This is a genomic window from Dactylosporangium sp. CS-047395 (assembly GCF_050942185.1).
In the GTDB taxonomy this organism is placed as follows: domain Bacteria; phylum Actinomycetota; class Actinomycetes; order Mycobacteriales; family Micromonosporaceae; genus Dactylosporangium.
In genome coordinates this window covers 4,296,052-4,526,737 of record NZ_CP192015.1, presented here as the reverse complement: position 1 = coordinate 4,526,737, position 230,686 = coordinate 4,296,052, and the positions used below count along the sequence as shown (strand labels likewise).

Sequence of the window (230,686 nt, the reverse complement as noted above, 5' to 3'; positions counted from 1 at the left end):
CGTACAGCTCCGCGGTTACCGTCGGTTCAGTAGTCGTTGGGCGGAGAGTGATCAGGGCGGAGTCGGCATGTACCAGGCGATTGTGAGTCCGCAGGAAGACCTCTTCATGGCGGTCCGGCCGGGACACAGCAAGGGCATGAGCCTCCCGGCGACGCACTATGCCGAGCTGCTGGATCTCGCGGAATACGGGCAGCTGGTCCCAGGCTGGTTCCGCGACGGTGCGCAGAGGCAGTGGGGTATCGACCTTGTCGGTCAACGGGTCGACGAGGCGCTCATCCTCCGGCCCCGTCGCCCGCTCCGGTGGTCTACAGCCGTGCCACCTATGAGATCAACAAAGGGTGCAACTTCTCCTGCGAGCACTGCTACCTCGAGCTTCGCCCGTTCGAGGGACTCGCGTTGGCGGACAAGCTTCGGCTGATCGACATGCTTGTAGAGATCGGCGTGTTCTGGTTCCAGATCACCGGCGGCGAGCCGCTCATCGACCCAGACTTCTCCGCGGTCTACGAGCGGGCGCACCGAGCCGGGATGATGATCGAGATCCTCACCAACGGCTCGCGGCTCGCCCGCCCGCACCTCATCGAACTGTTCCAGCAGCGACCGCCACACAAGATCGTCCTCTCGCTGTACGGCGCGAGTCCAGCAACGGCCGATGTTCTGACCCGCACAAAGGGCGCGTTCAAGACCATGCACGCAGGTGTGCTGGCGGCAACCGCCGCCGGTCTGCCGGTGGAACTGACGATCGTCATCACCCGGCACAACATCGACGACGTCACGGCGATGCGCGCCCTGGCCGACAACCTCGCCGTACCCCGAAAGGAGTACGGGATGATGTCCCCGACCTACACCGGCACGGCAGGACCCCTCGACGCGCAGGCAGCCGGTTTCGATGACGCAAGCTTCCTGGAGTCGGAAGCCCCCGGCGCGCTCGGCGCCGGCGGCGCGTTCGACAGCTGCCCCGCCGGGCACACGTCTTCCACGTCGACCCACACGGCTTGGTCACCATGTGCAAGTTCGGCCGGGACAACCCCGTTCACCTCATGACCGAAGGCCCTCAGGGCCTGCTGCGTCTGCCCGCGATCGCAGACGCCCAGATGCTTCGCACCGGTGGATGCACAGGCTGCACGCTGTCCAGCACGTGCCGGGTATGCCGGCCGCTGGCCCGCATCTACCAGGAGGCGAAGGCGCCACTGCGCACCTACTGTCAGCACCGAGAAAGGACCCCAGTATGACCGCAGTACCGATCACGATCACCCGCCGGACGCGCACCACTGGCCGGCCCATCGTCAGCCGCACCCCCGCCCCGACCACCCTCGTCTTCGTCGACGACGTCGAGGCCGCCGCGTCGGCCAACAGCGGCCGGTGCAACGACAGCAACCCGTACAACTGACACCAGCGCACCACCAGCCCAGCGCCCTGGACGGCCCACGCACCAAATTGGCCGCCCAGGGTACTGCGGCGCTGAAAGGATGAGACGTGCCGACCACCCGGATCACCTACGACGAACTGCCTCAGCAGGTCAGGGCCGCGATCGAGGAAGTGACCGGGCCGGTCGACTCGGCGACCTCAGCCACGACAGGGCTCAACAGCGCTGTCGCGGCACGGCTGCACACCGCCACCGGCGCCCGCTTCTGCAAAGCCCTGCCCGCCGACCACCGGTGGGTGTGGACCCAGCGCCGCGAAGCCGACATCGCTCCGCACCTGCACGGGGTGGCACCAGCGCTGCTCACCCGGCTTGAGATTGGCGGCTGGGACATCCTGCTGTTCGACGCCCTCGACGGCCGCCACGCCGACTACGGCCCCGACTCAGCCGATCCGCCGGCCGTGGTCGCGCTGCTGGAGGCGATCGCGCAGACTGCGTGCCCGCCGATCGAGCTCCGCGACGCCGCTGAGCGGCTACGCGACTACACCTCAAACCCTGCCGACCTCCGCCACTTCACCGGCCCGGCGCTGCTGCACACCGACCTCAACAACGCCAACGTCATCGTCAACGCCGGCCGAGCGCGAATCGTCGACTGGGGTTGGGCCACCCGCGGCGCGGCGTGGCTTGACGCCGCGTACTGGGTGCTGTGGCTCATCGCCGCTGGGCACTCGCCGGCAGCAGCCGAACGATGGGCGGGCAAGGTGTCCACCTGGCGTACCGCGCCACGCGCCGGCCTGCTGGCCTTCAGCGAAGCACAAGGCGCACTCTGGGCCGAAATCAACGGCCGAGACCCAGACGATTTGTGGACCGCCCGGCTCGCCGACGCATCCCAGCAATGGGTGGCCTACCGCCGCAAACTGGACTGACCTGGCAAGTCGGCGGCAGCAATTGCACCCGGCAAACACGTCAAGACTCACCCGTACTGGCGCCGCCGCACAGATCATCGCGACAACGGTGGCGCCCGACGCCGAAGCTTCGCCGCTTGGGTCATTGCTCAGCTGCCGGTCGCTGGTAAGCAACGAGAAGCCATGGATGTCCGGACGGCCCAGGCGGTTGCTTGGGAGAACAAGCAGGCCAAGGGGTTCAACACCACCGACGTCGCCTACGAGTTCGGTCTCCTGCATGGCGAGATCGCCGAAGCCTTCACCGCCTGGCGGCTAGGGCAGCCGGACCTCGACGACGAACTCGCCGATGTCGCGATCTACCTGTTCGGCCTGGCCGAGATGAACGGCATCGACCTGCAGTCAGCGATCGAACGAAAGCTCCAGACGAACGCGGCACGCCAGTACGTGCCTAACCCGGACACAGGAGTCATGCACCGGGTGCGCGACTGACTGGACTTCATGCGCTGCGCCCTGTCGGCGCCGATAGAAGCCCGCAATCCGGCGTCTCGGCCGACACGACATCATCGAGCGGCGCAATCTCGGGCCGACCACCAGTCCGTTGTTGGAGTTCACGATGCAGCCCCGGGCGATCGGCGGAACCTTGCTGTCACGGAGGGGCGCGAGCAGGCCCAGACCTCACCTCTACCGGCGGCAGCGCGGCACGACCATTGAGCGGTGAGGGCGCCTTGCGCCTGCGCGGGCGGTGTCCTTCGGTGGATCGCCGCCGTGTGGCAGGTCCGCGACCAGGCTCGGCCCGACGGTGCCTCGACCCGGAGGCGCGCACCGTGTCGAGGACCGTCGCGCCGCCCGGCATTGCCGTGCGGGCGGTCCCACCGCCGTCCGGTGCCGCACCGACCGAGCCTGCGTCAGAGGCCAAGTCAGAGGCCGGGTCGGACCGCAGGTCGGCCGGCTGGGCAAGCTGCCCGGCGAGGGCGTACCAGCTCAGTGCGTCCGATCCGGCTTCTAGCGCCGTCAACCCGTCAGCGATCATCGTGGCGAAGCGAGCGGCGAGCACGGTCACCTGTCCGTGCGGCTCGCCCGGCATCGTTGGTCGGAGCAGCGCAACGCACTCGCTGAGGCCGAGGGCCGCCGCACGGATACGCTCCTCCGCTGAGGCGGCGGCGCCGCCGCAGCCAAGCACCTCTATGATTCGGCCGCGATCGTGCAGCCCCGCTTGCGTCTCGGCCGGGCCCATGCGGACAAGGACTTGGCGCAACAGGTGGTCAAGGGCGAGCGTCGTAATGTCCTGCTCGTGTGGTGTCGGCGGCACCGCAGGGTCGCGGTGGCGATCCGAACCTGGTTTCGGCGTGTCCGTCGAAGGCGGCCGTGGTCGGATCGGCTGCTGTGAGGCTGCGGCGCGTTGACGTTCGGCCAGGGTGAACCTATCCCATTGCGCACCATCCGCTGCGAGCGCGGCTTCGACCCGTTCGACAAAGTTCGCGGTCGGTGGGCGTTCACCGCGTTCGATCAGGGCGATGTACTCCCGGCTGAAGAAGGTCGCGGCGCCGAGTTCGCGTTGGCTCAAGTTGCGCCGATGGCGCCACTGCCGCAGATGTGCACCGAAGGTCACCTTGTCGGCCTGCTGGCCTGCTCCGCGCCTCGCGACGGTGGTCGCCACGGCCCTCCTCCTGACGGTGCCGCTCTGGTACCGGCGCCTCGCTGAGGTCGCCTACCGTGCTGCCGCCAACGCTAGAAGGCGGTTGCGGCGCGGGTCCACGATGTTGCGAACTGTTGCGACTCAATCCAACTCGTGGAATACGGCGCTGACGATCGTGCGGGCGTGCCGGCCGTATACAGCGGCGGACTGCAGCCGGTCGAACATGCGCCCGTACAGGTCGATCTCCTGAGGGCGGGTGACCTCGATACTGGCCGTGGGTGTCTCCAGTGCGACGAGGGCGTCGTCGAAGATCCAGAAGCCGGTGGATGCCACACCGGCGCGTTCGACCATCAGCGGGATGATGCCGACGGACACGCTGGGCAGTGACATGACCGCGAGGAGCCGGTCGAGCTGGCCCGCTTGCACCTCGGCGTCGCCGAACCAGGTCCGCAGCGCCTGTTCCTCCAGCACGACGGCGAAGCGTCGGCCGCGCTGGTAGATGACCCGCTGGCGTTCCATGCGCACGGCGACGGCGGCGTCGAGGTCGTTGGGCGTCTGTAGGAAGTCGATCCAGAACGACAACATCGCGGCGCAGTAGTCGGCCGTCTGGAACAGCCCGGGAATGACGTTGTGCTCGTAGATACGAAACAGGGTGGTCTGCTCGTACAGGCCGATCGTGTGCGCGCCGAGCACCCGTTTCAGACCGGCCCGGCCCTGCCGGCGGAACTCCTGAAAGGCCGACTCGACCGCCCGCAGGCTCGCCAGCAGGTCCGGGATGTGCGCCTCCGCCGCGCACGCCCGGCACCACCGCTCGATGTCGCCGGGCGTCGGCGGCTGCACCCCGTTGTCGATCTTGCTGACGCGGGTGAAGTGCTGGCCGGTGGCCGCCGCCAACGCGCGCCCGGTAAGGCCCGCCTCCTTGCGGATCTGCCGCAAAGAGGCGCCGAGGGCGGTCCGGGCCTGCAGGGCGGCGCTACACGGGCTGGTAGTCACCGTGCGGGATGGCCACCTTCCACACCGCTTCGAACGCCGACCGGCACAGCTCAACATCCGATGGGTCGGTCGAGGTCAGGAACTGGGCGTTGAGTCCGTCGCCGGTGTACAGCAGGAAGATCACCAGGCGGCGGTCGAGCAGGTAGAAGTCGTTACCCGGGATGCCGATCGAGGACACCAGCCGGCGAGGCACCCAGCGGATGTCCTCACCGGCGTCGACCATCGGATGGGCGATGCTGTGTGACCACCGCTGGTAGGCGCTCAGCGGTTCGGAGACAATCCGCGCCCGCCGCACCGTGGCACCTGCGGCGATGTAAGAGCGGAGGGTGCTGCACCAGTCGGCCAGCCACGCCAGGTCGTCCGGTTCGCCATTGGCCCATTTGGCCATGTACGGCAGCTCGGTCTCGGTGCCGTAGGCGTCGCGGGTCTCCAGGTGCAGCGACTCGCGCTGGAACGTGCGCAGCAGGTCGCCGAACTCGGCCTCGCTGATCGTCGGCACGGTCCTCCTTGAGGAACTGCAGCATGCGGTCGGGGATCTCGACGCGGGTCTCCCCGGCGGGGATGTCCATCGCGGCGAGCGCGTCGCGGTCCGTCACCACCCAGCCCTGCACGACCCAGCTGCCCCGGTCGGTGCGGTACACCGTGGGCGAACCCGTCGGGTTGGAGTCCGGGTCTTTCCCAACGAACGTTAGGCGCATGGCCAGCTCCTGTCCTCGGCGGTTGCGAAATGTTGCGACTGCACGCCGATCGTTGCTGCCGGGATGCGAGACCGTCAATGATGTTGCGCATTGTTGCGGACTGTGGCGCCGCGCCTGAGCGACCATGGAGCACGCGGACCACGCTTCCGGAGCGACCGAAGCCATTGCCGCCGCGACACGGTCGCCTGCATCGCTGCGATCAGCCAGCTACGACGACCTCAACGGCCTGTGCCGGGGCATCAGCACCTCCTTCGTGCATCTGGAGACCCGCGACGCGTATGGCACGGAGGTGGAGTTGCCGCGTATGGCGGCGTGGCGTCAGGGCGAACCCGACGACGAGTCGTGGCTGGCGTGGTGGCTGGAGATGCTGCGCGGCCATCGCGCCGCCGGCCGAACCTGCCGCCGCGCCCGAGTGGTGTCCGAGCCGTTCAGCGACTACCAGCGGTGGACCTACAGCCACGTCGACCGACTCGTCGACGCTGGAGAAGACATCCGCTACGTGTCACGGCGGCGGCTGATCGACGTCCTGCTGCCCGGCAGCGGAGACTTCCACGTTTTCGACGACCGACTCGCGTTGTTCCTGCACTACGCGGGCAGCGGTACCAACACCGCGTTCGAGATCACCGAGGACCCGACCACCGTTCGGATGTGCCGAGATACGTTCGCGGAGGTCTGGGCGCGCAGCGTACCGGCCAGCGCGTACCGGCCCCAGTAGCGCCCGGCACAGCGATCGCCGAAAGATCGGGGGTCACCGGGGGCCGGCTGCTACCGCCGCCGCCCGGCCGCCTTCGGTGGTCAGCCGGCGGTGCTGAGTTGCGTGTCGGGCACTTGAGGCAGCCAGGCGACGGCGGTACTGCGGAAGGACTGGTTGACCGGTGCGAGGTGGGGGTCATGCTGGTTGTCGAGGGCGCTGAGGTTGATGCCGATCGTGGTGTCGCCGTAGTCCAGGGCGGCGAGGTGGCTGCCGCAGGTGGGGCAGAAGCCGCGTTTGGTCTCGCCGGGGAAGGTGTCGTACCAGGTTGGCTCGCCATCGCCGGTCCAGCGCAGCCCGTCGAGCGGGAAACCGACCCACGACTGCAAGGGTCCGCCAGCGCGTTTCTGGCAGTGGATGCAGCTGCAGACGTGGGGATAGTCGGGTTCGCCGGTGACCACGAACCGGATTTTGCCGCACAGGCATCCGCCCGCGCGGCCGTTCGTGTCGGCAGCGGTATCGGGCATCGACGCAACCCCCCTTGATCAGCGGACCGGACGAGCTCCTAGTCTGCCAAGCCGCTCGGGGGCCTGCGTGCCGCGGTCTGGGCCTGGCCGGGGTCGTCACCCGATCGGGTGGTGGCCTGGGGCGTTGCGCTGGTACAAGCGGTCGGGCGGCGAGATGTACCCGGGTACGTCTGCCGGGTCCGGCGCCGGGCCGAATACCGTCGAGCGGTGGCGTCAATAGCGGGGATGGGCATGCAAGGGCGAGACGGCCGCGGAGATCTGCCGTGAGCCCGCCACCGCACCCGCGATCGATGCCCGACGGCGCTGCGGTGGCAGCCGTGGCCGGGGAGCGGGAGATGTGGCTGGCGGCCGTGACAGAGCTGCTGGCCCGACACGCGTTCGTGGCTGGGGTATGGCCGGTCGGGTCGCTCGGCCGTGGACAGGCCGACGGCTTCAGCGATGTCGATCTCGTCGTCACGGTCGACGCGGCCACGCCGCCGGCGGTCCTCCGCGATCCGGTGGCGATGCTGCCGGTGCCGGGACCGATGCTGTACACACGGCCGAGCCGCGCAACGCGCCCGCCGGTGGGGTGTACCTGGCGATCTGCGTCGAGCTGACCGGCCTGCCGGTTCTGGTCGACCTGTACCTGTGGCCGGCCACGACGGCGGCCGTTCCGGCCGGCGGGCGGGTCTTGTACGCCCGCACCGAGCTGCCGCGCTGCGTGCTGGCGTTCTTGGCGCTGCTGGACCGGCACCGCGGCACCGACACGACGGGCGCCGACCCGGATCATCCGGCCTCCGTGCTGCCGCTGGTGCAGCTCGCCGCGAAGTACCACGCCCGCGGCGACGACGACCGGCGGCACGGCATCCACCAGCAGTTGCACATCCCGCCCCACGCAGGTTCGGCAGCCCTTCGTGACGTGCTGAGCGAGCGCATCGACCTGGCCCGCTGGCCGGCGTTTCGGGATGCCGTGGCGGCGGCGCATCGCGTGCTCAACCTGTTCGACCCATCCTCCGAAGGGACTGTGCACCGGTGACCGACCTTGCGACCGCACCGACCGCAGACAGTCTGCGGGCCCGGCTCGCCGACGTGCTGCTTGCCGCCGGCGCCATCACCACCCCGGCGGTGGAGCGAGCGGTGCGGACCGTGCCGCGAGAGGCGTTCTTCCCGGACGGGATCGACCTGGCCGCCGCGTACGCCGACGACGTCGTCGTCACCAAACGCGGCCCGGACGGCGCGGCGGTCAGCTCGGTGTCCGCGCCGTGGCTTTCCCTGTCAACTCCCATCGTGTTGCGGGAGAGCCGGAACAGCAGTACGTCACCCCGTCTCGAATAGAGCGTCGCTGCCGGCGGAGATCGCGCCGACCCCATCAGTGAGAACGGCCGACTCCGCGCTTCGCCTCGCGGAGTGGCACCCCAAACTCGAAACATCCTGTGGCGATAACGCAGCTGCCGCGGCCCCGATTCCGGCGACCGCATTCTGCAGGTGGCACGGATAGAGAATCAAGTGAAGCCGGCGATCTCCGGGTTCCCGCCTGGCCTCGCGAGCATCTGTTGGATGTGCGGCGTCGTTCGGGCACTGAACGCCGCGCGGGGCCAGGCAGGTAGATCGGGCTGAGTTACGTTCGGTTTTGGACCGTGACGGTATCCAGGTAGTAGCACGCGCCGTCGGGATCGAGCGTAGTAATGATGATCTCGTTGCCGGGGTCGTTGCCGCTGGTCGCGGTGACGGGTTCCCAGCGGCCAGTCTGCGTCGACTGTGCGGAAAGGCCGGTGCTGCCGCCGTTGCCGATCCCGACACCGATGCGGCCCTGTTCGACGTACACCCAGACGTAGGCGATGGCGGGTGAGCCGGTGCCGGGCGCCGCGAAGGCTTGGGCGAGGCCGTTGTAGGCGCCGGTGCTGCACACCTTGAGCATCGACTTGCCGGCCGGGGCCGGGGCCCGGGTCGTCGGCAGCAGGGCGGTGCTCGTCGTGGTCGGGGTGTTGATGGTCACGGGCCAGGCCCGCGCTGCGGACCAGCCGCCGGGCATGCCGGGGCTGGCGGTGATGGTCGTCGGGCCGGTTCCGGACGGCTGGGCGAAGTCGCCGTTGACCGCCCGGGTGGTTTCTGGGCACGGCGCGGGCGGGTTGAGCGTTGCTCGCCCCGCACCGTCCACAGCGATGATGCCGCCGTCGAAGGTCTGGTACGGGGAGCTCGGGCTCGCCGCGCAGGTGACGCGCTGCCCGGTCGGCCAGCCGAGCGGCCCGTTCTCGCGGCCCTGGCGAGTCCAGGTGTCGGACACCGGGCGTGTGACGGCATACGGGGCCTGGCCGTCGCGGTTGAACACGAAGCCGCGTTCGAACGCCTGCCACTGTCCCCCGGACAGCCGGCTGCGCAGGTTCAGCGGGTAGCCGAGGTCGCCGTTCTCCCTGCCGTGGTCGGTCCACAGCTGCGAGTACGGGTCGGTGACGTACATCGGGTTGCCGCCGTTGAGGTTCGCGCCGTCCAGGAACATGTAGCCATGCTCGAACGCCTGCCAGGTGCCGCCCCGTCCGTCGGCGCTGCGCTGGTTGATCGGGTAGCCGAGCGGGCCGTTCTCCCGTCCGCTGTTCGTCCAGACGTCGGCAAACGCGCCGGTGACGGCGAAATAGCCACCGCCGCCGATACTCGGGTTGCGGAAGATGAAGCCGTGCTCGAATGCTTGCCAGGTCCCGCCGCGGGCGTCCGGGCCCGACAGGTTGATCGGGGTAGCCCAGCGGGCCGTTCTCCCGGCCGTTGGCCGTCCACAGGTCGGCGAACGCCCCCGCCACGGTGAAGGCGTTGCCCTGCGCGATATTGGGGTTCCAGAAGATGAACCCGTGCTCGAAGGCCTGCCACTCCCCGCCTCGGGCGTCCGGGCTGCCCTGGTTGACCGGGCAGCCCAGGCCGGCGCGGTCGGCCTCGTAGCGGGTGAGGGTCGGCTCGATGACGGTGAAGCCGCAGGCCGTCGAGGTGCGGGTGTATGTTGCGGCCTTGATCGAGGCGCGGTAGTTGCTCGAGTCGTAGCCGGCGATGGTCAGGTAGATCCGGTGGCCGGCGTCCCAGACCGTCTTGAGCGGCGGGCGGCTCGGGGTGTGGGCGTTGTCGCGCAGAAGGTATGACCGGCCGTTCGGGCGTACCTCGTGGAAGAGCCTCGTCGGTCGGAAGGCTCTGGTCCCAGCCGCCGTCGCCGGAGCCGTACCGCATCCGGAACTCGGCGGTGTAGAAGTGGTTGGCATCGTCGCCGACCGGGATCTTGGCCAGGAGCCAGCCGCCCGTGGCGTCCGGATGGTTCAGCGCCACCAGGTTGATCGACCGGCCGCTGTCGCTCGACGGGTCGTAGACGCGGACCCGGGACGCGGCCAGTGCGTCGAGCCGCAGCAGGTTGGGGCCGTTGAGGCCCGGGCCGCCGGTCCCGAAGCGGGGAATCGGCGAGGAGAACACGTTCATCGCGCTCATGATGTCCCAGTTGTCGTCGTACTCTCCCACCTGGTAGTCGGAGCGGACCTTGTCCGGAGAGTTCGAGTAGGAGTGGCTGAGCCCGAATGCGTGGCCCATCTCGTGCCCGTTGAATGAGACGTTCCACGTCCACGGCTCGGACAGCACGTTGCCGCTCGACGAGCCGGAGCCGTTGACCACGCCCGGGGTCGGACTACCGGCGTCGCCCAGGTTGACGTCGATCATCGCGGCGACATGGTTGCCGGGCGGTACCTGGTAGCGGTTGGCCGGGTTGGCGGCCGCGGCGGTTATGCAGTCCTGGATGACCTGGGACCGGCTGCGCACGACCGCCTGGGCCGGGGTCATCGGGATCGTGTACCAGCCGCGCACGACGCCGCGCGGCCGGATGGTGCCGTAGGAGATGTCGGCCCAGTAGTCCTCCAGGCCGCCAGCGCCCGGGGTGAAGAAGTAGTCCTGGAAGAACGAGGTCGGTTGGGGATGCTCGGCCACGTCGGTCTGGGGCAGGTAGCGGCACAGCAGTACCGACCACGGTGTGGTGGCCGCGGCCGGTGGGGCCGCCGATGCCGGGCCGACGGCCGGCGGCAGCAGCAGGGCTGCCATGCCCGCGACCAGCCCGGCGAGCGTTGCTCTGATAAAGACGTACATGACGCTCCCATCGCCGGGGTCGGGGCCGGCGACGATCGGCCGGCCCTCGCCCTGCCATGGGATGGCCAAGCCTACTTCCGGTGAAAGGACCGGTCTGCTTCCAAGTTGCTTCCGGCGCTCGCCGCGTTGGGCGACCCGTAGCCGGACCTCGGACGGGCGGCAACCTCGTATCATCGGGAAAAGTGCCCGACGAGGCCGGGGAGGACTCGTGGCGCAGTTGCGGTTCAGCTTGCTGGGCAGGGTCCGGCTGGAGGTGGACGGCCGCGACGAACCGCTCAAGCCGCTGGCTGGCGCGCTGTTGGCCCGATTGCTCCTGGCCCGGGGCGCCCTCGTGCCGGTCGACCTGTTGTTCACCGAGGTGTGGGGCGCGCCGGGGCGAGCCGTCGACCGCGGCGATCGGGTGGCGGTGCAGAAGCGGGTCAGCGACCTGCGCCGGCTGGTCGGCGCCGATGTGCTGCTCACCGATGCGGGCCGGCCGACGGCGTACCGGCTCGTCGTGCCGCCGGAGTCGGTGGATGCATTTCGATTCGAACGGGCGGCGGAGGCCGGCGATGCCGAGACGGCCCGGGCGCTGTGGCGGGATACGCCGCTGCTCGGGCTGACGGACCGGCCGTTCGCGGCGGAGGCCGTGAAACGGTGGACTGCGCTGATGGACGCGCTGGGCACGAAAGACTCCGCCGCCGTCACGGCGCCGCGGCGCCGTGGGTTGCCGCCGGTGTGGCGGCTGCCGGCCCAGATCACCGGCTTCGTGCCCCGCGACGACCTTGTGCACCAGGTCACCGCCCGCCTCGACGCCGGACCGGTGGTGCTGTGCGGCATCGGCGGAGTGGGGAAGACGCGGCTCGCGGTCGACCTCGCGCACCGGCGGGCGGCCGAGTACGACCTGGTCTGGTGGATTGACGCCGACGACGATGCGGCGATCGGCAATCAGCTGGCTGAGCTGGCGGTGGCGGTCGGGGCGAGTGGCCCGGCGGCTACGGTGCCGGCAGCGCTGGCGGCGCTGGAGCGGTATCTGCGCGCCCAGCCGCGGGGCCGATGGCTGATCATCTTCGACAACGCCGACGTGCCGCCGCGGCTGGCCGACCGGCTCCCCGCCGGACTCGGCCACACGCTCATCACGTCCCGGAATCCACTGTGGACGGAGGTGGCCGCCCCGGTACCGGTCAGCGTGCTGGACCGGGCCCAGTCGTGCCGGCTGCTGATGAACCGGATCGACGGTTTGTCGATGGCCGAGGCGGACCGGCTCGCGGTACAGCTCGGCGACCTGCCGCTGGCCTTGGCCCAAGCGGCCGGGATGATGGCCGAGCTGGGGCTGCATGCCGACGAGTACCTTGCGGAGCTGGCGGTCGGCGCGTCTGCGATCGCCGACGAGGGCACGCCGGCCAGCTACCCGGTCTCGCTGGCCGGGGCGGTCGCCGCAACGGTCGGCCGGCTCGGCGACGCCGAGCGCCAGCTGGTGTACCGGTGCGCGCTGCTGGCAGCCGAGACCATCCCGGCCGGAGTGTTGATCCACGCGGCGAGCCGCGACGCGGCGGCCGTGCGGCGGGGCCTCGGAACGCTCAACCGCTACGGGCTCATCCGCATGGAGGGCGGTGGCGTGCTCATGCACCGACTCACGCAGGCGATCGTGCGTGACCGGCTCGACGAGTCGCAGCGGCGAAGCACACGGGAGTCGCTCGAGCGCGGCTTGGCCGGCGTTGCACCGGCCGACCGCGGCGACATCGCGGCCACCTGGCGGCAGTGGCAGGCGCTCGTCGCACACGTGGTGGCGTTGGATCCGGTGTCGATCGACGATCCGGGGCTGCAGCGGTTCGCCTGGACCGCCATCCGGTACCTGCTGACCCGCGGTCAGGTCGAGCCGGCGCGCACGTACGCGAAGCACCTGTACGACGGCTGGCGCGCGCGACTCGGCGCCGACGCGCTGCCGACCCTGTGCACGGCACGCGGCTACGCGATGGCGCTGTACCACGCCGGCGAACAGGCGGCGGCGCTGCGGCTGGCGAGGGAGACGCTGCGGGCGCTCGAGGAACGGTTCGGTCCGGAGCATGTCGAGACGCTGCAGACCGAGAACGTGCTCGCGATGATCATGCCTGCGGAGCGGGTCGACGAGGCGTTCGCGCTCGCCCGGCGCAACTGCCGCAGCCGGCTGCGCGTCCTCGGTCCGGACCACCCGGAAGCGGTGTGGTCGGTCGCCGTTCTGGCCGAGCGCGCCCGTCGCAGCGGACGGCTGCGGCTGGCCCGCCGGCTGGCCGGTTGGGCCGCCGCCGCGCTGCAGCGGACGTCCGGCGATGATAATCCCTTCACGCATCGCGCGGCGGCGACCCTGGCCTTGGTACTGCAGGACGTCGGCGAGCACCGGCAGGCGCAGCAGATCCTGACCGTCTCGCTGCCGACGATGACGCGGCTGTTCGGAGCCGACCACGCCGATGTGCTCGAGCTGCAGGGCGCGCTGGCGGTCAGTCTGCTGGCCCTCGGTGAGCTGGAGGAAGCGGTCGGGCTGGGCACGTGGGTCGTCGCCCGCCACGCGGCGCTGTTCGGCCCGGAGCATCCCTGGACGGTCGAGCTGACCCGTGCTGTCGCGCCAGTGCTGCGGGCCGGGTCGCTCCACGAGATGGCGGCTCCGCTGTGAGCGAGCCCGAGCCGCGGTTCGAGCTGTTCGGACGACTTCGCGTCCACGTCGGCGGCAACGCGGTGCGGTTGCCGCCGCTGACCGCGGTCGTGCTGATCCGGCTGCTGCTGGCGCGCGGCTCATTGGTCACCGTCGACGACCTCGTCCGGGACGTGTGGCGGACCGGCGCCCGCCGCGTCGAGCGCGCGGATCGGGTGGCGGTGCAGAAGCGCATCGCGGAGCTGCGGGCGGTGCTCGGCGCGCGGGCATTGCAGACGGAGGCGGGCCGGCCGACGGCGTACCGGCTCGTCGTCGAGGCGGACCAGGTGGACCTCTACCGCTTCGAGGAGCTGCTCGCCGCCGGCGACCGCACGGCGGCCCGGTCGCTCTGGCGGGATGAGCCGCTGCTTGACGTGCGCGAGCACGCGTTCGCCGATCCGGCGCGGGCCCGCCTCGCCGCGCTCCGGGCCACCCTGACCGCGCCCGGACCCGTGGTGTGGAACGTGCCGCCACCCGGTCAAGGGACGATCCCCCGACCAGGGCTGCTGCAGGCCGTGGACACCGCGCTGCCGCGTTCTCCGGTGGCGTTGTGCGGGCCCGGCGGCCATGGCAAGTCGCGGCTGGCCGCCCAGTACGCCCACGAGCGCGCCGCCGACCTGCCGATCGTGTGGTGGATCGACGCCGAGCACGGCACGGACATCGGCCCGCAGCTGCTCACGCTCGCCGCGCAACTGGACGTCGGGCCGGCCACGCTGCCGGCCCACGTCCTGCTCCCCCGCCTGCTCGGTTACCTACGCCAGGCCGCCCGACCATGGCTGTTCATCTTCGACAACGCCGAGGACCCCACCCAACTGCTGCGCTGGCTGCCCGGCGGGCCAGCCGGGCGTGTCCTCATCACCTCCCGCAACCCCGACTGGACCGAGATCGCCCAACCCCTCCCAGTGCCACTGTTCACCCGACCACAGTCGCTGCAGCTCTTGCGCGAGCGCGTGCCGGCCCTGGAGCCGCCAGCAGCCCAGACGCTGGCCGAGCGCCTCGGCGATCTGCCGCTCGCGGTAGCGCAGGCGGCCGGCGCGATCGGCACACTGCAGGTGCCGGCCGCGGAGTATCTGGCCGACCTGGACCGCGCCGCGGCGGCAGCGACCGACTACGGCCAGCCCCCGACCTACCCGCGCAGCCTGTCCAGCGTCGTCCGCCTCGGTCTGGCCCGCCTCGACCCGGGCCCGCTGCGGGCGATGCGGGTGTGCGCGCTGCTGGACCCGGCGCCGGCCCCGTTCTGGCTGCTGGCCGACGCCGGCGTCACCCGGCTGCAGCTGGCGGCGCTGCAGCGGCTGGGCCTGGTCACGGCGGACAGCGGTACGGTCCAGGTGCACCGCCTCGTGCAGGCTATCGTGCGGGACGTCATACCGCCGGTCGACGTCCCGTCGCTGCGGCGGGCGATCGCGGGAGCGGTCACGGCGCGGCTCGGCGACTCCCGCGGCGACCATCATCAACGGTGGCCGGTCTGGCAGGCGTTGCTGCCGCATCTGCTGGCCTGCGACCCGATCGGCACGGACGACGAGCGGCTGCGCGACGTCGCCGTGTGGGCGCCCCGATATCTGATGGCGCGCGGCGATGCCGAGGGTGGCCGTGCGCTGGCCGAGCGGCTCTACCGCGGCTGGACGGCCCGGTTCGGCGCCGGCCACCGGCACACCCTGGCCGTGCAGGGCCTGGTCGCGCTGGGGCTGCATTTGCGCGGCCGGGGCGAGCAGGCTCTGGCGCTGGCGGAGCCTGGGTACGCCGAGTTGCTGCGCCGATACGGGCCGGCAGATCCGTACACGCAGAAGTGCGGGTCGATACTGTCCATGGTGCTGCATGACCTCGGCGACTACGAGCGCGCCGCCGCGGTGGCGGCGGCGGTCCTGCCCTGGCAGCGCGACACGCTAGGCGAGCGGCACGTGGACACGCTGCAGACCGCGAGCGCGCTCGCCGAGTGCCGGTTCGCGCTGGGCGACGTAGCGGGGGCCATCGACCTGATGGGCGGGACGCTGGCCGACATGTGCGAGGCCCTCGGCGCCGACCACCTCTTCACCTTGCAAGCGGCCCGCGACCTCGGGCGATTCCAGGCATCGGCGGGCTCGTTGGCGGACGGGATTGCGCTGATCTCCGACGCCCTGCGCCGGCAACGGGTGCTTCTGGGCGACGGGCACACCGACACCGCGGTGTCCATGGTCTTCCTCGGCGAGCTGCTGCTGCGGGCCGGCGACCAGTTGGCCGCCCGACGGCTGCTGCAGGAGGCCGTCGGAGCCTGGACCCGGCTGGAAGGCCCGGACGCCAGCATGACGCGGCAGGCGGCGGCCGCGTTGGCGGCCGTGGAGCAGGACGGACCGGTGACCGAGTCGGCATGACGCGCCCGGCCTCATCCGGCGGCGCCGTCGACCACCGTCGCCGCGAGCAGCCCGGCCAGGTCCTCGGCGATCTCCACGGTCCAGGGATGGCCGGCGCCCAACGCCTCGACGTGCAGCGTGACGACGTCCTGCGCGACGGCGGTGGCCGCCTCGAGCCGGCCGAGCCCGGCCAGCGTGTGGGCGAGTTCGGCGCGGTACAGCAGCGTCTCCGGATGGGCCGCCCCGAACATCTCCGCGAGGGTCGGCAGGGCCCGTTCCAGCGTCCGCAGGGCCTCGTCGTACCGGCCGGTCGCGCGCAGCTGCGAGGCCAGCGAACCCAGCGCCTGGCTGGGCCAGGGATGCGTGTCCCCGAGGGCCGCCCACAGGCCGTCGGCGGCGGTGCGGGCGTGGTCGACGGCGAGGTCCGGCTGGCCGGCCGACTGCAGCCGCCGAGCGTACTGCAGCTGCGACCACAGGGTGTCGCGGTGATCCGGGCCGAGGACGCGGCGGCGCTGCTGATAGTTGTGCTCGGCGGTGGCCAGCCCTTCGGGCCCGTCGGGCAGGATCATCGTCAGGACGCTCTCGGTCAGCAGGGTGTCCGGGTCGTCCGGGCCGAGTGCGGCCCGTTGCCGGTCCAGCGTCGCCCGGCCGATCTCGCGTCCGGCGTGGATGTCGCCGTTGGAGGCCAGCACCTTCGCGAGCCGGGCGGCGGCGGCGGCCAGCGTGTGCCGGTGCGACGGGCCGAGTCGCTCCTGCCACGCCGTGTGCAGGCGGGTGGCGAGGTCGAGGGCGGGGCCGTAGTCGCCGCGGACGTCCAGATGGCGGGGGATCCGCACGGCGAAGTCGCGCAGACCCGGCTCGTCGCTCGCGGCCGGGTCCAGGGCCAGCGCGTGCGGGATGAGCGCACTCCAGCGGGGCCAGGTGCGGGGGTCGTCGCCGTTGTCGTCCGGGGCCACCGCGGCGACGGCCCGCTCGGCGCGGCGGCAGGTGGCGGCGAGGGCGGCCGGGTCGAGGCTGTCGCGGCGGATCGCCTGGGTGAGCCGATGCATGAGCAGCCCGCGGCCGTCGACCCGCGCGAGGCCGTACCGGGTCGCATGCTCGACCACCGAGGCGGCCAGGATGCCGTCCCCCCGCGCGGCGCTGCGCAGCACCGCCACCGGGACCGGCTCCGGCGCGAGCACGGCACAGACGTCGAGCAGGTCCCGGTCGGCGGCCACGAGCCGGTCGGCGGCGACCCCGACCGTGGCGGCCAGCGACCGGGGGTAGCTGGCCGGGCGGCCGGTGTCGGCGACGACCGCCGCGTGGGCGTCGAGTTCCGCCTCGTACTCCGCGGCCGGGATGCCCTGGGCAGCCATCACGCCGGCCGCCTGCGCCAGCGCCAGGGGCAGGTCACCGAGGCGGGCCGCCAGCCGGTCGGCGTCGTGCGGAGCGAGGCCGTCGACCCGGCCGCAGAGCACCTCGACCGACTGGGCCCGGTCGAAGACGCCGACCGGCACCGGCGTGGCCACCTCGGTCCACAGCGGCGAGCGAGAGGTCACGAGGGTGTGGCTGATGCCTTGCGGCAGATGCGGGGTGAGGACCTCCGGGCCGTCGGCGTTGTCGAAGACGATGAGCGACCGGCCGGCCGGCAGCGTGCGGAGGTGGCGGTGGAGGGCGGTGACGGCCAGGGGCGTCGCCGTGCCCGGTCCGCAGATCTTGGCCTCGACGGCCAGGGCAGCGAGCTGGTCGCCGATCCGGTCGGCGTCTTCGGCGTCGACCCACCACGCCTGGTCGTAGCCGGCCGCATGCCGGTGGGCGTACTCGACCGCGAGCCGGGTCTTGCCGACGCCGCCGATGCCGCACAGCACCACCGGTCCGGCGTCCAGCCGGTCGGTGACCTGCTGCAGGAGGTCGTCGCGGGGGACGAACCCGGTGATCCGGGCGGGCATCCGCCAGATCGGTGGCAGGCCGCGGGCCAGGTCGGGCGCCGGGTCGGCGAGCCGGTCGAGCAGCGCCGTCCATCGCTGCCGGGCCGCGTCGGCGAAGGGCCGATCGATGCCGAGCAGCGGCTCGTCACGCCACACAGCGCGGGCCGCCGCCGCGTCGCCCGCGGCGACCGCGGCCTCGAACCGGAACGCGTCGACGGCGGACGGTACGACGTCCAGCCGGTACGCCGTCGGGCTGCCCGCATCGGTCACGAGAACATCCTGACCGAGCACCCCCCGCAGCTCACTGATCCGCTTCTGCACCGCCGTGCGGTCCGTGCGCCGACCCAGCCGGCGCGCGTCACCCCACACATCGGCGAACAACACATCGACCGTCACCAGCCGGCCGCGGGCCAGCAGCAGCCGGGCCAGCACGGCAGCCGTCAGCGGCGGCAGCGGTATCGGTTGTCCGTCAGCTTCGGCGCTGACGCGGCCCAGCAGGCTGAACGAGAGCGCGGCCACGGCCAGATGGTATCCGACCCCATACAGTGGGTCACGCGACGCCGAGCGTGCACAGGTCCCAACCGCCGTAGTAGCCGCTGACATAGACGTTGGTCAGGCGAGGGCTGCGATAGTTGAACGCCTTCTGGAAGACCAGCGGCAGCATCGTCGCGGTATCCATGACGGCGTCGTCGACCTGCCGCCAGGCGGCCGCGACCTCATCCGGGGCCGTGGTCCGGGCCGCCGCGTCGATGAGCCTGTTCACCTCCGGGTCGTCGAGCTCCGCATAGTTGTTGTTGCCGGACTCCCGAATGGTGCGGCCGTCGACCCGCAGCGGCAGGAAGCCCTGGGGGCTGGGATAGTCGGCGGCCCAGTTCGACAGGATGATGCCGTAGCCGTTGCGGTGCACGTTGTCCGGTGAGCCGACGTCCGATCGGAAGTAGGTGCTCTGGTCGAGCGGACGGATCTTGGCGTCGATGCCGGCGGCGGCCAGCGACTGCTGGATCGCCTCGGCCACGCGGACCGCCCGGGGCCGGTCGACGACGGTCAGCACAGTGGTGAAGCCGTCGGGGTGGCCGCATTCGCGCAGCTCGGCGCGGGCCTTGTCCAGCTGCGGGCGGCCGGAGGCGGTCTGGTAGCGGTCGGTGGTGCTGTGCCCGACGAACGCCGGCGGCAGCAGGTCGGTGGCGATGTCGCCGCCAGCGTCCGGGCCGCCCTGAGCGGTCTGCACCGCGGTCTTGTCGGTGGCGTACTGCACCGCGCGGCGGCAGTGGACGTTGTCGAACGGGGACACGTGGACGTTGATCGCGGCGTACCCGAGCGACCCGGTGTACGGCTCGTCGGTGTTGGCCTTGCGGGCCGGATCGAGCAGCACCTTGGCCTGGTTGCCGGGTTGCAGCCCGATCTGGTCGAAGCTGAGGTCGAGGGTGCCGTCCAGCAGTTGGGCGTCGACCTCGTCGGGGGCCAGCCCCATCGTCAGGTTGATCTCGTCCGGCAGGGCGGTCCGGACAGGGTCGGTGGTCGGGTCCCAGGCGGAGTTGCGGGCCAGGGCGATCCGGCGGCCCTGGTCGATGACGGTGAACTTGTACGGGCCGGAGGAGACCGGCCGGGAGCCGTACTTGTCGCCGGTGTCCGCCGCGGCCGGTACCGGCGCGGCCGTGCCCATGGCCAGCAGGTAGGGGAACTGGGCGAATGGTTCGGCCAGGTGGAACACGATGGTCCGGGGGTCCGGGGTCTCCACTGAGCGTAGGCCGAGCCGGTCGGGCGCCGGGTCGCGATATGGGCCGGGGTACTGTTGGCCTTGGTCGAGGCGGTCGATGAGATAGGTTGGGCCGCCGGACAGGACATCCTGGGCGAAGGCCCGTTCGATGCCGTACTTGACGTCCTGGGCCGTGATCGGCTCGCCGGTTTCGAACCGCACGCCCGCGCGCAGAGTGAACCGGTAGGTCAGTCCGTCGGCGCTGACCTCGGGCATCGCGGTGGCCAGGTCGGGTACCAACACGGTGCCGGCGATGCCCGGACGCGGGGCGGCGGTCAGCAGGGTCCGTGTGTACAGCCGCTGGGCGTTCCATTCCGAACTGTTCCACGAGCGAGCCGGATCCAGCTCGATGCTGGACAGTGACGTGCCCAGGTGCAGGGTGCCGCCGCGGTTGGCCGAGGGCCGGATGGTGCCGGTCAGGCCGGCGTTGAACCCGCTCGGCGACGGCGGTCTCGGCTCGGACGCCGCCCGCTGGCAGCTGGCGGCCGTCAGCAGCAGACCGGTCAGGACGAGCGCGCGGTACCGGTCCATCGCAGCCCCCTCAGGCATCGTCATACGTCACTATCGAGATCGGGTCGCCGGCCCACCATGGTTCACTCGTGCGGGTTTGCCGCGCTGATCGTCGGCGGATCGGTAACCGCCGTGTTGGAGGTACGGACCAGATGTACGGCCCAGCGCAGGTGGGCCATGGTGACGGCGGGAGCGCCGAGGCGGGCGGCGCGGTGCGCGGCGGTGAGGATGACGTTCTTGATGTCGCGGCCGGACATTCCATCGAGCAGCGCCGCGGCCGCCGGTGACGTCACGCCGCCGGCGACCGGCAGTCGCCGCGGCCGCAGCCGGTCGAAAATGGCCGCCCTGGTGGCCGCGTCGGGCATCGGGAAATGTACGCTGAGCATCCGGCCGGCAAACGCCGGGTCGTACCGGCCCACCATGTTGGTCGCGAACACCGCAACGCCGCTGAACTCGTTGAGCGACAGCAGCAACTGATTGCGGGTGGCGTTGGTGGCCTGCTCAGCACCGTGGCTAGCGGCCGTGATCCGCCGGGACAGCAGCGCGTCGGCCTCGTCGACGAACAGCACCGCGCCGTCACGGGCCGCGGCGTGGAACAGCGCCTTGACGTTACGGGGACCGTCGCCGTGGAAACGACTCTCGACATCGGCGTAGCCGGCCTCCAGGATCGGCCGGTCCAGGTACGCGGCGATGGCGTGTGCGGCCATCGTCTTACCGGTACCGGGCTGACCGAACAGGTTGAGCGCGACCCGCCGGGTCGGCTCGATGTCGGCGAGGCCCCACTCCTGATAGAGACCGGCGTCGCCGCGAACGGCATCGATCGAGAACAGGAGCTGCTCCCGTACGTCGGGCCGGAGGACGAGTCGGTCGAAGCTCGCCCGCGCCGGGCCCGCGACGAGGCGCTGGGCCCGGGCCGCGATGTCGTCCTCCGCCCCCGGCCGCCACGGTGCGGCCGGGTGGGGGTCGGGGACCAAGGGGAAGGTCACGATCAGCCCCTATGCCGCGCAGTGGGCGGGGTCGGTGCTGATGTCCAGGGCTCGTACCGCGGCGGTGGCGTACCCGGCGGGTGTGGTGACGAGCAGGCGCAGGCAGCCGCCCGCCGAGGCGGCCTCCTTCGTGCGGGCGATCACCACCTCGGTGGCGAGATTGCCGATCAGGGTGCACACCCGCTTGGCCAGCGGCCCGTACTGCTTCTGCACCGCCTTGCAGGCCAGCTTCACGAACTGCCGGGCGAGGCGATCGGTGAGCAGGGGATGCTTGTCGAAGAACCGGCCGGCGGCCGTGGTGGTGGCGCGGCTGAGGTAGATCGAGCACCCGTGGTCGTCGCAGTTGGCCTGCCCGGCGATGCCGAAGTCGAGCGACGCGCCGTCGCTGGGCAGGTTCGCATAAAGCGCGTCCTTGGTCAGCGGGCCGGCGTCGCCGTCCTGCTCTAGGCCGTACTGGGCCTGGAACGAACGCACCGCGTCCTGCGTCTTCGGGCCGAAGTCGCCGGTGCCCTCCAGCTGAGCGCCGTACTGGTTGAGCAGGTGCTGCAGCGACCGCGGGCAGTCGCCACTGCCGCCGCGGCCGAGATCGACGCATTCGATGCGCAGGTCCCAGTCGGTGCCCGCCGGCGGCAGGTCGTACAGGGCATCCTTGGTGGCCGCATTGACCACGGCGTCGGCCAGCAGACCCCGGTTACGCTGGAACTGGCTGACCCGCACCACCGTGCGCTTGCCGAAGTCCTGCTCGCCGAAGAAGTACGCGCCCCGCAGCTCCAGCTGGTGCCGCAGCAGCGCGATGCACGGCCCCGCATCTCCAGCCCGCAGATCGGGGCAATCAGTGCGTAAATCGCTGATCGGCCGGTCGGTCGTTGCGGCACCGCCGCCTCCGCCCGCACCGGCAGCAGCGCCCCCGCTGCTCCCGCCGCCGGCGTTCGACTGCGCAACGCCCCCGCAACCCAGCAGTACCAGCGTGACAACGCCCGCGACGGCGAACCACACTCCTTGCGCGGCCCTGCCCATAGCGCCCTCCTCATGTCGGCTGCAGACATGACAGCCGGGACGCCGCTTCCGATGAAAGTACCGGACTGCTTCCGATCCGCTTCCGGTCGGCAGCGGTACCTCAGAGCTGGGCGACGGGCGGCACCGCCAGGTCGGCGCCGGACCCGGCCGTCACGACCGCGAGTGCGGCGGCGATGTCGGAAACATCGGGGTGGGTCTCACCCAGGACGCGGGCGCTGCGCGCGAGCACCCGGCCGGCGAGGGCCGCCGCCTGCTCGTACCGGCCGAGGTGGAACAGGTTCACCGCCAGCTCGGTCTCGGCCAGCAGCGTCTCGCGGTGGTCGGGGCCGAGCACGTGCGGGAGATGGGCCGCGACATCGGCCAGGATCGGGGCGGCCTCGGCGAACCGACCCAGCGCCTGCAGCACGCGGCCCAGCTCCGATGCCGTCTGACTCGTCCAGGGATGCTCGGCACCGAGTGCCTCCCGCAGGCCGGTCGTCGCCTCCTGGGCCAGCGCCAGGGCGCGTGGCACGTCACCGGCCTCCAGCAGATGCCAGGCCAGCACGGAGGCCGACCACAGTGTGTCGTGGTGCCGGTGGCCCAGAACGCCCCGCCGGCCGTAGTACGCCCATTTGGCTAGCGCTGTGCCCTCGCCGCCGGGCCGCATCATCGCGAACGTGGAAGCGGTGCGCAGCACGGCCGGGTCGCGGTTGCCCAGCAGCCGCCGCTGCGCCGTAAGGGTATGCCGCAACAGCGCCCAGGCCTCGTCGAGGCGGCCGACATGGCCCAGCGTGCTGGCATGGCCCCGCGCCGCAACAAGGGTCTGCGGATGCTTCGGTCCGAGCCGGTCGCGCCACACGGTGTGCAGCCGCTCGGCTGCGCCAATGCCGCCGCTGCGGACTCGCCCCGGATCAGCTGGTAGCGCACCAGTCGCAGCGCGATCTCGCGCAGGTCGGGCTCGGACGCCTCGGCCGGTTCCAGGGCGAGTACGTGCGGCCGCAGCTCGGCCCAGCGGGACCATGTGGCGGGCATCTCGGCGAGGTCGCCAGGTGCGCAGGCCACGACGGCGGAGACCACCCGGTCGCGCAGCGCCGCGCGGTCCGCGGCGGTCAGCCAGTCGCGGATCACCAGCTGCGTGAGCCGGTGCAGGAGGAGGCCGCGCTGGTCGATCCGGGCGATGCCGAAGCGGCCGAGGTGCTCCAGCGCCGGCCACACCGACGCCTCGCCGGCGGCTTGGCGCAGCAGCGCGGTCGGCACGGTCTCGGCAGCCAGCAGGGCGCACTGTCGCAGCAGGTCGGCCGCCGCCGGCGCGCTCTCGGCGAGCTGCTGGGTCGTGGCCAGGATCGTGGCGGCCAGCGTCGCGGGGTACCCGGCCGGACCCGGCCGGTCGAGGACCTCGAGGGTGCGGCGGTCGAGCGCGTCGAGGTACACGTCGGCCGGCATGCCCTGGGCCGCCATCACGTACGCACCCTGCGCAAGGGCGAGCGGCAGGTCACCGAGCGCGGCCGCGACCCGGTCGGCCGTGGCCGGATCGAGGCTCGGCAGCCACCGCCGCAGTAGCTCGTGTGACTGCTCCCGGGGGAAGACGCCGACCGTCACGGCGACCGCGGTCTCGATCCACAGCGGGTTCCTCGACGTGATCAGCACATCCGCGCCGGTACCCGGCAGCCACGGCGCCAGGTCCTGCGGCGTTTGCGCGTTGTCAAAGATCACCAGGTGGCTGCGCGGGGACGCTTCGCCGAGACGTCGATGCAGAGCGGCGACGGCGTCGGGCACCGAGCTGGCCGGCCCGCACGCGTTGACCGCGACGGCCAGCTCGGCCAGCTGCCCGCCAATGCTCTGGCCGGGCCCGGCGTCGACCCACCAGACCGCGCCGTAGGCCGACGCGTGCCGGTGGGCGTACTCGACGGCCAGCCTCGTCTTGCCGGCCCCGCCGATGCCGCACAGCGCCACCGGGCCGGTCGGCAGCACCTGCGCGATGCGGCCCATGAGGGCCGGGCGGTCCACGTTGCCGATCGCGGCAGGCGGGATCCGCCAGACCGGGGACCGCAGACCGTGCGGCGCCTCGAGCGCCCGCTCGGTCTGACGCAGGTCCGGATCGTCGGGATGATCGGACAGCAGGTCGGCCAGCAGCCGCTCGCCCGCCGCCCGGTCGTTGTGCTGGAGGTATTCCCACACCAGCCGGATCCGGGCGGCGCGGCGCAGCGCCCGCAGCCGCTGCGCCGCCGAGCAGCTCGCGCCGGACGGGTGCTGGTGGCGCCGCTGCGGATGCGGGGCATCACCCGCAGCATCGCCTTCGCCCGCACCAACAGCGACGGTGCAGGTGACGGGTTGGTTGCCCGGTCGATGCTCATGTGCGGCTTCGTGCCGATGCAAGGGGCGGGCAGCATCCCCGAGCAGCACATTGAGCTCGCCGGGAACACCGTCGTCCTGCGCCTCGACGACGGGACGACGACCGTCGACCCGGATGCGCTCACCGCGGCGATCGCCGGTCCGCGAACCGAGGTGTGGTCCGGGGTCACGCTGCCGGGCCGGACGTCGTTCGAGACATTGCTGCTATGGCTGACCGGCCAACCGGGCCCGTACGGGCGGCTTTTCGTCGATCGGGAGCAGGCCGTCGAGCGGTTCGGTGGCGTCGTCGTCCCGTTCGCCGCGGTCAGCCCGGCGTTTCTCACCGGCGACAGCCTGGCCCACCTCGTGCTGCGCAAACTCGACGAACAGACCGCCGCCGAGCAGCCGCCGCAGGAGCAGCGATGGGAATTCGGCGCGCACGGCTTCGGCCCCGACGCCGCCGCGGTCGCCGACCGGTTGTGCGACGCGATCCGTGCCTGGGACCGTCACGCCCCCAATCCGCACATCGTCGTCTACCCCACCGGAACCACCGTGCCGCCGAACGACGGCGGACTGCGGCTGCTGGTGCCGCGCCGGCACACCACCATCGCCGTCACCTGGCCCACGCCCTCGCCAACATCCCCGCCAGCCGCCCAGCCGGCGTCGACGCCTGTATCGGCTGCCACGACGTGACCACACCGCATCCGATGCTGCTGGTGATCCGCGGGAACTCGGCCAGTGGCAAGACCACCGCCGCGCGGGAGGCGCGTCGCCGGGCCGGCCGCGGCACCGCCCTGATCGAGCAGGACCAGTGGAGGCGCGTGGTGTTGCGCGAGCACGGCGGCCTCGGCGACGAGGCGGTGGCGGCCGGGTTCATCGACGTGTCGGTCCGGCATCTGCTCGGTGCCGGCTACCACGTCTTCGTCGAGGGGATCCTGCACAGCGGCGGTTACGGCCCGATGCTCCGCCGCCGCAGCAGCTGCAGGTCGTCGCCTTGCACTGGCACCCGCCGGACGGCATCCCGCGCCTCGGGGTGTTCTTCCACCTCGAGGCCGACCCGGCCGGCCACGGCACACCGGTCGTCACCGAACCAGCCAAGTGCGCGCAACTGCGATGGGCGCCGCTGGACCCCCTGCCATCGCCGCTGCTGCGCTACACCGCGATCGGCGTCGAACTGTACCGATCTCGCAATAAGACGCGTGCTGATAGCTGGATCGGGCAACGGCCGATTAGTGCCAACTTCTACGTGCTCTTTATGACCAGGCTGTGGATGCCTTTGCCGGCCATGCAGCACTGGCAGGCAATGCCTGTGCCGCCGGAAGCTGCGGAAGCGGTGCCATTCATACCGACGGTCGAGAACGCGTGCAGGGCAGGCAACGCCTGGGTCAGTGTGCTGCTCGGCTGGGCGGCGAGGGCCGCGAACGCGATGACGGTGCCAGCCGTCCAGTTGGTGGGGTCATCATCGCCGCGCCGGTAGCGCCGGTTGATGTCGAGCAGTTGGATTATTGCGGCGATGGTGATGTGGTTGGCGTCAGCGAGCCGGTGCAGGTAGGAGCCGAGTGTCTCGCGGGACACCGGCGGCAGACCGATCGGCAACGCGCGGACGTTCATTCTGCTGGGGTCTGGCTGCTGGTGCGCCGTCGGCGCCTTTGGATGGTGCGAAGCTGTGGAAGACCGCCGTTGTGGAGATCTTGCCGGACTTGGTGACCATGAGCAGGTCGTTGGCACCCGGTCCGTGGCGAACGCGCCAAACGGCGTGGCCAGAATGCCGTACGGGTTGGAGCCGATCAAACTGCCCGGGTCGCCCTGGTTGGGGCTCTTGGCCTCCTCGTACGCGTTGAGGTCCGCGATCGGCTTGACCGCGCCGCCACGTACCCCCGGATGCAGGCTCACAATGTGGCCCATCAACCTTGCGCCAGGGCCGAGGAGCGTGCGGGTGCCCAGGTCGTAGGCGCCGCCGATCGTGGCGACGAGCCCCGGCCCGTCAGGCGAAATGTCGTGCAGGCCGAACACCGAGCTGCCGTCCTCGGCGGCGAGCGACGGCAGGCCGGTGACCACCCGATGAGACTTGGTACGCCCGTCGAGCCGTGGCGGGATGGCGGTCAGCGCGGCGCCGGCGCCGAGGCACTGCCGCTCGCCCTCGAGGCCGTTGTCGATGCAGGGACCCGCTCCGGCGGGCCTCGGCGACGTCCAGCCATCCGTGGTTGCCCATCGCGATGCCGCGCGGATTGTCCAGCCCGCTGGCGATGACCCTGACCGACGGCTCGGCCTCGGCGGCGGATGCGGCCGGTGCGCCGGCCAACACCAGCGCAGCGGCCACGGCGCGAGCCGGGACAACGTGACTAGGCTTCATGAACACCCCGTTCCTCGTGTAACCGCAGGTCAATCACAGAACGTCACCCTGCCACTTGGGTTGATGGCCGTCGATGCGACGTTTCGCCTATGGGGTTCCGGGTGCCTGACCGAGGCCAAGGCTCCTGCCTCATGGCTCCCTCGGCGCCCTCGGTCCGGACCGCCGTGTCGCCGGTGCGCAAGCCCGTTGAAGCATCCCCAGCCGACCTGAGGTGCCGACGGCGATCGATGACCTGCACTGCCTCAGATCAAGTGAAACAGCTACTGTCCGTGATCTGCTATCAGCCGCTCCACCGGCTTACCGGGCCGACTACTGCGACTGCCAGCGGCCTGTTCAGTTCGGTTGCAGGTCGATGGCGGCGGTGATGGTGGCGACGGTGCCGACCCCGGTCAACCCGCCCGTGCGCCGATGGCCACGACGTCCGCCTCCAGTCTGTGGATTGCGCAACCTCGCGATGGCGCGCTACCAAAGGCGGCGCCAGGCCCCATCCGCGTACCGGATCTGGTCGCAGTCACCGCGGATCCCGTCAAATACGCCGCGATCAACAAGGTCTTGCACGGCGGTGACCGTGGCTGCGTCAGCACCCGGGGACAGCCGCTGGACGTCCAGGGGCGCGGTCCATGAGGACCTGCCGGGCTCCAGCGCGGCGATCACCGAGTACGGCCAGCCCGGACCATGATTGCCTGGCCCTTGCCCCGGCCGTAGGTGTGGCACAGGATCCGTTCCGGGCTGGTGTGCGCCTCCGGCCGCAGCCAGCAGGTGTCAACGGCGGACTAGAACTGACCCCTCCCGGACGGTTTGGGATTGACCCCCCGTCAGGTCGGCTTGGTCTATTTGTCCCGGTTCTTCGCGAGTAGCTCGCGGCGGGCGCGGGTGCGGAACGAGTCGCCGGCCAGGGTCAGGACCTCGGCGTGGTGGACGAGCCGATCGATCATCGCGGCGGCGACGACTTCGTCGCCGAAGACTTCGCCCCAGCGTCCGAACGGCAAGTTCGAGGTGACCAGGATTGAGGCCTGTTCGTAGCGGGACGCGACGAGCTGGAAGAACAGGTTCGCGGCGTCGGTGTCGAACGGGATGTAGCCGACTTCGTCGATGATGATCAATCGGTAGCGGCGGATCTTCTTCAGCTCGGCTTCGAGAGCCCCGGCGTGGTGAGCCCGGGCAAGCCGTGTGATCCAGTTCGTGGCGGTGTCGAACAGCACCGAGTTGCCGGCCTGGGCGGCCTTGATGCCCAGACCGATCGCGAGGTGCGTCTTGCCGATCCCGGGCGGTCCTAGCAGCACGACGTTGTCGGCTTTGGGGACGAACGTGGCGGTGGCCAGATGCGCGAGGACGTCCTTGCGCAGGCTGGGCAGGTGCTCGAGGTTGAAGTCGTCCAGGGTCTTGATCGCCGGGAAGTGCGCGGTGCGGACCCGCATCATGTTCCCGGCCGATTCACGGTCGGCGACCTGCCGTTCCAGGACGGCGGCGAGGTATTCCTCGTGGGACCAGTTCGCGTCCCGGGCCTGGTCGGCGAGGTCTTCCCAGACCCGGCCGATGGTGGGGGTTTTCAGCACCCGAGCCAGGTAGGCCAGTTTCGACGTCAACCCGTCCGGCCGGCTCGCGATGGCGCCCGGCGCCGCGGTCTTGCTGCGTGTGGTGGTCATGAGATCCCTTCAGCGATGGTCGGTTCTGACGGGCGCTCGACGGGGTGCGGATCGAAGTCGACGCCGAACAGGTCGTCGTAGTCGGGCAGGGCGCGGATGGCCACGACGTGGCCGTCAGCGTGGCTTCTGGTGCCCTCGCGGTCGAGCTCGCGGCGGCGTTGCGCCAGCTCGGCGCGCAGCAGCCTGGCGGTGGCCTGGTGGGTCGGGTCGGTGATCGTCTGCCGGGTTGCCCAGCAGCGATCGTGTTCGGCGACGACCTGCCCGGCGCAGGACGCCACGACCCGGGCCGGGTCGGCGAACACGTCGACGAACCGGCCGATCGCGCGGGGGTCCACGCTGTAGTCGTTGCTGTCGACCCGCACGTAGTAGTCGCGGCCCAGCCGGACCCGGTGGGTCAACCCGACCGCCGGCGCCACCGGCGGCAGGCCGACCATGCCGGCCCGGTCGGCGTCCCACCGCTGGGCCGGCGACGCTCCGATCGCGCGCACGTGCCGGACGTTCGCCCGGGTCGTCAGCCAGTCATCGATCTGGATGTTGAAGTCGAACGGCGAGGTGAACGTGCGGCCTGGCAGGAACGACGTCTCGAAGTAGCCGTTGCGCCGCTCGACCAGACCCTTGGACTCCGGATCCCGTGGCGGCGCCAGCCGAATACCCACGCCCAACGTCCCCGCGAACGACGTCGCCTCGGCCGTGAGCTTCCCGGTCCCGCCGATTGCTGATTCCCGGTCCCAGACCAGCGTCCGCGGACACCCACCCCACCCGCCGATGATCTCCCACATCCCGGCCAGGATGTCGCCTGCCCGCCGCGACGGGATCATCACCGCGTCCGTCACCCGCGAATGCCCACACGTCATCGCCAAGACCGGCAACACCCGCCGCTGACCCGCCCCGACCGGGATCTGCGGCTCCGGGAACCACAGATCGCACTGCGCGACCTCACCCGGCCGGTACTCGATGCGGTCCGCCGGGTCCGGCGGCACGAACAACGGCCGCAACCGCCGAACCCGATCCTTCAACACCGTCAACGACCGCGTCCACCCGACCCGCTCCGCGATCACCGGAACCGGCATCGACGGCCACTGCGCCAGCAACGACCGGATCTGCGGCTCGAACGCATCAACCGACGAACCCCGCGGCCCACGCTCACGCCGCGGCGGCTCAACCGCACGCACCGCCGACCGCACCGTGTTCCGCGACAACCCGAACCGCCGAGCGAGCTCCTTGATCGGCACACCCTCAGCCAGGTGCAACCGCCGGATCTCGGCCCACTCCTCCAACTTGATCACCCCTCCAGATTCACGGAGAGGGGTCAATTCCAATCCGCCGCCAGGGGGTCAGTCTCAGGCCGCCGCCGACAGCAGGTGATGTCCACCGCGAGGACCAGCCGCCCGTCGACGGCCCGTGGCAGTGGTACCGCGGCCAGCGCCGTGCGAAGCCGCTCGACGTCGACACGTCCGTCGGCCAGCGCGGCATATACCGAGCCGTGCCCTCGGCGGTGCTCTGTGGCCTCACTCTGGTAGGTCGTAGACGCGTTTCCTGTGCAGCGCCCGCCAACGCGTGGGTGACATCCCGAATCGCGCGCGGAACGAGCGTGAGAAATGCGAGTGATCGGCGAAGCCACAGTGATGGGCGACGTGGGAGATCGTGACGTGTTCTGTCGAGGGCGCTTCGAGCATCCGTGCGGCCTTGTCGAGACGGCGTTGACGGATCATGTCGCCGAGATCGATGCCGCGGCCCGCGAGAATGAGGTAGACGTAGCGCTCGGAGATCGAGAAGGCGTCAGCGATCGAACGCGCGCTGAGACTCGTGTCCTCGAGCCGAGCCTTGACGTGCTCCTCGATGCGAATCGCCAGCGACGTCGCTGATGCGGCCCGACCCGGTGCGGTGTCTGCGACCACCCGGGTGAGGAGAAGGCGGATGAGGGCGAGCGTCGAATGCTCCAGGGACCGCTGCTCCCGGTCGGACGCCTGCGGCGCGGTGCGTCCGGTGCTGCGAAGGAAGGCGGAGACGGCGGCGGCGGTGGTGCCGTCCGGCCGTATCGCACGGTGGAGCTGCCGGTGGATCACGTCCCACGGGAGTTCCAAAGTGTCGAGCGGGAACTGGTAGCTGAACCGTCGGGCGCCGGGGGTGAATGCCAGGCGATAGGGTTCGGCGGTCGCATACAGGGCCACGTCGCCCGGATGCAGCTGGACCACTGTTTCGTCGCGGATGACGGTGGCCACTCCGTGATCGACGACGCTGACTGTCAGCCCCGGTGGTGTGCTGTCCCGTGACAGCCGCTCGGTGCGGACGACGTCGCCGCCGCCGGCCCTGGTGGAGAGCAGGTGCACGGAGCCGAGGTCGGCGACGCGTGACCGCACGATGACGTGTGAGCCGGGGTGCGGGTCCAGTTCGAGGGGTACGGGAGCCCGCAGCATCTGGTCGCGAAGGAAGTCGAGGTCGTCGGTGATCGGGAACTCTTCGAGGTCCAGCATGATCGTCATGGCATTCCTTCCCTTGCCGACCCTGGATGATGGTAGCCAATTGGCGATACACCGTCAGTGCGCAGCGCGCACAAACCGGTTCGGTGCCGTTCAAGACGAAGCGGTTCCGGGCGTGGAGCCTGGAGGCAGGTTCTTCAAGCGAGACGGACGGAGACGATCATGGCAGTCAGCGCGAACCCGCCGACCCCGACGGAGCAGGAGCGGGCCGACATTGCTCGGGCGAACGAGTCGGGCCGGCGCCCGGTCATGTTCGTGCACGGGTTGTGGCTGCTGTCGAGCAGTTGGGACAGGTGGCGCACGGTGTTCGAGGAGGCTGGGTTCAGCACTGTCGCTCCCGGCTGGCCGGACGATCCGCCGTCGATCGAGGCCGCTCGCGCCGACCCCGATGCGTTCGCGTCGAAGATGGTGCAGGAGGTCACCGATTACTACCTTGCCGCAATCGCGGAGTTGGCGGTGCGGCCGGCCGTCGTCGGCCACTCGTTCGGCGGGCTGATCGCCCAGAAGATTGCCGGCGAGGGCGCTTCGGTGGCTACCGTCGCGATCGACCCGGCGCCGTTCCAGGGTGTCCTCTCGGTGCCGTTCTCGTCGTTGAAGTCATCCGCGCCCGTGGTCGGCCACCTGAGCAGCCTGAAGCACGGTGTGACGCTCTCCTTCGATGAGTTCCGGTACGGGTGGGCCAACGCGCTCGAGGAGGACGAGGCTCGCGCCCTGTACGACGAGTTCCACGTCGCGGCCCCCGGAAACCCGATCTTCCAGGTGGTGTCCGCAAACCTCAACCCGTTCGCCGAAACCAAGGTCGACACGAAGAATCCCGACCGCGGCCCGCTGCTGCTGATTGGCGGCGAGGCCGACCACACGGTGCCGGTCAAGCCGACGGAGCAGGCGTACAGAATCCAGTCGAAGAATCCGGGCGTCACCGAGCTCATCGTCCTTCCGAACCGGGGACATTCGCTGACGATCGATCACGGCTGGGCCGAGGTCGCCCAGACGTCACTCGACTTCATCGTGCGCATGGGTGCGCTCACGATCAACCCTGCCTGACCGTCACCCGGACTTTCCGCGCAGCGACCGCTGCGGGTGCCGCAAGGAGTGTTCGATGCCGGACGATGTGGGTGGCCTGCTGCGCGACGTGGCGAAGGAGCAGCCGACCCTGGGGATCAGGTTCCGCACCGGCGGCCCCACCGACGCCGGGTCATGGATGTCCTACCCGGAACTGCTTGATCAGGCGCTGGTCTGGTTGGCGGGGCTGCGTGCGGCGGGGGCTGGCGCCGGGGACCGGGTCGTGCTTCTGCTCGACCGCCCGGAGGAGTTCATCCCGCTGTTCTGGGCGGCGATGTCTGGGGCGATGACGGTGTGTCCGGTCCCCTCGACGGCCAGCGCCGAGTCGATCGGCCATGTTGACGAGTTGCTGGGCCGACCCCTGTTCGTGGTCCGGGACCAGCGTCTGCCCGGCATCAGATCGGTGGCTCTGAGCGAGTTGGGCGGCGGGGACCCGGCGGTGCCGACGGTCGCGGCCCCGGATGACGTCGCGTTGCTCGTGCTGACGTCCGGGTCGACCGGCCGACCCAAGGCGGTCGTCCTACGGCAGTCGGCTGTGCTGGCCGGCGTGGCGGCCAGTGCCGCCGCCTTGGAGCTCGGGCCGGACGACGTCGTTCTCAACTGGCTGGCGCTGGATCACGTGGCCGCGCTGTCGGAGACGCACCTGTTGCCGATGGCGGCCCGAGCGGGGCAGGTGCAGACCACTCCTGGACAGGTGTCGGCCGATCCGATGTGGTTCCTGGAGGTCATCTCGCGCGAGCGGGTTACCATGGCGTTCACGCCGAACTTCCTGTTGGGCTTGCTCAACCGGGTTGAGCCCGGCCCCGGGCTCGACCTGTCGTCGCTGCGGTTGCTGGTGTCCGGCGGGGAGGCCAACCCGGTGCCGACCGCGCTGACCTTTCTCGACCAGTTCGCCTCGGCGGGGCTGCGTCGCGACGCGCTCTGCCCGGCGTTCGGCATGACGGAGATCATGGCCGGCGGCCTGTACAACCGGACCTTCCCCGAGCGTGGCGCCGATGGCGAGTTCGCGGCTGTCGGCCAGCCGGTTCCGGGGCTGGCGCTACGCCTGTCCGAGGATGGTGAACTGCACCTGCGCGGCTCGATGCTGACCTCGGGCTACCTGGGCGATCCGCGGGCCAACGCCGACGCGTTCACCGCTGACGGCTGGTTTCGGACCGGGGATCTGGCCCGTGTGGACGGTGACATGGTCACGCTGGTGGGCCGGGCGCGGGAGAACATCATTGTCAACAGCGTCCGCTACTACAGCCACGACCTAGAGTCCGTACTCGAACGCATCGACGGGGTGGACAGTTCCTTCATCGCGGTGTTCCCGGTCCGCTATCCGGGCGACGACACAGAGCGCCTGACCATCGCGTTCGCCTCGACCCTCCCCGCCGACGACGAGGCGGGCCGCCACCGGCAGCTGGTCACGATCCGCGACACTGCCACGCTGCACTGGGGATTTCGCCCATCGATCATTCTCGTGCTGCCTCGCTCAGCGTTCGTCAAGACGAGCCTCGGGAAGATCCAGCGGCGCGCGCTTCGCGCGGCGGTCGAGGAGGGCAGGTTCGCCGCCGAACAAGCCAGTGCCGACGCGCTGCTCACGCTCGGCCGGCCGGAGTACGTCCCGCCGGCCGGCGCCGGTGAGAAGGCCGTCGCCGACCTCTTCGCCGGCCTGTTTGGCCTCCCGCGCGGCGAGGTGGGGGCGCTCACGAGTTTCCTCGACCTCGGTGGCACGTCGCTGGACACGCTCACGCTCAAAGGCTCGCTCCGCGCCGTCGCGCCGCACACGGAGCTCTCGCTGTCCACCATCCTGGCCGCCCCGACCGTCCGCGGCCTCGCCGCGATGCTCGACGTCGAGGCGGTGGCCGCCTACGACCCGGTGGTGACCCTGCAGGCGGGCGGCACCGGCGCGCCGCTGTTCTTCATCCACCCCGGCACCGGCGAGATCCTGGGATACGTCCACCTCGCCCGGCATTTCGCCGGAGAGCGGCCCTTCCACGCGCTACGGGCCAGGGGGTTCGGCCCCAAGGAACGGCCGTTCGACACCCTGGCCGAGCTCGTGGACTGCTACACCGAGGCGATCCGGGCGGTGCGGCCCGATGGGCCCTACCTGCTGGCCGGGTACTCCTTCGGGGGCATCGTCGCGTTCGAGGTGGCCAAGCGACTGGAGCAGCAGGGTCAAACGATCGCCTTCCTGGGCTTGGTCGACATTCCGCCGCACGTCGGCCCGTGGCTCGGCGCCCTCGATCCCACCCGGTCAGCGATCATCCTCACGCTGTTCCTGGAACTGGTGGATCGGAACACGGCTGACGGGCTCCCCGCTCAGCTCGACGGGCTGCCGCGTGACCAGGTGCTCGCCGCGCTGTACGCTGCCTGCTCGCCCGCCCGGCTGAGCGACCTCGACCTCGACCTGGGCCGGTTCGCCGCCTGGGCCGACCTCACGTACGCGCTCACTTCGTTGGGCGCCACCTACGTCCCCACCGGCACGGTCGGCACTACCACAGTCTTCCAGGCCCGTCCCCTCACCGGCACCCGTGACGAGTGGACCCGCCAGCTCGCCTCCTGGCGCGACCACAGCCGGGACCACACCGAGCTCATCCACGTCGCCGGGGAGCACTACACCGTCATGGCACCCAGGCACCTCATCGGCTTCCAGGCCGCTTTCAAGACGGCCCTCGCCACCGCACTGCGCCGGCATCGCGAGTAGCGGCGCGACCCCGGAGGTCTCATCCGGTCAGACGGTGACACCGGCGACCCGGGCGCCACAAAGGTCAGCACCACCGACCCCGCAACGCCAATCTACATCCGCCTATTTAGCGTGAGCCGCGGAGGGCGGTCCTGCCGTTCTTGACCGTTCTCATACCATCGGTGCGTCCGATGTCGAGCAGCACGCCGATCGGAGGGGCCCTCGTGCTCAAGCGCTTGCAACGACCGCTCGCCCGCGCACTTGCGCCACGCCCAACCACTGTTCGACGCAGTCGGCTCAACGAGCAAGGGGCCACCGGGGGCAAGCCAGGTAGGACAGCAATCAGAACCGTGACTACCACCTTCGTCGTCGGCGTGGTCGCCGCGCTCGCGGTGTCCGTCGCCGCCATGCTTACCGACTTTGGCAAATCGGTCGTTGAGGACGCCGCCGACGCGCCGGCCATCGCTGTCACCGCGATCGTTGAGCGGGACCAGAACATCCAGGGCGAGACCTGGATACTCCCCGACCCGCTGCAGCCATTACCGCAGGACGACGCACTGCTCTCCAATCCGTACGGGCAGCAATCCGACAAGGACGCCGGAAACATCGAACCATTCCGCGCCTGGGCCCGCACCCACGGCGGGGCTGACCCAGAGGTCACGTTCCTCAAGCTCATCGTAGAAGGACGACGGCGCTCGACGATCCGCGTCATCAACGTCAGCGCCGTAGTCATGGACCGAAAGGAGCCACTATCAGGAACATTGCTGGCAGCCGGCCCCGAAGGAGGCGGCGCCCTGACACAGATCGGCTTCAATCTCGACGAGAACGATCCGGTTGCGCGGACAGTTGACGAGGACACCGGCGAGTTCGGCAAGCCGTACTTCAGCGCCACGGAGACAAAGACTTTGGATCGTGGCGAGCAGGAGGTCTTCCAAATCACCGCCAGCACACACCGAGCCTTCGTGCAATGGTGCGTCGAAGTAAAACTGCTCATCGACAGCAAGATCCAAACGCACCGCAAGTGCCCGGAGTCCGGACCCCTGCGCACCACGGCATTCAAGTGGAAGGCCGGTGTCGCGATCAAGGACCGGACCGGGCACGACATCGATACCGGCGCCTATCAATCACTGTATACGTGGGCGTTCGACCAATACCCGAACAGGTTCGTCCGCAAGGACCCACAACAGTTCCACTGGTAGCCGCCGCATCCTCGACCCTGCCAGCCGACGGTCAGCGCTCGGCCGAGCGCTCCCTTGGACATGCCAGGCGACCACCAGCGGCACAACCCATCTCGACCAAAGAATCCGGACACGTACAGAAAGCCGCGACAACCTTGTGGTTTCCCTTGGCGTCGGACCCCGAGCAGCCGATCACACCCGATCCGGGTGAGTTCACGGGGTGGGGCTGGTATCCACGCGCCGAGGCCGCCGCCTGGCCAGCCGAACGCACCGACCCGCAGCTGGCCCGGTTCCTCACCAAACTCGGCCAAGTGCGAGCCACAACCGCTGCAGGAGCCGCTGATGCCAGCCGATAGCCGACGCCGCCACGTCGCAGCCGGTGCGAACGCGCCGTACACGGTGCCGGTGGACCTGCTGCTGCTCTACACCCGAGGCTCAGAGCTGCTGGTCGGGTTGCGGCAGGGCGGATTCGCTGCTGCGGAATGGGACACTCCGTCAGGCAAGCTGGAGCCGGGCGAGTCCCTCGAACGCGGCATGGCGCGGGAGGCGTTGGAGGAGACCGGGCTGCGGCTACCGCCGCAGCAGCTACAGGTCGTGGCGATGACACACTGGCACCCGCCGGACGGGGTGCCGCGCATCGGCGTGTTCTTCCACCTCGAGGCCGACCCGGCCGTGCACGGCGTCCCGTTCATCGCCGAACCGGCCAAGTGCGCCGAGCTGCGATGGGCGCCGCTGGACGCGTTGCCCTCCCCGCTGCTGCGCTACACCGCGATCGGCGTCGAGCTGTTCCGGTCCGGGCGCTTCTACGCCGCGGCGGACTGGCCCCACGAACTCGACCCCGGTGCGGGTGTGGGCGGGGCGGGTTGACGTGCGGCGGATCGCGATCGTCGGGGCGGGCGGTGCTGGCAAGACGGTCTTGGCCAACCGGCTCGGCGCCCTGCTCGGGCTGCCGGTCACCCACCTCGACGCACTGCGTTACAACCCCGGCTGGAACACCGTGCCGGAGGCCGAGTTCGTCGCCGCGCAACGCGCCGTCGTAAGCAGGCCGGCGTGGATCGTCGACGGGAACTCCACGGCGAGCATGCCGGTCCGGTTCGCTGCCGCCGACACGATCATCTTCCTGGACCTGCCGCCGCTGGTGTGCCTGTGGGGCATCGCCCGGCGTCGGCTGCGCTACCGCGGCGGCCGGCACCCGGACGGTGTCCACGACCGCATCACCGTCGCGTTCCTGCGCTACGTCATGGCCTTCAGGCGTCGGCACGCGCCGAGAGTCCGGGCCTGCATCGCTGAGCACGGCGCCCACGCGGTCCTGGTCGACGTAACCAGCCGTCGCGAGGCCAACCAGCTCATCGCCCGGCCACGTTCAGGACGAGACACCCGCGGCCCTGCCGGGTTGTGAAGGCCACGTCATCCACCCAAGGCCCCCACTCAAAACGGACGATCTACCAGCTGCGGACACAACACTACTGGCCAGCGGGGTCCGCGGCTCGTTCACCGCCGGGATTGGGCAGGCGACGGGTGACGCGCAACAGCACATACCCCAGGGTGGTGTCGAGGAACGCGGCGGTATCGGACAGCGCGGCGATCAGCGGCAGGCCACGGCCGTGCAGCTGGTCCGGCTGAAGGGGCCACGTCGGTCCCGCCTGGTTGGCCAGCGCCGCCGAGGTTCGGTTGTCTTCTGAGACGTCCAGAATCTGAAGAACACAACCGCTGGGCCAGTCCATCGTCGGTGCCGTCGGTGGCACGGTTCGGGTCGAGCCAGGACCGATCGCGGCGGCGACCAGTGTGCCGGTACTGGCCGCCTGGATCTCCGACGTCGCCTGCTCGCAGCGGGCCGCCGCATCCCGCGCCGCGAGTGCGTGTACTGGAGGGGCGGACCGCCGGAGCCGTTTGTGTGGTGCGGCAGTGACAGGCTCCGGCGGGCGGGTGGTTAGCCGGTGATGAAGCCTCGGCAAGAGTGGTAGACGCGGCTGACATGGCTGACGAACACTCGGTCGCCCGTGACATTCTGGTGCTTGGCCCAGCGGGTGAGGAATGGCTAGTGTCCTGCGTCAAAAGTTCGTCGGTTAAGTGTGAGTAGGATGGTGGGATGCCGAGGACCGGGCGTCCCACTACCCCGCTGGTGCTGACTGATGAAGAGCGATCCGTGCTGGTTCGGTGGTCGCGGCGGGCGAAGACGGCGCAGGTGCTTGCGATGCGGGCGCGGATTGTCCTGGCGTGTGCTGAAGGTGCCTCGAACGCCGACGTGGCAACGAATTTGGGCGTGCATCCGGACACGGTCAGCAAGTGGCGCCGGCGGTTCGTGGCGATCCGCCTCGATGGGTTGATTGATGAGCAGCGGCCGGGGCGGCCGCCGTCGATCGGCCTTGACCGGATCGAACAGGTTGTGGTGACGACGTTGGAGCAGACGCCGCGCAACGCCACGCACTGGTCGCGTAAGTCGATGGCGGAACGGTCCGGGATGTCGAAGTCCACGGTCGGCAGGATCTGGCGGGACTTCGGATTGAAGCCGCACCTGGCGGAGACGTTCAAGCTGTCCACCGATCCGCAGTTCATCGAGAAGGTCGTCGACGTCGTCGGCTTGTATCACAACCCGCCGGAGCGGGCGGTCGTGCTGTGTGTCGATGAAAAGTCCCAGATCCAAGCTCTCGAGCGGTCCCAGCCCGTGCTGCCGATGATGCCCGGCATGCCCGAGCGGCGCACCCACGACTACCACCGCAACGGGATCACCAGCCTGTTCGCCGCGTTCAACATCGCCGACGGCACCGTGATCAGCGAACTGCACCGCCAGCACCGGGCCGCGGAGTTCAAGAAGTTCCTGACCACCATCAACAAGACCGTGCCCGCCGATCTGGACGTGCACCTGGTCTGCGACAACTACGGCACGCACAAGACCCCGCAGATCCGCGCCTGGCTCGCCCGGCACCCCCGCTTCCACATGCACTTCACCCCGACCGGCTCATCCTGGATCAACCAGGTCGAACGGTGGTTCGGGTTCCTCACCGAGCAGAAGATCCGCCGCGGCACCCACAAGAGCGTGCAGTCACTCGAAGCAGACATCCGATCGTGGATCACCGACTGGAACAGCAATCCACGACCGTTCATCTGGACCAAGACCGCCGAAGAGATCCTCGAGTCACTCGCACGATTTTGCCGACGAATTTCTGACGCGGACACTAGCTGTCCGGGCGTGCGGCGATGAGCACGGCTCAGTCGAGCCCACTACGCTGGCGGGATCGTCCCCGATTCGACTACAAAGGACCACATGATCCGGGTGTACCTGCTGGACGACCACGAGGTGGTCCGTTTCGGCCTGCGGGAGATGCTGGAGCGGGAGGGTGACATCGAGGTCGTCGGGGAGTCGGGATCCGCGGTCGATGCGACGCACCGCATCCCGGCGCTGCGGCCCGATGTCGCTGTACTGGACGGTCGGCTGCCGGACGGCAGTGGTATCGATGTGTGCCGCGACGTCCGTTCGGTGGACCCGTCGATCAGCGCCTTGATTTTGACGTCGTACGACGATGACGAGGCGCTGTTCGCTGCGATCATGGCCGGCGCGTCTGGCTACGTGTTGAAGCAGATTCACGGTACGGACCTCGTCGACGCGGTCCGGCGGGTCGCGGCCGGGCAGTCACTGCTGGACCCGGCGGTGACCGCACGCGTGCTCGACCGCATCCGCAAAGGTCCTGAGCAGCCGGACGAGTTGAAGAACCTCACCGAGCAGGAGCGCAAGATCCTGCTGCTCGTGGCTGAGGGGCTGACGAACCGGGAGATCGCTGAGCGGATGTTCCTGGCCGAGAAGACGGTGAAGAACTACGTGTCCAGCTTGCTGTCCAAACTTGGTCTGGAGCGCCGCACGCAGGCGGCGGTGCTGGCGTCGCGGCTGTTGCGCAAGCCTACGATCTGACCCGTGACTGACGATGTGACGAACGAACCGGGCGGCGGTTCACCTGATTCACGGGCGAACTGGCGGCCGGAATTGTCGTTGCCGGAGCTGTCCCGGGTGGACCTGGACGCTCTGCTGCAGGAGCTGCTGACCCGGGTCGGTGCCGTGATGACCAGCCGGGAGCGGCTCCGCGCGTTGCTGGACGCGGTGGTCGGCATCGGCCACGACCTCGACCTGCACAGCACTCTGGAGCGCATCGTGCAGGCCGCCTGCCGGTTGGCCGACGCTCGCTACGGTGCGCTCGGTGTCATCGGTGCGGACGGGATGCTGGTCGAGTTCATCAACCATGGCGTCAGCCCGCAGGAGCGCGCCGCCATCGGCGACCTGCCCCGCGGTCACGGCGTGCTCGGCCTGTTGATCGAGGAGCCGCGGGCGATTCGGCTCGACGACATCACCCGGCACCCCCGTGCGTACGGGTTCCCGGCCAACCACCCGCCGATGCACAGTTTCCTCGGCATGCCGGTGTGTATCCGCGACCACGTCTTCGGCAATCTGTACTTGGCTGAGAAGCGCGGCGGGGAGCAGTTCACGCAGGACGATGAGGATCTGGTCGCGGCGCTGTCCGTCGCAGCCGGTGCGGCGATCGACAACGCGCGGCTCTACGCGCAGGCCGAGCGGCGGCAGCGTTGGCTGTTGGCTGCGGCCGAAATCACCGCAGTGCTGCTGGGTGAGGTCCGCCGCACCGAGGCACTCGAGCTCGTGGCGACCCGCGCCCGCGAGGTCGCCGAGGCCGACCTGGCCATGGTGCTGCTCACCGAGGAAAACAGCGGCGGAGACGCGGCGCGGTTGCGCGTCGAGGTCGCGGTCGGCGGGCCGGCCGACGCGACCGGATGGTCGATCCCGGTCGCCGGCAGCGACTTCGCCGACGTCCTTGAACACCGCCATGTCGCGGTCGTCTCCGACCTCGGCGCATCGGCGAACTGGCCGGTACTGCTGCCCACTGGCACCGCGTTACTGGTGCCGCTCGCGGTCAGTGGTGTCGCGCTCGGCGTGCTGGTGGTCGCGTTCGGCACCGGCGGCGCACCAGATACAGAGAGCATGGAGCTGGCGATGGTCGAGGCGTTCGCCGGACAGGCGGCGCTGGCGCTGGAACGGGCCCGGGCGCAGGACGAGCGGGAGATGCTCGCCGTCGTCGGCGATCGCGAGCGGATCGCCCGTGATCTGCACGACGTGGTGATCCAACGGCTGTTCGCCGCGGGGATGCAGCTGCAGAGCGCCGCCCACCTGACCGGGCAGCCCGACGTGCGGCAGCGGGTCGAGCGGGTCACCGACGACCTCGACACGACGATCCGGGACATCCGCGGGGCGATCTTCGAGCTGCGTGCCGTCTCAACGTACAGCTTCCGCAAACAGATCCGTGACCTGGTCGACGAGGCCCGTGACGCGCTCGGGTTCCGTCCCGCCCTGCGGGTCGACGGCCCGGTCGACACCGCTGTTGCCGATGGCCCTCGAACAGCGATGCTGGCGGTACTGCGCGAGGCGTTGAGCAACGTCGCGAAGCACGCGAACGCGTCCGCTGTGTACGTTACCGTCACCGCTGACGGCGGCCGGCTGGAACTGACCGTCGAAGACAACGGCGGTGGGATCACCTCCACCGGCACCGACGCACCAAGCGGGAACGGTCTGCCGAACATGCGGGCCCGGGCCGCCGATCTCGGCGGCGACTGCACCGTGGAGCCAGTGACTACCCGCGGCACCCGAGTCGCCTGGCATGTGCCGCTGCGACGTCCGTAACGGCCGGTGCTGGTCGATAACGTCCTGCACCGGCCGCCTGGCGGTTGAGCTGACCGTCGGGGCGTACCCGAACCGCAGGACCAGCTGCGGGCCGTGGGCCCGGTGCACCAGTGCCCGGAGGTCTGCGCGGACGGCTGGCACCTCGATTGGCTGTGAATACATCGCGGCGGCGAGACCGAGGTAGGTGGCGGTGAGCAGGACCCGCTGCAGGACCATCCCGGCGCGGACTTCGTCGGCCGGGCCGTCACCGTGCACGCCGATGACGGCCACCAAGGGTTCCTGGGTCGGGTCACGGGTCTCCTCGTGTTCGGGGCCGCCGAAATCCCGGCGGGTGAACAGTTCCGCCGGGTGCGGCGCGGCCCCCGCCGCCGTCAGGTCGATGCCCTCAGTACGGTGGTCCGCGGCGCGGGTCCAGGACCGCACCTCCCTGATGTAGGCGGGGTCCGCGTTCAACGCGGCGTCGGCGGTGCAGATCAGCGCTGCGAGCGCGGCGATGTCCGGCTGTGCGGTGACGATGTCGAGCCACCCGCCTTCCTGCTGAGCGGCCTGCGTCAGCTGGGCCAGGACGCCGGCTTCGACGGGCTGTCGGCGAACGGTTGCCGGGTCGTGTGCCGGCGGCGGATCTGGCGGTGGAGGCGGTGCTCGACCGGGGTCGGCGGGCGAGGCGGCGCGGGCATGAGGTGGACCAGGACCCCGGCACGGCCGAGCCTGAACTCGGCGGGCGTCCCGGCAGCGGCCAGTGTGAGCCGCAGGTTGTAGGCGGCCGCGCCGCAAGGAAACCCGCGCTGCCCGACCGTCGCGGTCCGCCACCGGCAGTCTGCGGTCAGGGTCGGCGAGGACGTCGATGCCGTCATCGACACGCCGGAACCGCCACGGCTGCGTGTTGTGGATCGACGGCGCCCACACCGCTTCGGCGACCGCGGCGGTGAACAGATCCTCGTCCCAGGTTCTCGGCGTCGCTGCTGCCGCCGGTCCTGATGCCAGTGGCGGTGTCATGGCAACTGCTCCTCGCCGATCGGGTGCGCGACGAGCTCGATGATCTCCGCAGCGGGGCGGTGCGCCGGCCGCGGCGCGACATCGACCCGTCCGGCCGTCCCGAACCGGATCATCACCGTCGGGTAGCCCGCGCTGCCCAGCGGCGGTTGTGACTGCACCGGCGGGACGGCCGCCGCGAGGTCGCTCATGCACGAGGTCGCCAATCCATGCGTGGTGGCGTTGAGCAGGACCGCGGACAGCGCCTCACCGGCGACCAGCCAGTCGGTACGCTGGTCGCCGATCGTGGTGATGACGGCGTGGCGGGCGTAGCGGTCGGCCGCATCGGTTGTTCCCGGGCCGTTGAATTGCACCAGTCTGGCGCCGGCCTCCTCAGCTGCTGCTTCCAGCAGCTTGACCGTCGCCTCAGGGGTCGGCTGATCGGCGAACGGCCGCTGGTCGCTGCGCCGCACGGCGATGGCCCGCCGCAGCCGTTGCGCGTGCAGCTGCCGCCCGATCGGCCCGGTGTACCGCAGCACGGCCAGCAGGTCTCGGTCTGCCGGGTCCGGGAAGCGCAGCACCTGCACGCCGACGCCCTCGGCAGCCAAGGCCACCCGGGCATGGTGCAGCGCGGCTCCACAGCTGATCATCATCAGCCGCCCGTCCGGATCATCGGCGGGCAGCCGGCGGCCGGGGTCGGCGTGGAGCTCGGCGCGGGCGTTGTCGACGCGCCAACGCCACGGCTGCGTACCCAGGATCGACGGCGCGTCCAGCGCGGCCAGCGCTGCCCGGGTCAGCGCGGCGCTGACCGCGCCGACCCGCACAGCCGCACCACGGTCGGTGTAGTGGATCGCCACCATGATCGCTCCCATGGTCGTAGATGGTCGTGCCGTCGTCTCCCACGGTGACGCAGGACGCACGGACCGGGCAGGGGCAAAGGTCCCGCGCCGGGCCGGGACCGCCTGAAACACGACGCTGGACCCGGCCGCCACGTGCCGTTCGGCCGGTGCACGCGCCCGCCGGACCGGACATCGTGGAGGTGCAGGGGCCATCGTGCCCACCGGGCGCAAGGAGGACGTCATGACGTACCGCATCGCCATCAACGGGTTCGGCCGGATCGGCCGGGACTTCATCCGGTGTCTCGTCGACCGTGGACTGCTCGGCGAGCAGTACACCGTCGTCGCGGTCAACGACCTGTTCGAGACGGCAACCCTGGCGCATCTGCTGCAACACGACTCGACGTTCGGTCGGCTCCGCGCGGACGTCGACGTCGACCCGTCCGGGGGCGGGCTGCGCATCGACGGCCAGTACGTCGAGGTACTGCGCCAGCGTGATCCCGATTTCCTGCCCTGGGCCGACCTCGACGTCGACCTGGTCATCGAATCCACCGGCCGGTTCCGGACCCGCGCCGACGCGGCCCGCCACCTCAAGGCCGGCGCCCGGAAGGTGCTGATCTCCGCCCCCGGCAGAGACGTCGACGCGACCATCGTGCTCGGCGTCAACACCGACACCTACGACGCGGACCTGCACGAGGTCATCTCGGCGGCATCATGCACCACGAACTGTGCAGCGCCGATGGCCCAGGTCCTGCACAACGCGTTCGGTATCGAGCAGGGCGCCCTGACGACCGTACACGCGTACACCAACGACCAGATGGTCCTCGACGCCCCCCACAAGGACCTGCGCCGCGCCCGCACCGCCGCCACGAACATCATCCCCACCAGTACCGGCGCCGCGCAGGCCATCGGCCTGGTCCTGCCCGACCTGCAAGGACGCCTCAGCGGTGTCGCCCTGCGAGTGCCCGTCGAGAACGGCTCGATCACCGACCTGACCGTCCGGCTCGCCCAGGCCGCCACCACAGAGCAGGTCAACGCCGCGTTCGCCGCCGCCGCCGCAGGACCCCTGGCCGGCATCCTGCGCTACAGCGACGCGCCGCTGGTCTCCCGTGACATCATCGGCGACCCGGCCTCCTGCATCTTCGACGCCGACCTGACCGCCGCGGACGGCAACCTCGTCAAGGTCTTCGGCTGGTACGACAACGAATGGGCCTACACCAACCGGCTCGTCGACCTCGTCGTGCTCTTCGCTGGCGGCCAGCGCTAACGGCCAGAACACGCCCCTGACCCGCTGCCACAACCTGCGCTGGACCGGCCCGGGCCGACGCCCGACCGACCGGCAAAAGGACGTGGCGGTGGGTTCGAGGCGTGCCGTCGTCGCGCCGCGCGGCGGGACGATGGGGCGACCGGCTCGGTCCACGGCCACATCCGACCCGACGCATGCCGACACCGCCCGTTGTCCTTGTCTCGGCGGCGCTCAGCGCGTTGGGAGCCACGTTGTTGGCAACGGTGAACTGGCGGTGCGGCCCCTGACCCGCGTCTCGCAGCGGTCGCGTTTGCTGGTCTCCGGCCGTGCTGCGAGCCGAGGGCGTCGGGTCGGCTGCGATCCTTGCCGGATGCGCGTCCAGCAGATGGATGAGCGCTACGTTCCGGTGGCGAGTCGTACGGCGACGTGCTGCGCCCATTGGCGAACGGCGACGAGGTCGCGGAAGTCATCGTACGGTGCGCGCAGCGCTGCGACCATCGCGCGTTCGCCGAGTGTCGGGCTGCTGCGGGTGAGCCTGCCGGTGAAGACCTGATGCTCGCGTGCGCCGGTCTGCGTGACCTGCACCTGCACGTCGACTGGGTCCTCCGCCGGGATCGCCGGCTCCCCCATCGGGCCGCTGGAGAACAGGTAGACCACCCGCCGAGTCAATGCGTCGCCGTGCCGGGCCGCGAACGCCACAGCCGGTGGCAGCCAGTGGCCGAGGTAGACGGCGCTGCCGAGGATCACCGCGTCGTACTCCTCGACGGTGGTGACGTCACCGATCGGCAGGATCGTGACGTCCTGACCGGTGTGCTGCAGCACCTTGCCGATGACGTCGGCGATATCGGCCGTCGACCCGTGCTTGCTGGCCGCTGTGACGAGGACCCGCACGACGATCACCTCCCTACTCGCGATGGGACAACAGCGGCCGGCACCAGGCCGGCGAGGGCGACGAAGGTCCCGGCGAACCCCGCCATCGCGGCGACCGTGACCGCGGAGGCATCCGGGTCGCCGGTCGCGTACATGGGACTGGACACGTACTCGGTCCGCGCCGGCGCGTCCCGCAACGCGTTGATCAGGCTGGCGGTAGAGGTCGTGGTGGCGGCCGTCATAGCGGTAGCCCGAGCTCGCGGCCGGTCGCGCGGAGCTCGTCGCGGGCGGCGGGGTGCGCGGCCTGGTCGAGGATCTGCTGCGCCTGTTCGGCGGCGTCGTGACCCCAGATCCGGGCGGTGCCCTGTTCGGTGACGATGTAGCTGTGCTGGAATGATGTCACCGGCCCGGCCAGCATCGGCACCACCGTCGACACGTCGGCCTTCGGATGCCAAGAGCGCAGCGCGATGATGGCGTGGCCGCCGGGTGCGTGCATGGCACCGACGATGAAGTCGGTCTGGCCGCCGAACCCCGAATGGGTGCGGCTCCCGACCCGGGTGGCGTTGGCCTGGGCGAACAGGTCGACCTGCAGGGCACTGTTGATGCTCATCAGGTTGGCGTGCGACGCGATCGTGCCCGGATCGTTGGTCTTCTCCGTGCGCAGCATCCGCACCCGCGGGTTGCGGTCGACCCAGTCGTAGAGTTCGGCCGAGCCGAAACAGAACGACGCGGTGACGGGCGTGTCTGGGTCTAGGCAGCCGGCCTTCTCCAGGGCGAGCGCGCCGTCGCTGAACATCTCGGACCAGACGCGCAGACCCCGTCGGTCCAGCAGCGCGCGTAACGTCGCGTCGGGGATGGCGCCGATCCCGAGCTGCAGCGTCGCCTGCGGTGGCACCAACGCGGCGACGCGCTGCCCGATCGCGGCGGACACGGCGTCCGGAGCGGCGACGGCGTGGGTGAGGAGCGGTTCGTCGGCCTCGAGCAGATAGTCCACCGCTTCCAACGGCAGCAGCGCATCACCGTAGGTCACCGGCATCGCGGCGTTCACCTGGGCGATGACCAGACCCCCGCGGGCGCGGGCCGCCTCGACCGCAGCGGGTAGCACGTTCACCTCGACGCCGAGACTGACAGCCCGGTTGTCGGGGCGGGACGTGTGCAGCAGCACCACGTCCGGGCACAGCCGCTGCCGCAGCAGGAATGGCACGAGCGACAACCGGCACGGGAAGTATCGCAGCCGCGGATGCCCCCGCATGCCCGGCCCGACGAACGCCGACTCGTAAACCACACCCGGCCGGTCCGGGATGCCCGGCTGCGCGTTGAGCATGTGCAGCCGGTACTCGGCGATGGCCGCGTCGGCCAGCCCTAAGAGCCGGTACGGCGTCGCGTAGTTTCCGCTCGCCAGGACCCGCGGCACGCCCGGCAGCGCACCGAGCACCCGGCTGAGTTCGGCCTCGGTCACCGTCCGCATGCCGGGCTCCGGTACCCCGTCCACGCCTGGACTGCGGACGTGTGATTGTTTGCCTCCATACGCCCACCCTGCACCGGCTACCCGCGCCCGTGCAGGGCCGAACGTCCCCCAGCCACTGGACGCACGGGAACCGGCGCCGAGCGCCGGAGACGCCACGCGGCCCTGTCGGCAGGCATGACCGCAGGCCGTGCGGTCCGGGTTGGCCGACCACCCAGCGCCAGATGCGGCAGGCTACCGGCGGTGTCCGCGGGCCATAGGTCCCATCGGCGGCCTACCGCAGACCCTGGCGCCCCGAGGAACGCACGACGGACCATCGAACGGATGGTCCAGCGAACGCCCGGAGGATGACCGGAGGATGACATGACACGTGATGGCCTGGTCGTAGTCGGCTTCGACGGCTCCGCGACCGCGTGGACGGCGCTGGACTACGCCGCGACCGAGGCGATCCTACGCGGCTACGACGTACGCCTGGTGCACGCGCTGCTGTCACCGGCCGAGTATGGCGAGACCGCGGTGATCAAGCCGGTGGAGGACGTGCCGACGGAGGCGCGGCGGCTCATCGAGTTCGCCCGCGAGTACCTGTACCGCCAGCACGGCGCCCTGCGGGTCCAGGCGCACATCGCCGACCGGCCGGCCGGCGCGTTGCTCGTCAGTGAGGCGCACGCCGCTGACCTCGTCGTCGTCGGGCGGCGGGGCCGAGGGCTGCTCCCGGTCCGGCTCGGCTCCGTGAGCTCCCACGTTGCTGAGCATGCCAGCTGCCCGGTGACCGTCGTCGCTGCCACGCCTCAGCATCCGGGCGGACCCGTCGTCGTCGGCATTGACGCCGCGACGCCGTCGGAACCCGCCCTGGAACTCGCCTTCGACCTCGTCGACCGGCACGGCAGCACCCTGCTCGCCTGCTACGCGTTCACACCGGGTCACACGTCGGGTCACCCGGACACCGAGACGGCCGGTCGGCTGCTGGACATTGCCCTCGCGGGCTGGTGCGCCCGCTACCCGCACGTCACGGTCCGCAGCCTGATCGTGCGGAACCGGGACGTCACGGCAGCGCTGCTGGACGCCTCGGCGATCGCATCTACGCTCGTGGTTGGCGCCGGTCACGGAACCGGGCCCGTGCGCCGCGCACTGACCCGCCGCGCGGCCGCCCCGCTCGTCGTCGCACGCCCGAGCCGGCGCCTCGCCCACCTCGGGCGGACGAGCGCGTAACCACCGGCGACGCGACGGCACCGCGATCCAGCAACATCCGCCCATACGGCGTGCTCGACCGGTGTGCCGACGGCTTGGCGATGACGCGTTCGGACACCCCCGTGGCTGCGTGCGTCTGCCGGAGGAGCCGCTGTGGCGGCGCTGCGATGAGGCAGCGACCTGCTGGAAGCCTTCCCACCTTCGCGCCGGCGTGACGGCACCGGTCCTTCGACGACAGCTCGTTCGTGCGTCGTACCCCTGCTGCGTCCACTCGCCGTGATCGCTGGTACGCCAGCTGCGGCTCGTCGTGCGGGCCCGGTCGTTCAGTAGGTGTGCAGCCCGGCTGCCCTGAAGGTGTCCCGGACCCGGTTGAACAGGCCGCTGTCGGGTGGCGGGGTGTCGTGCAGCGGGAACGGGATGCCGAGCCGGTCGTATTTCGCCGCGCCGAGCCGGTGGAAGGGCAGCACGTCGACGCGTTCGACGTTGCCGAGCCCGGCGGCGAACCCGGCGACCGCGTCGACGTCGACGGGGTCGTCGGTCAGGCCCGGCACGAGCACGTAGCGGACCCACACGGGCGTGCCCCGGTCGGCCAGGCGGCGGGCGAAGGCGAGGGTGGGCGCGATGTGGCCGCCGGTGAGGTCGTGGTACCGCTGTTCCCGCCAGGATTTGATGTCCAGCAGGACGAGGTCGGTCAGGTCGAGCAGGGTGTCGTCGGCGCGGGCGCCGAGCGCGCCGGAGGTGTCCAGGGCGGTGTGCAGGCCGAGTTCCTTCGCACCGGTGAACAGCGCCCGGGTGAACGCAGGCTGCAGCAGGGGTTCGCCGCCGCTGACCGTCATCCCGCCATGGGTGGTGCGGACGAAGGCGGCGAAGGCTTCGGCCTGCCGCATGACCGCCCCGGCGGTGGTGGCGGTGCCGTCGCGCATGTGCCACGTGTCGGGGTTCTGGCAGTACAGGCAGCGCAGCGGGCAGCCGGACAGGAACGCTACGAACCGGGTGCCCGGTCCGTCGACGCCGGTGGAGATGTCCCAGGAGTGCAGCCGCCCCTGGGCCGGACGCCACAGGGAGGGGGCTCCTGTCGTGGCGTCCGGCCGGTCGGTCCCGCCGCGGGGGGTCGGCGGGACGGTCGGGTGGCTCATGCCGAGCCGTGGAAGGTGCGGTTGACCACGTCGCGTTGCTGTTCCGGGGTCAGTTTGACGAAGTTGACGGCGTAGCCGGAGACGCGGACGGTCAGCTGGGGGTACCGCTCGGGGTGTTCCATCGCGTCGAGCAGGGTGGCCCGGTCCAGGACGTTGATGTTGACGTGGAACCCACCGGCGGAGGTGTAGGCGTCGAGGATGCCGGCCAGGTTCGCGGCGCGTTCGCCGTCGGCACGGCCGAGACCGTCTGGGGTCACGGTGCTGGTGAGCGAGATCCCGTCGCGGGCCGCGGCGTAGGGCAGTTTCGCCACCGACAGGGCGGAGGCGGCCATGCCGTGGGTGTCGCGGCCGTTCATCGGGTTGGCGCCGGGCGCGAACGGCTCCCCGGCCCGTCGGCCGTCGGGGGTGTTGCCGGTGTGCTTGCCGTACACGACATTGGAGGTGATGGTGAGCACCGACTGGGTGTGGATGGCGTCGCGGTAGGTCACGTTGGCCCGGATCTTGGCCATGAACGTCTCGACGATCCACACGGCGATGCTGTCGGCACGGTCGTCGCCGTTGCCGTAGGCGGGGTAGTCGCCGTCGAGGATGTAGTCGACGACGAGGCCGGTGTCGTCGCGGATCGGTTCGACGGTCGCGTACCTGATGGCGGCGAGGCTGTCGGCGGCGACGGAGAGCCCGGCGATGCCGCAGGCGAGGAACCGGCGCACGGGGTAGTCGTGCAGCGCCATCTCGATGCGTTCGTAGGCGTACTTGTCGTGCATGTAGTGGATGATGTTGAGCGCGTCGACGTAGGTGCGGGCCAGCCAGTCCAAAGTCCGGTCGAACGCGGCCAGGACGTCGCCGTAGCGCAGGACGTCCCCGGTAAGCGCGGCGGTTGCGGGAGCGACCTGCACGCCGGTCATCTCGTCGCGGCCGCCGTTGATGGCGTACAGCAGGGCTTTGGCGACATTGACCCGGGCGCCGAAGAACTGCATGTCCTTACCGACCCGCATCGCCGACACGCAGCAGGCAATCGCGGTGTCGTCGCCGGTGTGTGCCCGCAGCAGATCGTCGTTCTCGTACTGGATGGCGCTGGTGTCCAGCGACACCTTCGCGGAGAATTGTTTGAACGGCTCCGGCAGCGTCGGTGACCACAGCACGGTGAGGTTCGGTTCGGGTGCCGGGCCCAGGTTGTACAGCGTCTGCAGGTACCGGTACGACGTGCGCGTGACGAGGGTACGTCCGTCGGCGGCCATCCCGCCGATCGACTCGGTGACCCAGGTCGGGTCGCCGGAGAACAGCTGGTCGTATTCGGGGGTGCGCAGGAACCGGATGATGCGCAGCTTGATGATGAAGTCGTCGACGAGTTCCTGCGCGTCGGTTTCGATGAGGGTGCCTTCGGCGAGGTCGCGCTGCAGGTACACGTCCAGGAACGTCGAGGTGCGGCCGAGCGACATCGCCGCGCCGTTCTGTTCCTTGGTGGCGGCGAGATAGGCGAAGTACAGCCACTGCACGGCCTCCCGCGCGGTCCGGGCCGGGCCGCTGATGTCGTAGCCGTAGCGCGCCGCCATCGTCTTAAGCTCATCGAGGGCGCGCAGCTGCTCGGCGAGCTCTTCGCGGTCGCGGATGACGTCGCCGGTCGCGGGCCGGTCGTCGAGGGAGGTCTTGTCGCGGCGTTTCGCGGCGATGAGGGCGTCGACGCCGTATAGCGGAACGCGGCGGTAGTCGCCGATGATGCGGCCGCGGCCGTACGCGTCGGGCAGGCCGGTGATGACGCCGGCTTTGCGCGCGGCGAGGATCTGCGGGGTGTACGCGTCGAACACGGCCGCGTTGTGGGTCTTGCGGTACCGGGTGAAGATCTCCTTGACCACCGGGTCGAGCTCGTAGCCGTAGGCCTGCAGCCCGTTCTCGACCATCCGCAGACCGCCGAACGGCATGATCGCCCGGCGCAGCGGCGCGTCGGTCTGCAAGCCGACGATCAGCTCGTGCTCGCGGTCGATGTAGCCGGGCGCGTGAGCGGTGATCGACGCCGGAGTGCGCGCGTCGACGTCGTAGATGCCGCGTTCGCGCTCCTGCGGAAACATCGCGGTCAGCAACCCCCACACGTGGCTGGTCCGCGGTGTCGGACCGGCCAGAAACGCCCCGTCCCCCTCGTAGGGGTGGACGTTGGCCTGGATGAAGCCGGCCACGTCGACCTGGTCGCGCCAGGAGCCGCCGTGGAAGCCGCGCCAGGCGGCGAGGTCGGCCGGGGCGCTGATGGTGGTCATCGGTTCCTCCTCGATGGTTCCTGCTGCGGCTCAAGTCTGCGTCGACGCGTCCGGAGGCGGCAGGGCCGGAAGTCCTGCCGCGCTGGGACACCGGTCAGGTGCTGACCGCAGCAACCACACCTTCCCAGCAACACGACCCGGCCCGACGCCCCACCGACGCCGGCGACAGCGCGACGCCGCGATGATCGTCCGTGCCTGCGGTGGTCCTGCGCCGACCGGTGCAGCCTGCCGCCCGAGACCGCCGCAATCCGCCACCGTCGGTGCCGGGCCCATGCCGCGCCGCACGCAGGGGCGAACGTCCCGCCCTGGACGGGCCGGATGGCGGCAGACCGATGACGTTCGCCTCATCCGCCACGGCGACACGAGCCGGAACGCTGACTGTGGGTATTCGCCGCCGACAGGGGACCGCCGTCATGGGCACACAGGCACGTACCGCGTCACGCCGCACCCGCGACGCACGGGCGCAGGCGCTGCAACGCACCCACCGGCGGCACCGGTACGCCGCCATCGCCGGCGGGGTGATCATCGTGGCGTTGCTGGCGACGATCGGGTGCGTCCTCGTGAACGCCACGGACGATGCCCCGGCCGCGGCACCGGCACCGAGTTCGACGGCCGTTCCCGCCGGCACGACCGGCACCAGCGCGATCGTGACCGGCACCGCCTCCGCGCCGGTCACGGTGACGATCTTCCTGGACTACCTGTGCCCCTACTGCGGCCGGTTCGAACGGGCCAACAGCACCGAACTCGAACGCCTCGTCGCCGCCGGCACCGTCAGGCTGGAGCTGCACCCCTTGGCCTTCCTCGACAAGGCCTCGTCCGGGACCAGGTACTCGACCCGGACGGCGAACGCCGTCGCCACCGTCGCCGATCAGGCACCAGGGACGGTGCTCGCGTTCAACACCGCGCTCTTCGCCCAGCAGCCGGCCGAAGGCAGCACCGGCCTCACCGACCAGCAGATCGCTGCGGTCGCCGTCGGCGCGGGCGTCCCCGCCGACGTGGCGGCCACGTTCACCGAACGCCGCTTCGAGCACTGGGTCGGGACGTCGACCGGGTCGGCGTTCAACCGCGACGGCATCACCGGCACCCCCACGGTGAAGATCAACGGCACGGTGTTCGACGGTGACCTGTACTCGTCCGGTCCGCTGACGACGGCGATCACCGCCGCCAAAGGATCCTCGTGACCGGTCCGGGACGCAGCGGCAGGCCAGGCCGTCAGAGCGTCCAGACGAGGCCGGTGACGGAACCCGTCGACGGTGCGGACACGACCGGCCTGTTGGAGCGCCTGCGGCGGCTGCGGCACCGCAACGGCTGGATCTACGGCACGATGCTGGTGTCGGCGGTGCTCAGCCTGATCGCGTCGTTCGTCCTGTCCGTCGACGCGGTCCGGCTCGCCGCCGATCCCGCCGCCGACCTGACTTGCAACATCAACGCCGTGCTGTCCTGCGGGACGGTGGGCCGGTCCTGGCAGGCACACCTGTTCGGGTTCCCGAACGCGTTCTTCGGCCTGACCGCCGAACCCGTCGTGATCACCCTCGCGGTCGCGAGCCTCGGCGGGGTGCGGTTCCCGCGCTGGTTCATGCTGGCCGCGCAGCTCGTCTACACCATCGGTGTCGCCTTCGCTTACTGGCTGTTCTACGAGTCGTCGTTCGTCATCGGCGCCCTGTGCCCGTGGTGCCTGCTGGTCACGGTGTCCACGACGCTGGTCTTCGCCACCCTCACGCACGTCAACGTCCGTGACGGCAACCTGCCGCTGTCCGCCCGGGCCGCACCGGCGCTGCGGGCCGCGTTCGCCGCCGACCTCGACGCCATCGCCGTCACAATCTGGCTGTTGGTCCTGGTGCTGGTCGTCGTGCTCAAGTACGGCACCGCGCTGGTCACCTGATCAGACCCCCGAAGGGAGCCGGGTGCAGGACGTCCGGCAACGACGCCGCGGACAGGGAGGAACTCGTCGTGACGCACACGCTGGTCGTCACCGCCGTTGTCGTTGTCGCCTATGGCACAGCAGGTGCCGCTGTCCTGACCCTCTTCCGTGCGGTTGATACCGCCGGTGCACGGGCGGCGGTGTCCGCGCGCCGGGCGGCACGCCGTTCCCCGGTCGTCGGCGAGTGGCTCGCCCACGCGGAGATCGAAACGGCCCGGTCACTGATCGTCGGCCGGATCGACCCGGTCGCGTACCACCGGGCGATGGCGATGCTCGCCGCCCTGGACGCCGTCACCAACCCGCTCACCGCGCCAGACCCGCCCCGATAAAAGGCCGCCGGTCCCGCGGCGAGGGACGTTCGGTCCGTGCATCCAAGGCAGGCACGGGACATGGTGGACAGTGAGGGAAGGAAGTGCCCCCGAAGAACGACCCGTGCGTTCGCGACGTCATGAACACATCCGTTGTCGTGGTGACGGCGGACTGCACCAGCCGGCACGTGATCGACGTGATCACCGAGTTCGGTGTGAGTGGTGTCCCGGTCGTCAGCGACGACAACCGGGTCGTCGGCGTCATCTCCGAGGCCGACCTGCTGCCGATGCCGCACCCGGCCGGCACCGTATACGGGCAGACATCCAATGCTGCCGCCGGCACTGCCGGTGCGTTGATGACCGGGCCGAGCTAATGCAACGGCACGGGGTGAAGCGGCTGCCGGTACTCGACGACGCCGGCGTACTTGTGCGCATCGTGACCCGGCGGGACCTGCTGCGCAGTGTCCTGCGCGGCGACCGCCCGGACTACGGCGATGGGCGGATGCGCTCGGCCATCCGCCCTGCTCGTGCCGGGGGGGGTCAGAACATCACCGGCGCCTGGAAGCCCTTTTGCTGTTCACCACTCTCATCGATGTCGAACGACAGATGGCTGACGACGTCGACGACACCGTCGACGCGCTCGATCTGCCGGACCAGGGAAGGCACCAGGGAGCCCCGGTCGACCTCGCCCAGCAGGGTCACGACGCCGTCGTCGACCTCGACCCGCAGCTGGGACGGGTCCACACCGACGAGTCCGTCGAGTGCCTCGGCGAGGATCTCGCCACGGATCTCCGCATCGGTGCGCAGAAACACCTTCAGCAGGTCCCTGCGGGTCACCATGCCGATGAGCCGACCGGCGTCGTCGACGACCGGGAGCCGCTTGAGGGTTTCCGTCTCCATGATCCGGGCGGCCGCGACGAGGGACGTCGTGCTCATGACCGTGATGGCCGGAGCGTTCATCAGCTCGCCCGCGGCGGTCGCGTGCGCCTTGCCGCGTGCCTGGCGGGTGTGCCGGGCCTCGAACACCCGCAGACGGTCATCGACGCCGGCGAACTCGATCTTCGGAACCAGGTCGGCCGACGACACGACGCCGACGACCCGGTCGAACCCGTCGACCACCGGGACCGCGTTGATCTCGTGCGCCTCCAGAAGGTCGACGATCTCCTTGAACGGCGTGTCCTCCTGCACCGATATCGCGCCGATCGTCATCACGTCGGCAACGTTCCAGCGGGCCATGACCTGCCTCCTCACGCTGCGATGGTTCCGTCACTGTGTCCTGCACCGACCGTAGGACGCGGTCAGACGCACGCCGTAGGGCACAACGGCACCTCGCCGGAGGACCTTCGGACCGGCCCTGGCAAGAGGGTCCGTCGGCCCTGCCACCAGCCGGAATCCGTGCATAGGTTCGAGGTTGGAACCTTGGAGGTGAGCCGTGGCGGTGACCGTGGCGACCAGGATGACCGGCGGTCCGCTCACCATCGGCGAACGCGCTGGCCCGCAGCAACTCGTCGACCGCATCGAGGACCGTCGGGCGGCCACGGCCTCCGCGGTCACGGTGATCGCCGTGGTCGACGACTTCGGCCGGCTCCTCGCAGCGGTCGAGGTCGCCGAGCATCCTCACCTGTTCGACCAGTCCGGTGGTACCCGTGTGGCCGGCACCCCCGGCCTCGCCGGCGCCGGAACCGGCAGGACCAGGTGGCTGCCGACCTCATGACCGCGGCCACCTCGGTGCCCGGGACGTGGCCGGTGACGCGGGCACTGCAAACGCTCAGCGCAACGGAAACCGGTGTCGCGTACGTCGTGGACGACCTCGGCTGCGTCCTGGGCACCGTCACCGCCCGCCAGTGCCAGCAGGCGCCGGCGACCCGCACCGCGCCGAAGGAGGCCGGCCGTGACCAAGTACGTGTATGACTTCGCCGAGGGCAGCAAAGAGCTCAAAGACCTCCTCGGCGGCAAGGGCGGCAATCTCGCCGAGATGGCCAGCCTCGGCATGCCGGTGCCGCCCGGGTTCACCGTCACCACCGATGCGTGCCGCGCCTACCTGCGCACCGGCGACGAACCGTTCGGTCTCACCGAGGAGATCACCCTGCACCTTGACCGCCTCGAACGGCAGGCCGGCCGCCGGCTCGGTGATCCCACCGACCCGCTGCTGGTCTCCGTGCGCTCCGGCGCGAAGTACTCCATGCCCGGCATGATGGAGACCATCCTCAACGTCGGGCTGAGCGACACGACCGTCGCCGGGCTCGCCGAACAGACCGGCGGCAACGTCCGCTTCGCGTGGGACTCCTACCGGCGGCTGATCCAGATGTTCGGCCGGACCGTCTGCGACATCCCCGGCGAACACTTCGACCAAGCCCTCGACGCGGCCAAGGCCGCCAAAGGCACCATCGACGACCTCGGCCTGGACGCCGAGGACCTGCGGGCGCTCGTCACAGCCTTCAAGGACATCTTCACCGCGCATACCGGGCGGCCGTTCCCGCAGGACCCGCGGGACCAGCTCGACCAGTCGATCCGCGCGGTGTTCAGCTCGTGGAACGCCGAACGTGCCGTGCTGTACCGCCGGCAGGAGCACATCCCGGCCGACCTCGGCACCGCCGTCAACATCGTCGCCATGGTCTTCGGCAACCTCGGCCCGGACTCCGGCACCGGCGTGGCGTTCACCCGCGACCCCGCCACCGGCGCGCCGGGTGTCTACGGCGACTACCTCGCCAACGCGCAGGGCGAGGACGTCGTCGCGGGCATCCGCAACACCGTACCGCTGCAGGACCTCGCCCGGCTCGACCGGCGCTCCTATGACGAACTCATGGGCATCATGGCGAAGCTGGAGGAGCACTACCGGGACCTGTGCGACATCGAGTTCACGATCGAACGCGGCAAGCTGTGGATGCTGCAGAGCCGGGTCGGCAAACGCACCGCGGCCGCGGCGTTCGTCATCGCCGCGCAGCTGCTCGACGACGGCCTCATCGACGCCGACGAGGCCCTGACCCGGGTGACCGGCGCGCAGCTCGCCCGGCTGATGTTCCCCGCCTTCGACCTGTCCGGCTGGCCGGAGCGGATCGCGGCGGGCATCGCCGCATCCCCTGGCGCTGCCGTCGGCGCCGTCGTCTTCGACGCCCGCCGGGCGCCCCAGGTCGCCGCGGACGGTACGGCAGTGATTCTGGTGCGGCGCGAGACGAACCCCGACGACCTGCCCGGCATGATCGCCGCTCAGGGGATCCTGACCAGCCGTGGCGGGAAGACTTCCCATGCCGCGGTCGTCGCCCGCGGCATGGGCAAGACGTGCGTGTGCGGCGCCGACGGCATCGATGTCGACGTCGACGGTCGGCGCTTCACCGCCGGTGGGCGCATCGTTCGAGAAGGTGACGTCGTGTCCATCGACGGGACCAGCGGGCATGTGTACGCCGGTGCTGTGCCGGTGCAGCCGTCACCGGTCGTGCGGTACTTCGAGGGCGCGTTGCCGGCCGCCTCGGATCCGCTGGTCGCTGCCGTCGACCGGATCCTCAGCCACGCCGACAAGGTGCGGCGGCTCGCGGTCCGCGCCAACGCCGACACCGCCGGCGACGCCGCCCGCGCCCGCCGGTTGGGCTCGCAGGGCATCGGCCTGTGCCGCACCGAACACATGTTCCTCGGCGAGCGACGCCCGCTAGTCGAACGGCTCATCCTCGCCGGCACCGACGAAGACCGTGACGCCGCCCTGGCAGACCTGCTGCCACTGCAACGGGCCGACTTCGTGCAGCTGTTCGAGGCGATGGACGGGTTGCCGGTGACCATCCGGCTGATCGACCCGCCGCTGCACGAGTTCCTACCGCCGCTGGACGACCTCGCGGTCAAGGTCGCCCTCGCCGAGTCCCGCGGCGAACCCGACGGCCACGACCGGGCACTGCTGGACGCGGTCCAGCGGATGCACGAGGAGAACCCGATGCTCGGCCTGCGCGGCGTCCGGCTCGGCCTGGTCATCCCCGGACTGTTCGCGATGCAGATCCGGGCTGTTGCCGAGGCCACCCTCGCCTGCCGGGCACGCGGCGTCACCGTCCTGCCCGAGATCATGGTACCGCTCGTCGGCGCGGTCCAGGAACTCGAGGCCGTCCGCGAGGAAGCCCTGCGGCTGCTAAGCCGACTCGGCGTCGACGCCCGAATCGGCACCATGATCGAGGTACCGCGGGCCGCGCTCACCGCCGGGGACATCGCCCGCGCCGCGGACTTCTTCTCCTTCGGCACCAACGACCTGACCCAGATGGGATGGGGGTTCTCCCGCGACGACGTCGAAGGCGCCTTCTTCACCCGCTACCTGGAGCTCGGCATCTTCGGCGTGTCACCGTTCGAGTCGATCGACCGCGACGGCGTCGGCCGGCTCGTCCGCATCGCCGTAGACGAAAGCCGCCGCACCCGCCCGGACCTGCACATCGGCGTCTGCGGCGAACACGGCGGCGACCCGCAGTCCATCCACTTCTTCCACGACGCCGGCCTCGACTACGTGTCCTGCTCACCGTTCCGGGTGCCCGTCGCCCGCCTCGAAGCAGGCCGGTCCGCAGTCACCGCCACCGGCTCCGACACCCGCTGAAAGGGGCACAAGCATGCGTGTTCTAGTCACCTACGCCGACGACGACGGCGCGTCCGCCGACACCGCCCGCCTGATCAGCGACACCCTGGTACTGCACGGACTCCACAGCGTCCTGCGACCCGTCGGCACCAATCACACCGATCAGGACGGCAGCGCCGCCAGCATTGACAGCACCGCCGGGTTCGACGCGGTGATCCTCGGCAGCACCGCGCTCACCGGACGCTGGCGGCGCCACGCGGTGCAATTCGCGACAGCGCAGCAGCACCACCTGCGTCGCCTCCCGGTCTGGCTCTTCTCCAACAGCCCCGCCGGCACCGCCCTGACACCGCAGCCACCGGTCGACCTCGGCACCGTCGAAGACGCACTCAGCGCGCTGGATCATCGACCGTTCCTGGCCGTCACCGCGCCCGCCGCACCGTGGACACCCCGCGCTCTCGAGCCGGACCCCGCAGAAGTGTGCGGCTGGGCCCACACCATCGCCACGACGCTCCAGCAGACAGCCAACGCCGGAACCTAGAACCGCGCACCTCGACGGCATCTCGACGGCCCAGCGTCGCAACAGTCCCGACAACCGCCGAAACACCCGCACACGCAGCAACAGACAACTGAGGAGGCCGTCATGAACGGCACACGGATCATCGTCGGATTCGACGGATCCGGCGAAGCGCACGCGGCGGTACAGTGGGCCGCCGACGAGGCGGAACGGACCCATGCCCAATTGCAGATCGTGCACACCTACCAGATCACCTGGCCCGGCGCGTACTACGACATTTCCGCCGAACTCCTCGAAGAGGCCCGGCGCCGCGGCGAACAGCTCATCGACGAGGCCGTCGCGCAGGTCCGCGAGCGTGGGCCCGAAATCGACGTCATCGGCACCTCGGTGTACGCGACGCCCGCAGCTACACTGCTCGACCTCGCCGACACCACGACCATCCCCGACACGACTACCGGTCTGCTCGTCGTCGGCAACCGCGGTGCCGGTGGCATCAGCAACCTGCTGCTGGGCTCCGTGAGCCAGCAGGTCGCGACCCACGCCAACACGCCGGTCGTCGTCGTCCGGGGCCGCTGGACCGCAACGGGTGGCCCGGTCGTCGTCGGCGTCGACGGCTCTGCCTCATCGAACACGGCGCTGAGCCTGGCATTCGCCGCCGCTGACACCCGCGGCACCGAGGTCGTCGCCATTCGCGCCTACCAACCGCCACCGCAACATGTGGTCCCGTTGCACGCCGCAGAGACGATCGAACGCGACGCGCTGGAAGCGTCCCTCGCGCCGTGGCGGCAGCAGTACCCGGGCGTGAAAGTGGAGGCGCTCGTGGCCGTCGGCCGGCCCGCCCAGGTCCTCATCGGCGTCTCCCACACCGCCCGACTCGTCGTGGTCGGCAGCCGCGGCCACGGCGGCTTCACCGGCCTGCTCCTGGGCTCCGTCGGGCAGCAGCTGATGCACCACGCGGAGTGCCCGGTCATGATCGCGCACCCGCCGAAGCCAGCGTGAACAGCAGCCGGATGAACATTGATGGTTCGCGTCCCAAGCGTGTGCTGTCGGCAGGTGGGTGATGACAGCCATCGTGCACCGCCGCTCGACGTCGACCGAGTGCGGCGGTAGCCGACGACGCCGCCAGGCGTCGGCGCACCGCTGACCTCGCACGACACGGCGGCCGCGCCGGCCCCAGCGCGGCGCGGCCGTCCTGGCGCGCTGTCCCGACGAGCGGGTTGAAGCCGACGCGGAGGCCGGGAGATGCCCGACTGTCTGTGTCGGCTGCGCCGCCGTGTGGCCGTGCTGTTGGGTTCCGCAGGGTGCTGCGCAGCCGGTGGCACGACCGGGTAGCAGCGCCTCAGGGACCTCGGTCCAGCCGGGCGGGACCGAGGTCCCTGGCCGATACCCGGGGGACGCAGTCAAATGATCTCAAGTAGTTGATCGGTACACCTGCAACCATTGGTGTACCGGCGAGAGGATCGATAATGTCCCGCACGCATGACGAGGTCGAAGTTCAGGTGCAGCTCCAGCACGGTATGGAGACCGAACTGCAGCGCTATGCCCGGGAGAAGGTTACCGCGGTGCTGGGACACACGGCACAGCCCGTCCTGTACGCCCGGGTCCGGATCGACCGCACCACCAACCCGGCGGCGACCCGCCCGGTCACCGCCCGCGCCGAGATCGACGTCAACGGCCGTGTGCTGCACGCTGAGGCCTCCGCCGACACACCGCACGAGGCAGTCGACCTGCTGCGGGACCGGCTGCAGGGCCACCTCGGCCATCAGCACACCGCCCGATGATCCGACCGATCGTGGCAGAAGCTCTGTAGGGCTGGCAGCCACTCACAGCTCAGGACGTACCGTGCCGCCGTGGCCGGCGTCTTCGCCGACGGCGCGGCGGCGCGCTCCTCAGGACCCTGGCTCCTGCTGCATGGCTGCGACGTCATCGGCGCTCAGCACCTGCACCAGCCGCAGCCGGGTTGCCTGGAGTCGGTCCAGCAGGACCAGACTTGACCGGGTGGCCAGCGTGTAGCCCAAAGCCGGATCCAGGTCACACAGGTGGCGGACGGCCGCAGCGTCCAGCTCGACCGTCATCGCGGTCTGCACGGCCACCGCCCCGAAGTGCCAGCGATGCGGTGCCAGCAGCCACGACCAACCCAGCACCGAACCGGCGCCGAGGGTGTCGACCACGATGTCACCGCGATCTGGCACCTGGAAGTCCAGGTCTACTGCACCGTCGACGATGACCCAGAACCGGTCGGCGGGCTCACCTTCTCGGAACAGCCGGTTGCCGGCGTGAAACATCGAACGTCGTGAACAACGTTCGATGCGGCGCAGCTGGTGCTCGTTCAATCCGCCGAAGAACGGCTGGCCGGACAGTAGAGCAAGCGTCATCCGGATCCCCTCTGCGGTGCGCGCCGCTGTGGACCAGCGGTTCGCCCGACGATATCGACGGACCAGGGATACGATGCAGAGTCGAAAGTCCCCTGCCCGGCGCCGAACGGCAGCACGAATCCGGTGCCAACAATGCGTCGCCCGACGTCTGCACCGCCCGCAGCAGGGATCATGCTCCGTTGCCACGTACGGCACGGGCCGCGTGACGTGACCGCAACCTGCAGTGCCGGTGCCACCGGACACGGCTGAACGGAGGCACGCCTGGTGGCAGTGCAGGCGGTGGTCCGTGCCGACGATCACAGCTGTTGGATTTTCGGCAATGCCGACGATCGGTTCGCCAATGCCGCAGCGCTCGCCCGGGCCGTTCTGCGCGCCTGGCAGAAAGTTGTCTCCCAGGCGGTCGAACTGGAACCGGCCCGCCCGGTGACCGCGCTGGAAACGGCCGGGTGGATGTCATCTCGGCGCTGCGGACCGGCCGGCTGACCGTCATCGACGATGCCGTCACCCTTGCCGACGGTTGGTTCGATCCTGCCCCCTGCTGTCGCGTCTGGCGGTCACAGCGCGAGGACACCAAGGCCCCCTCCCGATCATCGACTCAGACGTGGGCCTCTTCGGCCTGCCGCGGCGTCGAGACACTGGTGGGCCACGAGACCGCACTCAACGATCTCGTCATTGACGGTTTCGCAGGCGTCGTCTGCCAGTACGACGCTCGCCCGTTCGACCCTGCGCAGCTGTGCGCCGTCCGCATGGCGCACCCCGCGTCGACGCAACCCGGCGTCGATGAGTCGTCATTGCGGACCCCGTGAACCAATCGACAACAATGACCGGTGACGACGAGGCCACTCACCGTCACCCGACAGTCTTCAGGCTGAGGTCCGGGATTCGGTGCTGTTGCATCGGTTCGGTACGGGTTCGGTACGGTCTAGACGGGACGGCGGCCGTCGTACCGGCGGCGTCGATGGGGTGGGGCGACCCGAGCCGCGGATATCCGATCAGCGCGTGGACTGCTCTGTGACAGCGTCACGCAGGTCACCCCGCCGCCGGTCATCGCCGCGGTCGCAACGCCGAGCAGGGACTCGACACCGTTGGGAGCCTTCGTACCGCCTCGGGGCAGATCCGGGCGGCCGTCGACCTGATCACCAGGATCGCGGCGTAGACCCGGATGCTTGCTCTGAACGCCACTATCGAAGCCGTCCGTGCCGGTGATGCCGGACGCGGTTCAACGTCGTCGCCACCGAGGTCAAGACCCTCGCGAACGAAACGTCGTCGTCGTCCGACCACCTTGTGGCCCAGGTCAACGACGTGCAAGAGGCGGCAATGGCAGCGATCAGCGTTCTGGAATCGGTGACGCAGAGCATCAAAGATATGAGCATCCTGGTGGCCGGGATCACGGCCGCGGCGACTACCCCGGGGCGGCAGATCGTCAACCCGGGCTGGCGCAGCTGGCGCAATCCCTGCGCAGTGAGGTGCTCAGCCTCGTCAACAGCGTCCGCGCCGATTGAACCCATGCGGGGCCGACGCCTGCCAGCAATGCCGTGCCGTGCCGTGCCGTGCCGACGGTGTCAGCACCGTGGCAAGTCATGGCGCGCCGGACCCGGTTGCTCCGCAGTCCACAATGCTCGGGCGGTCAGCCACGCGAGCGTCTCACTCATCGCCACACCTGTTGCCGCGATGCCGAAACCCAGCAGCAACGCCAGGCGTCGAGGTTGTGATTGCATGTCGGACCCCTCTCACTGCTGTCGTCAACCATCGTCACGCGGAAGCCACGCTCTCTGGCAGTGGCGAAGGACCCGTCGCGTCCGGACGACAGTCCTGCACCTGACGTCCAGCGACCGACGGGTGAGCACGTCACGGCGGGCGTTGACGATGCCGCCTCAGACCGGCGGGTGCGAGCAGAGCGGGTGGGTCTGACCGGGCGGGCACGGCCCGGCGACCCTGTGGCCCGGGCCGGCGACGCGATCCGGTCGAGGGCGCGGAGGGGGCCGCCGAGCAAGCGAGTGCCGTTGTGACAGCGGGCCCGCCAGGCGCCAGATTTTCGTCAGCTGCCGGGCGGCGCGTCGGAGGTCGAGGCTGCACCAGCACGCGGCGACAGGAGCAGGAGCACGCCGACGTACGTGAGCCAAGCGGCCAGCGTTGCCTGCGTGCAGGCGGCGATCAGGGGTCCGGTGAGCCACGGGAAAGCCCCGGCGATCTGGCATATCCCTGCGCCGGTCCCGACGGTTGCTGTTACCGAGCCCTGGGGGCCCTGGCGTGCCGCGATGCTCAGCATGATGAGGGCGCCGCCCACGAGCAGGGTGGCCTCGTGTGCACCGCCGTAGTACAGGGACACGAGGAGCGCGGCGGTGGCGTGGTCGTCGAGGTCGATGCCGTACACCGGGTACATCAGTCGCCCGTGCACGATGCCCAGCGTGAGGGTGACCGAGATGGCTGCGGCGAGCATGCCGCAGCCGAACCCGACCCAGGGCCTGCTCGGTCCGTCGAGACGCCGGTAAAGCGCGGGCAGCACGGGAGTGAGCAGCACGGCGGCGACTACCAGCGATTCATTGGTCCATGCCAGCAGCCCATGGTGGGTCTGCAGCCACAGCCGTAACTGCGGCTCGGTGGGCGGTGGTTCACCCACCAGCAGGTCGAGAACCGCCTTGAACAGAACGAGGCCGCCGCTGGCCACAGCGGCGATCCCACCCAGCATGAACGGCCGTGCCGGGCTGGGGGCACCGTTGTGCGTCCGACGGGCCCTCGGGTGTCGCACCGATCCGTACACGCTGATCTCCTGTCAAGGGCCCGTGCCGCCCTGTATCGTCCGAATACGCTGGCAAGCCAGCGATCGTGGTCGGCCGGCGGCGATCAGCCGGCCTGGACGTCACGGCGGGTCGTGCCGGTAACGCCGAGGACCGCGGCGGCGGCACCGGCGGCGAGTAGGACGAGTTGGCTGTACGGGTGCGGGTGCGGTCCGGCGATGTCTGGCACGTGCTGGAACATGCCGGCGTCGCGGATCCGGGCTGGGACGCTGAGGAGGTCGCCGAGCAGGGCGAGTCCGCCGCCGGCGATGAGCGGAAGCCACGCCGCGCCGGTCCAGCGTGGCCACCGCCCGGCCAGGAGCGCGGCGCAGCCGGCTAGGACCATCGTGGCCGGCCACTGACCCACGATGTAGGTGAAGGCCCGTGCGGCGACGTGCGGGCTGGCGATGACCGTCGGCGCTACGAGCGCGCTGCAGGCGCCGGTGACGGTGAGGATGACCAGGCTGGCGGCGGCGGTCACCGCGAGCTGCCCGAGCAGCGGCATCCAGCGGCGTACACCCACGGCGAGGATGTGGTCGGTCAGGCCGGTCTGCTCGTCATGGCGGCTTCTGGACACCGACAGGATCGCGAAGGCGGACACGACGAGCCCGACGGTCGTGCCGGTGTAGGCGAAGTACCCGGCGACCGGGTCGCCGGTACCGAGCTGTGCGGCGAGGAACCCGCCGAGGTCGTTGTCCTGACTCTGTTGGACCACCCCGGAGCCCATCGCGGAGAACAGTGTCCCAATGCCGGCCGTGGCGATGATCCAGGTGAGCACCGACCGGCGCTGCAGCCGGGTCAGGAACCCGATGGTCGACCTGACGTGCAGGCGGGCGTCGTGGCTGCCGCGGCGGCGGAGCAGCCCGGCGCGGTACTCCCGCCGGCCGGCCAGCACCTGTGCGATGCCGGCCAGGACCACGACCGCACCGAGGTTGACCACGAGGGCCCACCAGCGGTCCTGCAGGAACGGCCGGGTGGTTGCTCGCAGCCCGAGCGGGGTGCACCAGTTCAGCCAACCGATGTGCTGGGTGTCGGCGAGTGCGCGGGTGCCGAACGCGGCACCGACCGCCGCGAATCCAAGTACCCGTGCGCTGGTGCCGGACGGCAGGATCTGCGCGGCGACGAGGGTCTGCGCGGCGAACAGCAGGAACGTCAGGCCTATGACGCCGCCGAACATTGCGGCGCCGAGCCAGGTCACGCTGTCGACGTGGCCCGTCGCGGCGCCGACCGCGACGGTGCAGCCGGCGGCTAGGAGGCCGGCGATGATGCTCAGGAGCTGCAGGGCGGCATGTAGCGGCGTGCGGGGGTCGATCCCGCACGAGCGGAGCAGTTCCAGGGTGCCGTCGTCCTCCGTGGTGCGGGTCACGGCGACCGTGACGATGACCGCCATGATCGCCGCGAGGATGGTGCCGAACGCGCCGATCTCCCAGGTGAACAGCAGCGCCGGCGTGCCCGGGCTGGCGAGGTTGCCGTACATCAGTGTGGTGGCGGCGTTGTGCTGCGCCAACGCGGTGGCCACCTGCCGTTGCTGGACGGTTTGGTACGTCGACTGGTACGCCGACACCGTCCCGGCGGTCATCCCGATCAGCAGCAGCAGCCAGGCGCTGAGCATCAGCCGGTGCCGGCGGGCGAGGAGCCGCAGCAGCGTCATCGCGCCGCCACCTCGTAGTGGCGCAGGAACAGGTCTTCCAGGTTCGCCGGGGTGCAGGTGATGTCCTGTGCGTCGACACTGGCCAGCAGGCCGAGCACTGCCGGAACCTGCTGACGTGGCACGTTGAGCCGTATACCCGTCCCGCCAGGAGATGCGGCCGCTGCTTGAACATCCTGTGCGTGCGGGTCCGGTGTCGCTGGTGCCATCCCGAACCGTTGCAGGGCATCGGTGACCGTGTCGGCCTGCTCGGCGGTGATCCGTGCGGTGATCTGGGAGGCGGCGAGGTGCCGCATGTCGGCGAGACGCCCCGACTCCACCAGCCGGCCGTCCTTGATGATGGTCACCGACTCGCACAGCGCTTCGGCCTCAGCGAGGATGTGACTGGACAGCAGGACGGTGCGTCCGGCGGCCACAGCGTCGCGCACGCAGCGCTGGAACAGCTCCTCCATCAGCGGGTCCAGCCCGGACGTCGGCTCGTCCAGGACGAGGAGTTCGGTGGGGGCAGCGAACGCCGCGATGAGGATGACCTTCTGCCGGTTACCCTTGGAGTAGGCACGGACCTGTTTGCGCGGGTCGAGCGCGAAGTCGGCGATCAACCGTCGTTCGGCTGCGACGTCACGAGCGCCGCGGAGGCCCGCCAACGCGTCCAGGACCTGCTGACCGGTCAGATTCGGCCACAGGTTCACTTCGCCCGGCACGTAGGAGATCCGCCGGGTGACCTCAGCGGCTCGCTGCTGCGGGTGCAGGCCGACGACCCGCACCTGCCCTGCGGTGGCTTGGTAGAGGCCGAGGAGGACGCGGATCGTGGTGGACTTCCCGGCCCCGTTCGGGCCGAGAAATCCGTGCACCTCCCCGGTGCGCACGCGCAGGTCGAGTCCGTCGACAGCGGTGAACCCGCCGAACCGCTTTACCAGGCCTTGCACGTCCACGGCGTGATTGTCACCCATGGTCAACCCCCCATGTGTTCCATCGCGGTCACGAGCGCGTCGGCGATAATCCGGTCGAGCGCCCGGTCGGCGGGCTCCGCCAACCGGACGTACAGGTCCGCCGCCCGGCGCACGACGTCCAGGTCCAGCGACCCGAACACCCGCGGCAGATCCGGGCCGAGCTGGCCGCTGATCCGGTCGACGACCGCCGCCGCGATCCGGCGCATCTCCTCATGGCTCAGCGATGCGTGGGACCGGGCGGCGATCTGACCGAACACGGCAAGGCTCTCGGCGCGGCTGGCATCTGTGAAGCGTTCGTACAGCACCGCCGCCTCCGGCGGCATGTCCCCGCGGTACAACGCGACCTCCATGAAATCCCGTTCCCGGCGGATCACCCGCCGGACCTGTTCGTTGCCCGCCCGGCGTTCCAGGTCGTCGTAGAACCGGGCCATCGCCGCCGGCATCGGCGAGAGGTGTTCGCCCTGCTCGACCGACGCCATCAGCCGTCGGACCCGGTCACGCTGAGTTCGCAACTGTTCCAGCTGATCCTCCAGCGCGACGACGGTGGCCCGCAGGTCCGCCAGCGCCGCCGTCCGGTCAGCAGTACCGGCCGCTGCCGCCCGGTCCGTGCCGCCGGAACGTGCCGGCATGGCGAGGATGCCCGCGATGCGGGACAGCGGTATCCCGGCCTGCGCCAGCCACCGAATCCGGGTCAGCCGCGCCACGTGCGTCAGGTCGTAGTGCCGGCAACCGTCGCGGACGGCGGGCACCGGCAGCAGACCGATCTGGTGGTAGTACCGGATCGCGCGGACGGTGGCACCGGTCAGCTCGGCGATCTCCTTGACGCGCACGCCGTCAGTGTCTGCTGTGACGTTACGTCACAGTCAAGCGTGATCCTTGACGCTGATCGCGGTCACGTCACCGCCCCGCCGGGCGCCGTACGATCCCGTCCGCAACCGTCTCGCTCGGCCCGTCGCAGCCGGGACTTTCGCCTCTGCTACACCGCCGTGCGGTGGGTCGAAACTCGACGTGTCAGATCATCAAGAGGAGACCAGGACCATGCGACGCAAGACGTTCGACCTACTCGTCAGCTCCGCCGGGGCTGTGGCGGCCATCGCGCTGCTGCTTGTCGGCGTGCTTGTCCTCGTCGGCGCGAACTTCGCCAACAGCAACGTCACCGACAACCTCCGCCCGCAAAACATCAGCTTCCCCAGCGCCGCCGCCCTCAAGGACGAAGGCATCACCAACCAGAACATCCTCGACCACGCCGGGCAGAAGGTCGAGAACGGCGGGCAGGCCAAGGTCTACTCCGAGTACATCGACACCCACCTGAAGAAGATCAATGGTGGCAAGACGTACAGCGAGACCAGCACCGAAGCCCGCGCCAACCCCTCCGACACCGCCCTGGCCGGAAAGGTCGACACTCTCTTCCGCGGTGAGATGCTGCGCGCCACGCTGCTCAACGCCTACGGCTGGTGGTTCGTGTCCCAGGTCGCCATGTGGGCCGGGTACACCGTCATCGTCCTGGCGCTGATCATGCTCGTCCTGACCGCGCTGGGCTTCCGGCACCTGCGTCGTACACCCGAAACCGCCCAACTGTAGATCCACGGTGGATCCGCGGCGGCCCGGACGGGGCCGCCGCGGGCCCGGTTCCGAAGCGCGCAGCGCACGGCAGCCGCACCCTCACCGGCGCAGCACCAACCCTCGCATCGCACACCGCTGAAAGGAGAGCGGCATGACCACGTTACCCACCGCCCGGAATGACCCGCTCGCTCAGGCAGCGACCGCTGCGCTGCGCGCACCGTCATTGCTCAACTCCCAGCCGTGGCGCTGGCACCTGACAGACGGCCGTGCCGACCTTCGGGCCGATCGGACCCGGCAGCTCACCGCGCTGGACCCCACCGGCGAGCTGCTGCTGCTCAGCTGCGGCATCGCCCTGCACCACGCCGTCACCGCCCTGCACGCCACCGGCCACGCCGGCGTCGTCACACACCTGCCCGACCCGGCCGAACCTGACCTCGTCGCGCGCCTGCAACTCGGCCTCCGCGTTCCCGCCGACGCGACACTGTACGCGGCGATCGACCGGCGCCGGACCGACCGGCGACCGTTCAGTGACCAGCGGCCCACCGAGGCCGATCTCGACGCCCTCACCGACGCCGCACGACCGTATCGGACACGCCTGCACATTCTCACCGACGACGAACTCCCCCGCTTCGCGGCGGCGGTCGCGTTCGCCGGCGGGATCGAGCGCATACATCTGCGCTACAGCGAGGACGTACGGGAGTGGACCAGACGTGCCGAGTCCGCTCGCGACGGCGTGGCCGCGTCTAGCGTCGTCGCGGCCGGACAGCACCGTATCGCCGTGCGGGACTTCGACACCGCACCCCGACTGGCCGCAGGCACCGGCACCGATCGCGGAACCGTTTACACTGTCCTGCACACCGACACCGACACACCACACGACTGGATCAACGCCGGCGCGGCGACCTCGGCGATCTGGCTGACGCTGACCGCCCGCGGTCTCGCCGCTTCCCCGATCAGCGACGTGATCGAGGTCCCCACCACCCGGAAAGCGTTGCGCCAGCTGCTCGGCGACGGCACCCATCCCGCCCTCGCCCTGCGGGTCGGGACTCCGGCGGCCGGGCTACCGTCACTGCCGGCGACGACGCGACGTCCGAGCACGCGTACCGTCGTGCGGTAACAGCACGATGGTCCCGTCGACCACCGGCCGGTCGGCCATATCGGTCGTACGGAGTCCATACCGGCACCTCGATACGGTGTCGGCATCGGCGCCGTCCTCAGCGGCTTGTGCAAACTCCCTACGCTCGTACATCGCGCGACGCTGTTCACTGATCGCGTAACCAGGTGCGCCGCGTGATGGTGCGGGACTGGTCCTCACCCAATCAGCGTCACGCCGGAACCTCGGCCGTTGCCTGTCAGCACGCCGCGTTCGTGCAACCGTCCGCGCTGACCGTCCGAGGCCCGTGGCGTAAACCACGACAGAGACATCTTCGGCGCCGCCGTTCAACCGCCAGTCCACCGGCGGCGCGGTCACGCCACCAGGGCCGGCCGCCGCGTCGGGCGATCGGCGCAGGGTCTCGGCCGAACGTCCCGGCAGGACCCGCACCGCCTACGGTAGCGGGTACCGGCTGGTGGATCACGGTGGATGGCGCGGACGTGTAAGGCGACGAACGTAATGTGGGCCGCGGCGATGAGCATGACCGCCAGCACAGACCTCACCCTTCAAGCAACGGCGCCCCCCGGGTGGGCGATCAAGACAGGGCATTCGGCGTGGTGCATGAGCTTCTGACCGACGGAACCCAGCAGCAACCCCGCGAAGCTGCCATGCCCGCGGCTGCCGACCACGACCAGCTGCGCGGAGCGCGAGACACTGACCAGAACCTTCGCCGGACCACCGACGGCGAGCAGGCCCTCCAGCCGCACCGACGGGTACTTGTCCTGCCAGCCCGCCAGCGACGCTTCCAACGCCGCGCGCTCGTCGGCCTCGACCGCCTTCACCGGCACCACTGCGGGTGGCGGCGGCACGTAGGCTCTGATGGCGACGACATCGGCGCCGCGTGCGGTGGCCTCCTCGAACGCGAGGGTGAGCGCGGCGTCGGCCGCGGCGGAGCTGTCGACCCCGACGATGACCGGTCCGCCGCCGGTCACGGTCCGACCGCGGATCACGTCGGCCGGCACGCGGGCGTGCGTGGCGACCTGCTGGCTGACGAAGCCCAGGAGCAGGTTCGCGATGCCACCCGCACCGCGGTTACCGACGACGATCATCTTGGCGCCGTTGTTGCAGAGGTCAAGCAGTGTCGTGGCCGCGGGGTGTGTACCACGGTGACGGTGGCGTCGATGCTGGTGCCCCGGGCGCGGACCGCCGCGGCGACACCGGCAGCGACCTCCTTGGCGCGGCGCCGCAGCTGGGCGGCCTCATCGGCGGTCGGGCGGTAGAGGGTGCCCGTGGGCCAGCCGAGCTGGTAGGCGTGCACGATCTGTAGCGGCGCGCCGGTCCGCTCGGCCTCGTCGGCGGCCCAGTCCACCGCTCGGCGCGACTCGTCGGAGCCGTCGAATCCGACGATGATCCTAGTCCCGTCCATGGTCTCCTCCTGTGCCCGGCTCTCGGCATCAGCGTCAACCGGCCTCCACGGTGAGGGCAGATGCATCCGGATCGGCCGATGCGGGCCGATGGTCCCGGCCTCGATGCTGCGGCAGCCTGAACGTCCGGTCTGCGGCCCGCGCCGCGTCGTGGTTGGCCGGGTGCGCTGCGCGGTCGACGATCTCCTGCGTTGAGCTTGAACAGCCGGAACTCCGCGGCGTCGCGGGGCGGCGTAGTTGCCGATCGCGACGGCCCGCGGAGTACGTGGTGGCGCGCCGAGGAACCGGGTGAGCGCCGCTTCGGCGACGGTTCGCGTGGTACGCACGTGGATCACGCTGTGCAGCGTCGCCATGGAAGCAGGGTCGGCGGGTGGTGCCGCACGGGACTTTCGGCCCATGTGTCGCGACCGGCGCCCGATCAGGGTGGGAAAAGGCAACATTCCTTGGAAGGGAGTGGGTCGATGAGTTCGCTGCTGGTACGGGATATGATGAGCACCGCTGTGGTCACTGTCGCGCCCGATCTCGGGTACAAGCAGATCGTCGATCTGCTGATCGCGTTCGGTGTCAGCGCTGCCCCGGTCGTTGCTGGCCGGCACGTGCTCGGTGTGGTCTCCGAGGCGGATCTACTACACAAGGTCGAGTTCGACGGCGTCGGCGTGCACGCCGGGCTCTTCGAACGCCGCCGCGCCCGCCGGGCCAAGGAAAAGGCGGTCGGCGAGCACGCCGAGGCGTTGATGACGGCGCCGGCGGTCACGGTCCTCGAGACGACCACGCTCACTGACGCCGCGCGGCTCATGGAGCAGCGCGACGTCAAGCGGCTGCCTGTGCTCGACGAGGCCGGAAGCCTGGTGGGCATCATCTCCCGGCGGGATCTCCTGCGTCGGTACCTGCGGGAGGACACCGCGATCCGCGACGACGTCATCGAGTCGGTGCTGCGTGGGATCATGTGGATCGACCCGATCGAGGTCGACGTGACGGTCACGGGCGGGCACGTGACCCTGGCCGGGAAGATCGACCGCCGCAGCAGCGCCGAGATCGTCGCGCGCTTGGTCCGCCGCCTCGACGGTGTCGTCGGCGTCACTGACGACGACCTGCAGTGGGGATTCGACGATACGAAGACCCACCTCAGCCACACCTTCGATGCCTGAGCCGTCCAGCCCGGGAGGAGGCCGGCATGGCATCGCACATCCGGATCGTCGTGGGGTTCGACGGTTCCGCGGACTCGTGGGCCGCGGCCCGTTTCGCCGTGGCGGAGGCGGCGTCGGGCCACGGCGTGATCCGCGTCGTGCACTCGCTGCTGGACAGGGTCGCATACGCCGCGCTGCTCCCGCCCGACCTGACCGCCGACGCCCCGGCTGAGGCGCACCGGCTGCTGGACGCGGCACGTGCCGAGTTGGTGCGGGCGGCGCCCGGCGTCGACGTGCAGACCGTGCTCGCGCAGCGGGCCCCTGGCGCCGCGCTGGTGCGCGCGTCCCGGTCTGCGGACGTGGTCGTGCTGGGACGGCATGGTCACGGCCGGCCGCCTGCAGGCGGCGGGTTCCGACGGATTAACGTCGGTGCGGTCGCGACGCACGTTTTAAAGTACGCGTCCGGTCCGGTGGTCGTGACCGGGTCAGAGACCGCGACTGGTGCTGGGACCGGTCCGGCGGTGGACCTGCAGGCCGGCGACGACGTCGGTCCCGTCGTGCTGGGACTCGACACGTCCGCGCCGTCCGCGGCGGCGATCGCGTACGCCTTCAAGGCAGCCCTGCGCCGCGGAACCAGCCTGCGGATCTGCTGCGTCAGGCCGTACAGCGGCGAACCTAGCGACGACGCCGAGGCCCGGCTGGCGCTCAGCCATGCCATCGCCGGGTGGCGGACCGTATTCGCCGACGTCCCGGTCGCGCTGGACGTGCTGCAGGGCATCGACCCGACCACCCGGCTGCTCGACGCCGCAGCCGGTGCTGCGCTGCTCGTCGCGGGTGCCCAGGACCGCGCCAGGCTCCCGCGGACCGCGGCCGTGCCGGACACGCTGGTGCGCAACGCCGTGTGCCCGGTGGCCGTCGTGCGCTCCTCCCACGAGACGGGAACTTGGTCGCCCCTGGGCGGGACCTCGAGCACTGGGATCGATGTGCTTGCCGCCGAAGGATGAAGACGCGGGTCACTACGGCCCGCGTCCACAGGAAGGACGTGACGTGATGACGGCGCTCGCCGAACAGCTGGACGTGTCCGTCGAAGGCGCAGCACCGGCGGTCGACCGGCTGGTGACCAGGGCGCTGCAGGCCCTAGAGGGCTATGCCGCACTCAACCAGGTACAGATCGACCACATCGTCAAGAAGGCCTCCGTCGCGGCGCTCAGCCAGCACGGCCGCCTCGCCGAACTGGCGATCGAGGAGACCGGGCGCGGCGTGTTCGAGGACAAGGCCGTCAAGAACGTGTTCGCCTCCGAGCACATCGCGCGCAGCCTGGCAGGGTTGCGCACGGTCGGGATCGTGTCCCGCGACGAGATCAACGGCATCGTCGAGATCGCCGAGCCGGTTGGTGTGGTGTGCGCCGTCACGCCGGTCACCAACCCGACGTCCACGACCGTGTTCAAGGCCCTGATCGCGTTGAAGACTCGCAACCCGGTCGTGTTCGCGTTCCACCCGACCGCGCAGCGGTGCAGCGCCGAGGCCGCCCGCGTGGTGCGCGACGCCGCGGTCGTCGCCGGCGCGCCCCGCGACTGCATCCAGTGGATCGAGACGCCGTCCATCGAGGCGACCCAGGAGCTCATGCGGCACCCCGGGGTGGCGGTCATCCTTGCCACCGGCGGGAGCGGGATGGTCCGCGCCGCGTACTCCGCCGGGAAACCCGCCCTCGGTGTCGGGCCCGGCAACGTCCCCGCGTACATCGAACGCAGCGCCGACGTCGTCCGCGCCGTGCACGACGTGGTCGTGTCCAAAACCTTCGACAACGGCATGATCTGCGCCTCCGAGCAGGCCGTCATCCTCGACGAGGCGATCGCCGGGCAGGCGCTGGCCCAGTTCGAACGGCTGCACGCGCACGTCGCGACCCCGCACGAGAAGGAGCGGCTGGAGAAGTTCATCTTCGGCGTCGCGGCCGGCAGCAACTGCGCCGGTGCCAAGCTCAACACGGACGTCGTGGGCCGCAGCGCGGCGTGGATAGCGGCCGGTGCCGGGTTCGAGGTGCCCGCGGACACGTCGGTCATCCTGGCGCCGGTCGGCGGCGTCGGCCCCGACGAGCCGTTGACCCGGGAGAAGTTGTGCCCGGTCCTGGCCCTGCTACAGGTCAGCTCATGCGAGGAGGGGTTCCTCCGCGCCGAGGAGATGGTCGAGCTCGACGGCCTGGGCCACAGCGCGGTCATCCACACCGCCGACGCCGCGACCGCGGAGGCCTACGGGCAGCGGGTCAAGGCCATGCGGATCATCTGGAACTCGCCGTCGTCGCAGGGCGGTATCGGCGACGTCTACAATGCGTTCCTGCCCTCGCTGACCCTCGGCTGTGGCAGCTACGGCCGCAACTCCGTGTCGGGCAACGTGTCCGCGGTCAACCTGCTCAACATCAAGCGGATCGGGCGTCGGACCAACAACCTGCAGTGGTTCAAGATCCCGCCGAAGATCTACTTCGAACCCAACGCCATCCGCTATTTCGCCGACATGCCCGACGTGCACCGCGTCACCATCGTCACCGACCCGACCATGACCCGCCTCGGCTACGTCGACCGCATCCGCGGTGTCCTGCGCGGCAGCGCCAACCCGGTCACCGTGCAGATCCTCGACAGCGTCGAACCGGAGCCGACGATGCAGACCGCCGAACGCGGCGCCGAGCTGATGCGCTCCTTCCGGCCCGACACGATCATCGCGCTCGGCGGCGGCTCCCCGATGGACGCGGCGAAGGTGATGTGGCTGCTCTACGAGCACCCCGGCGTCGAGTTCACCGACATGCGGGAGAAGTTCTTCGACATCCGCAAGCGAGCGTTCACGTTCCCGACCCTCGGCCGGCTCGCCCGGCTGGTGTGCATCCCGACCACCTCCGGCACCGGCGCGGAGATCACCCCGTTCGCCGTCATCACCGACACGAAGACCGGCATGAAGTACCCTCTCGCCGACTACGCGCTCACCCCGAGCGTCGCCATCATCGACCCGGTGCTGACCGCTGACCTGCCGCCGAACGTCACCGCCGACAGCGGCTTCGACGCCCTCACCCACGCCACCGAGGCGTTCGTTTCCGTCTACGCCAGTGACTACACCGACGGTCTCGCCCTGCACGCCATCAAACTCATCTTCGAACACCTGCCGGCGGCCGTGCACCACGACAACGCCGACCCGGTCGCCCGGGAGAAGATGCACAACGCCGGCACCATCGCCGGCATGGCGTTCGGCAACGCGTTCCTCGGCATCGTCCACGCACTCGCGCACACCCTCGGCGCCACGTTCCACATCGCGCACGGGCGCACCAACGCGATCCTGCTGCCGCACGTCATCCGGCACAACGGCCAGGTCCCGGCGAAGCTGACCGCGTGGCCGAAGTATGAACGGTACGTCGCCCCCGAACGGTTCCAGCAGATCGCACGGGCACTCGGCCTGCCGGCCCGCACCCCGGAGGAGGGCGTCGAGTCCTACGCCGCCGCCGTGGAACGGCTGCGCACCGAGGTCGGCATCGAAGCGTCGTTCCAGGCGGTCGGCGTGGATGAGCAGACGTTCCTGGACGCGCTGCCGCAGCAGGCAATGAACGCCTACCTGGACCAGTGCGCTCCGGCGAACCCGCGGATGCCGATGCTGGAGGACCTCCGCAAGATCATGCGGACCGCGTACTACGGCACCACCCGGTCATGAACCGGTCATGAACCCGGCATGGTGGTGGCGCTGGACGGCGGTGACGACCGCCGGGGAACTTGCCGGGTTCGTCGTCCCGGCGACCGTCGGCGCTGCCGCCGCCACGACAGCGCGGTGGCCAGACGGCGTCACGTACCCGGCGGTCCTCGCCGCCGGGTTCGTCGAGGGCAGCCTCCTCGGTTACGCGCAGGCGTCCGTGTGGCGGTCGCGGCTGCCCGGGCTCGGCCTACGGAGGTACTGGACCGCGACCGGCGCCGCGGCCGTCCTCGCGTACGCGGTCGGGATGCTGCCCAGCACCCTCGGCGAGCGGCTGACGCGCCTGCCGACCCCCGTGCTCGTCGCAGCCGGGTTGGTGGCGGCGACGATGCTGTTGGGCAGCATCTGCACCGCCCAGTGGCTGGTGCTGTGCCGGGCCGGGGTAGACCGGCCGGCGTGGATCGCGGCGACCGCCGCTGCCTGGGCAGCGGGTCTGGCGGTCCTCCTGCTGACCGCGATGCCGCTGTGGCAACCAGGTCAGGCATGGTGGCTGATCACGGTCATCGGTGTCGGTTGCGGAGCGTTGATGGCCGCCACGGTCGCCGCGCTCACCGGCCGTGCCGCCGTGCGGCTCACCGTGCACCTGGAAGCGGCACGGGACATCAGTCCCGTACGGGATGTGACGACCGGCTCTGCCGCCGGCACCCGCCGCGGACGATCGTGAACGTGGAGCCACTGCTGCTGGAGGAGGTCGCCATGTCCCAGAGTCCGCGAGCCGAGATCGACCAGGTCGTTGAGGCGTCGCTCGCCGCGCTGCGCGCTCCGTCGATCCTCAACACGCAGCCGTGGCGGTGGCGGTTGTCCGGCAACCACGCGGAGCTGTGGGCCGACCGGTCCCGGCAGTTGGACGGCCTCGATCCGGACGGCCGGCTGCTGCTGCTGTCCTGCGGCACCGCCCTGCACCATGCCACGGTCGCCCTGCTCGCCGCCGGCTTCGCCGCCGACGTCACCCGCCTGCCTGACCCGCAGCGCCCGGATCTCGTCGCGTGGATCCGGCAGGGCATGCCGTGCGCGGCGGACGACGTGCTGTATCGGGCCATCTACCAGCGGCGCACCGACCGCCGCCCGTTCAGCGACAGCCGGCCGGGCGACGCGGTCCTCGACACCCTGCGCACTGCCGCCGAACGCCACCGCGTTCACCTCCACGTCGTCCGCCCCGATCAGCTGACCGCGTTCACCGCCGCGGTCGCGCACGCCGGCGACGTGGAACACGGCGACACCCGGTTCCGCGACGACCTGGTGACGTGGACGACCCGCAGCCGGGACGACCGCGACGGCGTGTCGCCGCGCAGCACCGTGGCACCCACCCACCGCACCATCGCGCCGCGGGACTTCAGCCTCGCCCGGCCGGCCGCGTTGGAAGCCGGCACCGGCACCGACCACGGCACCGTCTACGTCATCTTCACCGTCGACACCGACGAACCCGCCGACTGGATCGCCGCGGGTCAGGCGCTGTCCGATGTCTGGCTCACACTCACCGCCCACGGTCTGGTCGCCTCCCCGATCAGCGAGGTCGTCGAGGTGCAACCCGTGCGGATCGCGCTGCGCCGCCTGCTCGGCGGCGTCGCCCACCCGGCCATCGCGATGCGGATCGGGTTCCCCGTCGACGACGCAGCACCGGTACCAGCGTCCATCCGGCGATCCGGCACCGACACGATCGGGCTGCCCGGGCAGCTGTGATCTTCTCATCCGTCCGGGCTGCACGGCACCTGGCGGCGGCGTAATTTCGGACTGGTATGCCCGGGATGACTGCTGACGTCGCGACCACAGCCAGAACACGCATATCGCAAAGAGGACGTCCGGTAACTACTGTCGCGGACCGCACCATCGACGAGCATCTGACCCGCACGCTCGGCCACCCCAGCGACGACGACGTCGCCCAACTGGACGCCTGGTGGCGAGCGAACAATTATCTCACCATCGGGCAGATCTACCTGCAGGGCAATCCGTTGCTGCGGCGCCCGCTCGAGCCGGGTGACATCAAGCCCGGCTGCTCGGCCACTGGGGCACCAGCCCCGGCCTGTCGCTGATCTACGCGCACGTGTCCCCGCTGATCCGGCTCACCGGCCAGGAAGCGATCTACCTCGCCGGACCCGGCCACGGCAGCCCCGCCCTGGTCGCGGCCGGCTACCTGGAAGGCCCCTACACCGACATCTACCCGGCGGTGTCCCAGGACGAGAACGGCCTGCTGCGGCTGTTCCGGCAGTTCTCCAGCCCCGGCGGCATCCCCAGCCACGTCTCCGTCACCACGCCCGGCTCCATTCATGAGGGCGGCGAGCTCGGTTACGTCCTCGTCCACGCGTTCGGGTCCGTGATGGACAACCCTGACCTGCTCACGATCGCGGTCGTCGGTGACGGCGAGGCCGAGACCGGGCCCCTGGAGGGGTCCTGGAAGGCATCTCGTTCCTCAACCCGGCCCGTGACGGCGCCGTCCTGCCGATCCTGCACCTCAACGACGCGAAGATCGCCGGGCCGACGGTCCTGGGCCGTAAAGACCCGGCCGAGGTCCGTTCGCTCCTCGAAGGCCACGGCTATGAGGTGCTCGAGGTCGGCGGCGACGACCTGCCCGGCATGCACCACCGCTTCGCCGCCACCCTCGCCGAGGCCTGGGCGAAGATCCGCGCCGTCCAGCAGGCCGCCCGCGGCGGCGACTGGGACGGCACCCGGCCCCGCTGGCCGATGATCATCCTGCGGTCCCCGAAAGGCTGGACCGGACCGGACGAGGTCGACGGCATCAAGGTCACCGGCACGTGGCGCTCACACCAGGTACCGCTTGCCGGCGTCAAGGACAACCCAGAACACCTGGCGCTGCTGGAGCAGTGGCTGCGCTCGTACCGCCCGGACGAACTCTTCGACGCCGACGGCGCGCCGGTCGACCTGATCCGCGGTCTGGCACCCGACGGCGCCCTGCGGATGACCGCCAGCCCACACGCCAACGGCGGGCTGCTCACCCGCGACCTCGACATCCCCGACTTCCGCACCTACGCCATCGACGTCAAGACCCCGGGCGCCGAGCACGCCGAGTCGACCCGCCGGCCCGGCGAAATGCTCCGCGACATCTACCGCGCCAACCCGGACCGATTCCGGCTGTTCTGCCCCGACGAGACCAACAGCAACCGGCTCGGCGCCGTCTTCGAGGTGTCCGACCGCGCGTTCATGGAGCGGGTCACCGACGCCGACGTCGCGATCAGCCACGACGGACGGGTCATGGAGGTCCTGTCGGAGCACAACTGCCACGGCTGGCTGGAGGGCTACACCCTCACCGGACGGCACGGCATGTTCGCCACCTACGAGGCGTTCGCGATGGTGTCGGCGTCGCAGACCGTTCAGCACGGCAAGTGGCTGCAGGAGGCGCAGCGCCTGGACTGGCGGGCGAAGGTGCCGTCGCTGAACGTGCTGCTCACCTCGACCGCGTGGCGCAACGCCCACAACGGCTTCTCCCACCAGGGGCCCGGCCTGATCCAGGTCGTGCTCACCCAGCGCGGCGACGTCGCCCGCGTCTACCTGCCGCCGGACGCCAACACACTGCTGTCCGTCGCCGATCACTGCCTGCGGTCCCGGTCCTACATCAACCTCATCGTCATCGACAAACAGCCCCAGCTGCAGTGGCTCGACATGGACGCCACCGTCGAGCACTGCGCCCGCGGCGCCGGGATCTGGTACTGGGCCGGCACTGACGACGGCACCACCGACCCCGACATCGTCCTGGCCTGCGCCGGTGACGTCGTCACCATGGAAACCGTCGCCGCCGCCCAGATCCTCAAGGAACGGCTGCCGAAGTTCCGGGTCCGGGTCGTCAACGTCGTGGACCTCATGACCCTGCCCCGCCCCAAAGACCACCCGCACGGCATGAGCGGCACCCAGTTCACCGAGCTGTTCACCGACACCGTCGACGTCGTCTTCGCCTTCCACGGCTACCCCGGCGCCATCCACCAGCTCGTCCACGGCCGGCCTGACGCCGACCGGTTCCGGGTCCGCGGCTTCATCGAGGAGGGCACCACCACCCCGTTCGACATGACCGTCCGCAACCGGGCATCGCGCTACCACCTCGTCATGGACGCCATCAACAACGCCAAGCGGCTCCCGCAGGGCGCTGCGGACCTGAAGGCGTGGTGCGAGCAGAAACTCGCCGAACACGACGCCTATGTCGTGGAACAGCTCGAGGACATGCCCGAGGTCCGCGACTGGACCCTCGGCGACTGGGCAGTCCGCTGATGACCGGCACCCCCGGTGAGGCGCTGTACTGGGCGGCTGACACCGCCCGGTACGCGCCATCCGTCCACAACATGCAGCCCTGGCGGTGGGTCGTCCGCGGTGACCGACTCGAACTGTTCACGGTCATCGAACGGCAGCTGCACGAACAGAACCCCGACGGGCGCCATGCTGCTCAGCTGCGGCACCGCCCTGCACCACGCCCTCATCGGCCTGGCGCACGGCTGCACATCCTCAACCGCGACCAGGTCCTCAAACTCGCCGTCATGATCGAACACGCTGGCGACGCCGAACAACACGACGGCAAGATGCGGGCGGAAACCGCCGTGTGGGTCGGCGGCGACCGACCCGACACCGGCCTGCCCGACGCCTTCCAAGAGGCGGGCGGCCGATCGTACCCGACGTCCCGCGAGATGTGATGTACACACCCGTGACGCAGGAACACCTCGACCGGGCCGAGCGGGTCGTCGCCACCGTGAGGCGACGGATCACGGCGCAGCCGCGCTCTGCGTGGACCTCGCCGATGCGCACCCAGGACGCAACCGCAGCCTTACCCACGGCCGGCCCAGGCAGGCCCTATCGTGAGGTGTCGCTATCGTTCGGCCGGAAGAGCATTGCCGTGATGACCAGCTCCTGGCACCGTGCGCCCGCCTGTGGGGTCCTATCCCGGTTTCATGAACTCGACCACACCGCCCTGAACGACCTCACGCAACACACCGCCGTCCTGCTTGAGGCGGCAGTAGCTGCGATCGATATCGTCGTGGGCTGTGCATCAATTCGACTCGCTGCCCACGGGAACGGCGACGTTGCCCAAGGCTGGGCCGGGAGACCAGCTGGGGACCTGCCCTACCACGGCACCACCAGGGGCAGGGCCGGCACCGTCATCGCTGACCTGGCCGAAAGTGCATCGCCGCCCTCGCCGCTGATTCTCGCTGGCTCGCAGCTGCGCTCCTACGCAGCCGTGCCGGTGCTCGACCCGATCGGACGGCAGGCCGGCACGCTCTGTGTACTAGACCAGCGAACCGATGCGTTCACCAGCATCGACCTCTACGTCTTGGCGAGTCTGGCCCGCGACGCAGCCGCCCTGTTACACCTGACGCCCCAACGGGCGAGCTGGTAAAACACCAAGGCAATGCGAGGTTTTGACATGGTCAGCGCCGTGGTCATCGTCGAAGCAACACCGAACGGCGGTACTGAAGCTTCCCCTCGGACCGGACACCTTGAATGACAGCGGTCTTGTCCGCGTCCACGGAATACTCCCCCACTGGCGGCCAAAGAGCGCCCCGCTGATGGCGCCTACCGCTCGTTCGCCGAGCTCGAGACGGCCTGCCGCGACTTCACCGAGCAGATCAATCAGCGGATCCACCGCGAGACTCGTCGCCGCCCGGTTGACGCGTTGCTGGAGGAGCAGGCCCGGCTGCACCGGCTGCCGGCCCAGCCGTTCACCGTCGCGTTCGGCACCACCCGCCGGGGTCAGCTGGGACTGCACCATCTCCGTCGTCCGCTACTCCGTCCCGCACGATCTGGCCGACACCCGGGTCTCGGCCCGGTTCCACGGCGACGAACTGATCGTCACCGCCGTCGCCGACGACGGCCCGATCGTGGTCGCCCGGCATCCGCGGGCCCAGCCCGGCAACCCGTCGCTTATCGACGAGCACTACCCACCGCAGACCCGTCGGCACGACACCGACGAACGTCCGCCTCGAGCGCACACCGCGGACGAAGCGGCGTTCCTGGCGCTCGGCCCGGAGCGCCGCTGCCTGGCTGAGCGAGGCCGGCGCGACCGGCGTCCGCCGGGTCCGCCGGAAGACGCGATGAGCGCGCACCTGCTGGCCAACCGGGCTGTTGCTCGGTCCCAATTGCCGAGCGGGTTTGATCACTCTGTCTCGCTGGTGGTTCGCATCATTACCGTCGTCGGCCCAACCGAATTTCGAAGACGAAAGACCTAACAAAAGTTGGATCCGAGTCTTCATGATCGGTTTTCATGGTGTCGACCGTTCTGGGTGATGCATCTCCGGAGATCTCCCCGTCAGCCTCGGGTTGATCAATTGCACTGCCGTCCGGAAGAGCCTCCGCAGTGCCGCTGTCGATTGCCGCGATGCTTGCAATATGAAATACGCAAAGAACAACCACGCATGCCATTACTGCATATCGCATAGCGAGCGGAATGCTTTGCGGTCCCGGATAACTTGCGCCGAGGTAGACGATTAAGGCGCACGGGATAATCCCCCAGTATAGAAAGCCGGTCTCTGCGGGAAGCTGCGGGTGCAATATCTGGACCGAGACGGCGATGGTCTCAGCAATAAAGGCTGCCGAAATAAGTACGACGGTGAAGGCGATAAGCTTAACGAGCTTGAGTGAGACACCGTGAAAGTGGACGGCGGCAAGCCATGAGAGCGAGAGAAAGGTTATCATCGCTGAAACCGCGAACGCGATGCCGGCAAGCAGTCCCTGAATCGCTAGCCTCGAACACAGGAGCACGCCATCAATGATCGAATAAAGAAGCGCGGTAATCATGAGTGTGAAGAAGGCCAAAAGAAGCGAATTCAACGCTCGATCGCGGTACGCTAACGCACTGTGGCCATCAGCTGGTTGTGGGCTCTGAGCGATGAGCAACACGCCGCCGAATGCGACGGCGGCAAGGACGCCCATCATCTGAGCCACATCCGGCGAGGAGCCCGAAAAGCTCCAATTTGGCACTGTCGGGCCGATGCCAAGGTTGCCGCAGGGATCGTCGAAGGCAAATCTCACGACTTTACTGTACGTCCTTCCCCCGTTCTCGCGGAGCGCTGCCCTGATGGGGCGGGGTCGAGGACTCTAGTATGATTTATGCGAATGTTATTGTTTATCGGACATGTGAACAATGCGCACCACGACTCGAAATCCAACCGCATGATCAACGGTGTGCCCGGCAGCTTCAGCCAGTTAGCCGACGCCCCGGTGTCGCTGCAGGTCAGCGGCCGGATCGGACGCGTGGCGCGGGGCAGTGTGGCGAGGACGTCCGGCATGGTCTCCGTGAGCGCTGCACCAAGCCGGTGACGGCGCCGATCCGGGCCGACACATCAGCCCGCCCCGACCCGTGACCTCCGGCACTCGTTCGCCTTCGCGCTGGCCGATTCTTGCCGGCACGCCGACACGGCAGTGGCGAGCGCGCCACCGCGGCGTTGACCGCGGCCGCCGCGGTGACGGTCGAGTAGCTGTGGGCTGCGGCGCTGCACCGCCCGCCCGGCCTCGTCCAGGCTGCTCGATACTGGCCTGCCGCCAGGGCCGGCAGCGCCGCCCTAACGGTGCTGCTTACCCGTCGTCGCTGGCGGGTAGCGCTGGGACCGCGGTCCCGAGTGCGGATGGCCGGTTCATGGCTACCGCGCGGCGACGTAGGCGCCACCAGCGGCGCGGCTGCGGGACTGGGTAGATCTGCGCATTGATGGCATCCAGCAGCCGCCCCAAGGCTGCGTACAGCGCGTGGACTGCGTCGGTGCGGGCCTGGGCTGCCTGCTTGGCCCGCCGCCACGGGTTGGCCTGTTTGTACGCTTTTATGATCACTGTGGTCGCCGTGCCGAGCTCCAGCGCGGCCTGACGGACCGCGCTGTCGGGAATCAGCGCTGCCCGGGCCGTGGCCGCGAGGATCCGTTCCACGGGCGTCGAGACCGCCAACGCGGCGTTCTTGTCTTGCTCGCCCGCCTTCAGCAACACTCGCATACCCTCGGCGAGACCCGCGTAGAGGCCGCCGCGGCTTTGGGCCGCCAAATACTCCAGCGCCGCCATCTCCAGCCACAGCCACGTCACTTTCGGCTGCCCCCACGCCATCCACAACGCCACGCGCAGGCTGTTCACCGCTGTGAAGAGTTCCTGGGTGAGCTCGCGGAGCATCGCGTCCTGCGCCAAACGCCCGCTCCCGCTCCAGCCGTCGTTCCTGGTGGCGGTTCGAGAACAAGACGCCGCCCAGCGCGATCAGGCCGCCGGTTGCTGGGCCGACGACGTCGTGCAGACCGGATAACACCGTTGACCACATACTCGTGGCCATCAGAGTGAGGCACCACCGCTCGTCCCATCCGCGACGGCATACCTGGTGGTCGAGGCCGTCCAGGCCGTTGGCGGACGGGACCTCCATCAGCTCCTTGGAGTAGATGAAGAAGTTGCCCTGTAGCGCGTCGCAGTGCTGGCAACCGTTGGTCAGCTCGGTGATGCCAATGGTGCGGCTGGTCCGGACCTTGATCGGGCGGGTGAGTCCGACGTTGCCGGTGCTCGGCAGCAGCTCGACGGCGGTAGTGAGGGCCTGCTCGTCGTCGCAGGCGACCAGGTCGCCGTCCACGGCGGTGGCGGGATGCGGGTGACCTCGACGGGCCGGGCCGGCGCGTTCACGGTGTCCCCGCCCGGGTCTGCAGTGGTGCGTGGTCGTGAGCGGAGGTCGGGGCGCCGGCTTGGCGGTGCGTCTGAGCCTGCTCAGTCCGGGCGAGTGCGTGGCCGTCAGGTCTCGAGCCAGTCCGATGCGCTGGCCGGCCTGGCGGGACAGCGGCAGGCCGGCGTGCGGAATCCGGTGGCAGGAGCGAAGGATGGCTGAGGGACGGATGACCCGGGCCTGGACAGGCTCGTGGCGCTGGCCAGTCTCGGCGAGGGCGGTGTGGCGGCGGCCGAGGTCGACGAGGGCCTGCAGGTTGTGCGGCCGGTGCTGGCGGTGTCGCCGGTGGTGTTGAGGACGTAGCCGGCCAGCACGGCGATCTCGCCGGCCCGATGGTGGCGTTGCCGCTGATGACCAGGTCCACCCGCGGGCTGCTGCGCTGTGCGGCCCGGTCCGGCGTCCGGCCGCTCCACTTCTGACTGAGGTTGCCATTGCAGTCATAGATGAACAGCCCGGAGGTCGGCGCCGGGGTGGCGCCGGAATCGAGGCACCGAAGGTGTGGACGTCGAAGGCCGTCGCGCACTGGCGACGCACCGGCGAACGCCCGAGCCCGGTCATGGTGTGGACCCCGGCCCAGGCCGGCGACTTCCTCGACTACGCCGAAGCCCACGACATCGTGCTCTACGCGATGTTCGTGCTCATCCTGCACCGCGGCCTGCGCCGCGGTGAGGCGATCGGGCTGCGCGACTTCGACGTCGACCTCGACGACGCCCACCTCACCGTCGCCGAGCAGATCACCGCGGTCGGCTACAAGCCGGTCGTCAAGGACGTCAAGAGCGACGCCGGGGAACGCAGCATGCCGCTCGGTCCCTCCACCGTCAGCACTCTGCGCGAATACGTCACGCGCCGCGACGGCTGGCAGCAGGCGTGCGGCGACGACTGGCCCGACACCGTCCGGTTCTTCGTCCGCCCCGACGGCCAGCCCTGGCACCCGGACACCGTCAGTAAACGCTTCGACGCCCTCGTCGACGCCAGCAGCCTGCCCCCGGTCCGGCTGCACGACCTGCGCCACTGCGCCGCCACCTACCTGCGCGCCGGCGGCGCCGACATCAAGGAAGTCCAGGAAACCCTCGGCCAAGCCAACGCCGCGCTCACCTCCGACACCTACACCTCCGTACTGCTGGAGTTCCAACGCACCGTCGGGTCGGCGTAGGTGACCTGCCGGTGTGAGCTGGGGTTCGTGAAGACGCCGAGCGCACCGGCGAACAGCGCGGACACCGCGTCGCGTTCACCGCCGTCCAGCGCCGGATCGGCCAACGGGCCGCCACCGGCGAACGCCTGGCGCATCAGCTTGACGCCGATGTCGGAGTCGCCGGCGCCGGCGAGCTCGCGGACCCGGAACGGCCCGTGAACAGTGGCGAACGGGAGCTGTCGACGTTCTGCCGCCGTGTGCGTGTCATACACGGATGGAGCGGGCCACGGCGAGCCTGCCAGAGCCACCCGATCGGCCCTGCTGCAGTCGCGACATTTCGCGGCGCCGACCGGAGTGAAACCCGTCAGCGGACCGCCGCGGGACGGGCGGTCACTGGCAGGTGACCGCGGGGGTAGCGGTGGTGGGGGTGTAGGTGCTGGTGAGAAGTACCATTACGATCTCGTACTCGTCCATCGGATCCGGTGCCGTGGTGGCGTCCGCGCGGCGGTGGGCACGGCTGTGGCTGCTCAGCAGTTGTCCGGAGGCGGCGAAGGTGAGGGTCTTGGCGACGGTGAACGGCATCGGCGGCCGGTAGGTCCAGGTGACCGCGAAGCCCGGCCGACCAGTCGGATCGGTCGCGTCGGGTTGCACGGCGATGCCGGGCATCTGCGCGAGCATGCGCAGAATTCCCTGACGGGTGGCGAGCGGCGCGAACCGCTGACTGTAGAACTCCGCGATCTCGCCGAAACCGTCGGCGACGGCCCCTGGAGGCAAAGGCTCGTGCAGGATCTGCCGGCGCAGGGCGTCGGGGTGGCTGGACAACGGCCCGTCGAACGGTCCGAGGTCGCTGTCGGTCTCGTCGTGTTCCGGTAGACAGCCGCGGGCTTCGTCGACGATGACGGAGCGGCTGCTCCCCTGGCTGGTCGTCCAGTAGCGGATGTGCCGGGCGGGTCCGGTACCGGGCGCTGTCGACGGCTTGGCCGGGTGCGACTCCCAGACGCGCACTTCGATGTATTCGTATCGCGCCTTCGGCGGGTCGGCCGGCCCATCTGCTGCCTGCGCCGCGAACCGCTCCAGCATTGCTGCAGGATCGACCGACGTTGCAGCCGACGACGGCGCACCGCCCGGGGCGGTCCTGAGGCTGGTGGCCGTCTCAGCCGTCGCCGGGAAACCGTCACCGGAGCACGCCATCACCGCCGTGCCGACGAGCAGCGCGAGCACGACCAGCGCCGCCGCACCGGCGATCAGGAACGGCCTGCGCCGGGTGACTGGAGTGGAAGTTGTCATGTGTCCCTCAAAGGTGGGGTGGAGGTGGACCGGCTTATCGGGTGACGACACCGCCGGCGGTGCGGTCGTTGGAACCGATGCGGGCGGTGCCACTCGCGCCTGGCGCGGGGGCGGGCGTCGGCGCCATCCGCTGGTCGTGGACGCAGTGGGCGGCGATAGCACCTACTCCGGGCGGATCGGCGTGCCGTCACACAGGCCGGTCCCCAGCCCGGGGAAGACATCTGGACGGTAGTGACCCCGTCGGAGACGGATGGCTGGCTGGCCGCCGACGATGGCGGACGCAGGGCCAGCCTGACGACAGCGCCGAGCGTGGCGGCCCGCCGCGGGCGCGGCCGCCGCCAGTGTCAGCCGTCGTCGTGGCGGTGGTGCGAGAATCATCGGGTTCTTCCGTGGTGCGATGAGCGGTTGCTGGACCCAGGCGTGACGGCATCGGGTGGTCAGAGCGTCGCAGGGGCGGTACGGAGCGCATTACGTCTTGCGGGCCACGACGCCGTAGATGCCGATGTCCGCGGCGGTGGTGGTGGTGTTGGGCGGGCCAGTCGGGCGCCAGTCGAGGATGGAGACCAGGCCCGGGTCGACGAGGTCGAGGCCGGTGAGCCAATCGGCGAGTTGGTTGCTGCTGCGCAGGTAGAACCGGGCTGCCGCTTCGGCGGCGTTGAGCTTGGGCACGGCGGCGCGTTGCTGCGGACTGAGGTAGTCGTCGGTGCCGTGGCTCAGGACGAGGTAGCTCCCCGGGGCCAGGGCATCCAGGAACTGGGCGACGATCTGGGCCGGGTGCTCGTCTTCGGCGATGAAGTGCAGGACCGCGACCAGGAGCAGCCCGACCGGTCGGCGCAGGTCGAGGGTGGCGATCAGGTCGGCGAGGATGCCGGCCGGGTCGCGCAGGTCGCGGTCGAGGTAGGCGACGGCGCCTTCTTGGTTGCTGGTGAGCAGGGCGCGGGCGTGGCTGAGCACGATCGGGTCGTTGTCGACGTACACGACGCGGCTGTCCGCGGCGACGGACTGCGCGACCTCGTGCGTGTTGTCGGGCGCCGGGATGCCGGTGCCGATGTCCAGGAACTGCCGAATACCCTGCTGGGCAAGAAAGTGTACGGCCCGGCCAAGAAACGCCCGGTTCTCCCTGGCCGCCGCGACGACGGCTGGGAACTGTTCGGCAATCCGGTCGCCGGACTTCCGGTCGGCGATGAAGTTGTCCTTTCCGCCGAGCCAGTAGTTGTAGCGGCGGGCCGGGTGCGCCGCGGTCGTGTCGATCCGAGCCAGGACGTCACGGTCGGGCAGCGCCCCGCGGGACGGATCGTCGAATGGCCGGTGCGTCATCATGCAGTAACTCCCAAGGTGAGCTGCGCGGCGGCGAGGACGACGACCGCATCCAGCAGTGCTACGGCGTGGTGCAGCGGTGTGCGGTGCAAGCGCCGCTCATGGCGTGCACTCGTCGTGGCGGTGCCGACCCGGGCCGCCCGGCAGGTCACCGCAAGCTGGCCCGCTGCCGCGCTGGGCCGTGATTGTGACCGGCGGATGCGGGCCGCACTGGCGTGTTCCGCCCGGGGCGGCGTTGCTACGGTTGAGCGGGACCGTGTCCGATTCGCGCGTGGCCGGCCGATCGTCCCGGCCCGGCCGCGTTTCTGGACACCTTCCTCGGCCAGCACCCGATTGACCGTGCTGGAGACACAACCGCGGTCCTCGGCGGTATGCCGCATCGACTGCCGTCCTCGAGGGAGCGGCGGGTCATGTCAGCGCGCATCACGTCGGCGCGCACCGTATGGGTGCGCGTGTGTCCCCGCAGCAGCGGTGCACTGGTTTCGCCGGTGCTGCCCGGCTGCCCGGTGCCGGCTGCGACGGTCATGGATGCTCCTTCGATGTCGGCGTCTGGCCGGGCTGGTGGTGTCCGGCGTCGGGTGTCCGTGGTTGGGGGGACGGCCGCGGGGGCATCGGTTCCCGCGGCCGTCCCGTGGGCGCGCCGCGTGTTCCCACAGGCCGCAGCGCGTCGCCATGACCGGCTTACGCAGCAACGACTGCGTACGCCGGTCCGGGCAGGTCGATGGGCCGCCGGCATGTGCCGCGGACCGCGGGGCCGTTCATTGCGGTTCCTGATCCGCCTGCGGTTCGGCGTCGGTATGGCTGGCGTCGTGTCGGCCGTCGCGCCACATGGGGTAGAGCGGTTCGCCGTCGTAGGGCAGGTCGAACACCGGTGCGCAGTCGATGAAGCCCTTGCGCAAATACAGGTCGCGGCTGCGGGCGTTGGCGGCTTCGAGGTAGGCGGGCAACCCGTACTGGTCCATGTCGGCCAGCCGCTGATCGAGCAGGGCACTGCCCAGGCCGCGGTTCTGCCTGTGTTCCTCGACGGCGAGGAACGCCCCGTACATGTGCGGGCCAGTGGCGGCGGGGTGGGCCTGGTGCATCTGCGCTTCGAGGCGTTCGAACCGTTCGGTCCACGGGCCGCAGGCGATCCGTCGGCGGCCTGCGTAGCCGGGCACGTCCGGGTGCGGCACAGCGAACCAGACCGCGGCCGCGACCGGCGCCGCCGGGCCGTCGATGACGTCGATCTGGCCGTGCTGCAACGCATGCTCGACGTGCATGGCGAAGTAGCTGGTCAGGACGTGGACGCGTTCGTCGTCGGGCGGGACCAGCCAGCGGCTGAGGTCGATCGGGGCGAAGGATTCGGCGATCAGCCGGGCCACAGCCCGGGTGTCCTGTGCGGTGGCGGTCCGGACCCGCTGCCGCATGTCCGCCGGGATCATCGGGTGCCGCCGCGGACACTGCTGCGCGCCGGGCCGTAGGCCAGCGGCCGGGGTGCGGTGTCGTGGAGCATCGCGGCGTAGGTGGCCGGCCGTTGCCACCGCATGTACCCGGCCAGCAGCATCCCCACCGCGGCCGGGATCAGGAAGCTGGCCGGCCACGCCCACGCGGCGACCGCGTCCGGGGGCACGTTGAGCAGCGTGGCGTAGTTCGAGGCCACCAGGGCGACCATGGCCCACAGTGCGATCCCGGCAGCAACCGGGGCGATGAGCCGGGCCCACACCGTCTCGCCGCACCCGTCGCGGTGGAAGTACCGCCACACGGCGACCGACGTCAGCGCCAGCAGCAGCAGGACCCCGAACCCGCCAGCGTTGCCGAGGTAGTAGAACATGCCGGTGACGGGATCCCAGCCGGTGATCGCGACGACCCCGATCGTCGCGGCGGCCAGCACCGACTGCCACAACGAGGCCCAGCCCGGTGCGTCGAAGCTGTTGGTCCGGCCCAACGGCCGGGGCAGCAGCCCTTGCTTGCCCAGACCGTAGAGGTACTGCACCGTCGCGTTGTGGAACGGCAGCAACGCCGCGCTGACACTGAGCAGCAGCTGGATTTGGACCCACGACGCGAGCGGGCCGTCGCCGGCCATCGCCACCATCATGGACGGGTCGGCGGCTTCCGCGACCACCGCGTCGCCGTAGAAGACCTGCGGTGCCCAGCTGCCCAGCAGATACACCGCGCCGACACTGAGCAGCACCCCGAACGACGCCAGCAGCATCGTGCGTCGCCCGTGTTTGACCTGGGTCGCATACGTCGCCGCCTGCTCCACGCCGACGAAGGCCAGCACGACGATGCTGAACGCCGCGGTCGCCCCGCCCGCGACCAGCAGCCGCGGGTCGAACGCCGCCAGGGTCACATGACCGCCCGCCGGGTGCGACAGCCCCCGCAGCGACAGCAGCACGATCGCCACCATTTCCAGGCAGACCAGCGCCGCGAGCACCCAGGCGCCGATATCGACCCGGGCCGGACCCAGACACGCCACCACCCCACCGACGAGCAGCGCCCACCCCCACCACGGCAGGTCGACCCAGTCGTGCGCCATCTCCGCCATGGACGCGCCGAGCAGCCCGTACAGGCCGATCTGCAACATGCTGTACGCCAGCGCCGCGACCAGGGCGGCCGCCACCCCCAGCGGCCGGCCCAGCCCCAGCGAGATGTAGGCGAAGAACCCGCCCGGCTGCTGCACATGCTTGGCCATCGTCAGATACGCCGCCAGGAACACCGCCAGGACCACGGCGACCACCAGAAGCGCCAGCGGGATCGCGATCAGACCGCTCGCGTAAGCGATCGGCACGACGCCGAGTATCACCACCAACGGCGTGACAGCCGCCAGCAGCGGCCCGGACAACGCGACGGCGCCGAGCCGACCGCGGGTCAGCGCAGTCGTCACCGGCGACGGGTGCAACACATGCTTCACAACGTGCTCCTGAGAGGTGAGATTCGACATCGGAGGGCCGCCAGCCAGCGGCAGAGGGCAAGGGGTATGGCGGCGCGGTCCGCGGACGGCGCCGTGGAACTCCCGGGTCGGCGCCCGGGGTCAGCCGGTATGGGCTATGACGGCGTCGTCGGCCATGGTCTTGGTCTGCTCGATCAGGTATTGCAGCGGCGGGCTCAGCTGCGCCTGCAACGCCGCCACCGCGCTGCGAGCCTCACGGGCGTCACCGAAGATCGCGTGACTCAGGCCCAGCGCCTCGACAAACCCGGCCACCACCCGGTGATGAGCGTCGGCCGGATGCTCACCGTGCACCACCTGCCGCAGCGTCCAGGCCGGCTTCTCCGCCTCGAGGTACTGCGCCGCCAGCCAGCGTTCCCGCCGCCGGCCCAGCAGGTTCCGGTACGGCTGGCGGAATAGCCAGGCGTCCTGGGCCAACCGCTCGGTGACCAAGTCCGGCGCATCCCGGCTGAACACCGTCAGCCAGTCCGCCACCCTGCGCGGGCTGCGTTCCGCGCCGATGTCCCTCAGAAGCCGCCGCATCAACGGCTCCGGCATATCCTCCACACCCGGCTCCAAGCAGCGCGGACACAGCGTGTCCGCGTCGGCGACATTGACCGGCCGATACGACAACGGGCACCAGCCGACGATGGACAACCCGCGCGCGTAATGCTTGACCCGGCGCAGATACGGCTGCAGCCCAACGTCGTACACCAACCCGCCGTCGATCCGGACCAGGCCGCCCAGCAGCAACTCGGCCAGCAGCGCACCCGCCAAACCCAGCCCCAGCACCCGCGGGCCGAGCAATGGACGACCCGTACCCGCGTCATGAGCGAGCAGCCACAGACTGTCGGCCGGCCGTTCAGCATCCCGGATCATCGGCCCACCACGCTTACGAACCACGCGGCCGCCACGCGCCCACCCACGCCAGCCATCCGCTGCCGCCGAACGCAGTCCCGTCCTGCATCCGCGATCAGACGCAGGTTCCCGATAGGCCGTGCGGGCGCCCGCAAACCCGCTGCCGACGCCGTCTTGGCGTTCATCGCACGCTCCGAACCCGCGGATGCCGCAGTACTTCGACCGGAACCGACACTTCACGTTCGACACCGGGCTGGTCATTCCAACGAAGCTCCACGCCGGAAACCGTCATCCAATGTGGATCCGGTGACTGGGTTGGCGCTGCCGTCACCCGCAGCCGCAGCTCCCCCGTGCCGTAGCGGTAGTCCGTCTCCCGCAGCACCAGCACCTCGCCGACGCCGACCGGAACAACGTCGCCCGATCCCTCAGACATCCGGCACACCCCCCACCGCCGCGGGAAACTGCCGCGGCATGCGCCCCGCCGTACCCGCCACGGCGACAACGCGGCTCGCGAACACAGCCACGACGACGCCAGCAACAGTTGCTGCGCGTGTCATCTGCCACCGCCATCGGCCCGCCACGCCTGACCGGCCGTCAACCCGTAGCTGATCAACGACGTCGGCACGTTCCAGCCACACGATCCGGCGTCGCATCCCGCGCCGACCGATCTGCGGCTCCGGGACACCTCATGCCGTCGGCTGTCCGTGCCTTCCTGAGCGGTCGGCCGGTCGTCGGCTGCCGTCCGCCTGTGCGTTCGCGGTTGCGGCAGCACCGCGTCGTTGCCACCAACCCGTCCACCGATCCGCATCACTGCCTCCCTAGGCCAGTACGGCGCGACACGCGCCCGGTCAACTGTGTTGTGCCTGTAGTGCGCGTCTGGTCCGCCCGGATCGTTGCTGCGGCCTGCTGGGCGGTGACCAAGGCTGGAGGTGTGGTGGCGTTTGAGATCCGCCGACCGCCGCCTGAGCGAACAACGACGGCCGGCGGAAGCTGTTCGACGGCCTGCGCCGACGTGCGTGGCTTGCCGGTCGGCGTAGATCTCAGCCCGGATCGGAGGGCTTTCCCGCGCACCCGCGGCGGCCGCCAGGGCTGCTAACCGTCGGTCGTTTCCGACGGCGATACCGGGGATGGTGCTCGCGGAGCTCGGAGCACGCGGCAAGGGCAGCCCCTCCCACGGACAACCTCGTCGGCCTCGGTCATCTCCAGTGCGGGCAGCTGCTCCATGAGCCGTAAGTGCCGGACGCTGACGATGCCGGCCCCTTGCGTGAAGCCGAGTGCTACTGACCCCGCGCCCGGTGGCGCGCGCAGCCTCGGCACCTGTCCCCGCGATGGCGGAGACATCGCGAGAATCGGTGAAGGCGCACTGAGCTTGTCCCGCGCCAGTGGCGTTCACGGCTGTTCTGCCGATAGAGCGAGATACCCGTCGCCAACTCCGACCTGGGCCTGGCGCAGGCCACGGCCCGCACCGGAGGCCGGGAACTCGTGCAGGCGTGGGGATGCCATTAGTCCAGCAGCTCCATTCGACAGTCCATTGATCTGTAACTCGCTGCGAGTCAACGATCACGTACCGGCGGAGCGCTGGGAATGCCGACTTACGGTCCGACTTACCGTACCGACTTGTTGTCCGACCGGCCGTTGAGCTGGCCTTTTACCAAAGGTTCCGCGAGGTCAATCGGGCTGCTGGTCCCCGGGTCGGGGTTACATTGAGGCCGTCCGGACGGTTGCAGCGCGGCGGTCCGGTTTCCAGTGACCGTTGGAGGCTGCCGGTGAGCCGCCCGAGTCCGCTCATTCGCCGACAATGGTTGGGACGGAGATCCGGCGCCTGCGCGAGGAGTACGGCATCGCCGCAGAACCGCTGGCCCGAGTCCTCGGGTTCTCGCGCAAGCAGCTCAGTGCACTTGAGAACGGACGCGTCGGCCCGGACATCGACCTGGTCAGCGGCATCTGTGAATACCTCGGCGTGGGCACCAAACGGCGCGCAGCGATCATGGATGCCGCGACAGACGGCTGGACCCGCGGCTGGTGGACCGCAGACGCCGAACAGATGGGCGCTCGGCAGGCGCTGTACGCCGACCTGGAGAGCGGCACGGACACCATCTCCGAGTACGTCTTCGCCCTCTTTCCCGGTCTGCTGCAGACACCCGCGTTCGCCGACGCACGGTTGCGCTGCGAACCGGCCCGCCACGGCGATCACTTCGATCCGGCCGCCGCGGTCGCCGCCCGCGCGACGCGTCAGCAGCTGTTGCTCGCACCGGACGGGCCCCGCTACGACGTGGTGCTCGACGAGGCCGCCGTCCGCCGGTGCGCCGCCGAGCCCCACATCGTCGCCGAGCAGCTGCGCCACCTCGTCGCCATCTGCTCGGAGCATCCGAACGTGACGGTCCGGGTGCTGCCGATCGGCGCCCCGCTCAAGGGCCACAGCGCGCCCCGGTCCGCCTATTCGATCTACCGCTACCGGGACCCGCAGCGCTCGGTCGCCGTCGCGGTCGACACCCTCACCGAAGACCGCGTCCACACCGAACCCGCTCAGATCGACCCGGACCAGCATCTGCACGCCCGGCTCAAAGCCGCCGCGCTCGATCCCGCACCGAGCCTGCACACCCTAGCCAAAGCCGCGCAGAACCTCACACCGATGCAAGGAGTAGCAGCATGATCAATCCCGCATATACCGGTTGGCGTAAATCGACTCGCAGCGACGACGGCAACTGTGTCGAAGTCGGCCACTCCGATCGCGGCTCGATCGGCGTCCGTGACTCCAAAGACCCCGGCGGCGCCCTGCTCGACTTCGACCCGGCCAGCTGGGCAGCGTTCACCCGGGACATCCGCACCGGCCGCTTCGATCACTGAACCGCTGCGGCCGACCGGCCGCAGCACTCTCATGCCGACCCTGTGGAGGCGCTCGCATGCCGCGCCATCGCGATACCGAGGTGGCACCGAATACACAGTTCGTGGCGGCCCGCAGCCGGTTGATCGCCCCACGGCGGCCGGACCGGCCGATGTCCCGGTCGGAGGTCGCCGACGCGGTTAACACCGCCCTCGAACTGCTGTTTCCTGGTCACGACATCCGCGCCCTGTACGTCGACTTCCGCTGGATCGGCAAGCTCGAGCGCGGTGAGCACCGCTGGCCGGCCCGAGAACGCCGAGCCGCCCTCCGCCACGTCCTGCACACCCGTACCGACGCTGACCTTGGCCTGTTCCCTACACGCCGCGCACCGGACACGCCGGCACTTGGTTCACGCCCTGGACAGTTCCCAGCGCCTCTGCACCATGAGGAGCCCGGGATCGCGACGCTGGACACCGCCGAGGCGTGGCTGCGACAACTCGGCGCCCTGGTCACCGAAACCGACAACGCGATCGCCGCCGACACGTTGCACCGGGTACGCCTGCACCTGCAGGCCCTGGAACGACTGCAACACGGCGGCGCTCGCCCGGATCTCGCGCGAGTTGACGCGCGCTGGTCGGAGTTCCTGAGCTGGCTGACCGACAACACCGGAGAGCCCGACGGCGCCATCTGGCTGCACCGCGCACACCGCAACGCCACCGCCGCCGAGGATCCCCTGTTCAGTGCATACACGTTGATGCGGCACAGCCAGCACACGCTCGACGGCGGTGACGTCCGCACTGCCATCCAGCTCGCCCGCCGGGCCCTCACCTACGGTCGAGTCCCCGCCCGGACCCACGTACTCTGCCTGACCAGGATGGCCGAAGCCCTAGCCACATGTGGCGACGACACGACCGTTACCGTCGTCGCCCAGGCCAGACGCAGCATCCGCGCCGCCGGGCCCGGACCGGCCGAAGAGTTCGCCGACCACTGCGACCTGCGATACGTCACCGCAGTCGACGCCCGCTGCCGGTTCCTGCTCGGCGACACCACCTCGGCCGCCACGATCCTCGAGGAACTCCTCACCGGACCGGCAGCGGGTGCCTTCGACGCCGGCATGTGGCACGCTCACCTCGGCGACTGCTACCAGACCACCGATCCGGAACGCGCCGCCCACCACGGCAGCCTGGCCCTGCACCTCGGCGCGCAAGCCGGCTCCTACCGTCCGGTGCGCGCCCTGCAGCCGCTCGCCGTGGCCCTGCGCCCGCACCGCACCCTGCCCACCGTCCAGACGTTCCTCCACGCACACCGCCAGGCCGTCGCCGGGCCGGTGCCAAGATAGGCCAGTGGAAATGTTCCCGACCGCCACAACCGCCAACGTTGCTGCCAGCAAACCGCAGGTTGCGGTCCTGCCCATCGGCAGCTTCGAACAGCATGGCTCGTTCCTGCCGCTGGCCACTGACTCGATCGTCGCCACCGCCATCGCCAGCGCCGTCGCCACGCGCTACAACGTGCTGCTCCTGCCGCCCATCACCATCTCGTGCTCCCACGAACACGCCGCCTGGCCCGGCACCGTCAGCATCAGCCACACCGCCTTGTCCGCCATCATCGCCGACATCCGCACCTCCCTGAACGGCAGCGGCATCACCAAGCTGATCCTCATCAACGGCCACGGCGGCAACTACGTGCTGAGCAACATCGTCCAGACCGCCAACGCCGCCGAACCACGATCCATGAGCCTGTTCCCGACGAGGACCGACTGGGACGCCGCCCGCGCCGCCGCACACCTCGACACCGACGCACACCACGACATGCACGCGGGCGAAGTGGAGGTCTCGATCCTGCTGCACGTCCAACCCGAACTCGTCGGCTCGGCCTACCGCGACGGTGATCACGCCGCCGATGACCGATCGATGCTGCTCGTCGAAGGGATGCGCGCGTACACCACCACCGGCATCATCGGGAAACCCTCCGCCGGAACCGCCGAAAAGGGCATATTGCTCCTGGCCAGCCTGGTCGCATCGTTCCAGCAGCACTTCAACCTCCTGCAGGCCCGATAACCGTTCGAAGCCGGGCAGTGGCTGGCAGTGCACACAACCTCGGTGGTAACCGATACGCTGACATCGCTCAGGCACCGCCAGCCGATGGGCGTCCAAGCAGCTGGCAGGGCCGGTCCGTTGCGGAAGGAGGAAGCCGATGCCTCGTCGTCCCGATGCGGTGATCACACCGAACCCCACGCTGCGCCGAGCCCGCGAGCGGACACCATCACCCTGGCGGCCCGGACAGAGCATGTCCCGCACCGAACTCGCCGACGCCGTCAACCGGGCCCTCGACCAGCTCTACCCCGGCCGAGACCTCACCGCCCACTACGTCGACAGCCGCTGGATCGGCAAACTCGAACGCGGCGAACACCGCTGGCCCAGCGACGAACGCCGCACCGCCCTCCGAAACGCCCTCGGCACCGCCACCGACACCGAACTCGGCCTCTACATCCCCCGCCACACGGGAAACGCCGTCACAATAAGGGTTCGCGAGCCGGGACAATCGTCTGGAGACTGGGTCTCGGGATACACGGATGTGGATTCTGGCGACGAGATAGGCAGCGCCGATCCGCAAATCGCCAAGGTGCTTGCCGGTGACGTAGCTCGCTTTGAGAGCGGCGAGTACGACGACTGGAACAGCTTTTCCGTAGTTACCAGCATGCTTGCCCAGCAGCGGCAAGCGGTTGCGCCCGCAACCCTGCTCAGTCTCGTGGAAGCGCATCGTGATTGCCTCCTGATCCTGTTCCGCAAGGCGGTGGGGGATTCGGCGAGCGCCGCCATCGGAGTGATGCTCGGGGAAGCGTCCATCGTCGCTAGCCGACTGTGGAGTGCGCAGGGCAACCGATCCGTCGCCCTCGCCCGTTGCGCACACGCACGCGCTCTCGCCGAGCGGGTCGGCAATATCCGGCTCGGTGCGACTGCCCGGATTTTCGAGAGCAACCTGCACTCGGGTGCCTCGACGCTGATTCATGCCGACGGCAACGTCATGACCGGGCTGCGGCTGTTGAATGAGGCCGCCTCGGCAGCAGAGCACCTCAGCAGCGCCGCTCAAGCCAGGATCGCTGCGGAGCAGGCCCAGACGTATGCGGCATTGAATATGCGGGCGGAGACCGAAGCCGCACTGGACCGAGCGCGGCAGGCAGTTGCTGGTATCACGTCGGCCAACCGAACCGGCCTCTTCAGCGACTGGAATCGCTCACGCCTTGATGTATACGAAGGAACGTGCCGCATCCTGCTCAGCGAACCCGAGGCCGCCATCCTGCACCTTGAACGAGCCTCGGCAGCACTCAACGAGGACCCGGAAAACAGAAACGTGGCGCTTGCCGCACATGTCGACCTCGCGAGTGCCTACGCGCTGACCGGCCACCTGGACATGGCCTGCACGAAGCTCGGTGACACATACGAACAGCTGCTGCGGATCGGGAACCTCCGGGGCACTGCTCGTGCGCGGCGCGCCCGTGAGGGATTGCGGCGATGGGACACCGAGCGCGTCGTCCAGGAGTTGGACGAGAGGATGGCCGCGGTTTAGCGACGGCAACTCAAGGTCACACCTGCTGGACGAGGGCAGCGATGGTCGCGACGACGACGTCCGGCTCGAGCGAATCCAGCACGGCATCCGGACCGTAGTTCGACAGCTCTTGCCGGCTTGCCCGATGCGCGACCACCACCACGCGGAACCCTGCGCTTCTCGCGCACGCGATGTCGTTCGGTGCATCCCCGACCACCACAGTTCGCCGGGGTACGACCGCGGCACCGTACTTATCCTGGTAGCGGCGCGCGACGACACCAGGAAGCCGAAACCGGTCTCGTTCGTCGGAGCCGTATCCCCCGATCTCCAGATCCAGTTCGCCACTGAGGCCCAGTGATTGGATCTTGATCTCCGCCGCGACTCGCAAATTGCCGGTTAGAACCGTCTGTACGAAACCTCGCCGGTGCAGCTCGGCGATACTGCCAACGGCGCCGGGATACGGCGGTTGAGCGTGAGCGAGCTCATCACGGCCCGCTTCCATGACTCGGGCCAGAATCTCGTGGAAGCGTGGGACGCCGGCTTCGGCTTGGGCTGATGCGATGCCGGAGGCGGCAGCCGTGTCAACGACGATGGACTCGTCGGTGTAGCCGTGGACCTTCTTGTCCGGAAAGGCTACCTCCGCCTCATCGATCCCGTAGGTCTGGGCGATGGAACGCCGCAACCAGCGCAGATCTGCCGGGATCAGCGTGCCGTCCACGTCCCAAATCACTAGGCCAGCATCCGGTTGCTCCACGGGCCTATCGTCGCACAAGGATCATGCCGGATGCACTTTACGCCTCGTCCTGGCAGCACGAACGACGCCAGCGCCGACACGAGCTGTCGATCTGATCGGTGCCGCACCAGCATCGCAGCGCCGCCGGCTCCACGACGCGCACCGCCCAATCGGCATCGCGACCCTCGACCTGGCCGCGAAACCGTCCGCCGCTACGCCCGGGCGTCCGACCTCGAAGATCTCATCGCCACCGCCCGCACCGGCGCCCGGTCCAGCATTCTCGACCCCTACCTCGAGCACGTCCACCAACGATGGGCAGCTGACGGAACCGACGCCAAGGCGTTGCTCGGTGAGCTCCGCAGCGCCGACAGCACCAACGGGTACCGGTGGGTGCTCGACGCGGACATCGAAGCGTGTTTCGACTCCATCGACCACACCGCGTTGATGGACCGTGTTCGGGCGAGGATCAAGCGCTCCAGGCCGACTCAACTAGTCCGCGCTGAGCCGAGTCCAGCTCACAGCCTTGATCAGAGTCGACGCGACGGCCCGATTACGTCACAATAGCGTAGATCGTCCATCCACTGTGGATCGACTCGTACTTCGGCAGATCAAGACGCGCCGATCACGGCAGACATCCCACGTCTTGACCTCGAAGCGCCCTCAAAACGGATCATCGTATGGTGGCATCTCGTCGGCGAACGTGCCGTAGGGAACGCCGCCGGAGGTATGGCCCGCGACGAAGAACGGCCAGCCGTCCAGCATGATCCACCACTCGTCGTGGACCGGCAGGGTGGCACGCTCGACGGTACGGCCAGGTGTCGCCGGTGGGCGCTGCGCCCACTGCCGCGCCGAGCCAGGCAACGCGAACCCGAGCGCGGTCAGGTCGTCCTAGGCCGTGTATTCGTCGACGCCGTACCGCTCGGCGTAGTGCTTCACCGTGACCGCCGACCCGGAACGTATCCATGCCTGTGCCGAGTCCCGGCGTTGCCGCTGACGCATCCGGTGCCGACGCGGTTGCACGCCCAGAACCTACCGGCCACCGGTGTCCGCCCAACCGCACACTGGACAACGCCGGATCGCGAGTCCTGCTCGCCCCGACAGTCACCAGCCTGCCGAGCACTATCGGCGGCATGTCCGGATACGTGATCAAGCGCGACCAGCGGCCATCAGCGGACAGCTGACCTGCCTTCGGGCATCAGGCGGTGTACCGCGACGATTGCCAAGCCGGCGTTGGCGTGCGCTGGGCTAGGTCAGGACGCAGCTGAGCCACGTACCACTATGTAGCAACCAGGCCAACGAAGAGGAGGGACGCGCCGTGATCATTCAGCCGCAACTCGAACTGCCCGGAGAGATGGCGGTAGGTATAGCCAGCGGGAAGCTTTTCCTGGACGGCGGGGTGGTTCGTGATGTCGCCACAGGAAGGCTCGTCAAGCTCCTAAAAGGCATGCACGGCGCCGAGAACGGCCAGGAGGCGTTGCGGCGCTCCGCGGCGATGCTGAGGTCTCGGGGTAGCGTCGTGGCCACGGTTCTGGGCACCGCGATAGTCGCAGGGGCGGTTACGTATATCGTTGTGAAGAAGCGAAAGAGGGCGGGCCAACGCGATTTTATTGAATGTGTCGCCAGCCTCAACGCCTCGCTGCGTACATATCTGGAAGCAGGTCGCGAAGGCAAGGTGGACGCGACAATTATCAGCCGGCTCATTGCCGATCTGGATACCGTTCAAGCACGCTTTGACGAGGGCGGCAGTCCCGTCGACTTCTCAACCGAGCTGTGGGGGTCGCTGATCAGTCTCGTGATTGATCACACGCGAAGGCTCGCCGAGGCCTACTCCGCCGACCTGGACGACCTGGACGAAATTCGGGGACAGGTGACGAATTCTGAGAACCCCAGCGTAATTGACCTACGTCGCCACCTTGAAATCCAGCGACAAATCATTGGTGAGGCAGCTTGATCCAGGGTGTTCCGGACTCAAACGCCATGATTACGTACGAGCTTCGGGGAAGATCGAGTGCGCGCTTATCGGTACGATCGTGGGTAGCGCACGCCGGTCACGTGGCCGCACCAGCGGTCAAGCCCCTCCGGGCCTTGGCCAGCGTCCACAAGTACTTATCGATATCGCGAATGGAGAATTCGTCCAGGCCGTAGTACCTGCGGAACCGACTGACCGACCGGTGCCATATCGCGTAGTCGGCCATCCAGCGTTCGCCAGGAGTGAAGCTGTCGAACGTTTCACCCTGTTTGAGCAGGGTGTTGAGAACCTCGGCGACTAGGGAGTCGTAGATGGGGTACAGGTCGGGCCGATGGAAGCTGCAATATTTGGTGGCGAACGAAAAGTTGCGCCGCCGCTTACCGCCGATTTCAATATTCGCGATCTGCTCGATCAGATCGGAGTTCACGGCGTGATCGGCCAGCGTGGCGTCGATGTCGAGGCTCACGATGTGCTGTGCGACCTGAAATACGCCGAAGATATTTGTCGAGTAAAGGCCATTGAGCGCTGCGACCTTGACACCCACCTGCCCCACGTCGCTATTGTTGGGCATTGCTTCGAACACGGTCCTCAGCGCGACGTCGATCTTTTCGTTGGCATTGCCATGCCAGCTTGCAAGGTGAGTGCGCACCAGGTCAGGTGAGGGCGTGGGAACGGGCGAAAGCAAGACAGCCATGATCACCTCTTCGTGGTGTCCCGGGCGAATAATCGTTCACCGGTACTGAACAGCGGTCGTGTGCGCAAACCACCAGATGGGCCGACTCGGCAAGCACAGCCGTCGCTCGGAACGCGGCTTGAGCGGAAACGTGATCAAACTGCGGGCGCGCCCGCAGCAGCATCAGAACTAGACGCGGCTTTTGAAACTTGTGGAGTGACGTCTTGGACCCATTGCTCGGTCGAACCGAGTTCGGCGCTCGGTTCGAGGCCGTTCGACTGTCGGACAACTTGGTCGAGTTCGCGACGTAGGGCCTCGCCTACAAATAAGTTGAGCCGATTGAGTGAAGCAACGTCTGACTGGTCAGGTGGGCCGGCATGCAGATAGGAACCACGGCCCTGCGTCCAGGAACGAATTTCATCCTCAGTAACGCCCCCAGCCAGATCGCCGGATCCGTCAGGGATCAAATGATTCAGATAATGCGTAAGTGCTGGTGTAGCACCGAATGCCTGCGTATCCATTAGGCGTTGCAACAGGCGCGCAATGTCCTCGGTCGTTAGCTCTTCAAAGGACTTCAATGCTGCTTGGAGAGATCGCCGCAACGCCTTCCGGCGAGGACCATCGAGCCGAATTGCAAGCAGCTTCTCCGCATTCCTTTCGGCAAGAATTTCCAGGGTCGCCACTCCGAGGACGAACCGAACCTGGTGGTCAATGCTGCATTGAGCGGCCCAATATAGCGACAATCCAGACCGCAGTCGTGGCGACCAACGCTCCCTTCCACCGAACCGTCGGGCATCTGCCGTGACCGGATGAGTTACGTAGCCCGCAGCGCGAATGCGGAAAACCCTTCCTGCGCGGCGCGCCTCGCCTTCTGGATCCAGCCACTGTAGACCATGCTCGGTGATACCGCCCTCGGCGACATCGGCCTCCGGCACGGGTCCTTCGCTGACGTAGACGGCGTCGGTGCGGGTAATTTTGTCGCGTTCGTCCTCCAGGTCAATTAGGTACGCTGAGTGACTCGATCCGAGGACACGGAAAAAATCTTCGGCAATGCTGCGTCCTGTTGACAGCGCCACTGCACCATTCGGCGCTTGGACGGGCACGTGGAGCAGAACTTTTTCTTCGCTTAGCTCCAGCTCGACGCCCAGATGAAGCGCCTCGGGCAGATCGCTCAATCTGTTACCTTCTACGGCCCTGCCGACAACGGTCACCATGTATCCGCGCAGATTAGTCCCTGCTTCGATTACCAAGCAGCTCACCATCCTCGATGCTGTCACTGAAACGAGGATATCCGTATTCCATCCGTGTCCCAACTCAAATTCGAGAGGCAGGAGAGATGGCGCCATAGTGGGTCGGCCGCCGGGCGACCGGCCTCCGGAAGCCGACCCAATGGTGCACTCTTCTCGGCAGATCCGGATGCTGGACGGTCGCCGAGTAGCGGCGTCGCCATTACTCAGCGTTACCGTCAGCCGGTAATCAGCGATCTGACTTTCCTCCGAAGCTGGAGAGGACCTGGCCCAGTCGTGAGCGTCGAGGGCTTGGCCCTGTGCCTCGAGTGTTCGGCTGGTGCGATGAGCCGATCGCCTCGCTCGTCTGATCCCCTCTGACGGACAGCTCCGCTGATCGGCACGATCGACGGTTCGCAATGCGCACCGCATTCTGCCGATCAACCCACAATGCCAAGGCCAGTTAGGCACCGTCGATCAGTATTGAGCGTGTGTTATCTGGGCTGCCGGTGAGCAGCGTAAACTCGTAGTCGCCATCGCCGTCGGGTGTCATTGAATAGCCGGAGTAAGCGCCGGTAAGGGCTGGCGGGTTGGCTATTTGGGTGTGTCGCGTCATGTACATCCAAGCGTTGTCGACCAGGCGGACGCAGGCGATGCCGTGGGCCTTGGCGAATTCCAGTGCTCCGCTCTGGAATCCGGTGGCGGCGACCACCACGCCCTTCTGGGCACCCGTGGACTGGAGCTTGGTGTACAGCACCTGGACATCGGATCGTTTGACGCGGTCCTTGTGCCGCTTGCACTCGAACAGGATGAGGAAGTCCATGCCCGCCAGTTGGAAGCGCGCGGTGACGTCCATGATGTAGGTGCCGTCCAGCCCGTCGATCGACTCGAGGTGTTTGACCTCCCAGCCGACCAGTTGCAGGTTCATCGACTTGGTGATTGCGGCAACGGCTTCTTCGTACGCCTTCGGCGTGATGTCGAACGACGGCCAGTGATCGTCCTCTTCCTCAGCGTCGGTCGGAGGCGGGGAATCGTTGATCATGATGGTGCTCGCTCTCGGTGAGGGCTAGTCGGCAGAGGCCGGCAGCAGGTCGGCGAAGTCAGTGCTATCGGCACCGTCACGCGCGGCGCGAGCGGCCCGCCGCAGCAGGTCGAGCTTGCTGGTGTTGCTGTTGAGGCACGCCAACAGGGGCTCGTCTTCTGCATCGGCGATCGCGGCCGGGTCGACGAGAGACCGGGTGGCGAGCCGCAGGTAGTCCGTCCGGTCGAGCGCGGCACCCGCGTGCAGGGCCAGCGGCACCAGCTCTGCCGGGATGCCGAACTCGAGCTGGACCGGCAGGAGACGGGCGAGATCGTCGAGATCTGCCTCGGGGTGCAGGCACCGGGCGATGTCGATGACGGTGCCGACGACGCTTTGCGTCCGGTCCGCTGAAGCCCTGGCGACGCCTGCGGCGTCTTTCGACGGCATGTGGATCATGAGCTGCTGCTCGATGCGGCCCACCGGGAGGCCGGCCATCCACAGCATGCAGGCGACCGCCCGCTTCGCGCGTTCGGCGGCCGTCTTGCGCTCCGGGCCGGGCAACGCCGCGAGTACCGGCCCGGCGATCCCGTGCCGCTGCAACTCGCCGCCATAGGTTGCTTGCTCCTTCTGCCAACCCCTGCCGTTGACCGGCGGGCGAGCACTGGCGACTTCGTCGGTCAGTTGGGCTGCGGCGATGATGGTGACGCGATTCAACGCGGCGGAGTTCACCACCCGCAACACGCGGGCGACGCGGACGGCGGACGACACCCGCAGACCGCTGTGTGAAACGTACGTGCCGAGTTCGGTCAGCTCGATCCCGGCCGTCGTGGACGACAGCAGACCGGCACCGACAAGATCGCCGAGAACGGTGGAGACCGCCGCCGCTGGGAACGGATCCGCTGCGCCGACGAGCCGTTGCTGATGTGCGGCGAAGCTGTTCGATAGGTAGGCGATGACGTCGGCCTCGGTGAGGACCGCGACACCCTCTCGCCGTGAGGCGACCGCCACCACGCGTAGCAGCAGCGTCGCGAGATCCTGCTGCGGGTTCAGCAGCTGAGACCGCAGGTCCTCGGGCTTGCCCAGCACGTAGTCCCGCCAGCGGCGTTCACCGTCGATGCCCCCGCCGACGATCGAGACGGCGCGGCCCCCGTCGGTCAGACCGAGCCGGCCGGCTCGTCCGGCGATGTTCTTGTACTCGGCGACCGAGTACGGGGTGGTCTCGGTCGGCCCGATCGGATGATCGAGCTCGACGATGATCACCGTCTCGGCGGGAAGATTCACGCCCTGGGCGAGCGTCGTGGTGGACACCAGTACCCGGATGCCGCTGGCCGGCGCGCGGAACTCGTCCTCGATGGCGATCTTCTCGTCGCGCGCCAGGTCGGAGATGTGGAACGCGACCCCGCCGGCAAGGCATTGGCGCAGGTCAGCCAGTACGGCGCTGGGGTCGGCGCCGGCCAGCCTCTCCAGCGCCGCCGTCGCCTGCGGCAGACCGAGGCTCCGTGCGAGATAGCGGGCGCAGCCGCGGCTTACCCCTCGGGTGCTCCGGAAGACGATGACTTGTTGACCTTGGCCGACGAGCTTGCGGATCAGCGGAATGATCAGGTCTTGGCTGCTACGCAGCCAGCCGATCGGCGCGACCAGCTGTTCGGATGCCTCCTCGCCGTCGGCGTCGACATGCCGGTAGATCCCGTCCGGGCCGAGGACGCCCTCGAGCAGGGGCACGGGCCGCTCGGTGCGGGCGATGACGTTGGCGTCGAGCCAGCTGTCGAGGCCGCCGAGGTCGCCCAGTACCGCCGACAGCGCGACGACCTGCGGCGCGACGCCTTCGGGACGGCGCGCCTTGAGCACGGTGAGGAGGAATTCGAGGTAGGCGCCGCGATTGGGGTCGACGATCGTCTGGACCTCGTCGATGGCGACGACGGAGAGCAGCTTGAGCAGGTGCGGGTTGCCCAGGGCCAGTCCGGCGAACTTCTCGTAGGTCAGCACCGCCAGGTCGAACTGCCCTTGCAGGAGGGCCGGCACGTCGTCGGCCGTTTCCCCGGTGGCCCGTATGGTTTGCAACCCGATTGCCCCGTACGTTCGCGAGAACCTCGCGTACTGCTCGTTGACCAGCGCGCGGGTCGGCAGCAGGAACACCGACCGGCCGCCGACCTGCGCCGCGCGGATGGCGGCAAGTTCCCCGATCATGGTCTTGCCGGAGGACGTCGGCGCCGTCACCAGGAGGTTCACCCCGGTGAGGAGGCGCCCCTGGTTGATCGTGTCGACCTGAAGGTCATTGAGCTCGTCGATGCGCGCGGCCCACGCGTCCAGCACGATCTGCGGGATGCCGTGGCCACGCAGGCTCGCAAGGTCACGGGTTACCGGGGCGAGCACGGAGGACGGGAACTGCGCCGAGTAGAGCGGCCCGGTGTCGACGAAGACCGGCCACAGCAGTTCCCCGTCCATCTGACCGCGCAGGCTCGGATCCTGCGCGGCGGCCACCGTCCCGGAGGCTTTCGCCTTGACCTCACGGGTCACGAAGGCCAGCAGGTCATAGAGACGAACCTGCTTGCCTTCATCGGCTGCTGCGCCGAGCAGCGCCCGCAGCAGGTGGTAGGTGAGCAGCCCGTGCCCCAGATGCGGGTCCTCCCATGCCTCCTGTTCACCGGTCGCGGCGGCCAGGACGAGCCGCCCGGTGCCCGCCATCCGCTCCAGCCGGGCGTCCGTGGACTCCGGCAAGCCGGTCAAGCTGCCGCGCGGCACCAGCGGCGCGGTAAGCACTTTCGCGCCCGCACCGCCGGCGAAGCAGCAGTCCAAGATCACAATCAGCTGGCGGGCCGGGATCGCGCTGACCAGGTCGGTGAACTGGTCCAGTGGCAATGACGTCGACGGCAGGTTGTCGGGGTCGGCGTCGTGAGTGACCAGCTCGTGGGTCGTGCTGCCGTGCCCGGAGAACGAGATGACCACGACGTCCTCGGGCGTGCTGCGGGTCTGAAGATCGAGGAGACCCGCCACGACGGCGTCGCGGGTGGCAGCCCGGTCCACCAGCAATGTGCTGTTCGCGTCGCCGAGGTTGTCGCAGAAGACCGCGTGCAGCGCCTTCGCGTCGCGGGAGGCCGACGCCAGCCGCCGCACCGACTTGGACCGGTAGCGGTTGATGCCGATGAACAGGCCATGGAACTGCCGCGCCGAAGCGGCTGGGGTGTCAGGCATTCATGCTCCCGGTGTCTCGGGTGTTCTGGACGACCATGAACGGCACCGCGTCCCGTTGAAGGCAGGAGGTCACGGCGGGCACCTGCGGGTCGGCGGTAACCAGGATGAGCAGGCGCTGGGCTCGGGACGCGCCGACGTACAGCACCCGCCGGCTTTCGCCGGGATCGCCCTCGCCCCAGAGCCCGACTCCGTCGGCGGAGGTGGCGCGTTTCGGCAGCGGCGGGATCGCGACCGCGGTGACGGTCGCCTGGAGGCCCTTGAAGCCGTGGATCGTCGACCAGTCGAGCGCGTCGGGTTCGTCGACCATGCGGACGGGCCAGGTGTCGCCGTTCGGGGAGCGGAGGCCGCCGGTGTTGATCCAGCCGTCCCACCCCAAAGCGTTGAGCCCGTTGCGCATCTCGGCGCGGAAGGCGCTGGGCGGGCCGTCGAAGGGAGCGGTCCTGCTGGCGAGCCGCAGGCAACCGTCCCGGAACGTGCGTGGGGTGAGCCCGACGGAGTCGAGGAACTCGGCGTCGGCGAGCACACGGTCGTCGTCGTGGCCGAGCCCGCGGAGGATGCCTTCGATCGTCTGCATGGCCTGGGTGCGGGCCCGGGCGCTGGCGCGGAGATCTTGGAGGGTCGCTGCGGCCTGGGCGAACTGGACGAGCTTGCCGCCGCCCTTGTCGCCCGGCGGCGAAGCGCCGGCGCACTCGCGGGCGGTCGTCTCGGCGTAGGCGAGCACCTTGATCTCCACGGGCGTGAAGCCCATAGACCCTGCGACCTCGATGATCTTCGAGCGAGCGTGGCCGAACCCGCTCACGGGCAGAACCACCACGGGGTACTGGTCGTCCTTCCATTTCCCGAGCGGGATGTCGGTGCCAGCACTGGCGCGCAAGCTGTTGACGACGGCGCAGATCGCCGGGGAGCTTCGGTAGTTGCCGTCGAAACGGGTGCCTTCGGGGACCCGGCCAACGAGGCTTTTGACCTCCTCGATGGTGGAGCCGCGGAAGCCGTAGATGGACTGGTCGAGGTCGCCCACCATGACGGTCTCGATGCCACAGTCGAGCAGGAAGTTGACGAGGAAGATGTCGCTGCTGGAGCAGTCCTGCACCTCGTCGACGATGACCGACCCGAAGCGGGCGGTCATCAGCCGGCCCAGGATGGCTCGGTTGATCGGGTCGGTGAGGTAATGCTCCATCAGCACCCGCGTCGCCGCGCAGTCCATCACCCCATTGGCAAGGAACCGGCGGGCCAGGCGTGAGGCACTGGTGGTGGCCTTCGTCCGCTGCCAGTCCGGGAGGTTGGTCACGGTACTGCGCTGGGCGTACGGGACCTGGTGGTTGACGAGCCGGGCGTTGCCGCCGTCGTGGCCGAAGGCGAACCAGCCGAGCTGGAACTCCAGCGGCACCCCCGCCACCCCGAAGGTGGTGCCCTGGACGGTGTGCCACGAATCCTTGAACGTGGGGACCGTGCCCGTCAACGCCTTGTACAGCGGCGTGACGATGAACCGGTTGATGAAGCCGTCGATGGTGCCGACGAAGTTCGGGGTCGTGAGCAGGTCGGGCCGCTGGGCGCACCGCTGACGCGCCTCGTTGATCGCGGCGTTGGTGAACGACAACAGGGCGACGCCCTGCCGGGCGGGGACCCCGGGGCGCTGGATGAAGCGCTCGACGATGCTCTGGGTCTTCCCGGCGCCCGGGCACGCCGGGACGAAGACGCTGCCCGGCTTGTCGATCAGAGCCCGCTGCGCCGGCGAAAAGTCGATCTCGTCCATGCCCCGCCTACCGCATCGCCGACTGGATGGCCTGCGTGAGGTAGGCAGGGCACTCGAACATGCCGCCGCTCTGGATCAGCTCGGCGACGTCGTGGGCGAACTCGCCCTTGCCGATGTACCGCTTGGTGCTGCGCAGCTTGCGGTAGAACACCTCCGCCGGGTTCGTGCTCGCCGTGAGCGTGTTCCAGAACCTGCCCGACCTGGGCTTCTGGCGCTTGAACGCGGTCTCCAGCAGCGAGCCGTTCACCGTGAACGGGTTCATCAGGTCGGCCTCGAGCGTGAACTCGGCTGCGAACACGGCGAGGACCGAGTCGGCGCCCAGCTGGGTGGCGATCTCTTCCAGCCGATCCTTGCGGCTGAGTGTGGCCGCCGGCTCGTCCCGCGTCTCCGGCTCGTCGGCCTCGTCGTCGAGGTCGTCCTGGTCGACCTCATCGTCGACGTCGGGGTCGCCGTCGGTGATGACCACCAGCCGGTCGACGAGCCGGACCCCGTTGACCTGCTGCAGAAGGAGCTTAAGGTACGGGCCGAAGTCGACACTGCCGATGCTGATGATCGACACGGCCCGGAATTCGCGGCACTTCGCCCCGTAGTTGGCCGCCGTCTTGTCGAGGACGCAGTGGCGTGCGAGCGGCGGCAGGATGACGGCCTCGGAGACGCCCTCCACGAGGACCGCGCGCCGGGTGAACAGCAGCTCGGCGCGGCTCACGTCGAGGTACTGGTCGATCTTGCGGCGTTCCTCATCGGTCAGGTCGATGTCGCACAGGGCGATCGCGGCCGTGCCGCGCTGAATCCCCGTCGGTGTCACCTCCGCCTCGGTGGCCGAGAGCTCCTCGGTGGCCTTCTGGGTGGTCGGGGTTTCCTGGGTGCGCAGGACCACGATGTTGCGGATGCCCACTGCACTGGCCAGGTTCGGTGAGTGGGTCGTGGCGATCACTTGGATGCGGCCCGCCGGGCCGTCGGTGTCGTCGCGCAGCGACTTGACGGCCTGCTCCTGGAGGTAGTCCAGCAGCACGGCTTGCAGCTGCGGGTGGAGGTGGGCCTCCGGCTCCTCCACGAGGAAGAGCGTGAGCTCGGCGTCCTGGGCGTTGCGCAGCTCGATGATGACCGACGCCATGTAGAGCAGGTTGGCGTAGCCGAGGCCCGAGTCCTCGATGTCGGCGAGGTCGACGCCGTGCTCGGCCATCTTTAGGCGCAGGCCACGAGCGAGCCGTTGCAGCCGGACGTCGCGGAAGCTCAGACCGATCACCTGCCCCCGGACCGGGTCGGTGAGGTCGCTGACGTGCTCCTGCAACCGCTTCTGGGTGCCGGTGATGACGTTGTGCTCTTCGAGCTTGCGCAACCCGTCGATCGCCTGGTCGAGGAAGTCCGTACGGTCGGCCTCGCTCGTCAGGTACTTGATGATGAGCGCCATGCGGTTGCCGGTGGCGGAGTCCAGCTCACGCTTGGCGTCGCGCAGCGGTGCCAGGTAGACGTGCCGGATCTGGTCGCGTTTCTCGGGTTCGGCGTCGGACCCGGCGGCTCGGCCAGCCAGGTTCTCCACCTTGGACCGGCGGGGTACGTCCATGTCCGGCCGGAACCTGGTCGTGTAGTACGCCTTGTTCGTCGCGATGTCGAGCGCGCCGATGTACTGGCCCTGCTGGAACCGCGTCAGGCCGTCGAACACGCCCAGGATATCGATCGGGCCGTCCGCGCCGGTGGAGATGTCGTCCGTCTCCAGGTAGCGGACCCGTCGCCCGCTCAGCGGCGTGGTCAGCAGCCGCATCGCGTCGATGACGTTGGACTTGCCGGAGTTGTTGTCGCCGACGAGCAGCGTCAGGCCGGGCTGGAGCTTGATCTCGACGTCGCGACACGAGCGGAAGTTCGTGAGCCGCAGGCCGGCGAGATACATGCCTCTTCCCGTGGTCGGCGCGCTGAGCGTGGTCAGTGCTGTGGACATGCTGGTGGGAGCTCCCCGCCTGAAATGTGACACTTTTTGCATAAGTGCCAGATACGTGCAATGCGGAAGAAGGGCAGCGCATCGCTGACCCGTCGCGCTTTGCACTGGCCCGCTGCGGGGTAAGCGGCCAGCGCGGATTCGCGAAGAGGCGTGCATGGTCCCGGTTGTTCTCGATCGAGGACAGCCGGCCGCAAGCCGAAGGGCGCTGCCGGAACGAGTTGGCCCGTCCCAGACGGCGATCAGATGCACAAGACGCTCGCACCAGGCACTCGTGGGTGCTTGTGGCACAGAAGGGCGAGGTCGACGAGGTGACGATGAGTCATTCGCCGGCTGGCGGGAACGTCAAGCGCCTGACGGAAAAAGCGCACGCCGATGGCACGAATCCGCTTGGTCATCTAGGCTGCGGGAGCCCCGTCGGACCGAGGTGGCTGAAACATCTCGGTACTGCGGGGCATTCTCGTTACCGAGAAGGTCACGTTTCGTGTCGGCGTTGTCGACGCGGGCGGCTCGGCGCCCGGCAGGTTCTACGTGGTCGTGGTCAAGTCGGTCCCCCAAGGCCCCCCGGCCGAGTTGCTCCGCGCGGTCGAACCGCCGACTGGGCGCGAACGTGACGCCCAGCGGTCGAGGGTAGGTCAACCCGAGTCCTTCGCGCAAATCGCGATACGCGACGACGCGACAACCCGGGCACCAAAGAAGCGGTGGCAGCCAGATAAGCGCCAACTTCGACATGTCTGTGTCTTCATGACACAGATACCATCGTGACGAGTTCTCAAGATCCCCGTTAGGGTGTGCATGTGGGAAATGGGCCGGTCGTCACGCAATGAGTGACACGCACATCCAACCGAACACCCCTGACGCCACCGCGTCCGCCGAGGGTGAAGACGCTTGGCCGAAGAGCGTCACGAAGGTCATCGCCGGTCAGGTGAAGTACTGGCGCGACAAGCGCAACATGAGCGCCAATGATCTCGCCCGCCGGACCGCGGAGCTCGGCTCGGAAGTACCCCGATCGGTCATCGCCAACCTGGAGACCGGGCGACGCGAGTCGGTCAGCGTCGACGAGCTTCTGATCCTCGGCGCCGCGCTCGACGTGCCACCGCTACTCCTGCTGACCCCCGTCGGCCGGATCACCACGATGCGGATCCTGCCCGGCCTCGACGCGCCCCCCTGGCTCAGCCGCGGTTGGATCATCGGCGCCCGACTCATCGACTACGCGGACTCTTCGCTCCAGAAATGGCGCGAGGGGCGGCGCGCCGTGGTGCTGTACGACGTGCACCGGACCCTCGTCCAGCAATACGCCGAGGTCCAGACGCGGATACGGCGCATCGCCGCCGACCAGGCGCACACGGCGCCCGGCACCAGCGGCGAGCAGGCCGGCAGGCAGCAGCGCTACCTCCAGGTCCTGGTCAATGATCTTGCACGCTGCCTGCACGTCCTCCGTACGCACCGACGGACAATCGAGCAGGAGGGATTCCTCGTCCCCGACCTCCCTCCAGCCCTAACGACACTTCTGCGGGAGGTCGAGATCCCGGAAGATCCAGCCGCGGACGACTGGGGCGTCGCGCTGGCCGACCAGTCAGCCGCCGAGGAACTCCTGTTGATCATGAGACAGGCCCAGTTGGGCCGAACCTCAGACAATCCATAATCGAGGCGGAGTGCACGTTCGCCGCCCGCAACCCGGCTCACTCACGTTTCTCGGGCCAAAATGAAGCGCGGTGAGTTGACTGATCCGAATGTGCCACGGCCGGCGACGAGCACCTCAGGCAAGCGCCTGACGAGGCAACCCGGGGCGGCGCAGCACATGGAAATCGCCTGCCCCGACGTCGCGCCGCGGCACCAGCCACGAACATGCAAGATCCAGACAGACCGAACCGCAGCAGCGCATCGCGGTGCCGACCAGCCTGAAGCCCTCCGAAACAGCGGATCACTTTCGGAACACTTCAGGTCCACAGTGGACAGATGACAAGAGACGGCTAACCTGCGTTTCCGCAGGTCAACCGCCTCTTGATGTTGCGCGCCCGAAGGGACTCGAACCCCTAACCTTCTGATCCGTAGTCCTCCATTAGTCAGACGCAGCTCGCAGCCTTGATCAGCACTTCCGCCGCTGCCCGATTACGACGCATTTCGTGGATTCCTCCATCCACTTTGGACGGCAGCGCTCAAGACACGTCACACGCCGGCCAAACGGCCCAGACATCCTATGTCTCTACACGGTGCTCGAGCGGCAGCTGCGCGAGCAGGACCCCGAGGGCCGGCTGATGGTGCTCAGCTGCGGCGCGGCCCTGCACCACGCGCTCGTGGCGCTGGCCGCCGAGGGCAGGACGGCCGAGGTGGAGCGCCCGGCGGGAGAGCCCCTGGCGGTCGTGCGGGCCGCCGGAAGGTCCCGGCCGACCCGCACGACATGCACCGGCTGCAGCTGCTGCGGGTCCGGCGCACCGACCGGCGGGCCGTCACCGACGAGCCGGTCGCGCCCGCGGCCCTGGAGGCCCTCGCTGCCGGCGCCCGCCGCGGCGGGGCCCGCCTGCACGTGCTCGACCGCGACCAGGTGCTGCGGCTCGCGGTGATGATCGAGCACGCGGGCGAGGCCGAGCGCCGCGACGAGCGGATGCGGGACGAGACCAGGGCGTGGGCCGGCGGCGAGCGGGCGGTCGGCACCGGCGTCCCGGCCACCGCCCTGCCCGCCCAGAACCCGCGGACCACGATGGCCGAGCGCGACTTCGGCGTGCCGGGCACCCTGGCCGCCGGCGAGGGCCACGACAACGCCGCGAACTACGCCGTCCTGTACGGCGAGGGCGACGAACGCCCCGACTGGCTCGCGGCCGGCGAGGCCCTGGGCGAGCTCTGGCTCCACCGCGACCGCCCGCGGCGCCGCGGTCCTGCCGCTGAGCAGCCCGGTCGAGCTGGACTTCACCCGGATGGCGCTGCGCCGGATGCTGGGCGACGTCGGGTGGCCGTACCTGGTGCTGCGCCTCGGCGTAGCCGACCCGGACCACGCTGGGCCGCCGCACGCCCCCCGCCTGCCCGCGACCGAGGTCATCACAGTCGCTGGGTAGCCGCCCATCCCGGTGTGCGCGCCGGGGAACCCGCCAGGTTCCCGGCGTCTCCGGCGATTCGGCTCAGTGGACGATGAGCACCGGGCAGTCGGCGCGCATGAGCTGCTGGCCGACCGAGCCCAGCAGCAGCGTCAGGCCGTTTCTGTACGTATTCGCCAGAACACGGATGGAGCTGGTGTTGCCGGTGCCGCCGCCAGCGATGACGGTCGTGCATACAGGAGGATTACGGTGCCGCTGGCACCGTCCGTGGCGCGCCGGGCCGCAAGCGGAATACGGTTGATGCAGGGCCCGGCGCCCCGAACTCGTACCCACACCCGGCGTTTGAAACATCCGGCTTAAACCTCATGCCACTCATATCGGGCGCGAACCGGCAGGATCGACTTGTATCGATGGTGCTCGCCGAAATCCAGGCGCCTGCAGGCTGGGCCGCGTCGTGACGCGATGTCGTGCGATGCATGCGGCCGGCTAGGCTCCGAGCCGGGTCAGTAGGTGGTGTGCGCATCGGCGGGCGCGCATGACTGTCGCTAGCCAGTCGGCTGGCGTTGCTGGTCGGTGAGCTGCTAGGTCGGCGGCGGCTAGGAGCAGGTTGACGGTGAAGGGTTCGACGATGTCGGCGTCGACGACTCGTTGCATGAGGGCGCGTTGGTGGCACGCGTCCGGGGCGGCGAAGGCCAGGGTGACAAGGTCGCGTCCGGCGAGGTACATGCCGCTGTGGGTAAATCCGGTCAGTGCAAGCTGCTGCGACGGTTGCCGAATGATGGTGCGGGGGACCAGGTTGCCGTGCGCGAAGGTCCGGTCGACGTCGCATCGGTCTAGGAGCGTCTGCAGCCGTGCGGATTCGTCGGCGCAGAGGTGGCCAGCCTGCTGGTGCCTGGCGATCCAAGCGGGATAGTCGATGGTCCATTGGAGGCGATCGGCGGGCGTCGGTTGCCAGGCCGATAGGAGTGCGGCGAGATGGATGACTGCTGTCCATTCGCCGGTTGAGTGCCGCCCGATGCGTCCGGGACGGCGTAGCAGTGGTTTGCCGGCGGGGCGGCTGACGATCAGGGTGCGGTGGTTATGCCAGCGGTGCTCCTCGACCGGTATCGGTAGGTTGCCGTGCTGGAGCGCCTGCGCCACCTGGATCCGGCGGCGGAATCGCCGTTGCGCGCGCGGATCGTCGATCGTCTGCACAATCACGGTGACGGGTTCGTCATGCCAGCGGCCGGGCATGGCGAGCCCCGTGGCCGTATCCCGGACAGGCGGCTCCGAGCCCAGCGCCAGACCGTGTGGAGCACCGATCGGCGTCCACAATGTGTCGTCGCGGTATGGCCGGGTCGCCGGCGGGGTCGCAGCGGGCCGGGTTTTGTTTGCTGGCGGCGCTGATGTACTGCGAGTGGAGTTCCGCAGCCTAGGGAGACACTCGGCAGCAATATGTCGCAGGGTGCTAATTTCGCGTTCGGTCCAGGGCCGCGGGCGTGTGTCGATCGCGCACAGCGCGCCGAGGACGTGTCCGGTGCGGTCCCGGACTGGCACGCCCGCGTAGGCGACAACGCCGAGGTCGCGGATGGCGTCGCTGGTGTGCAGGACCGGATCGCGCCGGGCGTCGGTGATCGTCAGCGCCGCGCCGGAGCCGACGACGTACTGGCAGACGGAGTGGGTCAGCGGGGTCTCCCGCCGCTGCTGCCACGGCTCGGGCAGTCCCGCCGCGCCGGGCAGCACCTGCCGGCTGCGTTCGACGAGCACCAGCAGCGCGACCGGCACCCGCAGCAGTTGGCGGACCCGGTCGACGACCTCGTCGCACCACCGCTGCCGGCGCGGCCCGAGGCCGGTGGCGGCGACGGCGTGGAGCCTGGCCACGTCCCGGACCATCTTGGCGCTGGCCAGAACGTCGATCACCACGCCTCCCGACCGGCCACAACTCGTCGCCGTATTGCGTCACTCTGTTCTATCCGATCGCATGGATGCTGTCATCAGCCGGACAGCCGCCCCACGGTGCACGGGTGCTCATCCGGCGTTCGGTACGCATCACGGCGGCGCAGTACGTCCGCCACGACGAGCTGGGCTGCCCGGAATCCATCAGCCGATCAGGCTAGCGAACCTATCCAGATCGCCATCGCTACCTGTCGATCGGTCAGGAATGGCACCGATCCGCGCCAGCGGTGGACAGCCGGTGGGCAGTGTTGCATGGTCGACGCGACGGCCTGTAGTCACACCGCTGCAGCTCGCGGTGGACAGCCGGTGGGCAGTGTTGCATGGTCGACGCGACGGCCTGTAGTCACACCGCTGCAGCTCGCGGTCGTCGCGGTATGGGCTGGGGTGAGGGGGCGTGGCGATGGGCCACCGGACTGTGCGCCGTGTGCAACATATCCCCGCTGAACCGTGTGGTCCGTGTGTGGCCGGTCGGCGCCAGATCACCGTGACATGACAGACGCCGCCCAAGCCGTGTCCTCGGGCGGTGACCGGCTGCACCGTCCGCAGCTCCGTTACAAGCCTTGGGCGCAACGTTCCCAACAGGACTCGAGGATGGAGCGATACGACTTCGACGCGAATCGGGGTGGCCTGCGGATGCCAGTAGCTCGCTGCACGACTGAGACTATGCGCTGTTCAATCTCGTGGTTGGGCTGTTCGGCGGCGCGCTCGCAGGCTTCGGTGGGCGATTTGCGCTGGCGGAACGACGGCGACAAACGTCCGTTACAGCGATCGCCACAGACAATGCCCTGAACCGCCAGCTGCACGATGCCGGACCCGTCGCGATGCGGAAGGCTTTCGCTGCGGTGCTCCTGGCGGCGCTGCCGGTCCTTACGGTCATCGCCTACGGTGCACTCTTGATCAGCATGCACGTCGGTCGACTCATTCTGTCAAAGCCGGCACCGCAGCTCGACGCGATCTCGGAATGGCGGACAATGCTGCCGATCGCCGGCTTCCTCGCGGTAGTGTTCGACCTGATCTTGGCAGCCTTCGTGTTCCAGTTGGCCACACGGGTGACGCGCGACGAGCGATGATGCGCCGCCACGGCACCGTGATGGTGGGACACCCGGGCAGGTCGTGCGGCCGGTACGTCAGGGCGCCGGTGTCCGGGTCGACCGCCTCCGGGCAGACGAGGAGTTCGACGCGGTCCAGCGCGTCGTGCTCGCCTGCGGCGAGGACGAGCACGACGGCGGAGCTCCGCAGCGCCTGGCACAGCTGCTGCAGCAGCGCCGCCGATCCTAAACCGCCGGTGCGGGGTGTGTCGGCGGGGATCCACCGCCACCGCTGCGGCAGGTTCCAGTGGTGCCCGCCGTGTTCGGTGGCCCAAGCACGCAGATCGGTCGCCGGCCCCGCTGCCGCCCGCCAAGCGGCGACCGGGGCCAGCGGACCGGCCGGGTCACCGACGTCGTCATGGGGCAGATACCCGGCGGCGGAGCGCAGCAGAACCCGCACGTCGCGGTCGTGGACCACAGCACCGGTAGCCACGGATGCGCCGGGCACCGCGTGGAGGTAGTCGCTGCGGTGCGCGACGGCGTGTCCGGCGGCGGACGCCGGCACCCGCAGCACCACGGCCTGTGAGATGGCCTGTGGGATGGCCTGCGGCGCAGGGATCGGAGTGGAATAGCGGGTGGCGACCACGGCGTCGGCCAGGACCGGGTACTGGGTGGGATAGGCGATCTCCCGGTCGGGTTCGTTGACGATCGGCCAGCCGACGATCAGCAGCAACTGCTCGCCGTCGCCGCTGGACAGGTGCCCGTCGTGCAGGGCCGCGGCCAGCCGGGAGCTCCAGATGTCAACGACGTGAGTGCGCAGCAGCTGGTACTCCGCAGCGGCCCACGCCGCCGGCGAGGCGTGACCGGCCGCGGCGGTCAGCGGCGGGACAGGGAGGAGGGACACGTCCCGGACCTCAGCCTCGCCGAGGCGGGCCTCGACGGCGGCGAACATCGCGGTCCGCCCGGCGGTGAGGTCACCGTCGGCGGCGACCGCCCTGCAGCCACGCGTCGAGGGCGTGCCGGGGCAGCTGCGGCTCGTGCAGGATGCGGCGGGCACCACCGCGGATCGCTTCTAGCACGTGCGCCTCCATCAGGGTGGCGCGGTCATGGAGCAAGAGGTCCCTGGCCCGGGCGGCCATGACCCGCAGCCCGGGAGGTCCGGCGGCCTGCCGGGCGACCGCCATCGCGGCAGCGACGCGGCGGCGCAGCCCGTCCCAGGCCGCAGCGACCGCCGACCGGTGCACAGCCAGGAGCCCGCTCAGCAGGTCCGTCATCGGGTCGGTCATCGGGTCGGGCGAGCCGAACGGTGTCTGCCGTGACCAGCGGGCCACATCCAGCCACCCCATGCTCGGAGCGAGGCGCTCGAACTCGGCGACCCACTGCGCGGCGGCGACGGTCAGACCCGCCGCCACGTGCAGTGCACCGGCCGGGCCGCGCACCCATATCTGGTGTGCGCAGGCGCTGCACACGTCATGCTCGCCGAGCACACTGACCTGCTGCACGGGCAGGTCGGCAGGAAGGTGCGCGAGCCCACGGATCACATGCACGCACCGGTGGGTGGCAGTACCAGGCGCGTGCCACTTGCCCTTCGGCGTGACACGAACGAGGTCCACCAGCATGGTGGCGAACGGCTCGAGCGGCGCCCGGCGGCGGCCAGCGCCGCCTCAGTCAGCTGCGGCACGACCGGTGGGTGGAACACCGGCGCGACCCGCGCCGCACCGGTCGTGGCGACACCCATTGGGCCACCATAACCGGCAACCTGCGGCAGACTCCGCACCTGCCGCAGCGCGGATGGGTACGGTCATCCGGCGGATCGACGCCCGCTCGGATAGGCACCGGCTATGCGGTTTCCTGACCGAGGAGAACTCGCCGGATGGAAGCCGTGCACTGCGGCGGCGCGGCGGGCAACGTCGCGCGGGTGCCGCAACGCCACGCGAGCCAGCTCAGGATCTTCGCGCATGGCAGCCGGAAGAACGCTCAGCACGCACCGATCGCCGCGTGCCGCGCCGGCTTCGATCAAGTCGCGTATCCCTCAGCCCCTGAGCACCGTTGGCAGCCCGATGACGTTCAAGATCGCGGGAGTCAGCGGCGATTTGTCCGCCCGATACAACGGGGGACGGAGGTTCTCGTACTACCGTACGAGAGACGGCCGCGATGCGAGACGGTGCGGCGTCGCAAGGCTTCCCGGGGAGGTTGTCGAGGCATGAAACGCGACCGTGCGGCTGATCTACGGTGGGTCTTCCGGCCCGCTCAGCACAGAACACCTGAGGTGCAGCAGCTGGCTGGCATGCAGGTCCATTCAGTGCGGGCCGCTGGCGGCGACGGCGCCAGCGACGTGGTGTTGAGCGACGGGACACGACTGACGGCGGCCCGCAGCGAGATCGTCGCCGAATAGGTCGTGCCACGATCGTCAGGCGGGGGCCGTGCCCCGGACGTGATCCGTTCGGACACTGACGGACTCAACGTCGGCGTCGTGTCAACGCCGGTAGGAGCGCCATACGAGTCGGATCCCGAGGATGCCACCGCCCTCGGGATCGGTGTACGAGGTGACACCGTCGACAGCGTCACCGCAGTTTCCGGCGATCGGGCGATCCCGGCGGGCGGGACGCCGGGTCCGCTGCGGGCTGATCACATGTGCCCGACGGCGCCGAGGCGGCCGACGGCGTACTCGTTGATGAGTGTGTCCAGCGCCTCGCGACGGCGCCGGTACGGCACCAGCGCATGCTCCGGATCGAATCCCATGTACCGACCGAAGTCACGGACCACACTTTCGGCGGCAGCGATCGCGGTGATCGCCGCAGCACCATGCGCGTACGGGTCGCTGTGGTACAGGACCGCGGATGAACCGTCAGCGGCGACGTGTGCGTTGTCGTCCAGCATCCACGACATGCTGTGCGCGATGCTGGAGCCCATCTGGTAGAGCGCCTGGTACTCACCGAACGCGCGTTCGACGAGATCGGCGGTCTTGTCCAGCGGGATGCCACGGTACGTCGACGCGGTGGCCCAGCGAAGCTTTGTCGGCTTGCCGTTCGCCTGTCGAACAACGTCCAGCCCGGCCTGCTCCGCGATGACGACGAGCTTCGCAAGCCACTGTTCGATCTTCGCCACGACGCCCGGCCACCGATCGGTGGGCAACTTCCGCACGGCATTGGTCTCATGAGGAAGCTCTCCAGCAGCGAACTCGCCGCGCTGAGGATGCGCTCTTCGGTGCTGATGGCGTGCTCGAGGAGCGGGTGGAGGCTGGCCGCGGATTCGACAGCAACCCGTGTGGTGGAGGCGGGGGCGTACAGGTTTCGACGTTCCGCTCACGGGTAGCGGCCGGCGTGGCGGGGGGCTGCGTGGCCGCTGCAGGCGTCCGCATGTCCTCGAGCTTGGAGTTGGCATGACCGCGATACAACCACGGCCGGTGCCGGTGTCCAGCCGCATACGGCAGGTCCGGCCGGCGGTCAAAGGCTCCGCGTTGGGGCGGCTGCTGCGCACCACGGACGCGAAACAGATCGGGATCATGTACCTAATCACGTCGTTCGCGTTCTTCCTCGCCGGCGGTGTGATGGCGCTGCTGATGCGTGCCGAGCTGGCCCGGCCCGGGCTGCAGTTCCTGTCCGCCGAGCAGTACAACCAGTTGTTCACCATCCACGGGACGGTGATGCTGCTGTTGTTCGCGACGCCGATCGTGTTCGCGTTCGCCAACTACATCGTGCCGCTGCAGATCGGCGCGCCGGACGTCGCGTTCCCCCGGCTCAACGCCCTCGCCTACTGGTTCTACCTGTTCGGTGGCAGCCTCGTCGTCGCCGGGTTCATCACCCCCAACGGCGCGGCCGACTTCGGCTGGTTCGCCTACGCCCCGCTCAACAGCGTCATCAACACCCCTGGGGTCGGCGCCGACCTGTGGATCCTGGGACTGGTGCTCTCCGGCCTCGGCACGATCCTCGGCGCGGTCAACATGATCACCACCATCCTCACCCTGCGGGCACCCGGCATGACCACGTTCCGGATGCCCATCTTCACCTGGAACATCCTCATCACCGCCGCCATGATCATCATGGTGTTCCCGCTGCTCGCCGCAGCCCTGCTCGTCCTGCTCGCGGACCGGCGGCTCGGCGCGCATGTGTACGACGCCGCGACCGGCGGGCCGATGCTGTGGCAGCACCTGTTCTGGTTCTTCGGCCATCCCGAGGTGTACATCGTGGCGTTGCCGTTCTTCGGCATCATCACCGAGGTCATCCCCGTCTTCAGCCGCAAGCCGGTCTTCGGCTACAAGGGCATGGTCGGCGCGACCATCGCGATCGGGGCGCTGTCGATGAGCGTATGGGCGCACCACATGTTCGGCACCGGGCAGGTGCTGCTGCCGTTCTTCAGCTTCCTCAGCTACCTCATCGCCATCCCGACCGGCATGAAGTTCTTCAACTGGACCGGCACCATGTGGCGCGGGCAGCTGACGTTCGAGACCCCGATGCTGTTCGCCGTCGGGTTCCTCGTCACCTTCCTGCTCGGCGGCCTGTCAGGGGTCCTGCTCGCAAGCCCCCCGATCGACTTCCACGTCACCGACACCTACTTCGTGGTGGCACACTTCCACTACGTGCTGTTCGGCACGATCGTCTTCGCCGTCTACTCCGGCATCTACTTCTGGTTCCCGAAAATGACCGGCCGGATGCTCGACGAACGCCTCGGCCGGGTCCACTTCTGGCTCACGTTCGTCGGGTTTCACCTCACTTTCCTCGTCCAGCACTGGCTCGGCACCGAGGGCATGCCCCGCCGCTACGCCGACTACCTGGCGACCGACGGCTTCACCACCCTCAACACCATCTCCACCATCGGCTCATTCGTCCTCGGCGCCGCCACCCTGCCATTCCTCTACAACGTGTGGATCTCCTACAAGGCCGGCCGGGTCACCGAGCTCGACGACCCCTGGGGTCACGGCAACGCCCTCGAATGGGCGACCAGCTGCCCACCGCCGCTGCGCAACTTCGACCGCATCCCCCGCATCCGCTCCGAACGGCCGGCATTCGACGCGAAATTCCCGCACCTGGCCGCGGGCCGCCAGTCGCAGGGCGGTCCACCGGAGGGCGGCGCCAAACCGTTCACCACCGAGTCCCACAACGGCGCAAGCTACCAGGACCACCGAACCCCGGACCAGATCAGACCCCGCAGAGCACGGCGGAACAAGCGTCCACTCGCGGAAGACCCGTAAGGGGATCATACCGATCCCGGGCACCACCGTTGCCGATCACGGTGTGCCGGGTGGATGCCTGGTCCCGCGATGTGACCGGTGGTAACGGGCGTCGTATCTGGACAGCACCTGCATCACAGCCGCGACGCCGGCCTCACCACCGTCGAGGCCGGATGGGACCTGCAACACGCGGTGCTGGAGTACCTGGAAGGCAACTGGCGCCGCCCCGACAACAGCTTGTGGGAGATTCGCGGCCCGCAACGCCAGTTCGTGCACTCCAAGGTCATGGCCTAGGCTGGCTTCGACCGGGCCGTCACCGCGGTAACAGCACACAGTCTGCCCGGACCGGCAAACCGGTGGCGGGCGATCCGTGACACCATCCATGCCGAGTTCTGCGCCCATGGCTACGACGCAGCCCGCAACATTTTCACCCAGTGATACGCCGCCACCGGCGTGGACGCCGCGCTGCTGCTCATCCCGCAGGTCGGATTCCTGCCCGCCACCGACACACGGTTCGTGGCCACCGTGGACACGAATCCTGACCGAGCTGAGCACCGCCGGGCTCCTCTTGCGCTACCGGCCACACGACCGCGACACCACCGACCGACTCGCCGGCACCGAGGGCGCCTTCGTCGCCTGCTCGTTCTGGCTCGTCGAGGCGCTACACGCCATCGGCCGCACCAACGAAGCCACCGCACTGTTCGAACGCTCCTGCACCTGCGCAACGACGTCGGCATGCTCAGCGAGGAGTACGCACCCGGCACCGGCAGACACCTCGGCAACACCCCGCAGGCGTTCAGCCTCGTCGGCCTGGTCAACGCCGCCCGGCACCTGCACCACACCCCACCACCCCGCTGAACCACACACCCTCACCAGCCGTCGATACGCCACCGCCCCCACGCGACACCGCCAGCAGGATGGGACCGTCATGCTGGCGTGGGTGAGGGCCGCCGCGCATTCGTGCCCGAGCCGGGCGTCGAGGTAGGCATACATAGTCCGGTATCGGAGGGACACGGTGATGGGTTGGTTGTGGCATGCGCTGGCGATCGCCGGGTCGATGACCTGGGAGATCCTGTGGGCACTGATCCTCGGGTTTGTGTTGTCGGCGCTGGTGCAGGCGGTGGTACGCCGCGACAGTGTGGTGCGGACGTTGGGCGGTGACACGCCGGGGGCGCTGGCCCGGGCGGGCGGGCTGGGAATGGCGTCGTCGTCGTGTTCCTACGCATCGGTGGCGCTGGCCAGGTCGCTGTTCCGCAAGGGCGCCAGTTTCACCGCGGCGATGACGTTCGAGATCGCCTCGACGAACCTCGTCGTGGAGCTCGGCGCATCCTGGCCCTGTTGATGGGCTGGCAGTTCACCCTGGCCGAGTTCTTCGGCGGCCCAGTCATGATCGTGCTGCTGGCGGTGCTGTTCCGGGTGTTCCTGCGGCGGCGGCTCGTCCAGGACGCGCTGCGCCAGGCTGACGAGGGCGCGGCCGGGTCGATGGAGGGCCACGCCGCGATGGACATGGCGGTGACCGGCCCCGGCTCGTTCCGCCAGCGACTGGTCTCGGCGCGCGGCCGGACGGCGGTCGCGCACATCTTCGTCATGGAGTGGGCGGCGATCTGGCGGGACATCGTCGCCGGGCTGCTCATCGCGGGTGCCCTCGCGGCGTGGGTGCCGGCGTCGTTCTGGCAGGTGTTCTTCCTGACCGACCATCCGGTCTGGTCCACCCTGTGGGGGCCGCTCGTCGGTCCGCTTGTCGCGGTCGGCAGCTTTGTGTGCTCGATCGGTAACGTGCCGCTGGCCGCGGTGTTGTGGAATGGCGGAATCAGTTTCGGCGGGGTCGTCGCGTTCGTCTTCGCCGACCTGATCATCCTGCCGATCCTGAATTTCTACCGGAAGTACTACGGCTGGCGGATGGCCGGGTTCGTCGCGGTCACCTTCTACGTCACCATGGTCGCCGCCGGGTACACGGTCGAACTGCTGTTCACGCCGCTGGGCCTGATCCCCACCGAACGGACCGCTACCGTCATGGACGCCCACATCTCCTGGAACTACACAACGTGGCTCAATATGGCGTTCCTGGCCTTGGCCGCGGTCCTGGTGGTGCGGTTCCTGCGCACCGGCGGCGCGCCGATGCTGCGGATGATGGGCGGCACTCCCGGCGGGTGAAATCCAGCAACATGGCGAGCACCCCGCCCTAAGTGCCAAGTATTACTCGGCTCCGAAGTACGGGCGTGCCGTTCTGCGGGACGGGGACAATGCGGCACTCGCGGCGGCGCCGGGCGGTTGGGGAGATCCGGTTTCGTTGGTCGTTGCGTTGTGTCATCGGTTCGTCATGTGTCCTCGCTGGGTTCGTCATGACCGGCCCGGATACTGGAGGCTCGGGCTTGGCCGCACGCCCGGCGAGACGTTCCGCTGGGCGGCTCGCCCCCGTTCGCTCGTGTCTGGTGTGCCGGGAAGTCTGGTCGGCGTGTAGATGCCGATCGACCCCGGAAGATGTTGTGAACGGTGTGTTTGCGCGGTGGGTTCCGGCCCGCCGGGTTGCCGAGCTGCTGCGGACCGAGACTGCGGGCGGGGTCCTGCTCCTGCTCGCCGCCGTCGTGGGGTTCGGGTGGGCGAACTCGCCGTGGGCCGAAGCGCGGCCGGCTCGGCGAGTGGCGGGGGTCGGGCCGGCGGCCTGGCATCTGGACCTGAGTCTGGCCGCGTGGGCGGCGGACGGCCTGCTGGCGGTGTTTTTCTTCGTGGCTGGTCTGGAGCTCAAGCGGGAGCTGGTGGCCGGGGAGCTGCGCGATTTGCGCCGGGCGCTGGTGCCGGTGGCGGCGGCGGTCGGCGGGATGGCGGTGCCGGCGTTGCTCTACCTGGCGGTGAACGCGGCCGCGGGTGAGGTGGGTGGCTGGGCGGTGCCGACGGCCACCGACATCGCGTTCGTGCTGGCGGTGCTGGCGGTGGCCGGCTCGCGGGTGCCGCCCGCGTTACGGATGTTTCTGCTGACCCTCGCCGTCGTCGACGACCTGCTGGCGATCGGGATCATCGCCGTCGCCTACACAGTCCGGCTGGCGGTGCTGCCGTTGCTGGTTTGCGGCGGTACCGCTGGCGGCGCCGACCGCCGGTGGCGGCGGCCGGCGAGCCGGTCGCGGTCGGCGGAGGTGCCTGAGATGCGGCAGGACGAGGCCGGAGCGGCCGGTGCCACCGGTCCGGTGCGGGTGGCGGCGGGACGGTGCGGCGGCCGACAGAGGTCGATTCGACCGCGCACGGACCGGTGGAGTACCGACTGGAGCGCCCGCGGCGACGACGTGTTGCTCGTGCTGCACGGCGGGCACATGCGGGCCGGGCTGGCGCTGGGCGAGGAGGCATTCGCGGCGGCTGGGCTGAGCATCCTGGCGCCGTCGCGGCCGGGCTACGGCTGCACGCCGGTGGGCACCGGCCCGACGATCGACGCGTACGCCGATGCGATGCGCCGGGCTCGGCATCGGCCGGGTGGCGGCCGCGGTGGGGATCTCCGGCGGCGGGGCCGACCGCGGTGGCGGTGGCCGCCCGCCGGAGCTGATGCAGCGGCTGGTGCTGATCAGCGCGGTCGGGCTGCTGCCGTGGCCGGACCGGCGGACCCGCGCCGGCGGCCGGATCGTCTTCGCGCCCGGCGTCGAGGCGGCCACGTGGGCGGGCATCCGGATGCTGCTGCGCGCCCGGGGCCGGCGGGCGCTGGGCTCCTTGCTGGCCCCGCTGTCGACCGGCCGCGGCCCGGCGGCGCTGACCGGCGACGACGCCGAGATGCTGCTGCGGCTGTTCGCGGCGATGCGGTCGGGCCGCGGCTTCGTGCGGGACATGCGCCCGGCGCCGGACCTGTACGCCGCGGTGACCCAGCCGGCCCTGGTGGTCGCCTCGCGCACCGACGGCGGGGTGCCGTTCGCGCACGCCGAGGCGCTCGTCGCCGGGCTGCCCCGGGCCGAGCTGGTGGAGAGCCGGGCCGCGGGGCACTTCGTGTGGTGCGCGCCGGACTGGCCCGCGGTCGCCGGGCGGATCGCCGCGTTCGGCCGGACCCCGCCGGATCAGGTGAAGGCGAGGTAGCGCAGCCAGAGGTACACCGCGGAGATGGCGACGGTGACGGCGGCGGCGACGAGGCCGTACTTGGTGAACTGCCAGAAGCTGATCCGCTGCCCGGCCCGCTCGGCCAGGCCGAGAATGACGACGTTGGCCGACGCGCCGACGGCGGTGGCGTTGCCGCCGAGGTCGGCGCCGAGGGCCAGGGCCCACCACAGCACGTGCGGGCCGCCGTGGCTGCCCTCGGCGGCCGCGAGGTCGGCGACGATCGGGGTCATCGTGGCGACGTACGGGATGTTGTCGACGATCGCCGAGAGCACCGCGGACCCGCCGAGCAGCCCCATCGCGGCCAGGTGCGGGTCCCCGGCGACCGCGTCGGCGATCGAGCGGGACAAGGTGCCGACGGCGCCGGTGTGCACGAGCGCGCCGACCATGACGAACAGCCCGGCGAAGAACGCGAGGGTCGGCCATTCGACGTCCTTGACGACCTCGCCGGCGTCCAGCCGGGACAGCGCCAGCAGCCCCAGGCCGCCGACGATCGCCACCACGGACGGCTCGAGGTGCACGACCGAGTGCAGGACGAACGCGGCGGTGACGAGCGCGAGCACGGCCAGGCTGACCACGAGCAGCCGCGGGTCCCGGATCGCGTCGCGCTCCCGCAGCCGCGTCACCGTGGCGGCCCGCTCCGGGTCGTAGCGGAACGCGGAGCGGAACATCACCCGGCACAGCGCGACGAACACGACGACCAGCACCACGATCAGCGGGGCGAGGTGATTGAGGAAGTCGTTGTACGACAGCCCGGCCCGGCTGGCGATGATGATGTTGGGCGGGTCGCCGACGAGCGTGGCGGTGCCGCCGATGTTGCTGGCCATGGCCTCGGCGATGAGGTACGGCGCGACCGGCACCGCGAGGCGCTGGCAGACCAGGAACGTGACCGGGGCGATGAGCAGCACGGTGGTGACGTTGTCCAGCATCGCCGAGGCGACCGCGGTCACCACGACGAGGATGACCATGACCGGGAACGGCCGGCCGCGGGCGCGTTTGACCGCCCAGATGGCCAGGTACTCGAACGCGCCGGTGCGTTTGAGCACGGCGACGATGAGCATCATGCCGAGCAGCAGGACGATGACGTTCCAGTCGATGCCGGACTCGGGGGAGAAGAACGCGTGTTCGGCGTCGGTGGCGCCGATCAGCAGCATCAGGACCGCCCCGCCGAGCGCGGCGGCGACGCGGTGGACCCACTCGGTGGCGATCAGCACGTACGCGCCGGCGAACACGGCGACGGCGATCCAGGCGGTGATCGTCACTCGGCGAGCATCCGGTCGAGCAAAGCGTCCAGGGTGACCGCGCCGAGCAGCTGGCGCTGCTTGTCCACGACGGCGACGAGCGGGGTCCGGGTGCGGGCCATCACGGCGGCGATCTCCAGTACCGTGGCGTCCGCCGCGACGACGGCCAGTTCGCGCTTCTCGGCGGGCAGGGCCTGGGCGACGGTACGGTCGCCCAGCTCGCGCAGCAGCAGGTCCGCGGCCGGCTCGTCGACGACCCGGGCCAGGGCGGGGTCGTCCTGGCAGTACTGCGGTACGGCCATGCGCAGCACCTGCGTGCCGGCCAGGATCGTGAACGGGTGGCCACGCTCGTCGAGCACGATCAGCCCCGGCAGGTCCTGCCCGGCCAGCAGCCGGGCGGCCTCCAGCGCGGGCGTGTCCAGGCGGACCGCGGGAAACTCGACGGCGAGGTCGGCGGCTTTCACGGTGAGGTCTCCTCCGGCTGGGCGCGGCGCAGCAGCCGCCGTCCGTGAGTGGCGAGGCGTTGCTGCCACGCTGGCATGAGCCGCGGTTCGAACCCGCGGGCGACGACGATGTCGGTGGACGAGTGCAGCACGATGCTGAGCACGATCGTCACGGCGACGAGCGCGAAGACCTGCCCGGCGGCGGCGACGCCAGAGGCGAGGACGAGCAGGCCGTACACCACGGAGGCGAAACCCTTGGGGCCGAACCACATCGCGGCGGCCTGTTCACGGGCGCCGAGGCCGGAGCCCAGGAACGACACCCAGAGCGCGAGCGGCCGGGCCAGGACCAGGGCGAGGACGGCGAAGACCCAGCCGGCCCAGCCGATTCCGGTGAACAGGGCCGGGGTCAGTAGCGCTCCGAAGACCAGCAGCGCGACGAGCTTGAAGATCTCGGCGATGAGCTCGCCGAAGTGCTCGAACGCCTCCCGCTCGCGGTGGCCGACGGTGGCGACGGTGATTCCGGCGGCGAACGCGGCCAGGAACAGGTTGGCGTGGGTCACCTTGCCCAGGGCCAGGACGAGCAGCCCGATCGCCACGGCGTTGAGCGGGAGGTACTGCTCCGACACCGCGAACAGCCGGGTCCGCTCGAGCCGGATGGCCGCCCACGGTACGGCGATCCCGATGGCGATCCCGCCGACCAGCTCCAGGCCGATCTCGCCCAGGTGCAGGTTGTGTGAGCCGGCCGCGACGGCGAGCAGCACGACCACGAACGGCAGGGCCAGGCCATCGTTGACTCCCGACTCGACGTTGAGCAGGTGCCGCAGCCGGGCGGGGACCTTGTCGTTGCCGACCAGCGCGGCGGCGAACACCGGGTCGGTCGGGGCCAGGATCGCCCCGATCAGCAGCGACTCCGGCCACCCGAGCCCGGCCACCCAGTGCGCGACGGTCGCGGTGATGAGCAGCGTCAGCGGCAGGCCCCAGCCCAGCGCCCGGCCGGGGAGCTGCCAGGCGCTGCGCAGGTCGATCCAGCCGACCCGCATGCCGTCGGTGAACAGCACCGCGAACAACGCCAGCTCGGCGAGGGACGCGACGATCGGCGATCCGGCGGTCACGTGGATGACGCCCGTCGCGCCGTCGCCGAGGACGAACCCGGCCGCCAGGAACAGCACCGCGGTGGACAGCACGGTGCGATGGGCGAGCGCAGAGAGCAGTACTGCCAGCAGCAGCACGGCAGCGAAGCACAGCAGCAGGGTCATCCGGGGTCCTGTCGGTCGGCACGGCGCAGCGATCGCCGACCAGACTTCCCGGCACTCCGGCAACGACCGTACCCGAACACCACCCCGACCGGAAGCGACATCGGCGACCGACACCCCAGACCGAAGCCGATCGGGTCGGCTTATGCACCCCGGGACCGCCCGCGTCTGCCAATGCCGTGTCCGGAACGGTCCCCGGTTTGTTCGCCGATCAATCGCCGTTCGACCAGCGTCGGGGCACCGGCCGGGGACAGCCCGCGGAACCGCCTCGCGCCGGTTCCGCTTCGGCGCCGGTCACGGGTGCGGCTGGACGCGTGCGGATGCTGCATGCCGTGGTCCACGCTCCGCCGGCGCTCCCAGCGCCGATGCGCACGCCGATGCGGGCGAGCATGCCAGTGCAGAATGGGCATATGTCGATCGCTATGGCTTGGCCCGGTGTCGATGTCCGCCGTTGTTTTGCCATAGCTGCTGCGGCGACGGTCCGCGACAGGATCGGGTGCTGCACCCGCGGTGACGAGGTGGTTCGGTGAGGTCGACGGCCGGGCGGCTGGTGCGGGCAGCCGGTGCCGCGCTGCTGCTGCTGGTGATGCTGGCGGTGTTGCCGACCGCGCTGGTGGTCGTGCAGTCGGCTGTGGTCTGGGACTGGCGTGTGATCCTGGCGCAGCCGATGTCGGAGCTGGGTGCGGCGGCAGCCGCGGTCGGTGTGGGCTGGCTAGTGTGGCTCACGCTGGTATGGCAGGTGATGCTGGACGCGGTCGCGGTGCTGCGCGGGCGCCGCCGGGCTGCCGCCTGGCTCCCGGTGCCGCTGCGCACCGCGGTCACCGCCGCCGCCAGCGGGGTTCTCCTCGCGCTGCACACGGCTCGCGGGGGCGCTCCGGCGTTGGCGGCGGCCGAGCTGATGCCAGGGCCTGCCGCCGCCCAGGACGCTCATGCAAGCCCGGTGGATAGAGCTGCCGGTCCGTCGTCTGCCGTGCGGAGGACTGCCGGTGTCGACGTGCCAGGCGGCTGGCTGTCACTGCCGATCGCCGCAGCGGTCGCCGTCGCGGCACGGCTGGCGCTGACGCACACGCGCCGCGGGTACGTGCCGCGGCCACCGGGCGGCTGGCACCGCCACGATCGTGACCTCCCGCCATGGCCACCTGCGGTGCAGCGCCTGGCGCAAGCCGGCCGGATGGCCACTGAGGTGCAGGGGCCTGATCTTGCAGACCTCGACACCGCGGACACGATGGATCTCGGCACGGATCTCGGCACCGAGCACGACGTTGCCGACTTCGGCGTGGTTGGGAGACGAGACACGCGACCGTCGGTGGCGCTGCGGGAGATAATGCCGGACGGCGACCTCAGCCTCACCGGCCCCGGCCGGTATCGTGCCGCCCGCGGCCTGATTGTCGCCCTCGCGGTGCAGCCCCACGAACCGCCGCGGATCCTGCTCCGGACCGGACTGGCCGGACAGGTACTCGGCACGGCCCAGGTCCCCACCACCACCCGGCTCCTGATAGCCGGCACCGGTGTCGGCCACGACCCCGGCTCCGACGTCGTGGTATTCACCAACGATCGCGACGAGGCGGATCCGGCCTCTCCCCCGCCGGCAAGCGCCCTGCGGCCGGCTGATGCAGGGCACCCACCGGATGGCGACGTCGGGCAGACAACGCACCGCACAGTCCGGGTAACGGCCACGCCGGACGGCGGAACATGCTGGCACGTCAACGACGACGGCACCGTCCACGCCGTGACCGGGCAGCGCCCGGCCGTCGACCGATTGCCGGTCCTCCACCAGCAGATCACGACCGAGCTGCTGACAAGCCTCGGATTGCTCGCCGATACAGCGGAATCAATGCCAGCGGGCCACGCGAGCCCGGCCGGCAGCGAGGCGGCGAACGATCCGACCAGGTGGCCGGACCCGCCGCCAGACACCGCTGGCGTCCCCCGGCGGCTCCTGGTCCGGGTCTTCGGCGAAGTGGGGGTGTTGCGGCCGCATCCGGACGGATCGCGCAGCCCGGTGCCGATCCGCCGGACGGCCGGACAACAGATGCTCGTCCTGCTCACGCTGCACCGCGACGGCCTCACCGGCGACGAGCTCAAGGAAGCGTTGTGGCCGGACGTGCCCAGCAGCGCCGCGCATCGCCGCTACCTGACCACCCTCTCGGAGTTGCGCAGGACGCTGCGCGACGCGGCGGGACGGCCGGTCCTCCGCCAGGACCCTCCGGCTGGCGCAGCGAACGGCGAGGGTCAGCGGGTCCTGCGCCTCGACCCTGCCGCGGTCCAGGTTGACCTGTGGCGACTGCAAGGCCTCCTCGACGCGGCCGCCAACACCACCGATGCCGGCTACCGGCACGTGCTGCTGGCCGCGGCAGCGGAAATCGCGGGTGGTGAGCTCGCCGCCGGCTGGGCCTACGAGTGGCTTCTGGTGGATCGGGAGCGGACCATCCGGCACCTGCTGGACGTGTACACATACCTCGCCGACGCGGCGAGCGATCCGCAAGCCGCACTACGGCTGCTACACCAGGGCCTACGCCTCGCACCCACCAACGAACAGCTGCACCGCAGGGTGCTGCAACACCATGCCGCCGCCGGTGACCCCGACGGGCTACGCCGCGCCGCCGACACGCTGACGGAGCACCTGACCGCGCACGGCTACCAGCCGGATCCAGCCACCATTGCCCTGCTGACCAGCCTGCTCACGGATCCGATCCGGCCAGACAGCCAACCTCAGCCGTCCGACGGGCAGTTCTTTCGATGAATCGTGCGGACACGGCACGAGGGGGGTAAGGATCTGGTCGAACTACGATCGGCAAGTCCTCGCCGGACGCTGATCCGCTGCGGTGTGGCCGTGACGGACGGACAAAACCGGCTCCATCGGGACGGCCATATTTGGCCCCAGCATGATCGAACCCACTGTCGGCGCGGTCATGCTGTGTAGAGGGCGTCCGGCCGGGCCGACAGCGCGCGCTCATGCCGATGAGCGGACGCCGCATCCGACGTATGGGCATGCCATTCCGGCAACTTCACTGCTTCGATGATGGCGGATACATCGGTCTGTACCACCGCCGGACAGGCCGGCCGTGAGATGCGAAATTGCCATGAAGCCCGACGCCGTTTCTGCCATCGCCGCGGTAGCCGCCCTCATCGTCAACATCGTGTTCCTCGCTCTGCTCGTGAAGCAGCTACGCCTGTTGCAGCGACAGATCAACGATGCGAGTGAAGCATTCGCGACAGAACAGCTCCGCGTGAAGCGGCAGTCGACCCTAGAGCACCTCGCCGCGACGATGGAACATCGTCGGCTGGTATCCAGCGAGGTGCCGTCTGACACCGACATACAGGCGGTCAAACAGTTCACGCGTGACGCAGATTCCAACAGTCCGCGTGGCCGCCTGCTCAGAAACTATCTGAACTTCTACGAGGACCTGGCCGCGGGTATCAACGCCGAGGTATTTGACATCGAGGTGGTGGCAAGGACGTCGGGGACGATCATTGTGCGGGTATTCGACGCCTACAAGGACTTCATCGATCGCGTCCGTCAAGCCACCGGGCACAACCTGGCCTACGTAGAGATGGAGTATCTGGCCCAGGCACTGGAACCGCATCTTGAGCGCCTTCAGCAAGCTTCTCGGGATGCGCCTGGCGAACGCGTCAGCATTCCATGAGCATGCGGTCGCGACCGCCGGATTCGATCGATCGGACGCGCAATCTGCCGCGGCGGGCGACCTGGCGTTCATCGCCGATGATGACGCACTGGAGTACATCGCCCACCGTCTTGTTCCCGGTGCCGGCGTCGCGTCGCCGAGCAACCTCGTGCTCCGCGCGCCGACAGCCGCGTACGGCGCCGCTACCGCGGTCAGTCCCGGCCTCACAGCGAGTCGGACCTGCGGGTCTTCCTACATCGGTGCGCCGGCGAAGCCCTTGACCCGCTCGCTGCGGTCCGAACCGGCACACACTGCGCCACACCCTCGTCACCACCACGCTCGACGCTGGGGCCAGCCTCCGCGACATCCAGATCGCCGCCCCGCACGCCGACCCACGTACCTCCGTGCCCGCAACAACCTCGACCGGCACCCGGACTTACATCCTCGCCGCCTGTATGGCCTCGGCACGAGGCAACGCTCGACTCGACTCCGCCGATGATCGGATGCCGGCTCGCAAATGGTCGGCCCAGGGCACACCGCATGACCAATTCGCCGCCCTGTCGATTTGAGTCCGGTGGTCGGTCGTGCGCGTCAAGCGTCCGGAAGCCGTGCTCGGCGGGTTCATCCTTTCGTGGTCGCATACCTGTCGAAGTTCGGTTACGGGTGGCGGTGGCAGGCCGGTCGTGGCGGGGCCAGTTATGGCCGTCCCGGTGGAGCTGGCTTTCTCCCTCATAGCCAGCGGTGCAACAACACGGGTGAATGGGCGGAAGGCAAGGCCAGCCGGTGCTCTTCGTGCTGCCGCCGGCAATCCAGCAGCGGCGAGCCGTGCGGGCAGTGCGGACGCACCCGGCCGGTCAGTGTCCGCAGCGCCCACGGTCCGAGGCAATCGTCGCGCGCACCAGTCGCCGCCGACCTGCGCGTACGGCCGGTGCCGCACATCCGCCCGGGCGGCGCGGTCAGGGCCAGCCCCGGCTACGAGGGTCGGTATGGACGGGGCAGCTACATTGCTGGGCGCGTACCACCCGGCCACGACTGTGCAACAGCTGCGATGAGGTGCCGCTACGCCGGCGCCCAGGTGAGGGCTCCAGCCTCCGTCGTGATGCGGCCGCTGACGTCGATCGTCTCGACGGCATTGGCGTCGGTCCAGTCGCGGGGTTCGACGAGGTGCAGCGTCCACCGGTAGTGGATCGCGGCCCGGCCGGGTGCCTTGGTCGCGACGGCGATACTGCCGTCGTCGGCCGCGGTGAGTTCCAGGACCGGGTACTGCTCGATCTTCCAGGTGACACTGTCGGTGAGCGCGTATTTGGTGTTGTGGGAGAACGGGCAGCCGTGGATCCCGGGCCGCGCGGTACCTGCCGCGGGGAGGAAATCGTGCTTCGTGGCGCATTCGTCGATGCGGTCGCGGATCAGCGCGATGATGTTGTCGTTGACGTCGGTGGGGATGTCGGCGGGCAGGGTGACGGTGGCGGGCGGGCCAGGCGCGGTTACCGCGGTCGTTTGGGTTGCGGCGATCAGCGGGGTTTCGGCCCGGCTGATGGTGTACCGGCCGGGCGGCACGTGGATGGTCAGCGGTTTCGTGAGGTCCGCGGGCAGCAGGGTCACCGCGGCGACGGTGACCCGTGACGGCGCCGGGCCGGGGATGGTGAGCGTCGTGACGGGGCGGTCGCCGAGCTGCCAGAAGCCGCCGAACACGCGGCCCGGGTTGTAGAGCGTCGTGACCTGGTCGGTGATCCGCTGACCGCCGAGCTCATACGAGACGTGGACGATGGTGCGCCGGGTGGTGCCAGCGGTGTCTTCGGGCTCCTGGTCGATGGTGACGTGCTGCGGCGCCTCGTATCCGCTGGCCAGTGCCCCTGGGCCGCAGATCGGGTTACTGGAGCACAGTTGGGAGGTCGTCCAGGTCGCGAGGTTGTGGGCAGCGAGGTCGTCGAACAGCTGCTGTACGAGGTCGCGCGGCTGCGGACCGGACGAGCCGCGGACGACCTGCCAGCCGGCGACGGTCAGGGCAAGGGCGACCACGGCGGCGATGGCTTGGACCGCACGGCGTCTCCCGACTGATCCAGCATGGTGCCGCCCGCCGCCGGTGGGTGCGGGAGTGGCAGTGCCCGTGAGTTGCGGGACTGGGACGCGGCGGCCGATCTGGATCCGTGGCGTTACGACCACGCCGTACCGCATCAGGACGCGCGGCTGGTCGGATCGGGTTGATCCGGGCTGTGATCCGGCGGGAAGCGCCGGGCGGCTGCCGGCGGTGTGCGGCTCGCTGGTCATGCGTGCACCGGTTTTCGTTCGCAGATCGTCTGGCCAGCGTGCCGAGTGGCCGGACGCCGATTGCTCGGCATGGTGCTTTCGGACGCTGGGGGTACTGAGTCCGGGGCTGCTGCGTTGGTTCCGGCGTGCTGTCGCGCGAGGCGTACCGGCCTGGGCTTACGACCGCCTGGGAGACGACGGATCATCACCTGCCGGCCCCGTCGCCGGCGGTAGCAGCGGGCCGAGCCCCTGGAGCCGGCGATGCCAGCAACTTGGGCCGTAGGACGAGCCGCACGGCTACGAACGCCCACCACACCGCGGCCACGAGGCAGAAGCCGACCGCGACGGCACCGGTGATGCGCCAGGACAGGACGGAGGCGACCAGCAGTGCCAGGAAGGTGCCGAGCAGCAGCCGGGCCAGCGGTCTTGTCACCAGCAGCCAAGCAGTCGCCGCACCAATGCACAGCCCGCCGAGCCGGCCGACCGGCCCGATGATCGTCATCTGGCCCGGCGGCAGCCACTGTTGCAGCTGCCAGCTCAGCGGCTGCAGCACCCATGGGCTGCCGGTCTCGTCGTAGGAGATCAGCAGCGTTCCGATCCCTGCCAGCATCACGGCGACCGGCGGGAACCGCAGCCACTGCGGCCACTCCCCCTCGGGCGGTTCCGGTCGCCGCCACACCACCACCGCCACGGCCACGACAGCAGCCGCCGCCGGCAGGATCGGCAGCACAGACCAGCGCAGCAGCGGCCCCAGTTCGAGGTCGAAGAACCCACCGGCAATGACCACGAAGAGTCCTGCGACGAGCACACCGCCGGCGGCTCCACCGGCGAGGGCCGCGGCCGTCAGCCGGTGCCGTACCCACTCCCCCAAGGTCGGGCTGTCCGGGTCACGGCCGGTCGGTTCGTGCCGGGCAGCGGTCGCCAGCATGGTGGTGCTCACCACGGCCAGCAGCGCGAAGAGTGCGGCGAAGGCGAGACCGCCCCACGCGGCCAGCAACATGCCTGGCTGGCCAAGTTTCTCCCGCGGCCCGTATCGCTGCGAGCCGGTCAGGAACTGCGCGAACAACGCCATCGACCACAACGCTGGCAGCAGCAGCGCCCAGACGTCGTGCCAAGCCGCAGCGTGCGGTGCCGGCGCGCCGTGATCGACTGCCTGCGGCCCCTGCACCGCGCCGAGGACAGCCGCGAGCTCAGCCTCCACGACCAGCATCGGTTCCACGCCCGTCACCGTATGCAGCGATCGGCCGACGTCGGCCCGCCGAGCGCCGTGACCGGCCGCGCACACGAGATCTGGGGTGCCGATCGGCAGGTCGGCTCCTGCCATCGCCCGGCGGACGACCTCTTCGACGGGCGGGCCGGATGGTGCGTTGCCGGGGATGCCGGAGCGTACGGTCAGCTCATCCACATCGGACACCACGGTGAAGCCACCGTCACCGTCACGGCCGACCACCGCTGCCGAGCTGCTGTCCCCGACCTCACAGACCACGACCTGTGCCCCCGGCGGCAGTTCGTGGCCGCCGGCGAGCACGTGCCAGCAGACCGCGATCGGCGATGGCATGAGCTGCACGGAGCGGAGACCAGCTCGGACGGCGTTGGCGCGCACCTGTTCGCGTTGCCGCAGTGACCATCCGGCCGGGATGGCCACCGTTGCTGTGTCGATGCGCGTGCCCGCAACTGCGTGGGCGTCCTGCAGAATCCGGGTGACCGCGGCGAACGTCCAGTTGCCCGGTGGGAGGCGCGGCGACGCAGCTGGTCCGTTGCTAGTGTCGACCGGTTCGGGCTCGCCGCTCGCGGGCCGTGACCGGGCCTGCTCTGGTGCGATCAGGAAGCCGGAGCCGTCCATCGGCAGCACCATTGCCGTGCCGTCCGGCCAGGCCAGCGCTGCGATCGCATAGTCGGCCCCGACTTCGATGCCCAGCCGTACCGCGTGGTCCATCGACACGCCTGACATTGTGACGAAACGGGATCACTCACGGTTCCCCGAAGCACGAGGAATGTCCGCGTTCGCCACGACAAGACCGATTCATGATTTTGTGCGGTCGCAGCAGCGGAGGGTTCGACGTTCAACGCTTCTCGGGCAGGCCCTTCGGGGCAGGAGAGCCGGATCAGCCTATTTCTCGAGCCAACTGCGCCGACCCTCTGCGGCGTCGACCCTCTGCGGCGCCGATTGCGGGCAGGACCGGACGATCGCTGCATGACATCACGAGTTCGGCTCGTCCTGGACCCCGGGGCGACTTGTCACGAACGCCACAACCTGACCGACGGGATTGACGGCGCCGCGGGACACCGACAGACTGTCGGTGACAACTCCATAGCCGTGCGTTGATGGGGGAAGTCCGGTTGAAGTCCGGCGCTGGCCCGCAACGGTAGATGACCCGCACGCCTGTGCTGGTCGTGAGCCCGAATACCCGTCTCCGCGCGTTGGTTCTGCACCTCCCTACCCGTCGTGGCCCACGGGTCGGAGCCGCCGGGCATCCCGTTTTTCCGTCCGGTTTCTCTCGACTGCCAGGGCCGGAAAGGCACCGCCTGATGGCAGTCCTCCGGCACCGCGCGCGCACCCTTCTCACCGGGGTGTTCACCGCGCTTGCCCTCTCCACCGTCCTGCTCGGCGTCGCCGCCGCGCCCGCCGCGGCCGCCACCCTGCCGACCCTCAACCGGTCCGACGCGGCCGCCGGGTGGCTGGCACGCCAGCTTGTCGACGGCGAGCGGTTCGAGGTCGTCTTCGACGGCGTCGCCTACCCCGACCAGGGCCTCACCATCGACGCTGTCTTCGCGTTCGCGGCGGCGAAGGTCGCCGACACCAACGCCGGCAAGGCCACCGCTTGGCTCGCCCGGCCGGAGATCCTGACTGGGTACATCGGCGACGGCACCGAGGCTTACGCCGGCGCCACCGCGAAGCTCGCCCTCGCCGTGCAGGTCCGCGGCGGGAACCCGGCCTCGTTCGGCGGCGTCGACCTCATCACCCGGCTGCGCGGGCTGCAGACGCCGTCCGGGCGGTTCTCCGACCGGTCCGCGTTCGGCGACTACAGCAACCAGTTCACCCAAGCCTTCGCTCTGCTCGTGCTCGGCCGCACCGCCGCCGGGGCACCCGCCTCGGGCGCGGCGTTCCTGGCGGGCACGCGGTGCGCGGACGGCGGGTACCCGCTCTACTTCGACCAGCCCACGTGCACCAGCGACGTCGACGCGACCGCCTTGGCCGTGCAGGCGCTCCTGGCCGCCCACCGGCCGGCCGACGCCGCCCCGGCGATCGCGTGGCTGGTCTCGGTCCAGCACGCCGACGGCGCGTTCACCGACGGCGCCGGCGTCGTGAACGGCAACTCCACCGGGCTAGCCGCACAGGCCCTCGCCGTCGCCGGCCGCCCCCTGCCGTGGCTGCAGGCACGCGCCTTCCTGCTCACCCTGCAGGTCCGCTGCACCGGCCCAGCCGCCAACCGCGGCGCGATCGCCTACACGGCGGCCCGGTTCGACCCGGCAATCGCCGTCCGGGCCACTGCCCAGGCCGTCCCCGGCCTTACCGGTGCCGGGCTGGCGACCCTGTCCGCCGCCGGTGCCCGGCCGGCCGCACCCGCACTGGCCTGCCCGTGACCACTGTCCATGGTGGAGGGACGATGAGGTCAACCCTGCGCCGCGCCCTGTCCACCACGCTCGCCGCCCTCGGCGTCACCGCCGCGCTCGTCCTCGCCGAACCGGCACCGCTGGCCGCGCACGCCGCGGCGTGCGCCCCGTCGACCGGCGTGACGGTCGTCGTCGACTTCGGCTCCCTCGGCGGCGGCGTCGTCACCAGCTGCTTCGCCGGCGACCCGGCCACCGGGCTGGCGGCGCTGACCGGATCCGGGTTCACCGTCACCGGCACCCAACGCTGGGGCCTCGCCTTGGTGTGCCGGATCAACGGCAAGCCGACCGCGGCGACCGAGCCGTGCGTGAACACCCCGCCCGCGTCGGCGTACTGGTCGTACTGGCACGCCACCCCCGGCGGCGCCTGGACCTACAGCAGCCTCGGCGCCTCCTCCTACAACCCGGCGATCGGCACCGTCGAAGGCTGGCGCTTCGGCTCCGGCCAGCAGCCGTCCATCACCGCCCCCTAACCGCCAATTCTCCCGCTTCGACCCGGGTGTGGTGCCGCGGCACGACCTGCCGCGGCACCACCACCGGCCCCGTTCCTGGAAGGCACCCCACTATGCGTTCGCTTCCCTCCCGCAGCGCCGCCGCTGTCCTCGCAGCCACTGTCACCGCCGCGCTCACCGCCGCGCTCGCCGCCGCGGCCGGCGCCTTCGCCGCCCCGGCACCAGCGGAGCAGTCGGCGGGCCGGGACGCGGCGACGTGGCTGGCCACCCAGCTCGAGGACGGGGTGCTGACCAACTTCGGCATGCCCGACATCGGCCTCACCATCGACGCCCTCCTCGCCCTGCACGCGACCGGCGCCGCCCCCGCCGCCGCGGACCACGTCGCCGACCAGATCACCGCGAACGCGGCCACGTTCTCCTACTACGAGATCGACTACGACAATGACGGTGACCTCGACCGCATCGTCGACGCAGGCTCAACCGCGAAACTCCTCCTCGCCGCCGAGGTCGCGGGCCGGGACCCGAAGCAGTTCGGTGGCCTCGACCTCGACGCCCAGACCCGCGCTCTCATCGCCACCTCCGGGCCGCACCACGGCCGGGTCCGCGACACCACCCCGGAGGTGTACGGCGGGGACGCATCCAACACCTTCGACCAGTCCCTCGCGATCCTCGGCCTCACCCGCTCCGGCGGCGTCCCGGACGACGTCGTCGCCTACCTGATCCGCCAGCAGTGCCCCGCTGGAGGGTTCCGGCTCAACCCCGACCCGGCCGGGACCGCGTGCACCAGCGACGCGGTCCCCGACGTCGACTCGACCGCGATCGCGGTCCAGGCGCTCGTCGCCGCCGATGCGGCGCCGGGCGCGGCGGCCGCGGCGGCGAAGGGGGTCGCCTGGCTACAGGCGCGCCAGGCCGACGACGGATCGTTCGTCAACGGCCCGCAGCAGCCGGACCCGAACCTGCCATCGATGCCCAACAGCAACAGCACCGGTCTCGCCGGTGAAGCCCTCGCCGCCGCCGGACAACACGCTGCCGCGGACAAGGCCTCCGCCTGGGTCGCCCACCTCCAGCTCACCACCGGCCCGGATAAGGGCGCCCTCGCGTACTCCACGGCCGCGTTCGCCACCGGGGCGATCGACGACATGACCCGCGACCAGTGGCGTCGCGCCACCGCCCAGGCCCTCCTCGCCCTCGCCCAGGTCCCCCTCGGCGAGATCGGCAAGCCGATCACCGGATCCCCGTCCGCGTCGGCCCCGGCGTCCGCGTCCGGGTCGGCGTCGCCGTCCCAGACGGTGTCGGCGAGCCCCTCGGCCAGCGCCTCAGGCAGTGTCTCGGCCAGCCGATCAGCGAGCGCGTCAGCGTCGGCGAGCCCGACGCCGACCTCGACCACGGCGGCGCCCGGCGGGTACCTGCCGGTCACTGGAGATCCGATCCTGCGCATCGCCGCCCTCGCGATGGTGCTCCTCACGGTCGGCGTCGTGCTCGTCGTCGCGGCGCGGCGGCGCCGCACCCCATGACCCGCGTACGGCTGCGGCTGGTTCGGGCGGCGACCGCGACCCTGCTCGCGATCGCCGCTGGCGCCGTCGTGGCGCCCAGCCCGGCGGAGGCGGGGTCGGCCGGGTACTGCCCGGACGCGTCCGGGGTGACGGTCGTGGTCGACTTCCACGAGCTCGGCGGCGGGGTCGTGATCCGCTGCGCCCCGGGCGGGCAGGGCAGCGGCCTGACCGCGCTGCAGAACGCCGGGTTCACCGTCGCCGGCACCACCCGCTGGGGCCTGGCCTTCATCTGCCGCATCGAGGGCAAGCCGACCGCGGCGTCCGAGCCGTGCGTCGACACCCCACCGGCCACCGCGTACTGGTCGTACTGGCACGCCCCGAACGGCGGCACCTGGACCTACAGCGACCTGGGCGTCAAGAACCGCACCCCACCCCCGGGCTCGTTCGACGGCTGGTCGTTCTCCAAGAATCACACCGAAGGCACCGCCCCCAAACCCGGCGTCACCCCCAGCCGGCCCGCACCCCCAGCACCCCCGCCCGCGACGACCGCCCAACCCCAGCCGCAGCCGGAATCGGCCCGCGGCCCCGGCGCGCCCACGCCGACACTCGCCCCGGGTAGCACCGGTCCCGCCACATCCGCGGCGGCGTCCGAGACGGTGCCCGCGCCGAGCGGCTCGCCGGACCAGCTGATCCCGCAGCCGAACGTGTCCGACCTGCTCGGCTCGGTCGGGGCGACGGCGGCTACCGGGACGCCGCCCGCTGACGTCGACGCGGTCCGGACCACCTTCGGCGTGCCGCTCGGCACGCTTGCCGGGCTCGGGCTGCTCCTCGCCCTGGCCGCGGCCGGCGGGTTCGCGGTGTGGTGGCGGCGCCGCACCAGCCGGGACACCTGAAATGCGGTCGCTGCCGCGGGCGGTACACCCGGGGGCGTGGTGGCTGTGGGCCCTCGGCCTGGCCACCGCGGCCAGCCGCACCACCAACCCGATCATCCTCGCCCTCATCGCCACGGCCGCCGGCGTCGTCGTCGCGCGGCGGCGCACCGACGCCCCCTGGGCCCTCGCGTTCCGCCTCTACCTCATCCTCGGCGCGCTGATCGTGACCAGCCGGCTGCTCTTCCGGGTCATCTTCGGTGGCGGGGGCGGCACTCACATCCTCGTCTCCCTGCCCGAGATCCCGCTGCCGGCGTGGGCCGCGGGGATCCGGCTGTTCGGGCCGGTCGCCGCCGAAGAGCTCCTCGCCGGTCTCTACGACGGGCTGCGCCTCGCGACCATGCTCGTGTGTCTCGGCGCCGCGAACGCCCTCGCCAACCCTAAGCGGCTGCTGAAACTCGTCCCCGCGGCGCTGTACGAGGCGGGGACGGCGGTCATCGTCGCACTGTCCGTCGCGCCGCAGCTCGCCGAAAGCGTTCTGCGCGTCCGGCGCGCGCGGCGGCTGCGCGGCGGCGCCGGGAAAGGCGTCCGGGCGCTGCGGGCGATCCTGCTGCCCGTCCTCGCCGACGCCCTCGACCGGTCCCTGACCCTCGCCGCCGCCATGGACGCCCGCGGCTACGCCCGCGCCGGCACCACCCCGAAACCGATCCGCTACGCCGCCGGCGCCCTCGTCGTCACCGGCCTGCTCGGCGTCTGCGTCGGCGTCTACGGCCTCCTCGACGCCACCACCCCCCGCCCCCTTGGCCTGCCGCTGCTCGCCGCCGGCGGCACCCTCGCCGCGGCCGGGCTGCTGCTCAGCGGAAGACGCGTTCGCCGCAGCCGGTACCGGCCCGACCCGTGGCGGCTCCCCGAGACCCTGACCGCGCTCGCCGGCGTCGGGACCGGGGCGCTGCTGGTCGCCACCGCCACCGTCGACCCCGCCAACCTCTACCCATCGCTGAGCCCGCTCACCTGGCCCCAACTCGGCCTGCTGCCCGCCTTCGCCATCGCCGCCGCGGCCGCACCGGCCTGGCTGACCCCACCACCACCCACCTCGATCGGCGCGCCCGCGCCCGTCGCCAGCCCCGAACGAACCAGGGTGGTCGTGTGATCGCGTTCGACCGGGTCACCGTCACCTACGCCGGCGCGACCGCGCCGACGATCCGCGACGTCACCCTCGACATCGGCGAAGGCGAGCTGTGCCTGGTCGCCGGCAGCACCGGCACCGGCAAGTCGACCCTGCTCCGCGCCGTCAACGGCCTCGTCCCGCACTTCACCGGCGGCACCCTCGCCGGCCAGGTGCGCGTCGCCGGCCGCGACACCCGCACCCACCCACCCCGCGAACTCGCCGACCTCGTCGGGTACGTCGGACAGGACCCGCTGCACGGGTTCGTCACCGACACCGTCGAAGAAGAACTCGCCTACGGCCTCGAACAACTCGCCGTCCCCGCCCCGGCCATGCGGAAACGCGTCGAGGAGACCCTGGACCTGCTCGGCATCGCCGACCTGCGCGACCGGCCCCTGCGGACGCTGTCCGGCGGGCAGCAGCAGCGAGTCGCGATCGGCGCCGTCCTCACCGCCCACCCCCGCGTCGTCGTGCTCGACGAGCCGACGTCCGCGCTCGACCCGGCCGCCGCCGAGGACGTCCTCGCCGCGATCACCCGCCTCGTCCACGACCTCGGCATCACCGTACTCGTCGCCGAGCACCGCCTCGAGCGCGTCGCGCACTACGCCGACCGGCTGCTCTACCTGCCCGGCGACGGCACCGTCGTCGACGGGCCGCCCGCCGACGTGCTCGCCGCCGCGGCGGTCGCACCGCCGATCGTCGAGCTCGGCCGGCTCGCCGGCTGGGACCCCCTGCCGCTGTCGGTCCGCGACGCCCGCCGCCGGGTAGCCGCGCTGCGCGACCGCCTAGCCGGCCGCGAGCCGCCCGCTCGCGCCGCCACCGGCGGGTCCCGGACCGCCGCCCTGCACGCCGAAGGGGTCGTGGTCCGCTACGGCCCCCACGTCGCGGTCGCCGGCGTCGACCTCACCCTCGCCGCGGGCAGCGTCGTGGTGCTGATGGGCCGCAACGGCTCCGGCAAGTCCTCGCTGCTGTGGGCGCTGCAGGGCTCGGGGCCCCGGCAGCAGGGGGCTGTCGCCGTCGGCGGCGCGGACCCGAAACGCCTGCCGGCGGCGGACGCCCGCCGCCGGGTCGGGCTCGTCCCGCAGACCCCTGCCGATCTGCTCTACCTCGACACCGTTGACGCCGAATGCGCCGCCGCCGACCAGCAGGCCGGCACTGGCCGCTCCCGCTGCCGGGCCCTGCTCGACGACCTCGCCCCCGGCATCCCCGGCGACCGCCACCCCCGCGACCTGTCCGAAGGGCAGCGCCTCGCCCTCGTCCTGGCCGTCCAGCTCACCGCCGCACCGCCGGTGCTCCTGCTCGACGAGCCGACCCGGGGCCTGGACTACACCGCCAAGCACCGGTTCGCCACGATCGTCCGCCGTCTGGCCGGAGCCGGGACCGTGGTCGTCGTCGCCACCCACGACGTCGAGCTCGTCGCCGCCCTCGCCGACCGGGTCGTGGTCATGGCCCAAGGCGAGGTCGTCGCCGACGGCCCGACCGCCAGCATCGTGGCCGCGTCGCCGACGTTCGCCCCGCAGGTCGCGAAGATCCTGCACCCGCAGCCGTGGCTCACCGTCGCCGACGTCGCCGAGGCCCTGGCGTGAGCCGGCCAGTCCGGGTGCAGGCCCGCGCCGCGGTCGTGCTGGCCCTGGCCTCGGCGGCGAGCCTGGCCGCGTTCTTCTGGCCGCTGTTCGTCCCCGCCCAGCCCGAGGCCGTCGCCCGCACCGCCGATGCACCCCTGATCTTCGTCGTGCTCCTGCCGGTCCTGGTCGCGGTGATGGTCGCCGAGCTGATCGACGGCGGCCTCGACACCAAGGCCGTGGCGATGCTCGGCGTGCTGTCGGCGGTCAACGCCGCGCTGCGGCCCCTCGGCGCCGGGACAGCCGGGATCGAAACCGTGTTCTTCCTGCTGGTGCTGGCGGGGCGGGTGTTCGGGCCGGGGTTCGGGTTCCTGCTCGGCTCGACGTCGCTGTTCGCGTCCGCGCTGCTGACCGCCGGGGTCGGGCCGTGGCTGCCGTTCCAGATGCTCGCCGCGTCCTGGGTCGGCCTCGGCGCCGGTCTCCTCCCGCGCCGGCTCACAGGCCGGGCCGAGATCGCCATGCTTACCGGCTACGCCGCGGTGTCTGCGTACGCGTACGGGTTCCACATGAACATGTGGTTCTGGCCGTTCAGCCCAGCCGCCGACACCCAGCTCTCCTACCTGGCCGGCGCGCCGCTGCTGGAGAACCTGCACCGGTTCGTGCTGTTCACCGCCACCACGTCGTCCCTCGGGTGGGACACCGGGCGGGCCATCACCAACGGCGTGGCCGTGGCCGTCCTCGGCGGCGCCGTCCTGGCGGTGCTGCGCCGCGCGGCACGGCGGGCGGCGTTCGACGCGCCGATCGCGTTCACCACCGCGGCCGTTGCGGATACCGAGCGCGCTACAGCGCAGCGTGCTGGCTTGGATCCAGGTCTGGAGCTGCCACCGTGAGCCGCATCTCGCCTTCGGTCGTGGTGAGCTCGACACCGAGCCGGAGCCAGAGATCGAGGATGGCGGCTTCGGCCGCGTCGAGGACCTGCTGTTCCTGGAAGGCGAACTCCGCGGCGGGCGCGAGGACGGGCTGCCCGGCCACGGCATCCGTGACCTGCTGCTATGCCGGGCCGAGGTAGAGCCGTACGGCGGGGTGCTCTTCGACGCCGTGGAACACGCTGGTGTGCCCGATCGACTCGACCTCGGCCTGGGCACGGCCCAACATGTTGATGACGCCGTCGCTGGCGTGGACGAGGTCGTTCCACACCTGCTCGACTGGGATCTGCCAAGTGCGGTACCGGTCGACGAGGTCCGCCCAGCCGGGGTAGACGTGGTCATCGAGCGCCGCGTGCAGCGACAGGGTGTAGCCGAGGTCGTTCAGCCGGGCCAAGGTCAGCGGCTGGGTCGTGCCGTCGTCGCGGGTGACCGTCGCCGTCAGGCCGAGCAGGGCGCCGGCAAGCCGGTCGCAGCGCAGCTCCTCCAGGGCCCGGTAGGCGATCATCCGCGCCTCGGCGCAGCGGCTGTTCGACGAGGCGGTCAGGTCGGTACCGCAGACCGCCCGAAGCCGGCCGGACACCGGATGCATGAACTCGTGCAGGGTCAGCCACAACAGGTGCCCGGGTGTGACCTCCGGGTCGGTCAGCAGCCCCGCGTCGAACAGATCTCGACCGCGGAGTAGTCGACGGCCATGACCACGTTCTTGGCCGCGGCCGTACCGGCGACCCGCTGCGGGTGGTAGCTGCCGGAGTTCGGCAGCTCGCCACGGGCGGCGGCGTCGAGGACCACCGCGACGAAGTCGTCGACCACCCGGACGATGATCGCGATACCCGGCACCTGCAACGCAGTCGCAAGTTCCGTGATGCATCCGTGGGCCAGCGCCACGAACTCGGCGGGCCGGCCCGGATCACCCACCACCGTCAGTGGAAAGTCGGTCTGCACCAGCAACATCCTTCGCCAACAACGACACCCGGCAGCGGCGGATGCCGGGCCTGGCCGCCCGGCTGCAGCCATCGCGGGAACGCGGGTCACCCTACAACCGGGGTACGACCCTTTCCCGCCGGGTTGCATCGGCCGCGGCCCGGGTGCGTCGTCCTCCACGTCGCTGCACGCGAACCGTCCCCCGACGGGCGTCCGGTACCGTACTGTCGGCCGGTGTGATGCCCGAGGGGTTCGCCGGCGACCAGCTCAATCGACTACTGACGCCGCTGGTCGTCGTGGCCCGGCTGGCTGAGCAGCAAGGCCCCGACGAAGCCCGCACCTGGCGGCATCGGTCATTCGAAAGCTTGATCCTGCACCACGCCCGCGCCTTCCACCGGTCTGCACGCGGCGCGCTCGACCCAGCCGACCAGCGCGGCCAGCCGGGCCGGTGCCTCGCGGACGCCAGCGAGTTGTCGGCCCAGGCCGGTCACGCCTACGCCCAGGGGGTGGCGCTGCCGGCCGGGCTGCCGATCGGTGTCCGGCACGCCTGGTGCATCACCGCCGACGGCGAGGTCCTGGACCCGGCATGGCCGACCGGCGAGGCCGCGGTCTACATCGGGGTGCCGTTCACCGCCGCCTTCCGCCGTCGCATGCGACCTCCCGCGCTGCTCGGGCACCATCGGCACGGCCTGGCCCTGCTGCGTGACGGCGTCCCGCCCGGCGCGCTCGTCGACATCGGCGAGCCCCTGCCGCCCTCCGCCCAGGCGCCAGCATGGACCGCCACTCATCTTCCATATTAGGGCCACACGGCCCTAATATCGGGGCATGGATGCCCGTGGGTTGGGAGTGGTGCGGTACCTGGTCGTCGCGGCCAGCATCCGCGACGCGATCGTGTCCGGCCGGTATCCGCCGGGTTCGGCGCTGCCGTCCGAGCAGCAGCTATACGTCGAGTACGAGTGTGGCCGTGACACGGTCCGGGCGGCCCTGGAGGTCCTGCGCGGGGAAGGGCTGGTGATCAAGCGGCGCGGGTTCGCGGCGCAAGTCGCGGCGCAGGTCGAACGGGCGCCGGTGCCGCTACCGGCGGGGGCGGCGGTCGGGGCGCGGATGCCACTGCGGCCCGAGGCCGCCGAACACGGCTGTCGGCCGCAGATCCCGCTGCTCACGGTGACCGACAGCGCCGGCCTGGTGAGTGTGTATCCCGCCGACCGGGTGGTGCTCATCGCCGCGTCTCAGTGATCCGCTGCCCGTGCCTGCCCTCGCACCGCGGCGCGTTAGGCGGTCCGGGACTGGCGGGATGCCCACTCGGCGTCGGCGATCAGGTGCGCCGCCCAGGGGTCGCGTAGCCGGTCCTGGCCGTCGCCCAGGCCGCGGCACGTTCGGCCGATGGTTTCCAGGAGCAGGTCCGGTCCGGGCCAGACCTGCTCGCCGCGGGCTGGGCCGGCCACGATCAGCACGCACCCGCTCGCCCGGGCCCCGGGTCCGCAGCCGTTCCGCCAACCCGGCCGGGACTGCCGCGGACAGATGCAGGACCACGAGGTCCAGGCCGTCGATCAGCGCCGCGGCGACCGTCGCCCAGTCAGCACCATGCTCCGGCACGAGGGTCAATCGTTCGATTTCAATGGCATGCTCGACTGCCGCTGTCGCGCCGAAGTGTCTGTTTCGACGATCGCGGCCCAGGCTCCCGCCGCCTGTGCGGCCCCGATCAGGCTCAGCAGCAGCGATCCGGACCCGGCCACCGCAACCACGCTGCCCCGCCGCAAGCCCGCGCCGAGCACCGGCGCGAGCTCGTGCGGTACCGCGCGGGCATGCCGCGGGTCCACTGCTGCAGCCGGTGCGATCTCGGCGCCGCGCTTGACGAGCACGAGGGCGCCCGACGTCGCCGATCGGGTCGACGCGGCATCACACACGACGGCCGTCAACGGCCAGGAGGGCGGTCGCATCGCCCGGCCGAGCGATGTGGCCGGCACCCTGCCAGACCGGGCGCGAACCTCGATTGCGGCGGCCGCGCATGTCGGAGGAGCGGCCGCGTCCGGCGGGCACATGCTGCGGGGAGCGATACTGCGGCCGACGCGATCCGGAGAAGCGAGGTGCTCCGCTGATCTTGGCATGTCAGCTCTGCCCGGAGTCCGATTCGTACCGGCGTAAACGGGAATTATTGGATCAGATGCAACACGTAAACGGCGATCGCGAGGCCTCTGACCGGGTCATGTTCTAGATCTGCTCGGAGTCGGTCAACTATCCCACCTGCGGATGAATCTCGATGCAACATTGTTGCGCTTGATGCAACAGGTTCTCTGGCGTCGTTGGCGTGAGCTTACCGGCAGCTCTGCTCGGGCTCAGGGACCTGACGGTGGTGCCGCTGTGGCTGCGGCGCGGCCAGCAGTTCCGCGGAGTTCCGCCACGGCCGGCCCCGGATCTACGCCGGCCGCGTGCCACGATAGACGGTCAGCAGCAGCGTCTCGGCAGTGCGTCAGGTCCGGCCGTCACGGACGGAGCCGCCCCGGCCGGTCAAGTCACAGGGACAGCGCTGCCGCGAATCGTGTGGCAGGGTAGCGATCGATGAAGATCGAGGACCTCCTCTCGTACGTTTGTTGTTTCGCTGCGTTCTGGGTACCTGTCGGCCTGGTGTTGTACTTCTGGTTCCGTCGGAGCCCAGGCCAGGTAGCGGGCGGCGCTGCGCAATGGAATCAGATCCTCACAATGCGGCAGCGGTATCCGGACGCCCGGCTCGGCAAGGTCGTCAGCATCCACCAGCATGCCCGCACAGGCACGAAGGCGTGGATCCGCTGGGATGGCGCTACGCAGAACCAGGACAGTTGGTTTCCCAGCCAACGGGTCCGCTCGGGAATGTGGTACCTCGTCACCGGGTTCGTCCGATATGGACCACACCGCCACGAGCCGCAACTGTTCGAGGTGACCGCCGTACTCATGACAGCGCCAGATTGGGCGCGGCGTGGCTGGCAAACCCAACAGCGTTCGGCGACGCAGCAACCACCAAACTCGGCCAGTTTGCCGTGGTGACCGCCCGCTCGGCCGCACCGGGCTACCCCTGCTCACTCAATTCCATGCGCCCAATCCGCGGCGATCGTGGGGTCACTAACCTGCACGATTTCCGGGTCGCAGACCGTCGGCGCCGTAAGGCTTGACGTGCACGTCAGGGTCGAGCCGCCGGGCACCTGCATCGGTGCGTCTACTGGCTTGACATCACCGGCGGCGCAGCGGCAAGGCAGCTAAGGTCTGGACCGTCATCGACTTCGCCGCCGACGCGGTGGCCGCGGCGCTGGCCCGCACGCTGCACCCCGACGGCGGCTGGTAGGCCGATGTCCGCGACGACCCGATCGCGTCATCGGCTAGATCTTCCGCGATGCACCCCATGGACACCGAAACCCGCGCCGCCGTCATCGCCAACGGCCGCATTGTCTCCTTGCCCGAGCACCAGCTCGATTGGGAAGCCTGATCAGAACGTTCAGCCCGTCTCAAGGGTCGCCAGGAAGTGCTCGGCGGCGTCCTGGACCCGATCGCGCTCGTTGGTGGCGAGCAGGTCCAGCAGCAGGCCACGGATCGTCGCGATCACCAGCGTGGCGGTCCGGGCCGCGGCCGCCGGGTCGGCGTGCGGGCCCTGCGCGCGGATCAGGGAGTCTTTCCAGTCGGCCACGACCCGGTCCAGGAAGCCCGCGAACCGCTCCGGCGACTGCAGCGCCCGCCCGTACACGGCGAAGAACAGCCGGAACTCCGCCGCCTGGGCCGGATCGGCGGTCCGGATCCAAGCCGCCCGCGCCGCCGCGGCCAGGGTGGGCTGCTCCCCCACCGCCTCGGTAGCCGCGGCGAAGGCCCGCTCGCGCAGCCGGCCGAGGACTGCCTCAACCATCTGCTCCTTCGTGCCGAAGTGATGCACGAGCGTCGTGGTGGACACCCCAAGGTCGCCCGCCACGGGGCGCCAAGACAGCTGGGCGAAGCCGTGCTCGACCGCGTACCGGACCACTGCGTCGAGCAGATCGGCCCGTCGCTGATGGTTGACCCGCCGCGCCATCGCGATTCTCCTCACTTGTTATTTCTAGAACGATTGTACTAGCATAATTTCCTGTACGACCGTTCTATGAACTCGGTGGAGGTCATCCCATGCACATCTTCGTCACCGGAGCGTCGGGCTGGGTCGGCCACGGACTCGTGCCCGACCTCATCGCCGCCGGCCACACCGTCGCCGGCCTGGCCCGCACGGACGCCGCCGCCCGCGCGGTGCAGGGCATGGGTGCGAAGCCGGTGCCGGGCACGCTCGACGACCTCGAGACCCTACGCGCCGCGGCGGCCGACGCCGACGGCGTGATCCACCTGGCGTTCCGCCACGACATCGCGTTCGCCGGAGACTATCTCGGCGCCACCGACACCGACCGCGCCGCGATCACCGCGCTCGGCGAAACCCTGGCCGGCAGCGACCGCCCGCTTGTCATCGCCTCTGGCATCCTCGGCGTTCTCGGCCTGCCGCCCGGCACCGTCGCCACCGAGCGCGACGGCTCACCGGACGCCGGCGAGGGCCCGATCAGCGGCGGCAACGGCCGGATCGCCAACGCCCATTACGTCCTCGCCCTCGCCGAGCAGTCCGTCCGCTCCTCGGTCGTCCGTCTCCCACCGGCCACCCACGGCGACGGCGACAACGGCTTCGTCGCGACCGCCGTCGGCCGGGCCCGCGACACCGGTGCCGCGGTGTACGTCGGCGACGGCACCAACCGCTGGCCGGCCGTCCACCGCAACGATGCTGCCCGGCTGTTCCGCCTCGCCCTCGAGGCAGCGCCCGCCGGCTCAGTCCTGCACGCCGTCGGGGACGAAGGCGTGCCGATCCGCGACGTCGCCACTGCGATCGCCGTAGGCCTGGACCTACCCGTCCGCTCCGTCACCGCCGAGGAGGCCGGCGCGCACCTCGGCTGGCTGGCCGGATTCTGGGCCACCGACGGGCCCGCCTCGGCGCAGCTCACCCGCGAGCTGCTCGGCTGGCAACCAGCCGGCCCGCGGCTGATCGAGGACCTGCGCCAAGGCCACTACTTCCGCTGAGCCGGTCCCGGCAACCGCCGGACTCGACGATGCGGAGCCGCCGGGTGCCCGGCTCCCGCAGCGCGTCCGAAACCCGCTCCGGCGGGCCCAGCTCGACCAGGACACCGTCGTCGAGAAGCACACCGGGTCGGCAGCCCGGCGGGAGGCCCATCTCGTGGGTCGCCGGCGGCATCGTCATCCTGTCCGCGCACGGCTCTCGGATCTGGGCGCGCACATCCCCCACCAACTCCGGGACCGAGGGCCGAGGTGACCTCGTCGAGCAGCCGCGGCACGTTCATCAGCGCCCGCACGATCGCGACCCGCTGCTGGCAGCCGGAGCGCCGGTCCGGGTACGCGCCGGCCAGGTCGGCCAGGCCCGATCCGTGGCAACGGACGTCTGGCAATGGCCCTGGCAGAGGTTTGCTGATCGAACGTCGTTGTTTGCTGAACGTTGGCCGTGCCGAATCTTGATCTTGTCCCGATCGTGTTCCCGCATCTGGCTGCTTTCGCGTGCTGGATGTTCGGCCGACCGGCGCGTCGGTGCGCGTGTGTATGCCGAGGCGGCAGCCAAGGCGGCGCCGTGTTCCTCATGCGGTGCCGCGTCGAGGCGGGTCCATAACCGTCCCAGCGGCGGTTGCTTGACGCCGCGGTCGGAGGCAGTGAGATGCTGCTACACCTCAAGATGGCCCGGTTCTTCTGCGACACCCACACGTACGCGCGGAAGATCTTGTCCGAGCAGGTTGATGGCGTCACGATCCGCCGCGGCGTTGTGCATCCTGGTGCAGCAGCACTTACCGGCGTTCGCCACGGCGTGGGGTGGACGGGCCGGCCAGCGCCTGGTGGTGCGGGTCGGCCGGATGACGCTGATATGACTCCTCGCAGCGCGCCCGTGATTACCTCAGTAACTCCAGTCGTGCTAGGCGTAGACGGTTTCGCCCTGGGCCGCAGGCGCCGCTACAGCACTGGGCCGATCAGCATCGCCACCGCCGTCCGGTCGCGGCAGTGCCCGACCGCACCGCCGAGGCGTTCGCCGCCTGGCCGCAGCAGCACCCCGAGGTACAAGATCATCTGCCGTGACCGAGGTGGTGCCTCGGCCGATTCGGCACCGCGCGCCGCGCCGCAAGCCCGGTAGATCGCCGATCGCCGGCATCTGGTGAAGCACCTCTCCGACACGGTCGACCGGGTCACGGCCAGGTACCGTTGCTGCCTGCAAGCTGCCCTGCCGCCCGAGCTGCAACGGCCGGTCATCAGCGACGTGGAGCTCACGACGCCGACATCGGGCTCGATGCGGGTGGTCAGCGCGACAGCGGGCCGTTGACGTAGAAGTCGAGGCTGAGCAGCGCTGACGGCAGGAGCGCTAGTGTCCTGAGTCGTTAAATCGTCGTCAGTGGGTACAGGTGTGTTATGCCGTTGCCGACAGCAGTACCGATCGTGCTTACTGATGACGAGCGAGAGCAGTTGCTAGCGTGGTCGCGTCGTCCCTCGAGTGCGCAGGCCCTGGCGTTGCGGTCGCGGGTGGTCCTTGCCTGCGCGGCTGCCGGCGGGGCCGCGAACGGGCAGATCGCCGAGGAACTCGGCGTTTCGCGTAGCACGGTGACGAAGTGGCGGAACCGGTTCGCCGGTGATCGGCTCGACGGCCTGCTGGACGAGCCGCGGCCCGGCCGGCCCCGCACGATCGCCGACGCTGATGTAGAGCGGGTGATCACCACAACCCTCGAGACGACACCGAAGGACGCCACGCACTGGTCGACCCGCTCGTTGGCTGCTGAGGTCGGTCTGTCGCAGACCGCGATCTCACGGATCTGGCGGGCGTTCGGATTGCAGCCGCACCGGCAGGACGCGTGGAAACTGTCGAAGGACCCGCTGTTCATCGACAAGGTCCGTGATGTCGTCGGGCTGTACCTCGATCCGCCGGAACGCGCCGTGGTGTTGTGCGTGGACGAGAAGTCGCAGATCCAAGCACTGGACCGCACCGCCCCGGTCCTGCCGATGCTGCCCGGCACCCCGGCCCGCGCCACCCACGACTACGTCCGGGCCGGCACCTCAAGCCTCTACGCCGCCCTCGACCTGGCCACCGGCCAGGTGATCGGCTCCCTCCATGCCCGGCACCGCGCGATCGAGTTCAAGAAGTTCCTCCAGACCCTCGACCGGCAGGTCCCGGCGGACCTGGACGTGCACGTGGTGCTGGACAACGCCTCCACCCACAAAACCCCGACCATCAAGCGCTGGCTGACCGCCCACCCGCGGTTCGTCCTGCACTTCGTCCCGACCAGCGCATCCTGGCTCAACCTCGTCGAACGCTGGTTCGGGGAACTGACCACCAAGAAACTCCAACGCGGCACTCACCGCACCGTCCGCGCCCTCAACACCGACATCCGCGCCTGGATCGAGGCCTGGAACAACAACCCAAAGCCCTATGTCTGGACCAAGACCGCCGACCAGATCCTCGAATCCATCGCCCGCTACTGCACACGCATTAACGACTCACGACACTAGCGTACCTAGGCAGAGCGCGGCGATCGCCCGCCGCCGGCCGGGTTGCTGGTGTGTGGTTTCCCTGAGATGTACCACCGCCACGATAATCGCGAACAGCCCGGGTGCGCCGAAGTCCCAGCGGGCCAGCAGCACCGACCCGACGGCGAGCGCCAGGGCGACGTTGCCGAGCGTCGGTTTGAGGACCCCGACCGGATCAGGCGGACGCGCCCAGTGTCCGGACGGGCCCGCGGCGCGAGATGTCTCGGCCACATATGCTGGCGGCGGCGCCCAGCGCGCGGATGCCGCAGCGCCGCGGGATGGTTCGCCCGCATGCGGTGCGCCGTCTGCATCGATGCTGACGTCATCGTGGTCGTTCATGCCCAGCATTCTGCCCGCCTGAAAGGGCCGGACAGAGGTGTACGACGTGTCGATAGGTCATGATTGCTGTTTCCACCGGTCAGCTAGAACCCGAAGGGGGTTGCCGGCGTCGACCGTGTGTCAGCAGTGGCTGAATCGGGGTTCTGGCCCCCATTAATTGATCGGATCTGGTCCCTCCTGGTCACGCCGTGTGGAGAACGCGTTTGCGGAGGAGGTCGAGATCGCCGCAGGCGCACAGTTGGCGTTCCAAGCATCTTGATCCCGGTTAACGTGGCCTCCCGCGAGTCGGAGTTGTGGGCGGGGTGAGGCTGGCCAAGCCAATCATCGACATGCTGGCCCGCATCGACGATTTCGCCATGTCGACGGGCATTGGCCGCCCCCGCTGCTGGGCCAGGCGAGGTCCCGTTCATCGAGGCAGTGCTGCGCCGCCTGGCCGCGGCATCACCCAGAGGACCGGTCCCCGGTGCGTCACCGCAGCCGGGCTGCCGCGCCCAGGTCGAGGTCCGGCCGGTCGACTGGGATCAGGCGCCCTTCGACGAACGCGCCGGGATCGGCGGTCGGGCGCTCGCAGACGGCTTCGCCGTGCCATGCACGGCGTCAATGCGCGCCAGGTCCCGGCGTCGCAGGAGCCGGCAAGTCCGGTCGCCGTGTCGCCCGGGAGAAGCCCAGAGGCGATGCCAGATCTCGCGCAGCGAACACCACCCCGAGTAGGTCGTTCAGCTTGCTGCCCTGCGGGCGCAGCCCCGCCGTGGTCGTCGCGCCGCAGCGCGAGGTTGGCCCAATCTCGGCGTGCTTCGCCAAGCCGACACACGGGCGCGACGTGAGGTGACCGGAAGACCACACATCACCCGAAGCGGCCCCGGACGTAGTCGGCGGTACGCGGGTCGCGCGGGCTTCCGAACATCGCCGGTGTCGGGCCGTACTCCACGACGCGGCCGGGCTGGTTCGCCTCGGCGAGGAAGAAGACGGCCTGCTGGGAGACACGGGCCGCCAGCTGCATGTTGTGCGTGACGATCACGATCGTGACGTCCTGGACCAGCTCGGCGATGGTCTCCTCGATCACGCGCGTCGACGTCGGGTCCAGGGCCGAGCACGGCTCGTCCATCAGCAGTACCCGGAGCCGGATCGCCAGGGATCGGGCGATACACAGCCGCTGCTGCTGGCCACCGGAGAGCGCGCCGCCGGGCTCGCGCAGCCGGTCGCGTACCTCCCGCCACAGGCCGGCGCGGACCAGGCACTCCTCCACGATCTCGTCCATGACCCCGCGGCTGGCGCGCTGGCCGGTCAGTTTGAGACCGGCGACGACGTTGTCGTAGATGGACATGGCCGGGAACGGGTTCGGCTTCTGGAACACCATGCCGATCTGGCGCCGCGCTTCGGTGAGCTTACGGTGCGGGTCGTAGATGTCCTCGCTCTCGAGCAGGACCTGCCCGGCCATTGCAGCTGACGGCACCATCTCGTGCATCCGGTTCAGGATGCGCAGGAACGTCGACTTGCCGCACCCGGACGGCCCGATGAGCGCGGTGACCCGCCGGCGTACATGTGCAGCGAAACGCGGTCGAGCACGAGGTGGCCGCCGAACCACGCGGTGATACCGACGGCCCGCAGCCCAGCCAGCTGCCGGTGGCCGTGGTTCAAGTCGGGGACGACGACATCGGATTCGACGGCTTTCTCGACATGAGCGCCCGCTCACGGTCAGCAGGACCAGGACGCTGTCCTCAGCCGGCGCCGCGCCGACAGCCGCCACGGGCCATCACCCGGACCTCACTCCCACCGCATGAGAACACCCCGACCCAGTCAACGCCTGCCACACACACTCGTACAGTCGATGTGCGTCCGCGATCCCTCTGGTTGTCCGAGCCTGAGGTCGCGGACGCGCTACATCGCGCCACGAGCCGATCCAACGCAGCCGTTTCTATCCCGGTCGCGAGATCACTGTCGTGCGCTGGCCGCGGGGCCGCTACGCGACTCCTCAGGGGACAGCAGCAGGTCAGGGTTCGGTCGGACCGCTCGGCATGCCCAGCGGGGCTCGCGCTGCCGCCCAGCGTAAGGGAACCCTGACTCCGCTTTAGGCTGTGCGCTCGCCTCGACGAGTGGACTCGGTCTCAAGATGGAAGCGACGCTGGACCGAGACGGTGACGTGCCGGCAGCGCACAGCTGTGCAGCGCTGACCGCCTCGCACCGCCAATGGTCAGTTGCTGCACCGTCGATCGCCGGCATCGGACGGCGCACACCTCGCCACAGCAGCACCCTTCTCCACGCCGGCCGATCGAGCAGGTGATGCCGCCACGTACGCACCGCCGAGACCATCAAGCGGCAATCCCGCGGCACCTCGACGTGCGGCACTGGCGGGCAGCCGCAGCAGTGGCAAGAATGGAGGACGGCAAGGCGTCCGACGTGCCAGCGCTGGCAACGCAGCAGGAAGGTCGCCGAAATCCGACCCGGGACGGTCATACGTCGGCCTCGTCACCCGTATGCAAACAGGATTCGCGATGCAGCCCCGCACGCGGCGAACCGCCGGTCCGCCGCGCCGGTCCGTGCTGCGCGAGGGGTTCACTCGCCAGGTGGCGATACTGTCTCTGGTGTTCGTAGTGCTAGTCAGCACGGTTCTCGTCACCATGCTCGACGCGGTGGCAAGACTTGATCAGCAGGTTCGTTCGGCGCGCGCGTCGCAGGCGGCTTTGATCGGCGCGGGTCAGCTGCAGAGCTCCGTGCTCGAGCTGGCCAGCAGCGAGCGCGGGTTTACCATCACCCACGATCCCCGGTTCATCAGCTCCTGGCAGCAGGCCCGCGCGGCGATCCCCAAGCAGATGGCACAGCTTGCCGAACTGGTCAGCGGCGACCCGGCGGCGGAGCAGGCCCGGGTTCGCGACCTCAACCAGGACATCGCCACGTACCTGACCGCCATGCCGGTTCTGGATCCTGGCAGCAATGCTCCACCGCTCACGTCCGCCGCCCTGCTCAGCGACCAGGCCCGCCTCGACGCGATCCACACCCAATTCGCCGAGCTCGTTGTCGTCGAGGTGGCCGACGCCGCACGGCAGACGGCCGCAGCCAACGGCGACACTGTCTGGGCCCGTAGCGTCGCGGCGGCGGGCTTGGCCGGATCCGTCCTGGCGGTGTTGACCTTCGCCGCGTACGTCCAGCGCCGCATCGTCCGGCCGGTCCGCGCCGTTGCCGGCCTAGCAGACCAGCTCGCCGGAGGCGACCTGTCGACCCGGATGCCGGATCACGGCCCGCACGAGATCGGTCAGCTCCAACGATCGTTCAACGCCATGGCAGTCTCCCTCGAACGGCACCGCACCGACGTCGGCCGCCTTCTTGCGGAACAGCACGCACTACGACGTGTCGCCACCCTGGTCGCCCGGACCTCACCGCCGGACGTCGTGTTCAGCGCGGTGACCGAGGAAGTGGGCCGCCTGTTGCATGCCGACACTACGATGCTGGTGCGCTGTGAGCCCGAGTGCGCGGAGACCGGCGGTGTCGGCACTGTGGTCGCCGCCTGGAGCGAACACGAGCCGCCGGTCCCGATCGGCACTCGCCTGCCCATCCCACAGGCCGGCGCACCGGCCGATCCCGCATCAGCACGCCTCATCGCGGCCGCCGCAGTCGCGGTGCAGGCCAAGCCATGGGGTGTCCTCCTGGCACTGGGCGCCGACGATCGGCCCCGGCCCGCCGCCGACCGCGCCACCGACTTCGCCGATCTCGCCGGTCTGGCCATCTCCGACATACAGTCCCGCGCCGACCTCGCCAATGCCAGCATCCGCATCGTCGAAGCCAGCGATCAGGGCCGGCGCAGAGTTGAACGCGACCTGCACGACGGCACGCAACAGCGCCTGCTCGCCCTCCTGCTCAACGTGCGACGACTCGAGGAGAACCTCGCCCCCGGCCGACCGGACGTTGCCGGCGATCTGGCCGCCATCCACACAGAACTCGCCGGCGCCATCGACGAACTCCGCAAACTGTCGCACGGCATCCATCCAGCGATCCTCACCGAGCGCGGACTTGGACCTGCCCTCAAGACACTTGCCCGCCGAGCCCCTCTTCCGGTCGAATTGAAGTTCAACCTGCCGCGCAGACTGCCGGAACGGGTCGAAACGAGCGCCTATTACGTCGCCGCCGAGGCACTCACGAACGCCACCAAGCACGCACAGGCAACCCACGTGCGCGTCGAGGCCACCATCGAGGACCGCTCACTCAGCCTGCGAATCCGGGATGACGGCATCGGTGGCGCCGACCCCACCACCGGCTCCGGCATCCGCGGCCTCATCGATCGCGTCACCGCCCTCGGCGGCTCGATACAAGTCAACAGCCCGGCCAACCACGGCACACGCCTGATCGTCACAATCCCAGTAGACCCACCGCATCAGTAGCACACCCTTTTGAGCGCACCACCCATCGTCGTCTGAGCGGTGCGCTGCAGCGCCAGCCTGCCGTCTCGAGTCGCCATGCTGTCACCAGCGGGTACCGAGGCACGGACGCTGCTACCAACAGCGGTGCCAACCGTGCGCACCCTGACCGGACACGAGCCGGCCGAAGGCGGCCGTTCGGCTGCCGCGCTCACGCGGACCAACCCCCGCGACAACCCGCACGCTGTGAGCCAAGTGCCGCGGTAGCGGGACCGGCGAGGCGGGCACCGCTCACTGTCATGACAGTCCCGCGGCGGGAAACGGAAAGCCTCCGGTAATGGCTAGCCAGCCCGCGCAGATGGTGGCACCAGCTCATCGCCGCCTGTGGCTACCTCATCGGCAACGACCTCGATGAATTCGGTGCCAGGTCGGCGCGGGACGCGGGGTGGCGGCGGGCCGGCGGAGGGGAGCCCGATGCGGACGCCGATGGCTGGGTAACCGACGCCGCCGATGGTCCTGCGCAAGGTGTGGCGGGCGACTTCCTGCTCAACAAGGTCGCTCATCGGCGAGGTGGCGAGGTGCTCGGTCGTGGCGGTCAACAGCACAGCAGAGAGGGCGTTGCCGGCGACGAGCCAGTCGTGGGGTCCGTCGCCGTTGGTGACGACGATGCCGTAGCGGGCTTCGCGATCGCCGGTGTCAACGCGGGCGCCAAACCCAAGAGCGGTGAAGTCGCGGGCGGGGACGCGGCGGCCGCCGAGTGGCGCGAGGGTGTCGACGGGCACGCCGTCATTGCCCATACCGGGTTCCCGCATCCAGGCGCTGAGTTCGGCGCGGCAGGCCGGGTCGGTCAGCACGGCATCGGCGGCCTGTCCGGCGGCGAGAGCCAGATTGCCCAGGTCCTGGGATCGGGCCATGTGCAGGCAAGCGCCAGCGTGGTGGGCGGCGCGGACCAGCCGATCGATCCGCTCCTGGGGCACGGGGCGAGCGCTGAAGGGACGCCGATCGGAGCGGCGGGCAACGATAGCCCGGCGCAGCCGCTGGGCACGGGCCGAGGGCGCGGCCGGGCCTTGGCAGTGCAATACGGCGAGCAAGTCGGTGTCGCCCCCGTCTGGGAAGATGTCGACGCCGATGTCGATACCTGTGGCGGCGAGTGCAATGCAGGCGTGGTGCAGGGCCGCGCCGCAGCTGAGTGTGAGCAGTCGGCCACTCGGATCGAGGTGCGAGAGTTGACGGCGTCGATCAGCGAAGAGCAGGGCACTGTCGTGGGTGATTCGCCAGCGCCACGGCTGGGTGTTAAGGATGGATGGCGCGTGGGCGGCGGCGAGCACGGCACGGGTGAGCTGTTCACAGGCCGGGCTGATGCGATATGCGACGGACGGGCCGGATGCGTTCGCAGACATGTTGAGGACTCCCCTTTCAAAGGAGGCGCGGGCAAGCCCGCAGTCCAGCAGTCAGCCGGCGACTTACGAAACAGTGCCGGCAGGTGCGCGTTGAGGTACTCCTCGCCGACGAGTGACCAGGCGGTCGACTGAATTCGCGGCGGCCGCGGTGCCTGCGATGCCAGAAGTAAGGTCATCCTGCCTCTGCAGGACCTGCGCGGCCACCACGTATCAGGGCTGTCTCCCGGCCACGAAAGACGTGAATACTGACCAGCCCCGGTTTGCAGTACCGGGATTCGCCGATACTGCGGCCGGTGATTACCGCCAGTGATGCCTCAGCGAACTGCTGCACGGTAATGGCGGCCGCATCGCCGGACGCGTACGTCGGCTAGCCTGTCGAAGCCGGGCGCGGCCGTAGCATCGACACGACCCAAGCGCCGTCGGCGATGGCCTCCCCGTTTGCGGAACATGTCATCCCTCCTCGGCTCCGGACGGTTCGGCTCGTGCCCTTTCCTCCACCGTGCCACCCTGCTGGACCGACGGACAGGGAACGCCACCAGAAAACAGCCAGGACCACTCGGACAGGATCGAGCAGGGCGAGCGAATGATTGTCGGGTGGTTCGGCTTACCGCCAGCCATATGCGCTGGGACGATGGCGAAGACCTGCCGTGCCTAGGGCCATGCTTTGCGAAGCAATGCCCAACCGTTGCGCAAGCCCAATTGCGCTACAGCAACGCCGCAGTCGCAGACACCATGCTGACACCAGCAGACACGCTCGAAGCTGCAACCGTCGGTAAGAAGACGTCCGGGTGTAGAGCGCCGCAAACGCTCAGAGCAGCAACGTTACTCGGTCGGTCAGTCGGCCTGGCAATGACATGTCCTGATCATCAAGGCGTCGCGCTGTGCTGCGAGGACTGGCCGGCTACCTGGATGTCCGACCCGTTCACTGGCTCGGACGCGACAGGAATCAAACCGTGCCTCGCGACAAACGGTGGACGCCCGAAGCGGTGGTAGGCTAGCTGGCCAGCCGACCTTATCCACGCGGGTTCCATGAAGGAAGCGCAGATCGGGCACCACCACGTTGCGGGATGCGTCATAGCTGACTCGACTACCCGATATTCCGGCCCGTATCCGCAGATTTGACACGACCCCTGAAGTCGCGACGTGACCATTGAGCTTCCCCAGTGCGTTGCAACCCGAACGCCCGACAGGCCCGCGAAATCGCGATCTGCGACAAGTCGACCTCGGCGGCCAGGGACCGAGTCGACCAGTGCGTGACGTCCCGCGGCGTCTGCGACTTCTTGCTGATCACCGGGTTCGCATTGTGTCAGCGAGCGCCAGGTCTGGCCCCGCCGTTGCTCGATGGCGGCCGTTGCGCCGGTCCTTAGCGAGCCGGTTCCGCCGCTTCTGCGCCAGCTGCGCGATGCCCCGAATCCCGCCGATCGCCATGGCTGCGTCCGCACCCGTTCGCGCAGGCCAGCAACCACCCGCAAGCGCCTGTGCATTCGACGAAGTATGCCAGCAGCCGCTCCAGTCGACAACGCCCGACCCGGCGGCTCAGCCGTCCCACTCAATGGCCGATATGTGCGTTTATTGGAGCCGCGATACGTTGCGGCAGGCAATGACAGCGACGTCGTCTTCGTGGTTGTGGCTGGTGAGGGACTCTACGAGGGTGTCGAGTAGGCGGTCCAGCGGGTGGCCGTGCAGGCTGGCGAGCAGGTCACGAAGTCTGCTGATGCGCTGGCGCATGTCGATCTCGCGCAGCTCGACGAGGCCGTCGGTGTAGAGCAGCAGTGTGGCGCCGGGCGGCAGCGTGACGATTCTGGTGCAGCGAGGCCTGGTGTGGTCGGCGCCGAGGAGCAGGTCGGAGCCGGTGAGGATGTCGATGCTGCCGTCGGCATGTTGCAGCAGGGGCGGGGGATGCCCCGCCGTGGACCAGGACAGGTCGAACGTGGCGGGCTGGAGGGGGTTCGGTTCGAGGCGGGCGACGACCGCGGAAGCGAGGATATCCAGGTTGAGCTGCTGGATGTTGGCATCTGTGCGGGTGAGGAGCTGGTCGGGTTTTTCGTCGCGGTCGTGGCCGAGGGCCCGCAGTGTGGTCCGGAGCTGGCCCATTCGCGCGGCGGCGGTGATGTCGTGGCCCGCGACGTCGCCGATGACGATGATGGTGGCGCCGGTTGTGGTCTGGAAGGCGTCATACCAGTCGCCTCCGACCTGATCGCCGGCGTGGGCGGCGTGGTAGCGGGCGGCCAGTTGCAGCCCTTCGGTCGGGGGTAGGGCGGTGAGCATGGCTTGCTGCAGGGTGGTGGCGGCGTCGATGCGATCTTGGAGCTGGAGGACGCGTTGGACGGCGAGGGCGGTGTAGCCGGCGAGGGTGGTAAGCGTGATCCGTTCGGCGGTGTCGGGGCTGTGGGGGTTGTCCCACCAGAAGGTGATGACGCCGATCGGTCCATCGGGACCGGGCAACGGGAGGCAGGCCAGCGCCGTGCGGCCGGCGGCGACCAGGTGCGGAGCGTGGTGCGGGAACTCGGCAGCGAGCGCGGCAGTGCTCGAGTAGTACAGCGCTGTGTTGTCCCGGAAGCTTCGTAGCATCGGTGAGCCACCGGTCTCGACGTCGTGCAGCCAGGCGCTCTGCCACTCTGGGTGCTGCACATTGGAGACGTGGATGTGCCGCTGGATGCCGGCGGTGTAGGCGATGCCGAGGCTTACGTACGCGGGGGCCACGGCAGAGTGCAGGAAGCGGCCGACGGCTTCGGTGACCGCTCCAATGGTGGTCGCGGCGCTCAGGTCTTCGCAGGCGGCCAGGAGCAGCGTGGTGTTGGCGAGCACGGTGTTGAACTTGCTGCGTTCGTTGAGCAGCGTTGCCGTACGCGCGGCTGTGATCTGTAGTCGGAGTGCTGCGGAGCAAGCGGCGGCAAGCCCGATCAACAGCTCGAGCTCTGCCGCCGTCCAGCTGCGGGATGCGTGGTCGATGACGATCAGTATTCCCAGTATCTGGCCGTCGGCGTCGGTCAGTGCCTCTCCTGCGTACGCGACGACGCCAAGTTCAGTGATCGCCGGGTTCCGGGCGATTCTGGGGTCGGGGCGAACGTCGTTGGCGATCATCGGGAGTCCGGCGGTGATGATGTGTTGGCAAAGCGAGTGCAGCGACTTCGTCTCCCGGCTGTCGTCCGCGGCCGCCTCAGGTTCCGGTTCCCGCGACAGGGCTCGGCGGCCATCGTCTATGAGCGACACGAGGGCTGCCGGGACCCGGATAGCAGCCCGCGCGATAGCGGCGAATCGATGCAACGCCTCGTCCGGCCTGGCGTCGGGCTCGGTCTGGACCGACGCAGCGAGCAGGGCATGCTCGGGCAGGTTATCGTGGCTGGGCTGATGCGACACGATCCCCCCTCGCGATGGCTCGCTGATGCCGCTCTCACGATTCCGTGCGACCTGCCGACGTTCGCAGCTCACCAGCCCGTGCGGATTACATGCTATCCGGCAATCAACTAGGCCCATATTCCTACCGGATTGCACGGACGCAGCCTCAGGCTTTGCTCGCTCGGAGGCTCGGCCGCCCGAGCGAGCAACTACCGCGCTCCGCGCCATCGGTCGAGCGCCGTGATTGCGACGCCCTACGGACCGGATACGTTCGTCGTGGGAGCAGCGGTCGGCACCTCTTGATACATCTCGGTAGCCGGTACGGCATCGCGTTCGAGCCGGACTGACGGTTGGAACGATGCAACAGCGTACCTACCGTAGATGCATGTGCACATTGCGCCCTGCCTATCAGCCCAGATCATCGGTTCCGCCGCTGCGGCCTGCAGCCAGGTCGGGTTCGACGGCTGTGGCTGACTCGGGCCATCGCTGATGACGGCTAAAGACAGCGCCGTGGACCTCGTGCTGGCTGAGTCTGACTACCGCTACGGCGCCGGGATTCTGCGGCTACGTATCGGGCAGATCGACCGTGGTGGAGACGGCGATGCGTGGCTTCCGGTTCGGGCAACCCAGCTGCGCGGGAACGGTTCGGAGGTCGGCACCGTCCACGTGCTTGTCCGGACCGCCAAGCTGCGCGGACTCGACTGAACAGAGCGCTAGAAGCCAGACGGCTCGCGTCGAGCTGACGCAACTGTAGCGAGTCTGCGAGGCCCGCTGGCGATCATCGGCTCGACACCGCCGGAAAGGGGTTGCACGTTGGTTCCGGATTGGGTCCCGGACGGAGTAGACATCACCACACCGAACGCAGCACGAGTCTACGACTACGCGCTCGGGGGACTCCACAACTTCGAGGTCGACCGCCGATTCGCCGACGAAGCGGAACGCGTCTGGCCGGGCGTATCCCAACTGGCACATGACAACCGCGCATTCCTGGGCCGGGTCGTACGGTGGCTGGCCAGTACTGGGGTGCGGCAATTCCTAGACATCGGCTCGGGCATCCCGACACTCGGCAACGTGCATGAGGTCGCGCAGCACGCGGCCGCAGACGCGCGAGTGGTGTACGTCGACATCGATCCGGTCGCCGTCGCGCATAGCCGACGGATTTTGCACGACAACCGATTCGCTGCCGCCACGCAAGGCGACTTGCGGCGGCCGCAGGACATTCTGAGCAACCCCGAGGTCAATCGGCTACTCGACCTGTCAGAACCAGTCGCGGTGCTGATGGTGGCAGTGCTGCACTTTCTCGACGACTCCGACGACCCGCCGGGTGTCCTCCAGCAGTTCGCTGACGCCACCGCGCCCGGCAGCTACGTGGCGATCTCCCATGCGGTACCCGCTATCGACGCTGCCGGGCAGGAAAACGTCCGGCGGTTGTACGAGCGTACGCCGACCGCATTCCATGTGCGCTCCGCAGCCCACGTGGCAGAGCTGCTCGCCGGCTGGCAAATGCTAGACCCTGGTCTGGTGCCGATCAGTGCCTGGCACCAGGATCCCGACGACGCCGACGATCCGGAGCAGCGTTCAGCTGTCGGTGGCGTCGCGCGCAGATCAGCCCGCTGAAGGGAGCATCCTGCCGCCTGGCGGTCAACACCACGTCCGGCGATGGCCCGACCGGCATTCACCCGTCCGGGCGACTTCATAGTCCTCGAGTGTCAGGTGCATTGACAATTGGTCTGCCGCCGGACGACGTCGGCACCCGGTCCACGGCGGAACGGAGGACGCCCGTGCGACACCCGACCACGTTGCCTCGACCTGCCGAGGCAACGGACGTTGCTTGCCATCAACGAGTCCCGTCATCGCACCGTGGGGCCTCGGAGAACCACACGTCGTGAGCAGCCTTCCACCGGAGACTCCTGCAGATAAGCCGCAGAAGGCCCTGCCGATTCCATGTCCACTCGTCGACAACGATCGCGTCACCACATTCGCAGCAGCCTGGGAACGTAGCCTGAGCCGGGCGAACTTCGTCCCCGGCGGACGGGCGCGCCGAACTCAGATCCTGCACACGCTGACCCAGAACCTGCTGAACGCTTTGACCAGCCCCGCCGACCACCCGCAAGCAGGCTTCGAGGTCGGCAGCGATCTCGTGCGCAATGCCCTGTCCGATCCGCAGGTCCTTGGAGCCAGCATGCGTATCCTGCGCCTGCGGCTCCTAGCCGAGCTGCGCATTGACAGCGCCGCTGCTACGGCCCGGCTCGCCGCGCTCATCGAGCAGCTGGCACTCGGATTCACCACCACGCTGCGGGATCATGCCCGCCGCGCAGCTGAGGACGTCAATCGCGACGAGCGTGAAGCTTGGCGAGCGCACCAGATGCAGCTGCAACACCAAGTACGGCACGCGCTGCTGCATGATGCCCTGACCAGCCTTCCGAACCGTGCAGCACTCACCGCCTACCTCGACGTTGTCATCAGTGAAAAGCCGTCGACACGAATCGGCGTCTGCCTGCTCAACATCCGACAGTTCGGCGCCATCAACCACACCCACGGCACTGCGACAGCGGACCGGATCCTGCAGCTCGCCGCACAACGGCTGCACGGTCTCGCCACGGAACGCGACTACTACCTTGCACACCTCGGCGGCGATACTTTCGCGCTGGTCGCCGAGGACACCGCAGGACCGGACGACGCCATCAAAGCCGCCGACAGTGCTCTACGAATGCTCCACCACCAGTACTGGCCCACCGGAAACCAACTGTCCATCACCGCGAGAGCGGGGGTCGTTGAACGCCCAATCGACCTAAGCACAGCCAGTGACCTGCTGCGTGCGGCGGCGCTGGCCTTGGCTTGGACTCGACAGGACAACCCCACAACCTCATGGACGCTGTTCGACCAGGCGCGAGAAGCACAGGACATGCGCCGCCACCAGCTTACCAACGCACTGCCACTCGCCCTGAGTCGCGGCGACTTCACTCTTGGATATCAGCCAATCATCCGCCTGCGCGACAACACGATCATCGGTATGCATGCGCTTCCTCGCTGGAGTCATCCAGACCTCGGCACCGTACCCGCCGGTGAATTCCTCGCCCTCGCCGAACAGCTCGGACTCCTCGTTCCGCTCAGCACCCACCTGCTCCAAACTGCCTGTTCCCGAGCCAAGACCTGGCAATCCGCTCCAGAACCGCCGATGCTGACCTTCGACTGTCCACTCTCCCAGCTCCGTGACCGCAACGTCGTCACCACAATCGTCGCGGCACTTGACACCACGGCCCTTCCGCCTAGCCGGCTGCAGCTCGCTGTCGCACAGGACGCCCTGCACGACCTCAGCGACGCCACCGCATTCACACTCGACGGGCTCGCCCGCACCGGCATCCAGATTGCCGTCAACAACACCGGCGGCCCGGCGCATCTCGCCGAGTCCCCAGTCAGCACCGTCATCCTTGACCAGCGCCTGACCGATGCGCTCGACCTCGCCCGGCCGGCCTACGCCTCCAGCGCTACAACGCTCGCTTGGCTCATCGAAATGTTCCACGACCTAGCCCGGACGGTCACGGCCGCACATGTCAACAATCGCGACCAACTTCACGCCCTCAGCGATCTGGGCTGCGACACCGCCCGCGGAAACTACCTTGCTCATCCCATGACCCCAGAAGCGGCCGACCGACTCTTCAACCCTAAGAATCCGCCGCCCCGCACGCCGGCCCCAGAAACATTCAAATAGCGCCGCGGCCCAGTGCCGAGCCCGAAAGATCCCGCTCGCAGATTGCCGCTGACGCAGCTTGATCACCTGTTGGCGCATGGCCGGTCTGGGGCCGCAAGGTCAGCCTCGTTGCTGTGCGCGAGGGACTTCCGCTTCAGCGCCGGCCCGAACCTCGTGGAAACCCAGTGAGCTGCGTTCATGCCGTCCGGTCTCACCGACGCGGGGCGCATCCGGCGTTGCTGCCGGCGCGCGGGCCCGAGTATGTCTGCAGATGTGCCAGGGCCCGGTCCAGGAACAGGGCGATCGGGTTCCCACTGGCGCCGGCCTGGTCGTAGCGGCCGACTCGCTGGTCGGGAGTGCCGCCGTCACGCCTGCCTGGGGTGTAGCAGTCCGTGCGCGGACGCGTGCGATCATCGCCGCGAACGGTGACGTCGGCTGCCCGCGTGCGTCGAGCCCCGGATCGATCCGCTGCCCGGTGGCGACGCACACCGTCACGCCGATGTCGATGAAATGTCGATGAAATGTCGATGGGCGGACGCGACGATCGGCGGATGTTTAGGCCATGTCGATGAACGCGACCGATCTCGGCGCGGTGCTGCGGGTCCTCCTGCGGTCGTACCTGGACACGGCCGAGCCGGTGCTCGCACGGATCCCGGGCGGACAGCTCGGCTACGAGGTTCTCGGAGCCGTCGCTGATGGATACGACGGCACGCAGCAGGCCATGGCCGCCCGGCTCGGCATCGACCGGTCGGTGCTGACGAACCGTGTCGACGACCTCGTCCGGGCGGGACTGCTCAGCGGCGCGTCGCGCCCGCCGACCGGCGCTCGCGGCGCCTCGCGGTCACCAGGGCCGGCCGGTCAGCACTGGACGATGCGCGCGTACAGCTCCACCGGTCGGAAGCAGAAGTCCTGGCCGGACTCGAGGAACGCCGGCGGCCGGTGTTTCTCGAACTCCTCCAGGAGCTGGCGCGGACGGGCCACCGGTAGGACGTCGCGCGGACGTCAATCCGGCGGCGACCGGCCGTCAACATTCCCCCGGTGTGCTCGGGGCGCAACGATTCCCACACTGCATTGGATGGACCCGACATGAGCGGTCACAGTCCCGTTCCGCTTCCCGACACCCGCCTCGGTCGCCGGACAGTCCTCGGCCTCGGCGCCGCCATCGGCACGGCCGCGCTCCTGGCCGCCTGCGACACACCGGCGGCCGAGCCAGCGCCAGGTGGTCCCGCCAGCCCGGCCCCGATCGGACCCGCCGACGCCGCGACGCTGCAGTCCGGTGTCTCCGGCAGGGTCCTGCTTCCCGCGGATGCGGGCTTTGCCGAGGAGGTCGCCGCCTACAACCTCACGGCGACGCTCAAGCCCGCCGTCGTCGTCGCGGCGCGGACCGCGGCCGACGTGTAGGCCGCCGTACAGTTCGCCGCTGAGCGAAACCTGCCGGTGGGGGTCATCACCACTGGTCACCAGCACTCAGTACCAGTTGACGGCGGCCTGATGATCTCCACCCGGGCCATGCAGCAGGTCCTGATCAACGCCGAACAGCGCACCGCCCGCGTCGAGGCCGGCGTCCGGTGGGGGCAGGTCGTGCCGAAGGCGGCCAAGGCCGGGCTGGCCCCGCTCAACGGGTCGACCGGCGGGGTCGGCGTGGTCGGCTACACCGTCGGCGGCGGGCTCAGCCCGACGCTGGGCCGGGCCCTCGGGTACGCCGACGATCACGTCACTAGCCTCGACGTCGTCACCGCTGACGGCCAGCTGCGCACCGCCACCGCGACGACCGAGAAGGACCTGTTCTTCGCCGTCCGCGGCGGCAAGAGCAACTTCGGTATCGTCACCGCGGTCGAGTTCCGTCTCTTCCCGGTGCAGACGCTGTACGCCGGCAACCTGTTCTTTCCTGGGGAACTCGCGAAGGACGTGCTCAACGCATACCGCACCTGGGTCGCCACAGTGCCGGAGGCGATGTCCTCGTCGGTGGCGCTGATGCGAATCCCGCCGTTGCCGAGCGCGCCCGAGCCGCTGCGCGGGCGCTTCGTCGTCACCGTCCGCATCGCTTACGCCGGTTCGGCCCTCACGGGCGCCGACCTGGTCAAGCCGCTGCGCGCGATCGGGCCGATGGTCCTCGACACCGTCACCGAGATCCCGTACACCGACTTCGCCTCCATCCACGCCGACCCGGTCGACCCGGTGCCCGCCTACGAGCGGACGGCGCTGCTGCGAGAGCTGTCCGCCGCGACCGTCGACGAGCTCGTCGCGGTGGCCGGTCCGGGGGCGGCCGTACCGCTGACGATGGTCGAGCTCCGCCACCTCGGCGGGGCGCTGGCCCGGCCGCCGGCGGTCCCCAACGCCGTCAGCAACCGCGACGCCGCCTTCACCCTCTTCACCGCCGGCGTCGGCGCCCCCGCGGACACCGCAGCCATCACCCGGCAGCAGGACGAGCTAATTCGGCGCATGCGGCCGTGGAGCACGGGTCAGACGTACCTGAACTTCCTGTCCAGCGCGGACGCGACAGCCGAACAGGTGCGGACCGCGTTCATTCCCGAGACGTATAACCGCCTGGTCCAGTTGAAGCAGCAGTACGACCCGACGAACATGTTCCGGCTCAACCACAACATCAAGCCGGCCTAACCCGAGCCTCGGCAGCGTTCCGGCGGCGCGGCACCGCGGCCATAGGCCGCACGTGGTCCGCCTTCGTCCCTACGGCGACGAGCCGAACGGCGACGAATGGCCGCGGTGCCGCGAGGGAGGGCTCAACAGCACTCTGTCGGGCCCTCCCTCGTCATGCCCGACCGCAACGCGCTTGCTGGGTCGCGTCCACCGAGGTGGTGTACGGCTCGCCCACTTTGGGTTTCTATGTCGGAATGGGAGCGGCCACCGCTAGATCCTTCGGAACGACGAAGAACTAGAGGAGACCCAAGCGATGGCCGCACCTGTGCGTGTGGACGGTGCCGCGTTCCTGCGCGAGCATGTCGAGTCCGCGTCACCCGATCTGCTGCGCACGATGGTGAAGACGTTTGCCGAAGCGCTGATGTCCGCGGAGGCCCACGCGCTGTGCGGTGCCGGCTACGGCGAGCGCAGCGACGAGCGGGTCAATTGCCGTAACGGCTACCGGGCTCGGGACTGGGACACCCGGGCCGGGACGGTAGAGCTCGCGGTCCCGAAGGTGCGGCAGGGGTCGTACTTTCCGGACTGGCTGCTGCAGCACCGCCGCGGTCTCGGTGGTCGCGACGGCGGATCTGCTCGGGTGTCGACCCGCCGGGTCGAGAAACTCGTCGAGCAGCTCGGTATCGCGGCCAGGCAGGGCACGGGTGCTGAACAGGTAGGCCAGCGCGACGTTCCGGCGTGTTAGGTCGCGGACGAATATCGCCGCGCCACTCCCGAATGAGGGCAGCACCCGCACCGCGCCGTCACCTCTAACGCCAGCTCCACCGTGCGCGCCCACCTCAACAGCCGCTGCCAGCCCGCTGTCCACATATTCGGACTCGAATCCGCAGAAGACGCCGGAGGCCCCGTCTCGCCGCACGAGCCGCCAAACCAACGGCAACCTTCGTGGCTGCGGGCCGGCTAAAACGATCACCGCCGGCCCAGCCCATCGGGGGTACAGCACCGCAATCGACAAGCCCTACGTCACAGCCGGCACGGTCAACAACGCGGACCGGCTCCCAATGCACCTACCCGCCACCGGACGCACCACCGCGCGGATCACGAATCCGAGGCGGCGGGCGGGCTCCGGCGCGCCCAAGTCGGTGCCGGCACATGCCGGCATACCCTGCGGACGTCGCACGCCCGCCGCCGAGGCCGGACTTAGATCGCTTCGTGTGTACGCACGAATCGCGTGGGCATCAGTGAGGGCGTTGCATCCCTGTTCGGGGTGACGGCTGCCCGATGGCGTTGATGGGCCGGCCCGCCTCCGGTGCGACGATGCGTGTGGATGTGCGGTGGACGATGAGTGATGCGAGGTTTGGCGTGCCTGCAGAGCACATCTTGATGACCGGTTCTCCAGTGGTCTTGGCGCCGCGGCGGCGGCGCGGCTGGCGGCCGCCGGCCACCGTGTCCTGATCGCCGGCCGGTCGGCGGAGCGCAGGGAGCGGACCGCCGAGATGATCGGTGCCCATCCCCTGACCGCGGATTTCGGCCACCTCGAGCAGGTGCGCGACCTGGCCGTGCGGGCCCGCGCGGCGCTGGCAGGCCGGGGCCTGGACGTGCTCATCAACAATGTCCGCGGCCTGTTCCGCAGCTATGCCCTCACGCCGGGCGGGCACGAGACGACGTTCCAAGTCAACCACCTGGCGTCGTTTCTGCTCACGAGCCTGTTGCTGGCCGAGGTGCAGTCCGCACACGGCACGGTGATCAATACCGTGACCGCGGACGGCAGACAGGGCCTGCGCCGCGTCGCCGTTGACGAGCTCGGCCGCCTGCAGCCTTACTAACCGGCGGGCGCCGATCAGCACGCACTGATGGCCACCGTCCTGTTCACCCACGGCCTGCACCTGCGCTACCGCGAACAGGGCGTCACCGCCGTGACCTGGCAGCCCAGCCTTACGACACCCGACACAGCCCGGGCACGCTCCAGCCTCGGCCGGAAGCCCGCGGGTACCGTACTGCCCGGAACCAGCTCAGCGACAGCAGATGACGGCGCCGGCGACTCGTACACCTCGCCGTCGGCGGGCCCGGCGGGCTGCTGTCCGGCGGGTATTACCGCGAACGCGCCCTCTCAGCGGCCTCGACGACGCGGCCAGCGCATTCTGGGATCGCAGTGCCGCGCTGGTCGCCCTGGCCGACCGATGATCGCGCTAGACCGATTCGACCGATTGGGTATTTGCCGTCCGACAAGTAATAGTGGTGTGGTGTTGTTCCAGCTGACGAGCGCCGTGCAGGGGTCGTGTCTGATCGTGAGCGTCCGCGGCGAGATCGACTCCACGGTCGCCGATGATCTCCGCTCCGCGCTGCGCGCCGCGGCAGGCGACGCTGCCGACCTGCCTGGCCATGGCACCCTGATCGTCGACGTCACCGGTGTGGCGTACCTGGACTCGGTCGGCTTGGGCGTGCTGGTCTCTACCGCCAAACACGTCAGGAGTACCGGAAGCGACCTGCAGCTCGTAGCGCCGCACCACATCCGCCGCCTGCTGGAAATCACCGGTCTGGACGGATTCATCCCCGCGGCCGCGACGCTACAAGATGCCACAGCGCCGCCCTGTGACGGGTTCCACAGCGAAGCCTCCAGCTGATCAGCTGGCGCGACCGGGCCCGTACAGCAACCGCACCGCCGACGTTGAATGCTGCTGCGGCGAACCGGGGCAGTCATGGTTGCGCCGGACCACCACTGCAGAAACCCAATGGTGTGATGTGAGTGCGGCGGCCGCCCGGCACGACCGCGCCAGCGTGCTTCAGACGGCCAGGAAGGCTCCGCCCGCGAGCGCGGCCAGCACGCCCCACCTGCGGGGGGCAGTCAGCCGCTCATGCAGGAACCACGTCCCGAACAGCACGGTCACGGCCGGATACAGGGACGACAACACGGCCACCGAACCGAGCACTCCCATCGTCGACGCGATCGCGAACGCGGCGTCCCCGGCAGTGTCGGTCAACCCGACGGCGACGATGCCAGCGACCGCTGCTGCGCCGACTACCGGCCGGTCGGCTCGCTTTTTCGCACCAGGCCCAGACGGATCATGGCGCCGGTACCGCACCGCCGCCGTGATGAGCAGGCTCACCCCGAGCATGCCCGATGAGGTGCGGGCCAACGCAGTCGCCCATACCGCATCCACAGCACTGGATCGCTGCATCATCACCAGGAACGCGCCGAAACCGAGCGCGGCCCCTATGCGTAGAGCAGCGCCACTGCGGGCTTCGGCGCACTCGAGCTGGTCGGGCCGGCAGGCCAGCTCACGAGGGTGACGCCCGCCAGGACCACGGCGATACTGGCTGCGTCATCGATCGACAGCCGCTCGCCGCGGATCACCCCCCACGTCAACGGGACCAGAGCCGCGACCGCCGCGACGGGCGCCACTACCGCTAACGACCCCTTGCGCATCGCCAGGTACAGCAGGCCGAGAGCCGGCGTCCTACACAACCCGGCGAGCACCGCCCACCAAAGCTGTCCATCGCGCGGCACCGTCGTACCATTCGCGACGAGCAGCACGACCGCCAGTGCCAATCCTGCGACCTTTGACCAGCCCAGGACAACCAGCACCGGCAGCCGGCGCGACCACAACCCAGCCAAAAACTCCGAGCTTCCCCATCCCAGCGCCGCGAGCGCCGCGAGGCCCAACGCTGACAACATTGCTGTTCCCCTCAATCACCGGTATGGCACCGCAACGTGGCACCACGACCGACGGAACAGCGACGCTGTCGACACTGGATTAACACCGGATCGATACGGTGATGCGTATCCCGCTGCCCCGGCCCGCCGCCGACACTGACCTGCAGCCTTCGCTAGGGCGGCGCCGCAAACGTTCGCCTGGTGTGCGGGGGTAGCGGTATCCGTACGTGTGTGCTATTGCTGTGGGTGCCGCGTCGTCGGGATCCGGGTGGGCCCCGAGTGGTGTATTGCACCGCCCGGGTCGGGTTGCGGCTGACCCGGGCGCAGCGGAACCGTTGCTTCGGGTTGCTGCGGTAGGCCGGTGACGTGCGGGCGTGTGCTGGACTCGACAGCCGGCGCCGGGACGTGCCGTTGGCCGGTTATCAGGCGTTGTGCCGGGAGTTGTCGGCGTCCGGGCCGGGAACGTTCAGAGAGCTGGACACGACTGGCGCCCGGTCGGTGCTGCGCCGGTTCCCGGACGCGCGGTTCGCGGCGGCGAAGGCCCGAAACGCGGGCGGCGTGTCGGCCCGGTAGCGAGTGGCTGCAAAGTTAGCGTCGTGAACGCAGACGCAGGCCGGGGCGGCCAGCCCGCCGACGGCGTGAGCTCAACTGCCCACGGTTCAAGCTCACGCGTCGACGTAAGCCCCGATCATTCGGCTGCCAGCCGTGCGGTTGCGCATGCCTGGCACGCCCTGTGCCGCTTCAGATGCGCCCGAGGGTTTGACCGGCCCGCCCCTGCCAGGATGCAGGACACCCGAGGCGGAGATTCACACAGTCGTCCGCCACCGATGCAACGAACCGCTAGGGACACAACGCGAAACCGCCGCTGGCACACCGGCCTCTTAATCACCTACACTTCCCGCCGAGCCCGGCATCTTCCCCCGTGGATGCCGGTCTCCCCAACGACACTATGGGTGCCGGGTGAGGAGTGCGCGGACGATCTCGGCGACGGCCGCTGTGTCGCTGAGGACCATGAGGCCGCCGTCCGGCCCGGGACGGACGCTGATAGCGTGGCTGTAGCCGGCACCAAGAACCGCCGCAGTGAACTCGCCAGGGACCGGCTGGTCGAGCAGGATCACTGAGCGGGCGTGGCCGAGCAGTTCGCTGAGGGAGCCGGTAATGCCGGCGGGGATCGGCTGCGGGCTCGCGGCGACCACGACCGCGGTGTCGTCCGCTGCCACCGCATCACGCAGGATCGTTACCGCTGCCGCGATCGTGGCAGTATCCGCGGGACCAGCATCGTCGTACTGTGCGGCGAGGGCGAACGGGGTGCCGTGAGGCAGGTGGAATCCGGGCCGTGCGGGGCGCAACGCGCCAGCGATGTCTGGGCTGTAGTCCCCGGAGAATGCGCCGATCGGCGCGGGCCGTCCGAAGTGCCAGCCCTGGCCCCAGTGCGCGCCGAGGGCTCGGGCCGTGGCCAGGTCTTCGGGGGTCTCGATACCCTCGGCGACGATGACTGCCCCGGTCCGGGCTGCCTCGGCCCGCACGACGGCGCACACTGTCCTGGTGTGCACGGCGTCGGGGTTTCGAACAAGATGCATGTCGAGCTTGATAATCTCGGGTTCCAGAACTGGCAGCAATGCGAGGGAGAGCGGGTCGACGCCGACGTCGTCAAGTGCGATGGCGTTGCCATACTGCTCAACCCCGGCAGCGATGCGCAGCAGGCTGCCAGGCACGGTCGGCAGCGCCCGTTCGGTGAACTCCAGGACTTGCCGGAACGGCAGCCCAGCCGCGATGAGCTGAAGCAACCGGGGTGACAGCGGCTGATCGAGGACTGCAGGTTCGGCGTTGACGAACACCAGCGGCGGCGGCCGTTCGGCCGTCACTGCGCATTCCAAGGCCCGTTCGGCACACAACATGTCGAGCTCGCCGAGCCGTCCGGCGGCGCGCGCGGCCGCGAACAACCGGTCCGGGAATGCCAAGGGGCTGTCTTGCGGTCCGCGGGCGAGGGCCTCGAGGCCAACGGCAGCGCCGGTGGCCAGGTCGACAATCGGCTGGAACACCGGCCAGATGTCGCGCCGGTCGATGATGTCGGCGATGGTCCTGCCGGTCGCGCTCACCGTTGTGTGCGTCATCGGGCTCCCCACGATCGGGCCGGGACGGCCGCTACTCTATCGACCGCCGCAGCCCCGACTCCACAAGAACGCACGATGAATCTGCACTCCGCGAGCTGGGCTGCAACGCCCGGCCGGTCAAGGCGCGACCACGGTCTGCCGATTGGGTCGGTGACCAAAGGCGCTGGGCGCCGGAGTGGTGGTGTTGGTGCAGGCGGTGCAGCGGTGTGCAGAGCGCTACGCCGGGCAGATACATGCGTCACGCCGAGTCAAACGACGGAGCTATCGCGGCGCTGAGCGGCGGAATCGTCTCGGTTGTCGGCGTCCTGGCGGCACACGGCTCAGTGAGTAGGTCCGTTGGCGCGCGGCCTTGCCGGCGACACAGGTGTCCGCAGCAGCTGCTAAAGTAGCCAATCGGATTCCGCCCTGTCCAAACACGCGCCCTACGTCGTGGCAGCGCTCTGCGCCTCGGTCCAATATCTCGGGCGGCGAGCGAGTCCCGGGCCAACGCCACTCGCCGACCGCATCCCGGTTCGTCGTTGAGGGCACGGGCGCGTCGACGAGCGTGGAGGGCGGCCCGGTCGCCGGTCGCGACACCGAACGCCGGCGGCGACGCGACGATCTGCGTCGGCCAGGTTAACTCGCCCCGGCTGGTACTGAACCCGTGATCTCGCGTAACTGCTCAGCTGCCGGGTTTGTCCGCCGATCAGCCTGGTGTGCCGGTCGTGCTCTCCGGGCTCGTGCTCGTGGCGTACTTCACCTGGATGGCGCTCGTGCCTTCCGGAGGGCTGCTGGCGACCGTCGGCGGCGGTGCGACCGCGACCGCCATGTCGCTCGTGGCCGGGATTGCAGCCCTGCGGGCTGGCCACCGGGCCTGGCGCGGTGGCGGCTGGGCCGACCGGGCCGGGTGGTCCCTGCTCGGCGCTGGCATGCTCTGCTGGACCGTCGCCGACACCGTCTGGCTTGCCTACGTCCTGCGCGGCGTCGTCCCGGTCCCATTCCCGTCAGTCGTCGATGCCGGATTTCTCGGGTTGGTGCCGCTCTGTGTCGCCGGTCTCGCCATGCTGACCGGCCTTGGCCATCGCGGCGTCCGGGCGCTGCTGGATGGGCTCATCATCACTGGCTCGCTACTGGTGGTGAGCTGGATCCTGCTCGCCGGCCCGCTCTTCGCCGCGGGCGGGGCGACCTGGCTGGAGGAGACGGTCACTCTCGCCTACCCGCTCGGTGACGTCGCAATCGCCAGCCTGGCGTTCATCGCGCTCGCCCACGGCCGGCGCCCCGACCGGTCCGCCCTGGCCCTGGTCGGCTTCGGGATGATCGGGCTGGCCGTCGCCGACAGCGGATACGCCATCATGACCCAACTGTCCGCCTGGAACACCAGTACCCTCGCGAACGCCGGCTGGATCGTCGGCTTCATGCTCGTGGCCCACGGCGCGGCCCGGGGCGGCGCCGCCACGGGCGCCCGTGACGGGCAACTCTCGGCGGCGTGGCTGGCCTTGCCGTACCTCCCCCTGGCCATCGCGATCGGCGCGTCGGTCGCGCTGATCTTTACTCGCGGCAGCGCCGGCCCGTTCGTCGCCATCGTCTTCGTCGCCATCGTCGATGCGCTGCTCATTGCCCTTGTGGTGGCGCGCCAGATGGTCGCCCTGCGCGACAACGCGGCTCTGACCGCGCGACTGCAGCGCCTCGTCGGCGAGCTGCAGAGCCGCGAGGACGAACTGCGGTTCCTGGCCTTCCACGACCCGCTGACCGGCCTGGCCAACCGCGCCCTGTTCCAGGACCGGCTGGCCCGAGCCCTCCTGACCCGCCTGCGCACCCCCGCCCCGCTCGCCGTGCTCTACGTGGACCTCGACGGGTTCAAAACCGTCAACGACAGCCTCGGCCACGAAACCGGCGACAGCATCCTGGTCGACGTCGCCACTCGCCTGCGCGACTGCCTGCGCCCCGAGGACACCGCCGCCCGCCTCGGTGGCGACGAGTTCGCCATCCTGCTCGACGCCGTCCCGCTGCCGGCCGTCACCGCTGTCGCCGCCCGCATCGTCGCCGCCCTCGACCAGCGAGTGGAGGGCGCACCGGCCCGGATCGGCGCGAGCGTGGGGGTCGCGTTCCACGAGACCGGCGACAGCCTCGCGGAAGACCTGCTGCGCTGTGCCGATCTGGCCATGTATGCGGCGAAATACCGCGGCAAGGCCTGCTATGTTCTCTTCGAACCCCACCTGCGCGACGAGGTAGCGCTCGGCCGCCCGGCGGCCTCCTAGCCGTTGCCCGGCCCGCCAGCCACCCGGAGGAGGACCCAACACCTGGCTATGGCGGTGTTCGACGGCCCCGCCGGGACTGCGCAACACGGCCCCATATGCATTTCGATGCATCGACTGCCCGGACGGACGAGGTTGGCCCCACCCGATACCGCGCCTGCCCGGCATTGTCGATGCACGGCGATCAGGTCGATCACGTCGCTGGGCAGCCGATTCGACTGAGCGGCACGGTCGAGGGCCAGACGGCAACGTAACGCGCGTCGTCCTTGGTGCAGTTGCCGCTGCTGGGGCCGGCTGTGCGTTGTAGAGGTTGCGGGCGCCGGTTATTCATGCTGGTCAGGCGGGCCTCGAACCCTCCGGCGTTGCCAGGGCCAGGCATGCGGTCACCGCGCACCGGGCATCGACGGGCATGTGGAGCCAGTTTCGACCGTCACGGCCAGGCCTACGTGAGGCGCCGCCTTGCTGGGTCCGAATATCTCCGTCCGGGTGGGACCGACCAGCTCCGTCATAGCCAAAACACCGTCAAACAGCCGCAACTCAACCTGTTCAGAGGTTCGCCCCCACCCCTGGACGTGATCGCGTCGAACTCGGTTGGCCGCCGACGTTGCCGAGAATTTGCGGTCGGTACTCGCAGTTTCTGCCTTTACACCGGCTCACCGTCTGACCCATCCGAGTGTGACAAGCACCAGCGGGTCGGGCCGTAGCCCGCGGACTCCCCCGGCGTGTGCCCGGGCGGGCGGATGGCGGCGATTACTGCTGTCGAACTTGCTCCGCATCGTCATGGGGGCGGGATCCTCCTGCTCCCTTGGCTAGCCCCCAGTCGATCGCCGGCGTGTTCGCGTTCGACGAGCGGCAGCTGACCGACTGGCAGGACCCGTTCAGCTACGGCGAACACCTGCTCAATCCCGCCTCTGGAATGAATCTCACCCTACAGAACCGGCAGTCCGTGTTCCTGGCGGTCGCCTCCGTGGCCGGTGCTGTTGATTTTTCTGCGGTAGCGCGGCTCACCCGGATTCCAACCCCTTCTACTCATCGCACACCTGCACCGGTATCAAGAGGTAGCCCGCCCGGTAGCGCCACGCGAACCAGGATTGCGCCTGACGCGTGGAACCGCCGGTCGGCACGCTGCACGGGCGCCGGCGCCGGCGCCGGCAGGCTAGGATGTGCCGTCCGCCGGTGGACGAGGGGAGACCGTCATGCACCTGTCCGTGACCTCCGCTCCCGGGACGTCGCCGGTGATCGTGGCCGTCGCCGGGGAACTCGACGTGGCCACCACGGCTGAGCTGCGGCAGTTCCTGCACGCCCGCATCGACGACGGCGCCACGATCCTGATTGCGAATCTAACCGAGGTGGCGTTCCTGGACTCCACCGCGCTAAGCGTCTTCGTCGGGGTGCACAAGCGGCTCCGCGAGGGCGGGGGCGGCCTGACGCTCATCAGCCCGCACGAACGGCTGCTGCGAATTTTCCGCATGACCGCCCTCGACCACGTCTTCACCGTGCTCACCACGCCGCCCGGCACCGCCACGCCGTGAAGCAACACCTGCCGACTGGCGGTTGGCTGGGGTGCTCGGACGCCACCCGCGCGCGTCCGCCGGTTGCCCCGCTCGATAGGTCGAGATCCGCGACTGGCGTGACCAAGTCGTCGCCGCTCGCGTCCATGACGTCCGGCAACCGAGGTCGACCAGGATGCGGTGTTCCCTCCCGGGTCCGCGGGTTTACGGCAGGGCGAGATCTACTTCCTGCAGGCGACCAACACGTTCGACGTGACACTTGGCTTCTACATAAACGAGAACGGACTGGAAGGGCTGACGCTGCCGGTCTCTGTCTGCCTGTACCGGGAGAAGGGTCTGGCGGACCGCCCGGCCCACGCCCCGATCGACACGGACGAAGTGTGGGCCTCGGCGGGTTTCGTCGAGTGGCGGCTGTCCGGATGCGGAGCCCGACAGCCCGCACGCACGCAGACCCAGGACGAGTGCATGTCGCTCGCGCCGTTGAAGGACCAGAACATCGCGAGGTTCTGCATACGCCCTAACCCGCTACGTGAGATGCCTCTGGCCCACGAAAAATAGCACCGCGGTTCCGCGACCGCGGTGAAAAGCTCGAGGATCTCGTCCAGGTCGCATGCGTCGCCCTCGTGCGTTGCCGGCGCTGGTTAATCCTGCCCCGGAGTGCTGCACGGTGGGCCCGGCTGCAGGTCGTCAGGGCGGGCTGACCGGCAGCTGAGCGCGGATGTCGGTCAGCCAGCCGGTGACGTCGGCTGGCGGAACCATCATGCCGTCCACGATCGCTTCGAGGGCATGCAGAACGGTGTAGCCCATGCCGGTGACATGGTCGACGTCGTCCAGGATGAGCGCGACGGCGAGTTGTTCCCAGGTCGGCCACGCCGGATCGGGGCGCCCGCGGTTCGATGTGCCGGCCCAGCGCGCCAAGGCCAGAATGCGGCAAGCAGCAGCGTCCGCCTCGGCGCTGGGATCGGAGCCGGTCACGGCGGCATGCCGGGCTCGCGGTGACGGAGGAACACTCATGCAATGTCACGCCTTCCGGAAAGCGTGGGCAGGCGACCGATCGGATGCGATCGTCCGTGCCGCATCAGCACGAACGTAGACGGTTACGGATCACCATGCAGGCCGACACAGGCCGGCCGACGAGTCTCGGGACGGACATTGCGCCAGCGAGACCGCAGCCGTCAGCACGGCAGCACCGCTCCCCCAACCACCTCTCGCGCCACCCGCGAGGACACGGGGACCAGAGCACAGAGGGCACGACGGCCCGATCCAAGGGCTGCTGTACCGGGCGCCCGCCGGCAGGAGCCAGCGCTGTGCGGGGGCATTCGTCGAGTTCGAAACGGGCGTGCGGTGGCGATGGTGGAAGCGGGACGTTCCCGCGGACAATCGTCCACCGATGCGCTGCACCGCAGAGGTCTGAGGGGTTGTCGGACCAACTCGGCCGGGGCCGTCGGGACCTTGACGTTCGTAGAAACACCGAATGTGCTCGGCGACGCCGAACAGGCCGACCCGGCCAAACAGGCGGGCTACGTCGCACCGAAGCTGTGCAGCGTCGTGACGCGTGTGCAAGCGCGGTCGAGGTGGGCGTGGCGTGGCACTCGGAAAGTGCCACGCCTCGCGTCGTTGCTCGGGTGATCCACAGTGGGCAGTGTGCGCTGTGCTCTGGCCCCTGAGCGGGCGTTCAGCTGAGAGCGTCCTTGACGTCGTGGGCGGCGTCCTTGACCTTGTCGCCGGCCTGCTTGACGTTGGCGGCGTCCTGGTCTGCCTGGCCTTCGGCCTGCAGTTGCTCGTTGTCGGTGGCGTCGCCGTAGCGCTCCTTGGCCGCGCCCGCGACTTCCTCTGCCTTGTGCTCGACCTTGTCACCGAAGCTCATGCTGCCTCCCAGTTCACTATGGCCCGGCGCGCTGTCCAGCTGTGATCGGCTGTGCGCCTGCGGGTAGGAGGATGCCCGCGGACCCGGACACCGAAACCGGAGACCAGCGAGTGCCGCAACCGGCGGTGCACCGCTCCTCGACGGCAACCGGCTGCGGACGATTACCCCGCCTCACCGGGTATCCCGAGTGCTTGTGTCCGAGCCGGTGTGATCATCGGGCTTCGTGTCGAGTTTGCGGGTGTCGCGCAGCTGCACGTACGGTTCCTCGGCTTCGGGGTGGCCGGCCTGGATGGCGCGGCTGCGCTGCAGTTCGGCGTCGAACTCGGCACCGAGGAGGATGGCGATGTTGCTGATCCACAGCCAGATGAGGAAGACGATGACGGTGGCGAGGCTGCCGTAGATCTTGTTGTAGGAGCCGAAGTTGCCGACGTAGAACCCGAACCCGACCGACGCGATCAGCCACAACAGGACAGCGAGGAGGCTCCCGGGGCTGACCCACCGGAACCCGCCGTGCTTGGCGTTCGGTGATGCCCAGTACAGCAGCGCGAACAGCAGGCTGACGATGACGACCAGGACCGGCCATTTCGCGATGCTCCACGCGGTGACGGCAGCACCGCCGATCCCGAGGGCCTTGCCCGCCTGTTCCGCGACCGGGCCGGTGAACACCACGAGGACCGCTGCGATGGTGAGCAGGACGCCGGTGGCGAGCGTGACGCCGAGCCGGATCGGCAGCGTCTTCCAGATCGGCCGGCCCTCGGGGACGTCGTAGATCGCGTTGGACGCCTGCATGAACGCGCCGATATATCCAGACGCCGACCACAGCGCGGTCGCGATGGACACGACCGCGAGGATGCCCGCGGTGCTCTGCTGGCCGTCCTGCAGATTCCGGGCGGCGTCGCCGAGCAAGGTGCTGGTCGAGCCAGGCACGACCCCGCCCACATTGTCGATGACCCTCTGTACGGTGTCCTTGCCGAACAGCCGCAGCACGGTGACCATCAGCAGCAGCCCGGGAAAGATCGATAAGACGCCGTAGTAGGTGAGCGCGGCCGCCCAGACGGTGATGTTGTCGTCGGTGAACTCTTTCACCGTCCGCTTCAAGATCTGCACATACGACTGTTTCGGTAGCGCGCTGAGCTCATCCGGGCCTTCCAGGGCGGTCGGCCGCTTCGGTAACCGGTCCCGCTCGTCGGCCTGGGTCCGGCCCTCCTCACGCCGCCGACCGTGACTGCCGGCCGCGCCGTGGTCTGCCGAACCCTGCCGCCTGTCCTTGTCCACCATGTCGACCTCCTACCTGCACGCACCGGTCCATCCATGCCCCGGCCACGCCACCCACAACCCCGCCAGTCCGCTGGATCTGCGAAACGACCCGATCGTCCTCAGCTGGTGAGAGGCCGGTGAATGGGCAGCTCGCACCAGACGTCTTTACCGGCGTCGCCATGGTGATCGACGCCCCACCGGGAGGCGATCCCTTGGATGAGCAGGAGCCCACGGCCGTGATCGATCGGTGCGCTCGGATCTGCGGTGGTGTGATCGTACAGGACGGGTACTGCGGTGTTCCGGTCGCGGACGGTGACCCGCACGATCGGCGGCAGGCAATGCAAGTGCACTTCGTGCAAGCCATCGCCGTGCCGGATCGCGTTGGTGCACAGTTCGCCGAGCAGGAGCTCGACGTCATGGACGAGTTCGTCGCTCACCGGATGCTCGAGCAGGCCCGGCAGCGCCTGGCGGGCCCAGTCCCGCACGGCGGCGGTAGACGCGAGATCTCTGCCGTCCCACGGCTGCCACCGCACGGACCGGCCCAGCTGATGCTGCAGATACGGTGGCTTCCGGCGCGGGTCTGGCGCTGAAGGCCGGGGCTGTTCGACATCGTCCGCGTCATGTTCGGCATCCACCGGTGCTCCCTCCCCGAGGCGCGATGACTGCCTTGATTGAGGGGTTCCCGGAGAGCTGGCCGTTATTCACGAACGCGAGAATCTCTTCGCCTTGCAGTCGCCGGCGGCTGGTGTTGGCCGCGGGGTCAAGCTCGGAGACGCCCAAGGACGATGAGGGCGCGGACGTCGGTTGGCTCAACGGCAGGAGGGTGTCGCAGCCGCCGTCGGATGCCGCGTCGTCCAGTGCGTCGACGAGTACGTCGTTGCTGCTGCTGTTGTTCGCGGCGACGTCCCGGTGTGGTGATTGTTGCTTCATGCTCGGGTTGCGGTCGCTGAGTCTAGTCGCACTGCCGGGGCTGGGATTGCGCTCGAGCGGCTGGCGCTGCCGCCGGACCTGGGTTCGGATCTGGCCGGAGGTCTGCCGTGCCACATACCTACCTGACCATATGGCCATATGTATCGAACGTCCGTCCCATGAGGTAGACGGCCGGGTGACCTCGGGCGCGGATCGGCAGGTGTGTGTGTCGTTACTGGCGCTGCGGTGAGTCGTTGCCGTCGATGGATGCAGCCCGGTGCGGTGGGGCTGCCGGATCGGAGTGGGCGGCCGTGGAGCGCGTGGAGATCGATGCGTTGACGTGGCGGTTGCGTGGCGTTGACGAGTCGCGGCTGTATGCCGGGGCGCACCTCGAAGCCTTGGTCGCCGTCCTGACCTGCCCGGCATGCGGCGAGGCAGTGACGGTCGATCTGGTCCCTGTGGATGGCACGACCGCGTTCCTGGTCGGGCACTGGCGGTGCACCGTGCATGCATCGCATACCAGCGCCACCCCGTAATCCTGACCACGGTGGCGCCGACACGACCGCAGGCGGCGTGACCAGTGTCGGCGCCACCGCGGTGGGGTTCTATGAGGCAGGCCTCCCGGTCTCACTCGCTACAGCGAGCGAACGGTACCGAGTTCGGGCCGCTCGTCATCGGCCTCGACGTCGGGACGGCCGTTCTCCGTGTCGACGGTAAGGCGTTGCTCGGCCCAGTGATCACACCGGGCGCCGCGCGGTGAAGCCGCCGGACGCTGCTGGGACGGCCTCGTCCCGGAAGCGAGCGGCTTCGACGACCTAAAGCGGAGTCGAACACGCAAAACGTCCTCGAATGGGTGCTTTCTTGGTGCCGCGCTGCAATTAGACGAGCATCCGCAACAGAGGTCCCCGAGCAGAATGACCTCCGAAGCTACAGTCGGGTCGGCGTAGGTGACCTGCCGGTGTGCGCTGGATTCTTGAAGACGCCGAGCGCACCGGCGAACAGCGTCGACACCGCGTCGTGTGCACTGCCGTCCAGCGCCGGGTCGGCCTGGGGGCAACCACCGGCGAACGCCTGGCGCGTCAGTTTGACGCCGATGTCGGAGTCGCCGGCGGCGGCGAGCTCGCGGACCCGGATCTCGACCTCGCGTGACGCGGCGAACGCGGCGAGTTCGTACTCCCCGAGCAGGAACTGCGCCCGCACGCGCTCACCGATACGCGGATGCAGGTCCACGCCGAGGCGCTGCTGGGCACGGACGAACGCCAGGCCGTCCGTCGCGTCGAGGACCTGCTGGCCCAGCCGGGTGATGAAGTAGCAGTCGCCGGACTGCTCGGGGTCGCGAGCGAAGAGCCCGTGGTGGTGCACCCAGTCGAAGGCCTCCACCAGGCCGCGCAGCGCATGTCATGCACGGATGGAGCGAGGCCACGGCGAGTCGGCCGGAGCCACCTGATCGGCTCTACCGCAGTCGTGACGCTTCGCGGCGCCGACCGGAGTGGAACCCGTCAGCGGGCTGCCGCGGGACGGGCGGTCACTGGCAGGTGACCGCGGGGGTAACCTCGACCTTGACACCGACCCCCGACGGGACGGCCACGGACAACGACCACGGCATGGCACCCGCCCGGCCGTCATGCACTCACACGCGACGCCGGCCGCCCACCGATCATGCGGCTGTACAGGTCGGCGTTGATCCAGCCGAGGAACTGCTCATGCAGCCGGTCGGCACCGATGTCCGGCCGATCCAGCGATGCCCGGCCCAGCGAACTCGCAAGGAGCAACGCGACGCCTTGACCGACACCGGCGTCGATCGCGGTCGTGAACTCGGCCTGCCGGGTCGGGCACGGCCACGGCTGGGCGCAAACCTCGCATTGCCAGCCCGGCCGGGTCGGGAAATGCGCCGACAGCGGCACGCTGACGATCCCCGGTCCGACCGGCGACGGCATGGTGGCACTCATCCCGCCGCCTGCGCTGCCGCCTCACCGGTGAGCGCGGCGGTTTCGTAGGTCCAGTAGTGCTGGCTGTCGGTGCGCTGGCCGCGGTAGCCGTACGGGTTGTGGTCGTCGGTGTCACGGGTGCGGGCAGCGCGGGCGAGAACCACGTCGACGATCCCGGCAAGTCTGGCGTTGGCGTCGGCGAAGTCGAGGCCGATGATGCCGCCGTGGTCGGCGACGTAGTGATACATGCCGGTGATGAGCTGAACGAACGTGCCCTGCGGGGCGTGGTCCGCGGTGACGACGAACCCGCAGTACCAGATGCACCGCTCGGCGTAGGCGTGCTGCCAGCGGGCCTGGAAGTACTTGGGGGCGATGTACGGCCATGTGTCGAGATCGTTGGTGAACACCGCCAGGCCCACGCACCGGCCGCCGGTGTCCGGGTCGAGAATCCGCCACTTCTCGATGCTCGTGTTCATACAGATGTCCGCGAAATCCGCATAGGGCAGCAGGTGGGCCTGCACCGCCCGCGCGGCCATCCGGCCCATCGACGTCTCGTAGACCTGCCACGCCTCCGCCAGGGCGTCACCGTTGAGCTGCAGCGCCACATCGGTCTTCAACGACATACGTCCTCCACTTCCAGGTCACAAGGGGTAAAGGTCGCGATCGCCGGATACGCCGCGCCGTAGTGCCCGCCGGATTCGACCGGCCGTCAAGCGCCCTATCGTCGCGAAGATCGACGGGACCCGGGCCACGGTCAGCCACTGCGGTTCGCCGGTACGCACGAAGCCGCGGGCGGTCAGACCGGCGTGCAGGCCCGGCAGGTGCAGGGCCGCCCGGACCAGGACCGTGTCCCGCCCGGTGCTGTCCAGCCCGTCCAAGGCGACACGGGTGCGGTCGCCGAGCAGGAGGAGGGCCCCCGGCTCCGCCCGGACGTAGCCCAGCATCGTCCACGTGCAGGCCATGACCCGCCAGGTGAGCGCCATCGTCAGCCGCAACCGATCCATGCCTCCCGGATCGTCGTACGGCCAGTCGAGCTGCCGCCGCATCCGCCAGACTTGGTCTTCAGCCGCGACGGCACCGGCCCTGTGCAGGAGCTCCAGCACGGTCAGATCCACGACCTGCCATGCCGCCGGAGACCCCAGGGCATCACCCTGCCCGGCCCAGCCCAGCTCCGCCGCACGTTGCTGTTCGAGATTCCGGCAGTCAGCCAGGTCGGCAAGTATCCGTCGTTCGCGCTGGTCGGCGTCGCCGAGGTCGTAGGGCAGCGACCACGAGCCTTCACACTGCACCACAACACCAGCGGCGTGCAGGCCGTCAACGACGGCGCGGACACTCGTGTAATAGTCCGGTTCCCCGATGCGGACCGTCCCGATCACCGTCACCCGCCGCCCCGTCCCGGGATGCACGTAACGATGGATCGGCGTCTGCAAGCGCGCACCGGGCACGATCCGCAAATAGTCGGCCATGCTGGCGAAGCATCCTTTCATCGGTCCGGGTCGGCCCGATGAACGCTGGACCTGCACCGGGCCGACCCCAGCGGGCGGTTATCGGCCGTCGCGCCACATCGGATACAGCGGTTCGCCGTCGTAGGGCAGGTCGAGCACCGGCGCGCAGTCCATGAACCCTTTGCGCAGGTACAGGTTCCGGCTCTGCGCGTTGCTGGCCTCCAGATAGGACGGCAGCCCGTACTGGTCCAGGTCGCGCAGCCGCGCATCCAGCAACAGACTGCCCAGGCCCCGGTTCTGCCAGCGGGCGCCGACCGCCAGGAACGCCAGATACATGTGCGGTCCCCGATCGAGCGGATGCGCCCGATGCATCTGCGCTTCCAACGCGGTGAACCGGGGCGCCCATTCCCCGCAGACGGCGAGCATCTGCGCCTCGTATCGGTCCACATCGGGGTGCGGGACCGCGAACCACACTCCGGCCGCCGCCAGCACCGGCCCGCCGCCAGCTGAGACGTCGATGACGTCGACCTGGCCGTGCCGGAATGCATGCCCGACGTGCACGGTGAAATAGTCGGTCAGCACCCCGACCCGGCGGTCGTCCTGTGCGACGAGCCAGCCACTGACGTCCAGGGGTGCGAACGCCTCGGCGATCAGCCGGGCAACGTTCGGCGCCTCGTGTTCCCCCGCCTTGCGGACCGTCAGCCCGGTACTGGGAATCGTCACCGGGCACCGCCGGGCAGGCTGCTGTGCGCTGGACGATAGGCCGGGCTTGCCGGTGGAGCACCGTCCTGCACGGCGGTGGGGGTCGTGCCGAGCCCGATCGCCCGATACACCGCCGGGCGACGCGCGAACAGCACCCAGGCCCAGCCGGCCCCCAGCAGCGCAAGGAGGCTGTACCCGGCGGGGAACGCCCACCGCATCGGCGAGTCCGGCCCGACGTTGAGCAGCCCGGCGAAGTTCTCCACGATCAGCCAGGCGATCCAGCCCAACAGGGCCGCCGCCAAGACCGGGGCGAGGTAGCCCTGCCACACCGACACCGGCTCGCCGAACGTCCGCCGCCACCGCCAGAAATACCCCGGCACCGACAGCGACGTCGCAATGATGAGCAGCAGGACCCCGAACCCGCCGCCGGTGCCCAACCAGTAGAACAGCGTGATCATCGGGTCCGCACCGGCCGCCGCGTACGTCAGGATCACCGCGAGGCCGGTCACGCTGAGCAGCAGCGACGCGTTGCGCGGGGCGAACGTGCGGGGGGTGGTCCGGCCGAGGAACGCGAACACGACGTGTTCGCGGCCGAGCGCGAACAGGTACCGGGTCACGTTGTTGTGATACGACAACGCCGCCGCCACCAGCGACGACAAGTACAGCAGCTGCCCCAGCGCGATCAGCACAGGCCCGCCGACGTGCCCGGCCGCGACCGCGAACGGCAGATCACCGGGATGCTCCGCGGCGGCCTGCTGGAGCTGATCGGGGCCGATCGCCACCGACAGCGCCCAGCTCGAGCCCGCATACAGCACGGTCATGATGGCCAGCCCGCGAAAGATGGCCCGCCCGACCGTCCGGCCCGCGTCCTTGGACTCCTCGCTGAAGATCGGGGGTGCCTCGAACCCGACGAACGCCGCCATCACGATCGCGAACGCCACCCCCAACTGCTCGGCACTGCCCAGACTCGACGGGGTCAGCGTCTCCATGCTCACACTGCCGCCGGCCGGGTGCAGCAGGTCGATCACGTCGCAGACCACGACCAGGGCCACCTCAGCCAGCAGCGCGACCGCGAGGACCTTGCCGTTCACGTCGACCCGCAACACGCCCATCACGGCCACGAACGCCCACACCACCAGCGCCGCCACCCACCACGGCACCGACCCGGCGACCGACGCGGGCAGCAGCGCCTTGACGGTCGGGCCGATCATCCCGAACAACGCGATCGCTAGCATGCCGTAGGCCGGGACCGCCACGAACGCGGCCGCGACGCCGAACGGCTTGCCCGCGCCCTGGGCGATGTAGCTGTAGAACGCTCCGGCGTTGCGGATGCGTTTGGCCATCGCGATGTAGCCGACCGAAAACACCGCCAGGATCGCTCCGAGGATCACGAACGCGAGGGGCAGACCGGTCACGCCGGTAACCTGCCACGCCACCGTGACCAGCCCGACCAGGATCGTCAACGGCGCCGCCGCCGACACCGCGAAGAAAATCAACGTCGACGCACCGAGCTTGTTCTGTGCGAGCGCCGACTCGACCCGGCCCGGAGGCCCGGCAACAGACATAGCGATACTCCAGACATGAGAGGGATGAGACGTACGAGGAGCGAGACATGCAGTAGGCAGGAAGCGCGCGGTTGACGGTCAGCGTTGACCGCTCAGCACCACGTCACCGGCCAGCGTCTGTACCGCCGCGAACAACCGCCGCAGATCCGCCGGTGCGGACTCGTCGATCCGTTGCCGCAGCCACGCATCACCGGCAGCGTGGTCCTCCCAGAACACAACCGGGAGCAGCCCGATCGCCTGGACCAGCCCGGCCAGGGTGATGTCAGCCCACGTCGGTGCAGGCATCGTCGGCAGGTCCCCGAGGATCACATGCCGCAGCCGTACCGGACGCCAACCCGCCGCGTCCGGATCGGTCGGCACCAGCGCACGGCCCGTATGCCGCCGCATCCGAGACCCGCCGACATCTTCGACCAACCCGGCCAGGTGCAGCCGCTCCACGACCAGCGCGGCGGCCTTCTCCCCAGCGAAGAACTTCAGCCAGGTCCGCACGTCCAACATCCGCTCCGAGCGGATGTAGGCCAGCATCACGTGCGCGAACGCGTCGTGCGGCGGCCCGACATCCTGCACCGCCACCATGTCGTCCACGCCGACCGCGACCCGGCCGCCCAGCACCAACTCCCCGAGCAGCCCACCCGCCAGCGCCAGGCCCAGCGCCTTCGGATGCAACCGGCAGCGCCAGTCCCGGCCCTCATGCGCGATCAGCCACACATCATCAGCAGGCCGGATCGGCGCCTGCCACACCCCCGCTTGCGCCCTCACCGCGAACCCCGGACCCGCGGACTCTGCAGCACCTCGGCCACGACGTACACGCGACGCTCAACGCCGTCCCGGCCGCGAGGCCGCACCGGCACACCCGTGACGACCATCAGGCCCGGCTCCGGCGACTCGACGGGGGCCACCGTCACCCGCAGGCGCAGATCACCCGCCCCGTAGCGGTAATCCGCATCCCGCAGGAACAGCACATCGCCCACACGGACCGGCCGCCCCACATCCGTATGCTCAGCCACCCGACACCCCCCGATCCCGAGGCGGAAGCCAGCCGATCAACTGCGCATGCCGCGCCCCGACATCGTCCAGGCCGTCGCCCATCGCCTCCGGCAGATAACCAGCCATCAGCGACCGCAGCTCGTACAACTGCCCGCTGTACTCGTCCAGCAGTTGCTCTCGACGCAACTGGCACGGCCACGCCTCGCCACACGAACACCGCCACGACGGCCGCTGCAACTTGTGAAGCATCGCCCGCCGCCCATCTGAGGAGAACCCTGACGGTGCCGACGGCGCCGCCACGCCCGAAACCGCAGCCCCGCCCCGCTCCGAATGCCGATCCGGCATCACTGCCTCCTGAGGTAGTACGGCCAGACGCCGCATCCCGTCGCACGTCAGCCACCAGCAGGCCCGACGACGCTTCCCGGATCGGGCATGCCGCACGACATGAGCCTTCAAGCCCAAGCCCGCACCACGTCGCACGGCACACCCCTGCACCTGCCGCCCCGGGCACCGTGGACACCTAGCAGCAGGGAATCAATGACCGGCGCACGATCTAGGCAGCCCGCACACCGGGGGCACCCAGACACTCCGGGCACACCCGCCGCGCCAGCCGACGGACGTCCTCTACCGGCACCAGCCGAGCCGGCGACGCCAACCGCCAGCCCCGACCATCACAGCCACGACAGCGCCCCAGCCGCCGGAATTCGACAACTGTCAACGCGAATCGCGTCCCTTCGACCACGACTGGCCCCATCGACGGCAGCTACGCCGCAGCCGACGACAAGACCTGACATCACCCCGTGCAGCCATGTCACGACGGTGCCAAACCACGCTCGGCTACACGAAGACCGAGACGGGGTATACGTAGGCGGTATCAGCATCGACCAACCTCGACGCCGCCGACGCGACTGTGACCAATGCACCGCCGTGATCGCATGCTGCCTCGCCGTGCCAATCGCCGTCGTCGCCATCCCGATCATCCGCGACACCATCGCCGCCAGCCGAGGCAGCTCAACACCCCAAGAAGCCCTACTCAAGTTCGTATACACCCTCGAACCACCCGCCGACGCCAAACGCCTCGACGCCGAACCCCTCATCGCCCGCGCGCCCACCGCAAGGAGATCCTGCAACAACGCGTCGACTACATCAGCGCCATCGAAACCACCAACCGCGCCCGCCCGGACCAAACCGCCAAGCTAGCCATCGGCTACGACGAACAGCACCCCACCACAATCGACATCCACGGCGGCAGCGCCACCGTCACCCAATACTGGCAAGCCCAATTCGACTTCGCGCGCCACGAAATCGGCGGTCCCCTCGGCTACACCAGCGACCCTCTACCCTGGACCGCCACCGCCCACCAGGACCGCGACGGCTGGCGCCTCACCAGCATCAACATGCCCCCATGGTGCGGCACCCTCAACGACGACGGCACGGCCACCGGGTACGTCAAATGCGACTAAATCGCATTGACGGAAGCCGCAGCAGCGTATTTACCCCGGACGACACGCCGCCTTCCCAACATAACGGGCCAAGCAGGTAGGCTGAGTCCAGCTCGCCAACCACCTCGGGGAGTCCGGCCATGCCAACCAGCCCACTACGCCCTATCCAGCTACCCGCCGGATTCTGGCTGCGCGCTGATGTCGCCGCCGCACTCATCGCACGCGACATCAGCACACTGTTCCAAATTCTCCGCCGACACGGCTGCAGCCAACGCCAAATCGGCGCTGCTGTCGACATATCACAGAGCCACATCAGCCTCATCATGCGCGGCGAACGCCGGGTCGCGACCCACGACGTCCTCACCCGGATCGGCAACGGCCTCAACATGCCCGACCACGCCCGCACCCAGCTCGGACTCTCCATCACTCAGCGTGCCAGCGACATCCAGCCGCACGCGTCGTACACCATCCACAACGTGCCGTCCACAATGGATGTCGAGCGGCCAGGTGCGGATCCATCCATTGTGGACGCGTCATCGCCTGCAATGAATCGGCTCGACCGCATCCGCAGCGAGTCCGCCCCCGCCATCGGCATGCTCCGAACCACACTCGCGGACACTTCGAGTCTCGCTCGCCCGAGCCGCGACTTTCGCGACGGTGCCGCAGGTCTACCATCAGACCCAGCGCAATCGGGGTTTGAGGAGGACGGACACGAAGTGCGACGACGGGACTTTATGCGTGTGCTAACCGGCCTTACTGTGGGCACCCCTCCACTAGTGCGGCTAGAGGCGCTTCGGCAGAGCATCGGCCATACGATGGGAGCGGAGGGCGATGTCTGGAACAGTATTGCGGACGACTATGCATACGCATTCTATACAACCCGGTATGACATTCTGGGTGAACAACTTGCGGCCGACCTCAGCATTGTCCAGCAGCTCCTGATCTCGCATCCTGATGATCGTGACCTGACTCGCGCTGGCGCTAGTCTTTCGATGATTATGGCGATCGTGCTCACCTCTACCGGGCAGACTTGGATGGCTCGCAGATGGTGGCGCACAGCACGCCAAGCTGCCGATAAGTCCGGCGACATGGGCATCCGTGTGATGACACGAAGCCAGGAAACGGTCAAAGGCTTGTATGACGGTCGGCCGCTTGCGAATGTGCTTGCACTTGCGGACGAAACCATCGAGCTAGCGGGGAAACGTGTCTGTCCAGGCTTGGCCGGCGTTCTCGCTGGACGCGCTCAAGCGCTTGCGATCAGTGGCCGTCCCGACGAGGCCGAGCAGGCCGTTAATGCCCTCAGTCGCCTTACGGACCGAATGCCGGACAGCGCTCTCATCGACGACTCGATGTTCGGTTGGCCAGAGCATCGCCTACGCCATACGGAAAGTTTCGTATACACCGAAATCGGTGCCACCGGCCGCGCAATGGACGCCCAGGACCGCGCTCTGCGGCTTTACACCGACAATCAGGCCGGAAATCGCGCCATGGTACAGATGCATCGCGTTTCATGTCTGATTCAGAAGAGGCACCTAGATGACGGCGTGCGCTATGCTGCAGGCGTTCTCGACGCGCTGCCGGTCATTAAACACGACCAACTTTTGTACGAGGTCGCTCGGCGCGCCGTGGCAGCAGTGCCTGACAAAGAACAGGGCAGGGCAGAGATCGATCAACTACGAGACCGAATTTCAACTCTTCCAAATCAAGGTGCGTCGGCGTGAGATACTCGCTACTCAACTCCACACAACCCGTCGATCTCGCCCTAGCCAATTCAATGCGCGGTCTATACGCGGAAGTATATGCAGAGCCGCCGTACTGTGAAGGCGAGGAGTATGCGAGTCGGTTCGCGGACTATTTCGAACAGGACACTCGGCGACCAGGATTTAGCCTCGCCATCGCTAGCGAAGAGTCAGGCTTGATCGGCGCGGTATACGGCTGGACCATGGCGCCTGGAAGCTGGTTCAAGGCACCTATTGAGGAGCCCCCTTCCAGCATCTTTGATGTGCCTAAATTTGCAATTATTGAGTGGATGGTTCGCAGGTCTTCCAGAGGCTCAGGAGTCGGAAGACACCTCCTTGACCTCGTTCTTGCCGATAGATCTGAGCCATTCGCCGTTTTGGCTAGCAATCCCGCAGCTCCAGCGCGCGGTATCTACGAAAAACTGGGATGGCAGTACTGCGGCAGTACGGAACCGAACCACATGCCCCGCATGGACATACTTGCCCTGCCCTTGGAGAAGTGACATCGCACCGTGCTGTCACTCCGACATGCTTCTGCGCAAGGAGAGTCGCGGCGAGTCATCACGCCGATCGCAGCCCTCCAGCGCCTGCCTTTGCGTTGCCGAATTCGCCTGTTCTTAGATCAAGGCGCCGCGGCGCTGCGCGCGGCGCGCTGTCGGTAAGATTTGGCGCTACGACGAGGCGCTGTGAAGCTTTGAGCTGCCGCAACGCTCGTCGTATTCCCGGCTGTTGCACCCGCGGCCTCACCATTCGTATGTGGTCACGCTCTTGCCTCCGGCGGGACCTCTGCCTCGGGGGCGCTGCGCTGTCCGCATGCCGCCGGCCGTCCGAGCCGAGCAGAACGACGCCGGGAGCGCCAAGCCAAGCCGCTACGCGGTCGCCTACGGCGAGCCTGGCCCACCAACGCCGCCCACTTGAGGCAGGAGATGGCCGACGGCATACGGGGAGACTCCGCTCACCTGAGCGTGGACGGGCATGTTCAAGGCGCGCGGGAATTCCGCCCCCGTACGCCAAGCTGCCGCGGCGCTGGCGCGCCGGGGCTGTAAGCCATCCGGGTGGCAACCCGCGCCTAGGTCATGGACAGCGCGTCGACAATCAGGAAGCCCTCGTATCTGGCACTGCATGCGAAGAAACGATGAGGTTGGATGGCGACGGCGAAGCCTTTGAGCGCCCACAGCATATCCACCAGAGCACCAACTGCGTCGATCAACGACCGATACGGCACAGATCTGTGGTGTTCGAGGTCAGATCACGAGGGCGCGGAGAACGGGGTCCTCGACCGACTGCGAGTCATGGATACAGACGCGCTCATGAGGCTATTGACAAAGATCGCCGAACCACCCGTCAGGCGACTGGAAGCCATCGTGGAGCGGCTTGAACAGACGCATACCGTCACGAGCGAAACAGTAACTGAGCTGAATTCGATCATCGCGCTCAAGTCCGAAACCGGAGTCGGCGTCAACGCCGTCACCGCGGCCGCACTACATCACCGACAGCGTCCGCAGCGCACTGCGGCTCGGATACCACGTCGTCCTGGCATCCTGCTCGCCGACCGGTACGGCAAGGTGCTGCGGCAGCTGATCGCCGAACACGACGGCCCGAGCCACGGCTTCTACTTCGACATCCCACTCGACGAGATTCTGCGCCGACACCACTCCCGCGCGCCGACGGTCGGGTTCACCGCGGACGACATGCGCCGCTGGTACCGGGAACGCGACCTGCTCGACGTCGAGCACGTCATCGACGACACCACGACATTCGACGACACCGTCAGTACCATTCTGGCCGCCAGCGGTCTGGCCGGCGCAGCGGCTCTCACGCCGTGCCCGGCCCGCTGCACCCGCTGCGCCGTCAAAGCATCGGCGGCCGCACCCGAACGGGCGGCCGCGGAACGAACGACACCGACCCTCGCCGCCGCGCCGATCACCGTAGCCCGCGCTCGCGATCGTGCCGGCCGGCGACAGGCGGCTGGTGTTCGTCCGGCAGCAGTGCGGCCCCTACGCCGGGTCCATGCTGCTGCCCGGGTGAAAGGTCGAGCCTGGGGAGGCGTTCGAGGACGCTGCCCGGCGCGAGGCCTTCGAAGCGGCCAGCGTCCGGATCGGCGCACTACGCCCGTACGGGGTGTACGACATAGTGGGGCGTACCGCGGCGGGCGTCGGATACCGGTTCTTGATGTTCGCGTTCCTCGCCGGACCCGACGCCGTCCGGATCGCCGGCGGCGGCCACCACGTGGACGAAGTCGTACTCGCCGAGCCCGCGGCACCCGCGTCCGCGGCCGCTACGCCGGCACCCAGAACACGATCGGCAGCTTCTCCACCCACGACCGCAAACTCCTGCCCACCGGCGAAGGCGGCTTCAGCCTTACCCACGACCACGATCTCGCCGACCGAATCGACGCCTACAGCCACCTCGACCACCTCGCGGCGACCACCACGCCGTGAACCACAAGCTTGCCGCACCCCCGGCCGCGATCGGCAACCTCCGCCTCGGCCAGCTCACCGAACTGCTCGCCGCTCGCCGAAGCAACGCCACCCGACTGCTGGCCGCCCTGCCGCCCGACGGCCGGCTGCGCGAGCTCGGCTACGGCGCCGACGACCGAACTACTGCACCCTCGTCCTCACCGCCGCCCCCGTTACCTTTTTTAGGTCCCCGTTGGGGGCGCTCGGTCGCCTGGTTCGGTATGACTTACTGCCCCTGTCGTCGGCATGATCCGGGGGGTGTTGTCGCCGGGCTGGGTGGCGTCGACGGACCGCTGATAGGGACACGACCACCTGATGTGCCTGGGTAGGTCTCTTCGTAACGTGGCTGCCGGCAGTCGACGCCAAGTTCGCGATCGAGGCTTGGGACCGTCGCGGGGAGGCGATGTGCACGGCGACTATCAGGTGTTTCTCGGGCTTGACGTCGGTAAGGACGGCCATCACGCGGTGGCGTTGACCCGGGAGGGCAAGCGGCTGCACGACGCCGCGTTGGTCAATACCGAGGCGAAGCTGCGGCAGGTGTTCGACCGGCTCGCCCGGCATGGCCGGGTTCTGGTGGTGGTTGACCAGCCGGCCTCGATCGGGGCGCTGCCGGTCGCGGTCGCCCGGCACGGCGGCCACCAGGTCGCATACTTGCCCGGACTGGCGATGCGCCGCATCGCGGACCTGCACCCGGGTGCAGCGAAGACCGACGCCCGTGACGCCTACGTCATCGCTGACGCCGCCCGCACGTTGCCGCACACCCTGCGCCGCGTCGACGTCGGCGACGAGACCCTGGCCGAGCTCGAGGTCCTGGTCGGCTTCGACGACGACCTCGCCGGTGAAGCCACCCGGATCAGCAACCGCCTCCGCGGGCTGCTGACCCAGATCCACCCCGCCCTCGAGCGGGTCCTCGGGCCGAAAGTCCAGCACAAAGCCGTGCTGGAACTGCTGTCACGCTGCGGCGGCCCGGCCGGTCTGCGTCGCGCGGGCCGGTCGAAACTCGCCGAGATCGTCCGTCCGCACGCACCCCGCATGGGCGAACGTCTGGTCGAGCAGCTCGTCGCCGCCCTGGGCGAGCAGACGGTGACCGTTCCAGGCACCGCTGCGGCGGAGAAGATCCTGCCGAAACTCGCTGAGAGTCTGCGCGAGGTGCTGCGCCAGCGTGACGAGGTGGCCCGGGAGGTCGAAGGGATGCTTGATGCGCACCCTCTTGCCTCGGTCCTGACGTCGATGCCGGGCATCGGGGTCAGGACCGCAGCCCGCATCCTCCTCGAGGTCGGCGATGGAGGCGCCTTCCCGACCCCCGGACATCTGGCCGCCTACGCCGGCCTGGCCCCGGTCACCCGCCGTTCCGGCAGCAGCATCCGCGGCGAACACCCACCTAAGGGCGGGAACAAGCAGCTGAAACGCGCGTTCTTCCTCGCCGCGTTCGCCAGCCTCTCGCACCCACCCTCACGGGCCTACTACGACCGCAAACGCGCCGCCGGCAAACGCCACAACGCCGCCCTCATCTGCCTCGCCCGCCGCCGCTGCGACGTCCTGTTCGCCATGCTCCGAGACCAGACGCCCTACCAAGCCCGTCAAGCTGCCGCTTGACGAAACCCATAGGGACACCCCCCCCCACGCCGCCGCGGACATCGTCGACGGCTTCACCGAGGCGGACTTCTGCCCGACTCGATCCGCTTCCGGTACGGCCCGCTGTACACCCGGCCGACATTCGCGGCCTGCGCCACGCCGTGCCCGAACGCCGAACAGCTCACCGGCACGACATTTCATCCTCCGGTACACCCGACGCAGCGTTTGCTGCCGGCGTTGCAGCAGGTTCGGCGGCAGGGATCGAGGAGCCATACGCAGTGAGGACGAAGGCGACCCCGACGGCAGGAAGCACGCGAGAGGCGATCATCCTCGGATCGTGCCGCGATCAATGCTGGAACCGGTCGGACGACCGGGTCCACCCACTGGCCGGGTCGAGAGGCGTTCCATTGACCGCACGGTGCCACCCGAAGCCGAGCCAACCGTGCGCGTACTCAACAGCACCCTATCCGAGACCACGCTGAGGCGGGCGGCCCGAGGCAGGCTCAACCGCCGTCACCAGTCGCTCCTGGGTTGGCGGCGTCCGGTCGACGTCGGGGCCTGCGGACCCGTCAGAAACGTTGCGCTCCCTCTGGGTCCGGCCGAACCCGGATGGTGCCGTTTGCCGCGTCCACCCCGGGTAGATCACGTGTGCCGGCCCGACCTTCGTCCGTTCACCGGACCGGCACGGGTTACAGATGGGTTCGACACGAGAGAGCTGGCGGGCAGGTTAGGGGGCCTGTCCGCCAGCGGAAACCCGGAATGCTTCGCCCGAATGGCGCCCGCCGGATGTGCCTGGGTACGGGTCGTGCATCCTCCGAAATCCGCAACCGTCGCGGCGCGTGTCACCACTCACGGCCGGTAGACCGGGACGAGGCGCGGCGGCAGGTGCACCCTCGCCGAGGGCACCGCCTTCCGCAGCACGGCAGCCGCCGCGCCGAACAGAGACAAGCCGCGCCCCACAGGATGGCGGCCACGATGATCCAGCGCGGCCGGCGCAGCGATACCCAGCCAACTGATCGACACACCCAACCGAGAACGGTCCTGGGACGCCTTCCAAGACCCGGCCGGACGCCATCGAATCTCCCCGGCCCGCGTCACTGAGTGGTTCGACGACGGCCGCCAATTCTGATCTCCGATCTCAGCTCGCAACCTGAGGTTGGACCTAGAACAGGGCGGCGACGAGTTGGCGGTAGACGAGCAGTTGCCTGCGCATGGGTTCCGGTGAGCCGGCGGCTCGGCACATCAGGAACGCTCCCTCGATCACGGCGAACAGCTGGTCGGCAAGGTCTTCGGGGGCGGGACGGGGCCGTGTGGTCGGGGCTGCGGTGAAGGCGGCTTGCATCAGGGCGGCCACCGACTCCCGCCAGCCGAGGATGGCGCGTTCGACCTGTGCGGAGTTCTGTTCGTCGAGCAGGTCCTGCTCGACGAGGACCGCGATGTAGAGGCAGGCGGACTCCGACGTCAGGGCAGCCGAGCGGTCGACGAAGTGGTCCAGGAACCGCAAAAGCCGGGCTTTCGGCTCGCGCTCTGCGGAGGCTGCCTGCAGCCCGGCGGCCAGCGTGCCGAGATCGGCGGTGACGTAGCGCTCGACGAGGGCATGGGCGAGCGCGCGCTTCGAGGTGAAGTGGTGGAAGAACGCGCCCTTGGAACTGCCGGCCTCGCTCAGGATCATCTCCACCGAAGTCGCGGCGAAGCCGTTGCGCTCCACCAGTCGCTCAGCGGCATCGAGCAGATGTTCGCGGGTGGACCCGCCATCGCGCGGCATCCGATCATTGTTCTAGACCGATCGGTCTGATACAACAGACCAAACAGTCTGGAAAGGGTGGGTCATGGTCGGGCTGCTGGACGGACAGTGGGTTACCGAGGGAGGACTCGAGACCGACCTGATCTTCAACCACGGCGTAGAGCTCCCGGAATTCGCGGCGTTTCCGCTGCTCGACGACCCGGACGGCATCGCGCTGCTGAAGCGCTACTACGCCGACTTCGCGACGATCGCGCACGCGTCGGGAGCCGGGCTACTCCTGGAGACGCCGACCTGGCGAGCGAACCCGGACTGGGGCCGTGCCCTCGGCTACGACAAGGCAGCGCTCGACCGCGTCAACCGAGCCGGCGTCGCCTTGATCCGAGACGTGCTCGCCGCCGCCGACATCCCCGACGGACGAGTCTCCGGATGCGTCGGTCCTCGCGGGGACGGGTACATCGCGTCGGGTGCCGACGCCGACGAGGCGGCCGAGCACCACGAGCCTCAGATTCGGTCGCTCGCCGATGCAGGCGCGGATCTCGTGCACGCGATGACGATGACCGAGCCCGCCGAGGCGGTCGGCGTGGTACGCGCGGCCCGCAGCGCGGGCGTTGCGGTGTCCGTCTCGTTCACCGTCGAGACCAACGGCCTCCTGCCGGACGGCAGCACGATCGCCGACGCTCTCCAGGCGGTCGACGCCGCCGCACCCGCCGACTTCTACGGCCTCAACTGCGCCCACCCGACGCACGTCCTCGCCGCGCTCGACGACGGACCCTGGCGGGAGAAGCTGACCTTCTTCCGCCCGAACGCCTCGACACTGTCACACGCCGACCTCGACGTGATGGAGGAACTCGACGCGGGCGACCTTTCCCTGCTGGTCAGTTCGACGCGTGAGCTCCTGGCCCGGCTACCCGCCATAGCGGTCCTCGGCGGCTGCTGCGGCACCGACCGCCGCCATGTCGCGGCACTGTGGCAGAGCGCGACCAGCCGCCCGTAGACAGGGCCGAACTCACCCTCACCCAACCCGGCATCCGCACACCGGCAGATCCGCGCATCCACGCTACGAGCGGCTTCACGAACGCCTGCACACACCCTGAGCGGACTTCCGAAGGACCGTCGGCACCGCCGGACGGTCAAGATCCGCACGTGGTGTCGGCTCTCGTGAACATTTCCGCGAGCGGCGCCGGCAAGGTCGGTAACACCTGGTTCCGGCTGATCCGCTCGATCACCTCGGCGGGCCTGGTCGGCGGGTGGGTCCGTGGGCAGTGACACATGCACAACGCTCTCGCACCCTGGTCGCCGCCACCCCCCGACGCGGACCCAGCTCAAGTACCTCGCGCAGGTCACGGTCGGCAACATTGCGCCGGAGCTGATCCGGGCTGCTGGACCGAGGCCGTCAACAAGTCGACTTACCGCGGTGGGCAATCGAGGACTGCCGCCATGTCGCTGGCGCACTCCGTGGGAAAGCTGCCGGTCCCGTGCGGATTGACGCGGACTGAGCACGAAGCCGAGTATCCGGGTCCTCCCCGCTCGCCCCTCTACATCAGCTGCGCCTCCAACTGCCCGTTGGTGAGCGCTCCGGCATCGAGCTGGGATGGCCGAGACGCCCTTCGGCCGCGTCGGCGAACCAGCCTGCCCACCGGTCGACGAACTCATCCAGGTCGGCGACGGTCAGCGCGGTCAACGGCCACGCGACCTGCCACTCCGCTATGCCGTTCCACCGGGCCTTGGCCGACGCCTCGCCGGGTTCAGCGCGAACGGGTCCCGGCCGCCCGGCGGGGTGGAGGACCCTCGGTCGCGTCGCCGCTGAACTAATCGCCATCTAACCGACCACCTTCGCCGCGGTGGAGGCGCAACGTGGCACGTGAGCGTCGCCGGAGTCTTTGCGGATCGGCAAGATGCGGATCCGCTGAGGGTGGTGGTTCAGGTGAGGATGCCGGTCATGGCGACCACGATCGGGCCGAGCAGTGGCAGGACGACGTTAGACATGGCGTAGACGACGGTGTAGCTCATGAGCGGGGTGGTGTTTCCTGCTGCCTGTTGCACGGCAGTGGCCGCTGGAGTGGAGCACTGCTGGCCCGCGACCGCGCCGAGCGTGAGCGGGGCGGGCAGGTGCAGCACTTTCCAGGCGATGAGCAGGGATATCGACGCCGGGATCAACGTGACGAGGACGCCGACGATCGGTAGGGCGATGCCGTAGCGGGCGATGAGGTCGATGGCTTGTGGGCCGGAGGACAGCCCGACGGCGCAGATGAACGTGGCGAGGCCGAGGTCCTTGACGACTTGGGCGGCGGCTGGATGGTACTGGCCGTGGCGGGGGTTGCGGGTGCGCAGCCAGCCGAACGCGAGCCCGGCCAAGAGGCAGCCACCGCCGGTGCCCAGCGACAGGGGGATCGAGCCGAGTGGGATCTCGATGGTACCGATGAGCATGCCGAGGATGATGCCGGTGGCGATGAAGATGACGTCCATTTTCACGGCTGGGTCGATGCGGAATCCGATGCCGGGGACGAACCGGTCCAGGTCGTGGCGGCGGCCGGTGAACTGCAGAGTGTCACCGGCATTGATCGGGGTGCCGTCCTGGACTGGGAGGTGGTGCTCGGCGCGGGTGATGCCGGTGAGGAACGCTCCGCGGCGGCGTTGCGGGTCGATGGCGTGCCGCAGTTGGCCGAGGGTGCTGCCGTTGTATTCCTTGGTGGTGAGGACGACCTGCTGGATGTCGAGGTCGAGGTCCGTCCCGGCGATGCCAGACTGTTCGGGTCCGATCACGTCGCCGGCGTTGAGGAGCTGTTCCCGGCGGCCGTTGATCAGTATGGCGTCGCCGGCCTGGAGGCGGGTGGCCGGCGTGACGTCGACGTTGTTGCCGTCGCGGTGGACGCGTTCGACGGCGACGGCGTAGCCGAGTGTGCGTTCCACCTGTTCGACGGTGCGGCCGTCGGCTGCGGTCACCGCGTGCACGCGGCCGACGATCTCGGGCAGGGCCTGAGTCGTCGTGCCTTCCTCGCCGGCGCCACCGCCGAGCTTGGCCCAGAGCTTGTCGGCTTCGTCACGCAGGTTGATCCGCATCAGGGCCGGGGCGAATTGGCTGGTGACCAGCACGATGGTGATGAGGCCCATGATGTAGGAGATGGAGTAGGCGGTGCCGACGTTGCCCTGCAAGGTGGCGATCTGGGCTGGTGTCCGATCGAGTTTGCCGATCGCATCGGTGGCGGTGCCGACGACCGCGGACTCGGTCGCGCCGCCGGCGAGCAGCCCGGCGGCGGTGCCTTCGTCGAGGTGCAGGATGAGGGTGGCGGCGGCGACGACGGCGAGGATGGTGACGACTTCGACGAGGGTGAAGATGCCGTAGCGCAGGCTGGTGCGGTTGAGGCTGGCGAAGAACGATGGGCCGCTCATGTAGCCGAGGGTGAAGATGAACATGGCGAAGGCGATGTTCTGGACCTGGCTGTCGAGTTTCACGCCGAGCATGCCAACGAAGATGGCGACGATCAGCGTGCCGGCGACCCCGCCGAGCGTGATCTTCCAGAATTTAACCTTGCCGATCGCGAAGCCAAGGGCGAGGCAGACGAACAGGACGAGGCCCTCGACCGAGGTCAGCAAGTCCGTGATCGCGTCCTTCACCGGGCGGCCTTGGCCGGTTCGATCCTGGTGGCCATGCCTGCGGCGAGCATGTCCTGTCCGCTGAACCGACCCGGTCTGGCGGCGGGCGTCGGGACCGCGCCGCCGGCACGCCAGAATTCCTCCTCGTAGCCCCGCATGATCTCGCGCAGCCAGCCGCCGATGCGTTCGTACGCCTCGTGGCGCAGGTTGGCGAGGCTGATCCGGACGCTCCATTCCGGGCCGTCGAAGCCGCCGCCGTTGAGCAGCACGACGGAGCCTTTCTCGGCGAGGCGGAAGACGGGGTCGACGGGTTCGAACGTGGCCTGCAGCCAGTCGGCGAACTCAGGGCTGATCCAGCGGCGGGCGTAGTTGAGCAGGTCCAGCTCCACGTAGTACCGCGCCGCCTGCGGATCGTGCGGCAACGCGACGCCCATCCCGTCGGCAAGCGCGGCCATGCGCCGGTCGATGATGCTGCGGCAGATCCGCCGGTAGTCGCCCTGCTCGTCGAGGAGTGCGAAGAGGCTGAACAGGCCCATCTGTGCCTGTTGCGGCAACGACAGCCCGGCGGTGTGGTTGAGCGCGACCTGCCGGGAGTCCGCGACGATCCGGTCGATGAACCGCAGCCGGTCCGGTTCGAGAGTCAGTGGGCTGTACCGGCGGCGCAGGTCCTCGGCCAGGTCGGCGGGCAGTTGTGTGAGTTGCTCGTCGAAGATGTTGTCGCGGTTGATGGCGATGACGCCGAGGCGCCAGCCGGTGGCGCCGAAGTACTTGCTGAACGAGTAGACGCCGATGGTGTTGCGGGGCAGCGTCGACATCAGCGACTCGAACCCGTCGACGAACGTGCCGTACACGTCGTCGGTGATGATCGTCAGGCCGGGGTTCGCGGACTCGACGATGCGCCTGATCTGCTCGCGGGTCTGCCCGGATAGGGCGACCGACGGCGGGTTGGACGGGTTGACCAGGAACAGCGCCTTAACTGTCGGGTCGGCGAGCTTCGCGATCTCCTCGTCGTCGTACTGCCACGTATGGAACCCCTCGGTGTCGTACCGGGACGCCCGCAGCTCCAGCACGTCAAACCGGTACCGGTCCAGACGCGGGATCTCCAGATACGGGGTGAAGATCGGTGTCATGATCGCGATCCGGTCGCCTGGATCGAGGATGCCGTTGACGACCGCGGAGTCGAACAGGTAGCACATCGCCGCGGTGCCGCCTTCGACGGCGAACAGGTCGAACGGCTGCGCCGGCGCTTTCCCGCCGCACAGTTCCTGCACCAGGTAGGCGTGCACGACCTGCTCGAGGTGCGGCAGCATCCGGTCCGGCTGCGGATAGTGATCGCCGATGACCGCGTCGGTGAGCTCCCACACCCACGCGTCGCGGTCGAAACCGAGCTCGCGTACGCCGTAGTCGACGCCGTCGCGCAGCAGGCCCGCGCCCGGGGTAGCGGCGTGTGCGGAGAGGAACGCGTCGAGCCGTTCGCCGATGCCGTCCTGGGTGGGCATGCCGCCGATGCCGGCCCATTCGTGCCAGTCGCGGCGGGCCTCGTCCAGGCCAAACCGGCCGAGCAGGAAGAACGCCTCCCGTGGTGTGGTGGCGATCCAGTTCGGGTTGCCTCGCCCGGCATTGAGCATCGCCGCCGCGCTGGGCCGGGTCTGATCGTCGGCGAGGACGATGAGCGCGTTCTTGAGCTCGAACGGGCTGAGGGTCTCCAGGCGCCGCTGGTCGGCTCTGCTGGTCATGGTCGGTTCCCCCTGAGAAACTGGTGCGGTTCAGGACCGCTGACATTCAGGACAGCAGGGCGACCATGAGTGCGCCCCAGATCGTGAGCAGGGTGTTGCCGATCGCGTATGGGACCGTGTATCCGAGCACGGGGACGCGGCTCTTCGCCGCGTCGCAGATCGCGCCGATCGACGCGGTCGTGGTGAACGTCCCCGCGGTGACGCCGAGGTTGGTTACGGCTGGCCACTTGTAGACCAGGCGGCCCAGCACAAGCGTCAGGACCATCGGCAGCAGCGTCACTACCAGCCCAGCGAGGACCAGGCCGGCGCCTTGCGCCCGGACACCGGAGATGAAGCCAGGGCCGGATTGGATGCCCACGATCCCGACGAACATGCACAGTCCACCGGTGTCCATCAGCCACTCCGCCGCCGGCGGGAACCGGCCGACCGTCGGGTACTTCGCGCGTAGCCAGCCGAAGATGAGGCCCATGATGAGCGCGCCGCCGCTGGTGGTCAGACCGATCTGCGCGCCGGCCACGGCGACGGCCGGGATGCCGATCAGTCCGCCGAGCACGATACCGGCGCTGATGTAGGAGAAGTCGGTCTCGTCGCTGGACCGGTTCGCCTTGCCAAGGATCGGCACCGCCAGTTCGACGAGTTCTTTCGGCCCTTCGACGGTGAGTTCGTCGCCGCGGTGCACGACCGTGGCGGGTCCATGCGGGAGCTGGATCCCGGCCCGCACCACCCGTTTCACGAACAGGTCCCGGGCGGCGGGGTCCCGGGCGAGGTCGGCGAGGGTGCGCCCGGCGAGAACCCTGCTCGTCAGGACGATCGAGATCGTCTCGATGTCGTAGCCGAGCAGCGCTGGGTCGTCGACCTCGGTCCCGGCCGCGTCCATCTGCCCGTCGATGAGGTCCCGGTGCGCGGCCGTCACCGTCACCTGATCCCCGGCGCGCAGCACAGTGTCGGGTGTGGTGAACCGCAGCTCGTCGTCGCGGCGGTAGCGTTGCAGGAAGATCCGCCGGCCGCGGGACGCGGCGAGGGCCTCCTCGTCTTTGACGGCGGTGCCGTCCAGTTCGGATCCGGCGGTGACCCGGAACGCGCGCCGGACGACCTGCTGGTAGGCGGGGCGGCTGTCCGGGTCGTGGAACGTGCCCAGTTCCCGCTCCATCCTGGCCGCCTCGGCAGCCAGATCCCGGGTGCCGAGCAGGCGCGGGGCGAGCTGCGACAGGGCGTAGGCGGCAGCTGCAGTACCGACGAGATAGCACACCGCGTAGCCGACCGGGATCTGCGCGATCAGCGTCTGCTTCTGCACGTCCGGGATCGCGCTGGAGGTGGTGATCGCGTCGGTCGCCACGCCGATCACCGCCGACTGGGTCAGCCCACCGGCCAGCAGCCCGGAACCCCACCCCGGCCCATACCCCATCACCCGCGCCATGCCGTAGGCGATCACCAGCCCCGCTATGCAGCCGACCACCGCGACGATCAGCTGCGGCAGCCCGTCCTTGCGCAGCGCGGCGAAGAACTGGGGCCCGACCCGGTACCCCAACGCGAACAGGAACCCGATGAACGCCACCGTCTTGACCAGGTCCGGGACGCTGATGTGCAACTGCCCGACCAGAACCCCGGCGAGCAGAGTGCCGGTGACCGGGCCGAGCACGATACTGCGGAACCGCAGTCGGCCGACGAGGAAACCCCAGGCCAGGGTCAGGAAGATCGCCAGCTCGGCATGCTCCTGCAGCGCACCCCTGAACCAATGCCACATATCCGGCAAGCTACGCCCGGCACAACGATCCGTACCTGCTCGAAGCGGCCGCTCACCTCAGCGCTCACCCCGGTACGGCGGCGGTGCCGCTACGGCCCATGCCATCCGGGTACCCGTGATGCGGTCCTGGGTCACCGGGGCTGCTGCAGCCACCGCCACGCCTGCCGCAACCGCTCACGGATCGTTTCGGCCGCCGGACCATCGGCGGCACCGGCCGCGACCGCGTCCTCACCCGGATCGTGCAACGCAGCACCGAGGACCGTAAGGACGACACCACCCTCATACAACCCACCGACCTGCTCACGGTCGGCGAACACCGCCCCGTCCAGCAGCGACGCAGGCCGCACGATCAGGCCGTGGAAGATGCCACTGCCCGCATCGGCCAACACATGCTCCACGACCCCAACCCGGTCCCCGACACGATCGAACACCAGCGCCCCGGCCGATACCGCCGAATACGGTACCGGCGCACCAAGGTTCTGCACCGAGTCGTCCTACCCACACTCGTACGAGTCGACCGTCCGGCGGCTGCGCATGCCGAAACCGCCGGGGGACGGCCGCGCGACACCGTCACCGTCCGGCACGGTCAACCTCACAGGCGCGTCTGGCTCCTCCGCGGGGAGCGAGGCGCATTCCGGCGGCCATCGGCGAGTCTGGACCCCGTATGCACGCTGCGACGGCAGGAGGGGCCCTCGTGCACCGCTACCCGGACATCAGCAATCACGGACTGATCGGTGACCTGCAGACCGCCGCGCTGGTCAGCGGCGACGGCGTCGTCGACTGGTGGTGCTGCCCGCGCTTCGACTCGCCCAGCGTGTTCGCCGGGCTCCTGGACGCCGACCGGGGAGGCTCCTGCCGCATCGCCCCCGACGTCAGCAACACTGGCGATGCTGGTGAGGTGGTGAGCCGCCAGCTGTATCTACCGGACACCGGGATGCTGGTCACCCGGTTCATGACCGCCGGCGGGGTCGGTGAGGTCACCGACTTCATGCCCATCGCCGGAGCGGTGGCCACCGACCGGCACCGCCTGGTGCGGATGATCCGGATGGTCCGCGGCACCATGCGCTTCGCCGTGGACGTCGCACCGCGTTTCGACTACGGCCGGCTGCCGCACACCCTGGACGTGTCCAGCGACGGGGCGGTCTTCACCGCCGGCACCACGACCCTGACGGTGCACCCAGTCGGTGTCGCCGAGCACGACCCCGACGTCCGCCGCGACGGCGACGACCTGCACATCATCACCACCCTGCACGAGGGCGACACTGCCGGGATCGTCCTGGAATACGGCGGCGGCCGCCCGACCCGGCTGCCGGTCGCTGAGCTGCAGCGCCTTGGCGCCGACACGGCCGAATATTGGCGCGCCTGGGTCAGCGCCTCCACCTACCGTGGACGCTGGCGGGAGATGGTCACCCGCTCCGCAATCACCCTCAAGCTCCTCACGTACGCCCCGACCGGCGCGCCCGTCGCCGCGCCGACGGCCGGACTGCCCGAACTCGTCGGCGGGGAACGCAACTGGGATTACCGCTACACCTGGCTGCGGGACGGATCGTTCTCGATCCGTGCCCTGCTCGGCCTCGGCTACACCGAGGAAGCCGCGGCATTCGGCCAGTGGCTGCGCGACCGTACCGTCGAGCATGCGCCCGCGAGTTCCCGCGGCGACGACGCCGCCGACGGCGTCGGGCCGTTGCACATCATGTACCGCATCGACGGGTCGTCGGACCTGTGCGAGGAGACCCTCGAGCACTTCGAGGGCTGGCGGGGCTCCCGCCCGGTACGCGTCGGCAACGACGCCGCCGGGCAGTTACAGCTCGACGTCTACGGCGAGGCCCTCGACGCGCTGTACCGGGCCGACGCCCAAGGGCAGGAAATCGGCTACGACGGCTGGGCCGCCGTCACCCGGATCGTCGACTGGCTCTGCGAGCACTGGGACCAGCCCGACGAGGGCATCTGGGAGACCCGCGGTGGCCGCAAAGACTTCACCTATGGCAGGTTCCAGACCTGGGTCGCGTTCGACCGGGCGATCAGACTCGCCACCCGCCGCGGGCGGCCAGGAAACATCGAACGGTGGACCACGCAACGCGACACCGTCTACCAGCAGATTATGGATCGCGGCTGGAACCCGGACACCGGCGCCTTCGCCCAGCACTACGGCACCGACGTCCTGGACGCCTCGCTACTGCTCATGCCGCAGCTCGGCTTCATCACTGCGACCGACCCGATGTGGCTGTCGACCCTCGACGCGATGGACCGGGAACTGGTCTCCGACAGCCTCGTCTACCGCTACAACCCTGCCGCGTCTCCCGACGGCCTGCGCGGCGAGGAAGGCACCTTCTCCCTGTGCACGTTCTGGTATGTCGACGCCCTCGCCGACGCTGGACGCCTGAACGAGGCCCGGCTGACCTTCGACAAGATGCTCACCTACGCCAACCCGCTGGGCCTCTACGCCGAAGAGATCGGCCTTACCGGCGAACAACTCGGCAACTTCCCCCAAGCCTTCAGCCACCTATCGCTGATCAACACCGCGATCCGGCTCAACCACCTCCTCGACCACGACACCATCACCACCACCGCTGCCGCTGCCGGCGTGTGACCCGGCACTCGACGTCAGCACGAAGCCCGGCACGATCGGCGACGGCGTGCTCGCGGCGGATGAGATCCACGTCCACTGTGAACTCGGGGGTGTCGGTAAGGAACGCGTGATCCCCCCAGAGCTCGAAGTGTTCCTCCTGGCCTCCGGGATGCAGGATTGCGTTCCTTGACAAGGTCACCGCACGACGAGCCGTGCGGTGACCTTGTTCCTGGTGGACTCGAACGCGGTGCAGACGGTATCGGCGACGTGCGCGTCGGAGATCCACCAGCCGGTCCGCCGTCCTCGACGCCGCCGGGATAGCGCACCGGGGTCCACTCGGTCTCGTTGATGCAGCCGGTCCCGCCACACCCAACCGCTCGCGTCCTGCCAGCTGCAGTCGCTGAGCTGGCCACGCACGAAACAAAGTTGATCTTGCCGTAGGAGCAGAACACCCGGACGGACAGTCCGCTTCGGCAAGGCTCGTGCCTGGGTGGGCGACGGTGACGTCGAGCCTGCCGCCACCACAGCTGATGTCGGACTGTCCGGTCTGGACGCCGCCTGGGTGCTCGGTGAGATACGCATCGACGAGATGCTCGCTGGGACCATCGCCGGGAACGGCGCCAGCGGGCGTGGTGTGCGGCGGCCAGCGCTTTCCCCGTCAGCGCGAGGATGGCGGTGGTGCACAGGACTCGGATCATGTGACATGGAACCCTAGTGTTGTCGACCCGCAGCGCACGTCGACTGGCCGCGAACAGGTGGCCGACCATGCATCCTGCGGCAGAACCGGAATCCGTGACCGGTAGCGGCCGTGATGCGGTCAGGCTGCCATCCGGCGCGGGCGACGCGGCCGGCGGGCGGATCGGGAACCCTTCACTGGTACGTGCAACCGTCTGGTGTCATGCGCCGTCGAAGGGGACGCGCGGTGTGTGGCCGGACCCGTCGACACGAGGGGTGTCCATGACCAGGTCCACCGCCGAACGTGGCCGGCCAGAGACCAGCGACCGGGAAGACGAAGAAGGTCCGCTGCATCCGTTGCTGCTCGCTGCGTTGATGGCGCGCCACGAGGACCGCGGCGGCACCGGCATCGAACACCCACTGCTGCTCGCCGCGCTGGCCCGACGCCGCCGCAACGACGACAGCGAAGGCGGCATCGAACACCCACTGCTGCTCGCCATACTCGCCCGCCGCCGCAAGCGGCGCGGCGAGAACCTCGTCGAACACCCATTGCTGCTCGCGGCCATGCTGGCCCGCCGCTAGCCGACCGGTCGCCGGTCAGCCCTGCGCGACCCGACATCCGAACGCGATCCGCCCTCCGGCTCACGTGTCCTTGGGGGCCGGGTCGCGCCATCCCTGCACCTGAAGGAGCCATCTGCCGTGGCGGCTGAATCGTCAGCATCCAACGACCTAGTGTCCTGAGTCGTTAAATCGTCGTCAGTGGGTACAGGTGTGTTATGCCGTTGCCGACAGCAGTACCGATCGTGCTTACTGATGACGAGCGAGAGCAGTTGCTAGCGTGGTCGCGTCGTCCCTCGAGTGCGCAGGCCCTGGCGTTGCGGTCTCGGGTGGTCCTTGCCTGCGCGGCTGCCGGCGGGGCCGCGAACGGGCAGATCGCCGAGGAACTCGGCGTTTCGCGTAGCACGGTGACGAAGTGGCGGAACCGGTTCGCCGGTGATCGGCTCGACGGCCTGCTGGACGAGCCGCGGCCCGGCCGGCCCCGCACGATCGCCGACGCTGATGTAGAGCGGGTGATCACCACAACCCTCGAGACGACACCGAAGGACGCCACGCACTGGTCGACCCGCTCGTTGGCTGCTGAGGTCGGTCTGTCGCAGACCGCGATCTCACGGATCTGGCGGGCGTTCGGATTGCAGCCGCACCGGCAGGACGCGTGGAAACTGTCGAAGGACCCGCTGTTCATCGACAAGGTCCGTGATGTCGTCGGGCTGTACCTCGATCCGCCGGAACGCGCCGTGGTGTTGTGCGTGGACGAGAAGTCGCAGATCCAAGCACTGGACCGCACCGCCCCGGTCCTGCCGATGCTGCCCGGCACCCCGGCCCGCGCCACCCACGACTACGTCCGGGCCGGCACCTCAAGCCTCTACGCCGCCCTCGACCTGGCCACCGGCCAGGTGATCGGCTCCCTCCATGCCCGGCACCGCGCGATCGAGTTCAAGAAGTTCCTCCAGACCCTCGACCGGCAGGTCCCGGCGGACCTGGACGTGCACGTGGTGCTGGACAACGCCTCCACCCACAAAACCCCGACCATCAAGCGCTGGCTGACCGCCCACCCGCGGTTCGTCCTGCACTTCGTCCCGACCAGCGCATCCTGGCTCAACCTCGTCGAACGCTGGTTCGGGGAACTGACCACCAAGAAACTCCAACGCGGCACTCACCGCACCGTCCGCGCCCTCAACACCGACATCCGCGCCTGGATCGAGGCCTGGAACAACAACCCAAAGCCCTATGTCTGGACCAAGACCGCCGACCAGATCCTCGAATCCATCGCCCGCTACTGCACACGCATTAACGACTCACGACACTAGGGCAGCACCACCAGGTCGAGGCGTTGATCGACGAGCTCATCTCGGAGATCCTCAACAGCAGCGACGCCGGGCAGTCCACGAAGTCCGCTGGACGGGGCCGTTCCTCGTCGCCGGCGGGCCTGTTCGACACTATTCGCTCCGTCATGGCCCGTATCGCCTCCGGCGCATCCGTGCTGGAACGGCTGCTGCTCGCCGACGCGATCGCACCCACCCTCGCCGACGCGATCGCACCCAGGATCATGAAGGCCCTGGAACCGACCGGCCAGGTGGAGGCGAAGCCCCCGGCCGCCCGGTCCCATCCGAGCGAGCGGACCCGCAAAACCGGCGCAAAGTGACAGCGAGCAAGGGCGGCGGGCCGATGCCGTGAACTGCTACCGGCCCGCCGCATCACCAACGTCACGCAGACATGCCAGCCGCCGCCACGAACCACGCTGGGCGGAGAGGAGGTCCGGCGGCAGGTCCCCAGCGCCGTCACCGCCTTGTCTTCGTGGTAATCGGGGCTCTGCACCACCTCGTGCCGGGTCGGTGCGGTCCAGGCCGAGATCCATCGCGACGTGGTTGCGCGTGCAGCCAGCGACCGCCACGAACGGCAGACTGCGCTCGACCGCGACCCGTGCCACCACAGCCTTGGATACCCTTGCCGCCCGCACTCAGAAGGTCCGCGCCGGACTGCACGGCCTGGCGGGGTCAGCGCGGCCGTGCTGACCTGTTGCCGCCCTCCGCGGCAGCAGGTCAGCTCCGAGGCGGTGCGGCAGGCGTAACTGTCGGCCGGGTGGTCACCAGAGACGATCCGGGGAACCTGCGCGGATTTCCGGACGAGCGCGACCGTTGACCGTGTCCGCGACCATTATGATCTCCGCCACGAGCACCGGCTGAGCGCGCCGACTCTTGCGATATGGGCCGCCGAGCACCGCCCACCCGTCGACCCGGCCGCAACGTGGTCCACGTGGGCGAACGATCTGCGCACGATCGAGTTGTCAGGAGGGCCCTTCCTGCCGGAGTCCCGACCGGTCGAACTCAGTCGGGCGGTGCTGGACCTAATGGGTATCCCGCACTGATGTGACGGCCGTGGCGCTGCAGCGACCAGTGCAGCCGTGCGTCGCCACCGTCGCGGCGACGCGAATGTCACGGTTCGCGGGAACGGCACCTCGGCTCGGTCGTACGGTAAGGACGTGGAGCAGGACGCTGAGGCCGACACCGCCGCCCTGCTCCACGAACTGGATCGGCAGGCGTATGCCTGGCGGGCGGTCCTGGACCGGCTCGCCGAACTCGGTGTGCCGGCCACCGATCTGGTCGGTCAGTACGCCAGACTCGACCAGGCGCAAGCCATGCTCAACCACCTCCGCCGCCCGGTTGGTATCACGGCAAGCCCTGCTTCCAAGGCCAGTGGATCGCCGCAGCGGCAGGTACCGCTGCTCGGATAGCTACCTGCTGCAGCACAGACACGGCCTGACTGCGACGCCCGGCCTGTGTTCAGCGCCCGTTGGTCCTGTTCAGGCGGTATAAGTGGCGATGGCGTCGCGAAGGCTGGTGGACATGTCGGCGAGGGCAGCGGCGGTCTGCTGGGTGTCGGTGGCGCCGGTGGTGACGGCGTCGGCGGTGTGGGCGACGCCGGCGATGCTGGCGGCGATATTGCCGGCGCTGGCGGCAGCCTCGGCGACGCTGCGGGAGGTTTCGGCGGTGACGGCCGTCTGCTGTTCGACGGCGGAGGCGATGGTGGCGGTGTAGTCGTTGACGCGGCCGATGACTTCGGCGATCTGCTCGATCGCGGCGACGGTGCCGTCGGTCTCCTGCTGGATCGCGGTGACCTGGGCTGCGATCTGCTCGGTCGCCCGGGCCGTCTCCTGCGCCAAGTCCTTGACCTCACCGGCCACAACGGCAAAGCCTTTCCCGGCGTCCCCGGCGCGGGCCGCTTCGATGGTGGCGTTGAGAGCCAGGAGGTTGGTCTGTTCGGCGATCGCCGTGATGAGTTTGACCACGGAGCCGATCTGCGCCGAGGATGCACCGAGGTTCTGCACCGACAGCTGCGCCCGGTCGGTGATCTGCGCAGCGTCCGCGGCCACCCGGGATGCTTCGGTGGCGTTGGAGGTGATCTGCCGGATCGCTACGCCCATCTCCTCCGCCCCGGTCGCGACGGTCGCGACATTGCCCGACACCTGCTCCGCCTCGCCCAGGACCGCGGCCGCCTGCCGCGACGATGTCTGCGCCGACGCGGCCAGCTGCCTCGCTACCGTCGACATCTGCGCTGACGTGCCGGTCAGCAGGTGGGCGCTGTCGGCGACCCGGCGGACGGTGGCGCCGACCGCGGCTGTGGTGGCGTTGAGGGTGTCAGCGAGCTCGCCGAGATCGTCGCGGGTGGCGACCTGGACGCGGGTGGTCAGGTCACCGGCGCCGATGCGGCGCAGCGCGGTCATGCATCGCTGCAGACCGGTGGAGATCAGCCGGGCCAGCCAGAACGCGAGCAGCAGCCCGAACAGCAGTGTCACCACCAGCACGGCGATGACGACACGCAGCGTGTGGCGGTAGCCGGCGTCGGCCTGGTCCTGCTGCGCCTGGGCGCTCAGATCGGCCTGGGTCACGAGGGTGTCCAGAGCGGTGGAGATCTGCGCTGTCAGCGGGGCGATCTTCGTCGTGCGGACCGTTTCGATGCCGGGCAGGTCGCCGCGTGCGGCAAGGGGTTGCAGGTCCCCGCGCAGGACCGTCAGATACGAGGACCATGCGGTGTCGAACGCGCCCAACACCTGCTGCTCTGCTGCTGTGAGCCCGTGCGCGCGGACCGTCGCCTCGGCGTCCGTGACGGCCCGGGTGGTCGCGTCGATCGCCTGGGTCTTCGCGGCGACCACTGTAGGGGTTTGGGCGAGGAACAGGTCCAAAGAGTTGATCCTGGCCTGGTAGACCGCGTCGCGAAGCTGACCGACCGCCTCGACCTGGCGGGTGTGCCCGGCGACCGTGTCAACCCGGGCGTTCGTGGTCGCCAGTTCCTGCAGCGCGAACACACTGTCGACCGTGCTGAACCCGGCAACGATCGCTACCGCCGTCAGGACCTTTGTGCGGATCCGGAGATTACCGATCCACGCCCACCAGCCCCGCCGAGTCGCATCCGCCGTCTGTGTCGCCACCGCTTCGACCCCCCAAAGCAACCTGCACCGCCTCCGCAACCATCGGCACCCTCAGGACCGCCCTGAGCCAATCGGCAGCAACGCCAGCGACACGGTCCCGGTCGGCCCAGGAGGATGTGGCCCTGCGTATCGCCGACGAAGACAGACCGGAGTGCGTTGGGCCTGGCAACGCCATGGTCGGCACCGGCGTCACAACTCCGACGATTTCCGCGGCGACGTCAAGCGCGGCGGCCCCGAGCTGGTCGGCCAGCGAGACTGACGGCTGAGCGCCAACGAACCCATTTTTACCATCAGCCAACCACTGAACGTGATTCGCCGACAGGCAAAAGTTGTTCTGAATAGAATGACATTCGCCGATTCATTGAGGGACCTGATGCTCACGCCACATCACGCCGCTGGCTGCGGCACCTGGCGACCTCGATCCTGGCGTGTTTCGCCGCCGTCGCAGCGACGCGGCTGCAGGCGACACCGAGTCATGCCGCCACCGGCTACTGGTACGTCTGCAGTGCACGGGATACCTGTGCCACCAATCCGGCGGCTACGACTGCTTCAACCTCAGCACCGGCACCGCGGCGAAGAGCCGCACCGGCACGCTGGTCAACCCGCTGTTCGACAACCGTGCGGTGCAGGGCATGTTCCAGTTCGTCGTCAACATCACCGACTCCACCACACACACCCATCAATCGGGGCCAAGTACAGCAGCTTCTACTCGATCCAGGTCAACTACTCCTTCTAATTAGCCCGGCCGAGGCTGCCCGGGCCCCTCAGGCCCGGGCAGCCTCGGCCGATTGGAACGATGTCGACCGCGCCATATCGGGGCGGCGGCCAAGGACCCAGGCATCAGGAGGCGTCATATCCATTTCCGGCTTTGGCACGCCGGCGATCAACCGAAGCGCACTGGCTTCATCAGGGCGCCTCAACGCGCCGGACCGGACGTCCACGCACGGGGGAAACGACTTCGACAGCCTCACCAGGTCGGACCGCGAAGTCATCTACCAGGCCACCGGTCAGCGCATCGAACCAGGTTTCGACGCCCACGACGCCCCGACCTCGATGTTTGCGGTCCAGATCGCCATGTCCCGCGCGCACAGCGAACTCCGCCCCGGCCAGGACGTCACAGCAGGATTTCTGACCAAGCTATCCCACCGATACGACCAGGTCGACCCGGCGAACAACTCCATCGCCCCGTTCCTCGACAAGGCCCTGGCCTACCTGCAGACCCGAGGCGGTCCGCGCATCGACGTGACCGGATGACCAGTTGCCCCCGTTCTCACCGACGGAGCCGACCATCGAACGGCGCCGCACGAGTTCGGGGCGCGGGCTGTGCGCCTGTATCGCGAATCGGACCCGAAACCGGTCCGGCTGCCGCACTGATTGCGGCAGCCGCACAGGGCATGGCGGAAATCTAGGCGATCGCCTCGGCCGGGCCGCCGGGCTCGCTCGGGCTCGGTGCGGGACGCCGGCGTCCGGGCGGCTCGCGCCCGCTGCTTCGGCCGCGCCGGTGGTTGCCACAACCGCGACGTCGCCGGCGACCGGGTTCGAGACGGCCAGCGCTGCGATCGATCCGAACAGGTCCCTGACGCTGCGAGGGCTTGCCCGGCGGTCGGGTTGGTACACGAAGCGAGCACTCGCCACGATCTGCTCGTACTTATCCCGCCCGGCACGGGCGCACAGCACGTAGCCGACGGCGATGCCCGCCGACAGGGTCAACGGTCGCATCCTGATCTCTCCAACGACCCGCCGCGTGAGGAGGAATCGGGCTTGTGATGTTCCCGGCAGCGCGCCGGAACGACCCGGCGAGTCAGTAGGGCCCTCTCGAGGTCAGCCGGGCCAGAACAACACCTGCTTGAAGATCAGCCCAGCGGCCATACCCGCACCGGCACCGAGGAGCAATCCCACCGGCTCGTAGGCCAGCTTCAGCGCCCAGTTGCTCATGACCGCCGCCGACGCAGCAGATAGATCGCCAGCCCGACTGCCACGGTGCCCAACACGAGCGCGGCGAGAGGTACCGGGCGGCGGACCATGGCAGGCAGGTCCGCATCGCGGACTGCGTGGCGGACTGTCGCGGCAGCGCTGCTGGCCTTATCCGCAACCGCCCCAGTCAGATCGGCCGCCTGATTCCGGACCGCGCCCAGCTTTTCTCTCGCCGCCCCAGTGACCTGGCCGGCGGCGTCCTGCGCGCGGGCCTTGACGTCCGTCTTCGCGGCCAAGGCCTCAATGGTGTGCCCGAGCTCCGCCCGCGTGGTGGCGATCTCCGCCCGCAATGCGGCCGGGTCGGTAGGTTTGTCGACGCCACTCATGAGGTTCGTCCTTCCCGGGCCGCGGTCCTTACCACGTCCACATCCTGGTTGAGACTCGTGAGTGCCTCCTGCGGCATCGGCGATCCGACCGCCTGCAGCTGCCGCCGTCCGAACAACGCCGCGATCCCAGCAACGCTGAACACGGACACCGCGACGGCCAGCACGGCCAGCCACAACAGGTCCAGCGTGACCACGACCAGGATTTGGAAGCCATAGATGGCCAGTGCTGCGGGACGGCCGGACAGCCCTGCGCCAAACCCGCCGCGCCTGCCCTTCTCAGTCAGCTCCGCCTTGGCAAAGCTCAGTTCGGCCCGGGTCACCGTCGAGATCTGCGCCGCCACCCGAACGACCAGGTCGGAGGTCAACGACCTGTCATTGACGTTGTTCCGAAGGTTCTGTCACCGCGCTCACCCCTCCCCCGGTCCGCCCGCAGCATGCCCACCCCAGCCAGCACCCAAACAGCGGTAGATGTCGCTTATCACGAGGATGGCGCCAGTACGGCGCCCGTGGAGGGCAGGTGGCGTACCACGCCGTGCTCGCGGCCTTGGTATGCGGCGTCGGCGAGCGCGATGGAACAGGACGGTGCCGCACCTCACCAGCATGGCTGCACACCTACAATCACCACCGATCACACACCGCGCTCGGAGGCCAGCCACCCATCACCCGCGTCAACAACGGTCCTGGTCACTACAGCTAGCAGCGGCAACCGGTCCCGCGCGAGATCGGCGGGGCCGCTGCCGCGCAGCGCCTGAGCCCACCAGCCCGGCCCGGTGCGGGCCGGGACACGCCAAAACGCGCGGGACACCCGCCCCCACCGCGCATCACCCCGGCCGGGCTGGCACCCGATCCTGCCGTCCATGTCCTGATGATGGCTTCGATGCCACAACGTCGCCTCTGCGAACCGACTTCGAGCACACGGCTGCTCCGGCGTCGCGCGCAGCGGGAGGTCGCGGTGTCAATGGCTGCGTTGCTCGCGGATCTCGGCTTCGTCGGCGATGTGGCGGCGGATGCCCACGGCTCGGCGGATGCCGTACCCGAAGGCGGCAACCTTGGCCAGCGGACTCGCCGCGGCGGCGCTGACCACGGTCGACAGATTCGCGACGTTCGCGCTGACGTGCGAGACGTTCTCGGTGATCGTGTCGATCCGAGCCAGCTGCAGGTTCACCCCGTCGAGGGTCGAGTGCACCTGCATCAGGGCGGTGTTGAGGTTGTCGATCGTCGTGTTGGCCCGTTCAAGCATCGGCGTGGTCCGGTTCGCGGCGTCGCAGATCGCGGTAGTGGCGGCGTCGACTGTGTGCCGGGCTCGCAGGATCGGTACCGCCAGGAAGAGCACAAGGACGACGAACCCGCCCGACGCCACCAGCGCCGCGACACCACCCAGGGACACGGTCACACCGGCCTCCTCGAGAACGTGGATCTCCGACGGACGGGACCCTACCCGCGGCGGCGCACTCCCGCCCTCCGGCCACGCACGTCACACCGCGATTGCAGCAGTAACGTCGCGGACGGGCGACTGTGCCGGCGGTGTCCGTGCGCCGTCGCTCCCCGGCAGAATACCTGTAAACGCCTCGAACTGGATCCCGCAGGCTGGCGCGCTGCCGGACCGTCCGTTCGGCTGGCCAGCGAGTCGCCTGAATGTCATCCACGGCACGACGCCCGGTTTGGCAAACGAACACAACGTTTGAGTAGTTTCGTACCGCCCCGCCAGAGAGGTTGCATACGGTAGATACATCGTCACAGGACGAGGAGCAATCGTGACGCGAACTGCCCAGCGAATCATCACCGTGGCCGACCTGACTCTGGCCGCCAGCACCGTCATCGGCATGAGTCCCTCCGCGGCGTCGGCCGCCACCGTCTAGGACGGCAAGGCCGGTGTCACCCAACCTTGCCCGGGCGGTAACCACCACCCCGGCGACGACAACAGCGGCGGCCGCAACAACGGCGGGCGCGGCAACGACGGGCACTGGCGCGGCAGCTGGGATGAGCACCGCAACGGCGTCTGGGCCCAGTCCTGGCCTGTGCGCACATTCGCGAATAAGGAAAGCTGCATCTTTACCGGTTGGGGCGGCGAGCAACGAGGCGCCCGGGACGACGCCGGCTGCTACCGCATGGTCCACAGCGGTAAGTACCTGCCAGTCGCCCATGAGTACAGCGGCCGCCGCCACCGCTGACCAAAGACCGCCGGTGCGGGCGCGCCGTGTCCGCACCGGCATCCACCCGCTGTGCTCGACCCGTTCTCTGGCGGATCGAGCACTGGGGGTCGCTGGACCTACCGTCGCCAGACTGGACGGCCGTCGTGGCCGAGCCCGTCGACACGCACGGCAACCTCGGAAAGTCGGATGCGATCAGCGCACCCCGGCTATCCGCGCTCAGACGAGCGCACCGCCACTCAACAACCGTGTCGCGCCCGTGCGCCGCCCGTCATCACCGCTGCGTGCCTCCACGCGGCGGGCGCCCGCGCGGGGGCCGGTCGCCGTTGGAGCCGGCTAGAGGCAGTGCCGAGGACGGCGCGGGGTGCGGTAGTGCAGCCGGGCAAGGGTCAACGATTCACATCGATGGTCCCGAAGTCTTGACCGTGGCCGCTGCGGCGATACCCTAGATCGAAGAAGCCATTGCCGACCTCGGCCGCATGCGGAGACTGCCGCCAGTTGCGCCAGAGGTGGTACGGGTGCCGAGGCCGCCACCTCGGCACCCGTACTCGGAGCGACGACCCGGACCGATGGCCACAGGTCGCTCCTAGACCGCATCGTGAGACACCCCTGCGTCACGATGCGATAGTGCCGCAGTTTGAGACTATGCCCTGCTACGGAAGTACCGTCTCTCGAGCCGTAGCAGCAGCTCAACCCTAGCCTGCCGCAGTGCTGTTACGAACCTATGACGAACCGGAGTCCTCGTGTGACACGTCGCCACGAAAGGACGTGTCTTCGTCGGCGAACGACTTCGTCGCGGGATGGTTTGCAGCTGAGGTGTAGCTGTCGAAACCGGTTGCTTGCCGCATAGCACGTTTCACGCTCAACCAGGTCTTCAGCAGCCTCACCCAGGACGCACATGGAGGCACCGAGGACCCTGTCGGCCACGCCGCACTCGACGTCTCGGAACCCACGCGGTCAGCGCTCTCGCCGGGCATGTCGTTCCTAGTTGTGGAAACGACATGCCCGGTGTGACACGCCGGCTGCTGGTGGTGCCGATCGTGAAGCCAGACCGGCATTTGGCACGCCGGCGCTGCCGACCTACCCGGGCCATGGCCGCCGCTGGCTGCTCGCCGCCTCCCGCCGCAACAGCAACCAGCTAGGTGGGATCGTCGAGGACCTGCTCGGCCTCGCCAACTTCGACACCGTCCGACTACTCCGGTCACTGAGTCGGTCGACGCAAGTGCCGCAGTGCACGACAGCGATCGCCGTCGCACCGGTAGCCCTCCTTCACCACGCCGACCTGCACCTGTCCGTGCCGCCGACGGTGTCCCCAAACGGCTGCGGCAACTCGTCCAGAAACAATTTCACCAACACCGTGAAGTACCGCCCGCACGGCGGCGACGTCATCCTCACCCCGCCGCCTGCATGCTCGAACGGCCGCACATCTTCCGTCACTTCGTTCGGTCCAGCCGCACCCGCGAGCACGCCGTCGGCGGCACCCCGCCGGGTACGGTGGGCTGCCCGGCAGGGCATCCGAAGCCGCCGTCTCGAAGATCGCAGGACGGTTGCGATGCATCCCCATCCAGGCGAGACCGCGAACTCAGGCTGGTCGGCGATGACCGTGTCCGATGCCGTGCACCGGCTGTTCGATGCCGCGCCCAGCACATCCTGCAGCCGCTGCATCGAGGAGACCCCTCGACTTCCGCCCCGGCCCATGGCGGGCCCGTAAACGGCCCGGGATCGATCACCGTACGGGCCGGCGTCGACGCGGTCTGTAGCGAAGGCACCGGCATCATTCGCGACGAGCTCGCCCGGTGGCTCGACGCCACCGTTTACCGGCAGGGCGACCTACTCAGCGCGATCGTCGAGGACATCGCTGGTACCGAGCCGGCGCCGGTGCGGAACCGCCATGAGATCCTCGCGTAGCGCTGCCGTTCCTGCTCATCAGCAGGGCCCGCCGGTGCAACTCCCGGGTCCCTTGTACCAGCAGGTGCGGCAGGTGCTGCGGGGACTGCGCAGGCCCCAGCCAGGTGGTGCTGGACGTCACCGACGGACAGCCGGCGGCGCCGCCGCTGCTCGAGGTTCCGGCGGCAGATGCGGCCATCGGTTCGCTAGTGCCGGCATCGGCCACGGCCTATCAATCGTTCCGCGGCTGAGCCAGCGACGGGCCGACGGGTTTCACGGCCGCACTTGGCAGATCTGGGACTCATTCGCGACCGTCGGCAAACGCATACCGGCACGCCCCGGTCGCAGCCCGGCTCCACCGGGCCCGCCAGGCTTCTCCGAGCCACAACTAACGGCTGCGCGACCAGAGCTGAGCGCCCTGAGCATCACAGCGCGATCGATCGAGACACGCACGTCGGTCCGTCGGCCGACGTCGCAGAGTGAGCAACGCCGCGCCGCACCGGAGGAGGCGCTGCTCGCGGCGTACGCGGACGGGCCAGGTCGAGCTACGACGGCTCGGATAGGAAGGGTGCGACCGCCTCAGCCACCGTCGACGTCATCCGGAACAGCGAGTCGAGCTGCGTCAGATCAAACAACCGCAGCACCGGCTGCGAGCCGACCACGGACACCGAACCCCCACCCAAAGTCACCTCTTTGTAGATGTTGACGAGAGCCCCGAGCGCGGACGAGTCGATGAATGACACCCCGGACAGGTTCATCACCAGATCAGCTTGTCCTCGCTCAAAAGCAGCGTCCTGCACGATCGCGCGCAACTCGGCCCGGAACACTTCGACGACACCAGCGTCGACCTCACCGGTCACCGTCGCCACCACGCACCGTCCCGCCGGTGTCACATCCACCTGCATCACAGGTCCCCCTCGCTTGGAGCCGCCGCGCCCCCTAGCTGGTACGGCCCTATCTCGATGTCATACAGCAAATCTCAGAATCTACGTACCACGAAACGCAGCCAGTTCAAGCTTGTTGGAACGGTGTCGCAGCTCGCACGGCCCGGATGAGGTCGCTCGCTCGGCACACGGCTAGGGCGCGTTTCGTAAGGCTCGTCAGAGCCATTCGCTGATGATGGCGATGGTCAGGACGGCTTGGTAGAGCACGGCGAGTTGGTCGTAGCGGGTGGCGACGCCGCGGTGGCGTTTGAGGCGGTTGATGCCGCACTCGACGGCGTGGCGTTGCCGGTAGCGGATCGGGTCGAATGCGGGTGGGCGTCCGCCGTTGGAGCCTTTGGCTTTGCGGTGGGCGTCCTGGTCGGCCTTGCTGGGGATGCACGCGGTGATGCCGCGGGAGCGTAGATGGCTGCGGTTGGCTTTCGAGGTGTAGGCCTTGTCGGCCAGGACCAGGTTCGGTCGGGTGCGCGGATGTCCGCCACCGACACGGGCGACGCGGATCTTGCGCAGGACCGGGATGAATTGGGGGCTGTCACCGCGCTGCCCGGCGGTGACGATCATCGCGAGGACCTTCTGGCCCTGCTCGCAGGCCAGGTGTGTCTTGGTGGTCAGCCCGCCACGCGATCGGCCGAGTGCGTGGTCGGCGGGCTCGTCGTGGACGCCGCCGGGTGGTTCCTGCTGCAGGTGGCCGTCACGGCGGGCGCCGGCGGCGTGCTGGTGCGCACGGCTGGTCGTGGAGTCGACGCTGACGTCCCAGCCGATCCGGCCCGCGGCGTCCGCGCGCGCCTGCACCGCGGCGAGGACGACGTCCCAGGTGCCGTCACGTTGCCAGCGGCGGAACAGCCCGTAGATGGTCTGCCAGGGCCCGTACTCGGCCGGGACGTCCCGCCACGGCGAACCGACCCGGATCCGCCAGCGGATCCCGTCGATGAGCTGCCGTCTGTCCCACTTCGGCGGACGACCCATCGACGGCTGTGCAGGCAGCAGCGGCGCCAGCGCCGCCCACTGCGCGTCGGTCAGGTCGTGCCGCCTCGTCACCGCTAAGGTGGCCACGAGGTCTCCGGTATGAAGTTCTGCTTGGTCGCTGAACCCTCTACCGGAGACCTCTTCAGTTATCGATCACCGCCACGCCGGAACCTGGCCCCAGCCCCACTTCTGAAACGCGCCCTAGGGCAGAAGACAGAATTCCCTCGCTGCAAGAGTCACCGCCTGGCCAGCATTGCCAGGCGGCGCTGCGCAGCACAACCGGCGCGACCCACGAGAGCAGCACGCGCCACGCCAGCAGCGGGTACGCATGGATTGATCGGACGTTGGATCGGCAGCACGGACGAGCTCACGGCCCACCCGGCCTGGGTTACCGCGTCACTGCACACCGACAGTGCACCACAAACGGGGCAAATTCACACGGCGGAATACGCCGTTCCTTGAGCGGCGCCTTCGCGGCCACGCCGTACCGCCCTGATATACATCGGCAGGCGGTGCAGGCCGGACGGCCCGGTCCACTCGGACGGCTCCCCAGCAGCCTTGTCACACCGGTACGCATCTTTGCGGTCAATCACGACCGCACGGAACCTCCGGTGGGAACGGGCCGTCACCGGCGCAGCTCGGGCCACAGCCGTCCCGCAGCCGCTGCGCCATGGGCTGTGTTCCGCGCGAACGGGGGGCCGGGCGCCTCCCGGCACGAGTTGGCGCCGCCGTCGTGGTCGTGGTCGTTGTCGGCCTTAAGATTTACTTCGACCGGCACGTTCGGATCCGGCGAGTACGACCGCGGCCCGCGGCCGCGGGTCGAGGTCGAGGTCCGTAATCTGGTTCTACCGCGGGGCCATGCCTCGCACCAGAACTCGTCGCAGACGTCGGGTACCGACGCCGACAAACCTCATCCAATCGGCGACATCTCGGCTGGCTTGAGGATTCCGGTCCAGATCCGTCCGTAGCGAGTACAGCGGTCGGTTGGACCGTGTCGGGCGATCGGTTCAACCTGCACGTGGGCCGTGACGCGGAACGCCGATCTCCGCGATCGTTGTGGGACAGCGATGATGCGTCCCAGCGAAGGAGTGCAGGGTGGGCCCTATACGGATGGAACCAAACTGGCGTGGCCACCGGACCATCGCAAGAATGGCGATGGTCACGATGCCGGCGGTGCTCAGCGTCGCGGTGCCCACGGTAGCCTCAGCGGCCGATCAGCCGGCGCGCGCAGTGGCATGGGCGAGTACCACCAACAGCGCGTCCCCCGCCACGTCACTTTCCGCTGTGCGCAGCATCATCGGTGCCGACACTGGCGCGGCAGCCGCATTGACCGGCAAAGGCATCGGGATCGCACTGATTGACACTGGCGTTGCGCCGGTTCCCGGGCTGCCGGCGTCCAGCGTCGTGAACGGGCCGGACCTGTCCTTCGAGTCACAGGCGCCTGGCCTGCGCTATCTGGATACCTACGGGCACGGCACCCATCTGGCTGGCATCATCGTCGGCGACGACAAGGACACCGGCACCCGAGGCATTGCCCCGGGCGCCAAACTGACCTCGATCAAGGTCGGCACAGCGAGCGGTGCCGTGGACGTGTCGCAGATGATCGCCGCAATCGACTGGACTGTGAAGCATCGTAACGATGACTCGACCCACCCGATCCGGGTGATCAACCTGTCGTACGGATCAGGCGGCAATCCGCCGAACTGGTCCGATCCGCTGCAATTCGCCGTCGAGAAAGCATGGCAGTCCGGCATCGTGGTAGTCGCCGCAGCCGGTAACGATGGCAATGCGGTCGGCAAGTTAACCAACCCCGCAGCGGACGAATGGATCTTGGCTGTTGGTGCTGCAGCTACCAACGGCACAGTCACTACGACCGACGACACTCTGACCGCTTTCACGAACTTGTCCACGGCGGGCAATCAGGTCGACCTGCTCGCTCCGGGCACCTCGATTACTTCGCTACGGGATCCCGGCTCCAACATCGACAACAGCTACCCGGACGCGCGGGTCGGTACGAGTCTGTTCAAAGGCAGCGGCACATCCCAGGCCACGGCGATCGTCTCGGCTGCTGCTGCGCTGCTGTTGCAAGCGAAACCAGGCGCCAGTCCAGAGCAGGTGAAGGACTGGCTCATCAAGGGCGGCACGTTCCTACCCAACGGCAAGGCGGCGACAATGGGTCTTCTGGAGCTCAACGTCAACGGCGCGCTTGGTCGAGCTGGCACCACCGTGGCGAAGGCGACATGGAACCCGTCGAGCGGCACCGGCACCCTCGAGGCCGCCCGGGGCAGCAGCCACGTCATGCTCGACAACCTCGCGCTCAACGGCGAGCGGACCGTGTGGGGGCCCATGATCACCGCCCAATGGGCGCCGAAGTCGGCCTCCCAGACCGCATGGTCGGGTGGCACGTGGATGGGCTTCCGAATCACCGGTGACGACTGGACCGGCACTTCATGGGCTTCGAAAACCTGGGCCGCAGCCACCTGGACCAGCGTCGCGTGGTCAACCAACAAGACATGGACCGACCCGGCCTGGTCCGGCCGAACCTGGTCCGGCCGCACCTGGTCCACGGGCGCCTGGACCGGACGAACCTGGTCCAGTGATGAATGGTCCGCCGCCAGCTGGCGCTGACTCGGGCTCCGCATTCGTCACGACGGCAACCACCAGGGGACGCCGCGCCACCATCAATGGTGCGGCATCCGCACCTAGGACACCCGCTCGGCGACGGTGCAACGCGCTGCCCCAAACGCTGGTGAGCGCCGATTTGATACTCCAGGACCTTTCGGAACGGCAACCCGTCCCTGAACGAGCTCAAGCAGCCGCGGCGACATCAGGACTGCTGCTTGTATCGTTCCTCCACTGGCAGTAGTGCAGGTGGCAGTACTGCAGGTGGCTAGAAAACGCTGGACCGGGCCGGCTGAGCGATCCGCGGGATGCGGCCATGTCCGGCCCCGCCACCCGCAGATACCCGCTGCTGCGAGTTCAAACCTGCCGGTTGTTCCACGCGTGCCTTCGGCTGCAGGCTGAGTGGCACCCGCGGCGAGGTACAGTTACACCGGCTGCAGACCGAGGGACCGCGCGACGGGGCGCGGTCTCCGGACGTCACCGCAGCTGTGGACCGATTCGCGAAACCTGCGAGCGTGGCCCGAGCAACTGCCACGTGGTGACATGCTGCGCCCTGCGCCAATGCGTGGAGGGCGCCGCAGGCGCGCGACTCTCGCCGCCGGGCCGGACGCGGTCGGTCATCGGCCGCCAGCCTCTTGGAAGCGGACGACTACATCGTGGGCCAAGCGGCCTTTATCGGACACGGGGATGTTGTGGTTCAGGGCCCAATCCCGGATCTGCCGGTTGCGTTCCCGATCATTCCTGGCCGACCCCGCGGCCGCCGGTCCCTGCGCGTGGCCTGCGATCCGGCCAGTCTTCCTCGCGGCGGCTACATACGGGGCGAACGCTGCGCGGAGACGTTCAGCGTTGGCCTCGGCGAGGTCGATGGTGTACTGCCTCCCGTCCATGCCGAATGTCATGCTGAGGTCAGCCTTACTACCGTCAATGTCGTCAAGAAGTTCCTCGACCACCCGCTTCGCCACAAGCAGCCTCCTTCGAACTCGCGGTTGCATCATAGGTACCGCACACTATGCGTCGTGCCATTGTGCCGGGCTCGGCCGTTTGTGACCAAACGATTCGTCGAGCAGCCACCCTGTTGGTCGTCTCGCCGGTGGGGAACTGAGCCGTATCCCTGGCCGTCCGAGCATTCTCGTCGGCCCGATCAGCGCATCCACCCTCAGAGCGGCTTCATGATCGCTTGCACGCAGCGAGAGGCTACTGAGGGGAAGTTGGCGCCGCCGGGCGGTCATGATTCGCGAGTGGCGCCAGTTCTCGCGAACATTGCGGCGAGCGGTGCTGACAAAGTGGTGCCAAAGGGTCGCGAACATCTCGCGCCCACACTCGCGGACGAAAACTATCCGCGGCGGCGGCAACAGCTGGTCCCGGCCCGTGCACGGCGATGCCGTCATCGACCGGCTCCAGCTGCGTGGCCTGCTGTAGCTGCACACCGCGGGCGTCGACCTCGCCGACCTGACCGACACCGGCGCCGCCTGCCCCGACGACGCCGGCGCCGCCGACACCGCACTCACCGTCTGCACGGCATGCAGCGGACGCGATCAGTGGCATCTCACGGAAATCGCTTACATGACGGCGGCCGCCCCGACCTGTACAAGTGCGGCGCGAGGATGCTGCACACGTCGCTGAGCGCGGCCGCCGAGCGGCGCGTACGCGACGCATGCATCGCGTCCCATGCCTCGGTATGACGACAGCACCGCCCCGGGCGGGACGACACGTACCCAACGGACGGTCCGGCCGCACCTCAGCAGCACTGCGAAACATTCCACCATGTACGCCATCAGAGCCGCGCCAATCGCGGCCGTCATCGAGGCGGCGACGGAACCCTGGATCGCTTAACCCGGGCCCGGCACGAACGACAACACGTCTCGGGCGATGCTCTTGCCCACATAGGCCCTGGCGACCGATCCGCTCACCTGTTCGACCGAGAAGTCGTCGGCACCGAACCCCTCCGCGACCGACCTGATGGTCAGAAGGTCGACCCCAACCGAGCGGGACCGCGCTTCCCGGCGCCCAATCTCACAGCGGCCGCCGCGGAAGTCGCGGCCGACACAATGGCAATCGCGTCGTGTCAGGCCTCCACACGTGTCTTGGCCATCTCCGTACCTCCTCATCAATTCCCGCTCAGGACTCCATCGAGCAGCCGCCGGTGGTCATCAGGTCTTCGTCCATGGCCTGGCTGTAGCCGAAGGACGCCCAGACGTAGCCGTGATCTGAGGCACCCGCAACGGCCGGCGCCGAGCCTGCGCTTCGGGTGACATACGGCCCGCGGTAATAGATGTAGTCGACCCGGTCGTCCCAGGCGCCGCCCACCGGGCGCTGATACTCGACCTGAGCGTCCCGCAGGCCGGCGGTGTCGCGGAACTGCACCGACCACGGTGTCTGGGTGTCGGTCGGCCACGGACCCGCAGCGGCGTACCGCCAGTTGGCGTTGAAGTCGCCGCCCATGATCACGACACTGCGGCACGGGACGGCGCGCGCCAGGCTCCTAGCCAAATCGTGCCCGGCCCGGTTCGACGTCCACTCGTACCGGTCGTAGTCGGGATTGCGGGAGCCGTCGGGCAGCCGATGCATCGGTGAGAACCGCAGCGAGAACACCTCATGGCGGACGTCGCCGATGTTCATCGAAACCTGCAAGGCGCCGAACTCACTGCACTGCACCGGTACCCCGAGGAGATCGCACGTGAACCGCACCGGATGGAACTTCTCGTCGATGAATGCATAGCGCGACAGGACCGCCACGCCCTTGGTCCCCGTCAGTCCCAGCGTCGCCGTGGCGTGGTAGCTCCAGTACGGATAGCCAGCACGGCGGGCAACGTAGGACGTCGCCTCGTCGGGGAAGATGCCGCGTTCCCGCACCTCGTTGAGCATGACGACATCGGGGCTGCGAAGTCGGATCGTGGCCGCGACGGCGTTCAACCCGGCCTCGCTCGTGGTCTCGCCGATGTTGAACGCCACTGCGCTGACGCGAGCAGGGGAGGTTGTGAGCGTCACGTCGACATAGGCGGCCCGAACATTGGTGTCCGGCCCGTCGATCGAGGTGAACCGCAGCCGCAGTCTCTGGTCCTGGCCGGTAGGTCCGCAGTACAGCCGCGCCGCATTCGTCCGGAACGAGCGCCACGCGAAGCCCTGCCCGGCCGCCATCGTCATGCCGCCTTGCACGGCGCCGCAGGCGACTGCGTCCACGCGGAGCCGGGTTCCGGGTCCGGTGTTGGCGTAGAACCGGACCAGGCCACTGGACGGCTGCATGCCGTGGAAATCGGGATACGCGAGACCAACCTCGGCTACGCGCGCTGCACCGCCAGCCCAGATCCAATCCGATGCCGGAACACCGGCCGGGGAGAGCACCGGATCATCGGTGGCCGCCCAGACGGTCCCACCCGGCTTGACAAGCCAGTTGTTGAAGGTGTCGACCACTGGCCGCATGACCGACGACGTCGTTTCGACGGCATGGGCCGGGACGACCGGACCGGCAGCGGCGAACACCGCGTTCGCGACGAGGACGAGCAATATCGCTACCGTGTGGAGTGGTTTCGGGAAATGGACCCGATGCATTGGATCTCCCGTTCGTCGAAGAGCCGCGATCGTGGTCGCGGTGCACAGGCATCGAATGGCACCACCGTGCCGCAGCCACAACAGCGAGGACACCGGCATCGAAAAATCGAAAATGATGCGAGGATGACGCCGAGCCGTGCGCCGGAGAGGGTGGCCCATGCCCGATGGACCCGACGAGCAGTTGCTCTGGCAGCTGCGAGGACTCCGCGACGCCATGGGCGGACCGACGTTGGAGGCGCTCCGCCACCGGGGCGGCCCGGGCGTGAGCACCACCTCCGAGATGCTCAGCGGCAAGCGGCCGCCCAGCCGACAGACGGCCGAGCGTTTCGTGGAAGCCTGCCTACGCTACGGCCGGGAGCGTGGCATCGCCGCAGCCGAGGACCACGATCTGCTGATCTTGATGGGCTTGCGCGATGACCGGCGACCGGCGCCACTCCTGGAACGTGATGAGGAACTGCGGTGGTGTACAGAGCACCTTCGGCGTACCGCCGTCCGGAACCAAGGCGGCTTGATCGTCGTGGAGGGACCGGCCGGCATCGGTAAGACTGCGCTGTTGCGGCTGGTCCGGTCGATCGGCAACTCGCTCGGGCTGGTCACGCTCGCCGGGCGCGGAACGCCGCTGTCACGGGAGATGTTCTACAGCGGGGTCCGCGACCTGCTGGCCCGCTGGATGTCCGGTCCAATCCGGGACGGCGATCTGCAGCTGCCGCCGGCTGCCTCGCACATGCTGGGCATCGCCGGGAACGCCGCCCAGGGCGGCCCGGCCGACGCGACCGACGGCTTCGAGGCGCTCGTGCGCGCACTCGAGCTGCGCACCGCCGTGACCGGTGCCGTGCTGGTGGTCGACGATGTCCAATGGCTCGACCGGTCCTCGTTGCGCTGGCTCGTCTACTTGTCGAGCCGACTCGACCAGTTGCCGATCTCGATCGTGGTAGGACGTCGCCTGCACGAGGAGAGCGGAGACGAGACGCTGCTGAACCAGCTTGCCGCCGCCGCGGCCCGGCGCATCCTGCCAATGCCGCTAAGCCAGGCCGCGGTGGCCGAACTGATACGTCGCCGGTACGACGCCCACGTCAACGAGGCTTTCGCCGTGGCCTGTCACAGCCGCAGCGGAGGAAACCCGTTCATGCTAGACCAGCTGCTGCACGAGGCGGATCGTCGCAGCATTGGCCAGGATGAGGCGTCCGTCAAAATTATCGAAAAGATAATTCCATCCCGAGTCACGGAGCTCGTCGACGAGCGGGTCGGCCGCTACGGACAGGCGGCGCTGGCACTCGTCCGGGCGGTGGCGGTGCTGGGCGCGCCGGCCCGGATCGATGAGATCGCTCGGTTCGCCGGCCTGGACATCACCGCCGCAACCACCGAGCTCGACCGGCTTTGCGCCGGCGAGCTCCTAAATCATGAGCCGGTCATCGACTTCGTTCACCCCCTGATCCGGGACGCGGTCGAGCGCGCGATGACGCCCTCGCAGCGCTCGGCGGCGCACGCCAGGGCGGCCCGAGCGCTGCACACGGCCGGCGCCCCAGCCGAGCTGGTCGGTGCCCACCTCGTGCCGGTGTTCGCGCGGGGTGACCCGTGGGTGGTGACGATGTCGCGCGAGGCTGCCCGCGAGGCCTCCGCGGCTGGCGCCGCTGACGAGGCGACGCGATACCTGCGCCGCGCGCTGCACGAACCACCGACACCGGACCTTATCGCCCGGATCCGGCTCGAGCTCGGCCATGCATTGACGCACGTCTCACTGCCGCAGGCTCACCAGGAGCTGCTGCTGGCGTATCAGGATGCCGACGACGACGAGCTACGCGCAGCCGCTGCGCTGGCGTTGGCCAAAGCATATGCGCACGCCGATCGAATGGGCGACAGCGTGCGCCACCTCACCCGGGCGATCAACGACGTCACCAGCGAACCGTTCCGCCAGCGCCTGATGGCGGAACGACTGATCTGGGCGACATTTTGGGCAGATGATCCGGAACGTGTCAGACGCTCGGTGGAGCTGTCGGAGGTGGCCGCGCACGCCACCGTGGACGATCACGCTGGTCAAACCGCCATCGCCCTGTACGCCTGGGATCGGGTGCTGCGTGGCGAGCCGCGCCGCCAAGGACTGGCGCTGATCCATCCGATCGTGGATTCCGGGCTGAATTTCACGGACGCGACGCTCGGTTTCGACATCCCGACGGTCGTCGCCTTCGTCGAGATGTTCTCCGAGGAGCTGGCTCTGGCGCGCCGCCTGTTCGACGGGGCCGTGCAGCAGCTGAGGGCAGCAGGCTGGTCCGGCACCCACTTGGCGTTCACCCAGGCGCACGTGGCCCACGTCGCCCTGCGCGAGGGCCGGCTTGCCGACGCCGAGGCCGATGCGCGCATCGCTCTGCGAATCGCCGACCGCCTGGGCGAGGTGGTGCCCGCGACGTGGTACGCGACCGGTAGCCTGATCGAGGCACTCGTCGCGCGCGGCGCGGTGAAGGATGCACAGCGGGTCGCAGACCGACGCCACTACAGCCGCGAACAGCCGGCCGCATTCATCGTGCCCAACCCGAAGGTCAGCTACGGCGAACTGCTGGCCGCGACCGGCCGTGCGGAGCAGGCGATCGCCGTTCTGCGCCACGGCGGCGACTGGTTGCAGCGGCGGGGCGTACACAATCCCGCGTTCGCGCCGTGGCGCCTGAAACTGGCGGAGCTGCTCAGCTCGAGCGCCCCAGCCGAGGCAACCCGGCACGCTCAGACCGCCCTCGAGCAGGCCGAGAGGTTCGGCGCGCCGACGCCGCGCATCCGCAGCCGCCTCGCCCTCGCCGCCCTGACTCAGCGCGCGGATGCCGAGGCGTTGCTGCGCGAAGCCGTCGACATCGCCGAGTCATCGCCCAACCGTCTGATCCACGCCCAAGCTCTCCTCGCGCTTAGCCTGGTCCGGCATCGCGGCCCCGATCGGCGGCTGGGCCGGGAAACGCTTCGAGCCGGAAGGCGCCTGGCCGCACAGTGCCGAGCCGGCACCCTGGTAGGCCGGTTCGGCCGCATCCTCGGCGACGCCGGCCCAGCTGACGGAAGACACCCCGTCTGGACTCGGCTGACGGCCGAAGAGCAGCGGGTGGGGGAACTGATCGTGGCCGGCCACACGGAATCCGAGGCCGCGAACACGATGGCGCTCGCCCGCGAACAGGTGACAAGGATGCTCAGCACCGTCCTCCGGATCTGCGAAACCAATGACCTGGTCGAGGTCGGCCAACT

201 protein-coding genes, 11 pseudogenes and 1 riboswitch (2 of these 213 running past the window's edge) are annotated in these 230,686 nt (G+C 69.3%); of the genes and pseudogenes, 110 read left to right on the top strand and 102 right to left on the bottom strand.

The annotated features are described in order from the left end of the window. Window positions 1–256, bottom strand: the 5' portion of a protein-coding gene (locus ACQP00_RS21185) for a hypothetical protein (protein WP_433221632.1). 53 nt of this gene lie to the left of the window's left edge; the window shows 256 of its 309 coding nt (coding positions 1–256); it begins with the start codon at window positions 254–256; its stop codon lies off the left edge, out of view. Between the two features lie 44 nt (window positions 257–300). Here ACQP00_RS21185 and ACQP00_RS21180 point away from each other — a divergent pair, with 44 nt between their 5' ends. From ACQP00_RS21180 to ACQP00_RS21165, 4 genes are all read left to right on the top strand, one after another. Next, window positions 301–1,041: a radical SAM protein gene (locus tag ACQP00_RS21180; protein ID WP_433221630.1), complete on the top strand. Its 741-nt coding sequence runs from the start codon at window positions 301–303 to the stop codon at window positions 1,039–1,041. Window positions 1,042–1,225: 184 nt separating this feature from the next. Continuing rightward, complete coding sequence (locus tag ACQP00_RS21175) at window positions 1,226–1,387, top strand: hypothetical protein (RefSeq protein ID WP_433221628.1); 162 nt, start codon at window positions 1,226–1,228, stop codon at window positions 1,385–1,387. An 86-nt stretch (window positions 1,388–1,473) separates the two neighbouring features. Beyond that, window positions 1,474–2,286 carry a hypothetical protein gene (locus ACQP00_RS21170; protein WP_433221627.1) on the top strand — a complete coding sequence of 271 codons (813 nt, stop codon included), beginning with the start codon at window positions 1,474–1,476 and terminating at the stop codon, window positions 2,284–2,286. Window positions 2,287–2,448: 162 nt separating this feature from the next. Further along, a complete protein-coding gene (locus tag ACQP00_RS21165; RefSeq protein WP_433221625.1) occupies window positions 2,449–2,754 on the top strand; it encodes a MazG-like family protein in 306 nt (101 codons plus the stop codon). A 157-nt stretch (window positions 2,755–2,911) separates the two neighbouring features. Here the strand turns inward: ACQP00_RS21165 and ACQP00_RS21160 are convergent, their stop codons facing one another. From ACQP00_RS21160 to ACQP00_RS21150, 3 genes are all read right to left on the bottom strand, one after another. Next, window positions 2,912–3,922, bottom strand: a complete 1,011-nt coding sequence (locus ACQP00_RS21160) for a helix-turn-helix domain-containing protein (RefSeq protein WP_433221623.1) — start codon at window positions 3,920–3,922, stop codon at window positions 2,912–2,914. A gap of 120 nt (window positions 3,923–4,042) precedes the next feature. Beyond that, window positions 4,043–4,894 carry a helix-turn-helix domain-containing protein gene (locus ACQP00_RS21155; protein ID WP_433221621.1) on the bottom strand — a complete coding sequence of 284 codons (852 nt, stop codon included), beginning with the start codon at window positions 4,892–4,894 and terminating at the stop codon, window positions 4,043–4,045. After that, complete coding sequence (locus ACQP00_RS21150) at window positions 4,875–5,393, bottom strand: DUF6879 family protein (protein WP_433221619.1); 519 nt, start codon at window positions 5,391–5,393, stop codon at window positions 4,875–4,877. The genes ACQP00_RS21155 and ACQP00_RS21150 overlap by 20 nt, the downstream gene beginning before the upstream one ends. A 323-nt stretch (window positions 5,394–5,716) precedes the next feature. Here ACQP00_RS21150 and ACQP00_RS21145 point away from each other — a divergent pair, with 323 nt between their 5' ends. Next, entirely contained in the window at window positions 5,717–6,307 is a 591-nt protein-coding gene (locus tag ACQP00_RS21145; RefSeq protein WP_433221617.1) for a DUF6879 family protein, read from the top strand. A gap of 80 nt (window positions 6,308–6,387) precedes the next feature. Here the strand turns inward: ACQP00_RS21145 and ACQP00_RS21140 are convergent, their stop codons facing one another. After that, window positions 6,388–6,810, bottom strand: coding sequence for a GFA family protein (locus ACQP00_RS21140; RefSeq protein WP_433221615.1), 423 nt, complete (start codon window positions 6,808–6,810; stop codon window positions 6,388–6,390). Between the two features lie 290 nt (window positions 6,811–7,100). On the opposite strand from ACQP00_RS21140, the gene ACQP00_RS21135 reads away from it, so the two are divergent. The 3 genes from ACQP00_RS21135 to ACQP00_RS21125 are packed head-to-tail and all read left to right on the top strand — an operon-like array spanning window position 7,101 to window position 8,124. Next, window positions 7,101–7,406: a nucleotidyltransferase domain-containing protein gene (locus ACQP00_RS21135; protein ID WP_433221613.1), complete on the top strand. Its 306-nt coding sequence runs from the start codon at window positions 7,101–7,103 to the stop codon at window positions 7,404–7,406. Continuing rightward, a complete protein-coding gene (locus ACQP00_RS21130) occupies window positions 7,379–7,825 on the top strand; it encodes a hypothetical protein (RefSeq protein ID WP_433221611.1) in 447 nt (148 codons plus the stop codon). Before ACQP00_RS21135 ends, ACQP00_RS21130 begins: the two co-directional genes overlap by 28 nt. Further along, window positions 7,822–8,124: a hypothetical protein gene (locus tag ACQP00_RS21125; RefSeq protein ID WP_433221609.1), complete on the top strand. Its 303-nt coding sequence runs from the start codon at window positions 7,822–7,824 to the stop codon at window positions 8,122–8,124. Before ACQP00_RS21130 ends, ACQP00_RS21125 begins: the two co-directional genes overlap by 4 nt. Window positions 8,125–8,407: 283 nt before the next feature. On the opposite strand, the gene ACQP00_RS21120 is transcribed toward ACQP00_RS21125, so the two are convergent. Both ACQP00_RS21120 and ACQP00_RS21115 read right to left on the bottom strand, forming a co-directional pair. After that, window positions 8,408–9,286 carry an LGFP repeat-containing protein gene (locus ACQP00_RS21120; RefSeq protein WP_433221607.1) on the bottom strand — a complete coding sequence of 293 codons (879 nt, stop codon included), beginning with the start codon at window positions 9,284–9,286 and terminating at the stop codon, window positions 8,408–8,410. 304 nt (window positions 9,287–9,590) lie between these two features. Next, a pseudogene (locus tag ACQP00_RS21115) lies at window positions 9,591–10,028 on the bottom strand (hypothetical protein); the annotation flags it as partial. A 1,073-nt stretch (window positions 10,029–11,101) separates the two neighbouring features. Here ACQP00_RS21115 and fxsT (ACQP00_RS21110) point away from each other — a divergent pair. Continuing rightward, window positions 11,102–13,522, top strand: a complete 2,421-nt coding sequence (gene fxsT, locus ACQP00_RS21110) for an FxSxx-COOH system tetratricopeptide repeat protein (RefSeq protein ID WP_433221605.1) — start codon at window positions 11,102–11,104, stop codon at window positions 13,520–13,522. Beyond that, a complete protein-coding gene (fxsT, locus tag ACQP00_RS21105) occupies window positions 13,519–15,888 on the top strand; it encodes an FxSxx-COOH system tetratricopeptide repeat protein (protein WP_433221603.1) in 2,370 nt (789 codons plus the stop codon). The genes fxsT (ACQP00_RS21110) and fxsT (ACQP00_RS21105) overlap by 4 nt, the downstream gene beginning before the upstream one ends. Before the next feature lie 11 nt (window positions 15,889–15,899). Here fxsT (ACQP00_RS21105) and fxsT (ACQP00_RS21100) read toward each other — a convergent pair whose 3' ends face one another. From fxsT (ACQP00_RS21100) to fxsT (ACQP00_RS21075), 6 genes are all read right to left on the bottom strand, one after another. After that, on the bottom strand, window positions 15,900–18,293 hold the full coding sequence (gene fxsT, locus ACQP00_RS21100) for an FxSxx-COOH system tetratricopeptide repeat protein (RefSeq protein ID WP_433221601.1): 2,394 nt from the start codon (window positions 18,291–18,293) through the stop codon (window positions 15,900–15,902). Between the two features lie 31 nt (window positions 18,294–18,324). Further along, complete coding sequence (locus ACQP00_RS21095; RefSeq protein ID WP_433221599.1) at window positions 18,325–20,079, bottom strand: ABC transporter substrate-binding protein; 1,755 nt, start codon at window positions 20,077–20,079, stop codon at window positions 18,325–18,327. Between the two features lie 44 nt (window positions 20,080–20,123). Next, entirely contained in the window at window positions 20,124–21,026 is a 903-nt protein-coding gene (locus ACQP00_RS21090; protein ID WP_433221597.1) for an AAA family ATPase, read from the bottom strand. A gap of 9 nt (window positions 21,027–21,035) precedes the next feature. Continuing rightward, window positions 21,036–22,043 carry a peptidoglycan-binding domain-containing protein gene (locus tag ACQP00_RS21085; RefSeq protein WP_433221595.1) on the bottom strand — a complete coding sequence of 336 codons (1,008 nt, stop codon included), beginning with the start codon at window positions 22,041–22,043 and terminating at the stop codon, window positions 21,036–21,038. 100 nt (window positions 22,044–22,143) lie between these two features. After that, a complete protein-coding gene (locus tag ACQP00_RS21080) occupies window positions 22,144–22,719 on the bottom strand; it encodes a tetratricopeptide repeat protein (RefSeq protein ID WP_433221593.1) in 576 nt (191 codons plus the stop codon). Next, the gene (fxsT, locus tag ACQP00_RS21075) at window positions 22,689–24,200 is read right to left on the bottom strand and encodes an FxSxx-COOH system tetratricopeptide repeat protein (protein WP_433221591.1); all 1,512 of its coding nucleotides are present in this window, start codon (window positions 24,198–24,200) and stop codon (window positions 22,689–22,691) included. Before fxsT (ACQP00_RS21075) ends, ACQP00_RS21080 begins: the two co-directional genes overlap by 31 nt. 75 nt (window positions 24,201–24,275) lie before the next feature. On the opposite strand from fxsT (ACQP00_RS21075), the gene ACQP00_RS21070 reads away from it, so the two are divergent. Continuing rightward, window positions 24,276–25,046 (top strand): hypothetical protein, encoded by a 771-nt coding sequence (locus tag ACQP00_RS21070; protein ID WP_433221589.1) that lies wholly within the window; start codon window positions 24,276–24,278, stop codon window positions 25,044–25,046. Between the two features lie 549 nt (window positions 25,047–25,595). Here the strand turns inward: ACQP00_RS21070 and ACQP00_RS21065 are convergent. The 6 genes and pseudogenes from ACQP00_RS21065 to ACQP00_RS21040 all read right to left on the bottom strand — a co-directional run bounded on the left by ACQP00_RS21065 (window position 25,596) and on the right by ACQP00_RS21040 (window position 30,835). Then, window positions 25,596–26,411, bottom strand: coding sequence for a hypothetical protein (locus ACQP00_RS21065; protein ID WP_433221587.1), 816 nt, complete (start codon window positions 26,409–26,411; stop codon window positions 25,596–25,598). Between the two features lie 852 nt (window positions 26,412–27,263). Continuing rightward, a pseudogene (locus ACQP00_RS21060) lies at window positions 27,264–27,476 on the bottom strand (transposase); the annotation flags it as partial. Between the two features lie 60 nt (window positions 27,477–27,536). Then, window positions 27,537–28,352 (bottom strand): IS21-like element helper ATPase IstB, encoded by an 816-nt coding sequence (gene istB / locus ACQP00_RS21055; RefSeq protein ID WP_433221585.1) that lies wholly within the window; start codon window positions 28,350–28,352, stop codon window positions 27,537–27,539. Further along, entirely contained in the window at window positions 28,349–29,638 is a 1,290-nt protein-coding gene (gene istA / locus ACQP00_RS21050) for an IS21 family transposase (protein ID WP_433221583.1), read from the bottom strand. Before istA ends, istB begins: the two co-directional genes overlap by 4 nt. A 62-nt stretch (window positions 29,639–29,700) precedes the next feature. Further along, a pseudogene (locus tag ACQP00_RS21045) lies at window positions 29,701–29,853 on the bottom strand (transposase); the annotation flags it as partial. Between the two features lie 7 nt (window positions 29,854–29,860). Further along, window positions 29,861–30,835, bottom strand: coding sequence for a helix-turn-helix domain-containing protein (locus tag ACQP00_RS21040; RefSeq protein WP_433221581.1), 975 nt, complete (start codon window positions 30,833–30,835; stop codon window positions 29,861–29,863). A 159-nt stretch (window positions 30,836–30,994) separates the two neighbouring features. Here ACQP00_RS21040 and ACQP00_RS21035 point away from each other — a divergent pair, with 159 nt between their 5' ends. The 5 genes from ACQP00_RS21035 to ACQP00_RS21015 all read left to right on the top strand — a co-directional run bounded on the left by ACQP00_RS21035 (window position 30,995) and on the right by ACQP00_RS21015 (window position 37,139). Continuing rightward, a complete protein-coding gene (locus tag ACQP00_RS21035; protein WP_433221579.1) occupies window positions 30,995–31,876 on the top strand; it encodes an alpha/beta hydrolase in 882 nt (293 codons plus the stop codon). 55 nt (window positions 31,877–31,931) lie between these two features. After that, window positions 31,932–34,583: an alpha/beta fold hydrolase gene (locus ACQP00_RS21030; RefSeq protein WP_433221577.1), complete on the top strand. Its 2,652-nt coding sequence runs from the start codon at window positions 31,932–31,934 to the stop codon at window positions 34,581–34,583. A 329-nt stretch (window positions 34,584–34,912) separates the two neighbouring features. Next, on the top strand, window positions 34,913–35,761 hold the full coding sequence (locus ACQP00_RS21025) for a hypothetical protein (RefSeq protein WP_433221575.1): 849 nt from the start codon (window positions 34,913–34,915) through the stop codon (window positions 35,759–35,761). Window positions 35,762–36,082: 321 nt separating this feature from the next. Next, window positions 36,083–36,607, top strand: coding sequence for an NUDIX domain-containing protein (locus ACQP00_RS21020; RefSeq protein ID WP_433221573.1), 525 nt, complete (start codon window positions 36,083–36,085; stop codon window positions 36,605–36,607). Between the two features lies 1 nt (window position 36,608). After that, on the top strand, window positions 36,609–37,139 hold the full coding sequence (locus tag ACQP00_RS21015; protein ID WP_433221571.1) for a topology modulation protein: 531 nt from the start codon (window positions 36,609–36,611) through the stop codon (window positions 37,137–37,139). A 64-nt stretch (window positions 37,140–37,203) separates the two neighbouring features. On the opposite strand, the gene ACQP00_RS21010 is transcribed toward ACQP00_RS21015, so the two are convergent. Next, window positions 37,204–37,464 carry a hypothetical protein gene (locus tag ACQP00_RS21010; RefSeq protein WP_433221569.1) on the bottom strand — a complete coding sequence of 87 codons (261 nt, stop codon included), beginning with the start codon at window positions 37,462–37,464 and terminating at the stop codon, window positions 37,204–37,206. A gap of 365 nt (window positions 37,465–37,829) precedes the next feature. On the opposite strand from ACQP00_RS21010, the gene ACQP00_RS21005 reads away from it, so the two are divergent. The 3 genes from ACQP00_RS21005 (at window position 37,830) to ACQP00_RS20995 (ending at window position 41,420) form a co-directional block, all read left to right on the top strand. Continuing rightward, entirely contained in the window at window positions 37,830–38,942 is a 1,113-nt protein-coding gene (locus tag ACQP00_RS21005; RefSeq protein WP_433221567.1) for an IS630 family transposase, read from the top strand. Between the two features lie 63 nt (window positions 38,943–39,005). Next, window positions 39,006–39,647: a response regulator gene (locus tag ACQP00_RS21000; protein WP_433221565.1), complete on the top strand. Its 642-nt coding sequence runs from the start codon at window positions 39,006–39,008 to the stop codon at window positions 39,645–39,647. 147 nt (window positions 39,648–39,794) lie between these two features. Continuing rightward, a complete protein-coding gene (locus ACQP00_RS20995; RefSeq protein WP_433223934.1) occupies window positions 39,795–41,420 on the top strand; it encodes a GAF domain-containing protein in 1,626 nt (541 codons plus the stop codon). A 551-nt stretch (window positions 41,421–41,971) separates the two neighbouring features. On the opposite strand, the gene ACQP00_RS20990 is transcribed toward ACQP00_RS20995, so the two are convergent. Next, a complete protein-coding gene (locus ACQP00_RS20990; RefSeq protein ID WP_433221563.1) occupies window positions 41,972–42,274 on the bottom strand; it encodes a hypothetical protein in 303 nt (100 codons plus the stop codon). Between the two features lie 138 nt (window positions 42,275–42,412). After that, a complete protein-coding gene (locus ACQP00_RS20985) occupies window positions 42,413–43,264 on the bottom strand; it encodes a hypothetical protein (protein ID WP_433221561.1) in 852 nt (283 codons plus the stop codon). A 208-nt stretch (window positions 43,265–43,472) separates the two neighbouring features. Between ACQP00_RS20985 and gap the strand changes: the two genes are divergently transcribed. Beyond that, a complete protein-coding gene (gap, locus tag ACQP00_RS20980) occupies window positions 43,473–44,495 on the top strand; it encodes a type I glyceraldehyde-3-phosphate dehydrogenase (protein ID WP_433221559.1) in 1,023 nt (340 codons plus the stop codon). Window positions 44,496–44,870: 375 nt separating this feature from the next. Here gap and ACQP00_RS20975 read toward each other — a convergent pair whose 3' ends face one another. The 3 genes from ACQP00_RS20975 to ACQP00_RS20965 are packed head-to-tail and all read right to left on the bottom strand — an operon-like array spanning window position 44,871 to window position 46,836. Beyond that, on the bottom strand, window positions 44,871–45,365 hold the full coding sequence (locus ACQP00_RS20975; RefSeq protein ID WP_433221557.1) for a flavodoxin domain-containing protein: 495 nt from the start codon (window positions 45,363–45,365) through the stop codon (window positions 44,871–44,873). Between the two features lie 5 nt (window positions 45,366–45,370). Further along, on the bottom strand, window positions 45,371–45,586 hold the full coding sequence (locus ACQP00_RS20970; protein ID WP_433221555.1) for a hypothetical protein: 216 nt from the start codon (window positions 45,584–45,586) through the stop codon (window positions 45,371–45,373). After that, window positions 45,583–46,836, bottom strand: coding sequence for an acetyl-CoA hydrolase/transferase family protein (locus tag ACQP00_RS20965; RefSeq protein ID WP_433221553.1), 1,254 nt, complete (start codon window positions 46,834–46,836; stop codon window positions 45,583–45,585). Before ACQP00_RS20965 ends, ACQP00_RS20970 begins: the two co-directional genes overlap by 4 nt. Window positions 46,837–47,172: 336 nt before the next feature. Between ACQP00_RS20965 and ACQP00_RS20960 the strand changes: the two genes are divergently transcribed. After that, the gene (locus ACQP00_RS20960; RefSeq protein ID WP_433221551.1) at window positions 47,173–48,018 is read left to right on the top strand and encodes a universal stress protein; all 846 of its coding nucleotides are present in this window, start codon (window positions 47,173–47,175) and stop codon (window positions 48,016–48,018) included. 302 nt (window positions 48,019–48,320) lie between these two features. Here the strand turns inward: ACQP00_RS20960 and pflA are convergent, their stop codons facing one another. Together pflA and pflB are read right to left on the bottom strand one after the other, a co-directional pair. After that, on the bottom strand, window positions 48,321–49,133 hold the full coding sequence (gene pflA, locus ACQP00_RS20955; protein ID WP_433221550.1) for a pyruvate formate-lyase-activating protein: 813 nt from the start codon (window positions 49,131–49,133) through the stop codon (window positions 48,321–48,323). Then, window positions 49,130–51,382, bottom strand: coding sequence for a formate C-acetyltransferase (pflB, locus tag ACQP00_RS20950; protein WP_433221548.1), 2,253 nt, complete (start codon window positions 51,380–51,382; stop codon window positions 49,130–49,132). Before pflB ends, pflA begins: the two co-directional genes overlap by 4 nt. A gap of 413 nt (window positions 51,383–51,795) precedes the next feature. On the opposite strand from pflB, the gene ACQP00_RS20945 reads away from it, so the two are divergent. From ACQP00_RS20945 to ACQP00_RS20925, 5 genes and pseudogenes are all read left to right on the top strand, one after another. Next, the gene (locus ACQP00_RS20945; RefSeq protein ID WP_433221546.1) at window positions 51,796–52,563 is read left to right on the top strand and encodes a DsbA family protein; all 768 of its coding nucleotides are present in this window, start codon (window positions 51,796–51,798) and stop codon (window positions 52,561–52,563) included. A 53-nt stretch (window positions 52,564–52,616) separates the two neighbouring features. Next, on the top strand, window positions 52,617–53,264 hold the full coding sequence (locus tag ACQP00_RS20940; RefSeq protein WP_433221544.1) for a vitamin K epoxide reductase family protein: 648 nt from the start codon (window positions 52,617–52,619) through the stop codon (window positions 53,262–53,264). A gap of 68 nt (window positions 53,265–53,332) precedes the next feature. Next, window positions 53,333–53,632 (top strand): hypothetical protein, encoded by a 300-nt coding sequence (locus ACQP00_RS20935; protein WP_433221542.1) that lies wholly within the window; start codon window positions 53,333–53,335, stop codon window positions 53,630–53,632. A gap of 167 nt (window positions 53,633–53,799) precedes the next feature. Then, window positions 53,800–53,985, top strand: a complete 186-nt coding sequence (locus ACQP00_RS20930) for a CBS domain-containing protein (RefSeq protein WP_433221540.1) — start codon at window positions 53,800–53,802, stop codon at window positions 53,983–53,985. After that, window positions 53,985–54,029: pseudogene (locus ACQP00_RS20925) on the top strand (hypothetical protein); the annotation flags it as partial. The gene ACQP00_RS20930 and the pseudogene ACQP00_RS20925, both read left to right, overlap by 1 nt. A gap of 122 nt (window positions 54,030–54,151) precedes the next feature. Here the strand turns inward: ACQP00_RS20925 and ACQP00_RS20920 are convergent. After that, window positions 54,152–54,862, bottom strand: coding sequence for a CBS domain-containing protein (locus ACQP00_RS20920; protein WP_433221538.1), 711 nt, complete (start codon window positions 54,860–54,862; stop codon window positions 54,152–54,154). A gap of 181 nt (window positions 54,863–55,043) precedes the next feature. Between ACQP00_RS20920 and ACQP00_RS20915 the strand changes: the two genes are divergently transcribed. The 6 genes from ACQP00_RS20915 to ACQP00_RS20890 all read left to right on the top strand — a co-directional run bounded on the left by ACQP00_RS20915 (window position 55,044) and on the right by ACQP00_RS20890 (window position 60,446). Further along, a complete protein-coding gene (locus ACQP00_RS20915; RefSeq protein ID WP_433221536.1) occupies window positions 55,044–55,325 on the top strand; it encodes a hypothetical protein in 282 nt (93 codons plus the stop codon). Further along, window positions 55,307–55,522 carry a CBS domain-containing protein gene (locus ACQP00_RS20910; protein ID WP_433221534.1) on the top strand — a complete coding sequence of 72 codons (216 nt, stop codon included), beginning with the start codon at window positions 55,307–55,309 and terminating at the stop codon, window positions 55,520–55,522. The genes ACQP00_RS20915 and ACQP00_RS20910 overlap by 19 nt, the downstream gene beginning before the upstream one ends. Further along, the gene (gene ppdK, locus ACQP00_RS20905; RefSeq protein WP_433221532.1) at window positions 55,503–58,172 is read left to right on the top strand and encodes a pyruvate, phosphate dikinase; all 2,670 of its coding nucleotides are present in this window, start codon (window positions 55,503–55,505) and stop codon (window positions 58,170–58,172) included. The genes ACQP00_RS20910 and ppdK overlap by 20 nt, the downstream gene beginning before the upstream one ends. Before the next feature lie 13 nt (window positions 58,173–58,185). After that, window positions 58,186–58,689 carry a hypothetical protein gene (locus ACQP00_RS20900; protein ID WP_433221530.1) on the top strand — a complete coding sequence of 168 codons (504 nt, stop codon included), beginning with the start codon at window positions 58,186–58,188 and terminating at the stop codon, window positions 58,687–58,689. A gap of 102 nt (window positions 58,690–58,791) precedes the next feature. Beyond that, window positions 58,792–59,664 (top strand): universal stress protein, encoded by an 873-nt coding sequence (locus ACQP00_RS20895; RefSeq protein WP_433221528.1) that lies wholly within the window; start codon window positions 58,792–58,794, stop codon window positions 59,662–59,664. Window positions 59,665–60,131: 467 nt separating this feature from the next. Then, window positions 60,132–60,446 (top strand): HPF/RaiA family ribosome-associated protein, encoded by a 315-nt coding sequence (locus ACQP00_RS20890; protein ID WP_433221526.1) that lies wholly within the window; start codon window positions 60,132–60,134, stop codon window positions 60,444–60,446. Window positions 60,447–60,554: 108 nt separating this feature from the next. Here ACQP00_RS20890 and ACQP00_RS20885 read toward each other — a convergent pair whose 3' ends face one another. After that, a complete protein-coding gene (locus tag ACQP00_RS20885; protein WP_433221524.1) occupies window positions 60,555–60,998 on the bottom strand; it encodes a cyclic nucleotide-binding domain-containing protein in 444 nt (147 codons plus the stop codon). Window positions 60,999–61,304: 306 nt separating this feature from the next. Here ACQP00_RS20885 and ACQP00_RS20880 point away from each other — a divergent pair, with 306 nt between their 5' ends. Beyond that, window positions 61,305–61,523 (top strand): hypothetical protein, encoded by a 219-nt coding sequence (locus ACQP00_RS20880; protein ID WP_433221522.1) that lies wholly within the window; start codon window positions 61,305–61,307, stop codon window positions 61,521–61,523. Then, complete coding sequence (locus tag ACQP00_RS20875; protein WP_433221520.1) at window positions 61,487–61,846, top strand: MEDS domain-containing protein; 360 nt, start codon at window positions 61,487–61,489, stop codon at window positions 61,844–61,846. Before ACQP00_RS20880 ends, ACQP00_RS20875 begins: the two co-directional genes overlap by 37 nt. A 1,232-nt stretch (window positions 61,847–63,078) precedes the next feature. Here ACQP00_RS20875 and ACQP00_RS20870 read toward each other — a convergent pair. The 4 genes from ACQP00_RS20870 to ACQP00_RS20855 all read right to left on the bottom strand — a co-directional run bounded on the left by ACQP00_RS20870 (window position 63,079) and on the right by ACQP00_RS20855 (window position 67,245). Further along, complete coding sequence (locus ACQP00_RS20870) at window positions 63,079–63,729, bottom strand: hypothetical protein (RefSeq protein ID WP_433221518.1); 651 nt, start codon at window positions 63,727–63,729, stop codon at window positions 63,079–63,081. A gap of 155 nt (window positions 63,730–63,884) precedes the next feature. Next, entirely contained in the window at window positions 63,885–65,468 is a 1,584-nt protein-coding gene (locus tag ACQP00_RS20865; RefSeq protein ID WP_433221516.1) for a hypothetical protein, read from the bottom strand. Beyond that, complete coding sequence (locus tag ACQP00_RS20860; RefSeq protein ID WP_433223932.1) at window positions 65,465–66,415, bottom strand: ABC transporter ATP-binding protein; 951 nt, start codon at window positions 66,413–66,415, stop codon at window positions 65,465–65,467. Before ACQP00_RS20860 ends, ACQP00_RS20865 begins: the two co-directional genes overlap by 4 nt. A gap of 2 nt (window positions 66,416–66,417) precedes the next feature. Beyond that, window positions 66,418–67,245, bottom strand: coding sequence for a MerR family transcriptional regulator (locus tag ACQP00_RS20855; protein WP_433221514.1), 828 nt, complete (start codon window positions 67,243–67,245; stop codon window positions 66,418–66,420). 208 nt (window positions 67,246–67,453) lie between these two features. Here ACQP00_RS20855 and ACQP00_RS20850 point away from each other — a divergent pair, with 208 nt between their 5' ends. Both ACQP00_RS20850 and ACQP00_RS20845 read left to right on the top strand, forming a co-directional pair. Beyond that, window positions 67,454–67,996: a hypothetical protein gene (locus ACQP00_RS20850; RefSeq protein WP_433221512.1), complete on the top strand. Its 543-nt coding sequence runs from the start codon at window positions 67,454–67,456 to the stop codon at window positions 67,994–67,996. 133 nt (window positions 67,997–68,129) lie between these two features. Next, entirely contained in the window at window positions 68,130–69,095 is a 966-nt protein-coding gene (locus tag ACQP00_RS20845) for an Acg family FMN-binding oxidoreductase (RefSeq protein WP_433221510.1), read from the top strand. 542 nt (window positions 69,096–69,637) lie between these two features. Here ACQP00_RS20845 and ACQP00_RS20840 read toward each other — a convergent pair. Beyond that, a complete protein-coding gene (locus tag ACQP00_RS20840; protein WP_433223930.1) occupies window positions 69,638–70,210 on the bottom strand; it encodes a universal stress protein in 573 nt (190 codons plus the stop codon). Further along, window positions 70,177–70,848, bottom strand: coding sequence for a universal stress protein (locus tag ACQP00_RS20835; protein WP_433221508.1), 672 nt, complete (start codon window positions 70,846–70,848; stop codon window positions 70,177–70,179). The genes ACQP00_RS20840 and ACQP00_RS20835 overlap by 34 nt, the downstream gene beginning before the upstream one ends. Window positions 70,849–70,995: 147 nt before the next feature. Between ACQP00_RS20835 and ACQP00_RS20830 the strand changes: the two genes are divergently transcribed. The 9 genes and pseudogenes from ACQP00_RS20830 to ACQP00_RS20790 form a co-directional block, all read left to right on the top strand. Next, a complete protein-coding gene (locus tag ACQP00_RS20830; RefSeq protein WP_433221506.1) occupies window positions 70,996–71,643 on the top strand; it encodes a CBS domain-containing protein in 648 nt (215 codons plus the stop codon). Between the two features lie 26 nt (window positions 71,644–71,669). Then, on the top strand, window positions 71,670–72,626 hold the full coding sequence (locus tag ACQP00_RS20825; RefSeq protein ID WP_433221504.1) for a universal stress protein: 957 nt from the start codon (window positions 71,670–71,672) through the stop codon (window positions 72,624–72,626). A 46-nt stretch (window positions 72,627–72,672) separates the two neighbouring features. Beyond that, window positions 72,673–75,309: a bifunctional acetaldehyde-CoA/alcohol dehydrogenase gene (gene adhE, locus ACQP00_RS20820; protein WP_433223928.1), complete on the top strand. Its 2,637-nt coding sequence runs from the start codon at window positions 72,673–72,675 to the stop codon at window positions 75,307–75,309. A 7-nt stretch (window positions 75,310–75,316) separates the two neighbouring features. Further along, window positions 75,317–76,009: a hypothetical protein gene (locus ACQP00_RS20815; protein ID WP_433221502.1), complete on the top strand. Its 693-nt coding sequence runs from the start codon at window positions 75,317–75,319 to the stop codon at window positions 76,007–76,009. Between the two features lie 2 nt (window positions 76,010–76,011). After that, the gene (locus tag ACQP00_RS20810) at window positions 76,012–77,025 is read left to right on the top strand and encodes an Acg family FMN-binding oxidoreductase (RefSeq protein ID WP_433221500.1); all 1,014 of its coding nucleotides are present in this window, start codon (window positions 76,012–76,014) and stop codon (window positions 77,023–77,025) included. 65 nt (window positions 77,026–77,090) lie between these two features. Continuing rightward, window positions 77,091–79,560 (top strand): annotated as a pseudogene (locus ACQP00_RS20805) (phosphoketolase family protein). Next, window positions 79,560–79,976 carry a nitroreductase family protein gene (locus ACQP00_RS20800; protein WP_433221498.1) on the top strand — a complete coding sequence of 139 codons (417 nt, stop codon included), beginning with the start codon at window positions 79,560–79,562 and terminating at the stop codon, window positions 79,974–79,976. The pseudogene ACQP00_RS20805 and the gene ACQP00_RS20800 overlap by 1 nt, the downstream one beginning before the upstream one ends. An 11-nt stretch (window positions 79,977–79,987) precedes the next feature. Continuing rightward, window positions 79,988–80,677: a GAF domain-containing protein gene (locus ACQP00_RS20795; RefSeq protein ID WP_433221496.1), complete on the top strand. Its 690-nt coding sequence runs from the start codon at window positions 79,988–79,990 to the stop codon at window positions 80,675–80,677. Window positions 80,678–80,821: 144 nt separating this feature from the next. Continuing rightward, a pseudogene (locus ACQP00_RS20790) lies at window positions 80,822–81,366 on the top strand (Mu transposase domain-containing protein); the annotation flags it as partial. Window positions 81,367–81,462: 96 nt separating this feature from the next. On the opposite strand, the gene ACQP00_RS20785 reads toward ACQP00_RS20790, so the two are convergent. After that, window positions 81,463–82,308, bottom strand: a complete 846-nt coding sequence (locus ACQP00_RS20785; RefSeq protein ID WP_433221494.1) for a hypothetical protein — start codon at window positions 82,306–82,308, stop codon at window positions 81,463–81,465. An 84-nt stretch (window positions 82,309–82,392) separates the two neighbouring features. On the opposite strand from ACQP00_RS20785, the gene ACQP00_RS20780 reads away from it, so the two are divergent. Next, window positions 82,393–82,596, top strand: coding sequence for a hypothetical protein (locus tag ACQP00_RS20780; RefSeq protein ID WP_433221492.1), 204 nt, complete (start codon window positions 82,393–82,395; stop codon window positions 82,594–82,596). A 255-nt stretch (window positions 82,597–82,851) separates the two neighbouring features. On the opposite strand, the gene ACQP00_RS20775 is transcribed toward ACQP00_RS20780, so the two are convergent. Further along, window positions 82,852–83,442 carry a hypothetical protein gene (locus ACQP00_RS20775; RefSeq protein WP_433221490.1) on the bottom strand — a complete coding sequence of 197 codons (591 nt, stop codon included), beginning with the start codon at window positions 83,440–83,442 and terminating at the stop codon, window positions 82,852–82,854. A 1,010-nt stretch (window positions 83,443–84,452) separates the two neighbouring features. Here ACQP00_RS20775 and ACQP00_RS20770 point away from each other — a divergent pair. Then, entirely contained in the window at window positions 84,453–85,109 is a 657-nt protein-coding gene (locus ACQP00_RS20770) for a tyrosine-type recombinase/integrase (protein ID WP_433221488.1), read from the top strand. Here ACQP00_RS20770 and ACQP00_RS20765 read toward each other — a convergent pair. The 7 genes from ACQP00_RS20765 to ACQP00_RS20735 all read right to left on the bottom strand — a co-directional run bounded on the left by ACQP00_RS20765 (window position 85,061) and on the right by ACQP00_RS20735 (window position 91,888). After that, window positions 85,061–85,360 (bottom strand): TIGR02391 family protein, encoded by a 300-nt coding sequence (locus tag ACQP00_RS20765; protein WP_433221486.1) that lies wholly within the window; start codon window positions 85,358–85,360, stop codon window positions 85,061–85,063. The genes ACQP00_RS20770 and ACQP00_RS20765 overlap by 49 nt on opposite strands. A 118-nt stretch (window positions 85,361–85,478) precedes the next feature. After that, the gene (locus ACQP00_RS20760; RefSeq protein WP_433221484.1) at window positions 85,479–86,309 is read right to left on the bottom strand and encodes a hypothetical protein; all 831 of its coding nucleotides are present in this window, start codon (window positions 86,307–86,309) and stop codon (window positions 85,479–85,481) included. A 534-nt stretch (window positions 86,310–86,843) separates the two neighbouring features. After that, a complete protein-coding gene (locus tag ACQP00_RS20755) occupies window positions 86,844–87,692 on the bottom strand; it encodes an SAM-dependent methyltransferase (RefSeq protein WP_433223926.1) in 849 nt (282 codons plus the stop codon). Window positions 87,693–88,450: 758 nt separating this feature from the next. Further along, window positions 88,451–89,098, bottom strand: coding sequence for a GNAT family N-acetyltransferase (locus ACQP00_RS20750; protein ID WP_433221482.1), 648 nt, complete (start codon window positions 89,096–89,098; stop codon window positions 88,451–88,453). Window positions 89,099–89,109: 11 nt separating this feature from the next. Then, the gene (locus ACQP00_RS20745) at window positions 89,110–90,582 is read right to left on the bottom strand and encodes an APC family permease (RefSeq protein ID WP_433221480.1); all 1,473 of its coding nucleotides are present in this window, start codon (window positions 90,580–90,582) and stop codon (window positions 89,110–89,112) included. A 120-nt stretch (window positions 90,583–90,702) separates the two neighbouring features. Beyond that, window positions 90,703–91,476, bottom strand: a complete 774-nt coding sequence (locus ACQP00_RS20740) for a GOLPH3/VPS74 family protein (RefSeq protein ID WP_433221478.1) — start codon at window positions 91,474–91,476, stop codon at window positions 90,703–90,705. Between the two features lie 160 nt (window positions 91,477–91,636). Further along, window positions 91,637–91,888 (bottom strand): hypothetical protein, encoded by a 252-nt coding sequence (locus ACQP00_RS20735; RefSeq protein WP_433221476.1) that lies wholly within the window; start codon window positions 91,886–91,888, stop codon window positions 91,637–91,639. A gap of 1,320 nt (window positions 91,889–93,208) precedes the next feature. Between ACQP00_RS20735 and ACQP00_RS20730 the strand changes: the two genes are divergently transcribed. The 5 genes from ACQP00_RS20730 to ACQP00_RS20710 all read left to right on the top strand — a co-directional run bounded on the left by ACQP00_RS20730 (window position 93,209) and on the right by ACQP00_RS20710 (window position 97,846). Continuing rightward, on the top strand, window positions 93,209–94,108 hold the full coding sequence (locus ACQP00_RS20730) for a helix-turn-helix domain-containing protein (RefSeq protein WP_433221474.1): 900 nt from the start codon (window positions 93,209–93,211) through the stop codon (window positions 94,106–94,108). Further along, window positions 94,105–94,302 (top strand): DUF397 domain-containing protein, encoded by a 198-nt coding sequence (locus ACQP00_RS20725; RefSeq protein ID WP_433221472.1) that lies wholly within the window; start codon window positions 94,105–94,107, stop codon window positions 94,300–94,302. Before ACQP00_RS20730 ends, ACQP00_RS20725 begins: the two co-directional genes overlap by 4 nt. Window positions 94,303–94,358: 56 nt before the next feature. Beyond that, the gene (locus ACQP00_RS20720; protein WP_433221470.1) at window positions 94,359–95,618 is read left to right on the top strand and encodes a hypothetical protein; all 1,260 of its coding nucleotides are present in this window, start codon (window positions 94,359–94,361) and stop codon (window positions 95,616–95,618) included. Between the two features lie 4 nt (window positions 95,619–95,622). Further along, window positions 95,623–96,336: a creatininase family protein gene (locus ACQP00_RS20715; protein ID WP_433221468.1), complete on the top strand. Its 714-nt coding sequence runs from the start codon at window positions 95,623–95,625 to the stop codon at window positions 96,334–96,336. A gap of 229 nt (window positions 96,337–96,565) precedes the next feature. Continuing rightward, the gene (locus ACQP00_RS20710) at window positions 96,566–97,846 is read left to right on the top strand and encodes an XRE family transcriptional regulator (protein WP_433221466.1); all 1,281 of its coding nucleotides are present in this window, start codon (window positions 96,566–96,568) and stop codon (window positions 97,844–97,846) included. Window positions 97,847–97,862: 16 nt separating this feature from the next. On the opposite strand, the gene ACQP00_RS20705 is transcribed toward ACQP00_RS20710, so the two are convergent. Then, window positions 97,863–98,579, bottom strand: a complete 717-nt coding sequence (locus ACQP00_RS20705; RefSeq protein ID WP_433221464.1) for an HAD family hydrolase — start codon at window positions 98,577–98,579, stop codon at window positions 97,863–97,865. Window positions 98,580–99,873: 1,294 nt separating this feature from the next. Between ACQP00_RS20705 and ACQP00_RS20700 the strand changes: the two genes are divergently transcribed. Then, window positions 99,874–100,509, top strand: a complete 636-nt coding sequence (locus tag ACQP00_RS20700) for a hypothetical protein (RefSeq protein ID WP_433221462.1) — start codon at window positions 99,874–99,876, stop codon at window positions 100,507–100,509. 97 nt (window positions 100,510–100,606) lie between these two features. Here the strand turns inward: ACQP00_RS20700 and ACQP00_RS20695 are convergent, their stop codons facing one another. The 6 genes from ACQP00_RS20695 to ACQP00_RS20670 form a co-directional block, all read right to left on the bottom strand. Beyond that, complete coding sequence (locus ACQP00_RS20695) at window positions 100,607–101,221, bottom strand: hypothetical protein (RefSeq protein WP_433221460.1); 615 nt, start codon at window positions 101,219–101,221, stop codon at window positions 100,607–100,609. Between the two features lie 134 nt (window positions 101,222–101,355). Then, window positions 101,356–102,450 carry a hypothetical protein gene (locus tag ACQP00_RS20690; RefSeq protein ID WP_433221458.1) on the bottom strand — a complete coding sequence of 365 codons (1,095 nt, stop codon included), beginning with the start codon at window positions 102,448–102,450 and terminating at the stop codon, window positions 101,356–101,358. 439 nt (window positions 102,451–102,889) lie between these two features. Then, window positions 102,890–103,468: a restriction endonuclease gene (locus tag ACQP00_RS20685; protein WP_433221456.1), complete on the bottom strand. Its 579-nt coding sequence runs from the start codon at window positions 103,466–103,468 to the stop codon at window positions 102,890–102,892. A 24-nt stretch (window positions 103,469–103,492) separates the two neighbouring features. Beyond that, window positions 103,493–106,639, bottom strand: coding sequence for a DEAD/DEAH box helicase (locus tag ACQP00_RS20680; RefSeq protein ID WP_433221454.1), 3,147 nt, complete (start codon window positions 106,637–106,639; stop codon window positions 103,493–103,495). Next, window positions 106,632–108,392: a UvrD-helicase domain-containing protein gene (locus ACQP00_RS20675; protein WP_433221452.1), complete on the bottom strand. Its 1,761-nt coding sequence runs from the start codon at window positions 108,390–108,392 to the stop codon at window positions 106,632–106,634. The genes ACQP00_RS20680 and ACQP00_RS20675 overlap by 8 nt, the downstream gene beginning before the upstream one ends. Window positions 108,393–108,399: 7 nt before the next feature. Further along, the gene (locus tag ACQP00_RS20670; protein ID WP_433221450.1) at window positions 108,400–110,328 is read right to left on the bottom strand and encodes an ATP-dependent nuclease; all 1,929 of its coding nucleotides are present in this window, start codon (window positions 110,326–110,328) and stop codon (window positions 108,400–108,402) included. Window positions 110,329–111,148: 820 nt separating this feature from the next. On the opposite strand from ACQP00_RS20670, the gene ACQP00_RS20665 reads away from it, so the two are divergent. Beyond that, window positions 111,149–111,970 (top strand): helix-turn-helix domain-containing protein, encoded by an 822-nt coding sequence (locus tag ACQP00_RS20665; protein WP_433221448.1) that lies wholly within the window; start codon window positions 111,149–111,151, stop codon window positions 111,968–111,970. A gap of 561 nt (window positions 111,971–112,531) precedes the next feature. Here the strand turns inward: ACQP00_RS20665 and ACQP00_RS20660 are convergent. Next, a complete protein-coding gene (locus ACQP00_RS20660) occupies window positions 112,532–113,236 on the bottom strand; it encodes a hypothetical protein (RefSeq protein ID WP_433221446.1) in 705 nt (234 codons plus the stop codon). A 4-nt stretch (window positions 113,237–113,240) separates the two neighbouring features. On the opposite strand from ACQP00_RS20660, the gene ACQP00_RS20655 reads away from it, so the two are divergent. After that, complete coding sequence (locus tag ACQP00_RS20655; protein ID WP_433221444.1) at window positions 113,241–113,378, top strand: hypothetical protein; 138 nt, start codon at window positions 113,241–113,243, stop codon at window positions 113,376–113,378. 465 nt (window positions 113,379–113,843) lie between these two features. Here ACQP00_RS20655 and ACQP00_RS20650 read toward each other — a convergent pair whose 3' ends face one another. The 4 genes from ACQP00_RS20650 to ACQP00_RS20635 all read right to left on the bottom strand — a co-directional run bounded on the left by ACQP00_RS20650 (window position 113,844) and on the right by ACQP00_RS20635 (window position 119,428). Further along, complete coding sequence (locus ACQP00_RS20650; protein WP_433221442.1) at window positions 113,844–115,256, bottom strand: GAF domain-containing protein; 1,413 nt, start codon at window positions 115,254–115,256, stop codon at window positions 113,844–113,846. A gap of 954 nt (window positions 115,257–116,210) precedes the next feature. Further along, window positions 116,211–117,272, bottom strand: a complete 1,062-nt coding sequence (locus ACQP00_RS20645) for a hypothetical protein (protein WP_433221440.1) — start codon at window positions 117,270–117,272, stop codon at window positions 116,211–116,213. Between the two features lie 22 nt (window positions 117,273–117,294). After that, window positions 117,295–117,867 (bottom strand): hypothetical protein, encoded by a 573-nt coding sequence (locus tag ACQP00_RS20640; RefSeq protein WP_433221438.1) that lies wholly within the window; start codon window positions 117,865–117,867, stop codon window positions 117,295–117,297. Between the two features lie 1,081 nt (window positions 117,868–118,948). Further along, the gene (locus ACQP00_RS20635; protein ID WP_433221436.1) at window positions 118,949–119,428 is read right to left on the bottom strand and encodes a hypothetical protein; all 480 of its coding nucleotides are present in this window, start codon (window positions 119,426–119,428) and stop codon (window positions 118,949–118,951) included. 274 nt (window positions 119,429–119,702) lie between these two features. On the opposite strand from ACQP00_RS20635, the gene ctaD reads away from it, so the two are divergent. The 6 genes and pseudogenes from ctaD (at window position 119,703) to ACQP00_RS20605 (ending at window position 125,540) form a co-directional block, all read left to right on the top strand. Next, window positions 119,703–121,511 carry an aa3-type cytochrome oxidase subunit I gene (gene ctaD / locus ACQP00_RS20630; protein WP_433221434.1) on the top strand — a complete coding sequence of 603 codons (1,809 nt, stop codon included), beginning with the start codon at window positions 119,703–119,705 and terminating at the stop codon, window positions 121,509–121,511. A 78-nt stretch (window positions 121,512–121,589) separates the two neighbouring features. After that, on the top strand, window positions 121,590–121,784 hold the full coding sequence (locus ACQP00_RS20625) for a glycoside hydrolase family 15 protein (RefSeq protein ID WP_433221432.1): 195 nt from the start codon (window positions 121,590–121,592) through the stop codon (window positions 121,782–121,784). 441 nt (window positions 121,785–122,225) lie between these two features. Then, a complete protein-coding gene (locus tag ACQP00_RS20620; protein WP_433221430.1) occupies window positions 122,226–122,348 on the top strand; it encodes a hypothetical protein in 123 nt (40 codons plus the stop codon). Window positions 122,349–122,508: 160 nt separating this feature from the next. Further along, window positions 122,509–123,644 (top strand): annotated as a pseudogene (locus ACQP00_RS20615) (permease). A 332-nt stretch (window positions 123,645–123,976) separates the two neighbouring features. Next, a pseudogene (locus ACQP00_RS20610) lies at window positions 123,977–124,552 on the top strand (Na+/H+ antiporter NhaA); the annotation flags it as partial. A gap of 370 nt (window positions 124,553–124,922) precedes the next feature. Beyond that, on the top strand, window positions 124,923–125,540 hold the full coding sequence (locus tag ACQP00_RS20605; protein WP_433221428.1) for an alpha/beta fold hydrolase: 618 nt from the start codon (window positions 124,923–124,925) through the stop codon (window positions 125,538–125,540). On the opposite strand, the gene ACQP00_RS20600 is transcribed toward ACQP00_RS20605, so the two are convergent. Genes ACQP00_RS20600 through ACQP00_RS20590 form a run of 3 tightly spaced genes read right to left on the bottom strand, consistent with a single transcriptional unit; the run spans window position 125,522 to window position 128,498 of the window. Continuing rightward, entirely contained in the window at window positions 125,522–126,820 is a 1,299-nt protein-coding gene (locus tag ACQP00_RS20600; protein ID WP_433221426.1) for an SLC13 family permease, read from the bottom strand. The genes ACQP00_RS20605 and ACQP00_RS20600 overlap by 19 nt on opposite strands. After that, window positions 126,817–127,263 (bottom strand): CBS domain-containing protein, encoded by a 447-nt coding sequence (locus tag ACQP00_RS20595; RefSeq protein ID WP_433221424.1) that lies wholly within the window; start codon window positions 127,261–127,263, stop codon window positions 126,817–126,819. The genes ACQP00_RS20600 and ACQP00_RS20595 overlap by 4 nt, the downstream gene beginning before the upstream one ends. Further along, window positions 127,260–128,498 (bottom strand): cation:proton antiporter, encoded by a 1,239-nt coding sequence (locus tag ACQP00_RS20590; protein ID WP_433221422.1) that lies wholly within the window; start codon window positions 128,496–128,498, stop codon window positions 127,260–127,262. The genes ACQP00_RS20595 and ACQP00_RS20590 overlap by 4 nt, the downstream gene beginning before the upstream one ends. 523 nt (window positions 128,499–129,021) lie before the next feature. Between ACQP00_RS20590 and ACQP00_RS20585 the strand changes: the two genes are divergently transcribed. Beyond that, window positions 129,022–131,235 (top strand): AfsR/SARP family transcriptional regulator, encoded by a 2,214-nt coding sequence (locus ACQP00_RS20585; RefSeq protein WP_433221420.1) that lies wholly within the window; start codon window positions 129,022–129,024, stop codon window positions 131,233–131,235. A 340-nt stretch (window positions 131,236–131,575) separates the two neighbouring features. Further along, on the top strand, window positions 131,576–132,139 hold the full coding sequence (locus ACQP00_RS20580; protein WP_433221418.1) for a DUF4760 domain-containing protein: 564 nt from the start codon (window positions 131,576–131,578) through the stop codon (window positions 132,137–132,139). Window positions 132,140–133,177: 1,038 nt separating this feature from the next. On the opposite strand, the gene ACQP00_RS20575 is transcribed toward ACQP00_RS20580, so the two are convergent. Then, window positions 133,178–134,137 (bottom strand): hypothetical protein, encoded by a 960-nt coding sequence (locus ACQP00_RS20575; protein ID WP_433221416.1) that lies wholly within the window; start codon window positions 134,135–134,137, stop codon window positions 133,178–133,180. 433 nt (window positions 134,138–134,570) lie between these two features. Continuing rightward, entirely contained in the window at window positions 134,571–136,307 is a 1,737-nt protein-coding gene (locus ACQP00_RS20570; protein ID WP_433221414.1) for a hypothetical protein, read from the bottom strand. Window positions 136,308–136,649: 342 nt separating this feature from the next. Beyond that, window positions 136,650–136,795: riboswitch (cobalamin riboswitch) on the top strand. Window positions 136,796–136,894: 99 nt separating this feature from the next. Here ACQP00_RS20570 and ACQP00_RS20565 point away from each other — a divergent pair. From ACQP00_RS20565 to ACQP00_RS20535, 7 genes are all read left to right on the top strand, one after another. Continuing rightward, a complete protein-coding gene (locus tag ACQP00_RS20565; RefSeq protein WP_433221412.1) occupies window positions 136,895–137,950 on the top strand; it encodes a peptidase in 1,056 nt (351 codons plus the stop codon). Window positions 137,951–137,973: 23 nt separating this feature from the next. Further along, the gene (locus ACQP00_RS20560) at window positions 137,974–138,450 is read left to right on the top strand and encodes a hypothetical protein (RefSeq protein ID WP_433221410.1); all 477 of its coding nucleotides are present in this window, start codon (window positions 137,974–137,976) and stop codon (window positions 138,448–138,450) included. A 92-nt stretch (window positions 138,451–138,542) separates the two neighbouring features. Next, window positions 138,543–139,943, top strand: coding sequence for a cell wall anchor protein (locus ACQP00_RS20555; protein WP_433221408.1), 1,401 nt, complete (start codon window positions 138,543–138,545; stop codon window positions 139,941–139,943). Beyond that, entirely contained in the window at window positions 139,940–140,815 is an 876-nt protein-coding gene (locus ACQP00_RS20550; RefSeq protein ID WP_433221406.1) for a hypothetical protein, read from the top strand. Before ACQP00_RS20555 ends, ACQP00_RS20550 begins: the two co-directional genes overlap by 4 nt. A gap of 1 nt (window position 140,816) precedes the next feature. Further along, on the top strand, window positions 140,817–141,941 hold the full coding sequence (locus ACQP00_RS20545; protein ID WP_433221404.1) for a CbiQ family ECF transporter T component: 1,125 nt from the start codon (window positions 140,817–140,819) through the stop codon (window positions 141,939–141,941). Continuing rightward, window positions 141,938–143,542: an ABC transporter ATP-binding protein gene (locus ACQP00_RS20540; protein WP_433221402.1), complete on the top strand. Its 1,605-nt coding sequence runs from the start codon at window positions 141,938–141,940 to the stop codon at window positions 143,540–143,542. Before ACQP00_RS20545 ends, ACQP00_RS20540 begins: the two co-directional genes overlap by 4 nt. After that, window positions 143,539–144,408 carry an ECF transporter S component gene (locus ACQP00_RS20535; protein ID WP_433221400.1) on the top strand — a complete coding sequence of 290 codons (870 nt, stop codon included), beginning with the start codon at window positions 143,539–143,541 and terminating at the stop codon, window positions 144,406–144,408. The genes ACQP00_RS20540 and ACQP00_RS20535 overlap by 4 nt, the downstream gene beginning before the upstream one ends. Here the strand turns inward: ACQP00_RS20535 and ACQP00_RS20530 are convergent. From ACQP00_RS20530 to ACQP00_RS20520, 3 genes are read right to left on the bottom strand one after another with little or no spacing between them, the layout of a single operon-like run. Continuing rightward, complete coding sequence (locus tag ACQP00_RS20530) at window positions 144,359–144,550, bottom strand: hypothetical protein (protein WP_433221398.1); 192 nt, start codon at window positions 144,548–144,550, stop codon at window positions 144,359–144,361. The genes ACQP00_RS20535 and ACQP00_RS20530 overlap by 50 nt on opposite strands. A gap of 18 nt (window positions 144,551–144,568) precedes the next feature. Further along, a complete protein-coding gene (locus ACQP00_RS20525) occupies window positions 144,569–145,033 on the bottom strand; it encodes a hypothetical protein (RefSeq protein ID WP_433221396.1) in 465 nt (154 codons plus the stop codon). A gap of 53 nt (window positions 145,034–145,086) precedes the next feature. Next, window positions 145,087–145,386 (bottom strand): hypothetical protein, encoded by a 300-nt coding sequence (locus ACQP00_RS20520; protein ID WP_433221394.1) that lies wholly within the window; start codon window positions 145,384–145,386, stop codon window positions 145,087–145,089. 215 nt (window positions 145,387–145,601) lie between these two features. Here ACQP00_RS20520 and ACQP00_RS20515 point away from each other — a divergent pair, with 215 nt between their 5' ends. Further along, on the top strand, window positions 145,602–146,165 hold the full coding sequence (locus ACQP00_RS20515) for a hypothetical protein (RefSeq protein WP_433221392.1): 564 nt from the start codon (window positions 145,602–145,604) through the stop codon (window positions 146,163–146,165). A 25-nt stretch (window positions 146,166–146,190) separates the two neighbouring features. Further along, complete coding sequence (locus ACQP00_RS20510) at window positions 146,191–146,601, top strand: winged helix-turn-helix domain-containing protein (protein ID WP_433221390.1); 411 nt, start codon at window positions 146,191–146,193, stop codon at window positions 146,599–146,601. 35 nt (window positions 146,602–146,636) lie between these two features. Here ACQP00_RS20510 and ACQP00_RS20505 read toward each other — a convergent pair whose 3' ends face one another. Then, on the bottom strand, window positions 146,637–146,819 hold the full coding sequence (locus tag ACQP00_RS20505; RefSeq protein WP_433221388.1) for a hypothetical protein: 183 nt from the start codon (window positions 146,817–146,819) through the stop codon (window positions 146,637–146,639). Between the two features lie 147 nt (window positions 146,820–146,966). After that, window positions 146,967–147,284, bottom strand: coding sequence for a hypothetical protein (locus ACQP00_RS20500; protein ID WP_433221386.1), 318 nt, complete (start codon window positions 147,282–147,284; stop codon window positions 146,967–146,969). Window positions 147,285–147,924: 640 nt separating this feature from the next. On the opposite strand from ACQP00_RS20500, the gene ACQP00_RS20495 reads away from it, so the two are divergent. Further along, entirely contained in the window at window positions 147,925–148,386 is a 462-nt protein-coding gene (locus ACQP00_RS20495; RefSeq protein WP_433221384.1) for a hypothetical protein, read from the top strand. 445 nt (window positions 148,387–148,831) lie between these two features. Here the strand turns inward: ACQP00_RS20495 and ACQP00_RS20490 are convergent, their stop codons facing one another. After that, complete coding sequence (locus ACQP00_RS20490; protein WP_433221382.1) at window positions 148,832–149,410, bottom strand: TetR family transcriptional regulator; 579 nt, start codon at window positions 149,408–149,410, stop codon at window positions 148,832–148,834. Window positions 149,411–149,484: 74 nt separating this feature from the next. Between ACQP00_RS20490 and ACQP00_RS20485 the strand changes: the two genes are divergently transcribed. From ACQP00_RS20485 to ACQP00_RS20475, 3 genes are all read left to right on the top strand, one after another. After that, complete coding sequence (locus ACQP00_RS20485) at window positions 149,485–150,411, top strand: SDR family oxidoreductase (RefSeq protein WP_433221380.1); 927 nt, start codon at window positions 149,485–149,487, stop codon at window positions 150,409–150,411. A 722-nt stretch (window positions 150,412–151,133) separates the two neighbouring features. Next, window positions 151,134–151,262: a hypothetical protein gene (locus ACQP00_RS20480; RefSeq protein WP_433221378.1), complete on the top strand. Its 129-nt coding sequence runs from the start codon at window positions 151,134–151,136 to the stop codon at window positions 151,260–151,262. 532 nt (window positions 151,263–151,794) lie between these two features. Further along, window positions 151,795–152,886, top strand: a complete 1,092-nt coding sequence (locus ACQP00_RS20475) for an IS630 family transposase (RefSeq protein WP_433207943.1) — start codon at window positions 151,795–151,797, stop codon at window positions 152,884–152,886. Here ACQP00_RS20475 and ACQP00_RS20470 read toward each other — a convergent pair. Together ACQP00_RS20470 and ACQP00_RS20465 are read right to left on the bottom strand one after the other, a co-directional pair. Then, the gene (locus ACQP00_RS20470) at window positions 152,875–153,243 is read right to left on the bottom strand and encodes a hypothetical protein (protein ID WP_433221376.1); all 369 of its coding nucleotides are present in this window, start codon (window positions 153,241–153,243) and stop codon (window positions 152,875–152,877) included. The genes ACQP00_RS20475 and ACQP00_RS20470 overlap by 12 nt on opposite strands. Before the next feature lie 844 nt (window positions 153,244–154,087). Beyond that, entirely contained in the window at window positions 154,088–154,828 is a 741-nt protein-coding gene (locus tag ACQP00_RS20465; protein ID WP_433221374.1) for a phosphate ABC transporter ATP-binding protein, read from the bottom strand. Window positions 154,829–155,735: 907 nt separating this feature from the next. Here ACQP00_RS20465 and ACQP00_RS20460 point away from each other — a divergent pair. After that, on the top strand, window positions 155,736–157,616 hold the full coding sequence (locus tag ACQP00_RS20460; RefSeq protein ID WP_433221372.1) for a HAMP domain-containing protein: 1,881 nt from the start codon (window positions 155,736–155,738) through the stop codon (window positions 157,614–157,616). A 317-nt stretch (window positions 157,617–157,933) separates the two neighbouring features. Here the strand turns inward: ACQP00_RS20460 and ACQP00_RS20455 are convergent, their stop codons facing one another. Continuing rightward, complete coding sequence (locus tag ACQP00_RS20455; RefSeq protein WP_433221370.1) at window positions 157,934–158,992, bottom strand: Acg family FMN-binding oxidoreductase; 1,059 nt, start codon at window positions 158,990–158,992, stop codon at window positions 157,934–157,936. Between the two features lie 1,569 nt (window positions 158,993–160,561). Then, entirely contained in the window at window positions 160,562–162,352 is a 1,791-nt protein-coding gene (locus tag ACQP00_RS20450) for a GAF domain-containing SpoIIE family protein phosphatase (RefSeq protein ID WP_433221368.1), read from the bottom strand. 489 nt (window positions 162,353–162,841) lie between these two features. On the opposite strand from ACQP00_RS20450, the gene ACQP00_RS20445 reads away from it, so the two are divergent. From ACQP00_RS20445 to ACQP00_RS20405, 9 genes and pseudogenes are all read left to right on the top strand, one after another. Further along, complete coding sequence (locus tag ACQP00_RS20445; RefSeq protein ID WP_433221366.1) at window positions 162,842–163,036, top strand: hypothetical protein; 195 nt, start codon at window positions 162,842–162,844, stop codon at window positions 163,034–163,036. 108 nt (window positions 163,037–163,144) lie between these two features. Beyond that, complete coding sequence (locus ACQP00_RS20440; RefSeq protein WP_433221364.1) at window positions 163,145–163,948, top strand: SAM-dependent methyltransferase; 804 nt, start codon at window positions 163,145–163,147, stop codon at window positions 163,946–163,948. Window positions 163,949–164,216: 268 nt separating this feature from the next. Beyond that, window positions 164,217–166,043, top strand: coding sequence for an EAL domain-containing protein (locus ACQP00_RS20435; protein WP_433221362.1), 1,827 nt, complete (start codon window positions 164,217–164,219; stop codon window positions 166,041–166,043). A 541-nt stretch (window positions 166,044–166,584) separates the two neighbouring features. Then, window positions 166,585–167,112 (top strand): hypothetical protein, encoded by a 528-nt coding sequence (locus ACQP00_RS20430; RefSeq protein ID WP_433221360.1) that lies wholly within the window; start codon window positions 166,585–166,587, stop codon window positions 167,110–167,112. Beyond that, window positions 167,109–167,423: a hypothetical protein gene (locus ACQP00_RS20425; protein WP_433221358.1), complete on the top strand. Its 315-nt coding sequence runs from the start codon at window positions 167,109–167,111 to the stop codon at window positions 167,421–167,423. The genes ACQP00_RS20430 and ACQP00_RS20425 overlap by 4 nt, the downstream gene beginning before the upstream one ends. A gap of 36 nt (window positions 167,424–167,459) precedes the next feature. Next, window positions 167,460–168,641: an FAD-binding oxidoreductase gene (locus tag ACQP00_RS20420; RefSeq protein WP_433221356.1), complete on the top strand. Its 1,182-nt coding sequence runs from the start codon at window positions 167,460–167,462 to the stop codon at window positions 168,639–168,641. Between the two features lie 292 nt (window positions 168,642–168,933). Then, window positions 168,934–169,308, top strand: a pseudogene (locus tag ACQP00_RS20415) (transposase); the annotation flags it as partial. Window positions 169,309–170,044: 736 nt separating this feature from the next. Then, complete coding sequence (locus tag ACQP00_RS20410; RefSeq protein WP_433223924.1) at window positions 170,045–170,443, top strand: SDR family NAD(P)-dependent oxidoreductase; 399 nt, start codon at window positions 170,045–170,047, stop codon at window positions 170,441–170,443. A gap of 417 nt (window positions 170,444–170,860) precedes the next feature. Next, on the top strand, window positions 170,861–171,241 hold the full coding sequence (locus ACQP00_RS20405; RefSeq protein WP_433221354.1) for an STAS domain-containing protein: 381 nt from the start codon (window positions 170,861–170,863) through the stop codon (window positions 171,239–171,241). 159 nt (window positions 171,242–171,400) lie between these two features. On the opposite strand, the gene ACQP00_RS20400 is transcribed toward ACQP00_RS20405, so the two are convergent. The 3 genes from ACQP00_RS20400 to ACQP00_RS20390 form a co-directional block, all read right to left on the bottom strand. Beyond that, entirely contained in the window at window positions 171,401–171,796 is a 396-nt protein-coding gene (locus ACQP00_RS20400; RefSeq protein WP_433223923.1) for a hypothetical protein, read from the bottom strand. 35 nt (window positions 171,797–171,831) lie between these two features. Further along, window positions 171,832–172,293 carry an EamA family transporter gene (locus tag ACQP00_RS20395; RefSeq protein ID WP_433221352.1) on the bottom strand — a complete coding sequence of 154 codons (462 nt, stop codon included), beginning with the start codon at window positions 172,291–172,293 and terminating at the stop codon, window positions 171,832–171,834. 926 nt (window positions 172,294–173,219) lie between these two features. Continuing rightward, window positions 173,220–174,386: an EAL domain-containing protein gene (locus ACQP00_RS20390; protein WP_433221350.1), complete on the bottom strand. Its 1,167-nt coding sequence runs from the start codon at window positions 174,384–174,386 to the stop codon at window positions 173,220–173,222. A 674-nt stretch (window positions 174,387–175,060) separates the two neighbouring features. On the opposite strand from ACQP00_RS20390, the gene ACQP00_RS20385 reads away from it, so the two are divergent. The 3 genes from ACQP00_RS20385 to ACQP00_RS20375 all read left to right on the top strand — a co-directional run bounded on the left by ACQP00_RS20385 (window position 175,061) and on the right by ACQP00_RS20375 (window position 178,689). After that, window positions 175,061–176,623, top strand: a complete 1,563-nt coding sequence (locus ACQP00_RS20385; protein ID WP_433221348.1) for a diguanylate cyclase domain-containing protein — start codon at window positions 175,061–175,063, stop codon at window positions 176,621–176,623. Between the two features lie 1,193 nt (window positions 176,624–177,816). Next, window positions 177,817–178,152 (top strand): STAS domain-containing protein, encoded by a 336-nt coding sequence (locus ACQP00_RS20380; protein WP_433221346.1) that lies wholly within the window; start codon window positions 177,817–177,819, stop codon window positions 178,150–178,152. Window positions 178,153–178,311: 159 nt separating this feature from the next. Further along, the gene (locus tag ACQP00_RS20375; RefSeq protein ID WP_433221344.1) at window positions 178,312–178,689 is read left to right on the top strand and encodes a hypothetical protein; all 378 of its coding nucleotides are present in this window, start codon (window positions 178,312–178,314) and stop codon (window positions 178,687–178,689) included. 129 nt (window positions 178,690–178,818) lie between these two features. Here ACQP00_RS20375 and ACQP00_RS20370 read toward each other — a convergent pair whose 3' ends face one another. The 5 genes from ACQP00_RS20370 to ACQP00_RS20350 all read right to left on the bottom strand — a co-directional run bounded on the left by ACQP00_RS20370 (window position 178,819) and on the right by ACQP00_RS20350 (window position 182,299). Continuing rightward, the gene (locus ACQP00_RS20370; protein WP_433221342.1) at window positions 178,819–179,106 is read right to left on the bottom strand and encodes a hypothetical protein; all 288 of its coding nucleotides are present in this window, start codon (window positions 179,104–179,106) and stop codon (window positions 178,819–178,821) included. Window positions 179,107–179,806: 700 nt separating this feature from the next. Next, window positions 179,807–179,998 carry a CsbD family protein gene (locus ACQP00_RS20365; protein WP_433221340.1) on the bottom strand — a complete coding sequence of 64 codons (192 nt, stop codon included), beginning with the start codon at window positions 179,996–179,998 and terminating at the stop codon, window positions 179,807–179,809. Between the two features lie 171 nt (window positions 179,999–180,169). After that, window positions 180,170–181,276 carry a YihY/virulence factor BrkB family protein gene (locus tag ACQP00_RS20360; RefSeq protein WP_433221338.1) on the bottom strand — a complete coding sequence of 369 codons (1,107 nt, stop codon included), beginning with the start codon at window positions 181,274–181,276 and terminating at the stop codon, window positions 180,170–180,172. Between the two features lie 98 nt (window positions 181,277–181,374). Further along, window positions 181,375–181,890, bottom strand: a complete 516-nt coding sequence (locus ACQP00_RS20355; protein ID WP_433221336.1) for an ATP-binding protein — start codon at window positions 181,888–181,890, stop codon at window positions 181,375–181,377. Then, window positions 181,874–182,299, bottom strand: a complete 426-nt coding sequence (locus tag ACQP00_RS20350) for a hypothetical protein (protein ID WP_433221334.1) — start codon at window positions 182,297–182,299, stop codon at window positions 181,874–181,876. Before ACQP00_RS20350 ends, ACQP00_RS20355 begins: the two co-directional genes overlap by 17 nt. 176 nt (window positions 182,300–182,475) lie before the next feature. On the opposite strand from ACQP00_RS20350, the gene ACQP00_RS20345 reads away from it, so the two are divergent. Further along, a complete protein-coding gene (locus ACQP00_RS20345) occupies window positions 182,476–182,700 on the top strand; it encodes a hypothetical protein (protein WP_433221332.1) in 225 nt (74 codons plus the stop codon). Window positions 182,701–183,091: 391 nt separating this feature from the next. Here the strand turns inward: ACQP00_RS20345 and ACQP00_RS20340 are convergent, their stop codons facing one another. From ACQP00_RS20340 to ACQP00_RS20300, 9 genes are all read right to left on the bottom strand, one after another. Beyond that, window positions 183,092–183,544, bottom strand: coding sequence for a TIGR02391 family protein (locus tag ACQP00_RS20340; protein ID WP_433221330.1), 453 nt, complete (start codon window positions 183,542–183,544; stop codon window positions 183,092–183,094). Between the two features lie 242 nt (window positions 183,545–183,786). Beyond that, on the bottom strand, window positions 183,787–184,113 hold the full coding sequence (locus tag ACQP00_RS20335; RefSeq protein ID WP_433221328.1) for a hypothetical protein: 327 nt from the start codon (window positions 184,111–184,113) through the stop codon (window positions 183,787–183,789). Then, entirely contained in the window at window positions 184,110–184,715 is a 606-nt protein-coding gene (locus ACQP00_RS20330) for a hypothetical protein (protein WP_433221326.1), read from the bottom strand. The genes ACQP00_RS20335 and ACQP00_RS20330 overlap by 4 nt, the downstream gene beginning before the upstream one ends. Before the next feature lie 18 nt (window positions 184,716–184,733). After that, window positions 184,734–185,558: a hypothetical protein gene (locus ACQP00_RS20325; RefSeq protein ID WP_433221324.1), complete on the bottom strand. Its 825-nt coding sequence runs from the start codon at window positions 185,556–185,558 to the stop codon at window positions 184,734–184,736. Window positions 185,559–185,636: 78 nt separating this feature from the next. Then, window positions 185,637–186,260 carry a GNAT family N-acetyltransferase gene (locus ACQP00_RS20320; RefSeq protein ID WP_433221322.1) on the bottom strand — a complete coding sequence of 208 codons (624 nt, stop codon included), beginning with the start codon at window positions 186,258–186,260 and terminating at the stop codon, window positions 185,637–185,639. Continuing rightward, window positions 186,257–187,804 carry an APC family permease gene (locus ACQP00_RS20315; protein WP_433221320.1) on the bottom strand — a complete coding sequence of 516 codons (1,548 nt, stop codon included), beginning with the start codon at window positions 187,802–187,804 and terminating at the stop codon, window positions 186,257–186,259. Before ACQP00_RS20315 ends, ACQP00_RS20320 begins: the two co-directional genes overlap by 4 nt. 78 nt (window positions 187,805–187,882) lie before the next feature. Beyond that, window positions 187,883–188,563, bottom strand: coding sequence for a GPP34 family phosphoprotein (locus ACQP00_RS20310; RefSeq protein ID WP_433221318.1), 681 nt, complete (start codon window positions 188,561–188,563; stop codon window positions 187,883–187,885). Beyond that, a complete protein-coding gene (locus tag ACQP00_RS20305; protein ID WP_433221316.1) occupies window positions 188,560–188,811 on the bottom strand; it encodes a hypothetical protein in 252 nt (83 codons plus the stop codon). The genes ACQP00_RS20310 and ACQP00_RS20305 overlap by 4 nt, the downstream gene beginning before the upstream one ends. Beyond that, complete coding sequence (locus tag ACQP00_RS20300; RefSeq protein ID WP_433221314.1) at window positions 188,804–188,977, bottom strand: hypothetical protein; 174 nt, start codon at window positions 188,975–188,977, stop codon at window positions 188,804–188,806. The genes ACQP00_RS20305 and ACQP00_RS20300 overlap by 8 nt, the downstream gene beginning before the upstream one ends. 749 nt (window positions 188,978–189,726) lie before the next feature. On the opposite strand from ACQP00_RS20300, the gene ACQP00_RS20295 reads away from it, so the two are divergent. The 3 genes from ACQP00_RS20295 (at window position 189,727) to ACQP00_RS20285 (ending at window position 192,475) form a co-directional block, all read left to right on the top strand. After that, window positions 189,727–190,254, top strand: coding sequence for a hypothetical protein (locus tag ACQP00_RS20295; protein ID WP_433221312.1), 528 nt, complete (start codon window positions 189,727–189,729; stop codon window positions 190,252–190,254). Between the two features lie 119 nt (window positions 190,255–190,373). Beyond that, window positions 190,374–191,954, top strand: a complete 1,581-nt coding sequence (locus tag ACQP00_RS20290) for a hypothetical protein (protein WP_433221310.1) — start codon at window positions 190,374–190,376, stop codon at window positions 191,952–191,954. 53 nt (window positions 191,955–192,007) lie between these two features. Next, window positions 192,008–192,475: a GNAT family N-acetyltransferase gene (locus tag ACQP00_RS20285; protein ID WP_433223921.1), complete on the top strand. Its 468-nt coding sequence runs from the start codon at window positions 192,008–192,010 to the stop codon at window positions 192,473–192,475. 566 nt (window positions 192,476–193,041) lie between these two features. Here the strand turns inward: ACQP00_RS20285 and ACQP00_RS20280 are convergent. After that, window positions 193,042–193,182 carry a hypothetical protein gene (locus ACQP00_RS20280; protein WP_433221308.1) on the bottom strand — a complete coding sequence of 47 codons (141 nt, stop codon included), beginning with the start codon at window positions 193,180–193,182 and terminating at the stop codon, window positions 193,042–193,044. An 878-nt stretch (window positions 193,183–194,060) separates the two neighbouring features. On the opposite strand from ACQP00_RS20280, the pseudogene ACQP00_RS20275 reads away from it, so the two are divergent. From ACQP00_RS20275 to ACQP00_RS20265, 3 genes and pseudogenes are all read left to right on the top strand, one after another. Then, window positions 194,061–194,153 (top strand): annotated as a pseudogene (locus tag ACQP00_RS20275) (hypothetical protein); the annotation flags it as partial. Continuing rightward, complete coding sequence (locus ACQP00_RS20270) at window positions 194,132–194,413, top strand: DegT/DnrJ/EryC1/StrS family aminotransferase (protein WP_433223920.1); 282 nt, start codon at window positions 194,132–194,134, stop codon at window positions 194,411–194,413. The pseudogene ACQP00_RS20275 and the gene ACQP00_RS20270, both read left to right, overlap by 22 nt. A gap of 423 nt (window positions 194,414–194,836) precedes the next feature. Further along, a complete protein-coding gene (locus ACQP00_RS20265) occupies window positions 194,837–196,027 on the top strand; it encodes an IS110 family transposase (protein WP_433223854.1) in 1,191 nt (396 codons plus the stop codon). Window positions 196,028–197,168: 1,141 nt separating this feature from the next. Here ACQP00_RS20265 and ACQP00_RS20260 read toward each other — a convergent pair. Beyond that, window positions 197,169–197,771 carry a TetR/AcrR family transcriptional regulator gene (locus ACQP00_RS20260; protein ID WP_433221306.1) on the bottom strand — a complete coding sequence of 201 codons (603 nt, stop codon included), beginning with the start codon at window positions 197,769–197,771 and terminating at the stop codon, window positions 197,169–197,171. Window positions 197,772–197,835: 64 nt separating this feature from the next. Here ACQP00_RS20260 and ACQP00_RS20255 point away from each other — a divergent pair, with 64 nt between their 5' ends. Together ACQP00_RS20255 and ACQP00_RS20250 are read left to right on the top strand one after the other, a co-directional pair. Next, window positions 197,836–198,744 (top strand): homocysteine S-methyltransferase family protein, encoded by a 909-nt coding sequence (locus ACQP00_RS20255; RefSeq protein ID WP_433221304.1) that lies wholly within the window; start codon window positions 197,836–197,838, stop codon window positions 198,742–198,744. 149 nt (window positions 198,745–198,893) lie between these two features. Then, window positions 198,894–199,016 (top strand): hypothetical protein, encoded by a 123-nt coding sequence (locus ACQP00_RS20250; RefSeq protein WP_433221302.1) that lies wholly within the window; start codon window positions 198,894–198,896, stop codon window positions 199,014–199,016. 654 nt (window positions 199,017–199,670) lie between these two features. On the opposite strand, the gene aspT is transcribed toward ACQP00_RS20250, so the two are convergent. The 4 genes from aspT to ACQP00_RS20230 all read right to left on the bottom strand — a co-directional run bounded on the left by aspT (window position 199,671) and on the right by ACQP00_RS20230 (window position 205,309). Further along, complete coding sequence (aspT, locus tag ACQP00_RS20245) at window positions 199,671–201,365, bottom strand: aspartate-alanine antiporter (protein WP_433221300.1); 1,695 nt, start codon at window positions 201,363–201,365, stop codon at window positions 199,671–199,673. Next, window positions 201,362–203,080 carry a bifunctional aspartate transaminase/aspartate 4-decarboxylase gene (locus ACQP00_RS20240; protein WP_433221298.1) on the bottom strand — a complete coding sequence of 573 codons (1,719 nt, stop codon included), beginning with the start codon at window positions 203,078–203,080 and terminating at the stop codon, window positions 201,362–201,364. The genes aspT and ACQP00_RS20240 overlap by 4 nt, the downstream gene beginning before the upstream one ends. A 46-nt stretch (window positions 203,081–203,126) precedes the next feature. After that, window positions 203,127–204,824 carry a TrkA C-terminal domain-containing protein gene (locus tag ACQP00_RS20235; protein WP_433221296.1) on the bottom strand — a complete coding sequence of 566 codons (1,698 nt, stop codon included), beginning with the start codon at window positions 204,822–204,824 and terminating at the stop codon, window positions 203,127–203,129. Window positions 204,825–204,955: 131 nt separating this feature from the next. Then, complete coding sequence (locus ACQP00_RS20230) at window positions 204,956–205,309, bottom strand: PRC-barrel domain-containing protein (RefSeq protein ID WP_433221294.1); 354 nt, start codon at window positions 205,307–205,309, stop codon at window positions 204,956–204,958. Between the two features lie 209 nt (window positions 205,310–205,518). Here ACQP00_RS20230 and ACQP00_RS20225 point away from each other — a divergent pair, with 209 nt between their 5' ends. The 5 genes from ACQP00_RS20225 (at window position 205,519) to ACQP00_RS20205 (ending at window position 211,360) form a co-directional block, all read left to right on the top strand. Continuing rightward, entirely contained in the window at window positions 205,519–207,414 is a 1,896-nt protein-coding gene (locus ACQP00_RS20225) for a glycoside hydrolase family 15 protein (RefSeq protein ID WP_433221292.1), read from the top strand. A 936-nt stretch (window positions 207,415–208,350) separates the two neighbouring features. After that, a complete protein-coding gene (locus ACQP00_RS20220; RefSeq protein ID WP_433221290.1) occupies window positions 208,351–208,650 on the top strand; it encodes a hypothetical protein in 300 nt (99 codons plus the stop codon). Window positions 208,651–208,844: 194 nt separating this feature from the next. Beyond that, complete coding sequence (locus ACQP00_RS20215) at window positions 208,845–209,936, top strand: IS630 family transposase (RefSeq protein ID WP_433207943.1); 1,092 nt, start codon at window positions 208,845–208,847, stop codon at window positions 209,934–209,936. A 23-nt stretch (window positions 209,937–209,959) separates the two neighbouring features. Next, entirely contained in the window at window positions 209,960–210,271 is a 312-nt protein-coding gene (locus tag ACQP00_RS20210) for a hypothetical protein (RefSeq protein ID WP_433221289.1), read from the top strand. 837 nt (window positions 210,272–211,108) lie between these two features. Then, window positions 211,109–211,360: a hypothetical protein gene (locus tag ACQP00_RS20205; RefSeq protein ID WP_433221287.1), complete on the top strand. Its 252-nt coding sequence runs from the start codon at window positions 211,109–211,111 to the stop codon at window positions 211,358–211,360. A 69-nt stretch (window positions 211,361–211,429) separates the two neighbouring features. Here the strand turns inward: ACQP00_RS20205 and ACQP00_RS20200 are convergent, their stop codons facing one another. Further along, window positions 211,430–213,055, bottom strand: a complete 1,626-nt coding sequence (locus tag ACQP00_RS20200; RefSeq protein WP_433221285.1) for a methyl-accepting chemotaxis protein — start codon at window positions 213,053–213,055, stop codon at window positions 211,430–211,432. A 428-nt stretch (window positions 213,056–213,483) separates the two neighbouring features. Here ACQP00_RS20200 and ACQP00_RS20195 point away from each other — a divergent pair, with 428 nt between their 5' ends. Continuing rightward, window positions 213,484–213,795 carry a hypothetical protein gene (locus ACQP00_RS20195; RefSeq protein WP_433221283.1) on the top strand — a complete coding sequence of 104 codons (312 nt, stop codon included), beginning with the start codon at window positions 213,484–213,486 and terminating at the stop codon, window positions 213,793–213,795. A 334-nt stretch (window positions 213,796–214,129) separates the two neighbouring features. Beyond that, window positions 214,130–214,309, top strand: a complete 180-nt coding sequence (locus ACQP00_RS20190) for a hypothetical protein (protein WP_433221281.1) — start codon at window positions 214,130–214,132, stop codon at window positions 214,307–214,309. A gap of 677 nt (window positions 214,310–214,986) precedes the next feature. Here ACQP00_RS20190 and ACQP00_RS20185 read toward each other — a convergent pair. Continuing rightward, complete coding sequence (locus ACQP00_RS20185) at window positions 214,987–215,355, bottom strand: DUF3618 domain-containing protein (RefSeq protein WP_433221279.1); 369 nt, start codon at window positions 215,353–215,355, stop codon at window positions 214,987–214,989. Then, window positions 215,352–215,720: a phage holin family protein gene (locus ACQP00_RS20180; protein WP_433221277.1), complete on the bottom strand. Its 369-nt coding sequence runs from the start codon at window positions 215,718–215,720 to the stop codon at window positions 215,352–215,354. The genes ACQP00_RS20185 and ACQP00_RS20180 overlap by 4 nt, the downstream gene beginning before the upstream one ends. A gap of 215 nt (window positions 215,721–215,935) precedes the next feature. Here ACQP00_RS20180 and ACQP00_RS20175 point away from each other — a divergent pair. Next, window positions 215,936–216,052 (top strand): annotated as a pseudogene (locus ACQP00_RS20175) (IS481 family transposase); the annotation flags it as partial. Between the two features lie 258 nt (window positions 216,053–216,310). Here the strand turns inward: ACQP00_RS20175 and ACQP00_RS20170 are convergent. Continuing rightward, window positions 216,311–216,742, bottom strand: a complete 432-nt coding sequence (locus ACQP00_RS20170) for a DUF948 domain-containing protein (RefSeq protein WP_433223918.1) — start codon at window positions 216,740–216,742, stop codon at window positions 216,311–216,313. A 1,751-nt stretch (window positions 216,743–218,493) separates the two neighbouring features. On the opposite strand from ACQP00_RS20170, the gene ACQP00_RS20165 reads away from it, so the two are divergent. Further along, window positions 218,494–219,216, top strand: a complete 723-nt coding sequence (locus ACQP00_RS20165) for a hypothetical protein (protein ID WP_433221275.1) — start codon at window positions 218,494–218,496, stop codon at window positions 219,214–219,216. A gap of 301 nt (window positions 219,217–219,517) precedes the next feature. Next, complete coding sequence (locus ACQP00_RS20160; protein WP_433221273.1) at window positions 219,518–219,643, top strand: hypothetical protein; 126 nt, start codon at window positions 219,518–219,520, stop codon at window positions 219,641–219,643. Window positions 219,644–219,937: 294 nt separating this feature from the next. Here ACQP00_RS20160 and ACQP00_RS20155 read toward each other — a convergent pair whose 3' ends face one another. Together ACQP00_RS20155 and ACQP00_RS20150 are read right to left on the bottom strand one after the other, a co-directional pair. Then, window positions 219,938–220,297, bottom strand: coding sequence for an anti-sigma factor antagonist (locus tag ACQP00_RS20155; RefSeq protein ID WP_433221271.1), 360 nt, complete (start codon window positions 220,295–220,297; stop codon window positions 219,938–219,940). A gap of 195 nt (window positions 220,298–220,492) precedes the next feature. Then, a complete protein-coding gene (locus ACQP00_RS20150) occupies window positions 220,493–221,386 on the bottom strand; it encodes an IS5 family transposase (protein WP_433221182.1) in 894 nt (297 codons plus the stop codon). A gap of 1,062 nt (window positions 221,387–222,448) precedes the next feature. Between ACQP00_RS20150 and ACQP00_RS20145 the strand changes: the two genes are divergently transcribed. Further along, window positions 222,449–223,927 carry a S8 family serine peptidase gene (locus ACQP00_RS20145; RefSeq protein WP_433221269.1) on the top strand — a complete coding sequence of 493 codons (1,479 nt, stop codon included), beginning with the start codon at window positions 222,449–222,451 and terminating at the stop codon, window positions 223,925–223,927. Window positions 223,928–224,538: 611 nt separating this feature from the next. On the opposite strand, the gene ACQP00_RS20140 is transcribed toward ACQP00_RS20145, so the two are convergent. Beyond that, the gene (locus ACQP00_RS20140) at window positions 224,539–224,883 is read right to left on the bottom strand and encodes a histone-like nucleoid-structuring protein Lsr2 (RefSeq protein ID WP_433221267.1); all 345 of its coding nucleotides are present in this window, start codon (window positions 224,881–224,883) and stop codon (window positions 224,539–224,541) included. A gap of 1,156 nt (window positions 224,884–226,039) precedes the next feature. After that, window positions 226,040–227,425, bottom strand: coding sequence for an endonuclease/exonuclease/phosphatase family protein (locus ACQP00_RS20135; protein ID WP_433221265.1), 1,386 nt, complete (start codon window positions 227,423–227,425; stop codon window positions 226,040–226,042). Between the two features lie 202 nt (window positions 227,426–227,627). Here ACQP00_RS20135 and ACQP00_RS20130 point away from each other — a divergent pair, with 202 nt between their 5' ends. Continuing rightward, window positions 227,628–230,686: the 5' portion of an AAA family ATPase gene (locus ACQP00_RS20130; protein ID WP_433221263.1), read on the top strand. Its footprint extends 22 nt past the window's final position; 3,059 of the gene's 3,081 nt are visible here — the first part of the coding sequence; it begins with the start codon at window positions 227,628–227,630; its stop codon lies beyond the right edge, outside the window.

What these genes read in the sequence shown, in the direction of transcription:
- ACQP00_RS20895 (WP_433221528.1), top strand. Translation starts at nt 58,792, where the DNA reads ATGAACGGCACACGGATCATCGTCGGATTCGACGGATCCGGCGAAGCG.
- ACQP00_RS20725 (WP_433221472.1), top strand. Translation starts at nt 94,105, where the DNA reads ATGATCAATCCCGCATATACCGGTTGGCGTAAATCGACTCGCAGCGAC.
- ACQP00_RS20430 (WP_433221360.1), top strand. Translation starts at nt 166,585, where the DNA reads ATGTCGATGAACGCGACCGATCTCGGCGCGGTGCTGCGGGTCCTCCTG.
- ACQP00_RS20525 (WP_433221396.1), bottom strand. Translation starts at nt 145,033, where the DNA reads ATGCATCCGGTGTCCGGCCGGCTTCGGGCGGTCTGCGGTACCGACCTG.
- ACQP00_RS20645 (WP_433221440.1), bottom strand. Translation starts at nt 117,272, where the DNA reads ATGTTCGCCGCCGTCGAGGCCCGCCTCGGCGAGGCTGAGGTCCGGGAC.
- ACQP00_RS20970 (WP_433221555.1), bottom strand. Translation starts at nt 45,586, where the DNA reads ATGACGGCCGCCACCACGACCTCTACCGCCAGCCTGATCAACGCGTTG.
- ACQP00_RS20550 (WP_433221406.1), top strand. Translation starts at nt 139,940, where the DNA reads ATGACCCGCGTACGGCTGCGGCTGGTTCGGGCGGCGACCGCGACCCTG.
- ACQP00_RS20395 (WP_433221352.1), bottom strand. Translation starts at nt 172,293, where the DNA reads ATGTTGTCAGCGTTGGGCCTCGCGGCGCTCGCGGCGCTGGGATGGGGA.
- ACQP00_RS20695 (WP_433221460.1), bottom strand. Translation starts at nt 101,221, where the DNA reads ATGGCTGTCTTGCTTTCGCCCGTTCCCACGCCCTCACCTGACCTGGTG.
- ACQP00_RS20850 (WP_433221512.1), top strand. Translation starts at nt 67,454, where the DNA reads ATGCGACGCAAGACGTTCGACCTACTCGTCAGCTCCGCCGGGGCTGTG.
- ACQP00_RS20865 (WP_433221516.1), bottom strand. Translation starts at nt 65,468, where the DNA reads ATGACGCTGCTGCGGCTCCTCGCCCGCCGGCACCGGCTGATGCTCAGC.
- ACQP00_RS20295 (WP_433221312.1), top strand. Translation starts at nt 189,727, where the DNA reads ATGCTGCCTCGCCGTGCCAATCGCCGTCGTCGCCATCCCGATCATCCG.
- ACQP00_RS20590 (WP_433221422.1), bottom strand. Translation starts at nt 128,498, where the DNA reads ATGACCCTGCTGCTGTGCTTCGCTGCCGTGCTGCTGCTGGCAGTACTG.
- istB (WP_433221585.1), bottom strand. Translation starts at nt 28,352, where the DNA reads ATGACCACCACACGCAGCAAGACCGCGGCGCCGGGCGCCATCGCGAGC.
- ACQP00_RS21085 (WP_433221595.1), bottom strand. Translation starts at nt 22,043, where the DNA reads ATGGGCAGGGCCGCGCAAGGAGTGTGGTTCGCCGTCGCGGGCGTTGTC.
- ACQP00_RS20485 (WP_433221380.1), top strand. Translation starts at nt 149,485, where the DNA reads ATGCACATCTTCGTCACCGGAGCGTCGGGCTGGGTCGGCCACGGACTC.
- ACQP00_RS20720 (WP_433221470.1), top strand. Translation starts at nt 94,359, where the DNA reads ATGCCGCGCCATCGCGATACCGAGGTGGCACCGAATACACAGTTCGTG.
- ACQP00_RS20580 (WP_433221418.1), top strand. Translation starts at nt 131,576, where the DNA reads ATGAAGCCCGACGCCGTTTCTGCCATCGCCGCGGTAGCCGCCCTCATC.
- ACQP00_RS20870 (WP_433221518.1), bottom strand. Translation starts at nt 63,729, where the DNA reads ATGCTGGGTGGGATCGCCGCTGTGGCCAGCGGCGGCCTCGTTCTGTTC.
- ACQP00_RS20220 (WP_433221290.1), top strand. Translation starts at nt 208,351, where the DNA reads ATGACCAGGTCCACCGCCGAACGTGGCCGGCCAGAGACCAGCGACCGG.
- ACQP00_RS20325 (WP_433221324.1), bottom strand. Translation starts at nt 185,558, where the DNA reads ATGGCCGACTATTTGCGGATCGTGCCCGGTGCGCGCTTGCAGACGCCG.
- ACQP00_RS20240 (WP_433221298.1), bottom strand. Translation starts at nt 203,080, where the DNA reads ATGACCAGCAGAGCCGACCAGCGGCGCCTGGAGACCCTCAGCCCGTTC.
- ACQP00_RS20710 (WP_433221466.1), top strand. Translation starts at nt 96,566, where the DNA reads ATGTCCCGCACCGAACTCGCCGACGCCGTCAACCGGGCCCTCGACCAG.
- adhE (WP_433223928.1), top strand. Translation starts at nt 72,673, where the DNA reads ATGACGGCGCTCGCCGAACAGCTGGACGTGTCCGTCGAAGGCGCAGCA.
- ACQP00_RS20185 (WP_433221279.1), bottom strand. Translation starts at nt 215,355, where the DNA reads ATGAGTGGCGTCGACAAACCTACCGACCCGGCCGCATTGCGGGCGGAG.
- ACQP00_RS20845 (WP_433221510.1), top strand. Translation starts at nt 68,130, where the DNA reads ATGACCACGTTACCCACCGCCCGGAATGACCCGCTCGCTCAGGCAGCG.
- ACQP00_RS20860 (WP_433223932.1), bottom strand. Translation starts at nt 66,415, where the DNA reads ATGGGTGACAATCACGCCGTGGACGTGCAAGGCCTGGTAAAGCGGTTC.
- ACQP00_RS20335 (WP_433221328.1), bottom strand. Translation starts at nt 184,113, where the DNA reads ATGAGTGCCACCATGCCGTCGCCGGTCGGACCGGGGATCGTCAGCGTG.
- ACQP00_RS20290 (WP_433221310.1), top strand. Translation starts at nt 190,374, where the DNA reads ATGCCAACCAGCCCACTACGCCCTATCCAGCTACCCGCCGGATTCTGG.
- ACQP00_RS21010 (WP_433221569.1), bottom strand. Translation starts at nt 37,464, where the DNA reads ATGGACTGGCCCAGCGGTTGTGTTCTTCAGATTCTGGACGTCTCAGAA.
- ACQP00_RS20825 (WP_433221504.1), top strand. Translation starts at nt 71,670, where the DNA reads ATGGCATCGCACATCCGGATCGTCGTGGGGTTCGACGGTTCCGCGGAC.
- ACQP00_RS20330 (WP_433221326.1), bottom strand. Translation starts at nt 184,715, where the DNA reads ATGTCGTTGAAGACCGATGTGGCGCTGCAGCTCAACGGTGACGCCCTG.
- ACQP00_RS20235 (WP_433221296.1), bottom strand. Translation starts at nt 204,824, where the DNA reads ATGTGGCATTGGTTCAGGGGTGCGCTGCAGGAGCATGCCGAGCTGGCG.
- ACQP00_RS20750 (WP_433221482.1), bottom strand. Translation starts at nt 89,098, where the DNA reads ATGCGGCAGCGGGTCCGGACCGCCACCGCACAGGACACCCGGGCTGTG.
- ACQP00_RS20780 (WP_433221492.1), top strand. Translation starts at nt 82,393, where the DNA reads ATGTTATTGTTTATCGGACATGTGAACAATGCGCACCACGACTCGAAA.
- ACQP00_RS21030 (WP_433221577.1), top strand. Translation starts at nt 31,932, where the DNA reads ATGCCGGACGATGTGGGTGGCCTGCTGCGCGACGTGGCGAAGGAGCAG.
- ACQP00_RS20480 (WP_433221378.1), top strand. Translation starts at nt 151,134, where the DNA reads ATGGCGTCACGATCCGCCGCGGCGTTGTGCATCCTGGTGCAGCAGCAC.
- ACQP00_RS20390 (WP_433221350.1), bottom strand. Translation starts at nt 174,386, where the DNA reads ATGACGCACACAACGGTGAGCGCGACCGGCAGGACCATCGCCGACATC.
- ACQP00_RS20620 (WP_433221430.1), top strand. Translation starts at nt 122,226, where the DNA reads ATGCTCAGCGAGGAGTACGCACCCGGCACCGGCAGACACCTCGGCAAC.
- ACQP00_RS21000 (WP_433221565.1), top strand. Translation starts at nt 39,006, where the DNA reads ATGATCCGGGTGTACCTGCTGGACGACCACGAGGTGGTCCGTTTCGGC.
- ACQP00_RS20380 (WP_433221346.1), top strand. Translation starts at nt 177,817, where the DNA reads ATGCACCTGTCCGTGACCTCCGCTCCCGGGACGTCGCCGGTGATCGTG.
- ACQP00_RS20510 (WP_433221390.1), top strand. Translation starts at nt 146,191, where the DNA reads ATGGATGCCCGTGGGTTGGGAGTGGTGCGGTACCTGGTCGTCGCGGCC.
- ACQP00_RS20495 (WP_433221384.1), top strand. Translation starts at nt 147,925, where the DNA reads ATGAAGATCGAGGACCTCCTCTCGTACGTTTGTTGTTTCGCTGCGTTC.
- ACQP00_RS20945 (WP_433221546.1), top strand. Translation starts at nt 51,796, where the DNA reads ATGGGCACACAGGCACGTACCGCGTCACGCCGCACCCGCGACGCACGG.
- ACQP00_RS20740 (WP_433221478.1), bottom strand. Translation starts at nt 91,476, where the DNA reads ATGATCCGGGATGCTGAACGGCCGGCCGACAGTCTGTGGCTGCTCGCT.
- ACQP00_RS20260 (WP_433221306.1), bottom strand. Translation starts at nt 197,771, where the DNA reads ATGCCGCGCGATGGCGGGTCCACCCGCGAACATCTGCTCGATGCCGCT.
- ACQP00_RS20145 (WP_433221269.1), top strand. Translation starts at nt 222,449, where the DNA reads ATGGCGATGGTCACGATGCCGGCGGTGCTCAGCGTCGCGGTGCCCACG.
- ACQP00_RS20400 (WP_433223923.1), bottom strand. Translation starts at nt 171,796, where the DNA reads ATGCAGCGATCCAGTGCTGTGGATGCGGTATGGGCGACTGCGTTGGCC.
- ACQP00_RS20735 (WP_433221476.1), bottom strand. Translation starts at nt 91,888, where the DNA reads ATGTCTGAGGGATCGGGCGACGTTGTTCCGGTCGGCGTCGGCGAGGTG.
- ACQP00_RS20215 (WP_433207943.1), top strand. Translation starts at nt 208,845, where the DNA reads ATGCCGTTGCCGACAGCAGTACCGATCGTGCTTACTGATGACGAGCGA.
- ACQP00_RS20655 (WP_433221444.1), top strand. Translation starts at nt 113,241, where the DNA reads ATGGCGCTGCGCCGGATGCTGGGCGACGTCGGGTGGCCGTACCTGGTG.
- ACQP00_RS20990 (WP_433221563.1), bottom strand. Translation starts at nt 42,274, where the DNA reads ATGACGGCATCGACGTCCTCGCCGACCCTGACCGCAGACTGCCGGTGG.
- ACQP00_RS20475 (WP_433207943.1), top strand. Translation starts at nt 151,795, where the DNA reads ATGCCGTTGCCGACAGCAGTACCGATCGTGCTTACTGATGACGAGCGA.
- ACQP00_RS20565 (WP_433221412.1), top strand. Translation starts at nt 136,895, where the DNA reads ATGGCAGTCCTCCGGCACCGCGCGCGCACCCTTCTCACCGGGGTGTTC.
- ACQP00_RS20755 (WP_433223926.1), bottom strand. Translation starts at nt 87,692, where the DNA reads ATGACGCACCGGCCATTCGACGATCCGTCCCGCGGGGCGCTGCCCGAC.
- ACQP00_RS20560 (WP_433221410.1), top strand. Translation starts at nt 137,974, where the DNA reads ATGAGGTCAACCCTGCGCCGCGCCCTGTCCACCACGCTCGCCGCCCTC.
- ACQP00_RS20985 (WP_433221561.1), bottom strand. Translation starts at nt 43,264, where the DNA reads ATGGGAGCGATCATGGTGGCGATCCACTACACCGACCGTGGTGCGGCT.
- ACQP00_RS20425 (WP_433221358.1), top strand. Translation starts at nt 167,109, where the DNA reads ATGAGCGGTCACAGTCCCGTTCCGCTTCCCGACACCCGCCTCGGTCGC.
- ACQP00_RS21005 (WP_433221567.1), top strand. Translation starts at nt 37,830, where the DNA reads ATGCCGAGGACCGGGCGTCCCACTACCCCGCTGGTGCTGACTGATGAA.
- pflA (WP_433221550.1), bottom strand. Translation starts at nt 49,133, where the DNA reads ATGAGCCACCCGACCGTCCCGCCGACCCCCCGCGGCGGGACCGACCGG.
- ACQP00_RS20470 (WP_433221376.1), bottom strand. Translation starts at nt 153,243, where the DNA reads ATGAACGACCACGATGACGTCAGCATCGATGCAGACGGCGCACCGCAT.
- ctaD (WP_433221434.1), top strand. Translation starts at nt 119,703, where the DNA reads ATGACCGCGATACAACCACGGCCGGTGCCGGTGTCCAGCCGCATACGG.
- ACQP00_RS21040 (WP_433221581.1), bottom strand. Translation starts at nt 30,835, where the DNA reads ATGACGATCATGCTGGACCTCGAAGAGTTCCCGATCACCGACGACCTC.
- ACQP00_RS20605 (WP_433221428.1), top strand. Translation starts at nt 124,923, where the DNA reads ATGCGATGCGCCGGGCTCGGCATCGGCCGGGTGGCGGCCGCGGTGGGG.
- ACQP00_RS20680 (WP_433221454.1), bottom strand. Translation starts at nt 106,639, where the DNA reads ATGCCTGACACCCCAGCCGCTTCGGCGCGGCAGTTCCATGGCCTGTTC.
- ACQP00_RS21175 (WP_433221628.1), top strand. Translation starts at nt 1,226, where the DNA reads ATGACCGCAGTACCGATCACGATCACCCGCCGGACGCGCACCACTGGC.
- ACQP00_RS20365 (WP_433221340.1), bottom strand. Translation starts at nt 179,998, where the DNA reads ATGAGCTTCGGTGACAAGGTCGAGCACAAGGCAGAGGAAGTCGCGGGC.
- ACQP00_RS21135 (WP_433221613.1), top strand. Translation starts at nt 7,101, where the DNA reads ATGCCCGACGGCGCTGCGGTGGCAGCCGTGGCCGGGGAGCGGGAGATG.
- ACQP00_RS20900 (WP_433221530.1), top strand. Translation starts at nt 58,186, where the DNA reads ATGCGTGTTCTAGTCACCTACGCCGACGACGACGGCGCGTCCGCCGAC.
- ACQP00_RS20960 (WP_433221551.1), top strand. Translation starts at nt 47,173, where the DNA reads ATGACACGTGATGGCCTGGTCGTAGTCGGCTTCGACGGCTCCGCGACC.
- ACQP00_RS21120 (WP_433221607.1), bottom strand. Translation starts at nt 9,286, where the DNA reads ATGTTCCTGGACGGCGCGAACCTCAACGGCGGCAACCCGATGTACGTC.
- gap (WP_433221559.1), top strand. Translation starts at nt 43,473, where the DNA reads ATGACGTACCGCATCGCCATCAACGGGTTCGGCCGGATCGGCCGGGAC.
- ACQP00_RS20995 (WP_433223934.1), top strand. Translation starts at nt 39,795, where the DNA reads ATGACCAGCCGGGAGCGGCTCCGCGCGTTGCTGGACGCGGTGGTCGGC.
- ACQP00_RS20360 (WP_433221338.1), bottom strand. Translation starts at nt 181,276, where the DNA reads ATGGTGGACAAGGACAGGCGGCAGGGTTCGGCAGACCACGGCGCGGCC.
- ACQP00_RS20285 (WP_433223921.1), top strand. Translation starts at nt 192,008, where the DNA reads ATGCGCGGTCTATACGCGGAAGTATATGCAGAGCCGCCGTACTGTGAA.
- ACQP00_RS20675 (WP_433221452.1), bottom strand. Translation starts at nt 108,392, where the DNA reads ATGGACGAGATCGACTTTTCGCCGGCGCAGCGGGCTCTGATCGACAAG.
- ACQP00_RS21020 (WP_433221573.1), top strand. Translation starts at nt 36,083, where the DNA reads ATGCCAGCCGATAGCCGACGCCGCCACGTCGCAGCCGGTGCGAACGCG.
- ACQP00_RS20315 (WP_433221320.1), bottom strand. Translation starts at nt 187,804, where the DNA reads ATGTCTGTTGCCGGGCCTCCGGGCCGGGTCGAGTCGGCGCTCGCACAG.
- ACQP00_RS20455 (WP_433221370.1), bottom strand. Translation starts at nt 158,992, where the DNA reads ATGTCTGCGAACGCATCCGGCCCGTCCGTCGCATATCGCATCAGCCCG.
- ACQP00_RS20155 (WP_433221271.1), bottom strand. Translation starts at nt 220,297, where the DNA reads ATGCAGGTGGATGTGACACCGGCGGGACGGTGCGTGGTGGCGACGGTG.
- ACQP00_RS20545 (WP_433221404.1), top strand. Translation starts at nt 140,817, where the DNA reads ATGCGGTCGCTGCCGCGGGCGGTACACCCGGGGGCGTGGTGGCTGTGG.
- ACQP00_RS21095 (WP_433221599.1), bottom strand. Translation starts at nt 20,079, where the DNA reads ATGCCTGAGGGGGCTGCGATGGACCGGTACCGCGCGCTCGTCCTGACC.
- ACQP00_RS20555 (WP_433221408.1), top strand. Translation starts at nt 138,543, where the DNA reads ATGCGTTCGCTTCCCTCCCGCAGCGCCGCCGCTGTCCTCGCAGCCACT.
- ACQP00_RS20800 (WP_433221498.1), top strand. Translation starts at nt 79,560, where the DNA reads ATGACCGGCACCCCCGGTGAGGCGCTGTACTGGGCGGCTGACACCGCC.
- ACQP00_RS21165 (WP_433221625.1), top strand. Translation starts at nt 2,449, where the DNA reads ATGGATGTCCGGACGGCCCAGGCGGTTGCTTGGGAGAACAAGCAGGCC.
- ACQP00_RS21035 (WP_433221579.1), top strand. Translation starts at nt 30,995, where the DNA reads ATGGCAGTCAGCGCGAACCCGCCGACCCCGACGGAGCAGGAGCGGGCC.
- ACQP00_RS20460 (WP_433221372.1), top strand. Translation starts at nt 155,736, where the DNA reads ATGCAGCCCCGCACGCGGCGAACCGCCGGTCCGCCGCGCCGGTCCGTG.
- ACQP00_RS20665 (WP_433221448.1), top strand. Translation starts at nt 111,149, where the DNA reads ATGAGTGACACGCACATCCAACCGAACACCCCTGACGCCACCGCGTCC.
- ACQP00_RS21140 (WP_433221615.1), bottom strand. Translation starts at nt 6,810, where the DNA reads ATGCCCGATACCGCTGCCGACACGAACGGCCGCGCGGGCGGATGCCTG.
- ACQP00_RS20255 (WP_433221304.1), top strand. Translation starts at nt 197,836, where the DNA reads ATGGTCGGGCTGCTGGACGGACAGTGGGTTACCGAGGGAGGACTCGAG.
- ACQP00_RS20815 (WP_433221502.1), top strand. Translation starts at nt 75,317, where the DNA reads ATGAACCCGGCATGGTGGTGGCGCTGGACGGCGGTGACGACCGCCGGG.
- ACQP00_RS20190 (WP_433221281.1), top strand. Translation starts at nt 214,130, where the DNA reads ATGTCCCGCGCGCACAGCGAACTCCGCCCCGGCCAGGACGTCACAGCA.
- ACQP00_RS20890 (WP_433221526.1), top strand. Translation starts at nt 60,132, where the DNA reads ATGTCCCGCACGCATGACGAGGTCGAAGTTCAGGTGCAGCTCCAGCAC.
- ACQP00_RS20835 (WP_433221508.1), bottom strand. Translation starts at nt 70,848, where the DNA reads ATGGCGACGCTGCACAGCGTGATCCACGTGCGTACCACGCGAACCGTC.
- ACQP00_RS20670 (WP_433221450.1), bottom strand. Translation starts at nt 110,328, where the DNA reads ATGTCCACAGCACTGACCACGCTCAGCGCGCCGACCACGGGAAGAGGC.
- pflB (WP_433221548.1), bottom strand. Translation starts at nt 51,382, where the DNA reads ATGACCACCATCAGCGCCCCGGCCGACCTCGCCGCCTGGCGCGGCTTC.
- ACQP00_RS21145 (WP_433221617.1), top strand. Translation starts at nt 5,717, where the DNA reads ATGGAGCACGCGGACCACGCTTCCGGAGCGACCGAAGCCATTGCCGCC.
- ACQP00_RS20685 (WP_433221456.1), bottom strand. Translation starts at nt 103,468, where the DNA reads ATGATCAACGATTCCCCGCCTCCGACCGACGCTGAGGAAGAGGACGAT.